General features: G+C 70.0%; 195 protein-coding genes, 3 pseudogenes and 1 riboswitch (2 of these 199 only partly in view). Of the genes and pseudogenes, 81 read left to right on the plus strand and 117 right to left on the minus strand.

The window, feature by feature from the left end:
- Positions 1 to 1,171: the 3' portion of a GAF domain-containing protein gene (locus ABZU76_RS04050; RefSeq protein ID WP_354864882.1), read on the plus strand. Its footprint begins 734 nt before the window's first position; the window shows 1,171 of its 1,905 coding nt (coding positions 735-1,905); its start codon lies beyond the left edge, outside the window; its stop codon occupies positions 1,169 to 1,171.
- Here ABZU76_RS04050 and ABZU76_RS04055 read toward each other — a convergent pair.
- Together ABZU76_RS04055 and ABZU76_RS04060 are read right to left on the minus strand one after the other, a co-directional pair.
- A complete protein-coding gene (locus ABZU76_RS04055) occupies positions 1,113 to 2,648 on the minus strand; it encodes an AMP-binding protein (RefSeq protein WP_354864884.1) in 1,536 nt (511 codons plus the stop codon). The two genes, ABZU76_RS04050 and ABZU76_RS04055, sit on opposite strands and share 59 nt — an antisense overlap.
- Positions 2,648 to 3,229 carry an NADPH-dependent FMN reductase gene (locus ABZU76_RS04060; RefSeq protein WP_354864886.1) on the minus strand — a complete coding sequence of 194 codons (582 nt, stop codon included), beginning with the start codon at positions 3,227 to 3,229 and terminating at the stop codon, positions 2,648 to 2,650. The genes ABZU76_RS04055 and ABZU76_RS04060 overlap by 1 nt, the downstream gene beginning before the upstream one ends.
- A 151-nt stretch (positions 3,230 to 3,380) precedes the next feature.
- Here ABZU76_RS04060 and ABZU76_RS04065 point away from each other — a divergent pair, with 151 nt between their 5' ends.
- From ABZU76_RS04065 to ABZU76_RS04080, 4 genes are read left to right on the plus strand one after another with little or no spacing between them, the layout of a single operon-like run.
- Positions 3,381 to 4,178: an SDR family oxidoreductase gene (locus ABZU76_RS04065; protein ID WP_220245006.1), complete on the plus strand. Its 798-nt coding sequence runs from the start codon at positions 3,381 to 3,383 to the stop codon at positions 4,176 to 4,178.
- Between the two features lie 17 nt (positions 4,179 to 4,195).
- A complete protein-coding gene (locus ABZU76_RS04070) occupies positions 4,196 to 4,969 on the plus strand; it encodes an alpha/beta hydrolase (RefSeq protein WP_354864888.1) in 774 nt (257 codons plus the stop codon).
- A gap of 12 nt (positions 4,970 to 4,981) precedes the next feature.
- Complete coding sequence (locus ABZU76_RS04075; RefSeq protein ID WP_354864890.1) at positions 4,982 to 5,743, plus strand: glucose 1-dehydrogenase; 762 nt, start codon at positions 4,982 to 4,984, stop codon at positions 5,741 to 5,743.
- A gap of 31 nt (positions 5,744 to 5,774) precedes the next feature.
- Entirely contained in the window at positions 5,775 to 7,019 is a 1,245-nt protein-coding gene (locus tag ABZU76_RS04080; RefSeq protein ID WP_354864893.1) for an LLM class flavin-dependent oxidoreductase, read from the plus strand.
- A gap of 58 nt (positions 7,020 to 7,077) precedes the next feature.
- Here ABZU76_RS04080 and ABZU76_RS04085 read toward each other — a convergent pair whose 3' ends face one another.
- Complete coding sequence (locus tag ABZU76_RS04085; protein WP_354864895.1) at positions 7,078 to 8,427, minus strand: MFS transporter; 1,350 nt, start codon at positions 8,425 to 8,427, stop codon at positions 7,078 to 7,080.
- Positions 8,428 to 8,787: 360 nt separating this feature from the next.
- On the opposite strand from ABZU76_RS04085, the gene ABZU76_RS04090 reads away from it, so the two are divergent.
- Positions 8,788 to 9,828 (plus strand): alcohol dehydrogenase catalytic domain-containing protein, encoded by a 1,041-nt coding sequence (locus ABZU76_RS04090; RefSeq protein ID WP_354864897.1) that lies wholly within the window; start codon positions 8,788 to 8,790, stop codon positions 9,826 to 9,828.
- Positions 9,829 to 10,313: 485 nt separating this feature from the next.
- Positions 10,314 to 11,459 (plus strand): tRNA dihydrouridine synthase DusB, encoded by a 1,146-nt coding sequence (gene dusB, locus ABZU76_RS04095; RefSeq protein WP_354864899.1) that lies wholly within the window; start codon positions 10,314 to 10,316, stop codon positions 11,457 to 11,459.
- Between the two features lie 119 nt (positions 11,460 to 11,578).
- Here the strand turns inward: dusB and ABZU76_RS04100 are convergent, their stop codons facing one another.
- Entirely contained in the window at positions 11,579 to 13,210 is a 1,632-nt protein-coding gene (locus tag ABZU76_RS04100) for an FAD-dependent monooxygenase (protein ID WP_354864901.1), read from the minus strand.
- 63 nt (positions 13,211 to 13,273) lie between these two features.
- On the opposite strand from ABZU76_RS04100, the gene ABZU76_RS04105 reads away from it, so the two are divergent.
- Both ABZU76_RS04105 and ABZU76_RS04110 read left to right on the plus strand, forming a co-directional pair.
- Positions 13,274 to 13,876, plus strand: a complete 603-nt coding sequence (locus ABZU76_RS04105) for a TetR/AcrR family transcriptional regulator C-terminal domain-containing protein (protein ID WP_354864903.1) — start codon at positions 13,274 to 13,276, stop codon at positions 13,874 to 13,876.
- 75 nt (positions 13,877 to 13,951) lie between these two features.
- The gene (locus ABZU76_RS04110) at positions 13,952 to 14,749 is read left to right on the plus strand and encodes an SAM-dependent methyltransferase (RefSeq protein WP_354865963.1); all 798 of its coding nucleotides are present in this window, start codon (positions 13,952 to 13,954) and stop codon (positions 14,747 to 14,749) included.
- 115 nt (positions 14,750 to 14,864) lie between these two features.
- On the opposite strand, the gene ABZU76_RS04115 is transcribed toward ABZU76_RS04110, so the two are convergent.
- On the minus strand, positions 14,865 to 15,509 hold the full coding sequence (locus tag ABZU76_RS04115) for a hypothetical protein (RefSeq protein WP_354864905.1): 645 nt from the start codon (positions 15,507 to 15,509) through the stop codon (positions 14,865 to 14,867).
- A gap of 247 nt (positions 15,510 to 15,756) precedes the next feature.
- Positions 15,757 to 16,179 carry an Hsp20/alpha crystallin family protein gene (locus ABZU76_RS04120; protein ID WP_354864907.1) on the minus strand — a complete coding sequence of 141 codons (423 nt, stop codon included), beginning with the start codon at positions 16,177 to 16,179 and terminating at the stop codon, positions 15,757 to 15,759.
- Positions 16,180 to 16,328: 149 nt separating this feature from the next.
- On the opposite strand from ABZU76_RS04120, the gene ABZU76_RS04125 reads away from it, so the two are divergent.
- From ABZU76_RS04125 to ABZU76_RS04140, 4 genes are read left to right on the plus strand one after another with little or no spacing between them, the layout of a single operon-like run.
- Positions 16,329 to 17,027, plus strand: a complete 699-nt coding sequence (locus tag ABZU76_RS04125; protein ID WP_354864909.1) for a GntR family transcriptional regulator — start codon at positions 16,329 to 16,331, stop codon at positions 17,025 to 17,027.
- A complete protein-coding gene (locus tag ABZU76_RS04130) occupies positions 17,024 to 18,013 on the plus strand; it encodes an ADP-ribosylglycohydrolase family protein (RefSeq protein ID WP_354864911.1) in 990 nt (329 codons plus the stop codon). The genes ABZU76_RS04125 and ABZU76_RS04130 overlap by 4 nt, the downstream gene beginning before the upstream one ends.
- Entirely contained in the window at positions 18,010 to 18,933 is a 924-nt protein-coding gene (locus ABZU76_RS04135) for a PfkB family carbohydrate kinase (protein WP_354864913.1), read from the plus strand. Before ABZU76_RS04130 ends, ABZU76_RS04135 begins: the two co-directional genes overlap by 4 nt.
- A gap of 23 nt (positions 18,934 to 18,956) precedes the next feature.
- On the plus strand, positions 18,957 to 20,417 hold the full coding sequence (locus ABZU76_RS04140; RefSeq protein WP_354864915.1) for a cytosine permease: 1,461 nt from the start codon (positions 18,957 to 18,959) through the stop codon (positions 20,415 to 20,417).
- Positions 20,418 to 20,722: 305 nt separating this feature from the next.
- On the opposite strand, the gene ABZU76_RS04145 is transcribed toward ABZU76_RS04140, so the two are convergent.
- The 15 genes from ABZU76_RS04145 to ABZU76_RS04215 form a co-directional block, all read right to left on the minus strand.
- Positions 20,723 to 22,162, minus strand: a complete 1,440-nt coding sequence (locus ABZU76_RS04145; protein WP_354864917.1) for an amino acid permease — start codon at positions 22,160 to 22,162, stop codon at positions 20,723 to 20,725.
- Positions 22,163 to 22,379: 217 nt separating this feature from the next.
- The gene (locus tag ABZU76_RS04150) at positions 22,380 to 23,282 is read right to left on the minus strand and encodes an SDR family oxidoreductase (RefSeq protein ID WP_354864919.1); all 903 of its coding nucleotides are present in this window, start codon (positions 23,280 to 23,282) and stop codon (positions 22,380 to 22,382) included.
- A gap of 19 nt (positions 23,283 to 23,301) precedes the next feature.
- On the minus strand, positions 23,302 to 23,826 hold the full coding sequence (locus ABZU76_RS04155) for a type VII secretion system-associated protein (protein ID WP_220245034.1): 525 nt from the start codon (positions 23,824 to 23,826) through the stop codon (positions 23,302 to 23,304).
- A complete protein-coding gene (locus ABZU76_RS04160; protein ID WP_354864921.1) occupies positions 23,816 to 50,311 on the minus strand; it encodes a hypothetical protein in 26,496 nt (8,831 codons plus the stop codon). The genes ABZU76_RS04155 and ABZU76_RS04160 overlap by 11 nt, the downstream gene beginning before the upstream one ends.
- A gap of 48 nt (positions 50,312 to 50,359) precedes the next feature.
- Positions 50,360 to 50,800: a hypothetical protein gene (locus tag ABZU76_RS04165; RefSeq protein ID WP_354864923.1), complete on the minus strand. Its 441-nt coding sequence runs from the start codon at positions 50,798 to 50,800 to the stop codon at positions 50,360 to 50,362.
- Positions 50,797 to 51,195 (minus strand): YbaB/EbfC family nucleoid-associated protein, encoded by a 399-nt coding sequence (locus ABZU76_RS04170; RefSeq protein WP_354864925.1) that lies wholly within the window; start codon positions 51,193 to 51,195, stop codon positions 50,797 to 50,799. The genes ABZU76_RS04165 and ABZU76_RS04170 overlap by 4 nt, the downstream gene beginning before the upstream one ends.
- 11 nt (positions 51,196 to 51,206) lie before the next feature.
- Positions 51,207 to 54,533 (minus strand): right-handed parallel beta-helix repeat-containing protein, encoded by a 3,327-nt coding sequence (locus ABZU76_RS04175; protein ID WP_354864927.1) that lies wholly within the window; start codon positions 54,531 to 54,533, stop codon positions 51,207 to 51,209.
- A 31-nt stretch (positions 54,534 to 54,564) separates the two neighbouring features.
- Positions 54,565 to 57,531 carry a hypothetical protein gene (locus ABZU76_RS04180; protein WP_354864929.1) on the minus strand — a complete coding sequence of 989 codons (2,967 nt, stop codon included), beginning with the start codon at positions 57,529 to 57,531 and terminating at the stop codon, positions 54,565 to 54,567.
- Positions 57,532 to 57,607: 76 nt separating this feature from the next.
- On the minus strand, positions 57,608 to 57,877 hold the full coding sequence (locus tag ABZU76_RS04185; RefSeq protein ID WP_220245042.1) for a type VII secretion protein EccB: 270 nt from the start codon (positions 57,875 to 57,877) through the stop codon (positions 57,608 to 57,610).
- Positions 57,878 to 57,892: 15 nt separating this feature from the next.
- Positions 57,893 to 59,269 carry a type VII secretion integral membrane protein EccD gene (gene eccD / locus ABZU76_RS04190; protein ID WP_354865965.1) on the minus strand — a complete coding sequence of 459 codons (1,377 nt, stop codon included), beginning with the start codon at positions 59,267 to 59,269 and terminating at the stop codon, positions 57,893 to 57,895.
- A 64-nt stretch (positions 59,270 to 59,333) separates the two neighbouring features.
- Positions 59,334 to 63,335: a type VII secretion protein EccCa gene (eccCa, locus tag ABZU76_RS04195; protein ID WP_354864931.1), complete on the minus strand. Its 4,002-nt coding sequence runs from the start codon at positions 63,333 to 63,335 to the stop codon at positions 59,334 to 59,336.
- A gap of 28 nt (positions 63,336 to 63,363) precedes the next feature.
- Positions 63,364 to 66,939, minus strand: coding sequence for a hypothetical protein (locus ABZU76_RS04200; protein WP_354864933.1), 3,576 nt, complete (start codon positions 66,937 to 66,939; stop codon positions 63,364 to 63,366).
- A 60-nt stretch (positions 66,940 to 66,999) separates the two neighbouring features.
- Complete coding sequence (locus ABZU76_RS04205) at positions 67,000 to 67,569, minus strand: hypothetical protein (protein WP_354864935.1); 570 nt, start codon at positions 67,567 to 67,569, stop codon at positions 67,000 to 67,002.
- A 95-nt stretch (positions 67,570 to 67,664) separates the two neighbouring features.
- On the minus strand, positions 67,665 to 67,964 hold the full coding sequence (locus ABZU76_RS04210; protein WP_220245046.1) for a WXG100 family type VII secretion target: 300 nt from the start codon (positions 67,962 to 67,964) through the stop codon (positions 67,665 to 67,667).
- Positions 67,965 to 68,007: 43 nt separating this feature from the next.
- A complete protein-coding gene (locus ABZU76_RS04215) occupies positions 68,008 to 68,346 on the minus strand; it encodes a WXG100 family type VII secretion target (protein WP_220245047.1) in 339 nt (112 codons plus the stop codon).
- Positions 68,347 to 68,726: 380 nt separating this feature from the next.
- Here ABZU76_RS04215 and ABZU76_RS04220 point away from each other — a divergent pair, with 380 nt between their 5' ends.
- The 6 genes from ABZU76_RS04220 to ABZU76_RS04245 all read left to right on the plus strand — a co-directional run bounded on the left by ABZU76_RS04220 (position 68,727) and on the right by ABZU76_RS04245 (position 76,017).
- The gene (locus ABZU76_RS04220; protein ID WP_354864938.1) at positions 68,727 to 69,560 is read left to right on the plus strand and encodes an alpha/beta hydrolase; all 834 of its coding nucleotides are present in this window, start codon (positions 68,727 to 68,729) and stop codon (positions 69,558 to 69,560) included.
- Positions 69,561 to 70,061: 501 nt separating this feature from the next.
- The gene (gene idi, locus ABZU76_RS04225; RefSeq protein ID WP_354864940.1) at positions 70,062 to 70,646 is read left to right on the plus strand and encodes an isopentenyl-diphosphate Delta-isomerase; all 585 of its coding nucleotides are present in this window, start codon (positions 70,062 to 70,064) and stop codon (positions 70,644 to 70,646) included.
- 93 nt (positions 70,647 to 70,739) lie between these two features.
- Entirely contained in the window at positions 70,740 to 71,414 is a 675-nt protein-coding gene (locus tag ABZU76_RS04230; protein ID WP_354864942.1) for a GGDEF domain-containing protein, read from the plus strand.
- Between the two features lie 229 nt (positions 71,415 to 71,643).
- The gene (locus tag ABZU76_RS04235; protein WP_354864944.1) at positions 71,644 to 75,078 is read left to right on the plus strand and encodes an LCP family protein; all 3,435 of its coding nucleotides are present in this window, start codon (positions 71,644 to 71,646) and stop codon (positions 75,076 to 75,078) included.
- An 83-nt stretch (positions 75,079 to 75,161) separates the two neighbouring features.
- Entirely contained in the window at positions 75,162 to 75,833 is a 672-nt protein-coding gene (gene phoU / locus ABZU76_RS04240; RefSeq protein ID WP_220245051.1) for a phosphate signaling complex protein PhoU, read from the plus strand.
- A gap of 61 nt (positions 75,834 to 75,894) precedes the next feature.
- Complete coding sequence (locus ABZU76_RS04245) at positions 75,895 to 76,017, plus strand: hypothetical protein (protein WP_354864946.1); 123 nt, start codon at positions 75,895 to 75,897, stop codon at positions 76,015 to 76,017.
- Between the two features lie 75 nt (positions 76,018 to 76,092).
- Here ABZU76_RS04245 and pstB read toward each other — a convergent pair whose 3' ends face one another.
- From pstB to ABZU76_RS04275, 6 genes are all read right to left on the minus strand, one after another.
- On the minus strand, positions 76,093 to 76,869 hold the full coding sequence (gene pstB, locus ABZU76_RS04250; protein WP_285971696.1) for a phosphate ABC transporter ATP-binding protein PstB: 777 nt from the start codon (positions 76,867 to 76,869) through the stop codon (positions 76,093 to 76,095).
- A 3-nt stretch (positions 76,870 to 76,872) separates the two neighbouring features.
- Positions 76,873 to 77,787, minus strand: a complete 915-nt coding sequence (gene pstA, locus ABZU76_RS04255) for a phosphate ABC transporter permease PstA (protein WP_354864949.1) — start codon at positions 77,785 to 77,787, stop codon at positions 76,873 to 76,875.
- A gap of 2 nt (positions 77,788 to 77,789) precedes the next feature.
- A complete protein-coding gene (gene pstC, locus ABZU76_RS04260; protein WP_354865967.1) occupies positions 77,790 to 78,710 on the minus strand; it encodes a phosphate ABC transporter permease subunit PstC in 921 nt (306 codons plus the stop codon).
- 198 nt (positions 78,711 to 78,908) lie between these two features.
- Positions 78,909 to 80,039, minus strand: a complete 1,131-nt coding sequence (gene pstS / locus ABZU76_RS04265) for a phosphate ABC transporter substrate-binding protein PstS (RefSeq protein WP_220245055.1) — start codon at positions 80,037 to 80,039, stop codon at positions 78,909 to 78,911.
- Positions 80,040 to 80,262: 223 nt separating this feature from the next.
- Entirely contained in the window at positions 80,263 to 81,162 is a 900-nt protein-coding gene (gene mshD / locus ABZU76_RS04270; RefSeq protein ID WP_354865969.1) for a mycothiol synthase, read from the minus strand.
- Positions 81,163 to 81,238: 76 nt separating this feature from the next.
- Positions 81,239 to 81,976: a response regulator transcription factor gene (locus ABZU76_RS04275; RefSeq protein ID WP_220245056.1), complete on the minus strand. Its 738-nt coding sequence runs from the start codon at positions 81,974 to 81,976 to the stop codon at positions 81,239 to 81,241.
- A gap of 178 nt (positions 81,977 to 82,154) precedes the next feature.
- Here ABZU76_RS04275 and ABZU76_RS04280 point away from each other — a divergent pair, with 178 nt between their 5' ends.
- The 6 genes from ABZU76_RS04280 (at position 82,155) to ABZU76_RS04305 (ending at position 85,401) form a co-directional block, all read left to right on the plus strand.
- A complete protein-coding gene (locus ABZU76_RS04280; RefSeq protein WP_220245057.1) occupies positions 82,155 to 83,054 on the plus strand; it encodes a DUF2993 domain-containing protein in 900 nt (299 codons plus the stop codon).
- A 7-nt stretch (positions 83,055 to 83,061) separates the two neighbouring features.
- On the plus strand, positions 83,062 to 83,508 hold the full coding sequence (locus ABZU76_RS04285; protein ID WP_354864952.1) for a thioredoxin family protein: 447 nt from the start codon (positions 83,062 to 83,064) through the stop codon (positions 83,506 to 83,508).
- 102 nt (positions 83,509 to 83,610) lie between these two features.
- A complete protein-coding gene (locus ABZU76_RS04290; RefSeq protein WP_326567015.1) occupies positions 83,611 to 83,709 on the plus strand; it encodes a putative leader peptide in 99 nt (32 codons plus the stop codon).
- Between the two features lie 81 nt (positions 83,710 to 83,790).
- A complete protein-coding gene (locus ABZU76_RS04295) occupies positions 83,791 to 84,222 on the plus strand; it encodes a DUF4395 domain-containing protein (protein WP_220245059.1) in 432 nt (143 codons plus the stop codon).
- 33 nt (positions 84,223 to 84,255) lie between these two features.
- Positions 84,256 to 85,092, plus strand: coding sequence for a sulfurtransferase (locus tag ABZU76_RS04300; RefSeq protein WP_354864955.1), 837 nt, complete (start codon positions 84,256 to 84,258; stop codon positions 85,090 to 85,092).
- Positions 85,093 to 85,401 (plus strand): DUF1416 domain-containing protein, encoded by a 309-nt coding sequence (locus ABZU76_RS04305; RefSeq protein ID WP_220245061.1) that lies wholly within the window; start codon positions 85,093 to 85,095, stop codon positions 85,399 to 85,401.
- Positions 85,402 to 85,446: 45 nt separating this feature from the next.
- On the opposite strand, the gene ABZU76_RS04310 is transcribed toward ABZU76_RS04305, so the two are convergent.
- Complete coding sequence (locus ABZU76_RS04310; RefSeq protein ID WP_354864957.1) at positions 85,447 to 85,794, minus strand: MerR family transcriptional regulator; 348 nt, start codon at positions 85,792 to 85,794, stop codon at positions 85,447 to 85,449.
- A gap of 320 nt (positions 85,795 to 86,114) precedes the next feature.
- Here ABZU76_RS04310 and ABZU76_RS04315 point away from each other — a divergent pair, with 320 nt between their 5' ends.
- The 4 genes from ABZU76_RS04315 (at position 86,115) to ABZU76_RS04330 (ending at position 88,861) form a co-directional block, all read left to right on the plus strand.
- A complete protein-coding gene (locus ABZU76_RS04315; RefSeq protein ID WP_220245062.1) occupies positions 86,115 to 86,729 on the plus strand; it encodes an FABP family protein in 615 nt (204 codons plus the stop codon).
- Between the two features lie 226 nt (positions 86,730 to 86,955).
- Positions 86,956 to 87,564 (plus strand): allophanate hydrolase subunit 1, encoded by a 609-nt coding sequence (locus tag ABZU76_RS04320; RefSeq protein WP_354864960.1) that lies wholly within the window; start codon positions 86,956 to 86,958, stop codon positions 87,562 to 87,564.
- Positions 87,564 to 88,412 carry a biotin-dependent carboxyltransferase family protein gene (locus tag ABZU76_RS04325; RefSeq protein ID WP_354864962.1) on the plus strand — a complete coding sequence of 283 codons (849 nt, stop codon included), beginning with the start codon at positions 87,564 to 87,566 and terminating at the stop codon, positions 88,410 to 88,412. Before ABZU76_RS04320 ends, ABZU76_RS04325 begins: the two co-directional genes overlap by 1 nt.
- A 5-nt stretch (positions 88,413 to 88,417) precedes the next feature.
- Positions 88,418 to 88,861, plus strand: a complete 444-nt coding sequence (locus ABZU76_RS04330) for a hypothetical protein (protein ID WP_354865971.1) — start codon at positions 88,418 to 88,420, stop codon at positions 88,859 to 88,861.
- Here ABZU76_RS04330 and ABZU76_RS04335 read toward each other — a convergent pair.
- Positions 88,843 to 89,688, minus strand: coding sequence for an aminodeoxychorismate lyase (locus tag ABZU76_RS04335; protein ID WP_354864964.1), 846 nt, complete (start codon positions 89,686 to 89,688; stop codon positions 88,843 to 88,845). The genes ABZU76_RS04330 and ABZU76_RS04335 overlap by 19 nt on opposite strands.
- A 31-nt stretch (positions 89,689 to 89,719) precedes the next feature.
- Between ABZU76_RS04335 and ABZU76_RS04340 the strand changes: the two genes are divergently transcribed.
- From ABZU76_RS04340 to ABZU76_RS04350, 3 genes are read left to right on the plus strand one after another with little or no spacing between them, the layout of a single operon-like run.
- Positions 89,720 to 90,886 carry a folate-binding protein gene (locus ABZU76_RS04340; protein WP_354864966.1) on the plus strand — a complete coding sequence of 389 codons (1,167 nt, stop codon included), beginning with the start codon at positions 89,720 to 89,722 and terminating at the stop codon, positions 90,884 to 90,886.
- Between the two features lie 49 nt (positions 90,887 to 90,935).
- Positions 90,936 to 91,502 carry an aerial mycelium formation protein gene (locus tag ABZU76_RS04345; RefSeq protein ID WP_220245067.1) on the plus strand — a complete coding sequence of 189 codons (567 nt, stop codon included), beginning with the start codon at positions 90,936 to 90,938 and terminating at the stop codon, positions 91,500 to 91,502.
- On the plus strand, positions 91,499 to 92,437 hold the full coding sequence (locus ABZU76_RS04350) for an asparaginase (RefSeq protein WP_354864968.1): 939 nt from the start codon (positions 91,499 to 91,501) through the stop codon (positions 92,435 to 92,437). Before ABZU76_RS04345 ends, ABZU76_RS04350 begins: the two co-directional genes overlap by 4 nt.
- On the opposite strand, the gene ABZU76_RS04355 is transcribed toward ABZU76_RS04350, so the two are convergent.
- Positions 92,418 to 93,314 (minus strand): hypothetical protein, encoded by an 897-nt coding sequence (locus ABZU76_RS04355; RefSeq protein WP_354864970.1) that lies wholly within the window; start codon positions 93,312 to 93,314, stop codon positions 92,418 to 92,420. The two genes, ABZU76_RS04350 and ABZU76_RS04355, sit on opposite strands and share 20 nt — an antisense overlap.
- A 207-nt stretch (positions 93,315 to 93,521) precedes the next feature.
- Between ABZU76_RS04355 and ABZU76_RS04360 the strand changes: the two genes are divergently transcribed.
- Both ABZU76_RS04360 and ABZU76_RS04365 read left to right on the plus strand, forming a co-directional pair.
- Complete coding sequence (locus ABZU76_RS04360; protein ID WP_354864972.1) at positions 93,522 to 93,710, plus strand: DUF3073 domain-containing protein; 189 nt, start codon at positions 93,522 to 93,524, stop codon at positions 93,708 to 93,710.
- 103 nt (positions 93,711 to 93,813) lie between these two features.
- On the plus strand, positions 93,814 to 94,668 hold the full coding sequence (locus tag ABZU76_RS04365) for a 3-hydroxybutyryl-CoA dehydrogenase (protein ID WP_354864974.1): 855 nt from the start codon (positions 93,814 to 93,816) through the stop codon (positions 94,666 to 94,668).
- A gap of 33 nt (positions 94,669 to 94,701) precedes the next feature.
- Here ABZU76_RS04365 and ABZU76_RS04370 read toward each other — a convergent pair whose 3' ends face one another.
- The 4 genes from ABZU76_RS04370 to ABZU76_RS04385 are packed head-to-tail and all read right to left on the minus strand — an operon-like array spanning position 94,702 to position 98,759.
- Entirely contained in the window at positions 94,702 to 95,487 is a 786-nt protein-coding gene (locus tag ABZU76_RS04370; protein WP_354864976.1) for an ECF transporter S component, read from the minus strand.
- The gene (locus ABZU76_RS04375) at positions 95,484 to 97,082 is read right to left on the minus strand and encodes an ATP-binding cassette domain-containing protein (protein ID WP_354864978.1); all 1,599 of its coding nucleotides are present in this window, start codon (positions 97,080 to 97,082) and stop codon (positions 95,484 to 95,486) included. Before ABZU76_RS04375 ends, ABZU76_RS04370 begins: the two co-directional genes overlap by 4 nt.
- On the minus strand, positions 97,079 to 98,155 hold the full coding sequence (locus ABZU76_RS04380) for a CbiQ family ECF transporter T component (RefSeq protein ID WP_354865973.1): 1,077 nt from the start codon (positions 98,153 to 98,155) through the stop codon (positions 97,079 to 97,081). The genes ABZU76_RS04375 and ABZU76_RS04380 overlap by 4 nt, the downstream gene beginning before the upstream one ends.
- Positions 98,145 to 98,759: a hypothetical protein gene (locus ABZU76_RS04385; protein ID WP_354864980.1), complete on the minus strand. Its 615-nt coding sequence runs from the start codon at positions 98,757 to 98,759 to the stop codon at positions 98,145 to 98,147. Before ABZU76_RS04385 ends, ABZU76_RS04380 begins: the two co-directional genes overlap by 11 nt.
- A gap of 52 nt (positions 98,760 to 98,811) precedes the next feature.
- Positions 98,812 to 98,948, minus strand: a riboswitch (cobalamin riboswitch).
- Positions 98,949 to 98,991: 43 nt separating this feature from the next.
- On the opposite strand from ABZU76_RS04385, the gene ABZU76_RS04390 reads away from it, so the two are divergent.
- The 3 genes from ABZU76_RS04390 (at position 98,992) to ABZU76_RS04400 (ending at position 101,742) form a co-directional block, all read left to right on the plus strand.
- Positions 98,992 to 99,888, plus strand: coding sequence for a Gfo/Idh/MocA family oxidoreductase (locus ABZU76_RS04390; RefSeq protein WP_354864982.1), 897 nt, complete (start codon positions 98,992 to 98,994; stop codon positions 99,886 to 99,888).
- Between the two features lie 258 nt (positions 99,889 to 100,146).
- Positions 100,147 to 100,806, plus strand: coding sequence for a VanZ family protein (locus ABZU76_RS04395; protein ID WP_354864984.1), 660 nt, complete (start codon positions 100,147 to 100,149; stop codon positions 100,804 to 100,806).
- Positions 100,807 to 100,998: 192 nt separating this feature from the next.
- Positions 100,999 to 101,742 (plus strand): GNAT family N-acetyltransferase, encoded by a 744-nt coding sequence (locus ABZU76_RS04400; protein WP_354864986.1) that lies wholly within the window; start codon positions 100,999 to 101,001, stop codon positions 101,740 to 101,742.
- On the opposite strand, the gene arfB is transcribed toward ABZU76_RS04400, so the two are convergent.
- The 7 genes from arfB to ABZU76_RS04435 form a co-directional block, all read right to left on the minus strand.
- A complete protein-coding gene (arfB, locus tag ABZU76_RS04405) occupies positions 101,739 to 102,167 on the minus strand; it encodes an alternative ribosome rescue aminoacyl-tRNA hydrolase ArfB (protein ID WP_354864988.1) in 429 nt (142 codons plus the stop codon). The two genes, ABZU76_RS04400 and arfB, sit on opposite strands and share 4 nt — an antisense overlap.
- A gap of 35 nt (positions 102,168 to 102,202) precedes the next feature.
- Positions 102,203 to 103,273 carry a phosphoribosylformylglycinamidine cyclo-ligase gene (gene purM / locus ABZU76_RS04410; RefSeq protein ID WP_354864990.1) on the minus strand — a complete coding sequence of 357 codons (1,071 nt, stop codon included), beginning with the start codon at positions 103,271 to 103,273 and terminating at the stop codon, positions 102,203 to 102,205.
- 30 nt (positions 103,274 to 103,303) lie between these two features.
- Positions 103,304 to 104,830 (minus strand): amidophosphoribosyltransferase, encoded by a 1,527-nt coding sequence (gene purF, locus ABZU76_RS04415; RefSeq protein ID WP_220245079.1) that lies wholly within the window; start codon positions 104,828 to 104,830, stop codon positions 103,304 to 103,306.
- A 225-nt stretch (positions 104,831 to 105,055) separates the two neighbouring features.
- Positions 105,056 to 105,427: a hypothetical protein gene (locus ABZU76_RS04420; protein WP_354864993.1), complete on the minus strand. Its 372-nt coding sequence runs from the start codon at positions 105,425 to 105,427 to the stop codon at positions 105,056 to 105,058.
- On the minus strand, positions 105,414 to 105,653 hold the full coding sequence (locus ABZU76_RS04425) for a DUF397 domain-containing protein (RefSeq protein ID WP_220245081.1): 240 nt from the start codon (positions 105,651 to 105,653) through the stop codon (positions 105,414 to 105,416). The genes ABZU76_RS04420 and ABZU76_RS04425 overlap by 14 nt, the downstream gene beginning before the upstream one ends.
- Before the next feature lie 430 nt (positions 105,654 to 106,083).
- On the minus strand, positions 106,084 to 106,962 hold the full coding sequence (locus ABZU76_RS04430; RefSeq protein WP_354864996.1) for a helix-turn-helix transcriptional regulator: 879 nt from the start codon (positions 106,960 to 106,962) through the stop codon (positions 106,084 to 106,086).
- A 186-nt stretch (positions 106,963 to 107,148) separates the two neighbouring features.
- Complete coding sequence (locus tag ABZU76_RS04435; protein ID WP_220245083.1) at positions 107,149 to 107,529, minus strand: sterol carrier family protein; 381 nt, start codon at positions 107,527 to 107,529, stop codon at positions 107,149 to 107,151.
- A 58-nt stretch (positions 107,530 to 107,587) separates the two neighbouring features.
- On the opposite strand from ABZU76_RS04435, the gene ABZU76_RS04440 reads away from it, so the two are divergent.
- The 5 genes from ABZU76_RS04440 to ABZU76_RS04460 all read left to right on the plus strand — a co-directional run bounded on the left by ABZU76_RS04440 (position 107,588) and on the right by ABZU76_RS04460 (position 112,547).
- On the plus strand, positions 107,588 to 108,265 hold the full coding sequence (locus ABZU76_RS04440; protein ID WP_354864999.1) for a type VII secretion system-associated protein: 678 nt from the start codon (positions 107,588 to 107,590) through the stop codon (positions 108,263 to 108,265).
- A gap of 211 nt (positions 108,266 to 108,476) precedes the next feature.
- Positions 108,477 to 109,292 (plus strand): lysozyme, encoded by an 816-nt coding sequence (locus ABZU76_RS04445; protein WP_354865000.1) that lies wholly within the window; start codon positions 108,477 to 108,479, stop codon positions 109,290 to 109,292.
- A gap of 172 nt (positions 109,293 to 109,464) precedes the next feature.
- Positions 109,465 to 110,361, plus strand: a complete 897-nt coding sequence (locus tag ABZU76_RS04450; protein WP_354865002.1) for a lysozyme — start codon at positions 109,465 to 109,467, stop codon at positions 110,359 to 110,361.
- Between the two features lie 218 nt (positions 110,362 to 110,579).
- On the plus strand, positions 110,580 to 111,455 hold the full coding sequence (locus ABZU76_RS04455) for a hypothetical protein (RefSeq protein ID WP_354865004.1): 876 nt from the start codon (positions 110,580 to 110,582) through the stop codon (positions 111,453 to 111,455).
- 3 nt (positions 111,456 to 111,458) lie between these two features.
- Complete coding sequence (locus tag ABZU76_RS04460) at positions 111,459 to 112,547, plus strand: hypothetical protein (RefSeq protein WP_354865006.1); 1,089 nt, start codon at positions 111,459 to 111,461, stop codon at positions 112,545 to 112,547.
- Here the strand turns inward: ABZU76_RS04460 and ABZU76_RS04465 are convergent.
- Entirely contained in the window at positions 112,528 to 112,920 is a 393-nt protein-coding gene (locus tag ABZU76_RS04465) for a TetR family transcriptional regulator (RefSeq protein ID WP_354865008.1), read from the minus strand. The genes ABZU76_RS04460 and ABZU76_RS04465 overlap by 20 nt on opposite strands.
- Before the next feature lie 111 nt (positions 112,921 to 113,031).
- Positions 113,032 to 115,308: a phosphoribosylformylglycinamidine synthase subunit PurL gene (gene purL / locus ABZU76_RS04470; RefSeq protein WP_354865010.1), complete on the minus strand. Its 2,277-nt coding sequence runs from the start codon at positions 115,306 to 115,308 to the stop codon at positions 113,032 to 113,034.
- Positions 115,309 to 115,470: 162 nt separating this feature from the next.
- Here purL and ABZU76_RS04475 point away from each other — a divergent pair, with 162 nt between their 5' ends.
- On the plus strand, positions 115,471 to 117,099 hold the full coding sequence (locus ABZU76_RS04475) for an ABC transporter ATP-binding protein (protein WP_354865012.1): 1,629 nt from the start codon (positions 115,471 to 115,473) through the stop codon (positions 117,097 to 117,099).
- Positions 117,096 to 118,835: an ABC transporter ATP-binding protein gene (locus tag ABZU76_RS04480; RefSeq protein WP_354865014.1), complete on the plus strand. Its 1,740-nt coding sequence runs from the start codon at positions 117,096 to 117,098 to the stop codon at positions 118,833 to 118,835. Before ABZU76_RS04475 ends, ABZU76_RS04480 begins: the two co-directional genes overlap by 4 nt.
- A 215-nt stretch (positions 118,836 to 119,050) precedes the next feature.
- Here the strand turns inward: ABZU76_RS04480 and ABZU76_RS04485 are convergent, their stop codons facing one another.
- A complete protein-coding gene (locus ABZU76_RS04485) occupies positions 119,051 to 120,346 on the minus strand; it encodes a serine hydrolase (RefSeq protein ID WP_354865016.1) in 1,296 nt (431 codons plus the stop codon).
- An 83-nt stretch (positions 120,347 to 120,429) separates the two neighbouring features.
- On the opposite strand from ABZU76_RS04485, the gene ABZU76_RS04490 reads away from it, so the two are divergent.
- Both ABZU76_RS04490 and ABZU76_RS04495 read left to right on the plus strand, forming a co-directional pair.
- On the plus strand, positions 120,430 to 121,035 hold the full coding sequence (locus ABZU76_RS04490) for a TetR/AcrR family transcriptional regulator (protein WP_354865018.1): 606 nt from the start codon (positions 120,430 to 120,432) through the stop codon (positions 121,033 to 121,035).
- A gap of 263 nt (positions 121,036 to 121,298) precedes the next feature.
- Positions 121,299 to 121,847 (plus strand): TIGR02452 family protein, encoded by a 549-nt coding sequence (locus ABZU76_RS04495; RefSeq protein WP_354865020.1) that lies wholly within the window; start codon positions 121,299 to 121,301, stop codon positions 121,845 to 121,847.
- 1 nt (position 121,848) lies between these two features.
- Here the strand turns inward: ABZU76_RS04495 and purQ are convergent, their stop codons facing one another.
- Together purQ and purS are read right to left on the minus strand one after the other, a co-directional pair.
- Positions 121,849 to 122,526, minus strand: coding sequence for a phosphoribosylformylglycinamidine synthase subunit PurQ (gene purQ / locus ABZU76_RS04500; RefSeq protein ID WP_354865022.1), 678 nt, complete (start codon positions 122,524 to 122,526; stop codon positions 121,849 to 121,851).
- Positions 122,523 to 122,762, minus strand: coding sequence for a phosphoribosylformylglycinamidine synthase subunit PurS (gene purS, locus ABZU76_RS04505; RefSeq protein ID WP_204092648.1), 240 nt, complete (start codon positions 122,760 to 122,762; stop codon positions 122,523 to 122,525). Before purS ends, purQ begins: the two co-directional genes overlap by 4 nt.
- A 218-nt stretch (positions 122,763 to 122,980) precedes the next feature.
- On the opposite strand from purS, the gene ABZU76_RS04510 reads away from it, so the two are divergent.
- Entirely contained in the window at positions 122,981 to 124,567 is a 1,587-nt protein-coding gene (locus tag ABZU76_RS04510) for a GMC family oxidoreductase N-terminal domain-containing protein (RefSeq protein ID WP_354865025.1), read from the plus strand.
- A 448-nt stretch (positions 124,568 to 125,015) separates the two neighbouring features.
- Here the strand turns inward: ABZU76_RS04510 and ABZU76_RS04515 are convergent, their stop codons facing one another.
- From ABZU76_RS04515 to ABZU76_RS04525, 3 genes are all read right to left on the minus strand, one after another.
- The gene (locus ABZU76_RS04515; RefSeq protein ID WP_354865027.1) at positions 125,016 to 126,179 is read right to left on the minus strand and encodes an alpha-hydroxy-acid oxidizing protein; all 1,164 of its coding nucleotides are present in this window, start codon (positions 126,177 to 126,179) and stop codon (positions 125,016 to 125,018) included.
- Positions 126,180 to 126,240: 61 nt separating this feature from the next.
- Positions 126,241 to 127,737 (minus strand): aldehyde dehydrogenase family protein, encoded by a 1,497-nt coding sequence (locus tag ABZU76_RS04520; protein ID WP_354865029.1) that lies wholly within the window; start codon positions 127,735 to 127,737, stop codon positions 126,241 to 126,243.
- Positions 127,734 to 128,870 carry an MFS transporter gene (locus ABZU76_RS04525; protein ID WP_354865975.1) on the minus strand — a complete coding sequence of 379 codons (1,137 nt, stop codon included), beginning with the start codon at positions 128,868 to 128,870 and terminating at the stop codon, positions 127,734 to 127,736. The genes ABZU76_RS04520 and ABZU76_RS04525 overlap by 4 nt, the downstream gene beginning before the upstream one ends.
- A gap of 357 nt (positions 128,871 to 129,227) precedes the next feature.
- Between ABZU76_RS04525 and ABZU76_RS04530 the strand changes: the two genes are divergently transcribed.
- Positions 129,228 to 130,154 carry a DUF5937 family protein gene (locus ABZU76_RS04530; protein WP_354865031.1) on the plus strand — a complete coding sequence of 309 codons (927 nt, stop codon included), beginning with the start codon at positions 129,228 to 129,230 and terminating at the stop codon, positions 130,152 to 130,154.
- 28 nt (positions 130,155 to 130,182) lie between these two features.
- On the plus strand, positions 130,183 to 130,818 hold the full coding sequence (locus ABZU76_RS04535) for an MBL fold metallo-hydrolase (protein WP_220245103.1): 636 nt from the start codon (positions 130,183 to 130,185) through the stop codon (positions 130,816 to 130,818).
- A 43-nt stretch (positions 130,819 to 130,861) separates the two neighbouring features.
- Here ABZU76_RS04535 and ABZU76_RS04540 read toward each other — a convergent pair whose 3' ends face one another.
- The 17 genes from ABZU76_RS04540 to ABZU76_RS04620 all read right to left on the minus strand — a co-directional run bounded on the left by ABZU76_RS04540 (position 130,862) and on the right by ABZU76_RS04620 (position 146,603).
- Complete coding sequence (locus ABZU76_RS04540) at positions 130,862 to 131,455, minus strand: TetR/AcrR family transcriptional regulator (RefSeq protein ID WP_354865034.1); 594 nt, start codon at positions 131,453 to 131,455, stop codon at positions 130,862 to 130,864.
- Entirely contained in the window at positions 131,452 to 132,054 is a 603-nt protein-coding gene (locus tag ABZU76_RS04545) for a hypothetical protein (protein WP_354865036.1), read from the minus strand. The genes ABZU76_RS04540 and ABZU76_RS04545 overlap by 4 nt, the downstream gene beginning before the upstream one ends.
- Positions 132,051 to 132,521 carry a (2Fe-2S)-binding protein gene (locus tag ABZU76_RS04550; RefSeq protein ID WP_354865037.1) on the minus strand — a complete coding sequence of 157 codons (471 nt, stop codon included), beginning with the start codon at positions 132,519 to 132,521 and terminating at the stop codon, positions 132,051 to 132,053. Before ABZU76_RS04550 ends, ABZU76_RS04545 begins: the two co-directional genes overlap by 4 nt.
- Positions 132,518 to 133,336: an FAD binding domain-containing protein gene (locus ABZU76_RS04555; RefSeq protein WP_354865038.1), complete on the minus strand. Its 819-nt coding sequence runs from the start codon at positions 133,334 to 133,336 to the stop codon at positions 132,518 to 132,520. Before ABZU76_RS04555 ends, ABZU76_RS04550 begins: the two co-directional genes overlap by 4 nt.
- Entirely contained in the window at positions 133,333 to 134,007 is a 675-nt protein-coding gene (locus tag ABZU76_RS04560; RefSeq protein WP_354865040.1) for an enoyl-CoA hydratase, read from the minus strand. The genes ABZU76_RS04555 and ABZU76_RS04560 overlap by 4 nt, the downstream gene beginning before the upstream one ends.
- A complete protein-coding gene (locus tag ABZU76_RS04565; protein ID WP_354865042.1) occupies positions 134,004 to 136,331 on the minus strand; it encodes a xanthine dehydrogenase family protein molybdopterin-binding subunit in 2,328 nt (775 codons plus the stop codon). The genes ABZU76_RS04560 and ABZU76_RS04565 overlap by 4 nt, the downstream gene beginning before the upstream one ends.
- 5 nt (positions 136,332 to 136,336) lie before the next feature.
- A complete protein-coding gene (locus tag ABZU76_RS04570; RefSeq protein WP_354865044.1) occupies positions 136,337 to 137,101 on the minus strand; it encodes an SDR family oxidoreductase in 765 nt (254 codons plus the stop codon).
- A 10-nt stretch (positions 137,102 to 137,111) separates the two neighbouring features.
- Positions 137,112 to 137,906 (minus strand): MBL fold metallo-hydrolase, encoded by a 795-nt coding sequence (locus ABZU76_RS04575; RefSeq protein WP_354865046.1) that lies wholly within the window; start codon positions 137,904 to 137,906, stop codon positions 137,112 to 137,114.
- Positions 137,903 to 138,991, minus strand: a complete 1,089-nt coding sequence (locus tag ABZU76_RS04580) for a zinc-binding dehydrogenase (RefSeq protein ID WP_354865048.1) — start codon at positions 138,989 to 138,991, stop codon at positions 137,903 to 137,905. The genes ABZU76_RS04575 and ABZU76_RS04580 overlap by 4 nt, the downstream gene beginning before the upstream one ends.
- Entirely contained in the window at positions 138,988 to 140,382 is a 1,395-nt protein-coding gene (locus ABZU76_RS04585) for an aldehyde dehydrogenase family protein (RefSeq protein WP_354865050.1), read from the minus strand. The genes ABZU76_RS04580 and ABZU76_RS04585 overlap by 4 nt, the downstream gene beginning before the upstream one ends.
- Positions 140,379 to 140,984, minus strand: coding sequence for an SRPBCC family protein (locus tag ABZU76_RS04590; RefSeq protein ID WP_354865052.1), 606 nt, complete (start codon positions 140,982 to 140,984; stop codon positions 140,379 to 140,381). The genes ABZU76_RS04585 and ABZU76_RS04590 overlap by 4 nt, the downstream gene beginning before the upstream one ends.
- Positions 140,985 to 141,058: 74 nt before the next feature.
- Positions 141,059 to 142,594 carry a class I adenylate-forming enzyme family protein gene (locus ABZU76_RS04595; protein WP_354865054.1) on the minus strand — a complete coding sequence of 512 codons (1,536 nt, stop codon included), beginning with the start codon at positions 142,592 to 142,594 and terminating at the stop codon, positions 141,059 to 141,061.
- Between the two features lie 276 nt (positions 142,595 to 142,870).
- Positions 142,871 to 143,446 (minus strand): TetR/AcrR family transcriptional regulator, encoded by a 576-nt coding sequence (locus ABZU76_RS04600; protein WP_354865056.1) that lies wholly within the window; start codon positions 143,444 to 143,446, stop codon positions 142,871 to 142,873.
- 38 nt (positions 143,447 to 143,484) lie between these two features.
- Positions 143,485 to 144,192, minus strand: a complete 708-nt coding sequence (locus ABZU76_RS04605; protein WP_354865058.1) for a DUF2334 domain-containing protein — start codon at positions 144,190 to 144,192, stop codon at positions 143,485 to 143,487.
- Positions 144,193 to 144,267: 75 nt separating this feature from the next.
- Entirely contained in the window at positions 144,268 to 144,789 is a 522-nt protein-coding gene (locus ABZU76_RS04610; protein ID WP_354865060.1) for an NADPH-dependent FMN reductase, read from the minus strand.
- 63 nt (positions 144,790 to 144,852) lie between these two features.
- Positions 144,853 to 145,686 carry a patatin-like phospholipase family protein gene (locus tag ABZU76_RS04615; RefSeq protein ID WP_354865062.1) on the minus strand — a complete coding sequence of 278 codons (834 nt, stop codon included), beginning with the start codon at positions 145,684 to 145,686 and terminating at the stop codon, positions 144,853 to 144,855.
- A 32-nt stretch (positions 145,687 to 145,718) separates the two neighbouring features.
- Complete coding sequence (locus tag ABZU76_RS04620; protein WP_354865064.1) at positions 145,719 to 146,603, minus strand: phosphoribosylaminoimidazolesuccinocarboxamide synthase; 885 nt, start codon at positions 146,601 to 146,603, stop codon at positions 145,719 to 145,721.
- Positions 146,604 to 146,650: 47 nt separating this feature from the next.
- Here ABZU76_RS04620 and ABZU76_RS04625 point away from each other — a divergent pair, with 47 nt between their 5' ends.
- On the plus strand, positions 146,651 to 147,442 hold the full coding sequence (locus tag ABZU76_RS04625) for an SAM-dependent chlorinase/fluorinase (protein WP_354865066.1): 792 nt from the start codon (positions 146,651 to 146,653) through the stop codon (positions 147,440 to 147,442).
- A 66-nt stretch (positions 147,443 to 147,508) separates the two neighbouring features.
- A complete protein-coding gene (locus ABZU76_RS04630) occupies positions 147,509 to 148,753 on the plus strand; it encodes a hypothetical protein (RefSeq protein WP_354865068.1) in 1,245 nt (414 codons plus the stop codon).
- On the opposite strand, the gene ABZU76_RS04635 is transcribed toward ABZU76_RS04630, so the two are convergent.
- From ABZU76_RS04635 to ABZU76_RS04670, 8 genes are all read right to left on the minus strand, one after another.
- Positions 148,689 to 150,047 (minus strand): FAD-dependent oxidoreductase, encoded by a 1,359-nt coding sequence (locus tag ABZU76_RS04635; protein WP_354865070.1) that lies wholly within the window; start codon positions 150,045 to 150,047, stop codon positions 148,689 to 148,691. The two genes, ABZU76_RS04630 and ABZU76_RS04635, sit on opposite strands and share 65 nt — an antisense overlap.
- A gap of 133 nt (positions 150,048 to 150,180) precedes the next feature.
- Positions 150,181 to 150,921, minus strand: a complete 741-nt coding sequence (locus ABZU76_RS04640; RefSeq protein WP_354865072.1) for an amino acid ABC transporter ATP-binding protein — start codon at positions 150,919 to 150,921, stop codon at positions 150,181 to 150,183.
- Positions 150,918 to 151,688, minus strand: coding sequence for an amino acid ABC transporter permease (locus ABZU76_RS04645; protein WP_220245122.1), 771 nt, complete (start codon positions 151,686 to 151,688; stop codon positions 150,918 to 150,920). Before ABZU76_RS04645 ends, ABZU76_RS04640 begins: the two co-directional genes overlap by 4 nt.
- Before the next feature lie 6 nt (positions 151,689 to 151,694).
- Positions 151,695 to 152,471, minus strand: a complete 777-nt coding sequence (locus ABZU76_RS04650) for an ABC transporter substrate-binding protein (protein WP_354865074.1) — start codon at positions 152,469 to 152,471, stop codon at positions 151,695 to 151,697.
- A 48-nt stretch (positions 152,472 to 152,519) separates the two neighbouring features.
- Positions 152,520 to 153,323 (minus strand): transporter substrate-binding domain-containing protein, encoded by an 804-nt coding sequence (locus ABZU76_RS04655; protein ID WP_354865076.1) that lies wholly within the window; start codon positions 153,321 to 153,323, stop codon positions 152,520 to 152,522.
- Positions 153,324 to 153,543: 220 nt separating this feature from the next.
- Entirely contained in the window at positions 153,544 to 154,650 is a 1,107-nt protein-coding gene (locus ABZU76_RS04660; RefSeq protein WP_354865078.1) for an alpha/beta fold hydrolase, read from the minus strand.
- Positions 154,651 to 154,742: 92 nt separating this feature from the next.
- A complete protein-coding gene (gene purB, locus ABZU76_RS04665; protein WP_354865080.1) occupies positions 154,743 to 156,170 on the minus strand; it encodes an adenylosuccinate lyase in 1,428 nt (475 codons plus the stop codon).
- A gap of 149 nt (positions 156,171 to 156,319) precedes the next feature.
- Entirely contained in the window at positions 156,320 to 156,952 is a 633-nt protein-coding gene (locus ABZU76_RS04670) for a TetR family transcriptional regulator (protein ID WP_354865082.1), read from the minus strand.
- A gap of 123 nt (positions 156,953 to 157,075) precedes the next feature.
- Between ABZU76_RS04670 and ABZU76_RS04675 the strand changes: the two genes are divergently transcribed.
- Positions 157,076 to 157,825 carry an SDR family oxidoreductase gene (locus ABZU76_RS04675; RefSeq protein ID WP_354865084.1) on the plus strand — a complete coding sequence of 250 codons (750 nt, stop codon included), beginning with the start codon at positions 157,076 to 157,078 and terminating at the stop codon, positions 157,823 to 157,825.
- Between the two features lie 4 nt (positions 157,826 to 157,829).
- On the opposite strand, the gene ABZU76_RS04680 is transcribed toward ABZU76_RS04675, so the two are convergent.
- From ABZU76_RS04680 to ABZU76_RS04695, 4 genes are read right to left on the minus strand one after another with little or no spacing between them, the layout of a single operon-like run.
- Positions 157,830 to 158,720: a DUF4380 domain-containing protein gene (locus ABZU76_RS04680; protein WP_354865086.1), complete on the minus strand. Its 891-nt coding sequence runs from the start codon at positions 158,718 to 158,720 to the stop codon at positions 157,830 to 157,832.
- Positions 158,714 to 159,862 (minus strand): galactonate dehydratase, encoded by a 1,149-nt coding sequence (gene dgoD / locus ABZU76_RS04685; RefSeq protein WP_354865088.1) that lies wholly within the window; start codon positions 159,860 to 159,862, stop codon positions 158,714 to 158,716. Before dgoD ends, ABZU76_RS04680 begins: the two co-directional genes overlap by 7 nt.
- Positions 159,863 to 159,890: 28 nt before the next feature.
- Positions 159,891 to 160,595, minus strand: coding sequence for an SDR family oxidoreductase (locus ABZU76_RS04690; protein ID WP_354865090.1), 705 nt, complete (start codon positions 160,593 to 160,595; stop codon positions 159,891 to 159,893).
- A 33-nt stretch (positions 160,596 to 160,628) separates the two neighbouring features.
- Positions 160,629 to 162,686, minus strand: a complete 2,058-nt coding sequence (locus tag ABZU76_RS04695) for a hypothetical protein (protein WP_354865092.1) — start codon at positions 162,684 to 162,686, stop codon at positions 160,629 to 160,631.
- Between the two features lie 188 nt (positions 162,687 to 162,874).
- Between ABZU76_RS04695 and ABZU76_RS04700 the strand changes: the two genes are divergently transcribed.
- Genes ABZU76_RS04700 through ABZU76_RS04710 form a run of 3 tightly spaced genes read left to right on the plus strand, consistent with a single transcriptional unit; the run spans position 162,875 to position 165,431 of the window.
- The gene (locus ABZU76_RS04700) at positions 162,875 to 163,819 is read left to right on the plus strand and encodes a sugar kinase (RefSeq protein ID WP_354865094.1); all 945 of its coding nucleotides are present in this window, start codon (positions 162,875 to 162,877) and stop codon (positions 163,817 to 163,819) included.
- On the plus strand, positions 163,816 to 164,430 hold the full coding sequence (locus ABZU76_RS04705) for a bifunctional 4-hydroxy-2-oxoglutarate aldolase/2-dehydro-3-deoxy-phosphogluconate aldolase (RefSeq protein WP_354865096.1): 615 nt from the start codon (positions 163,816 to 163,818) through the stop codon (positions 164,428 to 164,430). Before ABZU76_RS04700 ends, ABZU76_RS04705 begins: the two co-directional genes overlap by 4 nt.
- Positions 164,427 to 165,431 (plus strand): beta-propeller fold lactonase family protein, encoded by a 1,005-nt coding sequence (locus ABZU76_RS04710; protein ID WP_354865098.1) that lies wholly within the window; start codon positions 164,427 to 164,429, stop codon positions 165,429 to 165,431. Before ABZU76_RS04705 ends, ABZU76_RS04710 begins: the two co-directional genes overlap by 4 nt.
- 58 nt (positions 165,432 to 165,489) lie before the next feature.
- Here ABZU76_RS04710 and ABZU76_RS04715 read toward each other — a convergent pair whose 3' ends face one another.
- From ABZU76_RS04715 to ABZU76_RS04730, 4 genes are all read right to left on the minus strand, one after another.
- On the minus strand, positions 165,490 to 167,544 hold the full coding sequence (locus ABZU76_RS04715; RefSeq protein WP_354865100.1) for an alpha-galactosidase: 2,055 nt from the start codon (positions 167,542 to 167,544) through the stop codon (positions 165,490 to 165,492).
- Positions 167,541 to 168,428 (minus strand): carbohydrate ABC transporter permease, encoded by an 888-nt coding sequence (locus ABZU76_RS04720; protein WP_354865102.1) that lies wholly within the window; start codon positions 168,426 to 168,428, stop codon positions 167,541 to 167,543. Before ABZU76_RS04720 ends, ABZU76_RS04715 begins: the two co-directional genes overlap by 4 nt.
- 2 nt (positions 168,429 to 168,430) lie before the next feature.
- Entirely contained in the window at positions 168,431 to 169,285 is an 855-nt protein-coding gene (locus ABZU76_RS04725) for a sugar ABC transporter permease (RefSeq protein WP_354865104.1), read from the minus strand.
- Between the two features lie 61 nt (positions 169,286 to 169,346).
- Positions 169,347 to 170,654, minus strand: a complete 1,308-nt coding sequence (locus tag ABZU76_RS04730; RefSeq protein WP_354865106.1) for an ABC transporter substrate-binding protein — start codon at positions 170,652 to 170,654, stop codon at positions 169,347 to 169,349.
- A gap of 164 nt (positions 170,655 to 170,818) precedes the next feature.
- On the opposite strand from ABZU76_RS04730, the gene ABZU76_RS04735 reads away from it, so the two are divergent.
- Entirely contained in the window at positions 170,819 to 171,523 is a 705-nt protein-coding gene (locus tag ABZU76_RS04735; RefSeq protein WP_220245139.1) for an FCD domain-containing protein, read from the plus strand.
- 4 nt (positions 171,524 to 171,527) lie between these two features.
- On the opposite strand, the gene ABZU76_RS04740 is transcribed toward ABZU76_RS04735, so the two are convergent.
- From ABZU76_RS04740 to ABZU76_RS04750, 3 genes are read right to left on the minus strand one after another with little or no spacing between them, the layout of a single operon-like run.
- Entirely contained in the window at positions 171,528 to 172,127 is a 600-nt protein-coding gene (locus ABZU76_RS04740; protein WP_220245140.1) for a TetR family transcriptional regulator, read from the minus strand.
- Between the two features lie 37 nt (positions 172,128 to 172,164).
- Positions 172,165 to 172,866 carry a hypothetical protein gene (locus ABZU76_RS04745; protein ID WP_354865108.1) on the minus strand — a complete coding sequence of 234 codons (702 nt, stop codon included), beginning with the start codon at positions 172,864 to 172,866 and terminating at the stop codon, positions 172,165 to 172,167.
- Positions 172,859 to 173,368, minus strand: coding sequence for a SigE family RNA polymerase sigma factor (locus ABZU76_RS04750; RefSeq protein WP_354865110.1), 510 nt, complete (start codon positions 173,366 to 173,368; stop codon positions 172,859 to 172,861). The genes ABZU76_RS04745 and ABZU76_RS04750 overlap by 8 nt, the downstream gene beginning before the upstream one ends.
- Positions 173,369 to 173,505: 137 nt before the next feature.
- Between ABZU76_RS04750 and ABZU76_RS04755 the strand changes: the two genes are divergently transcribed.
- From ABZU76_RS04755 to ABZU76_RS04765, 3 genes are all read left to right on the plus strand, one after another.
- On the plus strand, positions 173,506 to 174,525 hold the full coding sequence (locus ABZU76_RS04755; protein ID WP_354865112.1) for a GntG family PLP-dependent aldolase: 1,020 nt from the start codon (positions 173,506 to 173,508) through the stop codon (positions 174,523 to 174,525).
- Positions 174,522 to 175,100, plus strand: coding sequence for an HAD family phosphatase (locus ABZU76_RS04760; protein ID WP_354865114.1), 579 nt, complete (start codon positions 174,522 to 174,524; stop codon positions 175,098 to 175,100). The genes ABZU76_RS04755 and ABZU76_RS04760 overlap by 4 nt, the downstream gene beginning before the upstream one ends.
- Positions 175,101 to 175,192: 92 nt before the next feature.
- Positions 175,193 to 176,005 (plus strand): SAM-dependent methyltransferase, encoded by an 813-nt coding sequence (locus tag ABZU76_RS04765; protein WP_354865116.1) that lies wholly within the window; start codon positions 175,193 to 175,195, stop codon positions 176,003 to 176,005.
- Positions 176,006 to 176,019: 14 nt separating this feature from the next.
- On the opposite strand, the gene ABZU76_RS04770 is transcribed toward ABZU76_RS04765, so the two are convergent.
- The 11 genes and pseudogenes from ABZU76_RS04770 to purD form a co-directional block, all read right to left on the minus strand.
- Positions 176,020 to 176,946 (minus strand): alpha/beta hydrolase, encoded by a 927-nt coding sequence (locus tag ABZU76_RS04770; protein WP_354865118.1) that lies wholly within the window; start codon positions 176,944 to 176,946, stop codon positions 176,020 to 176,022.
- Between the two features lie 155 nt (positions 176,947 to 177,101).
- Positions 177,102 to 177,287 (minus strand): hypothetical protein, encoded by a 186-nt coding sequence (locus ABZU76_RS04775; protein ID WP_220245147.1) that lies wholly within the window; start codon positions 177,285 to 177,287, stop codon positions 177,102 to 177,104.
- A gap of 122 nt (positions 177,288 to 177,409) precedes the next feature.
- Positions 177,410 to 178,576: an aminotransferase class I/II-fold pyridoxal phosphate-dependent enzyme gene (locus tag ABZU76_RS04780; protein ID WP_354865120.1), complete on the minus strand. Its 1,167-nt coding sequence runs from the start codon at positions 178,574 to 178,576 to the stop codon at positions 177,410 to 177,412.
- Positions 178,577 to 178,620: 44 nt separating this feature from the next.
- Positions 178,621 to 178,836: pseudogene (locus ABZU76_RS04785) on the minus strand (transglycosylase SLT domain-containing protein); the annotation flags it as partial.
- A 1,701-nt stretch (positions 178,837 to 180,537) separates the two neighbouring features.
- Positions 180,538 to 180,846, minus strand: a pseudogene (locus ABZU76_RS04790) (WXG100 family type VII secretion target); the annotation flags it as partial.
- Between the two features lie 59 nt (positions 180,847 to 180,905).
- Positions 180,906 to 181,217, minus strand: coding sequence for a hypothetical protein (locus ABZU76_RS04795; RefSeq protein ID WP_220245149.1), 312 nt, complete (start codon positions 181,215 to 181,217; stop codon positions 180,906 to 180,908).
- Positions 181,218 to 181,360: 143 nt separating this feature from the next.
- A complete protein-coding gene (locus tag ABZU76_RS04800; RefSeq protein ID WP_354865122.1) occupies positions 181,361 to 182,119 on the minus strand; it encodes an ESX secretion-associated protein EspG in 759 nt (252 codons plus the stop codon).
- Entirely contained in the window at positions 182,116 to 183,708 is a 1,593-nt protein-coding gene (locus tag ABZU76_RS04805; protein WP_354865124.1) for a hypothetical protein, read from the minus strand. The genes ABZU76_RS04800 and ABZU76_RS04805 overlap by 4 nt, the downstream gene beginning before the upstream one ends.
- 8 nt (positions 183,709 to 183,716) lie before the next feature.
- Positions 183,717 to 184,328, minus strand: a complete 612-nt coding sequence (locus ABZU76_RS04810) for a DUF3558 domain-containing protein (protein WP_354865126.1) — start codon at positions 184,326 to 184,328, stop codon at positions 183,717 to 183,719.
- Complete coding sequence (locus ABZU76_RS04815; RefSeq protein WP_354865128.1) at positions 184,309 to 184,698, minus strand: PE domain-containing protein; 390 nt, start codon at positions 184,696 to 184,698, stop codon at positions 184,309 to 184,311. Before ABZU76_RS04815 ends, ABZU76_RS04810 begins: the two co-directional genes overlap by 20 nt.
- 88 nt (positions 184,699 to 184,786) lie before the next feature.
- Positions 184,787 to 186,052 (minus strand): phosphoribosylamine--glycine ligase, encoded by a 1,266-nt coding sequence (purD, locus tag ABZU76_RS04820; protein WP_354865130.1) that lies wholly within the window; start codon positions 186,050 to 186,052, stop codon positions 184,787 to 184,789.
- 225 nt (positions 186,053 to 186,277) lie between these two features.
- Here purD and ABZU76_RS04825 point away from each other — a divergent pair, with 225 nt between their 5' ends.
- The 6 genes from ABZU76_RS04825 (at position 186,278) to ABZU76_RS04850 (ending at position 192,405) form a co-directional block, all read left to right on the plus strand.
- Entirely contained in the window at positions 186,278 to 187,408 is a 1,131-nt protein-coding gene (locus ABZU76_RS04825) for a glycerophosphodiester phosphodiesterase (protein WP_354865132.1), read from the plus strand.
- Positions 187,409 to 187,503: 95 nt separating this feature from the next.
- Positions 187,504 to 188,490, plus strand: a complete 987-nt coding sequence (locus ABZU76_RS04830; RefSeq protein ID WP_354865134.1) for a serine hydrolase domain-containing protein — start codon at positions 187,504 to 187,506, stop codon at positions 188,488 to 188,490.
- A 75-nt stretch (positions 188,491 to 188,565) separates the two neighbouring features.
- The gene (locus tag ABZU76_RS04835; protein ID WP_354865136.1) at positions 188,566 to 190,110 is read left to right on the plus strand and encodes an amino acid permease; all 1,545 of its coding nucleotides are present in this window, start codon (positions 188,566 to 188,568) and stop codon (positions 190,108 to 190,110) included.
- 164 nt (positions 190,111 to 190,274) lie between these two features.
- Entirely contained in the window at positions 190,275 to 190,466 is a 192-nt protein-coding gene (locus ABZU76_RS04840) for a hypothetical protein (RefSeq protein WP_354865138.1), read from the plus strand.
- Positions 190,467 to 190,478: 12 nt separating this feature from the next.
- Positions 190,479 to 190,727 (plus strand): alpha/beta hydrolase, encoded by a 249-nt coding sequence (locus ABZU76_RS04845; RefSeq protein WP_354865140.1) that lies wholly within the window; start codon positions 190,479 to 190,481, stop codon positions 190,725 to 190,727.
- A 37-nt stretch (positions 190,728 to 190,764) separates the two neighbouring features.
- Positions 190,765 to 192,405, plus strand: coding sequence for a Na+/H+ antiporter (locus ABZU76_RS04850; RefSeq protein WP_354865142.1), 1,641 nt, complete (start codon positions 190,765 to 190,767; stop codon positions 192,403 to 192,405).
- 44 nt (positions 192,406 to 192,449) lie between these two features.
- Here ABZU76_RS04850 and ABZU76_RS04855 read toward each other — a convergent pair whose 3' ends face one another.
- On the minus strand, positions 192,450 to 193,736 hold the full coding sequence (locus ABZU76_RS04855) for an adenylosuccinate synthase (protein WP_220245160.1): 1,287 nt from the start codon (positions 193,734 to 193,736) through the stop codon (positions 192,450 to 192,452).
- Positions 193,737 to 193,810: 74 nt separating this feature from the next.
- On the opposite strand from ABZU76_RS04855, the gene ABZU76_RS04860 reads away from it, so the two are divergent.
- The 3 genes from ABZU76_RS04860 (at position 193,811) to ABZU76_RS04870 (ending at position 196,309) form a co-directional block, all read left to right on the plus strand.
- On the plus strand, positions 193,811 to 194,482 hold the full coding sequence (locus tag ABZU76_RS04860) for a hypothetical protein (RefSeq protein ID WP_354865144.1): 672 nt from the start codon (positions 193,811 to 193,813) through the stop codon (positions 194,480 to 194,482).
- A gap of 147 nt (positions 194,483 to 194,629) precedes the next feature.
- A complete protein-coding gene (locus ABZU76_RS04865) occupies positions 194,630 to 195,268 on the plus strand; it encodes an HNH endonuclease family protein (protein WP_354865145.1) in 639 nt (212 codons plus the stop codon).
- A 141-nt stretch (positions 195,269 to 195,409) separates the two neighbouring features.
- The gene (locus ABZU76_RS04870) at positions 195,410 to 196,309 is read left to right on the plus strand and encodes a glycosyl hydrolase family 18 protein (RefSeq protein ID WP_354865147.1); all 900 of its coding nucleotides are present in this window, start codon (positions 195,410 to 195,412) and stop codon (positions 196,307 to 196,309) included.
- Between the two features lie 102 nt (positions 196,310 to 196,411).
- On the opposite strand, the gene ABZU76_RS04875 is transcribed toward ABZU76_RS04870, so the two are convergent.
- The gene (locus tag ABZU76_RS04875) at positions 196,412 to 197,245 is read right to left on the minus strand and encodes a phosphotransferase (RefSeq protein WP_354865149.1); all 834 of its coding nucleotides are present in this window, start codon (positions 197,243 to 197,245) and stop codon (positions 196,412 to 196,414) included.
- 154 nt (positions 197,246 to 197,399) lie between these two features.
- On the opposite strand from ABZU76_RS04875, the gene ABZU76_RS04880 reads away from it, so the two are divergent.
- Together ABZU76_RS04880 and ABZU76_RS04885 are read left to right on the plus strand one after the other, a co-directional pair.
- Positions 197,400 to 197,873, plus strand: a complete 474-nt coding sequence (locus ABZU76_RS04880) for a MarR family transcriptional regulator (RefSeq protein WP_354865151.1) — start codon at positions 197,400 to 197,402, stop codon at positions 197,871 to 197,873.
- The gene (locus tag ABZU76_RS04885; protein WP_354865153.1) at positions 197,870 to 198,304 is read left to right on the plus strand and encodes an SRPBCC family protein; all 435 of its coding nucleotides are present in this window, start codon (positions 197,870 to 197,872) and stop codon (positions 198,302 to 198,304) included. Before ABZU76_RS04880 ends, ABZU76_RS04885 begins: the two co-directional genes overlap by 4 nt.
- 1 nt (position 198,305) lies before the next feature.
- Here ABZU76_RS04885 and ABZU76_RS04890 read toward each other — a convergent pair whose 3' ends face one another.
- From ABZU76_RS04890 to ABZU76_RS04940, 11 genes are all read right to left on the minus strand, one after another.
- The gene (locus ABZU76_RS04890; protein ID WP_354865155.1) at positions 198,306 to 200,132 is read right to left on the minus strand and encodes a GAF domain-containing protein; all 1,827 of its coding nucleotides are present in this window, start codon (positions 200,130 to 200,132) and stop codon (positions 198,306 to 198,308) included.
- Positions 200,133 to 200,183: 51 nt separating this feature from the next.
- A complete protein-coding gene (locus ABZU76_RS04895; protein WP_354865157.1) occupies positions 200,184 to 201,425 on the minus strand; it encodes a bifunctional 3,4-dihydroxy-2-butanone-4-phosphate synthase/GTP cyclohydrolase II in 1,242 nt (413 codons plus the stop codon).
- A complete protein-coding gene (locus tag ABZU76_RS04900; RefSeq protein ID WP_354865159.1) occupies positions 201,425 to 201,910 on the minus strand; it encodes a flavin reductase family protein in 486 nt (161 codons plus the stop codon). Before ABZU76_RS04900 ends, ABZU76_RS04895 begins: the two co-directional genes overlap by 1 nt.
- An 83-nt stretch (positions 201,911 to 201,993) precedes the next feature.
- Positions 201,994 to 203,082 carry an LLM class flavin-dependent oxidoreductase gene (locus ABZU76_RS04905; RefSeq protein ID WP_220245167.1) on the minus strand — a complete coding sequence of 363 codons (1,089 nt, stop codon included), beginning with the start codon at positions 203,080 to 203,082 and terminating at the stop codon, positions 201,994 to 201,996.
- Between the two features lie 148 nt (positions 203,083 to 203,230).
- The gene (locus ABZU76_RS04910; RefSeq protein ID WP_354865161.1) at positions 203,231 to 203,944 is read right to left on the minus strand and encodes an SDR family oxidoreductase; all 714 of its coding nucleotides are present in this window, start codon (positions 203,942 to 203,944) and stop codon (positions 203,231 to 203,233) included.
- Positions 203,941 to 204,741, minus strand: a complete 801-nt coding sequence (locus tag ABZU76_RS04915) for an alpha/beta hydrolase (RefSeq protein ID WP_354865163.1) — start codon at positions 204,739 to 204,741, stop codon at positions 203,941 to 203,943. The genes ABZU76_RS04910 and ABZU76_RS04915 overlap by 4 nt, the downstream gene beginning before the upstream one ends.
- A 28-nt stretch (positions 204,742 to 204,769) precedes the next feature.
- Positions 204,770 to 205,888 carry an LLM class flavin-dependent oxidoreductase gene (locus ABZU76_RS04920; RefSeq protein WP_354865165.1) on the minus strand — a complete coding sequence of 373 codons (1,119 nt, stop codon included), beginning with the start codon at positions 205,886 to 205,888 and terminating at the stop codon, positions 204,770 to 204,772.
- Positions 205,885 to 207,456, minus strand: a complete 1,572-nt coding sequence (locus tag ABZU76_RS04925; protein WP_354865167.1) for a long-chain fatty acid--CoA ligase — start codon at positions 207,454 to 207,456, stop codon at positions 205,885 to 205,887. Before ABZU76_RS04925 ends, ABZU76_RS04920 begins: the two co-directional genes overlap by 4 nt.
- Complete coding sequence (locus ABZU76_RS04930) at positions 207,453 to 208,490, minus strand: LLM class flavin-dependent oxidoreductase (RefSeq protein WP_354865169.1); 1,038 nt, start codon at positions 208,488 to 208,490, stop codon at positions 207,453 to 207,455. Before ABZU76_RS04930 ends, ABZU76_RS04925 begins: the two co-directional genes overlap by 4 nt.
- A gap of 104 nt (positions 208,491 to 208,594) precedes the next feature.
- Complete coding sequence (locus tag ABZU76_RS04935; RefSeq protein WP_354865171.1) at positions 208,595 to 209,599, minus strand: phosphotransferase family protein; 1,005 nt, start codon at positions 209,597 to 209,599, stop codon at positions 208,595 to 208,597.
- Positions 209,596 to 210,876: an acyl-CoA dehydrogenase family protein gene (locus ABZU76_RS04940; RefSeq protein WP_354865173.1), complete on the minus strand. Its 1,281-nt coding sequence runs from the start codon at positions 210,874 to 210,876 to the stop codon at positions 209,596 to 209,598. Before ABZU76_RS04940 ends, ABZU76_RS04935 begins: the two co-directional genes overlap by 4 nt.
- 204 nt (positions 210,877 to 211,080) lie before the next feature.
- Here ABZU76_RS04940 and ribB point away from each other — a divergent pair.
- Together ribB and ABZU76_RS04950 are read left to right on the plus strand one after the other, a co-directional pair.
- Positions 211,081 to 211,727: pseudogene (ribB, locus tag ABZU76_RS04945) on the plus strand (3,4-dihydroxy-2-butanone-4-phosphate synthase).
- Complete coding sequence (locus ABZU76_RS04950; RefSeq protein ID WP_354865175.1) at positions 211,724 to 212,380, plus strand: HAD family phosphatase; 657 nt, start codon at positions 211,724 to 211,726, stop codon at positions 212,378 to 212,380. Before ribB ends, ABZU76_RS04950 begins: the two are co-directional and overlap by 4 nt.
- Here the strand turns inward: ABZU76_RS04950 and ABZU76_RS04955 are convergent.
- Positions 212,367 to 212,930, minus strand: a complete 564-nt coding sequence (locus ABZU76_RS04955) for a hypothetical protein (RefSeq protein WP_354865177.1) — start codon at positions 212,928 to 212,930, stop codon at positions 212,367 to 212,369. The genes ABZU76_RS04950 and ABZU76_RS04955 overlap by 14 nt on opposite strands.
- 241 nt (positions 212,931 to 213,171) lie before the next feature.
- Between ABZU76_RS04955 and ABZU76_RS04960 the strand changes: the two genes are divergently transcribed.
- Entirely contained in the window at positions 213,172 to 214,491 is a 1,320-nt protein-coding gene (locus tag ABZU76_RS04960; RefSeq protein ID WP_354865179.1) for a PQQ-binding-like beta-propeller repeat protein, read from the plus strand.
- A gap of 33 nt (positions 214,492 to 214,524) precedes the next feature.
- Here the strand turns inward: ABZU76_RS04960 and ABZU76_RS04965 are convergent, their stop codons facing one another.
- Positions 214,525 to 216,420: an FAD/NAD(P)-binding protein gene (locus tag ABZU76_RS04965; RefSeq protein ID WP_354865181.1), complete on the minus strand. Its 1,896-nt coding sequence runs from the start codon at positions 216,418 to 216,420 to the stop codon at positions 214,525 to 214,527.
- 342 nt (positions 216,421 to 216,762) lie between these two features.
- Between ABZU76_RS04965 and ABZU76_RS04970 the strand changes: the two genes are divergently transcribed.
- Together ABZU76_RS04970 and ABZU76_RS04975 are read left to right on the plus strand one after the other, a co-directional pair.
- Complete coding sequence (locus tag ABZU76_RS04970; protein WP_354865183.1) at positions 216,763 to 218,022, plus strand: MFS transporter; 1,260 nt, start codon at positions 216,763 to 216,765, stop codon at positions 218,020 to 218,022.
- 313 nt (positions 218,023 to 218,335) lie between these two features.
- Entirely contained in the window at positions 218,336 to 219,523 is a 1,188-nt protein-coding gene (locus ABZU76_RS04975; protein ID WP_354865185.1) for a GGDEF domain-containing protein, read from the plus strand.
- A gap of 44 nt (positions 219,524 to 219,567) precedes the next feature.
- Here ABZU76_RS04975 and ABZU76_RS04980 read toward each other — a convergent pair whose 3' ends face one another.
- The 3 genes from ABZU76_RS04980 to ABZU76_RS04990 form a co-directional block, all read right to left on the minus strand.
- On the minus strand, positions 219,568 to 220,170 hold the full coding sequence (locus ABZU76_RS04980) for a TetR/AcrR family transcriptional regulator (protein WP_354865187.1): 603 nt from the start codon (positions 220,168 to 220,170) through the stop codon (positions 219,568 to 219,570).
- A 118-nt stretch (positions 220,171 to 220,288) separates the two neighbouring features.
- On the minus strand, positions 220,289 to 222,175 hold the full coding sequence (locus ABZU76_RS04985) for an ABC transporter ATP-binding protein (protein ID WP_354865977.1): 1,887 nt from the start codon (positions 222,173 to 222,175) through the stop codon (positions 220,289 to 220,291).
- A gap of 62 nt (positions 222,176 to 222,237) precedes the next feature.
- Positions 222,238 to 222,804: a TetR/AcrR family transcriptional regulator gene (locus ABZU76_RS04990; RefSeq protein WP_354865979.1), complete on the minus strand. Its 567-nt coding sequence runs from the start codon at positions 222,802 to 222,804 to the stop codon at positions 222,238 to 222,240.
- 129 nt (positions 222,805 to 222,933) lie between these two features.
- Here ABZU76_RS04990 and ABZU76_RS04995 point away from each other — a divergent pair, with 129 nt between their 5' ends.
- From ABZU76_RS04995 to ABZU76_RS05015, 5 genes are all read left to right on the plus strand, one after another.
- Complete coding sequence (locus ABZU76_RS04995; RefSeq protein ID WP_354865189.1) at positions 222,934 to 223,923, plus strand: LuxR C-terminal-related transcriptional regulator; 990 nt, start codon at positions 222,934 to 222,936, stop codon at positions 223,921 to 223,923.
- Between the two features lie 70 nt (positions 223,924 to 223,993).
- Entirely contained in the window at positions 223,994 to 224,365 is a 372-nt protein-coding gene (locus tag ABZU76_RS05000) for a hypothetical protein (RefSeq protein WP_354865191.1), read from the plus strand.
- Between the two features lie 15 nt (positions 224,366 to 224,380).
- The gene (locus ABZU76_RS05005) at positions 224,381 to 224,767 is read left to right on the plus strand and encodes a hypothetical protein (RefSeq protein ID WP_354865193.1); all 387 of its coding nucleotides are present in this window, start codon (positions 224,381 to 224,383) and stop codon (positions 224,765 to 224,767) included.
- Positions 224,768 to 224,779: 12 nt separating this feature from the next.
- Positions 224,780 to 224,962 (plus strand): hypothetical protein, encoded by a 183-nt coding sequence (locus ABZU76_RS05010; RefSeq protein WP_354865195.1) that lies wholly within the window; start codon positions 224,780 to 224,782, stop codon positions 224,960 to 224,962.
- Entirely contained in the window at positions 224,959 to 225,291 is a 333-nt protein-coding gene (locus tag ABZU76_RS05015) for a hypothetical protein (RefSeq protein ID WP_354865197.1), read from the plus strand. Before ABZU76_RS05010 ends, ABZU76_RS05015 begins: the two co-directional genes overlap by 4 nt.
- Before the next feature lie 48 nt (positions 225,292 to 225,339).
- Here ABZU76_RS05015 and ABZU76_RS05020 read toward each other — a convergent pair whose 3' ends face one another.
- From ABZU76_RS05020 to pdhA, 3 genes are read right to left on the minus strand one after another with little or no spacing between them, the layout of a single operon-like run.
- On the minus strand, positions 225,340 to 226,692 hold the full coding sequence (locus ABZU76_RS05020; protein ID WP_354865199.1) for a dihydrolipoamide acetyltransferase family protein: 1,353 nt from the start codon (positions 226,690 to 226,692) through the stop codon (positions 225,340 to 225,342).
- A gap of 16 nt (positions 226,693 to 226,708) precedes the next feature.
- Positions 226,709 to 227,701, minus strand: a complete 993-nt coding sequence (locus ABZU76_RS05025) for an alpha-ketoacid dehydrogenase subunit beta (protein WP_354865201.1) — start codon at positions 227,699 to 227,701, stop codon at positions 226,709 to 226,711.
- A complete protein-coding gene (gene pdhA / locus ABZU76_RS05030; RefSeq protein ID WP_354865203.1) occupies positions 227,701 to 228,906 on the minus strand; it encodes a pyruvate dehydrogenase (acetyl-transferring) E1 component subunit alpha in 1,206 nt (401 codons plus the stop codon). Before pdhA ends, ABZU76_RS05025 begins: the two co-directional genes overlap by 1 nt.
- A gap of 352 nt (positions 228,907 to 229,258) precedes the next feature.
- On the opposite strand from pdhA, the gene ABZU76_RS05035 reads away from it, so the two are divergent.
- Positions 229,259 to 230,686, plus strand: partial view of a M20/M25/M40 family metallo-hydrolase gene (locus tag ABZU76_RS05035; protein WP_354865205.1) — the 5' portion only. 3 nt of this gene lie beyond the right edge of the window; only the first 1,428 of its 1,431 coding nucleotides appear in the window; the start codon lies at positions 229,259 to 229,261; its stop codon lies beyond the right edge, outside the window.

Below are 230,686 nucleotides of genomic sequence, written 5' to 3' on the forward strand. Positions count from 1 at the left end.
CACGGAGGAGCTGCGCGAGACCCACGCGCAAATGTCCGAACAACGCCACGCGCTTGAGCTCGCCGGCGCCGCCCACGAGCTCCTTATGCCGCTCGCGCTGGCAGGCGCCGACCTCGGCGAAGTTGCCGACACGATGGCGCGGCTGCTCGACGGCACCGTCGCCCTCGAGACCGGCACCGACCGCGTCGCCGCGACCGCGCCCGGCGGGATCCCGGTCGAGGCCGTGTTCCGCACCGGCACCGTCGTGCCGCTGCGCGCCGGCGGCGAGACGCACGGGCGGCTGTACTTCGGCCGCACCCAGCCACTGACCGAAACCGAACTCGGCACACTCGAACGCGCGGCACAAACCGCAACGCTCCTGGTACTTCTCGAACGCCAGACGGCGACAGTCGAACAAGACCTGCGCCACGAGCTGGTGGAAGACCTCCTCGGTGAACGCGAACCCGACTGGGACTCGATCACGCGGCGTGCGAAAAGGTTCACCGTCCTGGTGGAAAACGAACCTCACGTGATCGTGGTGGTATCAAGCGATGCGCCAGAACTCACCACGGCCGCCGAATGCGCCGCCACCCGGCGCGGCGGCCTCGCGAGCGAAGTGGACGGTCACCTCGTCCTGATCCTTCCCGGGTGCGACGCCGGCGCCATCGCCCGGGCCGTCGCGGCCGAGCTCGACGCGAGCACCCCCGTCACCGCCGGAGGCGCCGGCCCGGCCCACGACCTCCCGGCGCTGCGCACCACCCACCACCAAGCCCTGCGCTGCCACCGCCTCTTACTCGCCCTCGGCCGAAAAGGCAGCGGCGCCGGCCTCGACGAGCTAGGCGTCGTCGGCGTAGTCCTCGACAACGTCGGCCCCGACCAACTGCACCGCGTCGTCCGCCGGGCCCTGGGACCGCTGCTCGACTACGACTCCGAACACCGCTCGTCCCTGCTGGCCACCGTCGAGTGCTACTTCGACCGCGGCCAGAGCCCACCCGCCGCGGCCCGCGCGCTCGGCATCCACGTCAACACGCTCTACCAGCGCCTCGACCGCATCGACCACGTGCTCGACGGAGCCGGCTGGCGCGACCCCGAAAACACCCTCGACCTGCAGGTCGCCCTGCAGCTCTACCGGCTCATGCCGGACCCCGCCGCGCCCGCTCTCGCAGCACGAACTTCTGCACCTTCCCGGTAGACGTCTTCGGCAGCTCACCGAACTCCACCGACTTCGGCGCCTTGAACCGCGCCAACCGCGACCGCACGTGGGCCACGATCTCCTCCTCCGTCGCCGACGCACCCGCGTGCAGCGTCACATACGCCGCCGGCACCTCGCCCCAGTGCTCGTGCGGCACGGCGACCACCGCGACCTCCAGCACAGCCGGGTGGTCCGCGATCGCCTGCTCCACCTCGACGGACGCGATGTTCTCGCCACCGGAGATGATCACGTCCTTGCTGCGGTCGCGCAGTTCCACGTACCCGTCGGGATGCAGAACGCCCAGGTCACCGGTGCGGAACCAACCGTCGGGCGCGGCCGCGCGCGTGGCCTCGGGGTCGTTGAAGTAGCCGAGCATCACGTTGTTGCCCCGCAATGCGATTTCACCGACCGTCACTCCATCTGCGGGCACGTCCACCCCGTCGGCGCCGATCACCCGTACGACGCAGGCGATCATGTTCCCCACGCCCTGCCGTGCCTTCATCCGTGACTGCGCCGCCGCGTCGAGGACGTTCCACTCCGGCCGCCAGTCGCAGATCATCGCCGGTCCGAAGGTTTCCGTGAGTCCGTACAGATGCGTCACGTCGAACCCCAGCTCACCCATGCGCCGCAGGATCGCCGGCGACGGCGGGGCGCCACCGGTCGCCACGCGCACCGTCGGTGTGACCGGTGCGGCTTCCTGTGCGTAAGCCAACATCGACAACACCGTGGGCGCGCCGTTCAGGTGGGTGACGCCCTCCTCACGGATCAGCCGCCACACCTCGACGGGCTCGACCTTCGGCAGGCACACGTGTGTCGCCGCGGCCGCCGTGACGGCCCACGGGAAACACCAGCCGTTGCAGTGGAACATCGGCAGTGTCCACAAATGCACAGAAGATGGTGACAATCCCACGTGACCCACCATCGCCAACGCCTGCAAGTACGCGCCGCGGTGGTGGTACAACACGCCTTTCGGCCGACCGGTGGTGCCGGACGTGTAGTTGATCGACAGCACCGCCCGCTCGTCGTCGGGCGTCAACGCCAGCGGGGCCGCGGCCGCGAGCAACGCCTCGTACTCGTCCCCGGCCCGGATCCGCCGCACCCCGCTGACACTCGACAGCACCTCGTCCACCAGCGGGTCGAACACCGGATCGTGCACCAGCACCGACGCCTCGGAATGCTCCAGGATGTATGCGACCTCGCGCGCCGACAGCCGCGTATTCACCGCGACCAGCGGCACTCCCGCCCACGGCACACCGAAGTTGGCCTCCAGCAACACGTGCGTGTTCGGCGCCAGCACCGCCACCGGACGCCCACCGGCCAACGGCGCCAGCGCCCCCGCCAGCCGACGACACCGGTCGTGCAGCTCCGCGTACGTCCACCGAGAAGCCCCGTCCACCACCGCGACCCGAGAACCGTGCGCCGCCGCCGCACGGTCCAGATAGGACAATGGCGTCAGCGGCTCGAACGAGAGCTCCATCAGGCGACCCGCGCCGCGGCGACGAGACCCGCGAACCGCACCACCTCGTCGGCCACCAGGTGCAGCTGCTGCACCACACGCGGCTGGTCACAGGCACCGTCGGCGAACTGCGTCTCCAGCGAGTTCACCACCGCGCCGTACGGCGTGACCCAGCCGCGCAACGCGTGCACCACTGAGCGCAACGCGCCCAGCGTCGTCACCCCCGCCTGCCACCCGTGCGCCGCCACGACGAGTCCGACCGCCCGGTCGGCGAGGTACGACAACGGGTCCTCGCGCATGTCCTCCACGTAGTCCAGGGCGTTTTTGACCAGCCCCGACATCGACCCGTGGTAGCCGGGCGAGGCGATGATCACCCCGTCGGCCCGGCGCAGGTGATCGACGAGCTCGCGCGCCACCGCACCGCCGTCGCCGCCCGGCGCGTACATCGGCAGCTGGGCCAACGAAGCCCCGGCGAACGCGTGCGTGGTCGCGCCCAGCTCTTGCGCGTGCCGCAACGCGATCCGCAGCGACTGCTCACTCGACGATCCGGGACGCACGGTGCCCCCAAGGCCCACGACGTGCAGCTGTCCAGCTCGTTCCACGATCCACCACCCGTCACTCGCGCTGACTTGGCCACCTCATCGTCAGCGGGAGCCCGGCGCCGCGGCAATGGGAATCCGCACATGCCGCGGGCCGGCAGTGCGCACGAACTTCCGTTGTCGCACCCGCGTGCCACAGGTCACAGTCGAGCGCATGGTCATGGCACTGGAGAACAAGATCGCCGTCGTCACGGGCGGCGCGAGCGGCATCGGCCGGGCCACCGCGGTGCGCTTCGCGCGCGAGGGCGCACACGTGGTGATCGGCGACGTGCAAGATGCGAGCGAAACCTTACGGCTGGTGGAAGAAATCGGCCAAAAGGCTGTGTACAAACGAACAGACACCACCAGCGAAGCCGACTGCGACGCCCTCGTCGCCGCAGCGGTGGCCGAGTTCGGCCGGGTCGACGTCGGCGTGGCGGCCGCGGGCATCGCGACCGCGGCGGGGATGAGCAACGTCGAGACCCGCGCGCAGAACGGCGACGCGACGCACGTGGTGAACCTGGCGACCGAGGCGTTCCGGCGGGTGCTGGACGTCAACGTGCTGGGCGTGATGATGACCGACCGCGCGCTCGCCCGGCAGATGCTCGAGCAGGGTGACGGAGGTTCGATCATCAACATCGCCTCGAGCGCGGCGAAGATCCCGCTCGCCGGCGCGGCACCCTACTGCACGTCGAAAGCCGGCGTCTGGATGCTCACCAAGGTCCTCGGCCTCGAGCTCGCCACCACCGGCGTCCGTGTGAACGCCGTGGGACCCGGCTACACGGCCACGCCGATGATCGCCGGCATCGAGGACAACGAGGCGGCCTACTCCTCGGCGATGAGCATCACGCCGATGAACCGCCTCGGCACCGCCGACGAGCAGGCGAACGCGGTGCTGTGGCTCGCGTCCGCCGAATCGTCGTTCGTCACCGGCCAGATGCTGCACCCGGCGGGCGGCCAGTTCACCGACTGAGGAATGGAGGTTCCCGCATGACAACGCTGGACATCGCAGGCATCGGGCGGTTCGAGGTCGACCTCTGGGAGGACGGCAGCGGGTCGCCCCTGCTGTACCTGCACGGGTACGAGCGCCACCCCGGCGGCGCCGGCTTCCTGAAGCGGCTCGCCGAGTCCCGGCGAGTACTCGCGCCCGAGCTACCGGGCTACGGCAAGTCGACCGGGTTCGAGCACTTCACCGACGTGCTCGACGTCGCCCTGTTCCACCGCGAACTGGTCCGTTCCTGGGGACTGGAGCAGGTGGACGTCGTCGGGCACTCGCTCGGCGGGATGTTCGCAGCCGAACTCGCCGTGATCGCTCCCCAACTTGTGCGGCGGCTCGTGCTGGTGGATCCGTTCGGAATCTGGCTCGACGAGCAGCCTTCGCTCGACCCGTTCGGCGCGGCCGCCGACGTGAAGGCCGCTAAGTGGCACGCCGGTCCGCCCGAGCAGGAGCCGACGAACTTCGTGCCCGACCCCGAAGACCCCCACGCGGGGATCCTGTTCTCCGCCCGAAACCTCGGCTCGGCCACGAAGTTCATGTGGCCCATCGCCGACCGAGGCCTGCGGCGCCGGCTCCCGCTGATCTCCGCGCCGACGCTCGTGGTCAATGGCGCGTCCGACGGCCTCGTCACCACCGCGTACGCCGAGGAGTTCGCGCGGCTCGTGCCCGACGCCAAGGTCACCGTGATCGACGAGGCCGGGCACTACCCGATGGTCGAGCAGGAGGACGAGTTCGTATCCGTGGTCACCGCTTTCCTGGATTCGTGAGAGGACGTCGAAATGGGCAGGGTAGACGGCAAGGTCGCACTGGTCACCGGGGGCGCGGCGGGCATCGGCCGCGAGACCGCCTACACGCTCGCGCGTGAAGGCGCGACCGTGGTGGTCGCGGACATCAACGAGGACGGCGCCAAGCTCGTGGCCGAGAAGATCGGTGACACGGCCAGCGCCGTGCGCTTCGACGCCACCGATCAGCAGTCCATTCAGGACATGGTCGCGGCGGTGCTCGAACGCCACGGCCACGTGGACGTGATCCACAACAACGCCGCGCTCGTCGGTCCCGATGCGTGGTTCGGCGACACCACGGTGGTCGACACCGACATCGCGCTGTGGGACCGGGCGTTCGCCACAAACGTGCGGAGCATCTTCCTGGTGTGCAAATTCGCGCTGCCGCACATGGTCGAGGCCGGCCGCGGCGGTTCGATCGTGAACATGGCGTCGATCGGCGGGTTGCGCGGGAGCTCCGGACTCACGGCGTACGGCACCACGAAAGCCGCCGTGGTCGGGTTGACGCGGTACATCGCGGCGCAGCACGGCCGTCAGGGCATCCGCTGCAACGCGATCGCCCCGGGCGTGATCCAGACGCAGCAGCTGCTCGACGCTGTGCCCGATCTCCCGGAGAAGTCGCTGGCCGGCACAGCGTCGCCGCGCGCCGGCCTGCCTTCAGACATCGCCAACATGGTGCTGTACCTGGCTTCCGACGAGTCGGCTTTCGTCAACGGCGAGACCTACCGCGTCGACGGCGGCTCCATGACAGCGGGCTGAACCCTTACTTCTTCGAAAGGCAGGTACGCACGTGAAGTTCCACTGGTTCGCGCAGCAGTACTACACCAAGCTCCCCGACGACTACGGCAGCACCGTGCACAGCTCGTGGGTCACGCCGCCGGCGTCGGTGGCCGACCCCTCGCAGGTGCACGAGGATTACCACACCTACCTGCGCCTGATGCAGCAGGCCGACGGCCTCGGCTGGGACTCCCTGTTGTTGAACGAACACCACCAAACATCACTCGCGATGACACCGTCGCCCAACCTGATCGCCGCCGTCCTCGCCGGGACCACGCAGAACTCCGCGATCGCGCTGTGCGGCAACTCGCTGGCCCTGTACAACCCGCCGGTGCGCGTGGCCGAGGAGATCGCGATGCTCGACACCATCTCCGGCGGTCGCGTCATCGCCGGCATGGTGTTCGGCACCCCGATGGACACGGCCTTCTCCTACGGCGTGCCGCCCATCGAGCTCCGTGAGCGCTTCCACGAGGCCCGCGACCTCATCACGCGCGCGTGGAAGGCCGAGGAACCGTTCCCCTTCAACGGGAAGTACACCAAGCTGCGCTACGTCAACACGTGGCCGAGGCCGGTGCAGGATGAGATTCCGGTGTGGATCCCGGGCAGCGGCAGCGTGGAGACCTGGGACGTGGTCAACGCCTTCAACTACTGCTACGGCTATCTCTCCTTCAGCGGCAAGCAGAGCGCCGAGCCGATCGTGAAGGGCTTCTGGGACTACACCGAGCAGCAGGGCGCCGACACGAACCCCAACCGCATGGCGTTCACTCAGATCATCTGCTGCGCCGACACCGACGCCGAGGCAGAGCGGCTCTACGGCGACGCCGTGAAGTACTTCTACCGCCAGAACCCCACGGCGCTGGAGTTCGCGACGCCGCCGGGCTACAACTCGCTGCCGTCGATCCGGGCCAACCTCACGCGGGCGCGCACGATCTCCAATGAGGAACGCATGAAGGCCCAGAACGGTGAACTGTCCTTCTGGGAGTACGACGAGCTCGGCTACATCATCGCCGGCACCCCGGAGCGCGTCGAGCAGCGCGTGCGCGACCTCGTGACGGACCTGCGGATCGGCCAGCTCATCACGTGCATGCACGTCGGCAACCTGTCCGAAGAGGTCGCGGCGATGAACAACCAGCTGTTCGGGACGCAGGTGATCCCGAAGCTGCGCGACATCTGGGCCGGCCTCGAGGACCGATGGACGCCCAAGGTGAGCCAGCAGCGGATCGCGGAACGCTTCCCCTCCGCGGTCACCGCGGGCTGAACCGCCGAAGGGGCTTCCCCGCGCGATGCGGGGAAGCCCCTTCTTCAGCTCGTGTGCGTCAGGACACCGGGTCGGTGGTCCGGGCCGGCAACGTCGGTTCGAGGTCGCCCGCCACGGCCTGGTGCACCCGTACCTCTTTGGACAGAAGGACCGGGATGATGGCCACCGCAAACAGGATCGCACCGACGATCCAGATGGTGTCGAGCTGGCCGCGTCCCGTCGCGGTGGTGTCGATCCACTTCCCGCTCTGGTCGGTGATCACCCATCCGACCGCGACCTGCATGGCCGCCGACGCGCCGTTGAGCGTGCCGGTGACCTCCGGCCGCGCGATGCCGGCCCAGTAGCTGTTGACCGTGCCCCAGAACATCGGATCGCAGAGGAAGGCGAAGGCCCCGATGAAGAATCCCCACAGGACCCACGTCGAATCGTGCAGGAGCACACCCATCAGAAACCCGACGGCACCGCACGCCGGCCCGAGGACCAGCCACGGCCGCGTGCGTCCACCGAAGAGCCGGGACACCAGCGTGCCGTTGATGAGTCCGAAGGCAACCGGCACGATCGCGATGAGCGGGCTGACCCAGGCCACCGTGTCGGGGTTGACTTTGTCGAGGGTGATCAGGCCGTAGGGCAGCCACGGTCCCGAGAGCCACGTCGGGGTCGTCGCCAGTGCGGTCGCGATGATCATCGTGAGGATGCTGCGGTTCTTGAGCGCTCGCAGCAGTTCACGGAAGCTCAGCTTCTCGCGGACCTCGACCCCACGGTGTTCGGCGTGGATGCGCGCGATTTCTTCAGGAGTGATCCCGCGCAGCTTCTCGGGTTTGTTGGCGGTGAACAGAACCAGCATCACCAGCGCCGGCACACCCAGCGCTGCCACGACGATGAACGCGTCCCGCCAGGACAGGTGATTCGCCAGCGGCAGCGCGATCGCCGGCGCGAGCACACCGGCGACGAGGGTCGAGCTCATCCACGTCGACGTCGCCCTGGCGCCGAGCGCGCCGGGGAACCACACGGAAAGGAGCCGTTGTGAAGGGGCCCAGGAGAATCCGAAGAAGACGCCGAAGATCAGGTTTCGCCACCACATCTCGTTGTAGGTGTGGACGAACGCCATCGTCGCCGAGAGCACCGTGACGCCGGAGATGCAGATGATGAGCATCAGCTTGGCGCCGATGCGGTCGGCGAGGATGCCCGCGAGCAGCAGCAGGGGGAAGTACCCCAGCAGGTAGCTCGCCGTGACGCTCGAAATCTGGCTCGGCGAAAGGTGCAGGTCAGTGGACCAGAACGGGTTGAGCAGGCTGAACTTCGCGCTGTCCAGCCAGACCACGAAGTTGACGATCAGGATGCTCGCGAGCATGAGCCCGCGTTTGCCCGTGAAGAGCTTGGGGCGGATTACCGGTGCGGGGAACGACATGACAGACCCTCCGGACACAGGGGTGCGGATGCAGGTGGTGGATAGGGAGGCGGAACTGGTGCCTCAGCCGAAGTACTCCCGACCGACTAGTCGGTTCGAGACAGCTTGCGCCCGGGTTCAGAGTGTGTCAAGCGCCACTTCGGAGCTTCTCGATTCAGGACGAAGTTCCTGTGCAGCAACGAGTTTCTTGATCTTTCTGGATTCACCCGTGCGGCGCAACGCATGATTACCGTTGGTCGATGTTCAGGGTTTGTTGCGGTGCCGATGTTTCCATCCCGGCCACAAAGGACTTTCTTTTGCGTTGGGCCGGGGCAGTTTCCGATACAGGTTTTCCGAGGTAAATCCACTTAGGAGGCTGTTGTGCGCGTAGTCACTTGGCAGGCGGTTGAAACCTTGTCCCTCGACGAGGTCGACGCACCGGCGTGCGGACCGTCCGATGTGGTCTTGTCCGTCGGGGCATGCGGGATCTGCGGTTCGGATGTGCACTCCTACACCGAGGGCATGTGGATCGCGCCCGGCGTGCCGCTCGGGCACGAGTACGCGGGGACGGTGACCGCGGCGGGGTCTGCCGTGGCCGGCTTGCGCGTCGGCGACCGGGTCGCGGTGAATCCGGCGGCGCCGTGCGGGTCTTGTCCGCGGTGTTCGGAAGGCCGGCAGAACCTGTGCTCTGGCGGGTCAGGTCACTCCGGCGGGTTCGGGGACCAGGTGCTGGTGCGGAACGCCGTGGTGGGGCAGCACTTGTTCGTACTGCCTGGCGACTTTCCGTTGGAGGAGGCTTCTTTTCTGGAGCCGCTTTCAGTCGCCGTGCGGGCGGTGCACCACGCCGCGCCACCGTTGGACGAGCCGATCGCGGTGTTCGGCTTGGGAACAATCGGACAATGCGTGGTGCAAGTCCTCGTCGCGGCGGGAGCCCGCGATGTGATCGTGGTGGATACTTCACATCGGCGCCTCGCGGCCGCCGTTTCCGCCGGGGCACACGAGGCGTTGAACCCCTCGACGGACGATGTGGGCGCCTCCCTGTTCGCCTCGCGCGGCACGACTTCGTCGCCCTACCAACCTCGTTCGGGTGCGATCGGGGCGGTGTTCGAATGCTCCGGCGCTGCTCCCGTACTGCCGCTGGCGTTCTCCCTGGCCCGCGCCGCCGCGCCAATTGCCGCGATCGCGCTCGCGGCTCACCCGTTGAGCATCCCGGTCGACGACCTGGTGCAGAAGGAGCTCCGCCTGCTCGGCAGCTTCGCCTACACCCCGCGCGATTGCCAGGAGGCGTTCGACCTGCTCGTGTCGCGACGAGTGGACGTCCGGCCGCTCATCTCGCACCGCTTCGCGCTGGCGGACATCACGGCGGCGTTCGAGGCGCAGCGGGATACGGCGGCGTCGATCAAGGTGGTGGTGTCGCCGTGACGCCTGGTCAGCAAGGTCGACTTCAATCGATCGAGAATATTGTCCAGCCCTCCATAAACGGTTGCGTCTAGCCCTGACCACACATCTTCAAGGATGTGCCGAGGGGATTTCCGGGGAAGGGATGGTGGAGGAAATGAAGACCTATCACGCTGACGTCACCCGGGACGGAAGGTTCTGGCTCATCCGGGTCCACGAGATCAACCGATCCACTCAGGCGCTCCGCTACAAAGACCTTCATCTGACGGTGCAGCTGCCGGACTCGGTGAAAGATCACCAGGTCCGCGCAGAGGTGCTCCGAGAAGAAGCCCAGCGCAAGCAAGCCGAGGCCGCTGCGGAGAACCGGCAGCCGTGCAAGAGCTGCTCGCTTTGGGGCTTTCGCAGCGTGAGGCCGGCGACGTGCTTGGGGTCTCGTTCCAGCGGGTCAGCCAGTTGGCGAAGTCGTCTTGACCTGCCCCTCCTCGACGTGATCGACACCACAAGCGACAATGGAGGACGTGACCGCCACCTTGAGCAAGCCCGCCCTGCAGATCGGCCCCTACCAGGTCGATCCGCCGGTCGTGCTGGCGCCGATGGCGGGGATCACGAACGTCGCGTTCCGGCAGTTGTGCGCGGAGTACGGGGCGGGCATCTACGTGTGCGAGATGATCACTGCGCGGGCCGTCGTGGAGCGGCACCCCGGGACGATGCACATGATGACCTTCGGCGAGCACGAGAAGCCCAGGTCGATGCAGCTTTACGGCGTGGATCCGAAGACGATGCGCGAGGCCGTGAAGATCATCACCGGTGAGGGGCTCGCGGACCACATCGACTCGAACTTCGGGTGTCCCGTCGCGAAGGTGACGCGCAAGGGCGGCGGGGCGGCGCTGCCGTTCAAGCGGAAGCTGTTCGCGGACATCGTGCGCGAATCGGCCGCGGCGGCGGCCGAGGCGGGGGTGCCGTTCACCGTCAAGTTCCGCGTGGGCATCGACGACGACCACCGCACGTTCCTCGACGCCGGGCGCATCGCCGAGGCCGAGGGCGCGGCGGCGGTCAGCCTGCACGCGCGCACGGCTGCCCAGCGCTACTCCGGCCAGGCCGACTGGTCGAAGATCGCCGAGCTCAAGCAGGCCGTGACCAGCATTCCCGTGCTGGGCAACGGTGACATCTTCTCCGCCGCCGACGCGTTGCGCATGGTCGACGAGACCGGCTGCGACGGTGTGGTCGTCGGCCGCGGGTGCCTCGGGCGGCCGTGGCTGTTCGGGGAGCTGGAGGCGGCGTTCGCGGGGCGCGAGATCCCGGCCGGGCCGAACCTGGGCGAGGTCGCACGGGTGCTGCGCCGGCACGCGGAGCTGCTGGTGGCGCACGACGGGGCGACCAAGGCGTTGCGTGATCTGCGCAAGCACATGGCGTGGTACTTCATGGGCTTCGCCGTGGGGTCCGAGCTGCGGCGCGGGTTCGCGATGGTGTCGAGCCTCGACGAGCTCGACGACCTCATCGCGCGCCTCGACTTCGACGCGCCGTTCCCGGAGAACGCCGATGGTCCCCGGGGGCGCCAGGGTTCGCCTGGCAAGGTGACGCTGCCGCACGGTTGGCTGAACGACCCGGATGACGACTGTGTGCCCGAGGCTGAGGACATGCATTCGGGCGGGTGAGCCTGGTTGTGGTTTTGGGTTTCGGGTGTCGCGGGCCGGTGTTGGTCGCTGGCGGAATTCGAACACGGCGTGTCGCATAATTCGCGGCTGGCGAGGGTATTCGCACTTCGCTGAGCTGATCATGGTGCTGGAAACCACGTGTCGAGTGCGAGTTGCAACGACTCGCTGTCCCCTTCTGCCCACGCGATGATGCCGTCCGGGCGTAGGAGGCTTGGGCCGATGTTGGTCACTGGGAGGATTTCAACACGGTTTGTCGCATAATTCGCGAAAGCTTGAGCCTCGGGTGTGAGCAGCAGCAGGCCGCGGCCGGAGTGCAGGTGTTCGTGCAGTTTGGAGTGGACGCCGTGGTCGTCGATGAGGTCCAGGTCGGGCGAGTGGAGGCCGACGGGTTCGGTGGCGGGGTACGGGAGCTCGTAGCGATGGTCCACACCGGACAGTAGAGCGCTGAAATACCGGTTCACCGCGGGGATTTCCATGAGGTCGCTGACGATGTCGCGCAGGGCGTCGACGTGGGGGCCGGGGGCCAGGAGGGCTGACTGCGCGCGGGTGTTGTGCAGGACGGCCTCCGCGGCGGGGTGGCGCTCGCGGGTGTAGGTGTCCAGGAGTGACTCGGGCGCGGCGCCGCGAGTTACGGCGGCGAGTTTCCAGCCCAGGTTCATCGCGTCGAGCAGGCCGAGGTTCAGGCCTTGGCCGCCGCTGGGCGAGTGCACGTGGGCGGCGTCGCCGGCCAGCAGGATTCGGCCGTGGCGGTAGGTGTCGGCTTGGCGGGCCTGGTCGGTGAAGTCGCGGGGTTCGCGGAGGTCGTCGACGGTGACGTCGGCGCCGGTGACGCGATGGATCGCGGCGGCCAGCTCGGCGGCGGTGACCGGGCCACGGTTGTCGGCTGGAGCGGCGGGGATGGCGGGGCGGCCTTCGCCGACTGAATTGGCCGAGGTCACCGGTGTGAACGGAGTGCTCTCTCCGGCCCATACGACGGGAGCTGCCGGGCGGCCACCGCCGGTCGAGGTGGCGAAGGTGACCAGACCACCGCCCGCAGCCGGGGTGGTGGACGGGCGGCCATCGCCGGACGGCGCGACAGGGGCGACCGTGGCGGAGCCGGCGAGTTCTGTGACGCCGGCGAGGGAGCCGCCGTGGAGGAAGGTGCCGGTGGGATAGCGGCCGGGGGCGGGGACGGGGCCGGTGAAGGTGGCGGCGCCGGCGATGGTGCGGAGGAGGGGTGGTGTGCCGGGGAAGGCGAAGGGTGTGAGTTTTCGGACGCGGCTGTGTGCGCCGTCGCACCCGACTAGGTAGGGGGCGCGCAGGCGGTGTTCGCCGGTGGACGTGTGGGTGATGACGGTGACGCTGTCGGCTCCGGGTTCCAGGGCGACGACGTCGTGACCTCGGAGGATCCGTGCACCAAGAGACTCGGCGTGGGTGGTGAGGAGGCGTTCCAGGTCGGGCTGCCAGATGCGCGTGCCGCGGCGGTGTGGGTCTGGGGCGAGTTTGTGGATGTTCGCGAAGTGGCCCAGTTCGGTGCCGTGGTCGCGAGTGAAGTCGCGGGCGCCGCCGGGGTCCGCGGCGGACAGGTGGGGGCCGAGGCCGCGGCGCCAGAGGGCTTCGGTGGCCAAGGGGCCGATGCCGCGGGCCTTGCGATCACGCGAGGGTTCGGTGAGGCGTTCCAGCACCACGGCGCGGCCGCCGCCCAGCTGGACCTCGGCGGCGAGGAGGAGGCCGATGGGGCCGGCTCCGATGATGATGACGTCTGCGTCCATGAGGAATCTCCTTAACTTGTTAAGTGCTACTCTGCACCTGAACTAGTTAAGGGGTCAAGGGGCATGCCGATCGACGTACCGGACGCGGTCCGCACCGCGTTGGCCCAGCTGGAGCAAGACGGGCTCGACAAGCTCACCGTCCGGCGGCTCGCCGGCGAGCTCGGCGTCAAGGCGCCCGCGCTGTACTGGCACTTCAGCAGCAAACGCGCGCTGCTCGACCACATGACCGATGCGATCGTCGAGCCCGTCCTCGGCCGGCTGCCGGAAAAGACCGTGCCCTGGCTCGAGTGGCTGGAGGAAGCGGGCAAAGCGCTGCACACCGCGCTCCTCGGCCACCGCGACGGGCCCAGCATCGCGATCGGCGCCGACCTGAGCGTGGCCCGATCGCTGGGTGAGTTCGCGGAGCGCGCCGTCGAGGTCTTGCACCGGGCGGGGTTCCCGCTCGCCGACGCGACGCGCGCGGCGGGGGTGTTCGTCCACTTCGTCCTCGGCCGCGCGGTCGAGGACCAGACCAGGCCCGACGAAACCGTGCAGATCCCGTTTCCCTTGATGGCGCAAGGCTTACGCGACCGCCGAGCCGCCGGTGCCACCCCGGCTGAGGACTTCCGCTACGCGCTCGGCGTCGTCCTCGCCGGGCTGAACGCGACCCGCCCCGCAGCCCCCTGAGTTGCCCCTGCGGCTGCTCTCGGCGTGACTGCCGACACGACCTTCTGGGAGGACGAGCGCGATGCGAACGCTCCCGTGGGGGTCGACTCCAACCGGGCCTCCGTGGCGCACGTGTACGACTACCTGCTGGGCCGCAGCGACAACTACGGGATCGACCGCAAGACCGGCCAGCAGATGGCCGCCGCGCTGCCGGACGTGGTCGAGGTCGCCAAGGAGAACCGCGCGTTCCTCATCCGCGCCATGCGGTTCATCGCCAAACAGACCGACGTCACCCAGTTCGTCGACTGCGGTTCCGGCCTGCCGACGGCCGAAAACGTGCACCAGGTGGCGCAGCGCCTCAACCCGGAGTCGAAGGTCGTCTACGTCGACAACGACCCCGTGATCACCGCCCACGGCCGCGCGCAGCTGGAGGAGAACGATCTCACGCGCTACGTCGAGGGCGACATCTTCGACCCGCGCTCGATCCTCGACAACGAGACCGTGCGCACCCACCTCGACTGGCGCCAGCCGATCGCGCTCTCGCAGGTCGCGACGCTGCACCACCACAAAGGCGAGCGCAGCGCGCCCGCCGAGGTGATGCGCGAGTACATCGACGCTCTCCCGCGTGGGTCCTACGTGATCATCTCCCAGCTGCTCGACCCGGAATCCGAGGACGCCGCGGTGATGCGCGAACTCGAACGGGCCGTCGCGCGCGGCTCACTGGGCGGCGCGGCGTGGCGCACGCGCACCGAGATCGAGGAGCTGTTCGACGGGCTGGAGATGGTTGATCCCGGCATCACCGAACTCGTGCACTGGTGGCCGGACGGCTCGCAGCTCAAGCCGCTCACGGTCGCCCACCGGATCATCGCCGCCGGGATCGGGCGCAAGCTCTGACCTGTGGTTTCCCACGTTCTCCACAAGCTGTCCCCAGGTTGTCCACAGGGAGCTGTGGATAAACAGCGACAGGCCACTCCGGACGTCGGAGTGGCCTTTCGCGAGTGGGGAAAGATCAGGCGGCCGCACCGATCAGCACCGACTGCACCTGACCGAAGCCGAGGGCTGCGAGGTCGGCGACGTCGTGGGTGACGACCAGCGACTTGCCCGTCAGGTTCGGGCCGGCGTAGAGCGTCAAGGTGCCGGAGACGAACTGGATCGAGCCGGTGGCCGGGATGTTGATGTTGACCTTGTCGCCCACGTTGCCGTTGATGCCCTGCGAGCCCTGCGGCTCCGAGAAGTTCTTGCCCGAGTCGATGATCGCGCTGGCGCCGGCGACGGGCGGCTTCGCGGGGGCGTTGTCACCGATGAAGATGGACTGGACGTGGGCGAAGCCGGCGCCGAAGGTGGCCGGGAAGTTGGCAACGCTGTCGGTGATGACCGCGGCGTCGCCGGTCTTGCAGTCCGCGCCGGTCCACAGGGTCATCGTGCCGCCGAAGCTCTGCAGCGAACCGGTGGCGGGGATGTTGACAGTGATGCACTCGCCGCCGTTGCCGCCGATGCCCTGGGAGCCCTGCGGTTCCGAGAAGTTGATGCCCGAGTCGAGGATGCCGCTCGCCCCGGAGGTGGCGGGTGAAGCGGAGGCGATGCCGGCACCGCCGAGCACCGCGCCGGCGACGGCACCGAAGGCGGCCAGGGAGAGAACAGTTTTGCGCAGCATGGGATTCTCCAGAACCTTGTCGGGTTTCCCGGCTCCGCACCTCGGTGCCGGACACCCGCAGACACGGGTCCCATCCGGTGAACGGTTCACGATCTTGATGTGACTGCGGCCACACCACACCGTGAAGGCAAGGCAGGGCAACGTACTTGCCTGGAAGAATCCCCAGCAGAAAGATCCACTGTAGACAGACATGATTCGGCCCCGTCGTCCCAAGAGGAGCGACGGGGCCGCGAAATGTTTCTGGAACTCAGTTCTCGAGCTGCTGCGGCTCGCCACCGACGGTGATCTTGCGCGGCTGGGCCTTCTCGGCCACCGGGATGCGCAGGGTCAGCACACCGTCGACGTACTCCGCGGCGACGCGGTCGGTGTCGAGGGTGTCGCCGAGGGCGAGGCGGCGCGAAACCTTGCCGCGCGAACGCTCGGAGACCTGCACGCGGGCGTCCTCACCGAAGGCGGCGGCGCGCTCGGCCTTCACGGTCAGCACGTTGCGCTCCACGCTCACGTCGATCGACTCGCGGGCCACACCCGGGAGGTCGAACTGCACGACGTACTCGTCTCCGTTGCGGTACGCGTCCATCGGCATCGTGCGCGGCGTGCTGGTGGGCTGGCCGGCGAAGAACTGCTGGGTCAGGCGGTCGAACTGGGCGAACGGGTCGGTCCGGATCAACATCTTCGTTCCTCCTTCAGGTGGCCTCGATCAGCTCCTGGGCGGCTGACCGGACCTTACGAAGTTGACAACGACCAACTCAACTTAGTTGTTCCCGATAGACGCACATCACAGCCGAGACTTGTCAGACGGCCACCAGCAGGTGTACAGGTATGAACATGTACGTGGGCGGAAAGAAACAGCAGCTCGTCGGCGACCTCGGCGAGCTCATCCGCTCGGGCCGGCTCGCCCACGGGGACCAGCTGCCGGGTGAGCACCAGCTCGCCGAGCAGTACCAGGTCAGCCGTGGCACTGTGCGCAGCGCGCTGGTGGAATTGCAACATCAAGCGCTCATTGCCACCCACGCCGGCGTGGGGTCGTTCGTGACATTCGACGGGGTCACGCTCGACCAGGGCATCGGCTGGGCCCGCGCGCTCGCCGACTCCGGCGCGCCCGTGACCACCGAGCTGCTCGGCATCACCGAGGTCGAGGACGCTGAACTCACTCGCCGGTTCACCACACCGAAGTTCGTGCGCGTGAAACGGCTGCGCCGCGACGAGACCGGCCGCGGCGTCTCCCTCGAAGAAGCCACCCTTCCGCCCGTCGGCTCGCTGGCCGAGCTGCGCCTGGTCGACAGCTCCATCACGGCCACCCTGCGCGAAGCCGGCCTGCAGCCCGTCGGCGGCGACCAGTGGATCACCGCCCAGCCGCTCGACGCCACTTCTGCCGCGCTGCTCGGCCGCCCGGCCGGAGAGCTGTTCCTCAAGGCCACGCGCACGTCGCTCGACGCGGATGCCCGCCTCGTCGAGCACGTCGTGAGCCTGCTCGATCCCGCGCGCTTCAGCTTCCACCTCTCCTTCGGCCGACGATGAGCCCCCGAGACCGCGCCCTCGCCGCGCTGACCGGCCTGGCCGTGGGTGACGCGCTCGGCATGCCGACGCAGTCGATGTGCCGCGCCGAGATCCGCGCCGCGTACGGGAAGATCGACGGCTTCCGCGACGCGATCGCCGCGCAGCCCATCGCACCCGGCCTGCCCGCAGGCACGATCACCGACGACACCGAGCAGGCCCTGCTGCTCGCGCGCCTGCTCGTGGCCGGCGGTGGCCACGTCGAGCCGCGCGTCTTCGCCGACGCGCTGCTGGCCTGGGAAGCCGACATGATCCGCCGCGGTTCGGCCGATCTGCTCGGGCCGTCGACGAAAAAAGCGTTGTCACTGCTGGAAAACGGCGTCCCGCCGGAAAAAGCCGGCCGCGGCGGCACGACCAACGGCGCCGCCATGCGCGTGACCCCGGTCGGCATCGCGACCCCGGTCGACGACCTGACCACGCTCGTCGACGCCGTGGCTGAGACCGCGCGCGTCACGCACAACACCTCGCTCGGCCTCGCCGCCGCGGCCGCCGTCGCCGCCGCGGTGTCAGCGGGTGTCGACGGAGCGAACCGCATGAACGCCTTCGACCTGGCCGAACGCGCGGCCGCCCTCGGCGCGGCGCGAGGCCACTGGAGCGCGGGCGGCAGCGTCGCCGCGCGCATCCACTGGGCGCGCGACTGGGTGCGGGGCCTGCGGCGCACCGAGCTGGACGACGCCGTGGCCGACGTGATCGGCACTTCCGTGTCCGCGCAGGAGTCCGTGGTCGCCGCGTTCGCGCTGGCCGAGGTGCTCGACCCGGCCGACGCGCTGACGACGGCCGCGAGGCTGGGCGGCGACACCGACACCGTCGCCGCGATCTGCGGGGCGCTGCTCGGCGCGTGCGGCGAAGAGATCCCGGCCGAGCTGGCCGAAACCGTGGTCAGGGTGAACGGCCTCGACCTCGGTCCGCTCGTCGACGGCCTCGTCACCGTGCGCAGGACCATCCCGTGAGCCGGTTGATCCACACGGGACAGGTCGTCGTCGATCTCGTCCTCACCGTGCCGCAACTGCCGGCAGCCGGGGGCGACGTGCTGGCGACGTCCACGAACCTGCTGCCCGGCGGCGGGTTCAACGTGATGGCCGCGGCCGCGCGCTCGGGCGCCGAGGTCGTCTACGCCGGCACGCACGGCACTGGCGGTTTCGGCGACCTCGTGCGCGCCGCGCTGGCGACCGAGGGCATCACGATCGCGCAGGAGCCCACCGTCAGCGGCGACACCGGCGTCGTCGTGGCGCTCGTGGACCCCTCAGGCGAGCGGACGTTCGCCACTGGCACCGGCGCCGAGGGCCGTTTGCGCGCCGACCAGCTCGCGCGCGTCGCCGCCGCGCCCGATGACCTCGTGTACGTCACCGGCTACAGCCTCCTGCACGCCGCGAACCGCGACGCCCTGCTGCGCTGGCTGCCGGATCTGCCGGGGTCACGGGTGCTGTTCGACCCCGGTCCGCTGGTGTCCGAACTGGACCCACGCACTCTCGGCACCCTGTTGTCCACAGTAGACTTCATCAGCTGCAACGCCCGCGAGGCCGAGTCGCTCGACGTCACCGCGCTCGCCGAGAGCACGACCGTTATCGTCCGCGACGGCCCCGCCGGCTGCACGATCCACCACGGCGGCGAGACCACCCGGATCGACGGCTTCCCCGTCACCGCGGTCGACACGAACGGCGCCGGTGACACCCACTGCGGCGTCCTGGCCGCCGAGCTCCTGCGCGGCGCCGACCTGCTGCAAGCCGCCCACCGGGCCAACGCCGCCGCCGCGATGTCCGTAACCCGACACGGACCCGCCACCGCGCCAACATGTGCGGAACTGAACGAGTTCTGGCGGAATATTGACGGCGACACGGGCGGCTTCTCCCGTCGCACCGACCAAATATGAACAGGTTCAGATAGGCGGGCACCATGGCCAGGACCGAACAACAGGCACCGGAAACAAGCAGCCGGCTCAAGGTCGAGACACACGGCATCAACGTGATCGGCGACGCCGAGCGCCGGGGCCGGCCAAGGGATCTGTTCTGGCCGTGGTTCGGCGCCAACGTGTCGATCCTGGGGCTCAGCTACGGCTCGTTCGCGGTCGGGTTCGGGATCTCGTTCTGGCAGGCGACGATCGCCGGCGTGATCGGGATCGTGTTTTCGTACCTGCTCTGCGGCTTCATCGCGGTGGCGGGCAAACGCGGCTCCGCGCCGACGATGACGCTCTCGCGCGCGGCGTTCGGCGTGCGCGGCAACCACCTGCCGTCGGCGATCTCGTGGATCCTCACCGTCGGCTGGGAGACAGTGCTGACCGCGCTCGCGACCATGGCCACCGCAACGGTGTTCGAGCGGCTCGGCTGGGGCGGCGGCGGCACGACAAAGGTGATCGCGCTGATCGTGGTCGCCGGGCTCACCGTGCTCAGCGGCGTGATGGGTTTCGACCTGATCATGCGGCTGCAGACGATCATCACCTGGATCACCGGCGTGCTGACCGTGGTCTACGTGATCCTGGTGGCCGGCCACGTGCACTGGTCGGCGGTGAGCGCGTTGCCGGCGGGCTCCGCGCAGGAGTTCATCGGCGCGCTCGTCTTCTTGATGACGGGCTTCGGGCTCGGCTGGGTCAACGCGGCGGCCGACTACTCGCGTTACCTGCCGCGCTCGTCGTCCGGGCGCGGGGTGATCGGCTGGACGACGTTCGGCGCGTCGGTGGCGCCGCTCGTGCTGCTGGTGTTCGGGCTGCTGCTGGCGGGTTCGTCGCCGGAACTGAACTCGAGCATCGCGGCCGACCCGATCGGCGCGCTGACCACGATCCTGCCGCTGTGGTTCCTGGTGCCGTTCGCGATCGTCGCCGTGCTCGGCCTGGTGGGCGGCGCCGTGCTGGACATCTACTCCTCGGGCCTGTCGCTGCTGTCCGCGGGCCTGCGGATCCCGCGCTACGTCGCGGCGCTGATCGACGGCGTGATCATGATCGCCGGCACCGTCTACATCGTCTTCTTCGGCGGCACTTTCCTCGGCCAGTTCCAGGGCTTCCTCACCACGCTCGGTGTGCCCGTGGCCGCGTGGTGCGGCGTGATGCTCGCCGACGTGCTGCTGCGCCGCCGCGACTACGCCGAAGCCGACCTCTACGACCGCCGCGGCCGGTACGGCGACGTGCGCTTCGGGCCCATCGCCCTGATCGTCGTCGCGACGGCCGTCGGCTGGGGTCTGGTCACCAACGCGTCGGCGAGCTGGCTGCACTGGCAGGGTTACCTGCTCGCGCCGTTCGGCCTCGGCGGCCGCGAGGGCTCGTGGGCGTTCGCGAACCTCGGCGTGCTCGTGGCACTGGCGCTCGGTTTCGTGGTGACGGTGTTTTCTGCCTCGGCTTCGCCGAGGCGGCGAGATCGCCTGTGAGCCGGTTTCTGGATTCAGCGGTCTGATCGGCCGGGGGGCCGATCGCACCGCTGAATCCAGAAACCGGCGCGATCTCGCGCTGTGGCCGGGTTTCAAACCCGTGAGTGAACTCGTAGGAGCAGTGGCCGTTCGCCTGGCAGCTACGAGTTCCCACGCCTGCGTGATGATCGGCGAGTTCCCGGTCAAGTCCACTGTGGACGATACCGGGTTCGGCAGGTGGCGCCCGAACTCGCGGGCGATGGGACGAGGTGCTGCCAGGTAGCGACTGGGCCTCCGGCGGGGAGGGTGCCGGAGGCCCAGAAGAGTCAGCTCTCCTCGACCCGCGCTGCCGCCAGGCGGCGGACGCGGCCTCGGACACCGAGCCAGCCGGCGACCAGAACCAACGCCAGCACAGGAATGCTGTAGATCAGGATCCGCCCGGTCGTGCCGCCCCACCAGCTCATCGTGAGAACCAGCAGGAGGAACGCCAGCGTCACGTAGTTCGTATACGGCGCCCCAGGCAGGCGGTATGAAGGCCGGGACATCTCTCCGCGCGCGGCCTTGCGAGTCATCGCCAGGTGACAGATCACGATCATCGACCACATGCCGATGATGCCCAGCGCCGAGAACTCCAGCGCGACCTCGAAGGCCTCACCCGGCACCACCAAATTGAGCACCACGCCGAGCACGTACACCGCCGCGGTCAGGAGCACGCCGCCGAAGGGGACGCCGCTCTTGCTCATCTTCGAGGTGAACTTCGGGGCCGAGCCGGCGATCGAGAGTGACCGCAGGATGCGCCCGGTGGAGTACAGACCGGAGTTCACGCTGGACAGCGCCGCGGTGAGCACGATGACGTCCATGATGCCGCCGGCCGCGGGAATGCCGAGCTTGGAGAAGAACGTGACGAACGGGCTCTCCCCGCTCTTGTAGGCCGTCCACGGCAGCACCATCACCAGCAGCAGCACCGAGCCCACGTAGAAGATGCCGATGCGCCAGGCGACGGAGTTGACGGCCTTCGGGATGACCTTGCGCGGGTTGGCGGTCTCGCCGGCGGTCACGCCGACCATCTCGACGCCGGAGTAGGCGAACACGACACCCTGCAGGATCAGCAACGCGGGCAGCACGCCGGTCGGGAACACGCCGCCATTGCTGGTGATCAGGCTCGGGCCGGTCACCACTCCGTCGACGGGCGTTCGGCTGATCAACACGAAGATCGCCACGACCATGAACACCACGAGCGCGAGTACCTTGATGGCGGCGAACCAGAATTCGAGTTCGCCGAACAGCTTCACCGAGACCATGTTCACCGCGAGGATCGCGAACAACGCGATGAGCGCGGGAATCCATTGCTGCAGGTCCGGCCAGAAGAACTGCGTGTACTTGGCCACCGCGGTCACGTCGGCGACGCCCGCCGTGGCCCAGTTCAGGAAGTACATCCAGCCGGCGAAGAACGCGGCTTTCTCGCCGAGGAATTCACGCGAATAGGACACAAAGGATCCGGAAGACGGCCGGTGCATCACCAGTTCGCCCATCGCGCGGACCACGAAGAACGCGATGATCCCGGCGACCGCGTAGACGACGGCCAGCGCCGGACCGGTGCTGTGCAGGCGCGAGCCGGCGCCCAGGAACAGGCCGGTCCCGATGGCGCCGCCGATGGCGATCATCTGGACCTGACGGTTCTTCAGTCCTTTGTGGTACCCGGCTTCCTCGTGCTTGAACGAGGTTTCCGGCGGCTCGGCGACCGCCGTCTGATCCGAGGGCGACATGTGATTCCCCTGTTCTGACAACAAAGTGCGTGTCGTGACGCAGGGTCGGCCGACCACTGTGTCGTGCCAGATCATGATGTGGTCGGACCGCATCCGGCCGCAACGGGAGCGGCGATAACTTAGGGTTGATTTGAGCTGCGAACCTCAAGCCATTCTCAAATGTGCCCGATAATGCCGAAATTCACGGACTCCCGTACCGGAAACCGCGAAACGCGTTTCAAGCCCAGCTGTCCGGCTGCGAGCCGTCGACATCGGTGAAGCCGTACTCGCGAGCGAGCTCCGCCGAGCTCACCGACCGCTGGTTCCACCGCGCGCGCTCCGGGTCCGCGGCCAGCGCCGCCACCGCGCGGCCCACGTACCGCGGCGACTCGGACTGCGCGAAGGGCGGCGGGGCAGTCGGAAGGCCGTCCGGGCGCCCGGAATCCAGCGCGGTGCGCCAGTTTTCCTCCGTGACGCCGTAGTTGTCGAGCATCATCTCCGAACGCAGCCAGCCCGGCGTGATCGCGACGGCCGTGCCGCCGCGCGCCGCGAGCTCGTGGCCCTGCGAGAACGCGAGCCGGTTCACCGAGGCCTTCGCGAGGTCGTAGAACACGGAGATCCGGTACTGGGAAGCGTTGTATTCCAACGTGCCGTCGGTGACCTCGACGAGGAGCCCACCGGGCCGCGAAACGAGCAGCGGCAACAGGTAGTGCGAGGTCACGAGGTGCGTTTCCACGCCAAGCCGCAGGATCCGCAGGCCGTCGTCGAGGTCGTGCTCCCAGATCGGCGTGTTCCAGTCGGCCGGGCCGCCCTTGAGCCGCTCGGCGCCCCAGATGTCGTTGACCAGCACGTCGAGCCGGCCGTGTTCACGGCGCACGCGTTCGGCCAGCACGCGCACCTGCTCGTGGTCGAGGTGGTCGACCTGTCTGGGCACGCCGGTGCCGCCGAGGCTGGTGACGAGCGCGGCCGTCTCCTCGATCGTCTCGGGGCGGTCGTAGTCGGAGTGGCCGTCGCGTTCACAGCTGCTGCGGCCGGTGCAGATCACCGTCGCGCCGGCCTCGCCGAGGGCCGCCGCGATTCCGCGCCCGGCGCCGCGGGTCGCGCCGGCCACCAGAGCTACCCGGTTCCGGAGATCAGCCATCACATCGAGTGTGACACGGTCAGCCGGCCAGCGCGTCCCGGACGGTGTCGGCCAGCAGGCGGGCGCACCCGGGGGCGCCGGGGTTCAGCAGCAGGTCAACGCCGTTGTGAGCCTCGAGCAACGCGGGCAGGTCGCGCGCGGCGACGGGCAGCCAGCCGGCCGCGCGGACGCGGGTGCGGTGCACCGGGGCCGTGGTGGCGAGCACGCACGGGATGTTGTCCGGCGACGGCGCCACCAGCGGCTCGTCGTCCACGTCGAGGGCGACCGACACGGTCGACTCCCGCAGGATCGCGGCGAGCTGGTCGGCGTCGGCGTCACCGCGGGCGACCAGGCGGAGCACGGCGTCGAGCGGGTCGCTCGGCGAGCCAGGGCCCGAGGGTTCGTAGGCGGGGTTCGCCTCGAAGCGGCCGACCGCGCCGTCCTCACCGGCGAGCCAGCCGCCCACGACGGCGGCCAGCGGCGGGGCCGCGACCTCGGCGCCGTCGTCGGTGGACGAAGGCGCCCACGCCGGGTCGACGAGCAGCACCCACTGGTCATTCGCCATCGCCGGCGCCTCCTCCCTTCGCGTGCGGCTCGCCCACCGAGGCGAGGAAGGCGTCCTCCGACTCGCTCACCTTGGCCAGCATCGCGTCCTGCTTCGCCGCCTGCTCCTTCATCCGCGCGGCGTACTGCCGGATGTGCTCGGCGGTGCGCCAACGGTTCAGCCACGCCAGGCTGCTCAGGTGCAGGCGCCGCATCACCCACAGCGTGTCGCGGGTCCGCTCCACGCGCTGCTCGAACGTACCCGGCGCGCCGCGCCAGCCCTCCAGCGCGCCGCGCACGGCTTCCTTCAGCACGTCCGGCGCGAGCTTTTCCGAGGCGAACGCGCGGATCGCCGTGGCGAGGTCGCGGGCGTAGGACTCGGCGTCCGCGTGGTCGAGGATCTTGCGGAACTGGCCGAGGAGGAGGCCGTTGTCCAGCGCGGCATCGAGGGCGCCGTGGCGGTCGAGGACCTCGACGGCGTCGGCGGCCCGGCCGACGTCCGTGCCGTGGGCGACCTCGTTGGCGAGGTCCAGCAGCGCTTCCGCGGCACGGCCGGTCTTGGCGAGCAGGGTGTCGGCGACGCCGTGGAGCTGCAGGAGCGTGTACTCCTCGGCCAGGCCGACGGCGACGGCGGTTTCGACGGCGGACAGCGTGGACGGTGCCGCGTTCGCAGGCAGCGAGATCGTCGCCATGGCCTCGGTACCCGGGCCGGTGGTCACGATCGAGGCCGCCGCGTGGGGTGTCGCCCCGGCCGGCGACAGCTCCGCCAGCTTGGCCTGGACCTGCGCGACGAACTGGGCGCGCACCTCGTCCGGACCGCTCACCTGGACGTGGGGCGCCGGCAGTCCGTCGGCCGCGCGTTCCACTGTGGACTCCGCGATCCACCGCGCGACGGAAACGTCGAGCGGCAGCGACACCGGTTCGAAGTCGAAGTCGCTCGCCGGGCCGGGCTCGGTGTTCAGGCGCACGGGCCGCGACACCGCGCCGTCGCGCCAGACACCCTTGCCCGACACCGTGAACCGCTCGCGCGCCGACTCCGGTAGCCGGACCTGCTGCCAGCGTCCGTCGACGAGCCGGTGGTCGATCACGTGCCGCACGTCGACGTTGTGCGACGCCAGCTCGAGTGCCGCCGTCCACAGGAGATCGGGCTGCTCGTGGCGTGCCACGACGTCTGCGGCGGCCGTGAGGTCGAGCGCCGTCCCGCCCGAACGCAACGCGCTGACCGCGCCGCTGAGCAGCGCCAACGTGCCGGTGCGGTCGTCGAGGCTCACCGGGCCGGCCGGGATCGACGGCCGGTACCACCAGCCGTGTTCGGCAGCCTGGCCGAGCTCGGCGATCGTGCGCCGGTCGTCTTCGGTCAGCGCGTGGTCGCCGGAAACCAGGTAGGAGACGGCCGGGAAGGTGTCCACGACGTTGTCAGGCGACGGCCTCGGCGTGGCGTGCATCAGAAGGTCCATTCCGGACGAACGCACGTGCTGCGTGAACTCGTCCGCCAGGGCACCCGACGCGAGCACGAGCGTCGGCGGCCGGTCGGACGATTGCATCAGCTCGGCGCTGCCTTCGGGCGTGGTGTCGATCTTCGTGACCACACCAGGCTTCGCACCGCGGTAGCCACCGAACGGTGCCGAATCCGAGGAGTACGGCTGCCCGTCGACACCACCGAACACGGCGGGAGCAACCGGTGAGTCAAGCGAGAACTCCACCGCGCCACCCCGCGCCGGCCGGAACGACACGGTGACACCCGAACCCTCGGCGACCCGGATCTTCACCGGCACCCGCGCCAGCAGGTCGCGATCACCCAGCTCACGCCCGAGGTGCCCGGCCAGCTCCCGCGCGGCCTCGCGTGCCTGCGCACGGTCACCACCGGTCACGTGGATCGCGGGCAGCTCGCCCTCGACCGCTCGCAACGCCCGCGCCAGCTCCCGCGCGCCGGTCTCCACCGGAGTGTCCACATCGGACACCAAAACAGCGTCGTCCGGGTTCCGCAGCGTAGCCCCGTGCTGGACCTCACCCAGCGTGCGGTGCACCCGGTCGGGATCGATGTCCAGCAGAGCCCGCGCTGAAGCCGGCAGCCGCACGTCGTGGTCGGTCCCGGTGTAGGTGTGCTGGTCGGTCACCGTGCGCACGAGCGGCGCCAGGTCCGGGTCCGCGGCGAGGAACGCCAGCGCCGCGTCCCACACCAGGTCCGGGTCGGCGTGGCGGCGCACGGCCGGCTCGACCGCCGTCAGGTGCAGGTCGCCGGCACGGTTGTACAGCCCGCGCACCAGGCTCTGCACCACGTGCTGGGTCAGCTCCAGCGTCTCGTCGCGCCCCGACACCGGTCGCGTCCCCGCGGCGGGCGGCTTGAGCCAGCTGCCGTCGCTGTTCATCCGGATGTCGGTCATTTCCGGCAGGTCGAACGCCGACGGCAGGCCGATGCGCCGCGCGGTGCCCGACAGCGCAGCGGGCCCGGTGCGACCGATGATCGAGTTGCGGTGCACGCGCCCCTGCGGCATCTGGAAGAACGCCGGCGGGAGGTCGTACGCCTCGGGCGGCATGAGGTTGCGCTGCGTTTTGCCGTAGTTCTCGCGCACGACGTCGAGGTGCACACGCGCGAACGGGTGCCCCTTGCTCATCGCGAACGCCGAGTTGGCCACGTTCATGCCGATGCGGTGCGTCGCGTAGCCCTCGCGCGAGGTCGCCGCGTGGAACAGGTCCTCGAGGCTTTCCACCACGTTGTCGCCGTCGGTGTAGAGGCCACCGAAGCGGTTCATCAGCTCCATGCGCAGGATGTCGCTGGCCGCCGCGTAGCCCGGACCGGTCAGCTTTCCGGTCTCGGATTGGTAGAACTCGTTGAGCAGCATGGGGTTCTCGCTCGAGAACACCTCGTCGACGTTCACCAGCCGCACGTGGTGCTGCTGCGCCCAGTTCACGAAGTCACGCACGTCGGCGAGCGGGTCGGCGCCTTCGGCCGGCGGCTCGGTCGTCAGCGCGAGCTCGATCTGCGAACGCGGGACGTCCGTCCACAGCACCGGCACGACACCGTCGTGCAGCCGCGCGGCCGCGCCGCCGAAGTTCTCGCGGAACGCGCTCATCGTGCCGGCGTCGCGCAGCGGGCCGCCGAGCCAGATGGCGTGCATGAGCAGCGGCGTCGACGTGGTCTTTTCCAACGGCTCGACGTCGCCGGGCGCCCACGCGGACAGCCGGTCGTCGGCGCGCGTGTGCTCGATCGTCCAGTCCCTGAGGTCGGGCAGGTTCGCCGGGTCGGCCTGATCGCGCAGCACGGGCACACCCCGGGTGAGGTCGAGCGTGTCCAGCAGCGCGAGGCCCCGACCAGCGGTGAGGTTCGAGTAGTCGTGGCCGCGCAGGAAGCCGGGCGGCTCCGGCGCGCGGTAGAGGCCGAACAGGTCGGGCCCGAGCAGCGGCGCGCCGTCCGGCGCCGGGCCGTGGTTGGCCGAGATCGCGCGCAGGTCCTGGGTGAGCTCGGCGGCGGAGGTGTACGGCGGCGCCTCATCGGGCTCTGAGTCCGCCATCGTCGCTCGCAGGTACTCGTTGACCACGGCGGCGAGCAGCTCGGGATCCTCGTGCCGGCCGAGCAGCGCCTGCACCTCGTCGTCGGGCGCACGGTCGTAGACGGCGTTCACGACCTCGGCCGCCAGGTACAACGAGCGGGCGCGGTCAGCGAGGCGGACCGGGCCTCCCGCGGCGAGAACCCGGGCGTAGCGCCAGTTCTTGAGCAACGCGTTCGTGAGCTCGTCGACCACGGCGTCGGCGTCGAGCGGACGGCCGAGCGTTTCCCAGTGCCCGCCGCGGACCACGGCGGTGAACGCGTCGTCGCGGGCGCCGAAGAGCGGGGCCGACGGTTCGTCGTCGGGGCTGTCGTCGCGGTGGTTGGCCAGCACGGAATCCGTCGCCGCGTGCACGATCGACGGCCCGCCACGGGTTTCGAGCGCCGCCTGGAAGTCGTGCGCAACCCCGCCGGGGCCGAGCCGACGGGCCGCCGCGCACTGGAACAGCGTGACCGAATCCGGCTGCGCGTCGGCGAATTCGGGTGACGCCGTGACGATCTGGGCGAGCGTCTCGCCGTCGACGTAGACCTCGCGCCGCGTGCCGTCCGGGCCGGTCACGGCGACCTTCACGCGGGCTTCCTCGCCGTGGCCGGTGACGAGGAACGTCCGGCCCTCGGCCAGTTCGTCGGCCCACGGTGTGCGCACGGGGATGCCGCCGTCGCCGGGGCCGCGGCCGCGCAGGTCGTTCGCCGCGCCGGTGGCGAAGGCGCGCATCTCGTCCGGATCGGCTTCGACCACGAGGTTCTCGCCCCGGGTCTGCCGCAGCCAGGTCTGGACCTTCGCGGCCTCGGCGGATTCGAGGAACGTCAGCCCGCGCGCGGTGCCGGTGTGGTCGGTCAGCACGGTCGTGGTGACCGCGCCGGGCGCGAAGTCGATCGTCACGCCCGGTTCGCCGACGACCTCGCCGGTCAGGCGCGTGTGGTCGGCGTGCACCAGGTGGTCGAACGCCAGGTCACCGAAGCCACGCTCGCCCAGCAGGCGCGTGACGTCGGCCTTGAAGTGGTCCACGCGGTCCGCGGGAACGGTGACTGGCGGCAGCGGCTCGCCGTCGAGGTGGTGCTCGGCGAGCGTCTCGGCGTAGTGCGCGGCATCGGGCCGCGGGTGCGTGGTCTCGCGCGCCGGACCTTCGGTCCACGCAGGGTTCAGCCGCGCGGGCCGGGCCAGCTCGTCGGTGCTCCAGGTGCCCTTGCCCGTCACCGTGATCAGGCCACGTGCCATCGGCGGCAGCGGCACGCGTGTCCATTCGCCGGTGTCCGGGTCGCGGCGGACGTCGACCACGGTGTGCACCGGCGTGTTGCCCGAGGCCAGGTGCGTGAGCACGGCCGAGTAGACGACGTCGGGCCGTTCGTGGCGGGCCACGAGGTCGTGGACGTCGGTGAGCCGCAGCTCGCCGGTACGAGCGGCGGTGTCGGCCAGTTGTCGCTCCACAGTGGACGCCAGCGCCAGCGTGCCGTCGTGGTCCGCCGGCGAGATCGGCCCGGCCGGCGGTTCGGTGCGGGGGCTGGTGTCGAGCTCGTGCACGAGGGCGACGATCGTCTCGTCACCCGGATTGCCGCCGAACGTCCGGAAGTGCCCGCCGTCCGTGACCGCGGTGAACGCGCCGGTGGAGCCGAGCGCCTTGCCCAGCGTCGCGGTGTCGCGGCCGAACAATGCGGGTTTTGTCGGCGCGTGCACCGTCGCCGGCCCACCGAGGTCGCTGAGCGCGCGCTGGAAGTCGTGCGCCACCCCGCCGGGGCCGTCGGTCTGGCCGGTGCTGCACGCGATGAGCGTGACCGACGACTTGGGCCCGGCCTGCGCGAACGGCGCCGAGTTGGCGACGATCCGCGCGAACGTCCGACCATCCACCCGCACAGTCTGCCCGCCGACCAGCGTCAGCTTCACCGACTGTGGTTTGCCGTGGGCGAAGACGAAGAACGTGTCGCCGGTGTCGGTGCCCCACGGCGCGGGCGATTTCGCGGCCCAGTCACCGAATTGGCGTCCGCCGAGGTCAGGCGTGGTGCCGTTGCGGCGAGCCTCGACAACGACTGGGTCAAGGGTCTTCGACGTCACGCCCTCGTCGAGCGAGGAGACCTCACCGGAGTTGTCGGCGACCCAGTCGTGCTCGACCGCGGACGTCTGTTCCGCGGCCGGCAGGAACGACACCGCGACGACCTTGCCCGAGCGGTCCGTGACCTGGTGCAGCTGAACGTCGCTGACATCGAAGTCGTACGGCCGGTCCGCGTTGACGTCCCAGCCCGAGATCGTCGCGGGCTCGGTGTCGGGTGCGGTGTCCGGGGCCTCGACGACGTGCTCGGTCGAGCGCGGGTCGAAGCGGGACTCGACCCTCTTGGCCGGCCACACGTGGGTGGCGAGTCGCCAGTCGACCTCTTCCTTGGCCTGCCACCACTTCTTGCGGGCCTCGTCGGCCTTCTCGCGCGCCTCCCGCACCTGGCGCAGCGCGTCTTCGCGGCGGGAGGTGAAGTCGGAGTTGTCGTTGTCGTAAGAGGCCAGGACGTTGGCCAGCTGTTCCGCGCGGTCCTGCGCGTCCTGGCGGCGTCGCACGAGCGCGGGCTGCGCGGCGCGGATGTGGCGCACGCCCTGCTCCGCGCGCGCGACCTGGTCCAGCAGCTGCCGCCGCTCGAGCGAGCCCTCGTCGGTGACCGACGCCAGGGCCAGCGCCTGTTCGGGGACGTCTTGCAGCCGCATGACCTCGGCGTTGCCCTCGCGCAGCTCACGGCCGGCGTCCTTGGCGTCGTTCTCCGCGTCGGCCAGGGCCTGGCGCAGCTCGCGCACGGGGTCGGCGTCGGTCTCGACGGCCAGCCCGTTCGCGTCCTTGGTCAACGTCTTGACGCTGTCGCGCTCGTCGAGCCAGCGGTCGTCGGCCTCGTGCTGGGCCGTCTCCACGGCCTCCTCCGCCTTGCGCCAGTCCGAGGCCGCGTCCTTCACCGCGTCCTGTGCCTTGGTGATCGCGTCCGGCAGCGCTTCGCCCAGCAGCTTTTCGAGGTCCACATCGGATATGCGGACCAGCGCCGAAGCCGGCACCTTCACCTCGACCGCCGCCGTGCGGCCCCCACCGAGGTCGGCGACCACCCGGTACTCCACGTCGAACCCGACGAGCCCGCTGCGGCCCTTCGGCTTCGCGACGGTGGACCGCTGTCCACCCGCGACAGTCGCGGTCGGATCGCTCATCGCGGCGGGGTTGCGGATGTCCGCGCCGCTCCACGAGTGCGAGTTGTCCTTCGGGTCGGTGACGCCGCCGACGCCGGGCATGTACTGGTTCTCGCCGCTGAGGGCTTCCTTGGCCTCGCCCGTGAACGTGGCCGCGGTCTGGTCGGTGCGCTCCAGCTTCACGGTGTCACTCAGGGCCGTGAGGTCCGGTTTGACCAGGCGCGAGTAGACCTTCACGCTGCCGTGGCCGTTCTTGATCAGCGACGCTTCGTGCAGGTCAGGCGCGGCGAGCGGGCCGTCGAGCATGCTCGGCAGGTGGCCCTGCAGGATCTCGTTGGTCAACGACGTGACCAGCGTGTTGTTGGCGCCGGTGCCCCGGCCGGTGAGGCCGTTGCCGGCGCCGGCGAGCCGCAGCGCGCGCTCGGCCCCGGCCTGCACCGCGGCCGACCCGCGCACACCCTCGGTGTGCGCCGACGGCGGCAGCTTGCCCACGCCCTGTGCCTGCCATTCGGCGAGCTTCTCGGGTGTCGTGTCGGCGGCGGTGAGCTCGGTGGTGCGTGGTTCGTGGGCCTTCGGCGTCTGACCCTCGGTGCTGATCTTGTGGTCATCGGCCGCGGAGCGCACGGTCACGTTCGCGTTCTGCTCGGTGACCGGGTAAGTCTTACCGCCACGCTGCACCACGAGCTCGAACTTCACCTGGTGGCGGTAGCGCACGGCAGGGCCGCTCTGCGAAGCCTTGGACCCCTTGGTCGTCGCGGTGGCCGACACCGTCTGGTCGGTTTTGGTCTTCGAGCCGGACACGCCGAGCGTGAGACCCTCGTAGCCGCTCACGTCCGGCTTGGTGTCGCTGAACAGGCCGCGCCCGGCGCCGCGGAACTGGCCGCCGTAGGACGAGCCGTGGCCGGCGTTCTCCTTGTCCGTCACGGCGGCGCTCACGACGTGGTCGATCTCGCCGCCGTCGTGGACGACGTCGAGGAACTCGGTGTCGGTGATCGTCGCTTTGAGCAGCACCTGGTAGGTGTCGGTGGACAGCACGCCGGCGTCGTGCAGCAGCAGCGGCGCGCCACCGTCGAGCGCGCTGTCCACAAGGGACGTGACGGCGTCGGGCGAGGCGAGGTCGAGCGTGCGCTGCAGGTTGGTCATGGAGTCGTCGAGCACCGATTTCGGCAGCAGCTTGTCACCGGTGCGGCCCAGCGCGGTGCGGGCGTCGCGCACGAGCTGCGACAGGTCGGGCGCGTCCTCGACCACGGCGGCGCCCAGCGCGCTGGAGTCGCGGCCGACGAGCGCGGGCGGCGCCATCTTGCCCGGCGGCTCGGTGCGCGGCTCGACCTTCGGCAGCAGGCCCTGCTCGCGGGCCTGGTCCTCGGACATGCGCACGTACACCGCACCAGGCAGCTTCACGTCGGCGCCGGCACGTGAGGTCGAGCCGTTGACCAGGCTCTCCTGGCGCGTCTCGGCGACCAGCCGCACGTCGGCGTCGTACTGCACGAGCACGGTGCGGCCCTTGGCGTTGGCGCGGTTGAGGTGATCGACGCTCGCGCTGACCTCTGTCGAGCCGCCCGACGTGCGCGTCCACGGGCTCCACTTGGCCGACGCGTAGACCTGGCCCTGACCGTGGGCGGTGGCCATGCTGCCGTCCGGCCGGATGGTGACGCCGAGCTGCACGTTGCCCTCGAGCGCCTGCTTGTGCGTCTGCTCGAACGCGGCCTTCGCGCCACCGGCGAACGTGGTCTCGCTACCGCCCGCGTCGGACGCCACGACGACCTTCGGGTTGCTGAGCGCCACGTTCATACCGAGCCCGCCGACGCGGTCGGCCACGCGCCGCTCATAGCGGAAGCCGCCGGCCCGCGCGCCCTGGCGCAGGAACTTCGGCAGGCCGCCGCGGAACGTCTCGGGCGAGAACATGCGGTCCACGCGTTTGCGGGCCTCGCCGCCGGACAGGCCGAGCACGCCGTCGCCGTCGGACGCCCGCTCCAGCTGGCGCAGGGCCTCGTCACGCAGGGCCTCGGTGTTCGTGAATGCCTCGACGTGCAGGAACTTCGGCTGGTCCGGTTGGGGGCCGGCCAGCATGTCCTCGATCGTCGGGGTGTCGTTCTTGTTCAGCACGGTGGTGCCGGGCTTGCCGGGCAGGAAGTCTCCGGGGTCCTTCTTCAGCGCGGAACCGTCGTTGACCCACAGGTCGACCTTGCCGGAGATCTTCGGCAGCGCCGGGTCGCCGGTCTTGGCCACAGTGGACACCTTCGGCGTCACGCGGAACGGCGAACCCGGCGTCAGGCGCTTCACCCACGGGCGGTTGCGGGTGTAGCTGGTGATCTCGACCTCGAACTCCACGTCGTGCTCGAACACCTGCGAGTCGGGGCTGCCGGAAAGGCTCGTGGTGGTCGTGACGGTGGGGCCGCCGGAGTTCTTCCAGCTGTACGCGTCGGAGTACTGGATCGGCACGACCGCGGGGCTGATGCTGGAGGTCGCGACCGACGTGGGCTGCGGGATGACCATGCGGCCTTCCAGTCCGACCGACCAGCTCTTGTCCACAGTGGTCGCGCTGCTCAACGACGGCGCTGTGGCGACCGAGCCCTTGACCGAGCGTCCGGTGGCCTGTCCGAGGTGCCGGCCCGGCGAAAGCTTGGCCTTCACCGTGACGCTGATGTACTCGTCGGTGAACAGGCCGCGCCGCTTCAGCTGCACGGACACACCGGGGCCGAGCAGAGTGTCCATTTTGGCCTTGAGCGCCGCGGGCGAGAACGTGGCCGTGAGCTTGCGCAGATTGGCGAAGCGCTCGGCGATGTCGCGGCTGGAGCTCTTGTCGTCGGCCTGGAACTTGTCCCAGCGCGGCAGGAACTTCGCCATGCCGGGCCGGTCGCGCAGCGCGTTTTCGATCTGCGGCTGGACCTTCGCGGCCGGTGTGAACGAGCCCGTGCGCACGTTGCCCGCGGCGGCGGCCGCGGCGAGGTAGGGCGGCTCGTAGCGCTTGCCGACGTCGGTGAGCTTGTCGCGCGTGTCCGCCGGCACGGGCAGGCCTTGGGCCTTCGCCTCGGGCAGCCCCATGCGGACGTACGCGGTGGCCTCGACGGTCTCGACCTCACCGGCCGAGGTGACGACGTCGACATCCACCTTCACCTTGTAGATCCCGATGTCGCCCTTGGCCTCGATCGTGTTCTTCGCCGTGACGCTGGTGCCACCCGTCGCCGTCTCGGTCACCTTCGACGAGACGGACCCGCTCACGCCGACGAGGCCACCGACCTTGCCCGGCAGGTAGGAGCCACCGCCGACCGTCACGGACAGGTCCATTCCGGACTTCGACGCCGCGGCCGTCGCCCCGCCGTTCACCGACGAGTCGTTGAACCGCAGCTCGCTGTCCCCCGGCACCACACCGACGAGCTCGACGTCCTTCGGCCGCGCCTGCAGCTGCACGCCGTCGCGGTGGCTGCCGTGGGGGCTGAGCAGGTCGTTGGACACGACCGGGCCGCCCTGCAACGCCGCGCCGAGAACACCGCGGATGCCACCGCCGCTGACGAACTCGCGCAACGCCTGGCGCCCCGGCGCGCCGAACTTCGTGACCGACGGGTGCAGCCGCTCGGCCACCTTGTCGAACAGCGCCTGCTCGTCGAGCAGCACGGCCTCGGGCGCGAGCAGCTCGATGTTCTCGGCCCAGCCGGGTTTCGGGTCACCCGTGGCTTCGGCGTCCGGCTTGAGGTTGCCGAGGTCCTGCGACCACAGCAGCGAGACCTTGCCGTCCACGGTGGAACCGGTGAGCCCGCCGACCTGGTCGGTGACGGTGATCGAGTACTTCACGTTGACGTCGGCACCGTCCACGTCGCCGGCCGAGCGCACCACCCGCTGCTCGGTGCCGGTGACGGTGGACGTGTGCGTCTGCGCCGCCGTCGCGAGCTGCACCATGGGCGCGACCGACACGTAGGCGCCGGGCGGGATCAGCGCGAAGTACGACGTGCCGACGGTCCGCGCGATCGTGTCGTTCTGGCCTTGGGCGTGCGTGGCCTGCGCCTGGTCGTTGACGTCGCTGATCGTGGCGTGTGGCTGCTTCGCGATCCCGTCGGCCTGCACCGCGCCCAGGTCGAGCTCGGCCCGCACGTGGACCTCGAACCACTTCTCGCCGACGCGCACCATGGACTTGCGGCCTTGGCCGAGGAACGACTCGAAGGCGGCGCTGTCGAGCGTGCCGGTGATGGCATCGATGCCCACCGGGTCCGGCGGGTTCCTGCGGGAGCCGAGTGAGGTGACCAGGCGCTTGATGGTGTCGCCGACCTGCTTCACGCCCTGCGGGTTCATCGGCACGAGCGAGCCGAGGGCCTCGCCCTTCTTGGCGTACTCAGGCAGCCGGTCGGTGAGCGAGCGGGTGTCGGGCGCCGGATCGTCGTCGGCGACGGTGACGACGCGCTCCTGTTCCTCCTGCTCCCGCCGCACGTCGTCGTCGAAAAGCTGCTTGAGCTCGTCGTACTTCTGCGCGTAGCCCGGGTCGTACTCGAAGCGGTGGCCACCGTCCGTGGTGACGAGCGGGCCGTTCTTCCGCTCCTCCTTGATCCCCGACACGGCCGACTTGGCGCCGAAGGGCTCGACCTTGCCATTGTGGACGAAGTGGCTGTCGGCGAAGTACGACGAGAAATCCGCCTGGTAGTACTGGTGGAACTCGTCGAACAGCTTCTTCACGTCGGCGGCCCGCACCGGCCCGCCACCGGGACGGCCGACGTCCTTTGCGAGGTTCTCGATGAAATCGTGCACCTGCTGGGCGCTGACATCCTTGCCGCGGAAGTAGAAGCCGAACGGGTCGGCGTCGACCATTCCGCGGGCGATGCGGAAATCGCGGGCGGAGTCCCACAGGCCTTCGTGGCGGTTCATCTGCTCGACGGCGCCGCGGTGCTCCGGCTCGTTGTCGTGCTGCTCCTGCCCGGCGCCGTACTGGTTCTTGGAGTTCTCCTTCTCCATGTCGTGGAACAGGATCGCCTTGGCCAGCGTCTCGCGGGGCACGAACCGGTCGGCGTCGTGTTCGCCGCGGGTGAGGCGCAGGTACTGGTTGAGCACCATCTGGGCGTGTTCCCCGAAGGTGTTCGGGTTCGTCTTGGTCCCGGTGCGGTAGCGGTTGTGCTTGCCCTCGGCCTTCACGACCTCGTTGAACTTGCGCGCGATCGACTCGTGGGTGTCGGGCTTGCTGCCGTCCGGCCGGCTGTCGAGCCGGGTGACGAGGTGGTCGAGGATCCGCTCGGCACCGCGGTGGTCGTCGTCAGTCTTCGCCAGCTCGTCGCCGATCACGGTGTCGAGGCCGCGGCCGATGTCCTGGTGCCGGCCGAACTCGCCGGCCGGGTGGTACTGCGTGTGGCCGCGGGTGGCACCCTGCGACCAGGCGCCGTACTCGTTGTCGAACGTCTTCGAGTCGACCTGCTTGGTGGCGGGGTCGTAGGCGTTCTCGCGGGTGTTGAAGTCGACCTTCACGCGCTTCTCGTCGGTGGCGATGGCCGCGCCGATCTCCGCCTGAGTGGCGTAGTCGGGCACCTTCGCGATGAACGCGTCGACGTCTTCCTGCGTCACGGGCTTGAACTCGATGCCCTTGACCGTGTCGGGATTGAGCACCCTCGCGGCTTCGTCGGCGAGGGCCTCGCGCTGCGCGGTGGTGGTGAACTTGAGCACGGGGTCCTTGTCCATGCTCGTGCGCACCTTGGCCGCCGCGTCCTGCAGGCCGTTCTCGAACACATCCTGCAGCTGCTTCGAGTCGAGGCCGACGAGGTGCTGCGTCGTCACGCCGGAGACGGCGTCGGGCAGCACGCCGTCGGACAGGCGCTGCTTCACGGTCTCCCGGTCGAAGCCGAGGCCGGAGTCCCTGGCGTCCTGGGCCAGGTCGGCGTTCTTCAGAGCCGCCGAGACCTCGGCTGCGACGGCGTCGGCACGGTTGCCGGCGAAGTAGTTCTTCTTCGCACCCTCGTTGCTCGCGAACCCTTGCTCGACCTTGTCGTTGAACTTCCCGCCGGTGACGGTGAACTGCTGCTTCACGGCGTTTTCGACGGCCGTGGTCAGCTTCTGCTTGAAGCCGTCGACCCCGCGATTCGCGCCCAGGGAATCGAGCGTCGTGGTCACCAGCTGGTCGGCCGTGTTCTTGGCGATGGCGGCCACGAGCTGCTCGTTCGCCATCACCTCGCGCATCTTGGCGATCGTCTCGATCTTGGCGTCGGGCGAGACGAACTTGGTGACCGGGTTTGTGTGCAGCGCCCGGAACTCCTTGTTGACGACGTCCTTGAGGATGCCGCCGAGGTTCTTCGCGGCCGTCAGGACCTCGTCGCGCACCTTGATACCGTCGAGCGCCACTGTGTCCGGGCCTTGGTCGAGCTTCTCGCCGAGCGTGTGGCCGATCCCGTCGGTGAGCTGCTTGACGACCGAACCGGACGGGCCGCGGGTGTTGAGGAAGACGTTGAGGTCCTGGCGGCGCTGCTCGACGGTGCTCGGCGGGGCCTGCTTCCCACCGTCCTTGCCGGGCTTCTCCTTGTCACTGGGGATCGAGTCGGAGTGCGGTGTGAAGTACGCGTCCCAGGACTTCCCGCCCTTCAGTTCCTGGTGCGTGTGGTAGAGGTCCGAGAGCTTCGTGGCCAGCGCCCGCAGGTCCTGCGGGTCGTTGCGGAAGTACTTGCGGTCCTGGCCCTTGTCCGTCGTCCAGCCGAACCACGGGTCGTTGTCCTTACCCAGCGCGTCGGACTGGAAATCGGGCGGCAGGCCGAGCCGCGAGTAGAGGTCGGCGATGTCCTCCTGGCGGCCGGCCAGCTCGGAGTGGTCGTAGGTCTGGTTGGCGGAGTAGGTGACGAGCGAACCTTTGAGCGCGGCGTCGCGCATGGCGGTGAAGTGCTCGCCGCGCAGGCCGAACTGGTTGACGTCACCGGTCTGGTCCACGTTCATGGCGAGCTTGTTGTCCGGCAGCGCCTCGACTGTCGCTTCGCGGCTGACCTTGGTGAACGTGTCGAGCGGCACCAGGAACGAGCGCAGCACCGGCTGCATGCCCGGCTGGAAGTTCGGGTCGGTCTCGTACTTCGACGTCCACTGCACCGCGCGCATGGGCCGCCCGCCGCCGACCCAGAAGATGTCGGCCTTGCCGGCGCCGCCGAAGACGTTGACGTTGCCCTCGTCGTCCTGGTGCACATCCTTGAACGATCCGGGTTTCGCCGGGTTGAGCACCGCGGTGTACATCCGCACGTACTGCTCGCCGCGGATCGTCTCGATCTCGAACTCGCCGCGGTTGAGGACCTTGCGCTTCTCGCGGTCGAACGTGTTGGCCGCGAGGTCCTTCTTCGTCAGCAGGACCGAAGGGCCGGGGTAGCTGACGTTCTGGCGTCCGATGTGGACGTTTTCCTTCGTGCCGAGGTAGCTGTCCTTGCCGTCCACTTCGGCCTTGGCGATGTGGACCGGGCGGCCGGTTTCGGGGCCGTGGCTGGTCCAGGTGCCGTTCTGTTCCAGGACGTGGACGCGGAGGTTGGCGGCGCGGGCGATGGCGTCGAAGTCGGTGTCGTTGTTGGCGCGGAGGTTCGTGGTGATGCGCTGGTGTTCCCTGGGCGCGTCCTGCGAGATGCTCGCGATGACAGCGCTGCGGAAGTTGTCGGGGCCTTCGGGGCCGCCGACGTAGACGCCCTCGATGCCGTGGGTGCCGAGCATCGTGCCCTGCGCGGGGCGCAGGACGTCGCGGGGGATCACGGTGCCGTGCTGCACGGGGAGGGGTTTGCCGTTGATGTCGACCGTGGTGGCCGGGGCCTCGGTCGGGGTGTGGAGGTTGGGCTTGTCCTTTGCGGACTCGCCCGTCTGCTGCGGTGGCTGGTACGGGCGGTTCGGCTTCGCGTCCGGGTCACCGAGGTGGTGGTCGTGGATCACAGCCTGGTTCGAGATGTCCTCGATCTTCGCCAGGTTGTCGTCGGTGAGCGACGTGTCGGACCAGGCGTCGCGGCCCATCACACCGGGCTGGTCGGTGCGGTTGAACAACAGCGTGTCGTTCCGGTAGCCCTCGCCGAGACCGAGGAAGTGCATGACCTCGTGGGTGAGGCCGGTGGGGTTGTCGTTGACGTCCCAGTTGGTCTGGTTGGTGCGGGGCGCCGTGTGGTCCCGCTTTGAATCCACAGTGGTGTCGTGGATGTTGACCGGGACGCTGCGCGACGGATCCGAGGTCCAGTTGTCGTCGGCGGGGTCGACGGTGTTGTTGGCGCGAGCGTCGACGGTGACGTGGAGCTGGTCGCCGTTGGGCAGGCGGTAGTGCTGGTTGACGGTGTTGTCGAGGTGGTTCTGCAGGTCTTGCGCGAGCCGGTTGCGCTGGTCGATCGAGACGGAGTTCGACGACGAGGTGAGGTCCAGCGGCACGGTGAACTCGCGCACCCAGTTGCCGGGTGACGTCTCGAAGCGGCGCACGTCGTAGCGGACGTGGGTGGCCGTGCCGTGGAGCTGGCCGTGCTTGAGGCCGTCTCCGGAGAACTGCTGCGCGATCGCCTTCTTCGGGTCGAACCGTTCGGCCACCAGCCGTGACGACGGCGCCGTGTCGCGGCGGTTGCCCCAGTCCTTCGGGCCCGGCAGGTCCTTCGGCGACCGGCCTGGGTTCGGCCGGTTGTTGTCGCTGTGCGGTTTCGGCGGCGCGTCCGTCGGCGTGTGGCGGCTGTCAAGGACCTGCTGCGTGAAGTCCTGGAAGTAACGCAGGTGGTCGGTCGGGTACCCGCCGCGGGAGGCGTTCTCGATCTGCTGCTCGACGTGGTGATCGATTGCGCGCAGATCGGCGTTCGAAATCGAACGCCAGCCCCGCGCCGACGGGTCGGCCGGCAGCGCGAGCGCCTTCGCGGTCAGTGCGGCCGTGCGGTTCTGCTCCAGCGTGGCCAGCCGGTTTTCCAGCTGCGCGCGGCGAGTCGCGTTGCGGGTGGTGGCGAGCCCGTCGCGCGCCGCCTGCACGCGGACGTCGTAGTCGCCGGGGCGCGAGAGGTCGATCAGCTTGTCGATCACCGCCGAGCGGCCAGGGTCGTCGGAGTAGACGGACTTCAGGTTCCGCAGGCCGTCGCTGTTGATGCCGTACAGCGACGCTTCGAACGCGTCGAGCGCGCCGTCGGTCTCGGTGTCGGCGAGGTTCCCGGGCAGGTCGACGTCGCGGCCGGGCACGTGTTCGGCCGCGCGGTCGTGCACCGCGGTGCCGAGCTGGATGAACGGCCGGTTCACCGGGTCACGCCTGGGCGCGCTGGTCGAGGGCTCGTTCCGCGGCTCGTTCTGTGGGCTGGGGGCGCCGCGCAGGTCGCGGCTGAAGTCCAGGAAGCGTTGCAGGTGCTCGGTCGGGTGCCCACCTGCCTGCGCGTCGCGGATCTGGGCCTCGACGTGCTGCTCGACGTCCGCCAAGTCCCGCGGCGTGAACGAATCCCAGCCCCGCGCCGACGGATCGGCCGGCAGGCTCAGCGCGTTCACGGTCAGCACCGCCACGCGGTCGCGACGCAGCTGGTCGGCGCGGTCGCGGTGGTGCTGGGCCTCCTGATCAAGCCGGCGCGCCTCGGCCTCGCGGTTGTCCTGGTCGCGCCGCGCCGAGCCGAACTTGAGCGCCTTGGGCAGGAGGTCCGACTTCGACGAGAGCGCCTGCCGGTTGCGCTGCGCGTCGTCCAGCATCTGCTCGACGTCGGCGAGCCGGCGCTGGAAGCCACCCGGGCTGCGGGTGATGCGGGCGAAGTCGTCCATCCGCCGGATCAGGGGTAGGCGGTCGGGGTCGTTCGAGTACTTGGCCGACAGCTCGGCGAGGCCCGCGCGGTCCATCCCGTACAGCGACGCTTCGAAGGACTTCACCGAACCTTCGACGACCGGGTCGAAGCCGCCGGGGACGCGCAGGTCGCGGTCGGGCGCCATCGTGCTGTCCTGCTGCTGGGTCAGGGCCGAGGGGCCGGGGCGCATGAACGGCTGCGTCTCGGGGTCGTGTTCGAGCGAGCGGGCCGGGGGCAGCGGGGCGGGCTGGTTCTCGGTGTCCGGCTCCGGCGCCGTGTCCTGGTGGGTGTCTGGGTCCTGGTGGGTGTCTGTGCTCTCGTGGGTGTCTGTGCTCTCGTGGGTGTCTGTGCTCTCGTGGGTGTCTGTGCTCTCGTGGGTGTCCTGGTTCGGGTCCGGCTCGGGAGTGACGTCTCCCGTGTTGCCCGTGCGGACGTTGTTGACGTTCTCCCACAACGAGTCCAGGTGTTCCGTCGGGTACCCGCCGGCTCGCGCGTTGAGGATCAGGTCGCCGACGTGGTCCTCGATCGCCCGCAGGTCGTCGGGGTGGAACGCGTTCCACTCGTTCGAGGTCAGGTCCGGCGGCAACCCCAGCGCGTGGACGGTCAGGGCTTCGAGCCGCAGGTCCTGAGCCTGGTCCAGCCGCGCCTGGGCGTCGTCGAGGAAGCCCTGCAGCAGGTTCCGCATCTCGGGGCTGGGGTTGCTCCGCAGGTCGCGGGTCCACTGGTCGACTTCCGTGCGCAGGTCCTGCAGGTGCTCGTCGATCCCGACGCCCATGCGCGCCTGGCCGGTGACGTCGATCATCCGCTCGAGCTGGTCGATCTGCTTCGGATCGGTCTGCGCCGAGACGAGCACGGTCAGCTGCTCCGGGTTGCGGCCGTAGAGCGACGCGGGGAAGCCGAGCTCGCGGTTGCGCGCGTTGCGGCGCATCTGCGCCAGCTCCTCGTCGATCTGCTTGATGCGTTCGACGCGGGTCTGCCGCTCCTCGTTGGACTTCTTCCAGTCCTGGTAGCGCGTGTGCACCTCGGCGGCCTTCTCGACGCGGCCGCTGTAGTCGGGGTGGGTCGCCAGCTTGAAGTTGCGCTGGTAGCGGGCGACGAGGTCCTCGCTGAGGCGGATGTTCTTCGCGAGGTCGGCGATCTCCTGAGACGCCTCCGTCGAGCCGAAGAAGCTGCGCAGCTGACGGCCGGCTGAGTTCCAGGTCGAGTTCGCCTGCCGGAACGCGTCGAGGTCTTCCTCCGCTTTGCGTACCTCTTCGGCGAAGGAATCCATTCCACCGCGGCGGATCTGCCGCACGGCCTCGCGCATGTCCGGCTCCTGCTGCACGCGGGTGTGCAGCGATTTGAGCGTGGAGGCGTCGAAGCCGGCCTTCTCGGCGGCGTCGATCTTGCGCGTGAGGTGGTTGTCGAGGCGGTCGAGCGTGTCGGCGCTGAGGTGCTCGAGGCCGTCGGCGTTCTCGCCGGCGACGCGGTTGTCGAGCAGGTTCAGCACTTCGAGGGTGCGCTGGTCGTCGGTGAGCGCATCGATGCGTTCGGTGTAATCGGTGCTGAGCGTCTGGCACGCGGCGATGTCGGCGTTGAGCCGCTGCTGCGCGGCCCGCTCGCGGGGGCTCTGGAACCGTTGCGGGGTCCAGGACCGCTGGCCCTTCGCGGTCCTGAGCTGCTGGTCGAAGCCGTTGCGCTTGTCGGTGAGCTCGCGGATCAACGCGTCCGGGCCGCCGGGGTGCGCGACCGCGTGTTTGAGGCGCAACATCCGTTGTGCGCCGGCGAACAGCGCGGGATCCTGGCGGCCGGACACGTCCGTGACGACGTCGGTGAGCTGGTCGACGTTCATGCCCTCGAGCACCGCGCTGAACCCGTCGCGCAGGTCCTTGCGGGTCGGCTCGCCGAGCGCCGAGTAACGGCCGTTCTGCGACCCGATCTCCACGCGCGGGCCGGTCGCCGGGCCGTGGTTGGTGCGGGTGCCGCCGGAGTCGACGACGAGGTGCACGCCGAGCGCGTGGGCGATCGTGTCGGGCAGGTGCGAGCCGACGTGGGAATCTTGCCAGGACTGGTTTTCCAGGCCTTGGGTCACGAGGTCGGCGGAGGTGGGCAGGGTGGCGGTCTCGGTGACGTGGTTGGTGAGGTGATCGAGGAGATCGCGGTCGCCGTGGGTAAGGCCGTCGGGGTCGATCGCCGCGCGCGTGACCTGCCAGTGCTTCGCCGACTGTTCCGCGAGCTTGTCGGCGAGGTTGCCTCGCCACTGGTCGGTGTGGGCGTCGCCGGTGAGGTTCGGGTCGGTCGGGGCGAGGTCGGGGGCGATCTTCGCGAGCTGGTCGGTGTCGAGGTGCTGGGCGGCCCAGCGGGAGAGGCCGTCGGGGTTGAGGCCGTCGAAGTCGAAGTTGCCCGGGTTGGCGCGGACGTTGGCGACTACGTCATCCACAGTGGACTTGATGTCGGCCTTGCTGACGAACGGGGCCGCGTTGCCGACGGGAGCGTGCTGGAACGCGGAGCTGCGCAGGACGGACTCGACCAGGCCGACGTTGTCGGTGTTGGGCTGGTGCTGCGGCAACAGCCGCGGGTTGTCGTTCCGGGTGTTCGGTCGGGTGTCGAAGCCGCCCGGGACGACGTGGTCGTCGGTGTCCTCATCGGACTGGTTCTGGTTCGGCGCTTCCGCCGGGGTGTGGAGGGTGGGCTTGTCCTTCGCGGAATCGCCCGCGTGCCGCGGTGGCTGGTACGGACGGTTCGGTTTCGCGTCCGGGCTGTCCAGGTGGTGGTCGTGGATCACGGCCTGGTTGGAGATGTCCTCGATCTTGGCCAGGTTGTCGTCGGTGAGCGAGGAGTCACTCCACGCGTTGCGGCCCATCACACCGGGCTGGTCGGTGCGGTTGAACAGCAGGGTGCTGTTCTTGTAACCCTCGCCCAGCCCGATGAAGTGCATGATCTCGTGCGTGAGACCGGTGCTGTTGTCGTTGACGTCCCAGTTGGTCTGGTTCGTCGGCGGCGTCTTCTTGTCCTGCTTCGAATCCACAGTGGAGTCGTGGACGTTGACCGGCACTCCGCGTGACGGATCGGCTGTCCAGCTGTCGTCATCCAGGTCGACGTTGTCGTTCGCGCGGGCATCGACGGTGACGTGTAGCTGGTCGCCGTTCGGCAGGTGGTAGTGCTGGTTGACGGTGTTGTCGAGGTGGTTCTGCAGGTCCTGCGCGAGCTGGTTGCGCTGGTCCGTCGAGACGGACTTCGTCGACGACGTGAGGTCCAGCGGCACGGTGAACTCGCGCACCCAGTTGCCCGGGGAGGTCTCGAACCGGCGCACGTCGTAGCGGATGTGCATCACCGCGCCCTCGAGCTGGCCGTCCTTCAGCCCGTCGCGGTTGCCGGAGAACTGTTGCGCGATCGCCTTCTTCGGGTCGAACCGCTCCAGCACGAGCCGTGACGACGGCGCGGTGTCGCGGCGGTTGCCCCAGTCCTTCGGGCCCGGCAGGTCCTTCGGCGACTGCCCGGGGTTCGGCCGGTCGTTGTCGCCGTGCGGCTTCGGCGGCGCGTCCGAGGGCGAGAACGGCGCCGGCGGGCGGCCGTTGACCATCATCTTCGTGACGGTCTCGAGCAGGTTGTCGAGGTGCTCGGTCGGATTCCCGCCGAGCTGCCCGGCGGTGATCTGCTGCGCGACGTGGTTGGCGATCCCCGGCAGGTCCTGGTCGCCGACCTGGCGCCAGCCCCACGCCTTCGGGTCGTTGCCGACGTGTAGCCCGTAGACGGTGAGCACGGCGGCGCGGTTCTGGTTGAGCTGTTCGACCTGCTGGTTGAGACGGTCGAGGCGCCGGTTGAGGAACTCGCGCTGCTGGTTGCGCTCGGCCTGATCGCGGATCATCGAGTCCGTCTTCAGGCTGTTGGGCAGCTGGTCCTTGACGTTCTTGAGGCCCTGCAGGTCTTTGGTGACGTCGTCGATCGAGGTCTGCAGGTTCTTCAGGTGGCCGTCGAGACCGCCTTCGGAGAGAGCGATCTTGTCGTACTTGAGGATCTTCTGGACCTCGGGGAGCCGCATGGGGTCATCGAGGTAGAGGGTGTGGAACGCGTTGAGGCCCGAGCGGTCCATGCCGTAGAGGGAGGACTCGAAGACTTCGCGTTCGAGGTCCGGGCCGAGGTCGGCTGGGATCGGATCCGGAGTCGGATCCTGGATGTTGTCCTGGCTCGGGTTCTGGTCCTGAGTGGAGCCTTGGTTGTCGTCCTGGCTCGAGTCCGGGTCCTGAGTGGAGTCTTGGTTGGTGTTCTGGTTCTGGCTAGTGTCCGTTGTGGACCTCGGGTCGGGCGTCGGACCCTCGGGCGTCGGACCGTCGACCGGCTTGGTGTCCGGCGTGGACTGCGGGCCCGGGTTCCGGTTGGCCGCGAGTGCCGCCTTTTCCGCTGCCGCCTTGGCTTTCCCCTCCGTGGTCAACGTCTCCAGGTGCTGCATGTTCTTGAAGATGCGCGCACTGCGGGAGATGCGGATGCCGTAGTCGGGGTTCTTGATCAGGTCGATCTTGCGCTGCAGATCCGACAGGTGGTCCTCGGTCTGGCTGATCTCCTGGTCGAGCTGGGCCCGGTAGTCGGCGTTCTCCTTCGTGTCGAGGTGGTTGAGGAAGCTCCACAGGCCCGTGTCGAGCGCGACGTTCTTCTGATCCTCGCGCAGGCTTTCCAGGTTGTCGGCGGTCTGCTCGGCGAGGTTCTCGAAATGCTGGGTGCCCGTGACCGGGATGTTGTTCACGAGCTGGCGCACGGTCGGCTCGTCCTGCACGCGCTGCTGCAGCGTCTTCAGGTGCGTGGTGTCGAAGCCGGCCTTGGTGGCGGCGTCGACTTGCTGGTTCAGGTGCGTGTCGAGCGACTTGAGCTGGTTGGGCCGGAGCCGGGAGAGGTTGTCGGCGTCGGGGCCGTCGACGTGCTGGTCGAGCAGGTACAGGTTGTCGAGGGTCCGCTTGTCGGCCGCCAGCAGCAGGATGCGGCTCGTGAGCTCCTCTTGCATCTGCTCGAGGCTGGTGATCAGCTGTTCGCGCTGGTCGCGCGTGTCCTGGTCTTCGCCGAGGAAGCGCTTGGCCAGGGTGTTGCCCTCGGCCTTGAGGTCGCCGATGCGGGTGGTGACGTCGTTTCGCTTGTCCCGCAACGCCTTCGTGAACTCATTCGGGCCGCCGGGATAGGCCACGGCCTGCTTGAGGCGCAGGATGCGTTTGGCGCCGTCGAGGAAGTCTTTGTTGAGGTCGTTGGTCAGGACGTCGGAGTTGCCCTGGACCAGCGACTGCCGCATGCGCTCGAAGCGCGCGGCGGGGTCGTTGATGTCGCTGTCGCGCTGGTTCGTCGCGAGGTCCACCACGATGTCGCGCACCTGGTCGGCGTCGAGGTCGCTCAACGCCGCCTCGAACCCGCGCACCATCTCCCGCCGCGACGGCCCGCCCAACGCCCCGAACTGCCCGTCCTGGTTGCGAACCCGCACCTCGGGATTGTTCTCACTCCCATAGCGCGACGTGTGATCGGGCCCGCCCCGCTCCACGATCAACCGCACGTCCAACGCATGCGCCACCACCTGCGGCAACCGCTTCCCGACGACGGAGTCGTGCCACGCCGGCGTCTGCAACCCCTTGACGACCAGGTCCGCGGACGTCGGCAGCTTGCCGTTCTCGTTGAGCTCGGTCGTGATGTGGTCCAGCACCTGACGGTCGCCGTCGGACAGCTTGCTGCTCACCGCGGTGCGCACATCCTGCCACCGCTTGCCCGACGGCCCGGCCAGATCTTGAGACACGGCCTTACGCCAGTTGCGAATGTGCGTGGCGTCATCGGTGTCTTTGTGTTCCGGCTCCAGATCCGGCGCAACGTCCTTGAGCTGACGGGAGTCGAGGTTCTTGACCGCCCAGTCGCCGAGACCGTTGGGCTTGAGGGAGGTGAAGTCGAAGTTGCCGGGGTTCTCGGTGACCTTGGTGATGACCGAGTCGGTCGCGGTTTTGATGTCCGCTTTGGTGAGGAAGGGTTTCGCACTGTCCACTTTGGCGGATTGGAAGTGCGCGCTGCGGAGTGCTGCTTCGACCAGGCCGGTGTCGTGGGTGTTCTGGTCCGTCTTGGCGGGGCCCTGCTTGCTGGGCGCTTCGGCGGGGGTGTGGCGGTTGCGGCGGGGGGTGGGGTTCTGGTTGGTGGCTGGGTTCTGGTTGGTGGCTGGGTTCTGGTTGGTGTTGGTCTCGGGGTTGGTGTTGGTCTTGGTGTCCGCGTCCGGCGTGGGGCCGGGCTTGGTGTCAGTGGCCGAGTCCTGCTTGGGGTCAGCGTTCGTGTCGGTCGCCGGGCTCGAATGCGGCTCGGTCTCGACTTCAGTCGCCGAGTCGACAGGGGTCTCGTACTTGGTGTCTGTGGCCAGATCCTGCTTCGGGTCGACGTTGATGTCGGTAGCCGAGTCGGAGCCGGTCTCGGTCTTGATGTCCGGCGCCGGGGCCGACTCGGTCTTGACGTCGGTGGTCGAGTCGGGATCGACCGCGATGTTCGTCTCCGGCGTGGGCGAGGGTTCGATCTTGATGTTCGTCGCCGGGGCCGGGTTCGGGTCCGTCTTGACATCGGTCGACGGGGCCTGCGTGGGGTCGGTCTTGACGTTGGTCGCGGGAGCCGGGGTCGGCTCTGTGTTGGTGGCCGACGCCGGGGTGGGCTCGGTTTTGAGGCTGGCCGCCAGGTCGGAGTCGGTGGTGATGGCCGGCGCGGGGGTGGGCTCGGTGTCGAGCGAGGTGGCCGGGGCCGGCGTTGGGCTGGTGCCGATCTTTGGCGCGGGGGCCGGGGTGGTGTTCGGCTCGGTGTCGGTATCCGTGCCCGGGTTGGAGTCGGGTTTCGGATTCGGCGACTTCGAGCTGGTGTCGGCCTTGGGGCCGGTGGTGTTCGGCTTCGGTGAGGCGGTGTTCGTGGAGGGGGCCGGGGTCGGTGAGGTGTTCAGCGACGTTGGCGCTGGGGTCGGCGAGACGTTCGCGTTTGTCGCCAGGTTCGGGGTCGGCGAGAGGTTCTCGCTCGGCTTGGGAGCAGGCGAGGTGTTCTCGGCCGGAGTCGGCGACAGCGAAGTGTTCCCGGCCGGCGTCGGCGAGGGCGAGGTGTTCTGGTTCGGCGCCGGCGTGGGGGTGAGGTTCTGGGGTGCGGGCGTCGGGGAGGTGTTCGGTTGGGCGGCCGGGGTGAGGTTCGGGCCGTCGGTGCTGGTCTTGGTGTTCGGGTTGGTGGAGATGTTCCCCGGGGTCTGATCGGGTCCCGAAGTCGACCTGACGCCACCGACGCTGCCGGCCACCGCAGGCGGCACCGACTTGGTCGAGGTTGGTTCGGAGGTCGTGTTCGGGCTGGTCTTGGTGTTGCCGGTGGTGTTCGGGTTCGCGTTGGTGTTGGTGCCGGTGTTGTTGTTCGAACCTGTGTTGCTGCCGGAGGTGGTGTTCGAGCCGGTGCCGGTGTTGCTATTCGAACTTGCGTTCGTGCCCGAGGTGGTGTTCGGACCGGTACCAGTGTTGTTATTCGGACCCGCGTTGGTGTTCGGACCTGTGCCGATGTTGCTGTTCGAACCCACGGTGCCTGAGGTGTTGTTCGGAGCCGTGGCGGTGTTGGTGTTCGGACCCGTGGTGGTGCCGGCGGTGTTGTTTGGCCCACTGGTGATGTTGTTGGTCGAACTTGTGTTGCCCGAGGTTGTGTTCGGGCTGGTGTTGATGTTGCTGTTCGAACTCGCGTTGGTGCCCGAGGTGTTCGGGCCTGTGCCGGTGTTGCTGGTATTAGGACCGGATGTGGTGCTCGGGGTCTGGGTGGCGTTGCCGTTGGTGGGGGTGTTGGGCGGAGCGCCGGTGTTCTGGTTGGTGTTCTGGTTGCCGCCGAAGCCGGGGAGGCCGGGGTCGTTCTGGGTGGCCGAGTGATCGCCGGCAGTGGCGGGCGGTGGGGTGGCTGTGTTGCCGGTGTCGGAGTTCACGCCGCCCGGGACCGAGGGCGGTGGGACCGGGCTGCCGGTGTTGACTGAGTTCGGCGCTGATGGCGGCGGTACCGAAGTGTCGCCGATGTTGTTTGTGCCGGTGTTGGTGCCGGAGCCGTTCGCGCCGGTGTTGCCCGTGCCGCCGTTGGTGTTGCCAGTGCCGCCGTTGGTGTTGCCCGTGCCGCCGTTGGTGTTGCCCGTGCCGGTGCTTCCCGGACCGGTGTTGGTGTTGCCGGTGCCTGTGTTGGTGGAGCCGGTGTTACCCGTGCCGGTGTTCGTGTTACCCGTGCCGGTGTTGCCCGCGCCCGTGTTTGTGTTGCCAGTGCCCGTGTTGCCTGCGCCGGCGTTCGGGTTGCCGGGCGAGCCGGTGTTTCCGGTGCCGGTGTTGCTGTTGGCGCCGGAGTTGTCGCCGCTGCTGTTTCCGGCTCCGGTGTTGCCGGTCGAGCCAGTGTTGCCAGTTCCGGTGTTTGTGTTGCCTGAGCTGGAGTTGTCGCCGCTCGTATTTCCGGTGTCGGTGTTGCCAGCGTTGCTTCCACCGGCGTTGCCGGTGTTGCCGCCATCGGCAAGGCCGGTATTACCCGCACCCGTGTTTCCGGTGTTACCGGCACCGGCGTTTCCGGCGCTCGTGTTGCCCGTGTTGGCGCCACCGGCGTTGCCAGTGTCACCAGACCCGGCGTTGCCGGTGTTTCCTGCACCGGCGTTGCCGGAACTGCCGGCGCCTGTGTTGCCCGTGTTGCCGGTGCCGGCGTTGCCAGTGCCGGCGTTGCCAGTGTTCCCGGCGCCAGTGTTGCCCGTGTTGCCGGTCCCGGCGTTGCCGGTGTTTCCTGCACCGGCGTTGCCGGAACTGCCGGCGCCTGTGTTGCCGGTGCCGGCGTTGCCAGTGCCGGCGTTGCCAGTGTTCCCGGCGCCAGTGTTGCCCGTGTTGCCGGTCCCGGCGTTGCCCGCGTTCCCAGTCCCGGTGTTGCCAGAGCCCGAGTTCGCGCCGCTGCCGGTGTTTGCGCCGCCGGTTGCGCCGTTGCCCAAGTTGGTTCCGCCGGAGGAGTTGGTGCCGCCGGTTGAGCCGCCGCTGGTGTTCGCGCCGTCGGTGTTCGCGCCGCCGGTGTTGCCGGAGCCGGAGTTGGTGCCGCCCGTGTCGCCGGAGCCCGAGTTGGTGCCGGAGCCGTTGTCGCCACCAGCGCCAGCAGAGCCACCCGAGCCGCCAGAACCGTTGCCGCCAGAACCGCCGGTGGCCGGAGGCGGGGGCGGAGGCACCGACAGGTTCCCCAACCCCGGATTCCCGTTGATCCCACCCATGTCGCCCGGGCCGTTCGGGCCCTTGGCTGTCGGGCCGTCGCCGCCGCTGTTCAGTTTGTCGTGGAGGGACTGGCCGGCGTGGTGGGCGCCGTGGGAGGCGGCGCCGGAGAGGCCGCCGTTGAGGGCGCCCCAGCCGAGGCTGTCGGTGTCGCCGCCGAAGATGGCGGCGCCGGCACCGCCGACGACGACTTCGGTGGTGGCCTCGTTGGCGGCGGCGCCCCAGACGTTCTTGCCGAACTTGGTGCCGAACTTGTTGTCGAACTTGTTCATGGCGCCGTGGAAGTTGTGGGCGAACGCGCCGCCGATGCCGCCCAGGACGCCGGACTGCATGATGGCCTTGCCGTCGAGGCCGTGGCGGTTGCCCTGCGCGATCTGGATGACCTGCGCGAGCATCTCTTCCGCGATCTCTTCCGCCGCCTCCTCGGCGGCGGCCTCCGCGAGATGCGTCGCGAGGTTCATCAGGCGCTGCATGAGCGTCCGCTCGATCTCCACGATGGCGGTGCGCCCCGCCGCGAAGATCTCCGGCACCAGCGGCATCGTGAACGGGTTCGACATCGCCCAGATGATGTCGGCGGCCGTGATCGCGATGGCGATCAACATGCTGTACTTGGACTTCTCGACGTCGAGCGCCTGCGCCCGCAACGCCTGCGCCTGGCCCTGCGCCGCGGCGATGAAGTCCGTGCCCATCGTGCCGAGGTTGTTGGCGAAGTCGACGAAGTTCTTCTGCACGTCGCCGCCGACGTTCGCGGCCACGCGGCCCGCGATCTGGTTGAAGCCGGTGCCCGCTTCGGCCACGCGCCGGGCGACGTCGTCCCACTCGTCGGCCAGCGCGCGCATGGCGTCCTCGTCGCCCTGCGGCCAGGCGTCACCCGCGATGATGTAGAAGATCCAGTTCAGGCTCGGATCCACCATCAGGCTCACCGCGGGTTCACCCCCTTCGACAAAAGGTCTACAAAGGACTCAGTGCGCCGGCTTCGACTGAATCGCCGGCTTCAGCGCGGTACCTTCCCGCGCCTGCAACGGCGCGGTCGGACCTCCGTCGCCACCACTGTTGACGTCCGTGTTCAGCTGCGTGAAGTCCGTCCGCAACGATCCCGCGAGCTCCGTCGCGCCCTCGTCGACGTCGCGGAACGAGTCGGCCATGTCGCGGACCGCCGTGGTGGTGCCGTCCACGGCCTTGGCCCACGCGTCGAGCCCGTTGTAGATCTTGCCGGCCGCCGCGAGGTGCACGTTGGCGAAGTTCGAGCCGTTCTTGTCGTTGCCGGTCGCCGCGAGAACGGTGCTCGGGTTGGTCAGGGCCTGCACCCGCTGCGCCAGGCTCCGCAGCTCGCCCGCCTTCTGGGCGAAGCCGTTGGCGCTGTTGGTGAGTCCGTCCGCGTCGACGAAGAAGTCGTCAGTCATGCCTGGGTCCCTTCCTCCATGCCGGGAACACGTCCCGAGAACAACGCCCGCACGTCCACGCGGCCGCTCATCAAGTCCTGCGCCGAGAGCCCGGGCGGCAGCATCGGTGCCATCGCCTCCGCCGAGGCGCTGATCGACTTCTGCCGCGCCTCCTCGACCGTTTTCACGATCACCGCCGCCAGCTCGGCCGGCGCCATCCTCTTGTACACACTGGTGGGGAAGGAAAGTTCGGTCAGCTCACCGGTGCGCGACACCGTCGCGGTCACCTCGCGCCGCGCCGACGTGGCGCTGGTCGTGAGCGAATCCACCTGCTTGCGGTTCTCCTCGAACCGCTCGCGCTGCTGCTGGTAGGCGCCCATGGCGTCGTCCAGCATCTTCTGGTACGGAGAACTCATGCGTTACCTCCTCAGCCGACCGACGCCAGGCCCGGGCCCAGTGCCAGCGCTCCGGTCTCAGGCGGACGGATCCCGCGCAGGTCCGCGGCCGCGAGCGTGCGCGACGCGGCCGCCACCGACAGCGTCCGTGCCAGCTCGTGAGCCGCGTGCACGGTGTGCTCCGAAGCCGACGCCAGCTCGTGGGCCAGCGCGTCCCGGACGTCGTCAGGGACGTCGTGACCGCGCCGCACCAGCAGCCGCACGGCGATCTCCGCCAGTTCGTCCACTGTGTACTCGCCGAGCTCCCACCCGACGGTGAACGAGCTCCGCAACGCGGGCACCACACCCAGCAACGCGGCCACCCGCTGCGTCTGCCCGGTCAGCACCACCACCGGGTCAGCCGGACGGCGCGTCACCGCCTCCGCGACGGCCTCGACGACCTCCGCGCCCGAGCTGTGCGTCGCGATCTCCCAGTCACCGTCCACATCGAGCACGAGCACGCCGCCACTGGCGTCGTTCATGGCCGTGCGCACGAGGTGCTCGGCCTGCCCCGGCCAGCGCGGGTACAGGTCGGCGGCCACCGAGCAACGCACGAGCTGCCCGACGTTCACCAGCCCCAGCTCCGCCAGGCTCAACGCGTACAGCTTCGCGAACTCGGCCCGCCCGGACCCGCGTTCGCCGCTGATCACCAGGTTCGCCAAGTGCCCCAGCGGCTGACGCTCCTGCTTCAACCCGCCCAGGCGCACCAGCTGGCGCTGCGCGTTCTCCCGCACGCCGGCCTGGCCGACGAGGGTCCGCAGCCGGTTCCAGCCCGCGCTCGCGCCGACGGCCGCCGCCGGGTCCGAACCCACCGACACCGCCGCGGCCGCCGCCGACGGCAGCTGCACCAGCTCCGCCCGCAGGTCCTCGGCCGTCAGCCGGTTGAGCTCCGAGTCCTTCGACGGCGGCTGCAACGCCAGCCGCGACGCCTGGTTGTTCACCATCGCCTCGAACAGCTTGCGCGCCACCCGGCCGTTACCGAACGTCGCATCCTTCGGCACCCGCTCGAAGTACTCGCGCAGCGCCTGCAGAGCGTCGTCGGTCAGCTCGTAGTAGTGCTTGCGCGTCAAGCCCGTCGTGATCGTGACCAGCTCGTCGACGCTGTAGTTCGGGAACTCGATCGTGCGCGTGAACCGCGACGCCAGACCGGGGTTGGACTGCAGGAACAGATCCATCTGCTCCGAGTACCCCGCGACGATCACCACCAGCGAATCACGCTGGTCTTCCATGATCTTCATCAGCGCGTCGATGGCTTCCTGACCGAAGTCCGGACCGGACCCACCCGAACCCGCGGCCAGCGTGTACGCCTCGTCGATGAACAGCACGCCACCGATGGCCTTCTCGACCACCTCGGTGGTCTTGATCGCCGTCGAACCGATGTACTGGCCCACCAGATCCTGGCGCGCGACCTCGATCATGTGGCCCTTGGACAGGATGCCCAGCTCCGCCAGCACCGTGCCGTACAGGCGCGCGACCGTGGTCTTACCGGTACCGGGAGGGCCCGCGAACACGAGGTGGCGGCTCATCGGCGGCATCGGCAGCCCCATGCGCTCACGCATCTGGGACATCTTGATCAGGTTGATCAGGCCGGTGACCTCCTTCTTCACCCCGGCCAGACCCACCAGGGACTCCAGGTCACCCAGCGGCCCGTCCATCACCTCACCCGCGGCGTCGCTCACGCTCTGCGGGGCGGCCGGCTGGTCGGGCGTCGACGGGAACTCCGAGGACAACCCGCTCGGCGAAGAGGATTCCGCGCGCGCCTGGTCGGTGCTCACGTTCTCCACCGTCGCCTGGTCGTCCTCAAGACGGTGCACGGCCTCGCCGCCCGCGTCGTTGACCACGCAGTCGCGGATCGTCACCGGCTCGCGCGTCTCGACGAGGAACCCGTCGCCACCCGCGCCGAGCACCTCGCACTCGACGAGTGACCCGCGCGAACCCTCTTCCAGCACCACGCCGTTGCGCTTGGCGCTGCGCACGCGGCACCGCGAAGCGCTCAGCACGGAGCCGCCGGCGACGGTGATCCCGTCGGCCTTCGCCTCGGCGATTTCACAGTCCTGCAAAGAACTTTCGGCCGGGCCCGACACACGAAGGCCGCCGCCGCGCACCAGCACCGAGGTGAGCGACGACGGCGTGCTCGCCCCGAGCGTCACGGCGTGTTCGGCCGTCGAGCCCACTCTGACGTCGGCCACGGTCACCCGCGCCGACTCCGTGGCCTCCAGGCCCGCCTCGCGGCCGGTCTCGATCGACGCGTCGGCCAGTTCCATTCGCGACTGTCCGGAAAGGACAATGCCGGGCCCGGATTCGGTGTTCAGCCGCAACCCGGTGATCTTCACGGCCGCCTCGGCGTTCACGAGCACCGCCGTCTGCGTCGAACCGCGCACGGTCGCACGCTCGAACTTCGGCGTCGCCTCACCGTCGACGAGGATCGCGACCGGCGAACCCTCGAACGTGCAGTCCACGAACTGCGGCGCCGCGTTCGCCGTCGCCTGTACCGCGTTGCGCTCGGCACCGGAGAACACGCACTCGCGCAGCAGCGGCGCCGACGACCCGGCCACGTGCGCCGCCTGCATCGGCGCGGCGACGAACTGTGAGCTCGCCACCGAGATCCGGCCCTGGCTCGTGAGATAAAGGTCAACATTTGCGCTTTCACGCACAGTGAGGCCCGTGATTGTTGCGCGACCCTGTTGTTCCACCACCATCGCGGGCTTTTGTGCGCCGGTGATCTCGCAGTGTTCGATTACGGCCACCGCTTCGCCGTTCACGCAGATCCCGTTGCCCTGCGGGCGGCGCACCGCACACCGGCGCAGCACCACGGACCCGACCTCGGCCACCACGATCCCCGACGACGCCGCGTCGACGATCTCCGTGTCCTCGATCGTGCTCTGCGCGGGCGAAGCCACGACCACGCCGGCGCCCGCCGAGCTCGTCACCGTGCAGCCGCGCAGCGCGAGCTGGCCCTGCAGGCGCGCGAGCAGCGTCGCCCAGGACGCGCCGGAGATCCGGCAGCCGTCCAGCGCCGCCTCGCCGCGAACCACGTCGACGGCCACGAGGTTGCTGTCGGTGCTGGTGAGCGTGAACCCGCGCAGCTGCACGGCCTCGGCGTTGGCGACGAGGACGCTGCCCTCGCTCGCCACGACCTCGACGGTGCCCGCACCCTGCTCGGCAACCAGCGAAACCATCCGGTCCACCACGAGGTTCTCCTCGTAGCGACCCGGGTTCACGCTGATCGTGGCCCCCGGCTGCGCCTGCGCCAGCGCGGCGCCGATGGTCGGGAACGCCCCCGGCCGATCACCGCCGACCACGAGCAACTGTCGGTTCATCGATTTCGCCTCTCCCGCCTCGACACCACGCTCACACCAGCCCCGGGAGCGCCCCGAACCGCGGCGCGGACACCTCGGCGATCGGGTCCCGGCCCTCGGCCTCGGCCCACACCTCGAGCTCCCGGCGCAGCGACACCAGCGCCAGTTCGTCGAGCGAGATCCGGTCGGACGCGACCTTGCCGGTCTCGTCCACCTCGCTCGACGTCAGTTCCCGCAGCAGCACCAGCCCGCGCACGCCGTCGGCGGGCTCGCGCAGGTCCAGCACCTTGAAACTCGTGCCGGGCACGAACAGCACCCGGTTCTCCACGCCACCGGCTGTGGGTTCCAGCAGCTTCGTGCGGCGGGCCGTGATCGACCAGACCAGCACGTCGGTGTCGCCGTCCAAAGTGGACGACGGCTGCGTGAGCGTGTTGAGGAAACCCCACTCGGTGAGCACCTTCTGCGAGCGGAACAGGTCCCACTCGGACTTCGACACGGACGTCGCGAACGTCGCCGGCCCGCGGTGCGAGGGCAGCCGGCTCAGGCCCGCGACCACGCAGCGCGCGATGGGCACGTGCGGCCCGTTGGCGCCGGTGCGCAGCGCGCCGTCGATGGCCGCGCCCTTGACCGAGAGGTACAGCTGCACGGCGACCGCGTCGGTGAGCACCTCGGCCGACGACGTCGACAGCGCCCCCTGGAACCCGGGGTGCTCGGACAGGATGCGGGCCACGGCGTTGGACATCAGGCCGTACTCCGCGCCGAGCGACTTGCGCAGCCACTCGCGTTCCTTCTCGGCGCCACGCTTGGGCAGCAGCGCCGTCGCCTCGGCACCCGGGGTGGGTTGCAGGCGCGCCTCGCCCTTCTCGGCCGGAACGACCGGGGCGACCGGCTCGGCGACGCCTTCGATGGCCTGAGCGTTCTCGCTGGTCTCAGCGTTTTCGGCAGTCTCGGTGTTCTCAGTGTGCTCGGGGATGGTCTCGACCGGAACGACCGGTCCCTGCACGGTCGGCGCCTCGACCGACGGCGGCGCCACGGGCGGCATCCCCGCGGCAGGCGGCATTCCGGCGGGCGGAGTGGCGGCCGGCGGCATTCCGGCCGGCGGCCTGGCCGCGGGCGGCATCCCCGCAGGCGGGGTCGCGGCCGGCGGCATCGACACGGGCACAGCGGCAAGACCGGGCGGAGCCACCGGCGCCGACGGCATCCCCACCGGCGGTGCGGCAGGCGGAATCGGCGCGGGCGAGGCAGCCGGACCCGAGAACCCGGTCGGCGCACCGAGAACCGGCACGCCCGGGCCCGCGAAACCGCCGGGCCCCCCGAACTTCGGCGGCGCCGACGGACCGGCAAACGCAACCGGAACCTCGCCCTGAGGCACCGTGGGGCCGACCGGACCCGCGAACTCGGCACCGTGCCGGCCCGCAGGCTTGTCGTCCTGCCCGTCCCCGAACGGACCGCTCGAGGACTCCTCCACCGGCACCATCGGCGGCCGAGCCGACGTGATCGTGATCGGGCTGCCGACCCCGGCCAGCGACCGCGGCACCCCGACACCCGGGTCGAGGCGCTGCGTGATCGTCGGCTCGGACCGCAGCAACGCCGGCTCCGGCGTGACGTCCACCTCGAGGTCCACGGGCGCGGCCGGCTTGTACTTGCCGGGCATCACGACCTCCGTCGGGCCGGCCTCCAGCAACGCAGGAGCCGGGGCCGGAGCCGCGTCACCCTGCTCGATCTCCGCCAGCGCCTTGGTCGTCACCTGCGCCCGGCCGCGCTCGGCCAGCAGCGCGTGCGCGGGCAGGACGCGGCTCATGCGCCGCGTGTTCTCGTCGAGCCGCGCGAGCACGTCCTGGGCCAGCATCCGCATGCGGTCCGCGGCGTCTTCGCTCGCCGCGTCGAAAGTCAGGTTGTTGATCGAGTTGTCCAGCGTCAGCGCGCGCACGGCCGGGGTTTCGCGGCCGTCGTGCGGCGAGCGCACCAGCAGGCCGGACTGCACGACCTCGATCACGGCGTCGGGCGAGTACCAGTACACGGCCGGGGCGACCTCGTTGAGGCCGTGGATCGGAGGGCGGTGACTGATCAGGCGCGGCGCCTGCACCGGCCCGCCCTGCACGCGCGGCTGGTAGCCGATCTCGCGCACGAACGTGGTCCAGCCCAGCCGGCCGTCGAACAGCACCGTGCGCACGTCGACCAGTTGCGGCGACCCGACGGGCAGGCCGGTGTAGAACGCGACCTCCTTGCCCAGCAGGTCGGCCAGCGCCTGGCCCAGCGACGTCCCGGCCGGCACCGACATCGGGCCGTACTGCACGAACCGGGCGTTGGCCCGCACGTTCTCCGGCAGCCGCACCCACAGGCGGGCCGCGTCGTCGAGCGTCAGCGGCGGGCAGCCGGGGCAACCCAGCACGATCGTCATCCTGTCGTGCTGCGCGGGCAGGCCCTTGACCAGCGCCGCGCGGTGCGCGCGCTGTCCCTGGTCGAAGCCGACCGGCCGCACCCACAGCCCACCCGGCAACGGCTCCGCGACCCCGCGCGAGCTCGTGGATGTCAGCTCCGCCGTGAGCCCGGAGTCCCACGACGGCCGCGGGAACCGCTTGGCCTCCCACTTCGGCGCGCGCCCCGGCTGGAACTTCACCCAGCCGCTGCCGCGTCCGGAGTGGACGAACAGGGCACCGCCGGCGCTCGGGATCACCGAACCGTCAGGAGCAAGCACCGTGCGGTTGATCCGCTCCGACAGCCACTGCCCGGCCAGCGCCGACGTCTCGCGTGAACGCCCGCCGATCACCAGCCGCACACCGCGACGGCGCCGCGGCAGGACCTTCGCCACCGACTCCCACAGCGAGATCGGCGAGTCCACCGGCAGGTCCACGACGACCAGGTCGTGCTCGGTGTCGGCCGCGACGCCCAGCGCGAGCGCCTGGGCCTCGTCGGTCATCCCGGTCGCGGGGTGGACGACAAGAGCGTTCCCGACCGTCTGCTTGTCGAGGGTGGTACCGGAGGCACCGGTCCCGCGACGCACCAGCGAGAGGTCCATGTTCACCTTCGTCCTTCCTACCGGCACCGGCCCGAGCTCCCGGCACAGCTGTCACGTGCGGCGTAGGTCTATCGGTTCACGTCGGGATGCGCACGGTGTGGGACGGCCCGCCGGTGCCCCCCACTGGTGCAGACGGCGCACTCCCGCCGGTGTGATGCGCGATCAGGCCGTAGACGAAAAACCCGACCACGATCAGCAGGGCCAGCAGCGCGCCGCCGAGCAGCCCGTTCCAGGTCCGCTTGGCCGGCACGTCGAGGTGGCTCGCGTCGCCCAGCACCAGGGCCGAGGTCATCCGTCCGATGAGGAACGAATACGCCTCGACGTGGTCCTTCTGCGTCTGCACCATGTCAGCTCACCCCGTTCACGCCGTGAGCCCGGTCGCCCAGCCGTAGACCCCGAACAGCTGCAGCAGAATCGGGATCACCGCCACCGCGCTCAACGTCTCGGTCCAGTTGGCCAGGTGGCCCCAGATCGGCAGCAGACGCCGCGGCGGCGGCCGCAGCATCGCCAGCACCAACAGGAAGAACACCAGCGCCAGCCCGCCGGCCGACACCCCGCGCCAGTTGGCCGCCATCGGGTCGACCAGCGACAGCGCGAGCAGCACCAGCCCGACCGAGCCGGCGATCGACAGCGGCACCCGCTGCCACGCGCCCAGCAGCGCGCGCGAGCGCATCAGCACCGCCGCGGCCACCAGGAACGCCAGCAGCTTCGGGAACAGGTCCTGCTCCGCGAGGAACGGGAACGCGCAGGTGAACACGACCGCCGAGGCGATGCAGAAGATCGTGAGGTAACCGTCGGCGTAGGCCGTCTGCCGCACCATCTGCTCGGCGGGGGCAGGCTCGATGTCGTACTGCAGCTCCGACGCGGTGCGCGGCAGCTGCGGGCCGCGGATGCGCGCGAACCGGATGCCGATGCGCGGAGCGAAGACGAGCACCGCGATGAGTACGGCCGACACAAGGCCGGCCGTCTGGGTCGTGGTCAGCCCGGCACCGAGGTGCAGCCACATCGAAATGGCGCCGGCGACGCCCGTCGCCACCACCGCGCCGAACGGCACGAACGGCAGCCCCGGCGACCACGCGGCACGCCCGCCGATGAGCAGGCCGCCGGCCAGCGCGAACGTCAGGGAGCCGACGAGGATCGGCGCGCCCTGCAGGTCGAACGCGGCATCGACCCCGGCCACGCCCACGGCACCGGCGATGGCCGCGAACCCGCAGCCGCCGAGGCCGAGCAGCAGGAGCAGCGCCCCGTCGTCGGAGCGCACGCCGCAGGCGACCGCGGCCACGACCAGGCCGAGCGCCACGACGGCGGTCCCGATCGCGGACAGGCCCAGCGGACCCGGCATGAGCAGGATCCACGCCAGCACGACCTGCGCGAAGATCGCGAAGCCGAGGAACAGCCAGCGGTTGAACTCCGGCTTCCAGCGCCCGGGCTGGCGGCTGACGGCGGTGGCCATGCCGTCGGCGATGTCGTCGAAGTCGAGCTCCGGCAGCGGGTCCAGGCGGGGGCGGAGGTGGAACTCCTCGCCCTCCTTCCAGTCCAGCGACTCCGGCGTGCCGGCCGCGTCGAGCGGGGCCTCACCGAGGCGCTGCAGCACCCACGTGTCGGCCACGTCCTCGCGGCCGCCGGTGTGGCGCAGCAGCACCGGCAGCAGGCTCGTGAGCGGCACCGACATCGGCACGGCCAGATCGGCCCGCCCCTGCGGCCCGTACACCGTGATCCGGCAGAGCTCGCCCTGCATGGCTGTCAACGTCCGCTCCTTCCAGCGCGCGCGTTGTCATCGAAAGCACCGTGTTCGAAAGAGCTCATCGCAGGCCGCCCACCAGCTGCTGCTGCTCGGCTTCCGCGCCCAGTGGCACGTAACCGGTCTGCACGAGCTTCACGCCGCGGCGGGTGACCAGCTGCGCGCGGCCCGCGGGCAGGTTGCGCGGGGTCGCCTCGCCGAGGAACTTGCCTTCTTCCTTGGGGTAGGAGAAGACCACGCCGGGGCTGCCGAGCTCCCAGGCCCGGCGGATCACCGGGTCGCTCAGCGCCCGCATCGCACCGGAGGTGCTGCGCGCGACGATGAGGTGGAACCCGATGTAGGAGCCCTGCGAAAGCAAGGACAGCAACGACTCCAGCGGCGAGCCCATGCCGCCGGTGAGCAGCTGGTAGTCGTCGACCACGAAGAACAGCCGCGGGCCCGTCCACCAGTCGCGGCGCTTGAGCCGGTCGGCGGTGATCGACTGGTCCGGCACGCGCGGGGTGAGCGACACGCTCGCCTGCGCGGCCAGCTCCTGCAACGCCTCCGTGGTGGTGGCGTAGCCGACGCGGTAGGCCTCGGGGACCTCCGTGTCGAGCATGCGGCTCGGGTCGGCGAGCACGATCTTCGCCTCGCTCGGCTGGTAGCGCGCGAGCACCGAGCGGATGACCAGCCGCAGCAGGTTGGTCTTGCCGGTCTCGTTGTCGCCGAAGGTGAGCAGGTGCGGCGTGGCCTCGAAGTTGTGCCACACCGGCAGCAGCCGCTGCTCGTCCTGGCCCAGCGCGATCCGCAGGTCGCCGTCCGGCCGCGGGAGTTCGCTGATCGGCAACGTGTTCGGCAGCATCCGCACCGCCGGTGCCTTGCGGCCCGGCCAGAACGTGTGCACCTCTTCGGCCACGGCCTTGGTCGCCGCCGCCAGGTCGTCGGTCGCCGAGCTGCCGTCCATGCGCGGCAGCGCCGCCAGGAAGTGCAGCCCGTCCGGCGTCATGCCGCGGCCGGGCTGGTTCGGCACCGTCTTGGCCTTGCGCGAGCCGATCTCCGACTCCATCGGGTCACCCAGGCGCAGCTCGAACCGCGTCTGCAGCAGGTCGCGCAGGTACGGACGGATCTCCGACCAGCGCGTGGACGCGATCACCACGTGGATGCCGAACGACAGACCGCGCGAGGCCAGCTCGCCGATCTTCTGCTCCAGCTCCGAGTAGTCGTTCTTGAGGCTGTACCAGCCGTCGATGACCAGGAAGACGTCGCCGAAGGGGTCGTCGATCTGGCCGCGCCGGCGCAGCTGCCGGTAGACCTCCATCGACTCGACCCCGCGCTCGGAGAACACGTTCTCGCGGTACTCCATGATCTGCGAGATCTCTTCGATGGTCCGCACCACGCGGTCGCGCTCGAGGCGCGTGGCGACCGAGCCGACGTGCGGCAGGCCGTTGATCGACATGATGCCGCCACCACCGAAGTCCAGCCCGTAGAACTGGACCTCCTGCGGCGTGTGCGTCATCGCCAGCGCCAGCACGAGCGTGCGGACGATGGTCGACTTGCCCGTCTTCGGGCCACCCACCACGGCCACGTGGCCCGCGGCACTGGACAGGTCGGCCATCAGCAGCTCGCGCACCTGCTCGAACGGCCGGTCGATCATGCCCATCGGCACCCGCAGGCGGCCGTGGTGCGCCGGGTCCTGCACGCTCATGCCGCGCACCGGGTCGGGCAGCACGCTGGGCAGCAGCGAGTCGAGGCTCGGCGACTCCGCCAGCGGCGGCAGCCACACCTGCCGCGCGGCCGGGCCCGCGCCCGTGAGCCGGTCGACGAACACGTCGGCCAGCGTCGGGCCGACCGGCGCCGCGTCGAGAGCGTCCACATCGGACATCTTCTTCTCGGCGGGGTCCGGCTCGTCGTCGCGGATGATGAACCGGCTCGGGCGCGACTGGGTGAAGAACGGCACCACCTCGCGGCTCACGCGCGCGGCGTCCGAGTTGCCCTCGCCGCCGCCTGCGGGCACGGGACCGGACACGTACGCGGCCTTGAACCGCACCAGGTTCGTCGTGTCGATCTTGAGGAAACCGTTGCCCGGCTCCGAAGGCAGCTCATACGCGCTGCCGACCCCGATCACACTGCGCGACTCCATCGAGGAGAACGTGCGCAGCGCGATCCGGTAGGAGAGGTGGCCCTCCACACGGTGGATGCGGCCCTCGTCCAGCCGCTGCGACGCGAGCAGCAGGTGCACACCGAGGCTTCGGCCCAGCCGCCCGACCGAGACGAACAGCTCCATGAACTCCGGCTTCGCGCTCAACAGCTCGGAGAACTCGTCCACCACCAGGAACAACGTCGGCATCGGCGCCAGCTGCTCACCGGCCGCGCGTGCCTTCTCGTACTCGTACAACGACGGATAACCACTGGCGCGCAACTGTTCCTGCCGGCGCACCATCTCACCGTTGAGCGAGTCCTGCATGCGGTCGACCAGCGGCAGCTCGTCGGCCAGGTTGGTGATCATCGCGGAGGTGTGCGGCAGCCGGTCCATCCCCAGGAACGTCGCGCCACCCTTGAAGTCCACCAGCACGAAGTTCAAGATCTCCGACGAGTGCGTCGCCGCCAGCCCCAGCACCAGCGTGCGCAGCAGCTCCGACTTTCCCGAACCCGTCGCGCCGATCAGCATGCCGTGCGGGCCCATGCCGCCCTGCGCCGACTCCTTCAGGTCCAGCTCGACGATCTCGCCCTCTTCGGTCACGCCGATCGGGACCGACATGCGCGCCCGCTGCACCGCCCGCGGCCGCCACTGGGCCGGGATGTCGAACGTGTGCACGTCCTTGATGTTCAGCAATGCCGTCAACCCGAAGTCGCTTTCCAGCGGCTGCTCCGCGATCTCCAGCGTCCCACTCGTGCGCTTCGGCGCCAGCAACCGCGCCAGGCCCTCGCCCTGCGTCACCGACAGCTCGTCGCGCAGCGCCGAACCCGCGCCCGTACCGGCGGGAAACTCGACGAGGTCGTCCTTTGTGGTCAGCCGCAGCACCTTCGGGCCACCGGGCAGCGCGCCCGTGACATCGAGCAGCACCACGTTGCGCAGACCCGCACCCACCAGCCGCGACGACTCCGGGATCGGTGCCAGGTGCGCCACGATCACCACGAGCGGCTCGGTCGTGGTCGGACCCACCGCCTTGTCGTGGTCGTCGCGGTCGGCGACGTCCGGGCCCAGGATGTCCATCAGCTCGTCGTGATCCGTCGCCAGCATCCGCAGCGGACCCGCCGGATCGCGGAACGTCGGGTGGTTGTTGTGCGGCATCCACTTCACCCAGTCCCACTGCGACTGGGCGGCCTCGGTCGTCAGCACCGCCACCCGCAGCTCGTCGGGCGAGTGGAACGTGATCAGCTGCGCGAGCATCGCCCGCACCAGACCGACGGCGGCCTCGGGGTCGCCGTCGAACTCCACGCTTGTGAAGCTGCGCAGCCCCACCGCCGTCGGAATGCCCGACAACGTCCGGTACGTCTCCGTGAAGCGCCGCAACGAAATCGCCGACAGCGGATCCAGGTCCTCGATCGGCTTCGTCACCGGCGGCATCAGCTCCAGCGCCGACTGCTGCGACCCCAGCCCGATGCGCACGCGGCCGAAGTCGTCGTGGCTCACCCGCCGTTCCCACAACCGCGGCCCCATCGCCAGCGACCACAGCGAATCCGGCGACGGGTTGTTCCACGCCACCGCCCGCCGCTGGTGCTCCGCCGTCGACCGGGCGCGCTCGCGGACCTGCGCGATGTAACGCAGGTAGTCGCGCCGCTCGGCCTTCATCTTCCGCTTGCGCTCACCCGCGGCCCGCGACAGCTGGCCCAGGCTCATGGCCATCATCGACACGCCCATGCCGCCACCGAGCACGTACGTCATCGGCGAGCTGCCTCCGACGCCCGAGAACGCCAGGATCATCACCATCGACCCGATGCCCATCGGCAGCATCATCAACAGCGAGTTGAAATCCCGGGCCGCCGGCTCGGCGAGCACCGGCGGCTCCTGCAGGTCTTCCTGCCCCTCGGGCAGCTCCGGACCCGCGACCCGCGGGCCACGCTTGACTGTCTCAGTACTCACCGGTGCACCTCCTTCCGAACGTTCCCCGTCACTCGAGCACGCCCGAAGGCCGGCTCGCCGGGCGACCCCACGCGGACTCGTCCTGGCTCAGCAGGTCCGCCATCGTGCGTTCGGCCTCTTCTTCCTCTTCGCCCTCTTCGACTTCGGCAGTGTCCTCTTCGGACTCGAGCTCGTCGGGGTCGGGTCCGCCGTTCGTGGGCAGCTCGTCGGCGTAGAACTCGCCCTGGCCGGTCCGCACCCGCTGGTACGTCGCGAGGTGCGGCGAGTCCTCCGTGCCACCCGCCGGGCGCCACGGCTTGTCCGAGCGCTCCACCAAGTCGGTGACGAAGTCCTCCTCCCGGTCCTCGCGCTGCGCGAACACCGAGGAAGGCAGCAGGCCCGGCAGGAAGTCGGCCGTGCCGGCGTCCCACGCCGAGGTGTCCACGACCTCCGCTGCCTGGACCACGGCGATGCGCACCTCGTCGGGCTCGCCACCGCCGACGCCGCCCGCGATCGCGCCTTCGCGGTCATCGTGCTTGTTGTTGTGCTGCTCTGAGTTCTGCGTGTTCGGGGCCGATTGTGTGGCCGGGGTTGCCGGAGTTGCTGCCGACCCGGCCACTCCCCAGCCCGCTTGCACGGGCGGCACCACGACCGGGACGGCGGGGACCGCGCTCGTCGCCCAGCCACCCGAGCCGGCTGCCGGCTGGTCGCCGGTGCCCCAGCCCGTGACGGGGGCCGGGTCGTCGGGGGCCGCCGTCTCGACCGGGGCGGCTTCGACGGGCGTCGGGTGGACCGGCGTCGGGTGGACCGGCGTCAGGTGGACCGGAGTGGCGTCGACCGGCACCGGGGTGACCGGAGTGACGTCCACCGGCACCGGCGCGGCAGGCACCGGATCGGGCTGCGTCGACCACGACGTCGCGGGCGCCGCCGGCGTGTCGCTGACCACGGCCGGGTCGCCGGCACCCGCCGGGACCGGGCCGTTCGTCCACGGCTGCGTGGTGGCGTCGAGCAGGCTCGCGGAGTCGGGCCGGTCGGTCGCGGTGCCGGTCGGCGCGGGGCCGCCCATGCCGTTCTGGGGCGGGACGGCCGCGCCCGGCGTGCCGGTGCCGTCGACGTCGTGCGCGGCGGGCGTGCCGAGACCGTCCACAGAGGACAGTGCCGGCGGCGCCCAGTCGGCCGACTTCGACGGCGGGGTATCCCCGAACGAGTTCGGGTCACCGACACCGGCCGGCGAGTTCGCCAGCCACGCGTTGTCCACGCCACCGAGCAGACCGGCCGAGTCGGGCCGGTCGGCGGCCGGCGCGTTCGCACCCGCCCCGCCTCCCGCGCCGCCCGGCGGCATCATCGGCATGCCCGAGCCCGCGCCACCGGCGCCAACCTGACCGGGACCGTTCGGGTCCGCCAGCGATTGAGGCAGATCCGGCGGCGGCACGAGGTTGCTCGAATCCAGCCCCTTGACGCCGTCGAGCCCACCGCCGACACCGCCGAGGTCACCGGCACCGCCGACGCCCGCGTCCGCTCCGGGCGGCGGAGCCCACGACGCCGACTTGAGCGGCGGCGTCTCGCCGAACGAGGTCGGGTCGCCGATGCCCTGCGGGACGTCGGTGAGCCACGGCTTGTCGATGCCCCCGAGCAGACCGGCGGAGTCGGGCCGCTCGCTGCCCTGGTTGCCCAGGCCGCCCGCGCCACCACCCGCGCCGCCCGGCGGCATCATCGGCATGCCCGAGCCCGCACCGCCGGCACCGACCTGGCCGGGACCGTTCGTCCCGTTCGGGTCCGCCAGCGACTGAGGCAGGTCCGGCGGCGGCACGAGGTTGCTGGAGTCCAGCCCCTTGATCCCACCGGGACCGTCCGAGCTCGCGCCACCGAGACCGCCGGCGCCGTCGAGGTTTGCACCGCCCGCGCCACCGGTCCCGCCGGCATCACCGGGCGGCGGTGCCCACGAAGCGTGGCTCAGCGGCGGGGTCTCGCCGAGCGAGGTCGGGTCGCCGATGCCCTTCGGGATGTCCGAGAGCCACGGCTTGTCCACGCCACCGAGCAGGCCCGCGGAGTCGGGCCGCTCGCTGCCCTGGTTGCCCAGACCACCGGCACCACCCGCGCCGCTCGGCGGCGGCATCATCGACGGCGGCGGGATGGCGCCCTGGTTGCCGGTGTTACCGCCGTCCTGCAAGCCCGGCGGCAGGTCCGACGGGTTCAGCGCGTTGCTCGACAGGTTGTTGCCCAGGCCGGCGTTGCCCGGCGGCGGCGTGAGGGCCGGCGGCTTGATGTCGCCGAGACCACCACCGCCACCTGTGCTGCCGGGGCCACCGCCGCCCTTGACGTCACCGGGCGGCGGCGTGAGCGCGGGCGGCTTGATGTTGGCGAGGTTGGTCCCGCCGTTGTTGGCGCCGTTGTTGCTGCCCGTCGAGCCGGGCGGCGGCGTCAGGTTGGGCGAGGTGAACGGGGGCAGGTTGCCGAGACCACCGTTCTGCCCGCCGTCGTCGCCACCGATCGAGCCCGGGGGCGGCGGCAGGTTCGGCGACGTGAGCGGAGGAGGCGTGGTGTCGAAGTTGCTCAGCCCGGCACCACCGGGCCCGCCACCGGGACCACCGCCACCGGACGTGTCGAGGTTGGGCGGCGCCACGTTGAGGTTCTGGAACGGCGGCAGGTCGCCGCCACCACCGTCGCCGCCACCGACGTCACCGGGAGGCGGCGGGATGGCCGCGGCGTTGAGGGGTGGCGGATTGCCGCCACCGCCACCGGTGTCACCCGGGGGCGGCGGGATGTTGGGGGGTGGGACGTTGCCCGCGCCGCCGGTGCCGTCGCCACCACCGCCGTCGCCACCACCGGCACCCCCGCCGGGAGGCGGGATGTCGGCGGGCGGCGGGATGTTCGGGGGCGGCGGCAGGTTGTCGCCGCCCCCGCCGGGCGGCGGGACGCTCGGCGGCGGGGGCGGCGGGGCCTGGCCGGGCGGCGGCGGGGTGTAGCTGGAGGTCGCGACGGTGTTGTACTTCCCGGCGAGCTGGTTGCCGACCTGACGCATGTCGTTGGTCATCATCTCGACCGCGTCAGGGAACTGCGAGATGAACGCCCGCCCGTCGCCGAGCACCTTGCCGCGGGCGATGACCTGCTCGGCGTAGTAGCTGTCGATGTAGCGAAGGGTGTTCTGCGCCCACTGCAGGTAGGCGGCGGAGTTCACGAGCTGGGTCGGGATGTCGCGCGCACCGCCACCGCCGTCGGTGATCATGTGCACGAGGGCGTCGAACTTCCCGCTCAGGTTGGCGGCGAGGACCTTGAAGTTGTCGGCGGCGGTGCCCTTCCACGGCCCGTCGTCGCCCGCGAGAGCGGCGGTCTGGTCCTTGATGGCTTGGGAGATGGCGGCGAGGTTCAGCTGCGTTGTCTGGAACACGCCGGCGGCGGCCTGCAGCGACTGCCAGTTGACGTTGCCGTAGGCCCGGTCCAGGTTGTCTTGACCACCGGTCATCGAACCGCCGCCCAGGATGGCGGCCTCGATCTGCTTCCAGGTCAGCCCGTCGAAGTCCTTGCCGGGGTCTCCGGTGGTGTTCGCGTTCCCGTTGCTGCCGGAGTCAGGCCAGATGCCGTTGTCGTCCTGCTGGAACCCGTTGTTGTTATTCGGGTTGGTCACTGCCGCTCCATCTTCCCTTGCTCACCTGGAACCTGGGACCGCCGCCCCGCGAGGCGGCGGTCAGCTGTGCTTGTTGCCCGCGTTGTTGATTTCGTTGCTGACGTTGCCGAAGTACTGGTTGTACTTGTCCATCGTCATGTTGTTGGCCTCGTCGGCGTCGTCGTAGGCCTTCGACGCCGTGTTCACGGCCTCGGAAAGGTCGTGCAGCGACGTGATGAGGTCCTGGATCGTGGCGCGCGTGGTGTCGCGCACCCCGCCCGGCCCGACGATCGGCTGGGTGATCTTGCCGTTGGCGGTGGCGAAGATACCGGGCTTGACGGTGATGCCGTCGAGCTGGCCGGGCAGGTCCTTGAGCGGGCCGTCGGCGAGGGTCTGCATGTTCGTGGCGAACGTGCGCATCGCCTCGGTGTTGACCGTGGTCACGCCCTTGCCGGGGTGGTCGGCGCCACCGGGGACCGCGGGCGGCGTGGTGACGTTGCCCTGCGGGATCCACTGGTTGTCGACCGGCGGCGGGTTCTGGTCACCAGGGCTCTTGAACGGGCCGCTCGTCGACGCCGGGGTGTTGTTGTCCGGGTGAAGCGAGTCCATCACCGTCTTCGCCGATTCGAAGACGACTGGGTCGAATGCCATGAGTGCTCACTGTCCTTTCAGGTCTGCGGACCCGGTGGGGACACCGGGGGCGCGGCGGGTGACCCACCGCGCCCCGGGGACCCGCGACGCCGGCATCAGCGCTGCGCGAACCGCTGCGCGTTGCCGCTCTCGGTGGTCGAGGTGCCCTCGTTGATGTGCGACAAGGTCTGCGAAGCGGCGTCGAGGGCCTGCGGCAGGACCTGCGCCTGCTGGTGGCACCACTCGTAGGTCGACTGGAACTCGTCGGCCGCCGAACCGGTCCAGTGCTCGCGCTGCGCCTGGATCTTGCTGTGCATCTCTTCCAGCAGCGAGGTGATCTGCTGTGCCTGCTGCTTGGCCGTGTTGACGGTGTCGCCCATCACGGCGAAGTTGATCTGGAAGTTGCCCAGAGCCATGGATCTGTCCTCTCAGGAGAAAGCTGGGTTGGTTTCGAGCAGGTCAGAAGCCGTTGAGGCCGCCGCCGCCGATGGCAGCGGCCTGCGCGCGAGCCGTGGAGGTGTTGTCCTCGTCGCCGCGGTCGTAGTCCGCGGCGCCCTGCGTGACGTGCTCGGAAAGCGTGGTCAGGCGCTGCACGATCTTCTTCACCGTGTTGTCGAACTCGCCCATGGCCTGGTGGAAGATCGTGGCGGAGTCCGACCGCCAGGTGCCGAGCAGTTCCTGCATGGTCGAGTCCACCTGGCCCCCGGTGCTCGTGATCCCGTCACCGGTGCTGGTGATCGTGCTCGCACCCTGACGCATGATCCCGGTATCGACCTTGGCGCCGTCCTGCGAAGCCATGCTCTTCTCCTCTGGTTGGATTTTTCTTCGATTGTCGACATGTAGTCGAAGCTGCTCTCCGCCAACACGACGTCGTCGTGAGGACGGTTCATCGCAAATGCCGTGACGCCGCTTCACACTTCCGAGGTTCGAGAAGGCTGACCGGAGCCGGCGAGGTAACGGTAAGTGAGTGCGCGACACACTGCGGTCTGTTGTTCCCTTATGGACACCACGTCGCGGACGCGGGGGCAACAGCGTTCACGACCGGACAAACAGGACATGCCCAGCAAGGCCCGGGTGCGGCTCACCGGATCGGTCCGCTTCTTGCCCCTTTTTCCGCCCAGGTCTGCATGAGAGGCCATCGCCGGAAAGTGTCGGTGCGGCCCCGTAGAGTGCGGGCCGTGATCGACCAGCTCACCATCCCGACCGAAGCCGGCTCCTTCGACGCGATCGCCTCGGGACCTCAGGACGGTCGCCCCGTGCTGCTGCTCCACGGCTTCCCCGAGGCCGCCGTGGAGTGGGAACACCAGGTGGCGACCCTCGGCGTGCTCGGCTACCGCGCCGTGGCACCCGACCAGCGGGGGTACTCGCCGGACGTTCGACCAGAACAACCGGCGGAGTACGGTATTTCTACCCTGGTGGACGACGCCGTGGCAATGGCGGATGCGTTGGGGTGGCCGAAGTTCGACCTCGTCGGGCACGACTGGGGCGGGGCCGTCGCGTGGTGGACCGCGGACGCGCACCCCGGCCGGCTGCGCAGCCTCGCCGTGGTGTCCACCCCGCACCCCGCGGCTCTCGCGGCGGCGATGAAGACCGACGAGGACCAGCACCTGCGCTCGGCGTACATGACGGAGTGGCGCGCGACCCCGGCCACGGAGCGGAAGATGCTCGCCGAGGGCGCCCGCGCGCTGCGCGACATCTTCGAGCGCCGCATCCCGCCGAGCCGGATCGACGAGTACGTGCGGCGCCTCGAGGAACCGGGCGCGCTCACGGCCGCGCTGAACTGGTACCGCGGCGGCCGGCCGGGCGGGAAGATCGGCAAGATCGACGTGCCGACGCTCTACGTGTGGTCCACCGAGGACGTCGCGTTCGGCTCCACGGCCGCGCTCGACACCGGCAACTGGGTCACCGGGCCGTACCGGTTCGAGATGCTCGAGGACGTGTCCCACTGGGTCGCCGAAGAAGCCCCCGAGGCCCTCACCTCCCTCATCGTGGAGCACCTCGGCAGCCACTGACGAACGAGCCGGCCCGGGTTTCGTTGGCACACGGGAATTATTACTGACATCCGTCCAATTCGGACCGGTGGACAAGATCGTTCACCCGAGGCGGTCATGCGTTGCCCTGCGGGCCGGTGGCTGTCACGGACTGTGCTGTTCGACGTGGTTCGTCGGGCGCGGTTTGTGTTGTCGATTTTCGCTCTGGGGTGGGGATTTCCCGTTGGTCGCCGGGTTTCCGGGCTCGCGGCAACCGTGCGTCAAGAGCCGGCCCGGTAGTTCACCCGAGACGGGCCAAACGGCGGATCGAGGGCGCCGGCGGTGACGGATCGTGTCGGTCAATCGGGCTCGGCGCCGTTTTGTCCACTTCGGACTCAATGGTTCACCCGAGGAGGTCACCCGGAGGCGCGGCGGGCCGCGGCGGTCACGCACCGTGCCGCCCGGCCACCCGAAACGGGATGAAGGGCACGGCCACCCGCCTTGCGGTACCTCGTCCGTGGAGCTTTGGTGTTCAGTGGTCACGTGGACACCATCACCGAATCCGAGTCCGAGCGCGTCGTCTTCGTCACGGAGGACGGCGTGCCGACGGGAGAGACCGGGCCGAAGCTCGCGAGCCACCACGGCGAGACGCGGCTGCACCTCGCGTTCTCGTGTTACGTACTACGCCGTTCGGACCAGGCGTTGCTGATCACGCAACGAGCACTGGACAAGAAGGTGTGGCCGGGGGTGTGGACCAACAGCGTCTGCGGGCATCCCGCGCCGGGCGAGCCGCTGCCCGACGCCGTGCGCCGGCGCGCGGCGTACGAGATCGGGCTGCCGGAGCTGCAGGACCTGGAGTGCGTGCTGCCGAAGTACCGGTACCGGACGCCGCCGTTCCAGGGGATCGTGGAGAACGAGTTCTGCCCGGTGTTCGTTGCGTGGGTCGATCGCGACCCCGAGCCGAACCCCGAGGAAGTCGGTGGCTGGCGGTGGGTCTCGTGGCCCGATTACGCACAGTTGCTCGAAGGCACTGAGGAAAACGTGAGTTACTGGGCCAAAGACCAGTACACGCAGCTCAAGGGGAAGAAGCCGTTTTCGTCGTTGGGGCAACAGAACTTCGGTGCGTGACAAAACCGGGCCCCAGTCGTCCACTTGAGCGATATTCGCTTTCGCGCGTACCGATGCCTCAAGACACCGCTCCTTTAAGACGACAACCATGAGGTGGCGGAGGTGGGTGTGGCGGCCGAGGACGAGCTCACGGCGGGTGCACCCGCTCCGGATCTGCTGAGCCTGCACGAGTCCATCGCCGGCATGTTCGCCAAGCAGGGCGACTGGCGCCGGGCGTACGAGCACCTGCGGTGCGCGCTCGACATCGCACGGGCCGGCAGTCTCCGGGACACGCTGACGTCGAGCTACAACCGCCGTTACCTCGACCAGCGCCTGCCCGGCCTGCCGGCCGCACGCGGTCTGGCCGTCGCGCTGATCGACCTCGACCGGTTCAAGCACGTGAATGACACGTACGGTCACCTCCTCGGCGATCGGGTGCTGTGCCGCGTCGCCGACCTCCTGCAGGAAGAGCTGCCGCCCGACGGGTTCTGCGCGCGCTACGGCGGCGAGGAGTTCGCGCTCGTGCTGCCGGGCGTCGACGCGCCGGGGGCCGTGCGGATCGTCGAGGCCGCCCGCACGCGGGTCGCCCGTCACCCCTGGTCAGAACTTCAGCCCGGCTTGAGAGTCACCATCAGTGCGGGCCTGGCGCACGCTTCCGCCGGCCCGGTGTCCGCCCAGCGGCAACTCCTGCGCGCGGACAACCTCTTGTATGCGGCGAAACGCGCGGGGCGCAACAAAGTCGCCTATCACGACCGCGAAACGACGCACGTCATTACCCACTCTGAGTAACGTAAACGCGAGCTTACTCCCATTCGCTTGCTCCAATCTTCACCTGTTCGTCCGCTTCGGGCCGTCTTGGGTCGACTCATGGTGAAGAAATTCGCGGGAGGGTGTCGTCACGAACGGCGGGTATCCGTACGATAACGAAAACCTCCCGAGGAACGACGTGCCCTGGGAGAGCCGGAACGAAAGGCCCCGCCGCCGGTTCGTAAGCGCCCGAAGTGCGAAAGGAGTCCGAGTGCCCGACGATCGCCCCCTTCCCGGCACCGGTCGCCACTCGGACAACGGCACCCCCCACACCCGCGCCGGCCGCCGCCGCTCCATGGAAACCCAGGGCGGCATCAGCGTCTCCGACGTCGTGGCCCGCCACACCGGCGAACGCCCGACCTTCGACACGGAAGACTCGGATCCGGGCTCGCGGCGCGCGGAACCCGGAACGCGGTCGAACGGCAGCTCGCACCTGGCGGAGTCGAACGGCAGCTCCCACCTGCGCGGCCCCAACGGCTACTCTGCCGCACCCGGCTCCCGCCCGGGCTCGCGCCGCGCCGACGACTCCGACTTCGATGGCGGCTCACACCTCGCGGAGTCCAACGGCAGCTCCCGTCTGGGCAGCCCCGGCAGCTCACACTCGGCAGAGTCGAACGGCAGCTCCCGCCTAGGCAGCCCCGGCAGCTCACACTCGGCAGAGTCCAACGGCAACTCCCGCCTGGCCGGCCCCGGCGGCTCACACCTCGCCGACGAGAGCTACTCGACCTCTTCCCGCTCTCGCCGCGCTGAGCAGCCGCCACCCCGCGGCCGCCGTGCCCGCCCCGACGACGACCCGCCCGCCGCACCTTCGGCGGGCGGCCCCGTGCCACGCGCGGATTCCCCGGGCCGGACCTCGCACGCCGCGGATGCCCCGGAGCCGGCCCCCTCGCGCGGGCCCCGCCGGGCCGCGCCGGAACCGCCTTCCCCGCGCCGCCCGACGACCTCGCAGCCACTTCCCACCGGCCGCCGCCGCGCCCCGGAACCGCCGGCGCCCGGTGGCAGCCACGCCGTGCCCGACGACGGCCCGGACTTCTCGGACCTCCCGGCCGCCGAACCCCCCGGCCGTCACGGCACTTCCGCACCGCCCGAGCCCCCGAACGGCCGCCCTCGCGGCCGCACCCCGGGCCCGGCGGGCGCCGCCCCGCTACCCCCGGCCGAACGCCCCGCCCGCCCCAACGGCCAGCGCCCCGGCCCGAACGGCATGCCAGGCGCCGGCGGCGTTGCCGCACCGAATGGCAACCAGGGCCCGAATGGCATGCCTCCTGCCAACGGCATGCCCCGGTCCAACGGCGCCGCCGGTCCGAACGGCAAGCCGGGTCCCCATGGCAAGCCGAGCTCCCAGACCGGCACGAATGGCATGGGGCCGAACGGTGCCGCCAGCCCCAATGGCAAGCCCGGCCCGAATGGCAAGCCTGCGCCGCGAGGCGACGCGAATGGCATGACCGGCGCAAACGGCGTGCCAGGCGCAGGCGGTCCTGCCGGCCCCCATGGCACGTCCGCGCCGAATGGCACGTCCGGCCCCCATCGCGTGCCAGGAGCTGCCGGCGCCAATGGCAACGCAGGCCCGAATGGCATGCCGACGGCCAACGGCATGCCGCGGCCCGGCAGTCCTGCCGGTGCGAATGGCAAGGCTGGGCCGAATGGCAGCGGCATGCCGGGGGCCAACGGCGTTACCGGGCCCAATGGCAAGGCCGGGCCTCAAGCCGGGCCGAATGGCAACCCCGCGGGCAACGGCATGCCGGGTGCCAACGGCGGTGCCGGGCTCAATGGCAAGGCGAGTCCCAATGGCAAGCCGGGACCGAACGGCATGCCAGGCCCCGGCGGTATGCCGGGACCGGATGGTCTTGCGGGTGCGAAGAGCAAGCCGGGGTTGAATGGCACGTCCGGGCCGCACAGTGTGCCGGGGGCCAACGGTGCTGCCGGGCTGAATGGCAAGGCCGGGGCGAATGGCAAGCGACGGCCCCAAGCCGGTGCGAACGGCCGGCCCGGGCCGAACGGCGCCGACAACGGCAAACCCGGCACAGACCGAGGTCTCGCGGCCGACGGGTTCGACGAGAACGACCAAAGCGCCGAAGCCGACCAGAACAACCAAGCCGCCCCGGCGGCCGAGCGCACTCAGCTCACCTCCCCCGTCGGGGAGCGCACCCAGCTCACCCCTCCCGTCGACGGCAAACGTCCGCCCCGCCAGCGCCGCCCACCCGCGCGCCCCGCCGGGGTGCCCGCGCGGTCGGAGCTCGATCCGTTGACCATGACGGACGAGATGGAGGCGATCGACGAGGCCACGCAGTACCGCCGGAAGATCGACCACACCCTCGCGCGCTTCTCGGCCGCCCACGACGAGATGCTGGCGGAGGAGGACAAGCGGCGCGAGCGGATGGCGCGGCTGACCGCGAGGCCCGTCGCGTTGTTCGAGCAGACGCGCACCGCCCTGCAGCGCGTGGTGGCGCCCACGGGGATCTACAAGGCGATTCCCGCGGAAGCCGAAGCCGAGGCCGACGACGAGAATCCCGAAGAGCGCGCCCCGCAAACCCGCTTGCAGGAGAAGAAGCGGCGCCACAACGAGCGGGCCGTCCGGATCGGGCGGATCGTGCTCATCGTGCTGGCCGTGCTGGTCTTCCTGGGCACGGGCGTGGCGTGGGGGGCGGTGAACTGGTTCGACGCCAAGTTCACCCAGGTCGCCGCGCTCGACGAGAACTCCTCCGACATCCGCAACGCCGACGCCCAGGCCAACGACGAGAACTTCCTCATGGTCGGCTCCGACAGCCGCGACGGCGCCTCGGCGGAAGAAGGCGTCGGCACGGCCGAGAGCAACCCCGGCGCCCGCTCGGACACCGTGATGGTCGCCCACGTGCCGGCCGACCGGAAGCGCGTGGTCGTGGTGTCGTTCCCGCGCGACCTCGAGATCAACCGGCCCGACTGCAACCGTTGGGACCCCTCGAAGTCCGTCACCACCGACGAAGTCGTGTCGGGCCAGAGCATCGCGAAGCTCAACACCGCTTACGCCGTGGGTGGCCCGCAGTGCGTCACGAAGGTGATCCAGAAGATCACCGGCCTGCGCATCAACCACTTCGTGGGCATCGACTTCAACGGCTTCAAGGACATGGTCGACGCGGTCCACGGCGTCACCATCAACAACGAGAAGCCCATCGACGACGAGGTGCTCGGCAAGGTCCTGCTGGAGACCGGTGACGTCACCATCTCCGGCGACCAGGCCCTGAACTACGTGCGCGCCCGGCACGTGAAGGGCGACCCGACGTCCGACTACGGCCGCATCAAGCGGCAGCAGGCGTTCATCGGGGCGCTGTTGAAGAAGGTCATGTCGTCCGACGTGGTCCTCGACCCGGGCAAGCTCTCCGGCTTCATCACGGCGTTCGCGAAGGCCACTTTCGGCGACAACCTCGGTGTGCAGCAGATGATGACGCTCGCCCAGTCGATGCGCGGCGTGGACCCGTCCAGGATCAACTTCATGACCGTGCCCACCACCGGCACCGCCAACAAGCGCGGCAACGAGGTCCTCGTGCAGTCCAGAACGGACTCACTCTTCGACGCCCTGCGCGACAACACCCCGCTGCCCGGCGAAAAGACCACCACCGCGGCCAACGCGGGCAACTCGGCCAAGACCGACAGCAACACCGCCGAAGGCTGAGCCACGGGATTCGTTAGACCGGATTCACGTGCGGTTCACCCTACGATGCGGTATTCGGACAACGCGCGTCGTAGGGTGTCTCCATGCGTGAGGCTTACCATGTCGAACTCGAACAGCTCGCCGAGAACCTGGCCGCCATGTCGGCTCAGGTCGCCGAGGCGATGGAGCTGGCCACCAAGGCACTGCTGGAGGTCGACCTGGGCCTCGCGGAGCAGGTGATCAGCGACGACGCGAAGGTCGACGACGCGCGCGCCGAGTGCGAGGAGCAGGCCTACGCGCTGCTCGCCCTCCAGGCGCCCGTCGCCACGGATCTGCGCACCGTGCTCGCCGCGATCCACGCCGCCGAGAGCCTCGAGCGCATGGGCGACCTCGCCCTGCACGTCGCCAAGGCCGCGCGGCGTCGCCACCCCGAGGCGGTACTGCCGGAGTCGGTGAGGCCCTACTTCATCGAGATGGGCCGCGCCGCGGTGAAGCTCGCGCGCCAGGCCGAGCAGGTCATCAAGTCCAAGGACGTCAACGCCGCCAAGGACCTCGAGACCGAGGACGACCAGGTCGACGACATCCACCGTCACCTGTTCACCGTGCTGATGGACCGCGAGTGGCCCTACGGTGTCGCCACGGCCGTCGATGTCACGCTGCTCGGCCGCTTCTACGAGCGCTACGCCGACCACGCGGTCTCCGTCGCCAAGCGCATGATCTTCGTCGTCACCGGCCGCATGCCGGGCTACGACTCCGACGAGGACCTCAACGTCTGATCTCGCAGTCAGTCCACAAAGGCTCTTCGATCAGAAGACGGGTCGACCGTCCACTTCGATCTTGGCCCCACGCTGGTTTCTCCTCGCTGACACCGGATTCCGCGACAACGCGACGCTGAACAAGGCCGTCGGTGCCAACGCCGCCGTCAACGCCGCCCGGCAGGCCATCGCTCACGACTGCTGAGCAACGACAAACGAGAACGGCCCCTCCGTCCACATCGGATGGAGGGGCCGTTTTGCCGCGGACCGAAGCGAACGATCAGCCGAAGCGGCCCGAGATGTAGTCCTCGGTCGCCTTCTCGTCCGGGTTGGAGAAGATCTTCTCCGTGTCGTTCAGCTCGACCAGCCGGCCGGGCTGGCCGACGCCGGCCAGGTTGAAGAACGCCGTCTGGTCGGAAACACGAGCCGCCTGCTGCATGTTGTGCGTGACGATGACGATCGTGTACTCCTTCTTGAGCTCACCGATCAGATCCTCGATGGCGAGGGTCGAGATCGGGTCGAGCGCGGAGCACGGCTCGTCCATCAGGAGCACGTCGGGCTGCACCGCGATGGCGCGGGCGATGCAGAGCCGCTGCTGCTGACCACCGGAGAGGCCGCCGCCCGGCTTGTTGAGCCGGTCCTTGACCTCGTTCCACAGGTTGGCACCGCGCAGCGCGCGCTCGGCGATCTCGTCGAGCTGCTTGCGGTTCTTGGTGCCGCCCAGGCGAAGCCCGGCCACCACGTTGTCCTTGATCGACATCGTGGGGAACGGGTTGGGGCGCTGGAACACCATGCCGATCGTGCGGCGCACCTGCACCGGGTCCACCGCGGACGCGTAGATGTCCTCGCCGTCGAGCAGCACCTCGCCCTCGACGCGCGCACCCGGGATGACCTCGTGCATCCGGTTGAGCGTGCGCAGCACGGTCGACTTACCGCAGCCCGACGGCCCGATGAACGCGGTGACGTTGCGCGGCGGCACGTTCAGCGTGACGCTGTCCACGGCGTGGAACTTGCCGTAGTAGATGTCTACGTCCTTGACGTCGATTCGCTTGGCCATGACTCACTTCTTCTTCGGGGCGAGGAGCCGGGAGAGCAGGGTGGCGAGCAAGTTCAGGATCGCGATGATGATGACGAGCGTCAACGCCGCGCCCCAGATCCGGTCGAAGCCGACGCTCCCGGGGTCGAGCGAGTTGGTCACGCGCTCGTTGTTCATCACCAGCGGCAGTGCGGCCTGCTCACCGTCGAAGGGGTTCCAGTTCACGTAGGCCGAGTAGCCCACGAGGACCAGCAGCGGAGCCGTCTCGCCCATCACGCGGGCGAGCGCCATCATGATGCCGCCGATGATGCCGGACATCGCCGTCGGCAGCACGATCTTCATGATCGTCTTCCACTTCGGCACGCCCAGCGCGTAGGACGCCTCTCGCAGATCGTCCGGCACGATCCGCAGCATCTCCTCCGACGAGCGGACGACCACCGGGATCATGAGCAGCACCAGCGCCAGCGACACCGCGAACCCACTGCGCGGCAGGCCGAGCGTGGTGATCCACAGCGCGTAGATGAACAGAGCGGCCACGATCGAGGGGACGCCGGAGAGGATGTCGACCATGAACGTGGTGGCCTTCGCGAGCTTGCCGCGGCCGTACTCCACCAGGTAGATCGACACCAGCAGGCCGATGGGCACCGCGATGACCGCGCAGATCAGGCCCTGCTCCAGCGTGCCGATGATCGCGTGCAGCACACCGCCGCCGACCTCGTCGCTCAGCACGGAGCCGAAGTCCTCGGTCCACCAGTTCGAGAACGGGATCCGCTTGATGCCGTTGACGACCACGGTGTAAAGCACCCACACCAGCGGCACCACGGCGATCAGGAACGCCAGCCACACGAGCACGGTGGCAAGGCCGTTCTTGGCCTTGCGGGCCAGGCTGACCTGCTGGAACGCGGGGGTAACAGCGGGACGTTCGAGCGTTGTGGACATGCTCAGTCCCCCTTCTTGCTGATGATGGAGCGGGCGGCGAAGTTCACCAGGAACGTCAGCACGAACAGCACCAGACCGGCTGCGATGTACGCGCCGGCCGAGGTGGCGTTGTTGAACTCGCTGTAGTTCGCGGCGATCTTCGACGCGAACGTCGCACCGCCGTCGAAGAGGCTCCAGTCGAAGTTGCGGCCCTGCGGGATGAGCAGGATGACCGCGAGCGCGATGGTCTCACCGAGCGCGCGGCCGAGGCCCAGCATCGACGCGCCGATGTAACCAGCCTTGCCGAACGGCAGCACCGTGGTGCGGATGACCTCCCAGCGGGTGGCCCCCAGCGCCAGCGCGCCTTCGACGTGCGGGGTCGGCGTGCGCTCGAAGACCTCGCGCGAGAGCGACGTGATGATCGGCAGGATCATCACCGCCAGCACGATGCCGGCCGTGAAAATCGTGCCGCGCACGTTGGGCTGCACGTTGCCCGGCGCGAAGAGCGGGAACCACGAGAACGTGGAGTTCACCCACAGCGAGAAGGGCTCGATCGTCGGGGCGAACACGATGATGCCCCACAGGCCGAAGATGATCGACGGCACGGCGGCCAGCAGGTCGATCACGTAGGCGAACCCGCGGGCGAGCCGCTTCGGCGCGTACTGGGTGAGGAACAGGGCGATGCCGAGCGACACCGGCATGGCGATGATCAGCGCCACCACGGAGGTGGCCACGGTGACCTCGAACAGGTCGGCAATGCCGAACGCCATGTTCTCCGGGTCGTTCGTCGACCACCCGTGGTTGAACAGGAAGTTGACCTTGTCGACCCGCAGCGCCGGGATGGCCTGGATGATCAGGAAGATCCCGATCAGGCCGATCAGAGCCACGATGAAGATGCCGGCCCCGGTGGTCAGGTTCTGGAAGATGCGGTCACCGGCCCGCACCTTCTTCGGCTTCTCCTGCGCGGGTGGCCTTTCGGGCGCCGGCGCGGATGTTGTGTCCGAAATCGGATCCTCCGGGAACGCTCGGGCGGACGACGAACGCCCACCGGGGGTGCCGGTGGGCGTTCGCGTCGAGGATGACTCGCTCATCGACTGGTTAGGTCCTGCGTGTACTTGTTATTCAGCCAAGTCGAGGATAAGTCAGGAGATCGCCTTGACGGCGGTCAGCACCTTGTCCTGCAGGCTCTGCGGGATCGGCACGTAACCCTTGCTCGACAGCTGCTGCTGGCCGGTCGTCGCCGACGTGGTCAGGAACGCCTTGACGGCCTTCGAGACGTCCGGGTTCGAGTACTTCGAGCACACCAGCTCGTAGGTCGTGAGCAGCAGCGGGTAGGCACCGGCGACGTTGCTCGCGTAGATCTTGTTCAGGTCGAGCGCGAGGTCGTTGGAGCCCGGGTTCAGGAAGGTCGCGGAGTCGAGGGACTTCGCGACGTTCTCGGCGGACAGCTCGACGCCGCCGGAGCCGCTGTCGATCAGGGCCGGGGTGACGCCGTCCTTGGCGAAAGCGCCCTCCACGTACGTGATCGAGCCGTCGGCACCCTTGACCGTGGTGGCGACACCGTTCGAGCCGGAAGCACCGTTACCGACGCCACCGTTGAACTTCTTGCCCGCGCCCTTGGTCCAGTCGGCCTTGGCAGCCGCGCCGAGGTACTTCTGGAAGTTGTCGGTGGTTCCCGACTCGTCCGAGCGGGAGACGACCTGGATCGCCTTGTCCGGGAACGTGAAGCTCTCGTTGCCCTTGATCGCCTTGATGGCCGGGTCGTTCCACTTCGTGATGCCACCGCTGAAGATCTTCGCGATCACGGACGGCGTGAGAACGAGCTTGTCGACACCCGACAGGTGGTAACCGACGGCCACCGGGCCGACGACCATCGGGATGTTCCACGCCGGGGAGGCGCAGCGCTTGTTGGCGGCCTCGAGGTCGGCGCCCGTGGCCGGGGAGTCCGTGCCGCCGAAGTCGACCTGGTTGCCGTTGAACTGCTTGACACCCGCGCCCGAGCCGCTGGCGGTGTAGTTGACCTGCTGGCCGCTGCACTGCTTGCCGTAGGCGAGCTTGAAGACGTCGATGGCGTTGTTCTGAGCCGTCGAGCCCTCACCGGACAGCGGGCTCTTGCCACCGCAGTCGACCTGCGCGGTGCCGGTGGCGGCGGGGGCGGCGGCCGAGCTGGAGTTGCTGCTGTTGCTCGCCGCAGGGTCGCTACCACAGGCAGCGAGCACCAGGGCGGCGCTCGCCACGATGCCCACGGCACCAAGGGGCCGCATGATCTTCACTGCATTTCCTCCACTCGGAGACTTCGCCGGATCGGCGCGCGTCTCAGCGCGCCGGATCCGGACATTAGGCAGCCCCGATGGACGGTCCCCCTTGCTCACATGAACGCAAAGTGAACAAGGCACCGTATGTGAGCAGGGCGACTACGCCGAAAGGGTGTCGTGTCCCTGCCGTGACCTGCATGTACGCAGAAAGTAACACGGGGCATGCCCCCGTCGACGGTGACTACCGACCGTACTGAACGTCGGTTTCGAAACGCGTGAACCCGAGTTTCGAATAGACCGCCAGTGCCGGTGCGTTGTCGCCCTCGACGTAAAGGATTACTTGGCGTAATCCCTTCTCGCGCAAGTACCGCAGGCCTGCGAGCGTCAGCGCCTTGCCGAGACCGCCACCCTGTGTGCCCGGATCGACGCCCACGACGTAGACCTCCCCGACCGGCCCACCGCCGAAGCGGCCGGGCACGGGCTCGTGCACCTTCGTCCAGTGGAAGCCGACAATGTCGCCGTTCTCGTTCTCCGCCAGGAAGAAACCGGCCGGGTCGAACCACGGCTGCCGTTCTTCGGCGCGCAGCTCGTCGACGCTGAACGCGCCCTGCTCCGGGTGCCAGTCGAACGCGCGCGCGTTGACGGCGATCATGGCCTCTTCGTCCTGCCCCGGCACGAAGGTGCGCAGCCGCAGGCCTTCGCGCAGCACGGGTTCGGGCCAGTCGGCGCCTTCGACCTCGACGTGCAGGATCAGCAGCTCGCGCTGCCGGCCGAGGCCGAAGTCCTTCGCCAGGGCGGCGGCCGCGGCGCTGTCCCCGTGGGCCCAGACGCGGGCGCCCTCGGCGGCCTTCGCGTCGAGCTCGCGGGCCAGCGCGGTGCCGACACCGCGGCGGCGGTAGTCGGGGTGCACCACGACCTCCGCAACTTGGCGGCCGTAGGAGTCGCCCTCGGTGTCGAGGTGCGCGTAGCCGGCGGGCTTGCCGTCGAGGCGCGCGAGCAGGTGCAGCCCGCCCGCGAACTCGCGCGGCAAAGGACCGGTCGCGTCGACCTCGGGCCGCCCGTCGGCCGCCTTCGCCGCGAGCAGCACCTCACGCACCGCTTCCGCCGCGTCAGCCCCGAGTTCGGCCGTCCAGCCCGTCAGCTCTGTTTCCGCCACGAAGCCGACATTACCCACGCGCGGCGCCGCGTGAAGGGGCTCGTTGGGGGAATCACGCGCGTCAGCGGTTGATGTACTCGGGCACGGATTCGATGGCCGGCGCCGGCTGCTTCGGACCGGACTTCGCCGGGCGCTCGAACTTGTAGCCGACATTGCGGACGGTGCCGATCATCTGCTCGTGCTCCGGGCCCAGCTTGGCGCGCAGGCGCCGCACGTGGACGTCGACCGTGCGCGTGCCGCCGAAGAAGTCGTAGCCCCAGACCTCCTGCAGCAGCTGCGCGCGGGTGAAGACGCGCCCGGCGTGCTGCGCGAGGTACTTCAGAAGCTCGAACTCCTTGTACGTGAGCTCGAGGGTGCGCTTGCGCAGGCGCGCGGTGTAGGTGGCCTCGTCGATCACGAGGTCGCCCACGCGCAGCTCGGCCTCGACCTGGCCGGAGACGCCGTCGCGGGTCGTCACGAGCCGCAGGCGCGCGTCGACTTCGGCGGGGCCCGCGGTCGGCAGGAGGATGTCGTCGGTGCGCCACTCGGAGCTCACGGCCACCAGGCCGCCTTCGCCGACGACGGCGATCACAGGCGTGCTCGCCTCGTCGTCGCCGGCGCCCTTGAGCAGGCGGCAGAGGCTCTTCGCCGAGGCGAGGTCGCTGCGGGCATCGAGCAGGATGACGTCGCGGTGCCCGGCGTCGAGCAGGGCCGTCACCTCGGGCTCGCGGACGCGTACGGTGTGGGGCAGCAGATCCAGCGCGGGAAGCACAGAGGTGGGGTCGGCTTCCGCGGTAAGTACCAGAAGGTCCAGGCTCATGGAGCCACACCGCCTTCACAAAGTCAGGGCCTGGCGCACGGCCTCGAACGTGGGCCTCGGTCGATGCTGAGTGAGAATACCGGGTGAACAACACGTCACCTAGCTCGTGCTGGATCGATCACACCTGGCCGAACCCCAGGAAGCGCCCCGGCCCCCGACGAACAGGAGAACCGACGCGATGGTGAGCAGGCCCGTGACGCGGGACGACCGACCGGCTCCTCGGCCGGACAACCGGCGTCGCGGACGGCGCGTCCGCCGCTGGGTAATCGTGCTCGGGGTCATCGTGATCCTGCTGGTCGGAGCCGATTTCGGGGCCGCCGCGTTCGCCGAGCACACGATCTCCCAGAAGGCGCGCGAGCAGCTCGGCCTGACCGACGACCCGTCGGTCGACATCCACGGTTTCCCGTTCCTCACGCAGGCGCTCTCGGGTGACTACAGTCACATCACCGTATCGGCCGACGGCGTGCCCGTGGGCGGTGAGCTGCGCGATCTTGGCGTGAGCGCCGAGCTCGAAGACGTAACAGCGCCGTTGTCCGACCTCACCGCGGGCAACACGAAGAACGTGAAGATCGGCAAGCTCACCGGCGCCGTGACGATCAAGGCGTCGGACATCGCGCGCATCTCGCCGCTGGACAAGATCCAGAACCTGCGCATCGACCAGAGCACCGAGGCCTACGTCAAGTACGGCGACACCGACCAGGGCCAGGAGCCGGACCCGACCCCCACCAACGCGGCGGGCGAGCCGGAGGACGGCAACACCGCCGGCATGCGCCTGTCGGGTGACGTGCAGGTGGCCGGTCAGAAGGTGGAGATCTTCTGCTTCGCGCTGATCGAGCTCAAGGACAAGACGATCACGATCACCCCCCACCGGCTGCAGTTCGGGAATGACCACGAGACCACCGTCGTTCCGGAGTCAGTGCAGAAGGCCCTCCTGCCGAACTTCCGCGCCTCGATCGACACGGGCACGCTGCCGCTCTCGGTCACCCCGACCGCGGTGCGCGTGGACAGCGGTTCCGTGACGATCACGGGCGAGGCGACCAACGTGAACTTCTCGGACCTGACGACGTCGAAGGGGTGAGTGCCCGGTGACCGGAGCCTGGGTGCTGCTGGCCACGCTGGTGGTCGCGGTTCTGGCCGGCCTGCTGCTGAAGGCCCGCAACGGACGGGTGCGCGCGGCCAAACCGGCCGCCGCGGCCCGCGACCTCGCCCAACTGCCCGCTCCGGTCGCCGAAGCGCTCGACCCGGCCTCGGCCGTCACACTCGTGCAGATCTCCACCACGTTCTGCGCGCCGTGCCGCCACACGCGCGCGATCCTGTCGGCGCTGGCCGACAAGACCGAGGGGCTGCACCACGTCGACCTCGACGTGACCGAGCAGCCCGAGGTGGCCCACGCCCTGTCCGTGCTGCGCACCCCCACCACGCTCGCGCTGACCGCCGACGGCCGCGAGCTGCTGCGCGTGGGCGGCGTGCCGAAGGGCCCGGAGCTGCTCGAAGCACTGCGTCCGCACCTGGCCGAAGCCGACGTTCGCTGACCGGCGGAGACCGCCTCACCGGCTGTTTCCCAATGGGCGGGACTCGTCCCAAGGTATGAACGCGGTTCCCAGCCGGTTGGAGCACTGAGTACCCTCGCTGACGTGGACGAGCTGCCCATCACCCTCCTGACGCAGCGCCGCGCGGTGGATTTGTGCCGCGTGCGCAGCAGCTTGTGTCCGCGCTCGTCGCGCCGGCGCTGAAGCACGTCGTCCGCCGGTTTTCGCACGCTCTACCGTCCGTGCTCTCGCACGCCCCTCGCCTCGCCCTCAGCAGGAGGAACCATGCCCGCCGGACCGGCTGTCGACCCGCGTGGCCCGCGGTTCGCCGCGATCATCACCACCGTCGTGCTCGCCGTGGTGCTCGTGACGCAGTGGTGGCCGCTGCTGGCCCTGCAGACCGTGATCTTCGCGATCGGCGCGTTCGTCGGTCTGAAGCCGGCGCCGTACTCCGTGCTGTACCGCGCGCTCGTCGCGCCGCGGCTCGGCCCGCCGACCGAGCGCGAGGACGCGGCGCCGCTGCGGTTCGCGCAGGCCGTGGGCTTCGTGTTCGCGCTCGTGGGCACGATCGGCTTCGTCGCCGGCGTGGCCCCGCTCGGCATCGTCGCGACGGCGTTCGCGCTGTTCGCCGCGTTCCTCAACGGCGCGTTCAACTTCTGCCTCGGCTGCGAGATGTACCTGTTGCTCAAGCGCTTCAGCCCCGCGCGGGCTTCCTAGCAGTTCCAAACACCAGAAGGAGAGTTCGCTTCCATGAGCCGTGAAGACGCCCTGGTCACCACTCAGTGGGCCGAGGAGAACCTGGACACACCCGGTGTGGTGTTCGTCGAGGTCGACGAGGACACGACCGCCTACGACGCCGGGCACATCCGCGGTGCGGTGAAGCTCGACTGGCGCAACGACCTGCAGGACGGCGTGCGCCGTGACTTCGTGAACAAGGCCGCGTTCGAGAAGCTGCTCTCGGAGAAGGGCATCTCGGACGACGACCGCGTGGTCCTCTACGGCGGCAACAACAACTGGTTCGCCGCCTACGCATACTGGTACTTCAAGCTCTACGGCCACCAGAACGTGCAGCTGCTCGACGGCGGCCGCAAGAAGTGGGAGCTCGACGGCCGTGAGCTCAACGCCGACGACGTGAAGCGCGACGCCACCGAGTACCACGCCAACGAACAGGACCTCTCGCTGCGCGCGTTCCGCGACGAGGTCGTGGAGGCCATCGGCGCGAAGAACTTCGTCGACGTGCGTTCGCCCGACGAGTTCTCCGGCAAGCTGCTCGCCCCGGCGCACCTGCCGCAGGAGCAGTCCCAGGTCCCGGGCCACATCCCGGGCGCGCTGAACGTGCCGTGGGCCAAGGTCGCCAACGAGGACGGCACCTTCAAGACCGAAGACGAGATCAAGGACCTCTACACCGAGGCCGGCATCGACAACGCGAAGGCCACCATCGCGTACTGCCGCATCGGTGAGCGTTCGTCCATCGCGTGGTTCGCGCTGCACGAGCTGCTCGGCTACTCCGACGTGAAGAACTACGACGGTTCGTGGACGGAATACGGCTCGCTGGTCGGCGTGCCGGTCGAGTTGGGAGCGAAATAGATGGCTGACGACGGTTGCGGCGCCCCGGTCCAGGTGGCCACGCCCGCTGACTTCGACACCAACGGTCAGGTCGTGCTGGCCGGCAAGGTGACCGGCTCCGACGGCCCGCTGGGCGGCGCGTTCGTGCGCCTGCTCGACGGCGGCGGCGACTTCACCGGCGAGGTGGTCGCCTCGCCGGAGGGCGACTTCCGCTTCTACGCCGCGCCGGGCTCGTGGACGGTGCGCGCGCTGCACCGCACGGGCAACGGCGAGGCCTCCGTCACCGCCGAAGGTCCGGGCCTGCACCAGCTGGCGATCTCGGTCGGCTGACTCGCTTTTCGTGAAGGGGCCCCAGGGATTTTTCCTGGGGCCCCTTCACTTTTCTTCGTTCAGGACCCGATCCGTGTACCCGCGCTGCGATGGCCACGTCTCCGCAACCGCCAGTTTCCGGCGCTGCTCCACGATTTCCTCGATACGCACGCGAATCGCGGCGCGCCAGTCGCCGGCCTCGGGGCCGCCGATGATCAGCGCGATGTCATCGAGGCTGAGTAAACCCGTGTCCTGCAACATCTTCACGATGGTCAGCCGGTGCAGCTCGGCCTCGCCGTAGAGGCATTTGCCCGACCGGCGCGTGGCCGGGCGCACGAGCCCGCGTTCGTCGCAGCAGCGCAGCGCCGACACCGCGACGCCGAGCTTCGCGGCCGTCTCTCCGATGGACCACATCCCGGTGGACCGTCGGCCACCGTCAACGCCGCCCGCCAGACGGGCACGGCCCTCGGGGTGGCCGCGCTCGGCGCCTCCTCGCGCACGGCGCGAACCTGACGGCCGGCCTGCAAGCGGCCATGGCCGTGGCCGTTGGCGTGCTGCTCGTCGTGACTGTGCTCACCGCGACGACCCTGCGCGGAGCCGGAGGGCGCCGGGCCGACTATTGTCCTCGTTGTGGAGACCCTGTTTACGATCCTGCTGGCCCTGGCGGCAGTCGCCATCGTGTGGTTCGCCTGCTACGTCGTCTACCGGCTGTACGCCGACCAGCGCTGAGCACCATGACCGCCAGTGGCGACGACGCCATCGCGGCCGCGGAGGAGCGCGCGGCGAGCACCCGCGCGCGCAACCTGCCGTTGTGGGACGACCTGCCGATCCCCAACGACACGGCCAACCTGCGCGAGGGCCCGAACCTGAACGACGCGTGCCTTGCGCTGCTGCCGATGGTCGGCGTCTGGCGCGGTGAGGGCGAGGTCGACTACCCCACCATCGAGGGGCCGGTCAAGTTCGCGCAGCAGCTCACCATCGCGCACGACGGCCGCCCGTTCCTCACGCACGAGGCCCGCGCGTGGCTGCTCGACGACGAGGGCAACGTCATCCGCCCCGCCGCCCGCGAGAGCGGGTTCTGGCGGCCGAAGGAGGACGACACGATCGAGCTGCTGCTCACGCACAGCTCCGGGATCGTGGAGCTCTACTACGGCAAGCCGCGCAACCAGACGTCGTGGGAGCTGGGCACCGACGCGGTGATCCGCACGGCCACGGCCAAGGACGTCACCGCGGCGCAGCGGCTCTACGGCCTCATCGAAGGCAGCCTCGGCTACGTCGAGGAGCGCGCGATGATGGGCCAGGAGATGCAGCCGCACGTGTCGGCTCTGCTGCACCGCGTCGTCGGCTGAGCAGGGCCGTTACCAATCCTTCCAAAAGCAGGCCCCCCACGCGGCACGTAACCGTTGCTGCGACGCCATTCGGCCGTGACTGTGGTCGGATTGGTAACGATCGGCTCTGAATTACCAATCCGGCCAAAAGCAGGCCGACCCCCACGCGGCACGTAACCGTTGCTACGACGCCATTCGGCCGTGACTGTGGTCGGATTGGTAACGATCGGCACAGTACGCTCTGTCCATGCTCTGGCGGCCCTGCGGCGAGCACGCCGCCCTGCTCGACTGCGACTCGCTCGCGCAGATGACCGCCGCGCGGGCCACGGTCGAGGCCGCCGGCGTCGACGGGATCGCCGACCTCGTGCCCGGGGCCCGCAGCTTGCTGGTGGTGGTGGAGCCCGGGTCACCCGCGCTCAAGTCGGTGCGGGAGCTGCTCGACGGCGCCGACCTCACGCACCCGCCCGCCGGGTCGCCGCGTGAGGTCACGCTGGACGTCCACTACGACGGCGAGGACCTGTCGCTCGTGGCGCGCGATGCCGGGGTCTCCGAGGCCGACGTCGTCAAGCTGCACACCGAGGCCCAGTACACCGTCGCGTTCACCGGCTTCGCGCCCGGTTTCGGCTACCTGACCGGGCTGCCGGACGCACTGCGGCAACCCCGGCTCGAGTCCCCGCGCACGAAGGTCCGCGCCGGGTCCGTGGGCATCGGGGGCGAGTTCACCGGCGTCTACCCGCGCGAGTCACCCGGCGGCTGGCGGCTGCTCGGGCACACCGACGCGACATTGTTCGACCCGGCCGCCGAGCGGCCCGCGCTGTTCGCGCCCGGTGACCGCGTGCGCTTCCGGAGCGTGTGATGCGCGCGCTGGAGATCGTCCACACGGGACCGCTCGCGCTGGTGCAGGACCTCGGCCGGCCCGGATACGCACACCTCGGCGTGCCCCCTTCCGGTGCTCTCGACGTCGCCGCCCTGCGCCTCGGCAACCGCCTGGTCGGCAATCCCGAGGACGCTGCCGGGATCGAAGCGTTGCTGGGTGGGCTTACTGTGCGAGCGACGGCGCCGTGCACGGTCGCCGTGACCGGACCCCTCGTGCCGGTGCAGGTGGACGACCGGCACGTCGGTTCCCACTCGGCCGTCTCGCTACGGGAGGGGCAAACGCTTGCGCTCGGTCACCCGTCGGCCGGTTTGCGCAGCTACCTGGCGGTTTCGGGCGGGATCGGCGTCGAGCCGGTGCTGGGCAGCCGCTCGCGGGACGTCCTGTCGGGCATCGGGCCGGAACCCCTCGAAGACGGCGTTTCGCTGCCACTCGGCGCGGTCACCGGAGTGCCGGCGGGAGCCGATGTGGTGGTCGCCCCCTCGGCACCCGAACGGCTCGTCGTGCCCGTGGTCCTCGGCCCGCGCGACGACTGGTTCACCGACCTCGTCGAGGGCCTCGGCGCGTGGTGGACGGTGACGCCGCAGTCCAACCGCGTCGGCCTGCGCCTCGACGGCCCACCGCTGCGGCGCGCGAACACCGCCGAGCTGCCCAGCGAGGGCCTCCTGACCGGCGCGATCCAGGTCCCGCCGAGCGGCCTGCCCGTCGTTTTCCTCGCCGACCACCCCACGACCGGCGGCTACCCGGTGGCCGCCGTGGTGAGACGCGGGTCACTCGGCGCACTCGCTCAGGCACGCCCTGGAACCTCTGTGCGGTTCCGCTCGTCTTGATGAGCGTGGAACGGGTAACGGTCACGGGTGGGACAGGTGTCCTGGAGCTGAACAGGGTCCTGGAACGGAACGGCGACGCGCAGGTGGAGCTGCCGCAATCGTTGCGCATCGCGCTGGCCACGGGGCAGCTGCGGCGTCCGCTGGCCGAGACCCTGCGCGACCTGCTGGCCCTGCTCGTCGACGGGTGTTACCAGGTCGACGGCCCCGCTCGCCTCGACTCCGACGAGCCCCTCGTGCCCACCGCGACCTGGCCGCCCGACGACGAGGCGCGCGTCGCCTACTACCGCACCGCGATCCGGACCGGCCACCGTCCCGTGGCCGTCGTGCTGTCGGGCACCCGGCCGTTGATCCTGGTCGGGCACCACAAGATCGCCGCCTACGAAGCCGAAGGCGTGCGCGCGTCCGCCGTGGTGATCAGCGAGGCGCCGGCTCAGTACTCGCCTTCGTAGGCCGCCACCAGCTCGCGGTGCAGCTCCGCCGAGTCGGGCAGGGCGGCGCCGTCCAGCGTGTGCACGCGGGTGACGAGCCGGACCGACGACGCGAGGTACACCCCGTCGGCCGTCGCCAGGTCGGCGGCGGAGAATGGCTCGACCTTCACCGTCCAGCCCGCCTTCTCCGCACCGCGGAACAGCGCCGCCTGCGTGGTGCCCGGCAGGATCCCGACGGTGGACGGCGGCGTGTAGAGCGTGCGCTCGCGCGCCAGCACGACCGTGGACGTCGGGCCTTCCAGCACGGAACCGTCGGCAGCGGTGAAGATCACATCCTGTGCGCCCCGACGGCCGGCCTCGCGCAGGGCGGCCATGTTCACGGCGTACGAAACGGTCTTCGCGCCCAGCAGCAGCCACGGCGCACGCTCGGCGACCTCGGGTCCGAAGCCGCGTTCCAGCGTCACCGCGGCGACGCCCTCGGCGCGGGCGCGGCGCACCTTCTCGTCGATCTCCATGCCGATGGCGAACGCGGTCGGCGTGCCGGCCGGATCGCCGTCGACACCCCGCGTGTACACGAGTTTCAACGCGATTTCCCGGCCACCGGCCCAGCTGTCGATCACGGCGCGGGCGGCCGTCTCGAAGGCGGCGAGGTCGGGCGCCGGCAGCTCCAGCATCGCCGCGGAACGGGCGAGTCGGTCGAGGTGCGGACGCAGTTCTCGCGGTTTTTTATCAGCCACGAGGATGGTCTCGAACACCCCGTCTCCGCGCAGCAAACCGAGGTCGTCCACACGAATGTGGGCGGCTTCGGGGTCGGCCAGGGTTCCATCGAGGAAGGCGAGGACGCGCATAGTGTCACGGTACTCACCTAGTCTTGTGGTTATGGCCTACCGCTCGCCGTTGCTCGAAGCCCCCCGCTCGATCGCCGCGCCTGACGGACACCCCGAGGCGGGAGTTCCGTGGCACTGGGGCGATCCGTTCGCCGAGCAGCGCACCGCCGCCCGCGGCGTGGTCGTGATCGACCGCTCGCACCGCGAAGTCCTGGCTGTTTCAGGCGAAGAACGCTTGAGCTGGTTGCACCTCGTGATCTCCCAGCACGTGACGGAGCTGCCCGAAGGGTCCGGCACCGAAGCCCTCGTGCTCGACAGCCAGGGCCACGTCGACACGCACTTCGTGCTGGCGCACCTCGACGGCACCGTCTGGCTCGACAGCGACCCCGGCCCCGTCGCGACGAGCGCGCTGCCCAAGGGCGGCAAGCAGACGTTGCGTGAATACCTCGAGGCGATGAAGTTCTGGTCGAAGGTCGAGATCCGCGACGCCACAACGGAACTCGCCGTCCTCACCGTGCTCGGGCCCGAGTCCGAACGTGTGCTCACCGCGGTCGGGGTGGAGGTCGGCGCCGAGCCGTATTCCGTGTCGGCGTTGCCCGGCGGCGGTTTCGCGCGCCGCATGCCGTGGCCGTCTCGGTCCAGTGTGGACCTTCTCGTGCCGCGCGAAGAGCTCGCGACGTGGTGGCAGCGCCTCACCGACGCGGGCGCACGCCCGGCCGGCAGCTGGACGTTCGACGCGCTGCGCGTGGAATCGCGGCACCCGCGGGTCGGCGTGGACACCGACGACCGCGCCATCCCGCACGAGGTCGGCTGGATCGGCAGCGCCGCCCACGTGGCGAAGGGCTGCTACCGCGGCCAGGAAACCGTCGCGAAGGTGCACAACGTCGGGCGCCCGCCGCGCTACCTCGCACTGCTGCACCTCGACGGTTCACCCGAGATCACGCCCGAAACAGGTGACCCGGTGCGCCTTGGCGAACGCGTGGTGGGCCGCGTGGGCACCGTCGTGCAGCACCACGAGCTCGGCCCGATCGCGCTGGCCCTGGTCAAGCGCTCCGTGCCCGCGGGCGCGGAACTGCTGGCCGGCCTGGGGAAAGACGACGCGGCCGAGGATTCTGAAAACAACACTGACCGCACCGTTCAGGCCATCGTGGACCCGGACTCCGTGCCGGGTGAGCACGCCGCCCCTGGTCGGGAGGCCGCACAACGGTTGCGGGGCTGAAGTGAACCCGGCGGTAGCATTGTCGGGGAATCTAGAGCAGGATGTGCCCGTGATCGAAGTGCGTCCCGGTGGGCGACGGCGGATCGACCGCGTCCTCGCCCCGGGATACCTCACCGGACTCGGCGACCTGCCGCTGCCGGTGCTGCGCGAACGCCGTGACGAGGCCGCGCAGGAGGAGACCGACCTCTCGTACCTGCGCCGGCTGCTGCACGCGCGGATCGACATCGTGCGCGCGGAGCAGCAGCGCCGGTCGTCCGGTGGCGTCAACAGCATCGTCGACCAGCTCGCCACGATCCTCGCCGACAACGCGCTCGGCCCCGCCACCGGTTCCGGGCGCCACCAGCAGCTCGAACCCTCGCGCGCCGGCGAGCACCGCCGCCACGCCGAGGCGCTGATCGGCGACACGGACCTCACCGACGTCGGCACGCTCTCCGACGGCAAGCTCGCCTCCGCGCTCGACACGTACGCCACCGAAGAGTCTTCGGTGTCCACGTTCCGGCGCCAGGTGCAAGGCGTGATGGACACCCTCAACGCCGAGATCGCCGGCCGCTACCAGCGCGGCTCCGCGACCGTCGACGAGCTGCTCGACTCCGAGCTCGGACGCACCGAAGAGTGACGGAACCGGTTCTCGTCGAGGTCGAGCGGTCCGGCCTCGTGGAAAGCGTGCACCGCGGTTCGCTCGTGATCACGGCGCCGGACGGCAGCGTGATCCACGAGGTCGGCGACGTGACGAGCCCGGTGTTCCCGCGGTCGTCGACCAAACCCCTCCAGGGTGTCGGCATGCTGCGCGCCGGCCTGGACCACGACGGCGCGGACCTCGCGCTGGCCTGCGGTTCCCACTCCGGCGAACCCGGCCACGTCGAGCGCGTTGCGGCGATGCTTGCGGCGGCCGGCCTCGACGAGTCGGCGCTGGCCTGCCCGCCCGCGTACCCGCTGCACGAGCCGACGATGCACGCGGCGACCGAACCGCTGCGCGTCACGATGAACTGCTCCGGCAAGCACGCCGGGATGCTCGCCACCTGCGTCGCCGCGGGCTGGCCGACCGACGGCTACGAGCAGCCGGGCCACCCGTTGCAGAAGGCACTCGCCGACACCGTGGTGGAGCTGACCGGGGAACCGATCGCCACCACCGGCGTCGACGGTTGCGGTGCGCCACTGTTCGCCTACTCGCTCACCGGCCTGGCGCGGGCGTTCGGCCGGTTGGTGCAGGCTTCCGCGGGGTCCGAAGAACTGCGCGTCGCCGACGCCATGCGCGCGCACCCGTGGCTGGTCGCCGGCACGGACCGGGAGGACACCGCACTGATGGGCGCGGTGCCGGGGCTGCTGTCGAAGATCGGCGCCGAGGGCGTGCTGGCTTTCGCACTGGCCGACGGCACGGCGGTGGCGCTGAAGATGTCGGACGGCGCGAAGCGTGGCTGCGCGCCGCTGGCTGTGGCGGTGCTCGCGTACCTGGGCGTGGACGTCTCCGACCTCGAAGCCCTCGCGAACCCGCCCGTGCTCGGGGGTGGCCGGCCCGTGGGCCGGCTGCGCGTCAGTTGGAGCGCTCCCTAGCCGCGAGGTCGCCCCAGAACTCTCGCAGCTCCGAGAACAGCTCGGCCAGTTCCTCGACGTTGCCGGTGCGCAGGGCTTCGAGGATGTCGTGGACCTCCTCGGCCGTGGTGTCGGACTCGAGGATCGCATCGGCGAACAGCTGCACCAGACCGCCGTAGTCCAATTCCACTACGGAGTCCGGGTCGAAGCTCTCCAGCCACTGGCGCGTCTGCGACAGCACGCGGCCCGGACCGGAGTCGCCGAACGCGGCCTCGATCAGCTCGCCGGCCTCGGCCGCGCGGGTCAGCGCGTCGGACATCGACATGCGCCACGAAAGCTCGCGTACCGGATCGTCCTGGCCGGAGCCGAGCACGAGCTTGCGCTCGTCGGGGTCGACGAGGACGAACCACGGCAGCGGCACGGTCCAGGTGGTGGTGAGCGTGTGGGCGGCGGCCGTGGTCAGGTCGGCCATCGCGGCCTTCGTGCGCGAGCGGGCACGGTCGGCCGAGACCCCGCCGGCGTCGAGCACGGCGTTCTTCAACGCCGGGGTCGTGTCGCCGAGGAACGTCACCAGCGCGGCGGCCGCGCGGGCGCGCAGTTCGAGCGGGCAGACGAACGGGCCGGCGCCGGGGTGGCCGGCCGGCACCTCCGCCGGGTCGAGCACGAGGACGTCGGTCAGCAAGCTCGGCGCGGGCCGGCCGTCGGCGAGCTCCGCGGGCAGCAACCGGGCGGGCGCGGCGGCCTGTGACTTGAGCCACACAGCCTGCTCGCGTTCGCCGATCGCGGCCCGGCGCAGCTTCGCCGCGGCGACGGCTTCACGCAGGCGGTCGTCGGGCGGGTCACCGAGCGCGAGCAGGGGTTCGTACACCCTCAGATACGCCACGAAGGGACGGAGCACCTGAGCATCGTGGCACGCCCACCTGCGCGGATCACCCCCGACAGGCCGGTAACCGGCGTCCGGCGGACACTGTCGCCACCGGCACACCGTGCCACGTCGCATCGAACCCCCGGGACACGGTACGGTGTGACCAGGAAAGAACTGTCGAGACGATGCGGGGCCGCCGATTCCCCCGGCCGCCCCGCCCCTGTGCGAGGGGGTCGAGCCATGGGGCGCGGCCGGGCTAAGGCCAAGCAGACGAAGGTGGCGCGCGAGCTCAAGTACAGCTCCCACGACACCGATTTCGATGCTTTGCAGCGCGAGCTGTCGAGTGATTCCTCTCCCGGCAACGGGCATGAGGACCAGGACGACAACGAGGACCCGTACGACGACGGGTACGACGAATACCGGCGTTGAGCAGACGCGAGACGCGAGGGTGGAGTCCGGGCACTGCCCGGCACCACCCTCGCGCGTCGCGTGCTGCCCATTTTCTGTGCCTGCGTGACGAAGGAGCTAGCCGGTGACAGACATTCAGCGAGTCGGCGTGGTGGGTGCCGGGCAGATGGGCTCGGGCATCGCCGAGGTGCACGCCAAGTCGGGTTTCGACGTGGTGATCACCGAGGTCAGCCGGCCTGCTCTCGACGCCGGCAAGGCGCGCATCGAGAAGTCGCTGCAGCGGGGCGTGAAGAACGGCAAGCTGTCGGCCGAGGACGCCGATGCGGCGCTGGGCCGGCTGCGCTTCACCACGGAGCTGGCCGAGCTCGCCGACCGTGACCTCGTGATCGAGGCGATCCTCGAGCAGGAGCAGGCCAAGGTCGACGTGTTCGGGCAGCTCGACAAGATCGTCTCCCGGGAAGACGCGATCTTCGCGTCCAACACCTCGTCGATCCCGATCGTGAAGATCGCCATGGCCACGAACCGGCCGCGGCAGGTCGTGGGCATCCACTTCTTCAACCCCGTGCCGGTGCTGCCACTGGTGGAGCTGGTCCCGTCGCTGCTGACGGGCGACGACACAGCCCGCCGGGCCGAGGAGCACGCCGGGGCCTTGGGCAAGACGGTGATCCGCGCCCAGGACCGCGCCGGCTTCATCGTCAACTCCCTTCTGGTGCCCTACCTGCTCTCGGCGATCCGCATGGTCGAGTCCGGCTTCGCCACCGCCGAGGACATCGACCGCGGCATGGAGCTCGGCACCGCCCACCCGATGGGTCCGCTGCGCCTGTCGGACCTCATCGGCCTCGACACGGTGAAGGCCATCGCGGACTCGATGTACGACGAGTTCAAGGAGCCCCTCTACGCGGCCCCGCCGCTTCTCCTGCGCATGGTCGACGCGGGTCTGATGGGCAAGAAGTCCGGTCGGGGCTTCTACACCTACTGATCTTCGACGTGCTCGACGAGGCCGGGCGTTCGCTCAGGGTCGGGTGAACGCCGCTCGCCGAGCCGCGCGGCGCAGGATCGTGAGGATGGCCGGGCCCAGGACCAGGATCGCGACGAGGTTGGTGATCGCGCGGCCCGTGTCCCAGCCGAGCGTGGACGTCAGCACGGTGAAGACCAGGAACCGGTGCAGGTTGGCGCCCAGCGGCGCGCCCGGCACGAAGTCCAGCGCCGACGTGCCCGCGAGGAACGGCCACGTGAACATGCTCATCGCGAGCCCGTAGAAGTACGCGGCCACCACGCCGTAGACGGCGAGCAGCGCGATCTCCCAGCGGCCGCGCACACCCCGCGGTAGCAGCCCCGCACCCAGGCCGACCAGCGAAGACGCGAGCATCTGGAACGGCAGCCACGGCCCGACGCCGCCCGTGAGCAGCGCGGACGCGAAGAGCGAGGTCGCGCCCAGCACAAAGCCGAAGCCCGGGCCGAAGACGCGGCCGGCGAGCACGAGCAGGAAGAACACCAGCTCGATGCCGCCGGTGCCGGCGCCGAGCGGCCGCAGCGCCGCGTCGACGGCGGACAGGACGCCGAGTAGCGCCAGCGCCTTCGCGTCGAGGCCGCCGCTGGACAGCTCGGCGAGCACGATCAGGATCAGGATCGGCAGCGTCGCCATGAAGATGAACGGCGCGTCGGCCGTGTGGCCCGAAGGCGGCGTGGACACGAAGAGCGGCCAGCAGAACATCGCCAGGCCGAGGACCACGGCGACCACGAGCACAGCGGCGGTTCGCAGCCGGATCCGGACGGCCGGGGCGAGGAAGTCCGTCACCTCAGCGCCTGCTCGACTTCGGCGACCGTCAGCCATTCCTGCGGCGCCAGGACCTTCGCGACCTGCGGTGCGAACGCCGGTGACGACACGACGACGTCGGCGGTCGGGCCGTCGGCCACGACCTCGCCTTCGGCCAGCACCACCACGCGGTGCGCGGCCACGGCGACGAACTCGACGTCGTGCGTGGCCAGCAGGATCGCGTGGCCTTCGGCGGCCAACGCGGCCAGCACCGAGGCGAAGTGGCGCTTCGCGGGGTAGTCCAGGCCGCGCGTCGGCTCGTCGAGCAGGACGACGGGCGGCGCGGCGGCCAGCTGCACGGCCAGCACGAGCGCGAGCCGCTGTCCTTCCGAGAGGTCGCGAGGGTTCGCATCCGAGGCGACACCCGAAACCAGCCGGTCCAGCAATGCCCGGGCCGTGCCCGCAACGGCGCCCGATTCGACGTCCGCCTGCCGGCACTCGGCGGCCACGGAGTCGAGGTACAGCAGGTCGGACGGCGTCTGCGGCACCAGACCGACGCGCGACCGCGCCGCCCGCGGCCGCACCGAAGCCGGGTCCGCCCCGAGCACGTCGACGGTCCCGCCCGAGCGCGGCCCACTGCCCTGCAGCGCCCACAGCAGCGAAGACTTGCCGGACCCGTTGCGCCCCATCAGCGCGACAACCTCGCCCCGGCGCAGCCGCAGGTCCACCCCACGCACAGCCACTACGCCCCCGTAGCGCACCTGCACCCCCTGCGCGGTGAGCGCGTCTTCCGTAGGCACGCCGGCCGCGGCCGGTCGGGTCACCGACGAGAGCCGTTCCCGCAACGGCCCGGCCCGCCGCCGCGCGTCCCGCACCGAGAGCGGCAGCGGTGACCAGCCCGCGAAGCGGCCGAGCTCCACGATCGGCGGCGCCACGTCGGCGTCCGCGAACACCTCCGACGGCGGTCCGGACCGCACGGAACCGTCGCCTGGCAGGTAAAGCAGCCGGTCGGCGTACTGCGCCACGCGCTCCATCCGGTGCTCCGCGACGACGACCGTGGTGCCGAGGTCGTGGACCAGCCGCGTAATCGCGGCCAGCACCTCCTCGGCGGCCGCCGGGTCGAGGGCGGACGTCGGCTCGTCCAGCACGAGCACGCGCGGGTGCGCCGTCAGCACGGACCCGATCGCCACGCGCTGCTGCTGGCCGCCCGAAAGCGTCCGAAGTGGACGGTCGCGCAGCTCGGCGATGCCCAGCAGGTCGAGCGTCTCCTCCACGCGCTTGCGCATCACGTCGGGCGCCACGGCCAGCTGCTCCATCGCGTACGCGAGCTCTTCCTCGACGGTGTCCGTGACGAACCCGGCCAGCGGGTCCTGCCCCACGACGCCGACCACGGAGGCCAGCTCACGCGGCGGGTGCGTGGCCGTGTCCAGGCCGTCGACGAGCACACGCCCGGCCAGCGTCCCGCCGGTGAAGTGGGGTACGAGCCCGTTGATGGCGCCGAGAAACGTCGACTTGCCGACCCCGGTGCGTCCGGCCACGAGGCACAGCTCGCCTTCCTCCACCACGAGATCGACGCCGCGCAGCACCGGCGAGGAAGCTCCGTCATAGGTGACGGTGACCTGCGAAAACTCGATCATCGAGCCACCTGGGCGACCGGCAGCGGCCGCGGCGCGAGCCACGCCGGCAACACCGCGATCAACAGGGCCAACGTCGGCAGCAAGGGCAACGTCGGCCAGCTCGGTGGGCTCACCGACGTGGCCAGCTGCGCCGCCGGAGAAGCCAGCAGCAGCCCGGCCGACGCGACCCCGCACAGCACCACCAACGTCTCCGGCAACCGCCACGGATCAGGCCGGTACGCCGTCCGCTGGATCCGCCGCCCGCCCAGCACGAACCCGGCGGACGCCACGGCCAGGCCGGCCACCAGCATCGGCGCGCCGAGCCAGCTCGACGACCCGTCGAGCACCCCGTACACCCCGACGGCGACCCCGAACAGCCCCGCGAGCACGCAGGTCGCGATCAGCACGCGCACGCGCGGCGCGAGGTAGCCGCGCCGGCCGTAGCCGCGCGAGTCCATGGCCGCGGCCAGCAGGAGCGAGCGGTCCATCGCGTCCGCGAGCACCGGCACGAAAACCCCCTTCACGAACCTCAGCCCCCGCCCGCGGGCCGCCCGCAGCCGTCGCGCGCGCCGCACCCGCTGCACGCTCTCCACCAGCTGCGGCGCCACCGAAAGCGCCACCGTGACGGCCGTGCTGACCTCGGCCAACGCGCCGGGCACGGCCTTGAGCAGGCGCTTCGGGTTGGCCAGCGCGTTGGCGGCGCCGACGCAGAGCACGATCGTGGCGAGCCGCAGCCCGTCGTAGAAGCCGCCGAGCAACTCCTCGGCCGACGTCGGCCCCAGCAGCTCGATCCCGGCGGCCGCGGCGGGCAGCGGGATGACCGGCAGCGTGAAGAGCACGTGGCCACCGTCCTCGCCGCCGATGAGGATGCGGAACAGCACGCGCGACACCACGATCACGCCCGCGACCAGCGCATACACGCGAAAAGCCAGCGCCCACGGCGCGTCGCCCCGGCGGTTCACCACCACGAACCCGGCCACGGCGATCACCAGCGCGAGCAGCAGCGGGTTGGTGGTGCGGCTGGCGGCGACGGCGAGCGCGAGCGCCCACACCCACCACGCGCCCGGGTGCAGAGCCCGCGCGTTACCGGGCAGCACGCCTGCGCCGCAGCCCGACGACCACACCCGCGACGACGAGCACCGCGATCACGACGAGTCCGATCACCAGGCTCCACGGGAAGCCGCTGCCGCCGGAATCCGTGGCCGCGGCCGCGGGAACAGGCGCGTTGGCCTTCCGCACCGGCGCCACCCGCGGCGGCGGGTAGTCCTGGAAGGACTTGTTGTGCGCGAACGACCAGCCCTCGAAACTCCCGGCCGGCGGCTTCCAGCCCTGCACGCCGACCTGGCTCGAAGCCCACGTGCCACCCTCGGTCGCCGTCCAGAAGCTCCACGACGCGCTCTCCGGCGGCATCCCCGAGCACGACTGGTCGGCCGGTTTGCCCTCGATCTTGCAGATCAGCGCGAGGCCGTACTTGCCGACGCCCGCTATGTCGAGGCCCGCGTTCTGCATGGCCGCCACGCCGTCGGCCTGCGGCCCGGGCGCGCAGCGGATCAGGGTGTCGCCACCGAGGTCCTGGAAGTCGACGACCACCGTCACGCCCGTGGCGTCGGGGCAGTACCCCGCTGTGCCCTTCCCGGGCACAGTCGCGGTGGCGGGACTCGCCCCGGACAGACCGGCGGTGACCAGGAGCGCGGCCACGGCAAGGAGCCGGGCAGCAAAGACAGGGAACAACCGCATCGTTGATGAACCTCGCATCGAGTCGGACCACGGCGGGCGATCCGGCTCACGGCCGCACGGGGCGGCCGCTCACGGTTGCGGGTCAGCGCCGGATTCACACCGGCTTCCCCCGATCGTGGTGTACAGCTGACCGACGTTAACCCACCGGAGGTACCCGCCGGAAGCGGCGCCGGACACACCTACACTTCCGGGCGTGGACGTCGGACAGCTGCGCATCGGCCTCGTCGGAACCGGTCCCTGGGCGACCACGGTGCACGCGCCGGGCCTGACCGAACACCCCGGCACCGAGCTCACCGCCGTGTGGGCGCGCCGCATCACCAGCGCCCGTCCGCTGGCCGAGGCCCACGGAGCCGTCGGCACCGACGACCTCGACGAGCTGTTCTCGCTGGTCGACGCCCTCGCCTTCGCCGTGCCGCCCGCCGTGCAGGCGGAGATCGCGACGCGCGCGGCCGAGGCCGGCAAGCACCTGATCCTCGAGAAGCCCATCGCCGCCGACCTGGTGAGCGCCCAGCGGCTGGCCGACGCCGTGGACAAAGCCGGCGTCGCGTCGCTCGTGATGCTCACGCTGCGGTTCTCCCAGCAGACGCGCGAGTGGCTCGACGGCCTCGCCGCCTCGGGCGGCTGGCGCGGCGGTGGCGCGCGCTGGCTGTCGGGCGCGCTGCTCGGCGGGCAGTACTCGACCTCGGCCTGGCGCCTCGACGCGTCCGGCGGCGCGCTCGCCGACATCGGCCCGCACGCGTTCGACCTGCTCGACGCCGCCCTCGGCCGCATCACCGACGTGCTCGCGGCCCACCGCGGCCCCGACGACCTGTGGCAGCTGATGTTCGCCCACGAGGGCGGCGCCACGAGCACCGCGACGCTGTCGCTGCGGCTGCCGGTTCAGCCGAGCGTGGTCGAGGTCGCGGTCTACGGCGAGCACGGCTACCGGACGCTCGGCCGCAAACCGGGCACCGCCGGGGAGTCCTACACGGCACTGCTGGACGACTTCGCGGCCATGGTCGCGAGTGGAACGACCACGCATCCGTGCGACGTCCACCGTGGCCTGCACCTGTCCGCACTCATCGAGAAGGCGCGCGAGCTCGCCGGGTAGTACACAGGCTCGAACCCTTGTTTTCCGTTGTGGAACAAGGCTTTTCACCAAGTCGGCGAAATCCTTCCACAGGGTTGTCCACAGCATCCACTATGGACGGTCCGCGCCTCGACCGAACCACGGGAAGCCGTTTCGCGCCACCGGAAAGATCACCGAATAGTGCGGCCCGCTGAGCATGCCGACTCGAACCGGCAATGCGAAGGTTGATCTTGGGAAGGCGGGAAGAAGCAGTTCAGAGGGGTTCGAGAAGGGAAGCGCATGGGTGCCTTGCTGCGCGCTTTCTGGGGGATCATCCCGATCACGGCCATCGCGTTGCCGTACGCGCTGCTCTGCTGGCCCTTGCTCGCCGCACGGAGGCGGCGAAGAAGCAGCGGCATCAGCCTCGGCCACGCGTCGGCGACCGCGGCCGTCGACGTTACGGCGGTGACGATCGGCGCGCTCGTGCTCTGCCTGGTCATCATGCCCGTCGGCGCCGCTTCGGGGAGCACCCTCGACCTCGTGCCCGGTGCCGACCTCTCCGCCGCGCTTTCCGACGACGGTTCGCTCTGGCAAGTCGTCGGCAACCTGCTGCTCCTGTGTCCACTGGGCGCGCTCGCGCCGCTGCGCCTGCGCCGGCTGCGGTCGCTCAGCCGGATCGCGCTCGCCGCCTTGAGCTCGTCCGTGCTGGTGGAGGCCACGCAGTTCCTCATCCACAGCGGCCGTGTGACCTCGACCGACGACGTGCTGCTCAACACCATCGGCGCCACGCTCGGCGCCGCACTGACCCGCCGCGGCTGGCGCTACTTCGACGTGGTGCCCGTGGTCGCGATCCCGCAGCAGGTGCGGCGGACCGTCTGCAACGCGCCTGTCCGCCTGCGCGTGCCGCGTTCGGTGTGGGACACGCGCTACGCCGGGATCGGCCACCGCGAACGGCGCTGAGTTAATTCGATTGCCCCTGCTGGGACACTGAAAGCTCTCGGATCTTCGGACGAAGGAACGCCTATGTTTGCCGCCGCTGCTCGCGACGGCCGAGGTCAGGCCTGACGCGAGCCCGTCAGCCGTCCTTCCCATGCCCTGCCCTTCTCGGCAGCGCGCGTGGGTCTCCTTCGACCCCGAAAGGGATCACCCAGCATGTCCTCCCTTCAGGCGTATGTCCGTGCCACCGCACCCCGAGGCCGTGACGTCGAACGGATCGGCCCGTTCCTCGCGACCTTCTCCCGCACCACCGGCCACCCGATGCTCAACTACGCGATCCCCGACGACGGCGCCGAGCCGTCACCGGCGGAGATCACCGCGCTGACCGAGGCGTACGCGGGCCGCGGTCTGCAGCCCCGGCTGGAGTTCTTCACCGAAGCCGCGCCCGGCCTGGAGAAACTCCTCGTCGCGCGGGGGTACTCGCTCGAGCGGCGCATCCCGCTCATGACCTGCACCCCGGCCGACTTCGTGGACCACCCGGCGCCCGCCGGGATCGTGCTCCGTGTTCCCGAGACGGACGCCGACCTGCGCAGCCTGCGTTCGGCGCAGAACGTGGCCTTCGGCGCGTCCCCGGAGGTGTCCGACGCGGAGCTGGCGAGCACCCGCTCGTTCGGCGACCGCGCCGTGCGCGCCGAGGACACCGCGACCGGCGCGGTGATCGGCGGCGGGTTCGCGCTGGACATCGTGGACGGCGCGGCCGAGATCGCCGGCATCGCCGTCGCCGAGGCCTACCGCCGCCGGGGAATCGCCGCCGCGATCACGGCGCACCTCACCCGCCTGGTCCACGAGCGAGGCGGCCCCACGGCCTTCCTCACCCCGGGCGACCTGGGCATCGCCACGGTCTACCGCCGCGTCGGCTACCAGCCGGCCGGCGAGTGCGTGCACCTGTCGGTGAGCTAGTCGTCGAACCGGCCGCCGCGGCCGCGTTTCACGTCGCTGCGGCGTTTTTTCGCGGCCAGGCGGCGTTCCTTCGAACCCCGGGAGGGTTTGGTGGGACGCCGCTTGGCCGGCGGCGGCGCGGAAGCCTTGAGCAGGAGATCGGCGAGGCGTTCGCGGGCGGCGTCGCGGTTCTGCAGCTGCGAACGCTGCTCGCTGGCCGCGATGGTGATCACGCCGTCGACCAGGCGACCCGCCAGCCGCGCCACGATCCGCTCGCGCAACGACTCCGGGATCACCGCCGACCGCGCGACGTCGAACGAGAGCTCCACGCGCGAGTCGGTGGTGTTCACGCCCTGCCCGCCCGGTCCGGACGACCGGGAGAAGCGCTCGCTCAACTCGGCCGCCGGAATCACGAACCGGGAGCCGACCACCACGTCCTCTGCCACGTCGTCCAGTCTTCCAGCCGCGACAACCGCGTTTTCTAGAACCGCGGGTGGTCGCCCGAGAGCACGGCGCGCGGGCCGTCGGGGTTGTCGGCCGGCTGCACGTCGCCGAGGATCCACGCTGGCACGTGGCGCGCGGTCAGCACGGCCAGCGCCCGGTCGACGTCCTCGGCCGACACGATCGCGACCATGCCGACGCCCATGTTGAACGTCTTCTCCAGCTCGGCGCGCTCGACCTTGCCGCGCTGTCCGATCAGGGCGAACACCGGTGCCGGCGTCCACGTGCCGCGCTCCAGCCGGGCGACGAGGCCCCTCGGCATCACGCGCGCGAGGTTCGCCTCGAGGCCGCCGCCGGTGATGTGCGCGAACGTGCGCACCTCGGTCTCGGCGGCCAGCGCCAGGCAGTCCTTGGCGTAGATCTTCGTGGGCTCCAGCAGCTCCTCGCCGAGGGTGCGGCCGAACTCCTCGACGTGCCCTTCGAGCGGCATGCGCGCGATGTCCAGCAGCACGTGGCGGGCCAGCGAGTAGCCGTTGGAGTGCAGGCCCGAGGAACCCATGGCCAGCACGACGTCACCCGGGCGCACCTTCTCGGGCGTGAGCAGCGCGGACGCCTCGACCACGCCGACGCCAGTGGCCGAGATGTCGTAGTCGTGCTCGCCCATCAGGCCCGGGTGCTCGGCCGTCTCGCCGCCGAGCAGGGCACAGCCGGCCTGCACGCAGCCCTCGGCGATGCCGCCGACCAGCGCCGCGATCATCTCCGGGACGACCTTGCCGACGGCGATGTAGTCCTGCAGGAACAGCGGCTCGGCGCCGGTCACGACCAGGTCGTCGACGACCATGGCCACCAGGTCGATGCCGACGGTGTCGTGCTTGTCCAGAGCCTGCGCGACCGCGATCTTGGTGCCCACGCCGTCGGTGGACGACGCGAGCACCGGCTCCTTCCACTTGTCGAGCTTGAGCGAGAACAGCCCCGCGAACCCGCCGACACCACCGCGCACCTCGGGGCGGGTGGCGCGCTCGGCGTGGGGCTTGAGCAGCTCGACGGCCTGGTCACCGGCTTCGATGCTGACACCGGCGGCTGCGTACGTGGCGCTCGTGGACTCGCTCACGGAAGCGGACTCCCTACTGGACAAATCTGACTAGGGACGCCGGACGGCGTCTTCGGCACCGTACCCGGCCGGGCTGACCGGAGTCGCTTTGCCATTGACCGAATCCATGCTTTCCAGCAGGTGCTTGCCGATCAACGCGTCATCCGGCAGGTCGATGGGGTATTCGCCGGAGAAGCACGCGGTGCACAGGCGCGACTTCGGCTGCTCCGAGGCCGCGACCAGGCCGTCGAGCGAGATGTAGCCCAGCGAGTCGGCTCCGATCGAGCGGCGGATGCCGTCGAGGTCGACGCCGTTGGCCACGAGCTCGGCGCGTGAGGCGAAGTCGATGCCGTAGAAGCACGGCCAGCGCACGGGCGGCGAGGCGATCCGCACGTGGACCTCGAGCGCGCCGGCCTCCCTCAGCATGCGCACGAGCGCGCGCTGCGTGTTGCCGCGGACGATCGAATCGTCGACCACGACCAGGCGCTTGCCGCGGATCACGTCGCGCAGCGGGTTGAGCTTCAGCCGGATGCCCAGCTGGCGGATCGTCTGCGACGGCTGGATGAACGTGCGCCCGACGTAGGCGTTTTTCACCAGGCCGGTGCCGTACGGGATACCCGAACCCTGCGCGTAGCCGATCGCGGCCGGCGTGCCGGACTCCGGCACGGGCATGACCAGGTCGGCGTCGGCCGGGTGCTCGCCGGCGAGCCGGCGGCCGATCTCCACGCGCGTGGCGTGCACGCTGCGGCCGGCGATCGTGGTGTCGGGGCGGGCGAGGTAGACGTACTCGAACACGCAGCCCTTGGGCTCCGGGTTCGCGAACCGCGACGAGCGCAGGCCTTCCGCGTCGATGGCGATGAGCTCACCCGGCTCGACCTCACGCACGAACGACGCGCCGCAGATGTCCAGTGCGGCCGTCTCGCTCGCCACGACCCAGCCGCGCTCCAGGCGGCCGAGCACGAGCGGGTGCACGCCGTGGGGGTCGCGGGCGGCGTAGAGGGTGTTCTCGTCGGCGAAGACCAGGCAGAACGCGCCCTTCAGGGTCGGCAGCAGCTCCATGGCCGCGGCTTCGATGCCCTTGTCGGCCGCGTTGGCGGCGAGCAGGCCGCAGACGAGGTCGGAGTCGCTGGACGAGCCGGTGAGGCCCGCGTGCGGCTTGAGGCCGGCGGCCTTCGTGCGGTCGCGCAGCTCGGCGGTGTTGACGAGGTTGCCGTTGTGCGCGAACGACAGGCCGCTGCCGGTGGCCGTGGTGCGGAAGATCGGCTGCGCGTTCTCCCAGATCGTCGCGCCGGTCGTGGAGTAGCGGCAGTGCCCGACGGCGATGTGGCCCTGCAGCGACTGCAGCACCTGCTCGTCGAACACCTGGCTGACCAGGCCGAGGTCTTTGAAGACCACGATCTGCGAGCCGTCGGAGACCGAGATGCCGGCCGCCTCCTGCCCGCGGTGCTGCAGCGCGTACAGGCCGTAGTAGGTCAGCTTGGCGACCTCTTCCCCGGGAGCCCAGACGCCGAAGACGCCACACTCCTCGCGGGGTTCCGGGTCGGGCTGGTCAGGAAGGGCGGAGGGGTCGGAAACCACCGAGGTGCTCCCAGGAAGACGTGGGCGGGCCAAGTCCAAGTGTAAGGGGTGTGAAGGCCGGTCTGGCCGTGCGCGACGTGGTTCTCCCCACTTCACGGGCTTGTGACGACCGCTCGGAAAGAGCGGTGCTCGCGTTGTGGATCTTGGTTCTCCGCCCCGAACGTGAACCAGGCCCCGCACGACGTGGCTGTCCACATCGCACGGGGCCTGAAGATCAAGGGTGTCTCAGCGGGCCGCGAGCCACTTCGAGGTGCCACCGCGCCCGGGCACCCAGCACCCCTTGGCGGGGGCGAGCGCCTTGGTTTCCTCATCGGGGAGCGCGAGCACTTCGGTCAGCACCTCGGCGACTTCACCGCGGCGGCGCCACAGCCACTTCTCGGGCTCGAAGACGTTGTCCTCAGTCCCCGGCACCCGCGTGGCAACCGCGTCGTCCTCGGCGTTGAGCCGGACGACGTCCACCACGTTGTCGTGGACCCGGACGCCGACCACGGCTTCGAACTCGCCGTTGGCGTCCGTCTGGTGCACGAACTGGTACCCGCGGCCGATGAGTTCCTGGAGACCGGTTTCGACGGTCTCCAGCGCGTCAGCCGAGGACATCGTCGAATTCGCCGTCCTTCGCGCCGGCGAGGAACGCGGCCATCTCCGCACGGGTGTACACGAGCGCGGGGCCGGTCGGGAAGCGGGAGTTGCGCATCGCGATCTCGCCGGACGCCAGCGGAGCGACCTCCACGCAGTTGCCCACAGCGCCGCTGTAGCTCGCCTTGCGCCACTGGGCGCCGGTCAGACGATCGGCCGGAATGCCGTTCTCGAACCGCTCAGCCATGATCCCCACCTTCCGGGACGGTGAAAAGCTCAGGAATCTGCACGTGCATCTACCTGTGACTGGGACGCTAGCACGCGCTCATGCAGCGGTAAATGCACGTGCAGAAGTTTCTGCAAATTTCTCACTGCGTGACGACAGACTTCAGTAGAAAGTCCCGGTCGGACGATCACATCACCACTCGAAGGGGTGATGTGATCACGCTGGGGTCGCTGTTGACGCCAGGAAAGTGGCGCTGAGCGAAAATCCGACAAACCCGGTGATCTCAGCGGGTGAACGGCCGCGACGGCGTGTGAGCACCGAGATTTCAGTGAACGCTCGGTTCGACGCCCTGTGGGCGCCTCGACGCCCGGCAGAGTGACATGACGCCGGCACCCCCGAACGCGACTGAGGACCGCTCAGCGGCTCAGGCAGACCACGAACTCGGCGAGACTCAGATCTCCGCGCGCCGCTTGGCCAACCGAGCCCGGCTGCGCTCCGGCGTCTCCGCGTCGACGGCCAGGAGGTCGAGCGCGCGGCCGTACTTTTCGATCTCTTCGCGCTTGTCGAGGTAGTGCGCGCCCGTGAGGTACTCGACGTAGGCGATGTTCGGCAGTTCCGATTCGGCGAAGCGCAGCAGAGTGAAGGCGTGCTCGGCCGACAGACCGCTGCGGCAGTACGGGAGGACCTGCACCGACACGTGCGGCAGCGTGGTGACCTCGAGCAGGTACTCCAGCTGCTGCTTCAACACCTTCGGCCCGCCGATCGGCCGGTACAGCACCGACTCGTCCAGGACCGCCCACACGCGGGGCGCGTCGGGCCTGGCCAGCATCTTCTGGCGGCGCATGCGCAGGGCCACGAGCTGGTCGACCTTCTCGTCGGCCATCTCGGGGCGGCCGTGGCTGAAGATCGCGCGGGCGTAGGGCTCGATCTGCAGCAGGCCGGAGACGAACAGCGGTTCCCAGATCTGGATGCGCGACGCGGCTTCTTCCAGGCCGACGAGGTCGGTGAACCAGCCTGGCACGGTGTCGCCGAACTTGCGCCACCAGCCGGCCTCGTTCGACTGCTTGACCATGTCGAGGAAGGCGCGGCGCTCTTCGTCGTCGCCGACGCCGTACATGGTGAGCAGGTCGGCGACGTCGCGTTCCTTGAAACCGACGCGGCCGAGCTCGAGGCGGGAGATCTTGGACTCGGAACCACGGATGTTGTAACCCGCTTGCTGACGCGTGATCCCGGCTTCCTCACGCAGCTTGCGCAGCTGCGAGCCGAGGATCATCCGGCGCGCTGTCGGGCCGAGACTCTGCTCGCCACCGGACGCGTTCACCGCGTTCATGACCGGGACCTTCCGTACGCCGCTCGTTTACCTGGGGGATTCCAGCCCGACTACCCAAAGTACACGTACAGAGCCAACCCGTATAGCACGGCTCGGCACGCGTCGGGTTTGTCGTCACGATTCTACGGAGAGTCGGCACCCTACGACACAGCCAGGTGAGTAATCACCGGTCAAGGCCCCAGGTGGTCAGAGCCGGACCACGGGGAGCCAGTGTGAAAGGTCGGCCCGCGAGCCCGAGGCCGTCACTCGCGCCGCGTCGAGGGCGCTGGGCCAATCGAGAAGGCCCGTCGCCAGTTCGAGCCACGTGCGGGGGTCGGTTTCGATCACGTTCGGTGGCGTGCCCCGGGTGTGGCGGGGACCCTCGACGCACTGCACGGCGGCGAACGGCGGCACGCGCACTTCGACGCTGCGCCCGGGCGCGTCGGCGGCGAGCGCCTTGAGGCTCAGCCGCACCGCGGCGGCCAGCTCGGGCCGCGCCGGATCCGGCCCGTCACCTCGCAACCAGCCCGAAACGGCCAGCACCGCCGCCCGTAACTCAGCGGGATCGACCGAACGCGAAGAGGCCATGGCCCAACAGTAGAGTGACGTCGGACGAACATTCAGCACCCGGCAGCGAGGGACGGCGATGGCGCAGCGGGACGAGGCAGATCGGATGGTTTCCCCGACCACCCCCGCGGCGCGCCGCGGCAAACCGGACGGCAAGCCCGCCACCGCCGGGCGGCACGGCCGGCGCGGACCGCAGGGCAAACCCGAAATCACCCCCGAGATGCGGGCCAACGCGCGCGCCAACCCCAACAGCTGGCTCTACGTCATCGACGAGGCCTTCGACCCGGGTGGCCCCGTGCCGTCGTGGGCTGTCGTGGGCGCGTACCCGGTGAACGCCTCGGGCGACGTCGTCGAGGACTTCCACCCCAACGATCGCTACCGGCCCTCGCCGAAGGCGCTCGGCTACCCCGAGCCCGGCACGGAGCTCGAGCGGCTGCTGCAACTCGTGCGCACCGAGCACCGCCCGGCCGAAGACCTGCCGAAGGTCATCCTCGACTCGACGCTGTTCGTCTACGCCATGTCCCCCGTGCAGCGCACGGTCATCGGCTTCCACAACACCGACGGCCGCGTGATGGTCCCCGCCTACACCGCCAAGTCGCTCGTGCCGCGCGAGTGGCCGCACGCGCGCGCCGTGCTGGGGCGCGACATCGTCGGCCTGCTCGCCGGACACCCCGTGGCCATCAACCCGCACGACGGCATCACCGCCGTCGTGCCGGCCGAGCACCTGCTGAAGGCGCTGGCCGAAGAACGGCGCTGAGTTCCACTCCGGCTGAGACATTTCGAAACAGCCCGTTGTCCCGAGTGGACAGCGGGCTTTTTCGTACCCGCGACACGTCACCCTCACGGATCCCGACCCCACCCCGACCTGCGGTCATCACTCCATCAGGTGATCACCGAGTCGCCGGAACGGCGGCTTGCGGGCATCGTTTGCCTTCGTTGGAGTACACGCGTCCGGTTGGGAGCCCAGGGTGAAGCGTCGTAATCCGCTGCTGCGCTGGAGCGCCACCGTGTGGAGCGCCGCGGTCGTTTCCGGGCTCGCGCTCTGCACCCCGGCCACGGCCGCGCCGAGCTACGAAGGCGCCGACGACCACTACGCCGGCTCGCAGATCGAGAAGTACGAGGGCGTCGCCGGCGCGCCGAACGTCGAGTACACCGCGAGCGACCAGGTCCTCGGTCACGACGTGAGCGGCCACCAGGGCGTGGTGGACTGGACCGCGGCCGCGAAGGCCGGCGCGAAGTTCGTCTATGTGAAGGCCACCGAGGGCACGGGTTTCGTCAACCCGCAGTTCGCCCAGCAGTACAACGGTTCATACCAGGCCGGGATCGTCCGCGGTTCGTACCACTTCGCGCGCCCCGACGTGTCCGACGGCGCGACGCAGGCCAACTACTTCCTCGCCCACGGCGGCGGCTGGTCCGACGACGGCAAAACGCTGCCGGGCGCGCTCGACGCAGAGTACAACCCCTACGGCGAGACCTGTTACGGCAAGGACCCCGCCGGCATGGTCGCGTGGATCCGGTCCTTCTCGGACACTTACCGGGCACGAACCGGGCGCCTGCCCACGATCTACACGTCCACGAGCTGGTGGAAACGCTGTACCGGCAACAGCCCGGCGCTCGGCGCGAATCCACTGTGGCTCGCGCGCTACAACACGCAGATCGGCGAGCTGCCGGCCGGCTGGCACAGCCAGTCGATCTGGCAATTCGCGGACAAGGGTTCGCTGCCGGGAGACCAGAACTGGCTCAACGGTCCCCTCGCAACCCTCCGCGATCTGGCAATCGGGTGAACATTCGTTACGACGCTGGGAATAAGTAGTCATCTACCGATGAAAATCACCCAGGCGACCTTTTAACTTCACGGATCTTGCTGACAAAACGAGGGACGTCATCAAGAATCTCCCCCGGGCGGCTACCTGCAATAGCCGCCCTCAGCGAGGGTATCTGTGAAGGGATTCAACGATGTCCACTTCCCGAAGAGGACGGCGGGCGACCCTGCTCTCCGTTCTGGCCATCCCCACCGTGGCGCTCCTGCTCGGCTCCACGGCCCAGGCAACGGCCGCTCCTTACAACCCGGACCAATCGGCCAGTGAGATTACTGCGATAAACGCCGACATCCAGGCGCACAACCACGAACTGGGGTCTCAAATCCGCCGAGTGGAGGGCGATTCCTCAACACCGGCGTCCAAAGTCTCAGCCCAGCAGCCGCAGCCCGCGGCCGCCATCCCGAACCAGGCCCTGGCCACCGTGCCAGGCATGGATGTCGCCAGCTACCAGGGCAACGTCAACTGGGCGAGCTGGTGGAACCAGGGCAAACGGTTCGTCTGGACCAAGGCGACCGAAAGCACGAGCTACACCAACCCGTATTTCGCCCAGCAGTACAACGGTTCGTACAACCAGGGCTTCATCCGTGGTGCGTACCACTTCGCCACCCCGAACACCTCCAGCGGCGCGGCGCAGGCTACTTACTTCGTCGCCCACGGCGGCGGGTGGTCCAAGGACGGCAAGACCCTGCCGGGCGCGCTCGACATGGAGTACAACCCCTACGGCGCCACTTGTTACGGCCTGAGCCAGGCCTCGATGGGCGCGTGGATCCGCGCGTTCCACGACACCTACCACGCCAAGACCGGCCGCTGGCCGGTCATCTACACCTCGGCGAGCTGGTGGAACCAGTGCGTGGGCACGTCGCAGAACTTCTCGTCCACAGTGCCGCTCTGGGTCGCGCGGTACGCGTCGTCGGCCGGCGCTCTGCCGAACGGCTGGGGCTACTACACCGTCTGGCAGTACACCTCGAGCCCGCTCGACCAGGACACCTTCAACGGTGCCTTCGACCGGGTCCAGGCGCTGGCCAACGGCTGATCCACTCCTGGGGTCACGGCTGATTCGCCACTGATTCACGGCTGAGGTTCCCGGCCGCCTCCACCTGCGGGGGCGGCCGGGAGCTTCGTTCTCGTCGCGTCTTTTGTGCAGTGGCTCCCGACCTTGCAGAATGCACCTCACGTGGGGAGGAACCGCCGGCGCTCGCCGGTCGTCAGACCACGGCGCGAAACGGTGCACCAGGAAGGGCGGAACCGGAGATGACCTACCCACCGCAGCCAGGGCAGGGCGGCCAGCCGGACCCCTACGGCCAGGGCTGGCAGCAGCCCGGCACGGGCGGGGTTCCCCAGCAGCCGGGGTGGGATCCGAACGCGCAGCAGCAGCCGGGCCAGCAGCCCGGGTGGGACCCCAACGCGCAGCAGGGCGGCCAGCAGCAGGGCTGGGACCCGAACACGCAGCAGCAGTACCCCGGGCAGCAGCCGTACGGCCAGCCGTACCAGCAGCAGTACCCGGGCACCCAGCAGTATCCGCAGCAGGGCTGGGACCCGAACCAGCCGTACGGCGGCGGGTACGGCGGTGGCCCCCAGCCGCCGAAGAACAACAAGACCGGGCTGTGGATCGGCATCGCCGTGGCCGTGGTGGTCGTGGTGGCGCTGGGCATCACCGGATTCGTCGCGCCCGGCTTCTTCCTGAGCAAGGACTCGGGATCCATCGCGCAGACGCCGAACCCGGTGCCGCCGCCCGTGCAGTCATCGCGGCCGCAGCTGCCCACCGGCGAACCGTCGGAGCCGGGCCTGCCGACCGACGAGACCGACATCCCCGGCACCGGTGGTGGCGGCAACACGCCGGCCGAGGGCAAGCAGGCCGTGGACGCGTTCGTCGCGAAGATCAACGCCAAGGACGGCGCGGGCGCCACGGCGATGACCTGCCAGGGCAGCGAAGCGTTCTCCAAGGACAGCATCGACGAGGCCACCACCGGCACCCCGCAGCTCAAGGTCGAGAGCTACGACGGCACCGCGACCGTCACGGCCAACCTCGACGGCAGCCTGTCCGGAAAGGACGCCAACGGCTCCGTGATCGCCACCAGCGTCGGCGGCAACTGGTGCATCGGGTTCTTCTTCGTCATCGCCTTCTGATCCGTGCGGTCCCCACTGCTCTGGACGTTCGTCGCGTCCGTGCTGCTGCTGTGCGGGGTCGGGGGCTGGCTGCTCACCGACCCCGCCACCAGCCGCAGCGATGCCCTGAAAACGGCCGGTCTGGCCGGCGGCGCCGTCGTGGCGCTCTACGCGCTGTGGCTCAACGACCGGCGCCGCCGCGTCGAAGAGGCGCGCCAGGAGATCGAGCGGCAGCGCCACGACCTGGAGATGCGCCGGGCCGAACAGGACCGTGAGCGTGTGTCCGACGAGCGGTTCGCCAAGTCGGTGGAGCTGCTCGGGCACGAGGCCGACCAGGTGCGCGTCGGTGCGCTGCACGCGTTGGCGGGTCTGGCGCGCAGCCGGCCGACGTACACGCAGACCGTGCTCGACGTGCTGTGCGCCTACCTGCGGCGGCCGTTCAAGCACGCGCGGTACGAGGATCCCGAGCGCGACGACGGGCCCGGCGACGGGCCCGAGGTCGAGCGAGAGTTGCAGGTCCGCCTGACCGCGCAGCGGCTCGTCGCCGAGCTGCTGCCGTGGGCGTCCGAAGTGGACGCTCCGAGTTACGACCTCGACCTCACCGGTGCGGTGCTGGAGTACCTCGACCTGTCCCGCCGCAAGATCGGCCGGCTGCTGCTGCGCTACGCGTCGCTGCACAGCAGCACGAACCTCAGCGGTTGTGTGATCACGGACCGGGCGTACTTCACCTCCGCCGGCACCGGCAAGGGCCGCCTGATCGGCAACTTCCGCTGCCGCGGGGCGAAGTTCCTGGACTACGCGTGGTTCAGCGGCACGGTGTTCGCCGAGAACGCCGACTTCACGGAGACGACGTTCGCCGGGCGCACCGCGTTCAAGGACGCCGTGTTCGCCAAGGACGCCGTGTTCACCGACGCGGCCTTCGACGACTCACTCGACCTGCGCCACGCGTCCTTCGGTGGCCACGCCGACCTACGCTTCGCGCGCGTACCCGAGCACCTTTCGCTCTACGACACGAAGGTCTTGTCCACAAAGGACAATAAACTGCCCGACGGTTGGCTGCTCGAACCCCTCGACGACGACGGCGTCGCGCGCCTCACCGTGCCGGCGTACTGACGGCCTCGATCGCCTCGTCGAGTAACTCGCCCAACGGTTTCCCGCCCGCCACGCGCGTCCACTCGTAGCCCGCTAAGTCCAAACAGGACAGTGCGGCCGAGCCCAGCGCGTGGGCCGCGAACTCGTCGCCACCCAGCCGCTCGGCCAACACCGGCACCAGCACTTCCTGCCACTGCAAGTGCTTGCGCAGCAACGCCGTGCGCAACGCGAGCGTCTCGGCCAGCATCGTCGCGCGAGGCAGCCCCGCGGCGGCCGCGATCTGGTCCACGGTCGTGCCCTCGAAACCCTGCTCGGTGAACAGATCCATCGCCTTCGCGGCGATCTCCGCGGTGACCGCCCTGCGCGTGACCTCGCGCAACCCTTCGCCGACCATGCGGCCGAGTCCAGCCGAGACACATCTGTCAGTCACTGACAAGCGGGACACGCACAAGCGAAGGGCCGCTCCCCGGTTTCCGGGAAGCGGCCCTTTCTGCGATCAAGAACTTCAGTCGAACAACGCCGGCAGCGTCTTCTCCCAGGTCTCGCGCAGCTCGTCGAGCGAGAACTCCGTGATGTCCTGCAGCTCGAGCGCACGGGAGTCCGGGTCGACGACGCCGGTCTTGCGCCACGGCAGCCCGCGCGCGGTGCACATCTCCGTGAACCGCAGCTCCTCTGTGCGCGGCACCGCCACGAGCACGCGGCCCGACGACTCGGAGAACAGCTGCACGAACGGGTCCTGGTCGCGGTCGAGGAACACCCGCGCACCGCACTGTCCGATGAGGACAGTCTCGACCAGTGCCTGCGCCAGACCACCGTCGGCGAGGTCGTGGGCGGCGGAGATCATGCCGTCGCGCGAGCCGGCGACGAGGATCTCGCCGATGAGCTTTTCGCGGGCCAGGTCGACGAGGGGCGGCACGCCGCCGAGGTGGCCGTGCAGCTCACGAGCCCAGGCGGAGCCGTCGAGCTCGTCGTGGGTGTCGCCGAGCAGCAGCAGCGTCTCGCCGGCCTCCGCGCCGATGCCGGTGGGGATGCGGCGGTTGACGTCGTCAATCACACCGAGCACGGCGATCACCGGCGTCGGCAGGATCGCCGTGTCGCCGGTCTGGTTGAAGAAGCTCACGTTGCCGCCGGTGACCGGGATGCCCAGCTCGACGCACGCGTCGGCCAGACCGTGCACGGCCTGCTCGAACTGCCACATCACGGCCGGGTCGGTCGGGGCGCCGAAGTTCAGGCAGTCGGACACCGCGACCGGCGTCGCACCGCCCGTGGCGACGTTGCGGTACGCCTCGGCGAGCGCGAGCTGCGCGCCGCAGTACGGGTCGAGGTAGACGAACTTCGCGTTGCAGTCGGTGGACACCGACACGCCGCGGCCGCTCTCCTCGTCGATGCGGATCATGCCGGAGTCCGACGGCTGTGCGAGCACGGAGTTGCCGCGCACGTAGCGGTCGTACTGCGCCGTGACCCATTCCTTCGACGCCTGGTTCGGTGACGCGATGAGCTTGAGCAGGTCGGCCCGCAGCTCTTCGGGGGTCGACGGCCGGGGCAGCGAGGCCGACGTGTCGGCGATCAGCGCGTCCTGGCTCGCCGGGCGCTGGATCGGGCGGTCGTAGACCGGGCCCTGGTGCGCGACGGTGTGGGCCGGGACGTCGACCACGACCTCGTCGTGCCAGGTGATCACGAGGTTGTCGCCGTCGGTGACCTCGCCGATGTCGGTGGCGATCACGTCCCACTTGGCGCACACGGCCATGAACGCCTCGACGTTCTCCGGCGAGACGACCGCGCACATGCGCTCCTGCGACTCGCTCGAGAGCACCTCCGCCGGCGTCATGCCGGTGGCGCGCAGCGGCACGCGGTCGAGGTAGACGTGCATGCCGCCGTCACCCGCGGCCGCGAGCTCCGACGTCGCGCAGGACAGCCCGGCACCGCCGAGGTCCTGGATGCCGACGACGAGCTTCTCCTTGAACAGGTCGAGGCAGCACTCGATGAGCACCTTTTCGGTGAACGGGTCGCCGACCTGCACGCTGGGCAGCTTGCGCCGGCCGGCCGCGGTCTCGTCACCGGAAAACGTGTCGCTCGCCAGCACGGACACGCCGCCGATGCCGTCGAGGCCGGTACGCGCGCCGAACAGGATGATCTTGTTGCCCGTGCCCGAAGCGAAGGCGAGGTGCAGGTCCTCGACGCGCATGGCGCCGACACACAGGGCGTTGACCAGCGGGTTGCCACTGTAAGACGGGTCGAACACCAGCTCGCCGCCGATGTTCGGCAGGCCGAGGCAGTTGCCGTAGCCGCCGACGCCGGCTACCACACCGGGCAGCACGCGCTTGGTGTCGGGCGCGTCGGCCGGGCCGAAGCGCAGCGCGTCGGCCACCGCGAGCGGACGGGCACCCATGGCCATGATGTCGCGCACGATGCCGCCGACGCCCGTCGCGGCGCCCTGGTAAGGCTCCACATAGGACGGGTGGTTGTGGCTTTCGACCTTGAAGGTGACCGCCCAGCCGTCGCCGATGTCGACCACGCCGGCGTTCTCGCCGATGCCCGCGAGCATCTTCGACTTCATCTCGTCGGTGGCCGTCTCACCGAAGTAGCCGAGGTGCTTCTTCGAGGACTTGTACGAGCAGTGCTCGCTCCACATGACCGAGTACATCGCGAGCTCGGCGTCGGTGGGCCGGCGGCCGAGGATCTCGCGGATGCGCGCGTACTCGTCTTCGGCCAGGCCGAGTTCGACGTACGGCTGCGTGGTGTCGGGGGTCTCCGCGGCCCGCGCGGTGGTGTCAGTATTCATGACAGAGCTGCTGGTCACAGTGTTTGATCCAGGGTCCGTGTCAGGGTTCGCCACACCCTCAAGACTACGTGTCGGCCGGGTCACACCCGCAGGTGGCCAGCACGTTCGCCCACCGATAAATCAGTCGCGCACCGTGCGTGAAGCGGCTTACCGTCGACAATCGTGCTCTCCGCCACATATCCCTTCGCCTCGCCTCGGCTGCCCGCACGGCCGACGGCCGGCCGCTACCTGCTCGCGGTGCTGCGTTCGCGCCCGTGGCTGGTGGTGACGGCCGCGTTCACGGGCGCCTGCTGGTCGCTGCCCAGCGCGCTGCTGCCGCTGGTGATCGGCCGCGGCATCGACGCGATCGCGGCGGGCGACACCGGCGCGATCTGGCGCTGGGCGCTGGTGGCCGCCGGGCTGGGCGTGTTCCAGGCGGGTTTCGGCACGTGGCTGCACTTCACGTCGTACGGCATGTGGATCCACGGCGCGGGCACCACGCAGCGCCTGGTCACCACGCACACCACGCGCCTGGGTGCGACCCTGCGCGAGGCGACGACGACCGGCAACGTCGTGGCGGTGACGTCGTCGGACATCAACTGGATCGGCAACACCTACGAGGTGATCGGCCGGACCGTGGGCTCCGTGGTGGCGTTCGTGGTGATCGGCATCGCGATGCTGGGCTCGTCGCCGCTGCTGGGCGTCGTCGCGCTGGTCGGCGTTCCGCTGGCGGTGCTCGGGATCGGACCGCTGCTGAAGCCGTTGCAGAAGCGCAAGACGGTGCAGCGCGAGAACCTCAGCGACGTCAACGCGCTGGGCGCCGACATCGTGTCCGGCCTGCGGATCCTGCGTGGGGTCGGGGGCGAGCGGCGGTTCCTGAAGCGGTTCCACGACGCGAGCCAGCTGGTGCGCCGCTCGGGCGTGGAGGTCGGGCGCGCGGAGGCGTGGCTGGCCGCGGCGGCGATCGTGCTGCCGGGCCTGGTCACCGTGGCGATCACGTGGCTGGGCGCGCGGCTCGCGCTCGACGGCACGATCGGCGTGGGCGAGCTGGTGGCGTTCTACGGCGTCTCGGCGTTCCTGGTCGTGCCCGTGGACACGGCCACGGAGGCCGTGAGCGCGGTCAGCTCCGGGCTCGTGTCGGCGCGCAAGATCTGCGCCCTGCTGTCGCTGCGGCCTCGGCTGGCCGAGCCGGCGTCGCCGGTGCCGCTGCCCGCCGGGCCGCTCGACCTGGTGGACACCGAGACCGGCATCCACCTCGAGGCGGGCAAGCTCACCGTCGTCGACCTCGGAGCCGACGCGGAGACGCTGGCCGACCGCCTGGCGCGGTTCACGGACGCGGCCGAGCCCGTGCTGGCCGGCGGTGTGCCCGTGGACCAGGTCGCGTTGGCGGAGCTGCGGGCGCGGGTGGTGTACGCGCACAACCAGGACCTGTGGTTCTCGGGTGTGCTGCGCGAACAGCTGAGTTCCGCGCTGCCGAGTGACGTGAGCGTGGAAGCGGCCCTGTTCGCGGCCGACGCCGACGACATCATCGAGGCGCTGCCCCGGGGTGTCGACGAGCTGATCGGCGAGCGCGGGCGCGAGGTGTCGGGCGGCCAGCGGCAGCGGCTGAGCCTCGCCCGGGCGCTCGCCACGGACGCCGACGTGCTGCTGCTCGACGAGCCGACCTCGGCCGTCGACGCGCACACGGAGGCCCGGATCACCCAGCGCGTCGCGGACCTGCGGCGAGGGAAGACGACCGTGGTGTTCAGCCAGAGTCCACTGTGGACTCACGTGGCGGACGAGGTCGTAAGCGGAAAAGCGGTGACGGTGTGAAACGGCTCCCCCTCGCGTCGGGTCGCGACGTGCGACGCTGGGCGGCGCGCACGGCCGCCGAGCACCGGCGCGAGTTCTCGGTGATGCTCGGGCTGTTCTGCCTCGCGACACTGATCGGGCTGGCCGGGCCGCAGCTGCTCGGCCTGCTCGTGCAGGGTGTCGTCGACGGCAGCAGCACGGTGCGCGTCGACCTGCTGGCCATGGGTTTCGTGGTGGCGCTGGTGCTGCAGGCCTGGGCGAAGAAGGCCGCGCGCCTGCGTGGCCGGATGTTCGGCGAGCGCGTGCTGGCGCAGACGCGCGAACGGTTCGTGGCCAACTCCCTGAGCCTGCCGCTCGGCACGGTCGAGGCCGCCGGCACCGGCGACCTGCTCAGCCGCGCGACGAGCGACATCAGCCGCCTCGACCACGCCGTGCGCTTCGCGGCGCCGGAGATCCTGATCGCGGTGGTGACGGTGCTGCTGACCACGGTCGCGATGATCATCACGTCGCCGCTGCTGGCGCTGGCGCTGCTCGTGGCGCTGCCGCTGCTGGTGCCCGTGAACATCTGGTACCAGCGCCGGATCCCCAAACTGATGGCCTGGATGCTCGACCGCTGGGGCGACCTGCAGTCGGCCACGCACGAGACCGTGGAGGGCGCGCGGACCACCGAGGCCCTGAGCCTCACCGACCGCCGCATCCGCCTCGGCCGCGACGCCTTGGACGAGGCCGTGCTCGGCGAGCGCCGGATGCGCGCGCTGCAGCTGCGGTGGCTGCCGTCGCTGGAGATCAGCTACGTGCTGCCGATCGCCGCGTTGCTGGGCCTCGGGTTCTTCGCGTACTCGCAGGGCTGGGCCCAGCTCGGCACGATCACCACGATGCTCGCCTACGCCCAGGCGATGACGGCGCCGTTGAACGAGGCGCTGTTCTGGATGGAGGACCTGCAGGTGGCGCTGGCCGCGGCGCGGCGGATCCTGGGTGTGCAGCCCGCTCCGGCGCGTTCTGAGGTGACCACGGTGCCGGCCGGGCGCGACATCGAGGTGCGCGACGTCCACTTCGGGTACACAGCCGATCGCGAGGTGCTGCACGGGATCGACTTGTCGGTGCCGCGGGGCGAGCGGCTGGCGATCGTCGGGCCTTCGGGTGCCGGCAAGTCGACGCTGGGCCGGCTGCTCGCGGGCATCTCGGCGCCGACGTCAGGCTCGATTCGCGTTGGTGGCACGGAGGTTTCTTCGCTGGCGGAGGATCTGCTGCGCGGCGAGGTGCTGCTGCTGACGCAGGAGCACCACACGTTCTCGGGTTCGTTGCGGGAGAACCTGTCCCTGCCGGCACGTCGTGATGGCGGGGATTGGACGGACGCGGAACTCCTGGCCGCGTTGACTTCGGCGGGCGCGGCGGACTGGTTCGCCTCCCTGCCGAACGGCTTGGACACGCGGCTGGGCTCCGGCGCGTACGCGGTGCCGGCGGCGTTGGCTCAGCAGCTGGCTCTGGCGCGGGTCGTCCTGGCGGACCCGCACACGCTGGTGCTGGACGAGGCGACTTCGTTGCTGGACACGGGTTCCGCGCGTGAGCTGGAGCGGTCGTTGAACGCCGTACTGGCGGGCCGCACGGTGATCGCCATCGCCCACCGCCTCCACACGGCCGCCGCGGCCGACCGCGTCGCCGTGGTCGAGGGCGGGCGGATCACGGAGCTGGGCTCGCACTCGGAACTGCTGGCGGCCGACGGCCCGTACGCGCGATTGGTGGCTGCGGCCACGTAACCGGTCGCGCGCGTCGGCACGCAGCAGGTTCCCCAGTACAACCAGGGAATCGACTCACGGGTGGTCGGCGACACTCTGGTCGCCGTCAACGTTCGGAACGCCGTGGCGTACGGCCACGACGCTGCCCGCGCCGCAGAAGTGGCCGGACGGAGGCGCCGCCTGCCGCCGCTGGGTGCCGTCGGCGAGGGCATCCAGCGGTGCGATGGACGCCTTGATCAGCCGGGCTGCCGGCAGATCAGTACGTTGCAGTTCGCGTTCGGCGCCAGATCCCTCAGCAGCACGGCCGGATCCAGGTAGTTGACCGGGTTGATGTCGAGGTCCAGCGGCGGCGTGCGGAACGGCCCGGGGTCGGGCACGGGCGTGTCCTGGACGCCACGCAGCAGGATGCGGAAGAAGTTGTAGTACAGGTCCGACCCGGACGGCGACGAGCTGAGCAGGCCGGCCAGGTTCGGTGCCGTGTCGCCGAGCACGCCGGTCCAGGTGACGGTGATGCCGAGGCTCGGGATCATGAAGTTGTTCTGCTGCAACGCTCCGACCATCGCGAACAGGTCGTCGGGGGCACTGCCGATCATCGGGCCCGCCACCGTCTGCGCGTGGGGGAAGTTGGCCGACGTGCACGAGCTGCCGCCGTTGTGCCAGAACAGGAATCCGTAACACGGGTTGGTGGGTGTGTTCGCCCTGGCCTGGGTGATGTAGCTGCTGGAGAGGATGCGTTGCCCGCGCCAGCTGCCGTCGTGCTGCATCAGCAGCCCGAGCTTCGCGAACTGCACCGGCGGGATGAACAGGTTGGCGTAGCCGTAGCTGTTTCCGGCCTGGTCGCGCAGCCAGAGGTAGCTGCCCCGCGGAATTCCGAGGGGGTCGAACAGTTCCCGCTGCGCGAAGTCCTGCAGGTCCTCGCCGACGGCGCGCTGGAGCACCGCCGCGAGCAGGTCGGGGGTGCGCTGGCTGTACTCGAAGTGCGTGCCCGGCTCGTGGGTGAGCGGCTGGGCCATCGCCTCCTGTGCGACGTCGGGATCGAGGCCGATGGACGCCAGCTCCGCCAGGATCGACTCGTCGAGCCCGGAGGTCTGGGTGAGCAGATCGCGGATCGTGATGGCGCGGTGCGCCGCGTCGCCGATGCCCGCGGGCAAGTACTTGCCGATCGGGTCGTCGAGCCCGATCCGGTGCTGGTCGTAGGCGATGCCGGTGAGGATCGAGACGACCGACTTCGTGGCGCTGAAGATTTCCATCGGCACCTGGTCGGTGACCGGGTCGAGCAGGCCGCGGCCGATCCGGCAGTCGTCGCGGAAGATCTGGACGGACGCGCGCAGGTGGGTCTGTGCGTAGGCCACCGCGGCGTCGACCGCGGCGGGGTCCATCGCCTCCTCGGCGGGCGAAGCCGTCGCGAAAGCCGTCCCCTCGGCTGGGAGCTCGCAGCCCTTCCGCGACCCGGCGGTCGCCGTGCCGGGGGCGACCAGCGCCGCCGCCAGCAGCAGTGCCGCGGTGAATGAGGTGACCAGGCGTCGACGCATACCGGCGCTCCTTTGTGCTTGACCTGGCGGTAAAGCTAGCGCAGCTTTACCGCCAGGTAAAGCCGGGTGGATATGCTTGCCGGATGAACCGCTCCACCCGCGCCCGCCCCACCGACGACGAGCTGCTCGATGCCGCCAGGACGGTTTTCGTGGAGTGCGGCTTCCGCGCCACCACCATGAACGCGATCGCGGACCGCAGCGGTTCGACGAAACCCACGCTCTACGCCCACTTCGGCGACAAGAACACCCTCTACCGACGCCTGCTGGACCGCGAGGCCGCGGCCTGCCGAGCGCGGCTGTTCGCCGAGTACGAACGCAACGACGGCCTCGGCCTGCGCACCCAGGTCGCCGCCGACACCCAGGCCCTGTTCGACTACGCGGCCGCCCAACCGGACGGCTTCCGCCTCCTGTTCGGCGTCGACATCACCAGCGACACGATCGCGGTGCGCGAGCTCCTCCTCGCCGACATCGACGAACAGGTCACCCGCCGCATCCGCGCCTACCTCACCGCCCGCGCCCTGCCCCCACGCGACGACGAACGCCGGCTCGCCAACATCCTCGTCGGCGTCGCCACGACCTCCGCCCGCCACGCGATCGACCACGGCCTCGACCTGACGTCGGCGGCTCGCCTCGCCGCGGACTTCTCCACGGCGGCGCTGGTCAACCTCCCAGCCGTGCCATCGAGCTGAACGGCGAGACAGACCCCCGCCCTCCCTAGGCGCGCCCATGTCCATTCTATCGGCCGGCACCGACAAAACCCGCCGCTGAAGCCGCCAACGACGGAGCTGTCCACAACGCGGCCAGGTTGTGGACAACCGCGGGATTACCTGTCTGAACAGGCAAAGAGCGCCTACGCCCGTCGGCATCGTGCCCGCCGCCACCGCGACCCCGCAGATCGAGGTCACCAACGAATCCAGCGGCGCGACGGCTCGGCGGTGACGTCGCCTGCCTCGTGTTCGCCTCCGCGCGCAACCCCGGCGGCGGGTTCCTGAACGGTGCCCAAGCGCAGGAAGAGGCGATCGCCCGCAGCTCGGCGCTCTACGCGTGCCTGCTCGAAGCGCGGGAGTTCTACGAGTACCACCGCGCGAACATCGATCTCCGCTACAGCGACCGCGTCATCCATTCGCCGGGCGTGCCGGTGTTCCGCGACGACCACGGCGCCCTGCTGTCCGAGGCGACAACCATGTCGTTCCTGACTGCGGCGGCGCCGAACCTGGGCGCGATCAAGCGCAATCAGCCGGAACATGAAGCCTCCGCGCCGGCCGTCCTGGAGCGGTGGGCCGAGCGCGTCGTGGAGATCGCCGCGCGCCACGGACACCGCAAACTCGTGCTGGGTGCGTGGGGTTGCGGGGTGTTCGAGAACGATCCGGCGGTGGTGGCCGCCGCGTTCCGGAAGGCTCTCGACGCCCGGCCGTACTTCGAGCACGTCACCTTCGCCGTGCAGGACCGGCGTGCGGGCGAACCGACCTACGCCGCGTTCGCCCGCACGTTCGGCCGGTGAATCAGGCCTTCGCGAACGCGTCGACCGCGCTCAGGAACATGCCGAGCCCGTCGTCCGACGGTCCGGTCAGCGCGTCGATCGCGTGTTCCGGGTGGGGCATGAGGCCGACGATGCGGCCGTTTTCGCTGCGGACGCCCGCGATGTCGTTGCGGGAGCCGTTGGGGTTGCCGTCCACGTAGCGGAACGCGACGCGGCCCTCACCCTCCAGCATGTCCAAAGTGGACTGGTCGGCCATGTAGCAGCCGTCGTTGTTCTTGAGCGGGATGAGGATCTCCGCGCCCTTGTCGTAGCGGCTGGTCCACGCCGTGGTGTTGTCGTCGACGCGCAGCCACTGGTCGCGGCACACGAAGTGCAGGCCGACGTTGCGGATCATCGCGCCCGGCAGCAGGCCGGCTTCGCAGAGGATCTGGAAGCCGTTGCAGATGCCGAGGACCGGCATGCCCTTGCGGGCGGCGTCGATGACCGACGTCATCACCGGCGCGAAGCGGGCGATCACGCCGGCGCGCAGGTAGTCGCCGTAGGAGAAGCCGCCGGGGACGACCACGCCGTCGACGCCGCGCAGGTCGGCGTCGGCGTGCCACAGGGGCACGGCCTCGGCGTCGGCGTAGCGGACCGCGCGGGCGGCGTCACCGTCGTCGAGCGTGCCCGGGAAGGTGATGACGCCGATGCGCGCGCTCACGCGTCCACCCGGCGGATGGTCCACTGCTCGATCACGGGGTTCGCGAGGAAGCCCTCGGCGATCTTGGCGAGCGTCTCGTCGTCGACGGTGTCGTCGACTTCGAGCTCGAAGTGCTTGCCCTGGCGCACTTCCGTGACGCCGGTGAAGCCCAGACGCGGCAGCGCTCGGGCCACCGCCTGGCCCTGCGGGTCGAGGATTTCGGGCTTCGGCATGACGTCGACGACGACTCGGGCCACGGCAGGCTGCTCCTTATTCACGCAGGTCGTGGGGTACGGGCCGAGCGTACTTGACCCGTGGCGCCCGGCGCCCGTCCGGTGCCGCGCACAGAAGCGCAGGTCACAACTGGCCCGCGCCGCGCGGGGGGAGGATGCTGCTCGCGGGGCCTTTCCCCGGCCCGCGTGCTGGGCCATGATGAGTCGTTGACAGCACGCCAACATGAGCAGCTGGAGGCATCGTGGCCGGTCAGGACTCGTTCGACTACGTCATCGTCGGCGCGGGCAGCGCGGGCTGCGTGCTGGCGGCCCGGCTGAGCGAGGACCCGGCCGCTCGGGTGCTGCTGCTCGAGGCCGGCGGCGAGGACACCGCCGACGAGATCCACATCCCGGCCGCGTTCGCGTCGCTGTTCAAGACGCGCTGGGACTGGAACTACGAGACCGTCGAGCAGAAGCACACCGGCAAGCCCGCCTACTGGCCGCGCGGCAAGATGCTCGGCGGCAGCTCGTCGATCAACGCCATGATCTACATCCGCGGCAACCGCGCCGACTACGACGGCTGGCGCGATTCCCACGGCGCCACCGGCTGGGGCTGGGACGACGTGTTGCCGTACTTCAAGCGCGCCGAGGGCAACCAGCGCCTCGGCGGAGCGCTGCACGGCACCGACGGCCCGCTGCAGGTCGAAGACCGCCGCTTCACCCACGAGCTCTCGAGCGCGTGGGTCGACAGCGCCGTGGCCTGGGGCTTGAAGCGCACCGACGACTTCAACGGCGAGACCCAGGAAGGCGCCGGCGTCTACCAGGTCACCTGCAAGCGCGGGCGGCGCTGGTCCACCGCCGACGCGTACCTGCGGCCCGCGCTGACCCGGCCGAACCTGACTGTCCACACCCACGCGCAGGCCACGCGGGTGGTGTTCGAGGGCACGCGCGCGGTGGGGGTGACCTACCTGCACAAGGGCGTCGAGGTCACGGCGCGCGCCGACGCGGAGGTGCTGCTGTCGGGGGGCGCGGTGAACTCGCCGCAGCTGCTGATGCTGTCCGGCGTCGGGCCGGCGGAGCACCTTCGCGAGCTGGGGATCGACGTCGTCGCCGGGCTGGCGGGCGTCGGTTCGAACCTGCACGACCACCCGGCGGCCGGGATCATCTGGTCGACCAAGGGCACCACCGACCTCGTCGACGCGGCCACCCCGGCGGGCCTCATCCGCTGGCAGCTGACGCGGCGCGGGCCGCTCGCGTCGAACATCGGCGAGGCCGGCGCGTTCTTCCCGACCCGCGACGGTCTCGCCGCTCCCGACATGCAGATCCATGTCGCGCCGACGTTGTTCTACGACAACGGTTTCCGCGAGCCCACCCTCCCGGGCTTCACCTCGGCGGCGACTTTGGTCGACGTCGCCAGCCGCGGCCGGTTGCGGCTGAAGTCGGCGAATCCCTTGTGGAAGCCGGAAATCGACCCGGCTTACTACGCGGAGCCGATCGACCTGGACATCATGAAGACGGCGCTGCGGTCACTGATCGACATCGGCAAGTCGGGGCCGCTCGCGCGGTTCCTGGACAAACCCTTCCTGCCCACGACCCACGACCTCTCCGACGACGCCCTCACCGACCACATCCGCGAGAACACCCAGACGCTCTACCACCCGGTGGGCACCTGCGCGATGGGCTCGGACGAGCTCGCGGTGGTCGACCCTTCGCTGAAGGTGCGCGGGGTGGAGGGCCTGCGGGTCGTCGACGCCTCGGTGATGCCGGTGGTGCCGCGCGGCAACACGAACGCTCCGACGATCATGGTGGCGGAGAAAGCCGCCGACTTGATCCGGGGTCGGTCGGCTTAGGTCGGACCCCGGTTTAGGTCGGACCCAAGGCGTTGTCCCAGGTTTGCGCGCAGCTAGGTCGGACCTAGCCAGTGGTCCCGATTGGGTCAGACCTAACCAGTTGTCCCCTGGTGGGCCAGGCCTGACGAGACCGCCCACAGGTAGGTCCGTCCCAACCAACCAGCCAAACCTAGGTCGAACCCAGCCGCCTACCCACAGTCTGGGTCGGACGAACCCGCTTATCCACACCCGGGGTCAGCCCATGGACTTCTCCCCAATTCGGTCGATCCCAGGCGCCTAGCCACACGGTTGGGTTCGACCTAAGTACCTGCCCTAGGTCCAACCCAAGCAGTCGTCCTCAGCCGGGTCCGACCCAGCCAGTTGTCCCCAGCCGGGTCGACCTAGTCAGTTGTCCCCGGCTGGGTCCGACCTAGCCAAGCTGTCCACAGCCAGACCCGTTAGGTCCGACCTAACCAACCTTCCGCAGGCTGTCGCGCGTGAGGTCGGCGAGCGTCGGGTAGCCGTCGACCGCCATGATCAGGTCGGCTTCGGCGAGGAGGCTGCGCAGGACGTGGACGGCGCCGTCCGCACCGCCCAGCGCGAGGCCCCACACATAAGGCCGGCCGACACCTACGGCCCGCGCGCCCAACGCCAGCGCCTTGATGACGTCCGCGCCCGAGCGAACCCCGGAGTCGAACAGCACCGGCGTGTCGCCGGAAGCGTCGACCACGCCGGCGAGGCAGTCGAGCGCCGGGAGCCCACCGTTGGCCTGGCGCCCGCCGTGGTTGGAGCAGTAGATCCCGTCGACCCCGCCGTCGATGGCGCGTCGCGCGTCGTCCGGGTGCTGGATGCCCTTCACGATCAGCGGCAACGACGTCAGCGACCGCAGCCAAGGCAGGTCGTCCCAGGTCAGTGGGTTGCCGAAGAGCTGGGCCCAGAGCCCGACGGCCGCCATCGGGTCCTGCTCGGGCGCCTTGCCGAGGAGCCGGCGGAACACGGGATCCGTGAAGTAGTTCGCGAGACAATGACCGCGCAGCTGCGGGAAGTTCGACGTGCTCAGGTCGCGCGGGCGCCACCCGGTGACCCACGTGTCGAGCGTGACCACGATCCCCTTGAACCCCGCCGTCTCGGCGCGCTGCACCAAAGACGCGGCCAGGTCGCGGTCAGTCGGCGTGTAGAGCTGGAAGAACCCGGGCGTCTCCCCGAACTCGCCCGCGACCTGGTCCATCGGGTCGGCCGAGAGCGTCGACGCGACCATCGGCACGCCCGTGCGCGCGGCGGCGCGGGCGGTGGCGAGGTCGCCGTGGGCGTCCTGTGTGCAGATGCCGACCACGCCCACCGGCGCCATGAACAGCGGCGACGCCAGCTTCAGCCCGAACAGGTCCACCGACAGGTCGCGTTCCTTGGCCCCGACGAACATCCGCGGCACGAGGCCCCAGCGCGCGAACGCGTCGACGTTGCCGCGCTGAGTCGCCTCGTCGCCGGCACCACCGGCCACATAGGACAGCACCGAGGGCGGGAGTGCCTGCGCGGCACGGGCTTCGAGGTCGGCGTAGACCATCGGCATGGTCGGGACGCGGCCGGTGAGCCCGGCGAAGTAGATCTCGTTCTGGAAATCGCCGTAACGCGTCATTCGGGCTCTTTCTGGGGCTCGGGAGGACCGCACCCCGGCGTTCCGGGGTGCGGTCCAGACCCTAGCGCTTGCCGTGCATGACCGTGATGAGCTTGGCGACCAGCGCGTCGGTCGATTCCTTGCGACTGAAGGAAGTCAGGGTGATCGGCGCGGTGAAGCGCTGCCGCGCGACGGCCTTGGTCCGGGCGAACTCGCGCAGGCCCTCCGGCCCGTGGATGCGGCCGAAGCCCGAGTCGCCGACGCCGCCGAAGGGCAGCGACGCGATGCCGGCGAACGAGAGCGGCGCGTTGATCGACGTCATGCCGGTGCGCAGCCGCGTGGCGAGCTCGACGCCGCGGGACTTCGAGAACACGGTGGAACCGAGGCCGTACGTGGTGGCGTTGGCTTTGTCCACAGCCTCGTCCATGTCGCGGACCTTGGCGATGGTGACCGTCGGACCGAACGTCTCCTCGCGCACGGCTTCGGAGTCTTCCGGCACGTCGACGAGAATCGTGGGTTGGGCATAACGATCGCCGACGCTGTCCACACCCCCGAGCACCGCGCGGCCGCCGCGTTCGAGGGCGTCGGCGATGTGGCGGCGGATCACGGCCAGCTGTGAGGGCATGGTGACGGGGCCGTACTGGGCGTCCTCGTCGGAGCCGGCGCGCACGTTCTGCGACTTTTCCACGACCTTGGCGACGAATTCGTCGTGCACGCGCTCGTGGACGTACACCCGCTCGACGCCGATGCAGGTCTGGCCGGAGTTGGAGAAGGCGCCCCAGACGGTGGCGTCGGCGGCGGCGTCGAGGTTGGCGTCGGCGTCCACGAGCACGGGGTCCTTGCCGCCGGCCTCGATCACGACCGGCGTGAGCGTGTTGGCCGCCGCGGCCATAATCTTCTTGCCGGTGGCCGTCGAACCGGTGAACGCGATCTTGTCCACACCCGACGTCACGAGCGCGCCACCGGTCTCGCCGAACCCGGTGATCAGCTGCAGCACCGACTGCTCCGGCACGACCTCGGCGAACGCGTCGACCAGCCACTTGCCGACGCCCGGGGTGTACTCGCTGGGCTTGAAGACCACGGCGTTGCCGGCGGCGAGCGCGTAGGTGACCGAGCCGAGCGGCGTGTACACGGGGTAGTTCCACGGGCCGATCACGCCGACGACGCCGAGGGGCCGGTACTCCACCGTCGCCGCTTGGTTCGACATGAGCAGGCCCGCCGAGCGGCGCTGGCGGCCGAGGTATTTGCGCGCGTGCTTCGAGGCCCACGCGATGTGCTCGATGGCGAGCACGGACTCGAGCTGGGCGTCGGCGATCGGCTTGCCCGTCTCGTCGCGCACGACCTGGCACAGCTGCGGCAGGCGGCGCGTGATCACGCCCTTCCACTGCCGCAACCGGTCGGCGCGCCCCGCGAAGCCCAGCCCGTCCCACCACTCCGCCGCCACGCGCGCCCGCTCGACCGCCGCGCGCACGTCTTCGGCGGTGTGCACCGGGTACGTGCCCACGACCTCGTCGGTCGCCGGGCTGAGCGAATCGAAGGTCTCACCGACCGAGGTCGGCTTCGGCTGGACGGCGGTCATCGGCGTCTCCCCTGCTCTTCGGCGTTGTGGTTCAGGCTACGAGGTTGCTGACGCAGTGCCAATAGTCGCCCGACGCTCCCGTCAGCATCGCACCGGCGGGCACCACGGGGAAAGGGTCGTCGAGACCACCCGATCGTGACCGCGGCCGCGACGCCCAACAGCGGCGCCAGCCACAACGGCAGCACCCCCACAGCCAGCGACCCGAGCCCGAACCCGCACGACTGCACTGTGAACGACACCGAGAACCCTTCCGACCTGCGGTTCTCCGACAGCAGGCGCTGCATGTTGACGGACGCGATCGTCACGAGCGGTCCGGTCGCGCCGCCGATCAGCACGACTCCGGTGATCAAGCCCGCCCAGCCGAGGTTGGCCGCGACGAGCGTCCCGCCGGCCACGAAGCCGGCGAGGAACAGCCTCGGCCCCCGATCACGGCCGCGCCACGCGTAGACCGCGCTGCCGGCGATGCTCGCACCACACAGCAGGGCGACGATTCCCGGCGCCGCCGCGGGCGGTGCGTTGAGTCGCTCGACCAGGGGCAGCGGCGCGACCTCGATCGTCGACAGCAACAGCCCGACGGTGAACTGACACCCGAGCCAGGGCAGGCAGGCTTTGAGTGGCACCTTGGTGCTTGCTTTGGTCCGTGGTTTGACGACCCGCCGGGGCACCAGACACGCGGCGGTGGCTGCCGCGCCCGCCATCGCGAACAACGGCACGAACGGACCACTCACACTCGCCACCGCCACCAGCACCGGCCCGGCCACCAACACCCCGTCGAGAATCATCGCGTCCACAGCGACGGCCTTGGTGAGCTGGTGTTCGTCGACGATCGCCGCCAGCAACGCCCTGAACCCACCTGCGACCCCACCTCCTGCCAATCCCGGCAGGACCACGAGCGCGATCAGCGTTGCTTCGTTCACGTTGGCCTCGGCCGTCATCGCCACGGCGGCCAGCCCCACCGCGACCACCGCGAGCAGCGTCCTGAGGCCGCGGGCCGTCCCCACCCGATCCAGCAACCTCCCCACCGGCACCGCCCCTGCCATCTCGGCCACGACGAACACCGCCATCAACACACCCCCGAACCGATACGACCCGGTCACCGCCGCCGCCACCGTCGTGAACGCGAGCGGTGCCATCCCTGCGGGCAACCGCGCCAACTGAACCCCTGCTGACCAGCGCCAATACGTGGTGGTGAACATGCTTCGGAGCCTGGTTGGGGGGCCGCCTTGCCGGAACTGATTCGTTTCTGGCCGAATGTTGCGGCTCGCTGCTCGACTTATCCACAGGGTGTGGCGAGTTGTGGATAACCAGTGGCTCATGCGGGTCTTTTGTCCGTTTCAGCCGTCGCCGCCCGATAGAATGGGTCTGGGGACGCCCCCCAAGGGAGGGCGGGGGTCTGTCTGGCGGGGCGGGGGTCTGTCTGGCAGGGCGGGGCTTGTCCGGCATCGGGATTGAGTGAGTGAAGCCGCCAGCGTTCGGGTATATCCGAATCCATGGTCGAGTTGGTCCTCAGCACCGCCGGAGTCCGGTTCGCGATCTCGCCGCTCGAGGAGGTCATCGGGGTGGTGCGTGGGTGGCTGGGGAGGCGGCGGTTGCCCGGCGGGGTCGTGTGGTTGGGCGAGGAGCGGTTGGACGTGCCGGAGCTGGCGGCGGTGCTCGGGGCGCGGCACTACATCACGGAGTTCCTCTCACCACCACCGGCGACGCCCGAGACCACAGCCGACGAGCAGTTGATCGTGGTCAGGGGGACGCCGCCGGGGCAGGTGCGGGTCGAGCTGGGGATGGTGGACGCCGACCTGACGAAGCTGCCGCGGGATCCGGCCGCGGCGCGGGACCTGCTGGCGGAGCAGCTCGAGACCGTGTGGAACCACATCGTCGAGCCGGAGTGGGGGCGGATGCGGGAGGTGCTCGCCGCGGACATCGCGTACCGGACGCGACGGCTGGGTGAGCAGGGCGTGGTGGGGGTGTTCGAGGGGCTGCACCCGCGGGTGCGGCTCACCAAGGACTCCGTGCTGGTCGACATAGCGGCACGGCAGCGACTCACACTCGACGAGCGGGGGCTGCTGCTGGTGCCGAGCGTGTTCGCGTGGCCGTCGGTCGGGGTGGTCACCGTGGCGCCGTGGCAGCCGACGTTGTTGTACCCCGCGAGGGGTGTGGCCGGTCTGTGGACGGAGCCGGCGGCGGCGCCGGGGGCGCTGGCCGGGGTGGTGGGGCGGACGAAGGCGATGTTGCTCACCACGTTGGACCGGCCGGCGACGACCACGGAGCTCGCCGTGCGGCTCGGGCTGGCGAAGGGGACCGTTTCCGCGCACCTCACGGCGTTGCGGGCCGCGGGCCTGACCGCGACGACGCGCCAGGGTCACCGAGTGCTCTACCGGCGGACCGAGCTTGGCGACGCGCTCTGCGCGGGCATAGGGTGAATGTGACCATGTGTGAAGGAGAATCCTGATGCGGATCGTCCATTTCGGACACGCCTGTGTACTTCTGGAAACCGACGGCGAGCGGATCCTGATCGACCCGGGCGCGTTCTCCACCGACTTCGAGCGCGAGCGCGAGCTGTCGGCCGTCCTCATCACCCACCAGCACTTCGACCACATCGACGGCGAGCGCCTGCCGAAGGTGCTGGCGGCGAACCCGGACGCGAAGCTGATCGTCGACCCGGGCTCGGTCGAGACCGTGCAGAAGCTGAATCTGCAGTACGAGGTCGCGAACGTCGGTGACGCCTTCGAGATCGGCGGCACCGCGGTGAACGTGGTGGGCGGTGAGCACGCCGTCATCCACAGCGACATCCCCGTGATCCCGAACATCGGCTTCGTGCTGGACCACGGCGCCTTCTACCACCCGGGCGACTCGTTCTTCGTGCCCGAGCAGAAGATCGACGTGCTCGGCCTGCCGACGGGCGCGCCGTGGCTCAAGGCCGGCGAGGCGGTGGACTTCCTGCGGGCGGTCGCGCCGCGCAAGTCCGTGCCGATCCACGAGGCGGTGCTGTCGAGCCCCGCGCTGCACTACGGCCTGTTCGAGAACCTCGCGCCGCAGGGCACCGAGGTGAAGGTCGTCGAGCGCGGCGTCGCCACCGACCTCTGAGGACACTCCGGGGTGGTGACCGACGGGTGACCACCCCGGGAGCTCAGGGTCGCGAACCCACGATCTGCAGTGCGAACCGGCTGTACTCGTCGGCGACGGCGCCGGCCGGCATCGGGCCGTCGTCGCGGAACCAGCGGGCGATGCTCACGCACATCTCGCGGATCGCGAACGACGCCAGCGCCGGCGAGCCCACGTGGAACACCCCCGCGTCGACGCCACGGGCGATGATCCCGCGGAAGGCGTGCTCGTGCCGGCGGCGCCGGTCCTGAAACCGTGTGCGATGCGGTTCGCCGAGGCAGTCGGTGTCGCGGTTGACCACCAGCGCCTCGCGCCGGTGGGTGGCGTGGCGGAACGCGTACACGCGGGTGGCGCGCGCGAGCTGGGTCGGCCAGTCACCGTCCTCGCCGGTCACGCGCTCGAAGTCGTCGAGCACCGCGGCGGTCGTGCGGTCCACAATGGCGCGCAGCAAGTCCTCCTTGGACCGCATGTGGTTGTAGAGGCTCGGGGTACGGATCCGCAGCACGTCGGCGATCTGGCTGAGCGCGGTGCCGTGGTAACCGCGTTCGGCGAACAGCGTGAGCGCCGTGTCCAGCACCACTTCTTCGCTGACCGCGGCGCGCGTTTGGCCTGTCGTCACCAGTTCCTCCCCCGCACGAGCGCACCGAAACCGGCGAACTCGGCATCCGTCAGCGGCCGGTCGACCGGGAACACGACCTCGTCCGCCACGAATTCCCGCCGCTGTGTCACGACGACGGAGCTGGTCGGCACCGGTCGGCCGAGCGCGGCACAGCGGGCGGCCAGGTCGTCCGGTTCGCCCGGGACGTCCGTGGTCTGGCGGCACGTGGCGAACTCCGCCGCCAATCGCACGGTACCCCGGCCGCCGGCCACCGTGATCGGCACCGGGCCCAGCGCGCCGAGTACTTCCTCGGCCAGGCGGGCGTGCGCGGTGATCGAGCCGAACGGGCCGTCGTCGTCATCGGCCGGACGCAGCCCGAGCACGAAGCGGCCATCGCTGAGGTACTGGACGGTTCGCGCGCCGGGCAGCACCTCCGCGGGCCGAGGCGCAACGAAACAGCAGATCTCGGCCGAGGTGGTCTCCACCGCCAGAGCCGCGCACAACGCGAGATCGCTGTCGACGTAGAAGGTCGCGCAGCCGTGGCGTTCAAGCACTCGCCACGTCTCCCGCGCGGCCGAGGCCGGCACGCCGGACAGCCGCAGCCAGGCGGCGGTTCTCATCGCGGGTTCAGCTCCTGCGCCGCGGCCTCCACCGCGTCGACGATGCCGACGTACCCGGTGCACCGGCAGATGTTGCCGGACATCTCCTCCCGGATGCGTTCCCGGCAGGGCGCGGGTTCGCGGTCGAGCAGGTCCAGCGCCGTCATCAACATTCCGGGCGTGCAGAATCCACATTGGAGCCCGTGGTTCGCGCAGAACGCTTCCTGCAACGGGTGCAACGTGCCGTCGTCGGCCGCGAGGCCCTCGACGGTGCTGACGGAACACCCGTCCGCCTGCACGGCCAGCATCAGGCACGCACGCACGGGTTCGCCGTCCACCAGCACAGTGCACGCGCCGCACACGCCGTGCTCGCAGCCCAGGTGCGTGCCGGTCAGGCCGAGGTCCTCGCGCAACGCGTCGGCGAGCGTCCGGCGCGGCTCGACGTCGACGTCGTAACGGGTTCCGTTGACGCTGAACTCGGCTTTCATGCCGCGGCTCTCTTCCCGTGAGGTGCCAGGGCGCGGCGGACGAACTCCGCCGTCATCGCCCGCCGGTAGTCCGCCGACGCGTGGATGTCGCTCTGCGGCCGGGTTTCCGCAGCGGCGGCCGCGGCGACGGCGTCGACATCGGCGCCGTCGTTCAGCAGCTGCTCGGCCTCTGCCGGACGCAGCGGTACTCCGCCGACGCCGCCGATCGCGAGCCGCCACCGACCGTCCACTTCGGCCGCGACGACGAGCACGAGCCCGAAGTCGCCATGCCGTCGGGAAAACTCGGCGAACCCCCACCTCGACGGCACCGGCAGGTCTACCTCGGTGATCATTTCGTCCTCGGCCAGCGTGGTTTCCAGTGGCCCCGCGAAAAACGAGGTCGCCGTCTCCACGCGCACACCACCTGGCCCGGCAATGTGGACGGTCGCTTCCAGCGCGGCGGCGACCACCGGGAGCTCAGCCGACGGGTCGGCGTGCGCGATGCTGCCGCCGCTCGTGCCGCGCGAGCGGATCGCCGTGTGCCCGATCCAGCGTGCGGCCTCGGCGAGGAGCGGGTGGTGCGGTTGCTCGATCAGCCGCGCGTGCCGGACCAGCGCGCCGAGCCGGACGCCTTCGCCGGTGGGCGTGATCGTGGCCAATCCGGGGATCCGGTTGACGTCGACCAGGACCTGCGGGCGCGCCATGCGCAACGCGAGAACCGGCATCAGGCTCTGGCCGCCGGCGAGGATCTTGCCGTCCCCGTCGGCCTCGGCCAACGTGCGCACGGCCTCGTCAACGCTGTGCGCTCGGACGTAGTCGAACGGTGCCGGCTTCACTTCGACACCTCCTGGGGCCAGCTTTCCTCGAACGCCGTGTCCAAAGTGGAGTCCCACGGCGTGCCTTCGAACAGCGTGTCCAACGCCTGTTTCGAATACTTCAGCGACGATGGCGCGAACTCGGCGATCTCGGCGGCCCACTCCAACGCAGTATCGAGGTCACCAAGGCGGTCGACGAGTCCACGGTGGAAAGCCAGACCAGCGTCCAGCCGGTCACCACCCAGCAGCATCGCCCGGGCGGCCCCGCCGCCGGCCAGCAACGCCAGGCGGCGGACCGTCCACGGGTCCACGGCCAGGCCGTTACGCGCGGTCGGCACCGCGAACACCGCGGACGGTGCCGCCACCCGCAGGTCACAGGCGATCGCGAGCTGCGTGCCGGCGCCGATCGCGGGCCCGTTGACAGCCGCGAGCACGGGCACGGGCAGCGCCGTGACGCTGCGCAGCGCGCCGTACAGCGCCGTGCGGAACCCATCGCCGTAAACGCCACCGAGGTCGGCCCCCGCGCAGAAGCTCGTACCCCGGCCGGTGATCACCAGCGCGCGCACCCGCGGGCCGACGTCCAGAACGGCTTTGCGCAGGTCGACGCAGTGTTCGACGTCCAGCGCGTTGCGCCGCTCGTGCCGGTCGAGGGCGATGACACCGACCTCGCCGCGGATCTCGGTCGTGATCATCGCAGTGCCTCCCAGATCGCGCCAGGCGTCAGCGGCAGGTGCGTGACCTGCACGCCGATCGCGTCGGTGACCGCGCCCGCGAGCACCGCGTTCGGCCCGAGCGTGCCGCCCTCGCCGACGCCGCGGACGCCGAGCGGGTTGTCCGCGGGGTGCGAGAGGTGACCGATCACGAGCTCGGGCACCTCGGCGCTGGTCGGCATGAGGTAGTCCATCAGCGTGCCCGTGGACAGGTTGCCGCCCTCGTCGTAGATCAGGTGCTCGTACAGCGCACCGCCGATGCCCTGCGCGATCGAGCCGGCGATCTGACCTTCGACAACCTGCGGGTTGATGACCGTGCCGGCGTCCTCGACGCACACGTACTTGAGGATTTTCAGCTCGCCCGTCGCCCGGTCCACCTCGACGACCGCGGCCTGCGCGCCGGCCGCGAACGCCCCGCGGATCGGGTCGTAGAACTGCGTGGCCTCCAGCCCCGGCTCGATGCCCTGCGGCAGCCGGTTGGACTCCAGGTACGCGACGCGCGCCAGCTCGGCCAGCGTGCCAATGGGTTTGGCTTCTCCGGCGACACGCACGTCACCGTTCACGAGGCTGAGATCGTCCACATTGGCCTCGTACAGCTCGGCCGCGAGCCGGAGGATCTTCTCCCGCACGGCGACCGCCGACCGGTGCGCCGCGCCACCGCCGATCACGGCCTGCCGCGAAGAGAACGCGCCGAAACCCCAGAGTGATTCGTTCGTGTCGCCGATCCGGACCTCGACGTCCGCATAGGACACTCCGACCGCGTCCGCCACGATCTGCGCCACGGTCGTTTCGAGCCCCTGCCCCTGGGACGTCACGCCGGACAACACGGTGACCCCGCCGTCGGGGTTGACTCGCACGGTGCACGCGTCGTGACCGGTGCGGAACGGCATCCGCGGACCGGCTGAGGCGGCGCGGCCCAGGCCGGTCAGCTCGTTGTAGCAGGCCAGCCCGAGACCGATGGGGTTCTCGCCGGCAGAGCGGCGCCGCGCTTGCTCCGCCCGGAAGTCCTCGTACCCGATGGACTCCACGGCCTTCTCCAGGCACTCGCCGTACCAGCCGGAGTCGTCGACCAGCCGCGACGGCATCCGGTACGGGATCTCCTCCGGCGTGATCAGGTTACGCCGTCGAATGTCCAAAGCGGACATCCCGAGCCCGGCCGCCGCCGCGTCGAGCACCGACTCCATCGCGAACACGCTCGCCGGCCGTGCAACACCCCGGTAGGGCCCGGACGGCGCCGTGTTCGTCGCGACCCCGCGCACGGTGCAGCGGTAGTGCTGCAACCGGTACGGCCCGGACAGCAGCCCGCCGGCCATCAGCGGCTCGATCCCCGCCGTCCACGGGTACACCGAATACGCGCCGACGTTGCAGGTCACGTCCGCGTCGAGCGCCACCAGCTCACCGTCGGACCGGAACCCCGCCTTCACGACGTAGCGGTGATCACGCGCGTGCGTGGCCGCAAGCAGGTGCTCAGCGCGGTCCTCGACCCACTTCACCGGCACCCCGCGCAGCTGCCGCGCGATCAGGCACAACGCGACGTCTTCGGGATACACCACGGCTTTCACGCCGAAACCGCCGCCGACGTCGGGCGCGATCACCCGCACGTTGCCCTCGGGGATGCCCAGCAGCTCAGCGATCATGTTGCGCGCGATGTGCGGCACCTGCGTGCCCGACCACAGCGTGAGCCGGTCGTCCGCCGGGTCCCACAGCGCGACGCCCGCGCGGCACTCCATCGGGTTGCCTGCGTGGCGGTTGGTGATCAGCTCGCGCTCGACCACGAGATCCGCGCCGGCCAGCGCGTCCGGCACCTCGCCGGTGTCGAAAGTGCGCTCCAGCAGGACGTTGTCCGGCGCGTCGGCGTGCAACGGCTCGGTCGGCGGCAGCCACGCGGTGATGTTCACGGGCAGCGGTTCGTAGTCGACGTCGATGAGCTCCAGCGCGTCTTCGGCGCGGTAGCGGTCGTCGGCGACGACGGCGGCCACCGGCTCGCCCGCGAACCGCACCTTCTCCCGTGCCAGCAAAGGCTGCTCGGTCTCCACATAGGACGGCAGCGCCGATAGTGCTCGCAACGGCACGGCGGCGAACTCCGGCTGGTCGCCGGTGAACACGTGCACGCGCGGGAGCTCGCGAGCGGCGGACGCGTCGACCCGCGTGATCCGGGCATGGCCGAACGGACTGCGCAGGAACGCGACGTGGCGCATCCGCGGCAGCTGCAGGTCGGAGACGTACCGCCCACGCCCGGTGATCAGCCGTGCGTCTTCCTTGCGCCGCACGACCTTTCCGACGGCGCCGACAGGGTTCTCCTCCATGGTCGTCACGGCATCGTGTAGCCGCCGTTGACCGACACGATCTGCCCCGTGGTCCAGGACGAGATCGGGGAGGCCAGCAGCAGCACGGTCGGGGTGACGTCCTCGGCGCGCCCCAGGCGGCGCAACGGGTAGGCCGACAGGATCTTCTTCATCTTGGCGTCGTCGGCGTGTCCGGTGTGGTCGTCCAAACTGGACGTCTGAACGAGCGCGATGGAGACGGCGTTGGCGCGGATCCCGTGCCGGGCCAGCTCCTTGGCGAGCGACTTGGTGAGGCCGACCGTGGTCGAGCGCGTGGTGGCCGTGACCAGCAGCCGTGACTCGCCGACGCGGCCGGAGTCGCCCATGAGGTTCACGATGGCGCCGCCACCGCCGTCGACCATCTGCTTCGCGACGGCCTGGGTGATCCGCAGCGTGCCCTCCACCGTCACACCGATCTGCGGCGCCCAGTCTTCTTCCGTGGTCTCGAGGAACGGCTTGCTCTGCGTGGCCGCGGCGTTGTTGACCAGCACGTCGATCGAACCGAGCTGCGCCGCGACGTCGGCGACGGCCGTGCGCACAGAGTCGCCGTCACGCAGGTTCGCGCCCACGGCGATGGCCTTCACGCCGAGCGCGGCCGCTTCCTTCGCCGCGGCTTCGGCGCCGTCGGAGGAGGTGTTGTAGTGGAACGCGACGTTGGCGCCTTCGACGGCGAACGCCATCCCGATCGCGCGGCCGAGCCCTTGGCCGGCACCGGTGACCAGCACGTTCTTGCCGCTGAGCTTGAGGTCCATGGGTTCCCTTTCAGATGAGCTCGAACCGGCGCTCGCCGGAGACGGTCACGACGCGACCGAACCGCAGACCCGGGAAGTGCGCGCCGGCCACCGCATCGGAGCTGTCGGTGAGCTCCTCGATCAAGCCGGCGCGCACCTTCCGCGCGGCCGCGCGGTCGACATCGAAGATCGCCTCCCACGTCGGATCGGTGAGCTCCACTGTGGAGTGTGCGACGTCGCCGAGCAGCAGCGCACGTTCGCCCTCGCTGGAGACCACGAAGATCGTGGAGCCGGGTGTGTGGCCGGGCACGTGCCGGGTGTCGAGGCCGGGCGCGAGCGTGGTGTCCGCTTCGAACGGTTCCAGCCGCTCGGCCAGCGGCGACAGCTTGCGCACCGCGCCGGGTTCGGCGTCCGGACTGTCGACGAAGTGCGCCCAGTCGGCCGCGTGCACGCGGTAGGTCGCGTTCGGGAACACGACCTGGCCCTTCTTGGTGGCCCAGCCGACGTGGTCGAAGTGCAGGTGCGTGAACACGACGTCGGTCACGTCGTCGGGAGCGACGCCGTGTTCACGCAGGCTCTCGAGGAACTGCCCGCCGTGGTACTTGTCGTTGTCGATCGTGCCGACACCGGCGTCGATCAGCACCACGCGGTCGCCGGTGCGCAACAGGAACCCGCCGAGCGTGAGGTCGAGATCGCCGCGCGCGTCGAGCAAGTGCTCGTGACAGGCCCACGCGTCGGGCACGTCCGGTCGCACGAGGACTTCCCGGGCGGGCTCGCGGCCGTAGCCGTCGTAGACCGGCTCGATGGTGAGCGCTCCGACCTTCATGCCGGCACCACCAGCGTCCGCACGCCCTGACCGGCGGCCATGTCGGCGAGCGCGTTCTCGATGTCGCCGAGTCCACCGTGGCCGGTCACCATCTCGGCGAGGTCGAGCCGTCCACTTCGGACGTCTTCGAAGTACCTCGGCAGGTCGTGGGCCGCGTCGAGCGAGCCGGCGACGCAGCCGACGAGGGTGCGGGCGAAGTGGAACAGTTCGAGCGCGCTGAAGGAGACGAGCTCGTCCTTGCCGCCGACACCGACCACGCACGCGGTGCCGCCGCGGCGCGTCATGCCCCACGCGTCGCGGATGGTGCGGGCCGAGCCGACGCAGTCGAACGCGTAGTCCACGCCTTCGCCGCCGGTCAGGGCGCGCACGGCTTTTTTCGTGGTGTCGTCGGCCGGGACGAAGTGGTCGGCGCCGAGTTTCGTGGCGTAAGCCGCCTTGTCGGGGTTGCGGTCGACGGCGATGATCGTGCGGGCGCCCGCAAGCTTCGCGCCCTGAATCGCCGCCAAGCCCACGCCGCCGAGACCCACGACCAGCACCGACGAGTCGGGCTGGACGCGCGCGGTCTTGGTGACGGCCCCGACGCCGGTGGTCACCGCGCAGCCGAGCAACGCGGCGTCGGCGGAGCTGATGTCGTCGGGCACCTTCACCGCCGCGGCGGCCGGGACCACGGTTTGCTCGGCGAAGGAACCGACAGTCAGGCCTGCGTAGACAGGGTTTCCGTCCGTGTCCGACGCGTACGGTTCGCTGCCACGCGCGGCCCCGTTGACGCACAGGTGTGCCTCCCCCCGTCCACAGTGGACGCAGTCGCCGCACGGCGTGATCCACAGCAAGATCACGCGATCGCCTTCGGCCAGATCCGTGACTTCAGCGCCGGCCTCCAGCACCGTTCCGCACGCCTCGTGCCCGAGCACGGCCGGGAGCTGCTGCGCGAGCACGCCGCGGGCCAGTGACAGGTCGGAGTGGCAGACGCCGGTGGCGTCGATGCGCACCCGCACGTCACGCGGGCCGACATCGCGCAGGCGGATGCGTTCGACGGTCATCGGAGCGCCGGTTTCCCGGAGCACCAACGCGTTCACTTCGGTCACAGCTGCACCGCCTTGATCTCGAGGACGTCGGAAATGCCGTAGTCGCCGATCTCCCGGCCGATGCCCGACGCCTTGTACCCGCCGAACGGCGCGCGCGGGTTGAACGGCGCCGCGTTGACGTCGACCTGACCGGTGCGGATGCGCGCGGCGTACTCCAGCGCGTGGTCCGGGTCACCGGTCCACAGTGCACCCCCGAGGCCGTAGCGCGAGTTGTTGGCGATGGCGATGGCGTGGTCGTCGGACTCCGCGGACAGGATGGCCAGCACGGGGCCGAAGACCTCTTCCTGCGCAAGGCGGGAGTCCGGATCCACACCGCTGTAGACGGTCGGGGTGACGTAGTGACCGCGCTCGGGCAGCTCGACCGGCCCGGTGATCACGCGGGCCTCACCCGAGCCCAGGAAGCTCTCGACCTCCTTGCGCTGCCCGGCCGAGATCAGCGGCCCGAGCCGCTCGCCGGGCACGTACTTCGCGGACGCGGCGGCCGCCAGGTCCTCGACCTGCTGCAAGCGGTCGGCCGGCACGATCAGCCGCGAGAGCGCGGTGCACGTCTGGCCGCCGTTGAGGTAGCAGTTGGCAACGGTGACCTTCACGGCCTTGGCCAGCAGCGCGTCATCCACATCGGACAGAACGACGCTCGCGGACTTCCCGCCCAGCTCCAGCGTGACACCCTTGATCGTCTCCGCCGCCGCGGCCGCGACCTGTGCCCCTACCGGCGTCGAGCCGGTGAAGGACACGTGGTCGACGCTCGCGTTGCGCGTGAGCTGGTCACCGACGTCGCCGCCGCCGCCGGTGACCAGGTTGATCACGCCGGCCGGGAACCCCGCGGCTTCGAAGGCACGCATCAGCTCGAACGCCGTGAGCGGCGTCAGCGCGGCGGGCTTGAGCACCACGGTGCAGCCGGCCGCCAGCGCCGGGACCACCTTGACCACGATCTGGTGCAACGGCAAGTTCCACGGCGTGATCGCGGCGACGACACCGACTGGCTCGCGCAGGATCACGGAGTTGCCCAGCTTGCTCCGGAAGGGAAACTCTTCCAGGGCGTCGGCCGTCTGAGCCAACACGGCGAGCGGAGTGTCCACATGCAACTTCCGTGCCACCGGTGGTGGAGAGCCCTGTTCGAGCGTGATGAGCTCGGCGAACCGGTCGGCGCGCCGGGTGATCACGTCGTGCAGACGGCGCAGCGCGGCGGCCCGCTCGGCGGCCGGCGTGGTGGCCCAGCCGTCGAACGCCGCGTTGGCCGAGGCCACGGCCAGGTTGACGACGGCGGGCGAGGCCTGCGTGACGACACCCGCGAGCTCCTCGGTGGCCGGGTTCTCGACCTCGCAGTCGGTGCCACCGCCGGCGATCCACTGGCCACCAACGTAGAGGTGGGGTTCACGAACCACGGTCACTGCGTCGCCTTTCCCTTGCGCGCCAGGAGGATTACGAGCACGACGAGCAGCAGCGCGACGGCCGCGACGGGCACCGCGCGCTTGGCGACCGTGCCGCCGACGCTCGCCACCACGTCGAGCGGTTCGACGTCGTCGAGGTTCACGGGCTTGACCGGCGCGGCGCTCGCGACCTCCGCTTCCAGGCGTTGGACGAACTGGCCGAGCAGCTTGCCGGTGACGTCGGCGATCACGCCGCGGCCGAACTGCGCGACCCGCCCGGACAGCGCCAGGTCGGTGCGCACGTCGACCTTCGTCCCGCTGCCCTGCGCGGTGAGCGTGGCGGTGACGGTCGCGGCGGCGTTGCCCTGACCGCCGGCGTCCTTGCCCTCGGCCCGCAGCACCGCGTAGTGGGCGCCGTCGTCCTTCTCGACGAAGCGCGCCGTGCCCTGGTACTTCGCTGAAACGGGGCCCACCTTGATCTTCACCGCGCCGCGGTACACGCCGTCTTCGACACCGAGCAGGGCCGCGCCGGGCATGCAGGGCGCGACGCGTTCGAGGTCGGTCAGCACGCGCCAAGCGGCGTCGACCGGCAGATCCACGGTGAAGGTGTTCGAGAGGTCCACGTACACCACCTTACTAATTAACGTTAGTTTGCAGAGTAGGGGCGCGGCTCGATACGGTCAACCCGCGGTCGGAATCAGGCGTCGACCAGGCGTTCCTGCAGACGGAAGCGCATGACCTTGCCGGAGCCCGTGCGGGGGATGGCGTCGATTTCGAGGATTTGCTCGGGCACCTTGAAGTGCGAGAGCTCCTGCGCGCACGCGGCGCGCAGCGTGGCCACGTCGAGGGCGCCGGGTTGTTCGGGCACGACGAACGCCACCGGCACCTCGCCGAGGTCGGCATGCTTGCGCGCGACGACGGCGGCGTCGGCCACGCCGGGCACCTTCAACAACACGGCTTCCACCTCGGCGGGGTAGATGTTCTCGCCGCCGCGGATGATGAGCTCCTTGGTGCGACCGGAAATCGTGAGGAAGCCGTTGGCGTCACGGCGGCCGAGGTCGCCGGTGCGGTACCAGCCGAGCCGCAGCACTTCGGCGCTGGCCTCGGCGCGGTTGTGGTAGCCCCGCATGATGTTCGGGCCGCTGACCCACAGCTCGCCCTCTTCGCCGACGCCGACGTCCTCGCCGGTCACGGGGTCAACGAGGCGCACGCCGACGCCGGGCAACGGCAGCCCGCACGAACCCAGCACCCGTCCGCCGTCCGGGGTGTTCATGGTGACCATTGTGGACGTTTCGGTGATGCCGTAGCCCTCCAGCAGCTGCACGCCGAACGCCTCCTCGAACTCGGCGTTCAGCGCCGCCGGCATGATCGCGCCGGCCGACACGCACATGCGCAGCGTGGTGCTGCGCCACGGCGTGCCGCGGACTCCGTGCAGGAGGTACTGGAACATCGTGGGCACGCCGGGCATCAGCGTGAACGGCTCTTGTTCGAGCAGCTCGAGCACACGGGGAGTGGAGAAGCGCGGCAGGATCCGCTCCGTCGCGCCGACGGCGAAGACGCCGAGCACGCACAGGTCCAGGGCGTAGGAGTGGAACAGCGGCAGCGGGCAGAGCACCCGGTCGGCCGACGTGAGGCCCACGATCGGGGCCCAGCACGCGGCGACCACCCACAGACAGCTGCGCTGCGTGAGCAGCACACCCTTGGGGCGACCGGTGGTGCCGGACGTGTAGAGCATCCACGCGACGTCGTCGAGCCCGAGGTCGTCCCGGGGCGCGGATTTCGGCTCAGTGGTGGCGAGGTGTTCGTAGTTCTCTTCGGGTGCTTCGTTTTCCGTGACCAGCACGACCAGCGCTTCCCGACCGTCGACCATGGCGCGAACGTGCTCGACGTGCGCGTCGTCGGTGATCACGACGCGCGCCTCGCTGTCGGCGAGCTGGTACGCGACCTCCGCGGGCGCGGCGTTGGGGTTCACGCACACGCCGACCGCGCCGAGCCGCGTGGTCGCGAGGTACGCCTCGGCCGTCTCGACGCTGTTTTCCAGGTAGATCAGCACCCGCGCACCCCGGGCCACGCCGCGATCCACGAGGTTCCCGGCGAGCCGGCGGGTGCGCTCGGCCAGCTCCCCGTAGGTCACCGCCCGGCGATCGTCGTAGAACGCGACCTTGCCCCCGAAGCGCGCCGCGTGCCCGACCAGCAGCTGAGGGATGGGACGGATCAACTCGACTCTGAGCATCGACATCTCCACCGCGAGGTTAACTAATGATAGTTAGTTGATGGAGTGTAGGGAGGAGGGGCGGCGGGGGCAAGGTGCGGTCGGGTGGGGATTCGGGTGGTTTGGCCGAGGGACAGGTGCGCAACTGTGGGACGCGTGGCCTTCCACCCAGGCCGGTCTTGGCGGGCGAGATCGGAGTCGCGGCACGGTCGCTCGGGGCTTGCGGTCAGGTCGGCGGCACTCGCCGAAGACTCGGCGATGTGATCAGGCGAAGCAGGTGCGCGTCGGCGAAAATCCTCAGGCGAGGCCCGCGACGCGCAGTGCGTACTCGCTGTACTTGTCCGCCACGGCCTCTGCCGACAGGGGCCCGTCTTCGTGGAACCAGCGGGCGATGCTGACGCACATCTCCAGGATGCCGAACGCCGCGAGCGTCGCGGATTCCTCGTCGGTGGGGCCGGCCTGTTCGATGAGGGTGCGGAAGGCCTGGGCGTGGCGGCGGCGCAGTTCGAGGACGGCCGTGCGGGCCGGGTCTTCGAGGCTGGCGATGTCGCGGTTGACGATGAGGGCTTCGCGGCGATGGGTGGCGTGGCGAAGGGCGTAGATGCGAGTGGCGCGGCGGAGGCGTTCGGCGACGTCGTCGATGCCTGCGACGGCGGCCTCGTAGTCGGCCCAGACCTGTTCGGTGGTGTCGGCGACGATGTCGCGCAAGAGGTCCTGCTTGGCGCGCATGTGGTTGTACAGGCTGGGCGTGCGGATGCCGAGCGCCGCGGCGATCTGGCTGAGTGCGGTGCCGTGGTAGCCGCGTTCGGCGAACAGGGTGAGGGCGGCGTCGCGGACTGCCGCAGGGCTCACCGTGGTCTTCGTTTCCGCCATGCGGCCCATGATTCCAGCCGCGGGCTTGACGGGTGGGGTCAGGCGGCGGCCGCGCGGCGCAGGGAGCCGTAGGTGCTGCCGAAGGCGCGGTTTTCGATGGCGACGTCGACCGCGTCGAGCAGGGCCTGGCGCAGGCCGGGGCGGGTGAGGTCGGCGGCGTCGATGCCGAGGCGCACCAGGCCGCCGCGACGGGCGGCGCGGGCCGAGGCCAGCACGAGGGCGAAGCAGCGGACCGTCTCGGTGCGGTGCGACTGGCTCGTGAACTCCTGCACGCGCGCCCGGCGCACCTCGCCCGTCACGAGGTCACGGACGGAACCCGCGTCGGCGCAGAGCGTGAACCCGTGTTCCCGCAACGCTTGCAGCGTGCCCTCCGAGGCGAGCCAGCGCGGCGGCGCGAAGCCGTCGACGGCAACGCCGGTGGTGTCGAGCGCAGCCTTCGCAGCGATCAGGCGCAAGCGCGCCTCGTGCGCGGGCAGCGCGGCGAACTCCGCGCGACGGCCGAGCTGAACGGTGCGGTGAGTCGGCGTGATGCGGTGGTCGTAGCCGTGCAGCAGCACCGAGTCCCCCGCGGCGGCGCGCGTGCGCACCCAGGCGGTCACGGGGCCGTCCTCGGTCCGCGCGACGTGCAGGAGCGACAGCGGCACCCGCCGCCGCTCCAGCTCCGACGCGAGGTCGGCGCAGCGGTGCAGCGTGCGCGGGGTGGCCCCGGACAGCGATACCAGCAGGCGAGCATCCACGTGTCCCATTGCGCCTCAGCCCGGTGGCGCCTGCCTGACAACGCCGTGAACTGCGCAGAAAGGACACATGAGAGTTGCGCAGTGTCAGGCTTTGGTGGCCTCCACCAACCTGCTCACGGCCATCGCGATCCGGCCCCGCAGGTCGGGGTCGGTGATGACGCCGTCGGACACGGTGTGGCGCGGGATGGGGATGCGCGCGCAGGCGTCTTCGACGATGCGCGCGCCGGCGTAGGTGAGGACTTTGCGCAGCGATTCGTGGGCGTCCGCACCGCCGGTGGGGGCCGCGACGGACGACGCGTTGATCCACGACACGGGCTTGCCGTAGATCTCACCGCCGCCGACGGTCCAGTCCAGCACGTTCTTGAACGACCCCGGCAGGCCGCCCGCGTACTCCGGCGTGCAGATCAGCACGCCGTCGGCCGCACCGACCTCCGCGCGCAACGCCACGACGGCCGGGTGCAGGGGGTCTTGGTCGTCGTCAGGGTTGAAGTGGGGGAGGTCGCCGAGGCCCGCGTAGACCTTGGACTCGGTGAACCCCGCAGCGGTCCCGATCACCGCCGCGTTCACCGAACCGCCCCGCAGACTGCCGCAGATGAGCAGGATCACGGACGCCAGTCTGCCAGTGAAAGTCGGGTCGGCTGCCTGTTTTCTGCCTCACTCATGAAGCGATCACGACCAGACGATCTCCAAGCCCTTCCCCTGCGCCCGCCCCGCCTCGGCGGACGGGCGGCGCGTCGCCGGGTCGAGGGGGTTCTGGCCGATCGCCGCGAGGGAGGCCTCGTCGGGTTCCACCACGGCCACCGAGGAGCCGCCGGCGCGCAGCGAAGCCACGACGTCCGCGAAGGGCTTCTCCGTCGGGAACACGTCCGCCGAGCCCAGGGGCATGACCACCAGCACCCGGTCGTACCCCGCCGAGTAGTCGGCGTTGTCCGCGGACCGCACGCCGCCGTCGACGTAGCGGTGGCCCTCGATGGAGACCGGCGGCCAGATGCCCGGGACGGCGCAGCTGGCGGCCACGGCGTCGACCAGCGACACGCCCGAGTCGTTGCGGAAGACGCGGGGTTCGCCGGAGAACGCGTCGACCGCCACGATCGCCAACGCGCGGGTGGGCCACTCGTGCGACGGGAGCCGCGCCTCGATCACCGAGCGGCGGCGCGACTCGGGCACAGTGGAGGCCGACAGCGCGAACTCGCCGACCGCGCGCCGGACCTCGAGAACCGAGCCGGCCGAAACCGCGGCGCCGAACTGCTCGCCGAACTTCTCCAGGTCCACCTCGACGGGGATCTCCGGGGACTGACGCGCCGGGTCCGTCTGCCGGACGTACAGCTCGCCCAGGCTCAACCCGCTGCCGATCTGCGCGGCGACGGTGGAGCCCGCCGACGTGCCGACGATCAGGTCCGCCCCGCTGACGTCACGCCCCGCGTCGGCGAGGCCCGCCAGCAGGCCCGTCATCCACGCGATCCCCGCGACCCCGCCGCCGCCCAGTACCAAAGCCTCGCTCATGTGATCCAGTCTGCCAGCGCCCACCGACAGTTTCAGGCGCCCGGCCAGTCGGCCAGCGAAAGCCCGCTGATCCGCTCGTAGGCCTCGACGTATCGGGCACGCGTGGCGGCCACGACGTCGTCCGGCAGCGGCGGCGGCTGGGTGTTCGACGCGCGGTCCCAGCCGGACGGACCGGTGAGCCAGTCGCGCACGTACTGCTTGTCGAACGACGGCTGGGCGTGGCCGGGCTCGTAGCCGTCGGCCGGCCAGTAGCGCGACGAGTCGGGGGTGAGGACCTCGTCGGCGAGGACGAGCCGGCCCTCGGCGTCGAGGCCGAACTCGAACTTCGTGTCCGCCAGCAGGATGCCGCGCTCGGCCGCGAACTCGGCGCCGCGGCGGTAGATGGCGAGCGTCGCGTCGCGGACCTCGGTCGCCCGCGCCAAGCCGATCTGCGCCGCGACCGTTTCGAACGACACGTTCTCGTCGTGCTCACCCAGCTCGGCCTTCGTGGCCGGCGTGAAAATGGGCGAGGGCAACCGGGCCGACTCGACCAGGCCGCCCGGCAGCTCGACACCGCAGACCGAGCCGCTGCGCTGGTAGTCCGCGAAGCCGGACCCCGTGAGGTACCCGCGCGCGACGGCCTCCACCGGCAGCATGTCCAGGCGCCGCACGAGCAGCGCCCGGCCGAGGACCTCGGCGGGGATGCGCGGGTCGTCCCAGGCCACGAGGTGGTTCGGGATGAGGTCGGCGAGCTGGGTGAACCAGAACACGCTCATCGCCGTGAGGACGCGCCCCTTGTCGGGGATGGGCGTGTCCAGCACGAAGTCGTAGGCCGAGATGCGGTCGGACGTGACCAGCAACAGGTGGTCGTTCCCCACGGCATAGAGCTCCCGGACCTTGCCGGCGGCGATCTTCGGGTATTCGGCGAGCTTCGTCACGGCTGCACCCTAACCCGAGGCCCCGGGGACCGAGGATGATGCAGGTCATGCGCTACCGCTGGATCTCGTTCACCACCGACTACGGCCTGCGCGACGGCTTCGTCGCGGCCTGCCACGGGGTGATCGCGCGCCTGGCGCCCGACGTGCGCGTGCTCGACGTGACGCACCTCGTACCGCCGCACCAGGTGCGCCCGGGCGCGGCGGTGCTGGCGCAGACCGTGCCGTCGCTGCCGGACGCCGTGCACCTGGCCGTGGTGGACCCCGGCGTGGGAACCGCAAGACGAAGCATCGTCGTCGTCACCCCCCGAGGCCCGCTGGTCGGGCCCGACAACGGCCTGCTCCTGCCCGCCGCGGCGGCGCTCGGCGGCGTGATCGAGGCCTACGAGATCGACGTACCCGACCCGGCGTCGGCGACCTTCCACGGCCGCGACGTGTTCGCCCCGGCCGCCGCCCGCCTCGCGCTCGGGGCCGAACCCGCGAGCTTCGGGCCCGAGGTCGACGATCTGGTCCGGCTGCCGGAGCCGTTGATCGCCGCGTTCCCCGGGAAGCTCGTGTCGGACGTGCTGACGGTCGACCACTTCGGCAACGTCCAGCTCGCCGCCACCCCCGCCGACCTCGAGCTGACCGGCCTGAGGGGCGGCGTCACGGTCCACAGCGAACGCGTCGCGGTATCGGCGAGGATCGGAAGGACGTTCGGCGACGTGCCTCCGGGCGCGAACCTGGTTTTCACCGACTCCGCCGGCCACCTGGCCATCGCGGTGAACGGCGGATCCGCTGCTGCGGTACTGAATCTGGGCGCCGCCGAGGAATGCACGATCACCGCTTCCCCCGTCGGCTGAGCAAAACCCCGCCTTGTCAACGCCCGCACCGAGAGGCGAGTGTGGACGAAAGATGGGGAGGCACAGATGGTGGCGTTGGTTTCCCACGGCAACAAGGTCATTTCCGCGGGATTCTTCCGCGACGACGAGCTCGATTTCGCCACGCGCGGAGTGCTCGGCCGCGCCGTGCGCGGGGCGAGTGAGGTCGGTGAGGTGCTGGCGACGATCGCCCGCGTCGGCCGGGCGACGGACTGGGCGCCCGAATGGGAGCGGACGGCGACCCGGGTGCAGGACGAAGCCGCGAAGGCGCGCGAAGCCGGCCACCTGGTCAGCGCCGGCTCCCACTATCTGCGAGCGGCGACGTACTGGGCCTGTGTCGTCGACGGACTGTCCACAGGGGACGACACGGCCGCGTTGAAGGAAGCGTTCAAATCCCATCGGGAATGCTGGGAAGCCGTAGTGGACTGCTCCGACGGCGCCTTCCTCCGCGTCCCGGTTCCCTACGAAGGCACGGAGCTGCCCGGTTACCTCCTGCGCCCCGACGCGTCCGGCACCTCGCGTCCGACGCTCGTCATCACCAACGGCAGCGACGGCGCCCTCAGCGACCTGTGGACCTCGGCCGCGGCCGGCGCGCTGGCCCGCGGCTGGAATGCGTTCCTCTACGACGGCCCCGGTCAGCAGTCGATGCTGTTCGAGCGCGAAACCTGTTTCCGCCACGATTGGGAAGCCGTGCTGACCCCGGTCGTCGACACGCTCGTCGACCGCCCGGACGTCGCCGAGCTCGCCGGCTACGGCATCAGCCAGGCCGGCTACTGGCTGCCCCGCGCGCTCGCGTTCGAGCACCGCCTGGCCGCCGCGGTGATCGACCCGGGCGTGGTCGACGTGTCGACTTCCTGGATGCGCCCCCTGTCGAAGGGCATGCGGAGCGCGCTGGACCACGGCGAGCGCGACGCGTTCAACCGCGACATGGGCCTCGCCGTCCGGCTGCCGGGCCTGCGCCGCACCCTGACGTTCCGGGCGCGGCCCTACTCGCACGAAGACTGGTACGACCTCTTCAAAGCCGTCGACAAGTACCAGCTGGACGAGGAAACCGTCGCCGCCATCACCACGCCCCTGCTCATCACCGACCCCGACGACGAGCAGTTCTGGCCCGGCCAGTCCAGCCGGCTCGCCGAGCTCGTGCGCGGGCGCGGCGGCCGTGCCGACCTGCTGCGGTTCACCGTGGCGGAGGGCGCCAACGAGCACGTGCAGCCGATGGGCCGGCTGCTCACCGAGAACCGGATGTTCGACTGGCTCGAAGAGCTGGTGCCACCACGGCCGGGGCGAAGCTGAACACGTCGCCCGGATCCCAGACGTCCTTGAGGCGCGCGAGCTCCGCGGCCGTGGCCGGTTCGTAGCAGGACGACGCGTCGGTGTGGCTCGTCGGCAGGAACGTCCTCAGTGGACCGCCGGAGCTCCACTCCGAGACGGCTTCGTACACGTGCGACTGCGACCGGGGTGCGGCGCCGGGGTGAGCCGACGTGAACACGTTCAGCCGCGCCGCGCGGTGCCCGACGGCGTCCGCGACCTCGGGTTCGTCGGCCAGCGCGCCGCCGAGGTGGCGCAGCTCCAGCATGAACGGCGCGCGCGGATCCACGAGCGACGGCACGATCTCCAGTGCGTCCTCGCTGGTCAGCGCGAGGCTCTCGCTGTCGACCGGCATCGGGCCCACCGGGTCGGCGTGGATCGAGCCGAGGTCGGTCATCGGCATCATCGTCACCGTGTCGAGGAACGGGCCGGCCATGACCAGCGGCTCGACGAACCGCCGGCCGGCGTCCGCGGCGCCGAGGTAGGCCACGCGCAGGTGGCAGCAGAACCGGCCCCGCAGCGGTTCGGGCACGCCGGGCGTGTCCGGGAAGGCGAGGAACGCGAGCGACAGGCTCAGCTCCCGCGGCGCCGTCGCCAGGCTCGACCGGAACCGCTCGATGACCACCGGCGCGCGCTCGGTGGTGAAGAACAGGCTGCCGCCGTAGAGCTCGCGCAGCGGCACCAGACTGGTTTCCAGCGCTGTGACCGCGGCGAGGTTACCGCCACCACCGCGCAGGGCCCGGAACAGCTCGGGGTGCTGCCTGGCCGTCACGGTGAGCTCGCGGCCGTCCGCCGTGACGATCTCGAAGCGGCGTACGTGGTCGGCGGCGTAACCGTGGCGCCGGCCGAGCATGCCGAGGCCACCGCCGAGGCTGTAGGAGACGTAGCCGACGCCGGGTGCGGACCCGACCGGCGCGGTCAGGCCGTGTGCGGCAGTGGCGACGAGGACGTCGCGCGCCGTCGCGCCGGCCGAAACGCGCGCGACCCGCCGCCGCGGGTCGACCTCGACCCGGTTCAGGCCCCGCGTGGTGACGAGCAGGCCGCCGCCCATCGAGCGGTGCGCGCCGTGGCCGGTCGACTGCACGTCGACGGCCAGCCCGTGCTCCGCGGCGAAGCGCACGCCCGCGACCAGGTCGGATTCGGCCGCGGCCGCCACCACCACCTCCGGCCGGTGGTCGAGCGCGAGGTTGAACCCGCCCCGTTCCCGGTCGTACCCCACGTCGCCTGGAAAATAGACCCCGCCCTTGACCTGCGCGGCGAGCTCCCCGGCTCCACCCATCTCGTCGTCCTCGCTCTCGCCTCGAGCGTGAATGCGGTGAAGTGCGGGGCCGAGACTACGCTCACGAACTCTCCGGTCAAGTCACCGAATTTCGTGATACGCGCGATCAATTCGGGGAAATTGCCGAGAGCGCTCAGAGCACCTGCGAAAGGAACTGCTGCAACCGCGGGCTGCGCGGGTTTTCGAAGATTTGGTCCGGGCTGCCCTGCTCCACGATTCGCCCCGCGTCCATGAACGCCACTTCATCGGCGACGCTGCGCGCGAAGCCCATTTCGTGCGTCACCACGATCAACGTGAGGCCGCGCGAAGCCAGGCCCGCCATCAGGTTCAGCACGCCCTTGACCAGCTCGGGGTCCAGCGCGGAGGTGGCCTCGTCGAACAGCATCACCTCGGGGTCCATCGCCAGCGCCCGCGCGATGGCCACGCGCTGCTGCTGCCCGCCGGACAGCGCCGACGGCCGGTACGGCGCCTTGTCCTCCAGACCGACCTCGGCCAGCCGCGCCTGCGCGATCGCCGTGGCCTCCTCTTTGGACAGTCGCTTCACGCTCCGCAACGGCAGCACGATGTTGTCCAAAACGCTGCGGTGCCCGAACAGGTTGAAGTGCTGGAACACCATGCCCACGCGCTGGCGCAGCGCGTCCGGGTTCGAGTGGATCACGCTGGTGCCGTCGAGCAGCAGGTCGCCGCTGTCGGGTTCCTGCAGCCGGTTGACGCAGCGCAGCAGCGTGGACTTGCCCGAGCCGGACGGGCCGATGACGCACGTGGTGCGGCCGCTGGCCACGCTCAGGTCCACGCCGCGCAGGACTTCGAGCGTGCCGAAGCTGACGTGGATGTCGCGCAGCTCCACACTGGACGAACGCACGGCGGTGGTCACAGGCTCACCCTTTCGGTGTTCACGAGCGTCAGGCTGCTGCCGCCGCCGTCGTCGCCGGGGTCGGCGCGGACCTTGCGGCCGGTCTGCAGGCGCTTGTCGATGTAGTTCACCAGGTGCGTGAGCGGCACGGTGATCACGAGGTACACCACGCCGGCCGCCACCAGCGGCGAGAGGTTGCCCGTGTTGGCCGCCAGGTCCTGGCCGATGCGGAACAGTTCGCGCTGCGAGGTGAGGAACCCGAGGAAGTACACCAGCGTCGAATCCTTCACCAGCGCGATGAACTGGTTCACCAGCGCGGGCAGCACGCGGCGCACGCCCTGCGGGATCACCACCAGCAGCATCGCCTTGGTGTAGGTCATGCCCAGCGCGCGACTGGCCTCCAGCTGTCCTTTTTCGACACTCTGGATGCCCGCGCGGAAGATCTCACCGATGTAGGCCGCCGCGATCAGGCTCAGCGCGGTGATGCCCAGCGGGTACGGGTTGTGGCCGACGATCGGCCGCGCGAGCGTGCCGAGACCCTGGCCGATCACGAGGATCGTCAGGATCGCCGGCAGGCCGCGGAAGATGTCGGTGTACACCCGCGCGGGCCAGCGCAGCCAGACCTTCTTGGACAGTCCCATCACTGCCAGCACCATGCCGAGCACGGTGCCGATGACCGCCGACACCCCGGCGAGGATCAGCGTGTTGACCAGGCCCGTCTTCAGCAGGTCGGGGAAGACCTGCCAGATGTAGTCCCAGTTGAGGAACGTGTCGAGAAACTGATCCATCGTGGACTACTGCCCCGCCGCGAAATCGGTGGGCACCGGCTCGTTCGGCTCGAACTGCTGGTGCACCTTCTTCCAGGTGCCGTCGGCGACGGCCTTCTTGATGCCGTCGTTGAGCTTGTTCAGCAGGTCGGTGTTGCCCTTCTTCACGGCGTACCCGTGCGGGATCGTCGTGGTGATCGTCTTGGTGACCTTCAGGCCCGGGTTCTTCGCCGCGTAGTCCTCGGCCGAGGCCGCGTCGAACACCGCGCCGTCGATCGCCGACGACTTCAGTGCGCTCAGCGCCGCCGCGTCGTTCGGGAAGCGCACCGCCTGCGCCTTGGGCGCGTTGGCCGCGAGCCAGGTGTCGGAGACGGTGCCCTGCACCACGCCGATCCGCTTGCCCGCCAAGGAGTTCTCGTCGGTGATGCCCGCCGTCTCGTTCGCTTCGATCCCGAGCGACTGGTAGTTGTACGGGTCGGAGAACGCCACGGTCTGCTTGCGCGCGTCGGTCTGCGCGATGCCCGCGCTGCCGATGTCGAACGTCCCGTTGGCGACCTGGCCCAGCAGCGCGGAGAAGTCGACCGCGACGAACTCGACCTTCAGGTTCTCCTTGGCCGCGATGTCCTTCAGCAGCTCGTTGTCGAACCCGGTGAACTGGCCGTTCTCCTGGTAGGCGTTGGGCCGCGAGTCGCTCAGCGTGCCGACCCGCAGGGTGTCACCACCGCTGCCGCTGCCACCGCCGCACGCGGTGAGCGTGGCGAGCAGGGCCGCCGCCGTGACGGCTGTGACCAATGTCTTCTTCATGTCACTCCTCAGCTTCCCGGCCGGAACCGTCGATGCAGGATAGGACAGTCACGCGTTCTTCACCGGCAGACCGGGACCGCCCTTAGCGAGCTCCGCGGCCACCGGCGCCTGCTTGAAGAACTGGGCGTGCAGGCGGGCGACGGTGCCGTCCGCGATGGCCTTCGCGAGGCCGTCGTTGAGCTTGGCCAGCAAGTCCGGATTGGACTTCGCCACCGCGTAGGCCGAAGGCGTGTCCTTGTCCAGCACGGTGTAGCCGAATTCCAGCGGTACGCTCGGGTTCTGGTCGAGGTACTTCTGGCCGATGTCCTTCGGCACCACCCAGCCGTCGAGGCCGCCGTCGCGCAGCTGCGCGAAACCCGCGTTGTAGTCGGGGAATCGCACGACCTCGGCGCCCGCGAGCTTGCCCGCGAACTCGTCCTGCACCGACCCCTGCACCACGCCGAGGCGCTTGCCCGAGAAAGCGCTCGCGTCGGCGAGGTTCGCGCCCTTCTTGCCGACAACGGTGGTGTAGCTGGTGTCGTAGCCGTTGGAGAAAGCGACGGTCTTCTTGCGCGCGGTGGTGGCGGAGATCGTGGAGCTGCCGATGTCGAGCTGCCCGCCCGCGACCTTGGCGAGCAAGCCGGAGAACTCGGTGCCGACGAACTCGACCTGGAAGCCTTCACGCTTGGCGATGTCGCGCAGCAGCTCGTTGTCGTAGCCGGTGAACTGGCCGTTTTCGAGGTAGATGCTGGGCGGCGCGTCCGTGAGGGTGCCGACGCGCAGCGTCTGGCCCGACGCGTCCGACGAGCCGCACGCGGTGAGCGTGACGGCGGAGGCGACTACGACGGCGAGAGTGCTGAGGAGCTTGCGCATGACTTCTTCCTGGCTCACGGACATGAAAAACGCCAGGCCGCGGGGTGCGGCCTGGCGCTTCCGGGTTCTGCGTCCGAGATTAGGGATTTCGCCCGATCGGGTAACTTCGTCTCAGTACGTGGACTTCGTGCCCGCGGTCACAGGAATTCGCGCCGGCGCCGGTGGAGCCGGAATCGGTTTCCCGTTGAGCGGGATTCGCCGCGCTCGTGGATGAGGTGGATCACGGCACCGGGCCGGTTTCCGCACACTGCGCTTTGCCGCCGTCGAAGGTGGATTGCAGCCACGACAGGTACAGCGCGTTCGCAGCCGGCGCGGCGAGCTCCTCCTGGATCGCGTGCCCGCTGCCGGCGACCAGGTGGGTGGCGAGGCACGCGTTCGGCAGCAGCTTCTTCTCGTAGCTCTGGAACGCGGGCGCGCCACCGCACTGCGCAGTCGGTGCCGGCGGCGCGCCCACGGGATTGCCCTCACAGTAGTGGCGATCGAACTGGCCGACGGCGACCAGCGCCGGCACCGTGATCCGGGCCGCCTGCGCTGCCGCGGCGGCGCCCTGCGGCCGTGAGGACAGTTCGGTGTCGGACAGAATCCCCTGGTGGGCGCCGATCACCGGCAGCGCCTTCGGGTCGGTGCCCGGGCCGTGGACGAGGCCGATCTGCTCGACCTTGTCCGGCAGCACCGTCACGTACCCGTCGTCCAGCCCTCGCCACCGGGCCCCGACGGTCCGGGCCGGCACCTGGTAGAGCTTGTCGAGCTGAAGGGTTTCCGGGGTCACGGCGGCGCCATACCCGGTGAGGATCAGCGCGTCGAGCACTCCGGCGTGCCTCGCCGCGACGCCGGCCAGCGTGCCGGAACCCAGCGAGTGCCCGATGCCCACGACGGTGTGCCAGGTGGCGCCGAACACCTGGGCGTCGCTGTGCAACGCCGTCGCCACCTGGTCCACAGTGGACACTTGCCCGTCGTAGGTCACCGATGTGCTCGAAGCGGGCACGGTCGAGCGGCCGGTGCCGAGGCGGTCGAGCGCGTAGGTGGCGTAGCCCTTGGCCAGGGCCGCACGGACGAGACTGTTGGAGCGCAGCTCGGGCAGGTCCCAGTAGTCGGCGTTCTCCCCGCCCCCGGCGACGAGCAGCAGCACGGTGCCGTTGCCGCTCGGGGGCGTGCACAGATCACCGGTGAGCTGTCCCGGCGCGGCCACGCCGGGGACCGAGACCGGGGTCTTCACCACCCGGCACGCCGGCACCGGGGCGGCCGGTGCCGGCGGCGGGCTGCCCGAACACGCAGCAGCCAGCACGGCGGTGAGCAGGAGAACCAGGGCACGGCAAGCGAGGGGCATCGTCGACTCTCTTCTGTCGCCAGTGCCCAGACGCTACGAAGCCGCCTCGCTCCGCAGTAGCCGGATTTTCCGTCGGGTCCTGTCAGCTCCGCTTACAGGATCGGGCCCGGCGCGTACTGCGCCGCGTCCGGGAAGCGCTCCAACACGGTCTCCACGCGCTGCGCCACCTCCGCGACCTGTGCCGGCGCCACGCCCGTGAACGAGATCCGGTCGGCGAGGAGTTTGTCCAGGTCACCGCGGTCCAACGGCAAGCGTGAGTCGGCCGCCAGCCGGTCGAGCAGGTCGTTCTCGGCGCCGCGCTCGCGCATCGCCAGTGCCACGCCGACGGCGTTCTCCTTGATCGCCTCGTGGGCCGTCTCACGTCCGACGCCGCCGCGCACGGCCGCCATCAGCACCTTCGTGGTGGCGAGGAACGGCAGGTAGCGATCGAGCTCACGCTCGATCACGGCCGGGAAGGCGCCGAACTCGGCCAGCACGGTGAGGAAGGTCTCCAGCAGGCCGTCGAGCGCGAAGAACGCGTCGGGCAGCGCGACGCGGCGCACGACCGAGTCGGACACATCGCCCTCGTTCCACTGGTCGCCCGCGAGCTCGCCGATCATCGACAGGTGCCCGCGCAGCACGACGGCCAGACCGTTGACCCGCTCGCACGAGCGTGTGTTCATCTTGTGCGGCATGGCCGACGAGCCGACCTGGCCGGGCTTGAAGCCCTCGGTCACGAGCTCGTGGCCGGCCATCAGGCGGATCGTCTTGGCGAGGCTCGACGGCGCCGCGGCCAGCTGCACCAGCGTGGACAACACGTCGAAGTCGAGCGAACGCGGGTAGACCTGCCCGACGCTCACGAAGTGGTTGCGGAACCCGAGGTGCTCGGCGATCTTCGATTCCATAAGGTCCAAAGTGGACTCATCGCCCAGCAGGTCGAGCATGTCCTGCGCCGTGCCGACCGGGCCCTTGATGCCCCGCAGCGGGTAGCGCTCGATGAGGTTGTCCAGGCGGGAGAACGCGACCAGCAGCTCGTCGGCGGCGGTCGCGAACCGCTTGCCGAGCGTGGTGGCCTGCGCGGCGACGTTGTGCGAGCGCCCGGCCATCACCAGGTCCGAGTGCTCCACGGCCAGCGCGGCCAGCCGCGCGAGCACAGCGGCGACGCGGCTGCGCATGAGCTCCAGCGACCGCAGCTGCTGCAGCTGCTCCACGTTCTCCGTGAGGTCGCGCGAGGTCATGCCCTTGTGCACGTGCTCGTGGCCGGCGAGGGCGTTGAACTCCTCGATGCGGGCCTTCACGTCGTGGCGCGTCACGCGCTCGCGCTCGGCGATCGACTCGAGGTTGACGTCGTCGATCACGCGCTCGTAGTCCGCGAGCACACCTTCGGGCACCTCGACGCCCAGCTCGTTCTGCGCGCGGAGCACGGCGAGCCACAGCTGCCGCTCCAGCACCACCTTCTGCTCGGGCGACCACAGCCGCACCAGCTCGGGCGACGCGTAGCGGGCGGCGAGCACGTTGGGAATCCGGGGCTTGTCCGTCACGCGGCCACGATACCCGTGCAGGTCAGAGGTGGGCGGGGCCGGTGGGATCCAAGACGGCTCCCACCGGTTCGGCCTCGCGAAGGCCTCGGCACCCCGTGCACCGAGCCGGCGGAGAGCCTGGCACACGCCAGGTAGGGCAGTCGAGGGAATTACAGCGCGAAGAGCCGCTCGAACGCCGCGGCGACCGTCTCCGGAAGCGTTTCGGGCGAGCTGAAGGCCTGCGTGTAGCCGGCGTCGTAACACGCGGTCGCGACGTGGGCGGCCTGCCTCGCCACGAGCGGCGCCGCGCCTTGTTCGACCAGCGCCGCGTCCAGCGCGTCGGTGTACCCACGCTCCTTGACCAAACTGCACGCCTGCAGCTGAGGCGTCTCGGCGATCAGCTGTTCGCGCACCGGGTACCGCACGGCCTGGATCGCCTTGGAATCGGCGAGCACGAGGATCGCGGCGCGCGCCACACGCATCACCGCGCCGAACGAGTCACCGAGTGGTTCTTCCGCCGCTCGCGCCGCGCCCGCCACGGCCTTCGCCAGAAGCAGGTGCGAGGCCGAATCGTCCTCGAACAGGACTTCGGCTTTGTCCGGGAAGTACCGGAAGAACGTGCTCCGGGCGACGCCGGAGGCTCGAGTGATGTCGGTGACGGTGACCTGGTCGAAGCCGTGTTCGGCGAACAACACCACGGCGGCTTGGCGGATGGCTTCGCGGGTCTCCGTTCGCTTCGCCTCGCGAACCGAGCCGGCGGCCGGGTGGGGCGTCGGGTGGGGCGTCGGGTGGGGCGCTGTCACGACGCCAGCTTAAGCGCGGACCGCCCGAGGACGAACGGGCAGAAAAATGAGACTCAGTCCTGTTAACTTCGGACTCAGTGCCTACTATCGTCCGAGATCATCTCGAACGAACGGGGAGTCGCCATGACAGAGCAGCAGCTACGCGGCAAGGTCGCGCTGGTCACCGGGGCCAGCCGAGGGCTGGGCGCCGCGGCGGCCCGGCACCTCGCGGCGGCCGGCGCCGACGTCGCGCTCGCCTACGTGCAGTCGGCCGACAAGGCGAAAGCCGTTGCCGAGGAAGTACGCGCGCTGGGTGTCGAGGCCGAGGTGTTCCAGGCCGACCAAGGCGACGTCGCGCAGGTCAACGCCATGGTCGACGCCGTGGCCGAGCGGTTCGGGCACATCGACGTCCTGGTCAACAGCGCGGGCACGCTCATCGGTGGCACCACGGGCACGATCGCGCAGGCCGACCGCGAGCGGATCTGGGCGGTCAACGTCCTCGGCCTGGTCGCCGCCACCGAACGCGTGCTCGCCCACATGCCCGACGGCGGCCGCGTCATCAGCCTCGGCTCCATCGCCGGGGAACGCGCCTACACCGCCGGGCTCGCCGACTACAGCGCGACCAAGGCGGCTGTGAGCGGCTACACGCGCTCGTGGGCGCACGAGCTCGCGCCGCGCCGGATCACCGTCAACACCGTCGTGTCGGGCTTCGCCGAGACGGACATGGGCATCCCGCACGACTCCCCGCTGGGGCAGCGCGTCCTCGCGGACCTGCCCTTCGGCCGCTACGCCACCGCGGACGAGGTCGCCGCCCTGATCACGTTCCTCGCCGGGCCCGCCGCCTCCTACATCACCGGCAGTGACCTGCGCGTCGACGGCGGCTGGAACGCCTGAGCCGTCAGCCTGAAACGGTTCCGGTCACGGTCAGCGACGTCGTTTCACCGGGAGCGAGCGTGGTCAGCGGGCCGAGGGCTTCCAGCTCCACGATGCGCGCCGGCGGGTCGAGGTCGCCCAGGTCGGCGAGGGGTTCGGGCAGCGGGTGCTCCAGCCAGATCTCGAGCGGCGAACCCGCGTCGGGGTACTCCGCGGCCGGGTCGACGTCGAAGGACAGCGTGAGGGTGGTCTCACCGACGGTGCACGACACCCAGCCCGCGGTGTCCGGCACGCCGAGCTTGCCGACGACGTCCTGCGGCGGCACCACGAGCGTGCCACCGTCCACTGTGTACTCGGGGTTTCCGGTGCCCGCCACGAGCTCCACGACAGCCGGCGTGCGCATGCCCGCGAGCCCGGCCGTGACGGTGCCGCCGCCCGGGAGCTGGGTGACGTTCCACAGTGCCCAGCGCACCGGCGCCGAAGACGCGTTCTCAGCCGTGAGCCGCAGCGTGTACGAAGCGCCGGAGCCCAGTGTCAGCTCGCGCGTGAACCGCAGGCCCGTGCGGGGTTCGACGCCACTGGTCAGGATGACCGACAGCTCGGTGAGGCCCGAGACGGAGTACGGGCCCGAGTCCAGCACGGGGTCCGGCGGCCCCGCCCACTGGCCGGGCCCGTCCCAGCCCTGCGGCGCGGGCCAGGTCTTGTCGCCTCCGTAGTTGATCCAGTCGCCCATCCGGCCGGAGTTCGGGGCCAGGACGTGGCCGCCGAGCGGCTGCAGGTCGGGACCCAGCAACGCCGGGTTGCGCCACAGCAGCTCGAGGCCTTCGTGTGCCAGCGACAACAGCCGCCCGCCCAGCGCCGGGACGACGCCGAGGCGCAGCACCCCGTTGTCGAGCCACACGACGTCGGTCACCATTCGGCGAGACCGCCGTCGTCCAGGCGCCACACGGGCGAACGCCAGTGGTGGCCGACCTCGTCGGCGCGGCGCACGGCTTCCTCGTCGACCTCGATGCCGAGGCCCGGGGCGGTCGGACGGGCCGCATAACCGTCGGTGAAGCGGAACAGCGCGGAGTCCGTGAGGTAGCTCAGCGCCTCGGTGCCCTGGTGGTAGTGCATGCCCAGACTCTGTTCCTGGATCAGGAAGTTCGGCGTTGCGAAGGCCACCTGCATCGACGCCGCCAACGAGATCGGGCCGAGCGGACAGTGCGGCGCCATGCTCGCGCCGTAGACCTCGGCCAGCGCGGCGATGCGCCGCAGCTCCGAGATGCCGCCGGCGTGCGATGGGTCGGGCTGCACCACCGCGACGCCCGCGTCGAGCACCGGCTTGAACTCCCAGCGCGAGTACAGGCGTTCGCCGACCGCGATCGGCACCGTCGACGCGGACACGACCGACGCCAACGCGCCGCCCTGCGTCTCCGGCAGCACCGGCTCCTCGACGAACATCGGCTGGACCTCTTCGAGCATCTTCACCAGCCGGCGCGCCATCGCGGGCGAGACCCGGCCGTGGAAGTCGATGGCGAGGTCGCGCTCCGGGCCCAGCGCCTCACGCGCCTCACGCGCCCGGGCCAGCGCCGCGTTGGCTTCCGCGGGTGACGCGATGGGAGCGAGCGGTCCCGCCACATTCATCTTCACCGCCGTGAAACCGGCCTCCACCTGTGCGGACACGGCGTCGAAAATGCCCGAAGGACGGTCGCCGCCCACCCACGAATACACGCGCACGCGGTCGCGCACGGGCCCGCCGAGCAGCTCGTGCACCGGCACCCCGTGCACCTTGCCGGCGATGTCCCACAGCGCGTGGTCGAAGCCCGCGAGCGCGCTGGAGAGCACGGGCCCGCCGCGGTAGAACCCGCCGCGGCGCAAGGTCTGCCAGTGGTCCTCGATGCGCAGCGGGTCCTGGCCGACGACGAGCTCGGCCATCTCGTGCACCGCCGCGCGCACCGTCTCGGCGCGGCCCTCGACCACGGGCTCGCCCCAGCCGGAGATGCCCTCGTCGGTGTTCACCTTCAGGAACAACCAACGTGGTGCGACGAGGAACGTCTCGATACCGGTGATCTTCACCTGGCCCCCATTTCCTAAGAGACGCGGTCTAAGCGGAATCCTTGGCGGCCGACCAGCCGCCGTCGACGGTCAGGTCGGCGCCCGTGACGTACGAAGCCCCCGGTGAGAGGAGGAACGCGATCACGGCCGCGACCTCGTCCGGGTCGCCGAGGCGTCCGGCGGGGGTCGCCCGCGCGCTGCGTTCGATGTCCTCTTCGGTGAGCCGGTCCCACGCCTGCGTGCGCACCGGACCGGGCAGTACCGAGTTCACGCGCACGTCCGGCGCGTACTCCACGGCGAGCTGGCGCGCCAGCGACACCAGCGCGCCCTTGCTCGCCGCGTACGCCGGGTGGCCCGGCAGGCCGAACCGCGCGTGCACCGAAGACACCAGCACGACGGAACCCCGCCGGGCTCGAAGCGTTGGCAGGCACGCCTTCACCGCGAGGTAGGAACCGGTGAGGTTCACGTCGAGCTGGTGCTGCCACTGCTCCCGCGCCATCTCGTGCAGCGGGCCGGTGGTCGGCACGTACGCGTTGCTGACCAGGGCGTCGACCTCGCCGGCCAGCTCGACGACCTGCGCCCAGGTCTCGTCGGCGGTCACGTCGCCGCGCACGCCGGCGAGGTCGTCGGGGAGGGGGGCGAGGTCCACACCCACGACGCGGTAGCCGTCGGCCTGCAGCCGCCGCGCTGTCGCCGCGCCGATGCCTGACGCGGCACCGGTCACCACGGCCGTCGGGTTGTCTGGTGTGGACATCGCCAAATCCTCCTCGTGCTCAGAGCCTGGTGCTCAGAGCTTGTCTACGCGGACATGGTCGTCCGGACCACGCACCCCGAGCCAGACGCCATTCGCGTCAGCCGCACCGCCGAGGGTGCCCACGACGTTGCCGGACGGGTACTTCGGCTGCTTGAACCAGCCGGCCCACGTGGTGCCGTTGCGGTCGTTCTGCCACAGCGTGTAGTCGCTGGCCAGCGCGAACACCGAGACCTTGTCGCCCTGCGCGACGAGCGTAGGGCTGCTGGAGATGGTGCCGCCGATGTTCGTCCAGTCCGACCACGCGCCGCCGGCGTCGCGGGTGCGGACCCACACGCCGTCGTCCGGGGTGCGAACGGCGACCGTGGTGCCGGTCGTCGAGGTCGCGGCGCCGGGGCGGCCGTAGATCTGCGCGTCGTTGGGCGAGCCGAGCGAGGACCAGCGGCCGTCGGTGGTGCGGGTCCAGACCCTTCCGTCGGTGCCGCGGGTGTAGAGCGTGCCGTCGGCCGTCACGGACGGCGAGTCGGTGAGGTTCCCGCCGAGCCGGTGCCAGGCGCCCCAGCGCTTTCCGTCGTAGGTCAGCTGCCACACGGCATTGTCCAGACCACGGACGTAGACGTCGATGTTCGAGCCGTGCGCGTTGGCGGCCGGCTGGCCGAGGAACGGGCCGCCGATGACCGAGGTGCCCTTGCCGAGACCCTGCGTCTGCAGCACGCCGAGCGGGCCACGGGTGAACGTGACGGTCTTGTCGCCGGTGCGCACCACGGCCGGGCTGGCCGAAGCGCCGCTTGCGACGCTCGTGCCGGGCACCAGGTCCGTGCCGTGCAGCTTCAGGAACGCCGTGCCGTGCGCGGGAACCGTGACGGTGTACGTGCCGGTTGCCGTGCCACGGTCGGCGCGGGCGCGCAGGTCGCGGATCGAGACGTTGCCGGTGAGGCCGGCGTCGGCGAAGTTCAGCGTCATCTGCGTGTCCGCGTCACCGCGGTTGAGCAGCACGACCGCCCGGTCGCCGTCCTTCGACAGGCGCTTGCTGTAGGTGTCCGTGGAGCCGTTGTTGGCCACCCGGACACCCTGGATTCCGAGCTTGTCCTGGTCGACGGCGATGATCTCGGGGTTCTTCAGCGTGTCGATCATCGACTGCGGCAGCGTGCGCGGGTCGGAGCCGATGATGAGCGGGGAAGCCATTTCCGCCCACAGCACGAGCTGGGTGGTCGACTCCTCCTCGTTCATCTCGAGGGTGCCCTGCTCCGTCTTGCGCATCGGGATCAGGAAGTCGGGGTCGTTCCAGTGCCCCGGCCCGTTGGCCTCGGGGTGCGCCGCGTTGACGTCCGCGTTGCGCAGCATGTCCTTGTAGATCCCCTCGTACGGGGTTCCGAAGGCCACGTCGGTGTTGGTGCGCCACGAATCGGCCACGAGCGGGCCGAAGGTGTAGGACACGCCGGCGGTCTGGCTCGGCGTGTGCGGCACGCCCCAGTCGTCGGTCACCGGGTTGCAGATGTTCAGGATCATCTTGCGGCCCGCCTTCTGCAGGGCCGCGCTGAACTCGGTGTACGCCTTCGCCGGGTCGAGGTTGTTCGCGATGCCGCAGAGGAAGTCGACCTTGATCGCGTCGAACTTCCACGTGGCGAAGCGTTTCGTGTCCTGCTCGTAGTAGCCCTGGCTGCCCGCGGCGCAGTTCTTGCCGTCGGACGGGCCGGCGTCGGTGTAGATGCCGGCGAGCAGGCCGCGGTCGTGGATGTACTTGACCAGCGCGTCCATGCCGGAGGGGAAGCGCGCGGGGTCGGGCACGAGGTTGCCGCTCGCGTCCCGCGGGTCCTTGGCGTTCCAGCCACCGTCGATCCAGACGTACTTGTAGCCGGCCTTGGCCAGGCCGCTGGAGACGAGGTAGTCGGCGACGCCCTTCACGCCGGCCTCGGTCACGGTCGGCATGCCGAAGTAGTTGTTCCAGCCCATGTACGGCGTCTGCGCCAGACCGGAGTTGTAGTAGTCCGGGGCGCCCTGGTCGGCCGCGGTGGTCTGCTGCGGGAAGAGCGAGGCCGGGGCCGCGGAAGCGGGGGTCGCGAGCCCGAGCACGGTGGCGGCGGCCGCGGCCACCGCCGTGATCGTGAGTGCTCTGCGGGATCTGCGTGGGGAGCGCGGGAGCATTGTGGCGACACCTTTCGTCGTCGAAACAGCGCCGAAGGGGGCCGTGATCGTCCGGCCCGCGAGCAGCATGCCGGGGTCGCGGAGGTCGCGTCAAGAATAAATCCTAAATTAAGATTTCACGCGGTATGCTTCCCGCGATGAACGACATCGAAGTCCTCACCCTGGGCGAAGCGATGCGGCTGCTGCTCGCGGAACCCGGCGTCGCGCTGCGGCGCGCGCACACTTTCCAGGCTTCCGTGGCCGGGGCCGAAGCCAACGTGTCGGTCGGCCTCGCGCGCCTCGGCCACCGCGTGCGCTGGCTCAGCCGCGTCGGCGACGACTCGTCGGGCGCGGCCGTGCTGAGCGCGCTGCGGGCCGAGGGCGTGGACGTCTCGGGCGTCGAGGTGGACCCGGCCGGGTTCACGGGACTGCTGCTGCGCGACGACACCCCTGGCCGCGGCATCGACGTGCAGTACCACCGTGCGGGTTCGGCGGCGTGCTCGCTCTCCGCCGGCTACGTCCGGGCCGCGGGCCTCGGTGGTGCGCGGCTCGTGCTGGTCTCGGGAATCACGGCGATGCTGTCGCTGTCCGCGCGCGACGCCGTGCTGGCCTTGTTCGAGCTGGCGCGAGCGGAGGGGGCGACGATCGCGTTCGACCCCAACGTGCGGCTCAAGCTCGCGTCGCCGGCGCAGTGGCGCGAGACGGTGGGACCGCTGCTGCACCAGGCGGATCTGGTGTTCGCCGGCGAAGACGAGCTGGAACTGCTCGACGCGACGGCGCCCGAACTGATCGCCAAGGGCGTCGGCACGGTCGTGGTGAAGCAGCGCGACAAGGTGGCGCGCGCGGTCACGGCCGAGTACGAGTGGAGCCAGGAAACCCTGGTCACGCACGTCGTCGACCCGGTGGGCGCGGGCGACGCGCTCACGTCCGGCTACCTGTCGTCCTGGCTGCGCGGCGGTTCGCCCGCCGAGGCGCTGCTGGCCGGTGCGGTGTCGGCGGCGCTGGTCGTCGGCACGCGGACGGATCTGGAAGGACTGCCCGACCGGGCCGAACTGGCCCGCACGAGCGCCGCCCTCGGTGGCGGCGAGGAGGTACACCGATGAGCTACCGCTGGGAGATCACACACGCGGCCCTGCGCCAGGGAGTGGTGGGCATCGTGCGGACCGCGGACGCCGCGTCCGCCGTGGTCGCCGCTCGTGCGGCCTTGGATGCGGGCCTGCGGTCGATCGAAGTCCCGCTCACCAACTCCGGTGCACTGGCCGCGATCGAGGAGCTCACGGCCGCGTACCCCGACGCCACGATCGGCGCCGGCACGGTGCTCGACGAGGCCTCGGCCGTGCTCGCGATCCGCGCGGGGGCGCGGTTCCTGGTGTCGCCGAACGTCGAGGCCGCCGTGATCCGCACCGCTCACCGGTACGGCGCGGCCGCGTTCCCGGGCGCGGGCTCCGTCACGGAAATCGTGCGGGCGCTCGAAGAAGGCGCCGACGCGGTGAAGGTCTTCCCCGCCACTGCGCTGGGCCCGCGGTGGGTCAAGGACGTGCGCGCGGCGCTGCCCCAGGCGCCGCTCGTGCCGACGGGTGGAATCGCCCCCGAGGACGTGCCAGAGTGGCTCGCGGCGGGCGCGGTCGCGGTCGGCATGGGTTCGGCGCTCACGCGCGGGACCGCCGAGGACATCCGCGCCCGGGTGGCCGCGATGGTGAGGGAGGGCTCGTGACGGACGTCGTGCTGGTCGGCTGCTACACCGCCGAGATGGGCGGGAAGGGCGATGGGATCTCCACGTTCCGCCGCGATTCCACCGGTCTTGTTCTCGACTCCACGCTGGAGCTGAGGTCGCCGTCGTGGCTGGTCAAGCACCCGACGTTGCCGGTGCTGTACACGACCAACGAGACCGACTCCGGCGCCGTCTCGTCGGTGTCGCTTGTGGACGGTGCGCTGACCGTGCTGGATTCCGAGGTGCCGAGCGGCGGCGCGCACCCGTGCCACCTCGCGGTGACGCCGGACGGCCGGTTCCTGTTGTGCGCCAACTACACCGGGGGCAGTCTCGCGGTTTTCGGGCTGTCGGCCGAAGGGCGGATCACGGGCCGGACAGATCTGGTGCAGCACAGTGGGACCGGGCCGAACGAGGTGCGCCAAGAGGCCGCGCACGTCCACATGGCGGTGCCGAGCGCCGACGGGTCCATCGTGAGTGCCGTGGACCTGGGGACGGACGAGATCCGCAGCTACACGCTGTCCGACGCCGGCGAGCTGACGCCACTCGCCGTGTCGAAGCTGCCGGCGGGCAGTGGGCCGCGGCAGCTCGTGCGGATTCCCGGCTCCGACCTGGCCTACGTGGCCTGTGAGCTGTCCAGTGAGGTGCTGACGGTTCGGGAGACGTCGCCGGGCGCGTTCGAGGTGGTCTCTTCGACGCCGGCCACGCACGGCGCGCTTGAGGGCGAGAACATCGTGGCGCACCTGGAGATCCTCGACTCGGGTGTCTACCTGTCGAACCGTGGTGCGGACTGCGTCACGTCGTTCTCCGGCTCTCCGCTCGCGGCCGTCGCGGACCAGGCTTGTGGTGCGCACCCTCGGCACTTCGCCGTGGTGGACGGGGTTTGTTACGTCGCGGCGCAGTTCGACAACGTGCTGACCGCGTTCCCGCTCGACGAGCTGGGCAAGGCCGAGGTCGTGAAGATCCCGACGGGGTCGCCGAGCTTCGTGCTGCCGCTGAGCTTCTGATCCGGACGCGGAAAACGCCCTGCCGGCCCAGTGAAGCCGGCAGGGCGTTTCGCTGAGTTCAGACCTGGGTGAGGACGAACACGTCTGCGTCGTGCTGCGCGGTCCACTCGACGGGCAGACCCACGTGCACGAGGTGCGCACCGGAGTACTCCACGCCGGCCTCGTCGCGGTACGTGGCGGCCGCGTCGAGCCCGTGCAGCTTGATGCGCGACGAGCGGCCCGGCACGAGCGGCGTCCCCACGAGCTGACCGGTGCTCCAGGCGAGCACCACGGTCTGGTCGCCGAGCGTGTACTGGCTGGCCGCCGTGGGTGACGCAGGTCCGGAAAGGACGCGGCACCGTCCGGTGTGGAGGACCGGCCGCAACTCCTTGTACCGCGTGATCAGCTCCGCGGCTTCCGACCGCTGGTCGGCATTCCAGTGCGACAGGTCGGCCCCGATGCCCAGCACGCCCGCCATCGCGAGCACGAACCGGAACCGCAGCGAGCGCGGCCGCGGGTCGAACACGCCGGGCGCGTCGGTGACCCACGAGCTCATCAGGTGCGGCGCGTGCATCAGCAGGAACCCGTCCTGGATCCGCAGCCGGTCCAGCGGCGCGGTGTTGTCGCTGGGCCACACGACATCGCTGCGCGACACCGTCGCCAGGTCCGTGCGGCCACCGCCGCCGGCGCACGACTCGACGATGAGGTCGGGGTACGTCGTGCGCAAGTGGTCGAGCAGCCGGTGGTAGTTGGCGACGTGCTCGGCGTCGAGGTCCGCCGCCGGCGCACCGGGGCGGCCGCGTTCGGTCGGCGGGCGGTTCATGTCCCACTTGAGGTAGGAGATCGGGTACGCGGTGAGCAGCTCGTCGAGCACTCCGCGCACGTACTCGAACACCTCGGGCTTGCCGAGGTCGAGCAGGAGCTGGTTGCGGATCAGCGTCGCGGGGCGGCCGTCGAGGCGGTAGACCCAGTCCGGGTGTTCCGCGTAGAGCTTCGACTTCGGGCTGATCGCCTCGGGCTCCACCCACAGACCGAAGTCCAGGCCCAGCGCGCGCACGGAGTCGACGAACGCGCCGAAGCCGCCCTCGAACGACGACTGCTCCGGCGTCCAGTCGCCCAGACCGCCAGTGTCGTCGTCGCGGCCGACGAACCAGCCGTCGTCCACCACGAACAGCTCCACGCCCAGGTCCGCGGCCTGCTTGGCGAGGTCGAGCTGACGCGCGCCGTTGACCTCGAAACCGGTGGCTTCCCAGGAGTTGTAGAGCACCGGGCGGCGCTTTTCGAGCCGTGGCCCGGCGAGCTTGCGCGAGTACGCGTGCCACACGTCGGCCAGCCCGGCGAGCCCGTCCACGCTGGACGCCAGTGCCAGCTCCGGAGTGGACAGTGCGGCGCCGGGTTCGAGCAGGATCGGGCCGGGATTGGCCAGCCGGCCCGCGCGCACGCGCGTGAGCCCACTCGGCTCGATCTCGGCGTCGAGCTCCCACGAACCCGACCAGGCCAGGGAAACGCCGTACGCGGGACCGTCCGGCGAGCCCGCGTCCTGCACCGCCAGCCACGGCACGTACTGGTGCCCCGGCACGCCGAAGCGGCTCTCCATGTGGAAACCGCCCGCTTCGAGCACGGTCGAGCGGCGCGTGAACTCCTGCGCCCACTGCCCGGTCAAGTAGGTCAGCCGCGCACCCTCGGGCCCGGTCGGCACACACACGCCCGCCGAACCGAGCCGGTCGACCTCGATGGCCGCGCCACCGGTGTTCGTGAACTCGACCCACCGGCACAGCACATCGGTACCCGGTTCCGCGCGGTAACACTGCACCGCCCGCAGCCCGGTCACCTCGTCGACAAAAGCCAGCCGCAGCACGGTTTCCGTGGACTCGTCGGCGGCGAAGCGCCACCACGAATCCCCCGCCACGACGAGGTCCGCGCCCGAGAACGGCCGCAGCCCGCGCGGCGCGTACTCCACCGGAGCCGCGTCCGCGTCGGTGATGAAATGCACGTCACCGCGGTTGACCACCGGCGACGGACCACGCTCGACGCCGCGCGGACCCCACGCGACGAGCTCCAGCCACCGGTTCCCCGGCTCCAGCGTGACGGTGTACGAAGTGGACTCGAGTTCGAGCGTCCACTGTTGGTTCACTTGATCGCCCCGATCGCGAGCCCGGAGATGAAGTGCTTCTGGAACCGCAGGAACACGGCCACGGTCGGCACGGCGGCGATCACCGAACCCGCCGCGATCACGTTCCAGTTGGACACGTACTGGCCCTGCAGGCCGAGCAACGCCGGCGTCACCGGCATCACGGTTTCAGTGCGCAGCACGGTGATCGACCACAGGAGGTCGTTGAACGTCCAGGTGAACGCCAGCGCGCCGAGCGCCGCCAGCGCCGGACGCGTCATCGGCAGGATGATGCGCCAGAAGATGGTGATCGGCCCGGCGCCGTCGATCAGCGCCGCCTGCTGGATCTCATCCGGGATGGACCGCATGAAACCCTGCAGCACGAACGTGTAGAAGCCGAGCCCGAAGCCGACCTGCACGATGATCAGCGCGGTGAGCGTGTCGTAGATGCCGAGCAGCTCGGACAGCTTCGACACCGGCACCAGCAGGATCTGCGGCGGCAGCAGGTTGCCCGACAGCATCACGAGGATGATCGTGCGCCGGAACGGGATCTGGAACCGGCTCAGCGCGAACGCCGCGGCCGACGCGAGCAGTAGCGACAGCAGCACGGTCGGGATCGTGACGATGAAGCTGTTGAGCATCGCGTGGCCACCGCCGCCGACGCCCCACGCCTCACCGAACGAGCTGAGGTCGAACGAGTGCGGCAGCGCGCCGAGGCCGTTGCTCGCGATGTCCGAAAAGGACCGGACGCTGGTCGTGATGACCAGCACGATCGGCAGCAGCCACAGGACGGACAGGCCGCCGGCCAGCACGTGGAAGCCGAACGTGCGGCGTGCGCGCTGGTGGTTGGGCTTGGCCGGAACTCGTTCCTCCGGCGCGGCAGCGGGTGCCGGCCGGGTCGTGGTCACGCTCACTGGTCCTCCCGGAACGCTCGCACGAGGTAGGTCACGATCACACCGAAGGCGAGGACGAAGATCACCACGGCCAGTGCGGACGCGTAACCGAGCCGCAGGGACTGGAACGCGGTGGAGTACATGTAGGTGCTCAGCAGCTCGGACGAGTGGTACGGCCCGCCCTTCGTCATCGACCACACCACGTCGAACGACCGCAGCGAGTCGATGATGATCACCGACAGGACCACGGAGTTGACGCTGCGCAGCTGCGGCCACGTCACGTGGCGGAACTGCTGCCACCCCGTGGCACCGTCCAATTTGGCCGCCTCGTACAGCGCGGGGTCGATGCCCTTGAGGCCGGCCAGGTACAGCACCATCACGTAACCGAGCTGGCGCCACAACGCCGGCACGAGCACCGCGTAGAGCGCGGTGTCGGGATCGGCGAGCCACGAGTGTTTCCAGCTGTCCAGACCGATCGCGCCGAGGACGTTGTTGAACACGCCGTCGGGCTGGTAGATCGCCTGCCAGATCAGCGCCGTGGCGACGAGCGAGAACACCACGGGCGTGAACAGCGCGGCCCGGTAGAACCCGACGCCCTTGCGCTCGCGGTTGAGCAGCATGGCGAGCCCGAGCCCGCCCGCCGCCGACAACCCGCCGAACAGCACGATCCAGATCACCGTGTCGAGCGCGGCCGTGCCGAAGATGTCGTCGGACAACATCTCGGCGTAGTTGTCGAGTCCCACGAACGTCGGCGCCGAGACCCCGTCCCAGTTGGTCAGCGACAGGTAGAACCCCTGCAGCGCCGGCCAGAAGACCCAGAAGCCCTCGACGGCCACGGGCACGAGCACGAACAGGAGCAGCGTCGGGGGCACGCGGCGGACCGCGCGCCTCCGACGCTTCACCGGGGCAGCCGGAGCTGCGAGCACCGCCATGTCAGGACTGCCCCTGGAAGACCTTCGCCGCGGCGGTCTGCCAGTCGCTCAGGATCGAGTCGAGCTCGTTCGGCTTCTGGATGAAGCGGATGAGCGCGGCGTCGGCCGTCGGCTGCAGCGCGTCGGAGGAGTCGCGGTTGAAGAACTGCGTGAGCTCCTTGGCCTCGTCGAGCATCTTCTTGCCCTTCACGACCAGCGGCGTGCCGTTGTTCTTCGCCGACGGGTTCGCGGGCAGCACCGTGCCGGAGGAGTTCTTGATGTAGAGCTCCTGCGCCTCGGCCGTGGCCACGTACTTGAACCACTCCTTGACCTCGGCCACGTGCGGCGAGCGGGCGCTGGCGAAGAAGCCGTCGGTCGGGCCCTCCTCGGCGACGGGCACGCTCGGGTCGAGGATCGGGAACTGGAAGAAGTCGAGGTCGTCCAGCGCGTCCTTCGGAGCCGCGTCGGCGAAGAAGGTGCCGGTGAGCACCATGCCGGTCTTGCCCTGCAGCAGCACGGTGGTGGCGTCCTGGAACGCGAGCGCCGTGCCGTTCGGGTCGGTGTAGGGCAGCGCCTGACGCCACGGGTCGAAGATCTTCTTGACCTTCGGGTCGTCGAAGCGGCCGCGGCCGGCGAGCAGGTCGCGGTGGAACTGCGCGCCGTTGATGCGGATGTTGAGATAGTCGAACCACGCCGAGGCAGTCCACTGGGTACCGCCGCCCGCGCCGAGGCCGATGGGCGAGATGCCCTTGCCCTTCAACGTCTCGCACAGCGCGAGGAACTCAGTCCAGGTGCTCGGCGGCGTCACGCCCCACTTGGCGAAGTTGGACTTGCGGTAGAAGAAGCCCCAGAAGTAGTAGCTCGTGGGCACGAACACCTGGTGGCCCGCGCCGTCGCCGGAGAGGCTGCGCATGGCCGGGGTGTAGTTGCCCATCGTCTGCCACACGTCGCCGACGTCGAGCAGCAGGCCCTTCTTGGCGTAGCCCGACAGCAGCGAACCCGGGTACCAGGTGAAGCTGTCGGGCGGGTTCGCCGAGGTCAGGTAGCTCGGCAGCTGCGTGCGGAACGTTTCCGACGCGACGGTGTTGACCGTCGCCGTCGCGCCGCCCTTGTCGCCGAACGCCTTGGCGAGCGCCTCGATCGCGACCTTCGCCTGCGGCGAGGAGAGGTTCGACTGGACGGTGACCGCACCGGCGGCCTGTTTCACCGGGCCGTTGGAGGCCGAAGTGGCGCATGCGGCGAGAAAGCTGCTCGAACCGAGCGCGCCCAGGCCGACGATGCCGGCGTTGCGCAGGAAATGACGGCGGGACAGGCCTTCTGCAGTCGTCATCGCTGTGACCCCTTTGTCTGAATGGAGCGTCGCTCCCCTGCGGGGGAGTGACTGCTGGCACAGACTTGCAACCGGGCTGGCGGCTGTCAAGATGTATTCATAATTTATGACGTAATCGCGTCCGAGGTAGGATGACTCCGCACTGCCGACTGAGGGGACCTCCATTGTCCGAACACCGGCCCCGCGGTCTGCACGGACAGACCGTGGAGACGCTCGCCGCCCGGATCCTGTCCGACGAGTGGGGCGAGGGCACCGTGCTCGACCTGCCCGCGCTGCGCGAAGAGCTCGACATCAGCCTCACCGCCCTGCGCGAGGCGCTGAAAGTGCTGGCAGCCAAGGGAATGATCGACGCCCGCCAGAAGCGCGGCACCTTCGTCCAGCCGCGCGAGCAGTGGAACATGCTCGACACCGACGTCATGCGCTGGCAAACCGCGGCCAGCGACGACCCGGGCCTGCTCGACGAGCTGACCGAGGTCCGCACCGTCGTCGAACCCGCCGCCGCGCGCATCGCCGCCGAACGCGCGGATCCCGCCGACCTGGCCGCCCTGCAAGCCGCCCTCGACGACATGACCACCGCCGGCGACGACCCCGAAGCCAGCGTCCGCGCCGACCTGACGTTCCACCGCGCCCTGATGACCGCGACGCACAACAACTTCCTCCTTCAGGTGGAACGCGTCATCGCGATCGGCCTCGCGGAGCGGGACAAGCTGGTGCACGGGTCGGGACCGTCGGACAACCCCGTGCCGTCACACCGGAAGGTCCTGGACGCGATCCTGGCGCGCGATCCGGGGGCGGCGGAGAGTGCGATGTTCGCGTTGGTGACGAAGTCCCGGGACGACTTGGACAAGGCGAAGAAGTCGCGGCGCTAGGGGGTCAGCTTTCGGCGAGCGCGGCCTGCAACATCCTCGCCGCCGCAGCACGAGGAGCCGGGTCCACCGCGATCAAGGCGTTCACCACCGCGCCGTCGACGAGGGCCACCAGCTTCTCCAGCTCCACGCCGTCCACCGGCGTCCCCGAGCGGGTGAAGATCTCCACCAGCAGCTCGTTCAACTGATCCGACAACGTCCGCATCAACGGCCTCAAGTACGGCCGCCGCCCGGTGGCCACCAGGCGCTCGTACCGCAGGAGCACCGCCTCCGCGTCGGCCTCCGGGTCGCCGGAAGGCGGGCCCAGCAGGAGGTCCAGCACCAGCTCCACGGTCGCCGAGACGCCGCGGTTGCGGGTGGCCAGTTCCTCCAGCTGCTGCCGTCCGTTGGCGAGCTCCACCTGCGAGTGGTGCTCGACCGCCGCAGTCACCAGGTCCTCGAGCGAGTCGAAGTAGTACGTCGTGGACGCGAGCGGCAGGCCGGCCCGCTCGGCGACGGCCCGGTGGCGCACCGCGTCGAACCCGCCTTCGGCCAGCAGCTCCGCCGCGGCTTCGACGAGGGTGGCTCGCCGGCGCTCGCCCTTCGGGGTGGTTGCTGCTGCCGTCATGGCCGGTCATTCTGCCAGCCGCTCCATCAACCGCCCGTCAGAACCGGGGGGCCAGCGATGCGGCGAAGCGCGCCAGGTCACCGGCGTACGGCGCGGGGTGCCCGAACATCCCCGGCACACTCACCAGCACGAGGGTCCCGCCCGTACCGGTGGCGGCACGCTCAGTCACCGCACCCGCCGACTGCACCGGGTACGTCACCGGCGCCCCGCGCGGGAACACGGCCGCGGAGATCGAGCCGTCCGGCAGGGGGAACCCGGCTCCGCGGGCACCCGTCGTACAGATGCTGCCCTGGGAGGCTTCCGTGGCGGTGAAGTGACCTGGGAGCTCGCCAGCGAGGGCGGTGGCGAGCTCCCAGTCCACCTTTTCGCACCCGGAGGCGCCTTCGACCCGAGGGCCGGTCCTCCCGTCTCCACTGCCTCCCTGCTGAGGCGGCAGAGCCGGGAAGTTCCCCTCCCCAGTACCCAAAGGACGCGCAGCCGACGCACCGGGTTGCGCGGGAGCTTCGGCCGAATTCATGACAGCGGCGGAATCGGGCTTACCGCCCGTTCCGGTCACGAGCCCGTAGGCGCCGAACCCCACCAAAGCCAGGACAACGGCGCTCCCACCAGCGGCAATGCGGTTGCGGCGGCGCAGCGTCAGCCGGCGCGACTCGCGGACGACGTCGTCCTTCGTGAAAGACGGAGGCGGCACCGCACCGGGCAGGCCGGAGAACAACGACTCCGCGTCACGCTCATCCATTGGCCTCCACCTCCCGTTCCAGCACCTCTCTCAGGTTCGCCAGCCCCCGTGCGGTCTGGCTCTTCACGTTGCCCTCGCTGCAGCCCAGCGCCTTCGCCGCGGCCGTCACGTCCAGGCCCTCGAAGAACCGCAGCACGAGCACCGCGCGTTGCTTCGGCGGCACTTCCTTCAGCGCCGCCAGCAGGTCTTCCCTGGTCGCGACGCGCTCGGCCAGGCCGGGCGCGTCCGGCATCGGTTCCGGCATGACCTCGGCCTGCCACTCCCGGCGCCACGGCCGGCGCGACTCGTCGATGACGGCGCGCACGAGCGTTTTGCGCACATACGCGTCGGTCGCGGCGCGGTCCCTGATCTTCTTCCACCTCCGGTGCAGGGCGACGAACGCCGTCTGGGCGAGGTCGTCGGCCTTGTGCCAATCGCCACAGAGCAAGTACGCGGTCCGGCGCACGGCGTCCCGCTTCGCGGAGAAGTACTCCGCGAACTCGTCTTCGTCGCGCTGGTCCACGCGGTCCGCTGCTCCGCTCTTCTGCTCATCCGTCCTCAAGGACGGAACCGGGGGCGTCCACGGTTGCACGAGACCACCGATTCCTTCCACCCCCCGCCGCATTGATCGCGCGGGTGGCGGTGTGATGTGATCGCGGCGTGACCTCGACTCCGCTCGATTTCCGCTCCGACACCGTCACCCGCCCGGATCGGCGCATGCGGGCCGCCATGGCCGAGGCCGAGGTCGACGACAACGTGATCGGCACCGACCCGACCATCGCCCAGCTCGAAGAGCGCGCCGCCGCGACGCTCGGCATGCCCGCCGCGCTGTGGACGCCGAGCGGGACCATGGCGAACCTCATCGCGCTGTCCGTGCACCTCAAGCGCGGCGACCGCTTCCTCGCGACGCGCGGCGCCCACGTGCTCACCAACGAGCTCGGCTCCGCCGCGTGGCTCGCCGGCGGCATGCCCGACATCCTGGAGCACGACGCCGGCCCCGGCCGCCCGACGCCCGAGCTGTTGCGCGCGTCCATCGGCAACCCCGGCCCGTATTTCACGCTGCGCACCACGCTGCTGTGCCTGGAGAACACGCACAACGCGGCCGGCGGCGCCGTCACCCCGCCCGAGGAGCACGCGCGGCTGGTCGCCGTCGCGAAGGAAGCCGGGCTCAACGTCCACCTCGACGGCGCCCGCATCTGGCACGCGGCCGTCGCGCTGGGTGTGCCGCCGGCGGCGCTGACCGTCGGCGTCGACAGCGTGAGCGCGTGCTTCAGCAAGGGCCTCGGCGCGCCGGTCGGCTCGGTCGTCGCGGGCAGTGTCGAGTTCGTGGAGCAGGCGCGCCGGATGCGCCAGATGCTCGGCGGCGGCGTGCGCCAGGGCGGCATTCTCGCCGCGGCCTGTCTGGTCGCGCTGGAGAACGTCGGCGAGCTGGCCGAGACCCACGAGCGGGCCCGGCGCCTGGCCGCGGGCCTGGCCGAGCACGGCTGGGGCGTCGCCACGCCGGACACCAACATCGTGCTCGCCGAGGTCCCCGACCTGGGCGTGGCCCTGGAGTGGCTCGGTTCGCTCGGCATCCAGGCGCTGCCGATGGCCGGCAAGGTGCGCTTCGTGCTGCACCGCGACCTCGAACCCACCGCCGTCGAAGACGCGCTGCAGCGCATCAAGGCGGGCGCGCGATGAACTGGATCGTCTTCGACTACGGCGAGGTCCTCTGCACGCGCACCACCGCGCTGCCGAAGCTCGCGGCCACGATGGGCGTGCCCGCCGAGGAGTTCGAGCCCGTGTACTGGGCGGTGCGCGAGCCGTACGACCGCGGGTCGAGCGACCTCGCGTACTGGACGTCGATCGGCGACCGCCTGGGTGCCCGCGTGGACGACACGATGTCGGAGGAGCTCACAGCCATCGACATCGCGGGCTGGTCGAACCTGGCGCCGTCGTCGCTGGAGCTGCTCGAAGCGCTGTCGGAGGCCGGGGCCGCGCTGGCGCTGCTGTCGAACGCGCCTTCGTCGTTCGGCAAGTGGGTGCGCGAGCAGGAGTGGGCGAAGCTGTTCCGCGTCACGCTGTTCTCGGGTGACGTGAAACTCGCCAAGCCCGACGCCGAGATTTTCGGGCTGTTGCTGGAAAAGCTTGGCGCGAAGCCGGAGGAGTGCCTGTTCTTCGACGACCGTGAGTCCAATGTGGTGGGGGCGCGTGCCGTCGGCATCCGGGCGCAGCTGTGGGACGGCGCCGAGGCCGCCCGCGCCGCGCTCGACTGAGGCCTCACCTTCGCGACCCGGCCGCCCACTCGGCGCGAACTCGATCACCTAAGCTGTGCGCGTCCTGACCGATCTTCTCCGGTAGGTGCGCTGTGGCCGACCACCTCCCACCGGTCGACTTCGACCGGCCGAACAACGCGCGGGTGTACGACGCCCTGATGGGCGGCCGTGACCACTACGCCGCCGACCGCGCCGTGCTGCGCCAGATCCTGGAGCTCGCGCCGACCGCGCAGGCCATGGCGCAGGAAGTGCGGCAGTGGCTGGTGCGCGCGGTGCGGATGCTCACCGACCGCCTGGGTATCGACCAGTTCCTCGACCTCGGTTCGGGCTTTCCGACGGTGGAGAACACGCACCAGGTCGCCCAGCGCGTGAACCCCGAGGCGCACGTGGTCTACGTCGACCACGACCCGGTGGTGCAGGCCCACGGCCGCGCGGTGCTGGCGGAGAACGACTACACCCACATGGTCGGCGCCGACCTGCTCGACCACGAGCGCACGCTGGCGCACCCGGACGTGACGGCTCACCTGGACTTCGAGCGTCCGCTGGGCCTCATCCTGTGCGCGGTGGTGCACCACATCCCCGACTTCGCCGTGGCGCAGGCGGTGGTGAAGGCCTACGTCGACGCGCTCGCGCCCGGCTCGTACCTCGTGCTGCTGCACCAGTACAACCCCGCGGACGGCAGCGCGGCCGCCGAGCTGGCGACCTCACTGCAAGCCCGCTTCGCCACCACCGGCCTCGACACGCTCTACCGCACGCGCGAGCAGATCACGTCGCTGTTCGCCGGGCTCGAACTCCTGCCGCCCGGCCTGACCCACCCGCACCTGTGGTGGCCGGGCGGCCCGCGCCTGGCGCCGCTCACGCCGACGAACTTCACGACGCTGGCCGGGGTGGCGCGGGTTCCATAGTCCACTGTGGAGCTTCAGACTCGCCGGAAACACGAGTCGACGAAGTCGAAGATCAGCTTTTCCAGCTGGTCCTTGGTTTTGGGGTCCCGCAGCATGTCGGTGCCGTGGGTCCCGCCGGGCAGAATCTCCAGGTGCTTGTCGGCCGCGGGCGCGCCGGACGCTTCGTACAGCTTCTTCACCTCGCCGATCATGTTGCCGCTGTAGTCGTCGGGCTCGACGGCGAAGAACGCCGGCTTGGTGACCTTGCGGATGGCCGTCACCGAGTCACCCCCGCAGTTGCTCGGCGAGGACAGGATCAGCAGGCCCACGAGCTGCGGTTCCTTGGCCGCGAGCCGCGTGGCCGAGCTGCCGCCGCAAGAAGCGCCGCCCAGCAGCATCGACTTCGCGCCGCGGCGGTGCAGCTCGGCGAGCGCGGCGCTGGTGTCGGTGTCGAAGTTGCCGGTTATGGAGCCGTTGTTCTTCTGCGCCGCGCCGTGGCCGCGGTACTCGAACACCATCACGTGGTAGCCCTTGGCGGCGAACTTCTCCGCGGTGTCCAGCCACGAGCAGATGTAGTAGCCGGACTCGTGGTCGAGGAGGATCCCGCGGTCACCGGACCCCAGCTCGATCGCCGGCAGGTGGAAGCCGTCCGAGGTGGTGAGGCTGAGCACCTGCGGGTCGAGCCGGTCGGGCACACAGGTGTTGACGGGGAAACCCTGCGCGGTCTTGCGCGTACGCTCCGGCACGGTGACCTCGTACGGCGGCGGCGGGGTGGCGGACAGCCGCTGAGTGGAGGTGACCGGCGCTTTTGTTGGGGTCTGCTGCGCCGAGGTCTGCTGCCCCGGCTGGTCAGGGGCGGTGGCGTTGGTGTTGGCGGTGGCGTTGGTGTTGGCCGAGCAGGCCGTGACGGCGAGCGCACACAGCAGAGCCAGCAGCGACCCGGCGGTTCGAGTGGTGGTCATCGGTCCTTCTTCGGCGGAGCGGTACGCGCTCCACGGTGGCGGACCGATGTGAGGAAGCGATGAGGATCACGTCAGGGTGCGAACACGCCGATGCGGCGCCCAGCCGTCGTGGCCGGTCGCCGCACCGAAGGTCGGGACCCCCTGAAGCCGATCTATCAGCGCCCGATGCGCTTCGCGTCCTTCTTGCCGCTGATCGCGCCGTAGGCCGCGGTGCCCAGGAACACCACGCCGCCGATGATCGCGATCCACAGCACGGCCTTGAACACGAAGCCGATCACCGCACCGAGGACCATGAAGGCGATCCAGGCGACGATGAGCCCTCCGACGATCTTCCAGAACATGGCTCCTCCATGACGTTTCCGCGCCACGCCGGCCCGGTGCTGTCCAGCGTGCCACCCGCGGCGCGAAAACTCTCTCGTCCAGGCCAACGTTCAGGGGGATATCCGGGTTCCCCCTGACCGGTTCACCTGAGCCATTCCCCCAGGCGGCGGACCCCTTCGTCGACGTCCTCGGTGGCCCCCGCGAACGAGAACCGCACGAACTTCCCGCCGTCCACCGGGTCGAAGTCCACCCCCGGCGCGATGGCCACGCCCGTGTCGGCGAGCAGGCGCTGGCACCAGCTGAGGCTGTCGTTGGTGTACGCGGAGACGTCGGCGTACGCGTAGAAGGCCCCTTCGGCGGGGGCGAGCTTGTCGAGACCGATTTTCTTGAGCCCGGCGAACAGCCGATCCCGGTTGCGGCGGTAGTGCTCCACGTGCGCGTCGGCCTCCGCGTACGACTCCGGCGTGAACGCCGCGACGGCCGCGTGCTGCGCGATCGCGGGCGGGCAGATCGTGAAGTTGCCCGTGAGCACGTCCACCGCCCGGTGCAACCGCTGCGGCACGAGCATCCAGCCCAGCCGCCAGCCCGTCATGGCGAAGTACTTCGAGAACGAGCCCAGCACGAGCGCTTCGCGGCCGTACTGCCACGCGCAGTCGAGCTGCTTCTCGTAGGAAATACCGTGGTAGATCTCGTCACTGACCAGCTGCACCCCGTGGGACGCGCACCAGCCGGAGATGGCCGCCAGCTCCCCGGGCGGCAGGACCGTGCCCGTCGGGTTGCTGGGGCTCGCCACGATCAGCCCGTCCAGCGGCCCCAGCTCATCGAGGAGATCGACGGTGGGCTGGAAGTTGGTCTCCACGGTCGTCGCGAACTCCACGACCTCGCAGCCCAGGACCTTCAGCAGGTTCCGGTACGCCGGGTACCCGGGCCGCGCCATCGCCACCCGCGCCCCGGGGTCGAACGCGCTGAGGAAGCTCAGCAGGAAGCCCCCTGACGACCCGGTGGTCATCACCACGTCCTGCGCGGTCACGTCGACGTCGTACATCCTGCGGTAATGCCCCGCGACGGCCTCGCGCAGCTCCGGGATGCCGAGCTGCTCGGTGTAGCCCAGCGTGTGCTCGTCCAGCGCCGCTTTCGCCGCCCGCCTCACCGCTTCCGGCGCGGCCGCCGACGGCTGCCCCGCCGCCAGCGACACCAGGTCCCCGTGACTGCGCTGCCTCGCCTGCGCCGCGGACAGCACGTCCATCACGTGGAACGGGGGAACACCGGCCCGCAGCGCGGGCCCACCGAAAGCACCGATGTCGACCATGCGGCCAGGCTAACCCGGGGCCGCGTTGCGGTGCCGATCGCTGGTCAGTACCCGCGGTACGCCCCGCCGTGCGCCATCGCCGCGATACCGGGCACATTGCCCATCGACCCGTATCGGTCGAGCGAGTACCGCACCCCGGCGATGATGTTGTCGACCGGGTTGTAGATGTTGTCGTGCCCCGGCAGCTTGTGCGCCTGGAACGTCGAGTCGATGCACTGCATCAGGCCCTTGGACGGATGCCCGGCGGCAGCGTTGGAGTTGCCGGTGAGGAACACGTGGTCGCCCTCGCGCGCGGTCCAGGTGCCGAGCTCGGTCGTCACGCACCAGACGTCGGCGCGCCCGGCCGGCTCACGGTGCAGGAACGCCCCGGTGACCACCGGGTTGTTCGCCCGCACGGCAGCCTCGCGGCGCCACGTCTCGTGCTCACCCGTGCGATCGGTGACCGACACGCGCGGCCGAGCGCCGGAGAGGTAGACGGCCAGCGTGATCGCCTCGAGGACCTCGCCCGGAGCCTGGTAGATCGTGACCTTCGGCTTGGTGAACCCGGAGCGCAGGTGCCGCGTGCCCTCCGCGTCGGTCACGGCTTCCAGCCACGCTTCACGCTGCGCGGTCGACATCGCCAAAACCTGTCGCACAGCCTCGGACTTCGGATTTCCCGCGCGGTGCAACAGGTCCTGCGCGTAGTCGTAGTCGATCCGGAACTGGTGCCGGGGTCCGCAGCCACCGCGGTCGTCGACGTACACCACGTGCGGCACGCCGTCGAGCAGCTCATGCAGCTTCGCCACCATGTCCTTTTTGGACTGTTCGATCGAGATCGTCGGCCGGTGGCGGCGCGTCTCGACGTGGCCGTCACCCGCGATCCAGCCGAGGATCGCCGCCTCGCGCACCGTCACGTCGAGCGCCGAGTCCGTGTCGGCGGGTGCCGCGAGCAGGATCCGGTCACGACTGCCGACCTCGTCGGTCGTCACGAAGCGAGCGTCGTCGGCGTAGACGTTGCGCTGCTCTTCCGGGACCACACCGTGGATCTTGCTGCGGTGCACAGCCACCCCATTGGCGGGAGCGGTGCTCGTGCGCGGCTCCCAACCACACTCCGGACAGACGACCGGGCCGTCCTTGGCGACCGTGACCCGCGGCAGGTTCAGCCAGCGGTGGTTCGGCGTGGTGGTCGCCGACCAACGCGAGTTCGCCAGGATCACCAGCGGCGCGTTCTCGTGGTGGACCACACGCGTGACGCGGGTCCACTCGCTGCGCCGGGTCTGAGGGTTGTAACCGATGGTCTCGTCGCCGACCTCGACGTCGTGGTGCTTGAGCAGCCCGCGCCGCGTCAGGATGGCCGTGTCCAGCGGCACGCAGTCCCAGTTGTTGATCGCGTTGGGATTACCGCCCGATTCGTGCTGGATGATCGCCCAGATGTTCTTGACGTCGGCTTCCGTGACGTTCACGCCGTTGGCCTGAAGGATCTTGATGGCCTCGTCGATCCATTCCTGCACGTTGCCCGGCGGCGGGGATCCGGGCGGACCGCCGCTGGGGCCGAGGCCGCCGCCCCCACCGCCACCGCCGCCTCCTCCGCCCCCACCGCCGTGGTGGGAGGGGGTGTGGAGGCCGCCGGTGCTCTGGGGGACGGTGCCGTCCTTGCCGGGCAGGGGGACCTTGTCGTAACCGCCCTCGATCTGGGTTTTCATGAGGGTCTGCGACTGGCCGATCATGGTGTTGGCCTGGGTCAGCAGGCCCTGCACCTCGCCATCCCACTGCGTGGTGATGCCGTTGATGTCCGACTTCGCCGTGGCTTTGATCTGCTCGACGGTGGGGCTCGGCGCGGGTTTCTTCTCGTCGGCGGCGGTCTTGGCGGCGGCGGCCGCCGCGTTGATGTCCGTCTGTGCCCTTTTGTTGCGCGCGTTGACTGCGTCTTCGGCGCCCGTCAGTTTGTCGTGCGTGACCTTGGACTTGATGTCGGCGAGGTTCTTCGCCAGGTTCGTCAGGTCGGTCGCCACGTCGCCGAGGTGGGCCTCGACCTTGGCGCCCGCGCTGCGGACCGTGCGGACGTAGTCGAAGAAACTGTCAGCCGCGCCGCCGGACCAGACGCTGCTGTCGAGCGCCTTCGTGGTGTTGTCCAGTGCCTGCGAGTGGTCGGCCGCGTCGGTGGCGGCGCCGCGGAACTGGTCGGCCGCCTTGTTGATGGCGTCCACGTTCAGTTTGGCGACTTGGTCGACCTTGTCCGTGAACGCTTTCCAATTGTCCGGAGTCCCGGCACCGACCCCATCCAAAGCCACTTGACGCTCCCCCTGCTTTTGTTCCCGCGAGCCTGCTTTGTCCTATTTGCGGCAGTGCCTCAGCTGTCGACGTGAACGGTGAGGTCGCTCTTGCCGACCTCGTCCATTTCGGTCATCAGACCGGCGGCCTTGCGCATGGCGAACGCGAGCGCGTCCATGTGCTGGCCCGCGGCGTCGAACTGGCTGTGCACACCGTTCTTGAACTCACCGACCGCGCTGTGGGCGTCCTGCGAGCCGGGCATCCCGCCGAACGGGCTGTCCTTTTCGTGGTCCATGCCGGTGAGCTTTTCCTTGGACTTCTGGTATTCGTCCTTCAGCTTCTCGACCTGTCGCGCCGCGATGGCCATCGAGTCGACGTCGTAGACAGCCACGGTCCGCTCTCCCCTTCACGAAAACCAACATCCGACCGATCAGACGTGGGCATGACCAGGTCGGTTCCCGGCCCACTTTAAGACCTCGGCCGCACTCCCGGTACGGATCTTCGACGAATCCACCCCGGCGTGCCAGGAACGGTTCACAAACCCGCCTGCAGCTCGTGCACCCGCTCCACCAGCACTGCGTTGTCCGCGGGCGTGACCGTGGCCCACGTGTGGCCGTCGGAGTCGTCGGTGAGCTGGAAGAGGTAGCGGCCCGCGTCGGTGTCGAAGAAGGCCGTGGGGTGGGGCGAGCGGCGGGTGGTGCCGTCGCGGAGGGTGCGTTCGGCGGTGAACTGGCCGCGGGCTTCCTGGCCGAGCAGCATGCCGGCGAGCTCTTGGGCTTCCCACAGGGCGAGGCCGTGATCTTCCAGCACCGTGACCAGGGCTTTCGGGTCGCCGCCGGCTTTGGTGTCGGCGGCGACCAGGGTCGCGTGGGGCACGGACACGCTCTGGCCGACGCCCGCGGACAGCTCCCCGGCGACGGGCACGGCGGCTTCGGCCAGCGCGCCCTCGTCGGCGGGGATGAGCCAGACCTCGTCGCGGTCGACGACGGCGAGTACGGCCTGGCTGCCGCGGCTGACGGCGCGCCCGTGGATCTCGCGGTCGGCCCAAACCCAGACGTCGAGGGCGTACTGCGGGCGCGACAGCAGGTGCAGCTGGTCGAACAGCTCGCCCGACGCGCGGCGCCCGCGCGCGAGGCGGCGGCGCGAAAGTGCCTCCCACGCCTGCTCGATCAACGCAGCGCGTTCGGAATGCGTGCGGCCCGGTGAGGGCATGCCGAGCGCGGCCGGGCGGCGGCCCAGCTCGAGCGACTCCCACAGGACGTCGAACTCGAGCGTCGAGAGGACGAGGTTCACGCGTCGTCGCCGATCACGTCGTCGGAGACCAGGCGGGGGTCGGTGAAGAGGTCCTTGTCGTCGACGCCGAAGCGGCGCACGTGGTCCGCGTCGTCCTCGTTCTGCGTGGCCGCGGGGGCGAGGAACTTCGCGTCGCCCGAGGGCTGCTTGGGCTCGATCTGCTCGGTCTTGCGCAGCGCGATCGCCTCTTCCTCCGGCAACTCCACCGGAAGCGGACGCACGGGGCCCTTCGATGGTGCACCACCGAAACCCCGGCCCTGCCGTTCGCGATCGCCGGCCAACGCACCGCCGGCCACGCCCGCGCCGAGCGCCGCGGCACCCGCGCCGAGCTCACCGGCCGACGCACCCGGCCGCGGCGGCGCGGCGGGACCGCCGACGCTCTCCTCCGGCACAACGGGTGACTGCGGACCGCTGCCGACCATCCGGCCCCGGCTCAACGCCGGGTCGCCACCACCGGTCCCGCCGCCAGTCCCACCGGCGGCGCCGCGGCCGAGCACAGCGTCAGGCCCGGTCGACGAACCACCCGGCGCAGCACCACCAGAACCAGGACCACCGCCAAAACCAGCGCCGGTACCAGGCCGGCCCTCGAAACCGGCACCGAAACCAGGCCCACCACCCCGAACCGGCCCACCGAACCCGGGCCGTCCAGGCACCTCCGGCTGACCGCCACCCCGAGGCATTTCCCAACCAGGCGGAGGCGGCGGCGTCGAAGGCCGGCCGGAAACGGGCGGAGAAACAGGCGGCACCGGCCGCCCGGGAGCCGAAGCCGGCGCCGTGTACCCAGCCGACCTACCCGAACCGCCCGAACCGGCCGACCCACCAGCGCGCGGCGGCACCGCGATCCCATACGCCGGCGTCGGCGGATCCACCGCCACCCGGTTCGCCACGGGCTGCACCACCGGCGGATCCACGTGCCGCGACTGCACCGACGCCGAAGCCGGCCGCACCCCACCGTCCGGCGTCACGTCGACCGCCGAACCCGCCAGGTCGAGCACGCTCTTGCGCCCGTCCGGCTGCGTCATCGACAGCGACTGCGGCTGGCTCAGCGGCTCCGACGACAGCAGGTTCTCGCCGCTCTGCTGCGCGTACGCGTTCAACGCCTCGAGCGCCTGGCTTCGCGCGTTCTGCGCGGTGTCGACCGCCGTCGCGTGGTCGGTCTCGAAGCCGATGAGGCTCAGCACGGAGTCGCCGAGCGTGTAACCGCCGGCGCCCTTCATCAGGGTGGCGGGGTCGGGCAGCTTGAACTTGGTGCGGTTGAAGGCCTCACCTTGGGCGAAGAGCAGCTCGGCGGTGTTCGACACCTTCCGCATGGCGTCCTGGGAGAACCCGGCCTGGTCGGTGAACACCTGCCCGGCCGCGCCGCCCGCCTGGCTCTGCCATTCGACGCCGAGCTGTGTCAGCTGCGTGCGCAGCGCCTGGTCGGTCTCGGCGAGCGCGGTCGCGACGGCCTTCAGCGCGTCCACGGCCGTGCCGATGCTGCCGATGCCGTCGCCGTCGGAGAACTTCCGGATCTCGTCCGCGAGGGACGTGTCCGTCCACCCGTCGAAGCGCTGGTCGCGGATCTTGCCCGCGAGGTCGGAGATCTCCACGCGCCCTCCTAGGTCCGTGTCTTGAGGTACTGCAGCACCAGGTCGGCCGCCTGCGTCGCCTGATCGCACAGCTGCTGCTGGGTGAACGCGCCGGCCGTGACCGCAAACGCTTGCGCCGCCAGCGTCTGGCCCTTCGCGACGCCGACGAGCGCCTCGCAGTCCGACGGCGTGCCGGCCGCGCGGTAGTTCGTGAGCGCCGGGTAGCCCTCGACCGCGAACGGCGCCGTGGTCATGCTGTTCTTCCGCCGTGCGCCGGTGAGCCACTCCTGCAGGTCGGCGCTGACGGTGCGCAGGTGGTACGCGTGGAACGGCTCGGTCTTGTCCGCGTCGAACACGCACGTGGGGCCGTCCTGCGGATCCGCGGCCTTGCGCGGCAGGGCGTTGACCTGCAGCTCGTCGAGCTGCGCCTGGCCTAACAGGTCGCACGGGTCAACGCCGGTGAGCGAGAGGTCGGCCGGGCGCGGCGGCAGCTGGGAAGCCTTCGCGGCCTGCGAAGCCGAGCTCACCGCGGTCTGCACCGGCACCGCCGTGCCGGCATCGCCGGACGAGCACCCGGCCACGCCGAGCGCGAGTACCGCGACCGCGCTGAAAGACAGAGCGCTAGTGGGTGCCGTGCGCACCACGGTCCCCGAACGCCGCGGCCTTGTCGTCCTCGCTTGCCTGGTACGTCTGCGCCGCGCCCCGCAGCTGTTCGCCGAGGTGCCGCAGGTTGGCGACGTACGCCCGCGCTTCGGCCGCGTAGGAGTGATCACCTTCCGCGACGATCATGTTCCACGCCGCCACGGAGTTCACGCTCACCGCGTCGGCCGAGGGCGTGTCGATGCGCAGCTCGCCCAGGCGTGTGAGCAGCTTGTCCTCGAGCGCGTTGGCCTGCTCGTCGACGGCCTTCGCCACGTCCAGCAGCTTCTCCGGCGCCACGATGAGGTCCGCGACGCCGGGCGCGGCCGGGACGGACGACGCCAAGTCGGTCAGCGGACTGCTTCCCGCCATAACGCTCCCCCTCGGTGATGTCTACGGACAGTGACCGTTCGGCCCCGCTACGAGGCTACCAACCGCCGGGTGATCGGGAAGCGAAAACTCAGGCGTTCACCGGCATGGTGATGTCACCGTTGGCCGCCTTCAGCGCGATGTCGGTGCGGTGGTGCGAGCCCGCGAGGTGCACGCGCTCCACCGTCTCGTACGCGTGCTTGCGCGCCGACTTGAGCGACTTGCCCGTGCCGACCACGGACAACACGCGCCCGCCCGCCGACACCACGGCGCCGTCCTCGCGCCGCCGCGTGCCCGCGTGCAGCACGCCTTCGAACTCGCCGCCGGTGATCACGTCGCCGGTGCGCGGCTTGCCGGGGTAGCCGTCGGCTGCGATCACGACCGTCACGGCCGCGCCGCCCGACCACTCCAGCGGCGGCTGCTGCGCGAGCTTGCCGGTCGCCGTCGCGTGCATCAGGCCGGCCAGCGGCGTGCGCAGCAGCGCCAGCACGACCTGGGTCTCCGGGTCGCCGAAGCGGCAGTTGAACTCGATGACCTGCGGGCCCTCGGACGTCAGCGCGAGGCCGGCGTAGAGCAGGCCGGAGAAGGTGGCGCCGCGCGCGTCGAGCTCGTCGACCACGGGCTGCACGATGTGGGCGACCACGTCGTCCACCAGGCCTTCCGGGGCCCACGGCAGCGGGGCGTACGCGCCCATGCCGCCGGTGTTCGGGCCCGCGTCGTCGTCGCCGACGCGCTTGAAGTCCTGCGCGGGCAGCAGCGGGACCACGGTGCGGCCGTCGACGAAGCAGAACAGCGAGGCCTCTGGTCCGTCCAGAAAGGACTCCAGGAGGACGGGGTGGCCACCGTCGAGGAGCATCAGGGCGTGCTTGCGCGCGACCTCGACGTCCTGCGTGACGACCACGCCCTTGCCGGCCGCGAGGCCGTCGTCCTTCACGACCCAGGTGGGGCCGAAGCGCTGCAGCGCGGCGTCGAGGCGCGCCGGCGTGTCCACGACCTCGCTGCGCGCGGTGGGGACGTTCGCGGCGGCCATCACGTCCTTGGCGAACGCCTTCGAGCCCTCGATGCGCGCGGCGGTGGCCGACGGTCCGAAGCAGGCGATGCCCGCCTTCCGCACCGCGTCGGCGACGCCCGCGACCAGCGGGACCTCCGGGCCGACCACCACGAGGTCGGCCTTCCACTCACTCGCCAGGGCCGCGACCGCTTCGGGATCAGCCGGTTCGACACCCATCTGCTCGGCGACCGCGGCTGTCCCGGCGTTGCCGGGCGCGCAGGCGAGCGCAGTGACGGCGGGATCGCCGGACACCGCGAGGACAAGTGCATGCTCCCGGGCGCCGGACCCGATTACCAGTACGCGCACGCCGAACAGGGTAACGGGCGCGGGTCGGCGTGGGCATTTCGCCGTCCGCGAGGCACCTGTCCGGCCGTGTCCGGAAGCGGATTCCATGCACCGTTTACCGGCTTGTCAGCCCTTTGTCCGGCGTGTGCCGCCCGTTCGACGCTTGCGGCCGTGAGGGTGGCGGCGGTAGTCGTGGCAAATCCGTCTTAAAGGACGGAGTGCCCGGGAGAGAGAGGTCCCTTTCACATGAAGCGCAAACGCGTGGGTGTGCTCGCCCTGTCCGGTCTCGCCCTGCTGGGGGTCGCGAGCCTGGCCATCGGTCCCGCCACGGCGGCCCCGCAGCAGGTGGCGGGCGCGGCGGCGCACCGGCACGATGACCCCGTGATCGTCGGACACCGGGGTGCACCCGGCTACCGCCCGGAGCACACGCTCGCCTCCTACGAGCTCGCCTTCCGCATGGGCGTGGACTTCGTCGACGTCGACCTCGTGCCGACCAAGGACGGCCAGCTCGTCGCGCGGCACGAGCCGGAGATCGGCGGCACCACCGACGTCGCGGACCACAAGGAGTTCGCCTCGCGCAAGGCCACCAAGGTCATCGACGGCGTCACGATGACCGGCTGGTTCACCGAGGACTTCACGCTCGCGGAGCTCAAGACGCTGCGTGCGAAGGAGCGGATCCCGGAGAACCGCCCGAACAACCAGCTCTACAACGGCCGCTTCCAGATCGCGACCTACCAGGAGGTCATCGACCTCACGCGGCGGCTCGGCAAGGAGCTGCACCGCACGCTGGGCACCTACCCCGAGGTGAAGCACTCGACGTACTTCAAGTCGATCGGCAACCCGACCGAGCCGAAGCTCGTCGCGTTCCTCAACCGCAACGGCCTCAACCGCTCCGACGCGCCGGTGATCATCCAGTCGTTCGAGGTGACGAACCTCAAGGAGCTGCACAAGCAGGTGCGGGTGCCGCTGCTGCAGCTGACCGAGGCCTCCGGTGCGCCGGCCGACTTCGTGGCCGCCGGTGACAAGCGCACGTACGACGACATCGTGACGCCGGCCGGTCTGCGTGAGGTCGCGAAGTACGCGAAGTACCTCGGCCCGGACAAGGCGCAGGTCATCCCGCGCGACGCTTCGGACAACCTGGGCAAGCCGACCTCGCTGGTCGCCGACGCGCATCGCGTTGGCCTGAAGGTGCAGCCGTACACCTTCCGCAACGAGAACCCGTTCCTGCCGGCGAACCTGCGTTCGTCCGCCAGCCCGACGGCGTTCGGCAACGTGTTCGCGGAGGAGGCGGCGTTCTTCAAGGCCGGCGTGGACGGCTTCTTCGCCGACCAGGCGGACACGGCGCTGGAGTCGCTGCACGATTTCCTGGGTCACTGATTTTTCTTTTGCAGCAAGGCTTTCGGCAGGCCCGTTCACCCGATGGTGGACGGGCCTGCTGTTTTTTGTCGGTACGGGTTCCTAGTGTTGTCGGCATGGTTGCTGGGGAGGAGATCGACCGGCTGGCGCGCGACACCGAGTTTTCCGGCGTCGTGTCCGTCAGCCGAGGCAGCGAGGTGGTGCTCGCGCGTGCGTACGGATTGGCGCACCGCGGGTACGGCGTACCGAACACAGTGGACACACGGTTCGCGATCGCCAGTGGTACCAAGGGTTTGACCGCTCTTGTCGTGGCGAGCTTGATCGTCGAGGGCAAGCTGGCTTTGGGCACGCGGGTGCGCGCGCTGTTGGGCACGGACCTGCCGTTGATCGACTCTTCGGTCACGGTGGAGCACCTGCTCGCCCACCGCTCGGGCATCGGCGACTACTGCGACGAGGACGCCTTGCCACCGGCGCAACCACAGTCGTTCACCTCGGCAGCGGCGTATTTGCCTGCACTGGAGGGGTTTCCGCAACGGTTTCCGCCGGGGTCGCAGTTCTGCTACAACAACGGCGGGTTCGCGGTACTGGCTCTGGTGGCGGAACGGGCCGCGGGTGTGCCATTCGCGGATCTGGTTGCTTCGCGTGTCACTGCTCCCGCTGGGATGGCGCACACGTCGTTCCTCCGGTCGGACCAGTTGCCCGGCGATGCGGCCACGGGGTACCTGGAAGACGGGCGCACCAACGTGTTCAGCCTGCCCGTGGTGGGCAGTGGTGATGGCGGGATCTACTCGTCGGCCGGAGATTTCGCCGCATTCTGGGCCGCGCTGCATGCCGGCCGGATCGTGCCGCCGGAGTGGGTGGCCCGGATGACGGCCGTGGTCAGCGCGGAGACCTCGACCCGCGAACAGCTCCGCTACGGGCTCGGCTTTTGGCTCCCACCCGACGACACCACGGTGATGCTGGAGGGCTACGACTACGGCGTCTCGTTCCGCAGCGTCTCGCGCCCGTCCGACGGCCTGGTATTCACGGTTGTTTCCACCACCTCCGAGGGTGCGTGGCCGCTGACCAGGTGGCTCGGAGGGCAGTTCTTGACGGAACCTTGACACCCGCGGACGAGCCGGGCTAGCTTCTCCGGAACTTCAAAGGTCTGTCCACATACCTTTCAGGTGGGGTGCCCGATGGATGTCTCCGACCAGCAGACCGCCGAACCCGACCGCCACGACGAGGACAGCGCCCGGCTGCACGCGCTGGGGTATGCGCAGGAGCTCAAGCGCACGATGTCGTCGTTCTCGAACTTCGCGGTGTCGTTCACGATCATCTCGATCCTGTCCGGATGTCTTACGCTGTACGGCTTCGGCATGAAGACCGGCGGGCCCGTGGCGATGATCTGGGGGTGGCCGCTCGTCGGCCTCTTCGTGATCCTCGTGGGGCTCGGCATGGCGGAGGTGTGCTCCAGCTACCCGACGGCCGGTGGTCTGTACTACTGGGCCGCGAAGCTCGCCACGCGCAACGGGCCGGCGTGGTCGTGGTTCACCGGGTGGTTCAACCTGATCGGCCAGATCGCCGTGACGGCGGGCATCGACTTCGGGGCGGCGCTGTTCCTGAACGCGTTCCTCGACCTGCAGTGGGGCTACTCCGCGACGCCGGGGCACACGATCCTGCTGCTGGCGATCATCCTGGTGGTACACGGGGCGCTGAACACGTTCGGCGTGCGCGTGGTGGCGATCCTCAACAGCGTGAGCGTGTGGTGGCACCTGATCGGGGTGCTGGTGATCGTCGGCGTACTCGTGTTCGTGCCGGCGAAGCACCAGGAAGCGTCGTTCGTGTTCGGGCACTTCGCCAACGAGACAGGCTGGAGCTCGTCGGTGTACGTGTTCGCGCTCGGGTTGCTGCTGGCGCAGTACACGCTGACCGGCTACGACGCGTCGGCGCACATGACGGAGGAGACCAAGAACGCCGCGAAGGCCGGGCCGCGCGGGATCATCAACTCGATCCTCGTGTCGCTCGTCGCGGGGTGGGTGCTGCTGATCGGGCTCACGTTCGCCATCCAGGACTACGACGGCGCCGTCAACTCGGCCACGGGTGTGCCGCCGGCGCAGATCTTCATCGACGCCACCGGCGCGGTCACGGGCAAGTTCCTGCTGCTGATCTGCATCGGCGCGCAGCTGTTCTGCGGCATGGCGTCGGTGACGGCCAACTCGCGGATGATCTACGCGTTCGCCCGCGACGGCGCCATCCCCGGCTCGAAGATCTGGCACCGCATCAACAAGCGCACTCAGACGCCGACCAACGCCGTGTGGCTCGCGGCGGGCGGCGCGCTGATCCTCGCGCTGCCGTACCTGTGGAGCGCCACGGCGTACGCGGCGGTCACGTCGATCGCGACCGTCGGGCTGTACGTGGCGTACGTGATCCCCGTGTTCCTGCGGGTACGACGCGGCGACAGCTTCGAAAAGGGGCCGTGGAACCTCGGGCGCTGGGGCAAGCCGATCGGCATCGTCGCGACGGCGTGGGTCGTGGTGATCTTCGTGCTGTTCATGCTGCCGCAGGGCTCACCCGTCACGGTCGCCTCGTTCAACTACACGCCGATCGCGTTCCTGATCGTGCTCGGCGGCGCGGCGCTGTGGTGGGTCGTGTCGGCGCGCAAATGGTTCACGGGCCCGAAGGTGCAGGGATCCGCGGCGGAACTGGAAGCCGTCGAACGGGAGCTCAAAGAACTGGGATAGGCCCGGGATCAACCCGGAGCGCCCCCACCCTCGCCGACCCGTACCCGGCGCCCGATGGCGACATCGGCACAGGTGTCGCCTACGCCCGCCGCGTCGCCGACACCTGTGCGAAGAACGCCGGCGCCTACCTGCCGTACCTCGACACCAAGACCGTCGCCCAGGACATGGACCGCATCCGCCAAGCACTGGGCGCGCGGCAACTGAACCTCTACGGCACGTACCGCGGCGCCGTCTACGCGTCGCTGTTCCCGCGGAACACCGGCAAGATCGTGCTCGACAGCAGCACCCCGCCGGAACGCGAGGCCCACCCCCTCACCAACGGCATGCCCGCCGACATCTGGCCGTGCGCCTTCTGACCGCGCGACGCCGTGCACCAGCCCGTGCCCATCACGGCGAACGGCCCGCGCAACATTCTGATGCTCCAGAACCACGCCGACCCCTCCACGGCCTACTCCGGCGCCCTGCGGATGCGCGCCGCGCTCGGCCACCGCGCGGAGCTGACCACGATCGACGACGTCGGCCACGGCGTGGACCTCACCAACGCGTGCACCGCCGGCCGGCTCACCGAATTCCTCCTCGAAGATCACCTGCCCGGGCACGACACGACCTGCCCGTGACCCGTCATCCGAGATCAACCTGGGTGAAGATGCGGGCATGGAGACCCTCACGCTGGTCGGAGTCCTCGCCGGCTCGCTCGGGCTGACCGCGCTCGCCCGGCGCTACAACGTGTCGGCGCCGCTGCTGATCGTCGTGGTCGCGCTGGGGGTCGCGCTGATCCCCGGCGTGCCACGGATCGAGCTGGAGCCCGAGCTGATCCTCACGGTGGTGCTGCCGCCGCTGCTCTACTCGACGTCGCTCGACAGCTCGCTCACGCACTTCCGCGCGAACCTGCGCCCGATCATCGGGCTGGGGGTGGTGCTCGTGGTGGTCACGGCCGTGGTCGTCGCGTTCGTGGTGCACCTGCTGCTGCCCGATCTGCCGTGGGCGTCGGCGCTGGTGCTCGGGGCCGTCGTGGCGCCGCCGGACGCCGTGACCGCCGTGGCGATCGGGCGCAAGCTCGGCCTGCCACGCGGGATCATGACCGTGCTGACCGGCGAAAGCCTGGTCAACGACGCCGCCGCGCTCACGCTGTACAAGGTCGCGCTCGCCGCCGTCGCGGGCACGGCCGGGTCGATCGGCCACGGTCTGGGCGTGTTCGCGGTGGCGACGGTGCTCGGCATCGCCGTGGGCCTCGTGACCGGGTTCGTGGTGGTGTTCATCCGCTCGCGGCTCGAAGACCCGCTGCTGGAGTCGGCGTTCGGGATCATCGTGCCGTTCGCGGCCTACGTGACGGCCGAGCACCTGCACCCGTTCGGCTCGGAGTTCAGCGGTTCGGGCGTGCTCGCCGTGGTCACGGCAGGCCTCTACCTCGGGCAGCGGTCGCTACGCGCGTCCCCGGCCACGCGCATGCAGGACCGGTCCGTGTGGACGTCGATCGACGTGCTGCTCGAAGCGCTGGTGTTCGCGTTGATGGGCCTGCAGCTGCCGTTCGTGCTCGACGGCGCCGACCGCGCGGCGCGCGACAACGGCACCCTCGCGATCGTCGCCATCGTGGTGCTGCTGGTGACGATGGCCGTGCGGATCCCCGCGGTGTTCCTGTCGAGCTATCTGCCGAGAACACTGCGGCTGTTCGGCCGCACGCGAGACTCGACTTCGTGGCAGGCGCTGGCCGTCGTGTCGTGGACCGGGATGCGCGGCGTGGTCACGCTCGCCGCGGCGTCGGCCGTGCCGTTCGGGACGCCGGGGCGCCCGGAGATCCAGCTGTTCGCGTTCACGGTCGCCGTCGGCACGGTGCTGATCCAGGGCCTCACGTTGCCGCCGTTGATCCGCTGGCTCAAGGTGCAGGACCCGGCCGAGGCCGCACGCGACCAGGCCGAGGAGCTGGCCGCGCGGGAAGTCGCGCAGAAGGCGGCGCACGCGCGGTTGAAGGAGATCACGCAGGCGGCGATGTCGAATGCGGACCTGCCACCGGACCGCATGAAGCGGCTCGAAGAACGTCTGGAACGGCTCGTCGACACCCGCTACCGCTTCGCGCGGGCCGCGATCACGCTGTCGGGCGAGGAACGCAGCGCCAGCCCGCAGGCCAAGTTCGCGCAGGCCCGGCGTGAGCTGCTGATCACCCAGCGCGCGGCGATGATCGCGGAGAACCGCGCCGGGCGCCTCGACGACGAGGTGCTGCGCAAGGTCCTCGTCGAGCTGGACCTCGAAGAGCTCTCCGCCACCAACACCCTCACCAACCGGATGGGCATGGGCTGACGGGCGTTCGGTCGAGAACACCCGTCAGCTCAGCGAAGCCTCCGTCAGACGAACTCGTGCCGCACGATCGTCTGCTCGCGACCCGGACCCACGCCGATCGCCGAGATCCGCGCACCCGAGAGCTCCTCGAGACGCTCCACATAGGACCGGGCGTTGGCCGGCAGCTCGTCGAACGTCCGGCAGCTCGAGATGTCTTCGAACCAGCCCGGCAGCTCTTCGTACACCGGCACGGCGTGGTGCACGTCGGTCTGCGTCATCGGCATGTCGTGGGTGCGGCGGCCGTCCACGTCGTAGCCGACGCAGACCGGCACCTTCTCCAGGCCCGACAGCACGTCGAGCTTGGTGAGGAAGTAGTCGGTGATCCCGTTGACGCGCACGGCGTAGCGGGCGATCACGGCGTCGAACCAGCCGGTGCGCCGCGAACGGCCCGTGGTCACGCCGAACTCGCCGCCCTGCTTGCGCAGGTACTCGCCGGCCTCGTCGTCGAGCTCCGTCGGGAACGGTCCCGAGCCGACGCGCGTGGTGTAGGCCTTCAGGATGCCCAGCACGGTGGTGATGCGGCCCGGGCCGATGCCCGAACCCGCGCTCGCCCCGCCCGACGTCGGGTTCGACGACGTGACGAACGGGTACGTGCCGTGGTCCACGTCGAGCAGCGTGCCCTGAGAACCCTCCAGCAGCACGGTCTCGCCGCGCTCGAGGGCCTGGTTGAGCTGCAGCCGCGTGTCGGCGATGCGGTGCGCGAACTTCTCGCCGGCGGCGAGCACCTCGTCGGCGACCTGGTTCGCGTCGAGCGCCTTGCGGTTGTAGACCTTCACCAGAACCTGGTTCTTGAACTCCAGGGCCGCTTCGACCTTCTGGCGGAAGATCTTCTCGTCGAGCAGGTCCTGCACGCGGACGCCGACGCGGGCGATCTTGTCCTGGTAGCACGGCCCGATGCCACGGCCGGTGGTGCCGATCTTGCGGCTGCCCAGGTAGCGCTCGGTGACTTTGTCGATGGCCACGTGGTACGGCATGATCAAGTGCGCGTCGGCCGAGATCCGCAGCCCGCTCGTGTCGACGCCGCGTTCCTCCAGACCCGCGAGCTCGTCGAGCAGCACGCCCGGGTCGACCACCACACCGTTGCCGATGACGTTGGTCACGCCCGGCGTGAGGATCCCGGACGGGATGAGGTGGAGGGCGAAGTTCTCGCCGTTGGGAAGGACGACGGTGTGGCCGGCGTTGTTGCCGCCCTGGTACCGGACGACCCACTGCACACGGTCACCGAGCAGGTCGGTCGCCTTGCCCTTGCCTTCGTCCCCCCACTGGGCACCGATCAGCACGATCGCCGGCATGTGACACTCCAGGTGTTCGGCAACAGGGAAAGTGTCCCGATGGGACACGGGGTGGCGCTGGGAAATGCCGGTGCATGACTGTAACGGAGGACGTGCGCGTGCGCGGAATCGTGGTGGCCTGCGGTGATGATCCGCACTCGTTCACGGGCCTCCCGAACGTCTCCATCGTGCGCGTTTCAGCGCTTCCAGGCAAGGCGGAAATCGATCCCTTGCTGGGGAAACACGAGCGCCTGATCGTCGCGGGGACCGATGCCGACCTCTCGGCGGTGCTCGTGCGATTGCTGCGTACCGATCGCGTGTCGGGCGTGTCGGTCGGGTTCGTGCCCTCCGAGTCCGGTTCGGCCGTCGCGGCGCTCTGGGGACTGCCCACAGACCCCGTCAAAGCGCTCGAAATCGCCCTCGACGGTTCGGCCTCCGAGGTGCCGCTCGTGCGCGACGACACCGGCGGGATCCTGGCCGGGATTGCCACTCTGCGTAACGTCCAGGGCCAGGCGTACAGCGACGAACACCTGGCGTTCGACGGCGCCGCGGCCGTCGTGGAGGTGTCCTCGGACGAGAACGGCCTGGTCGCGCGGGTGACCCGCGGGAAGCTCGTGAAGCGCACCACGGTGTTCCACGGCCGTGCCTTCCAGCTCGGCTGCCTGCCGACCACTTCGCTCGTGAGCGACGGCGTCGCGCACCCGCGCGAGGTCACCAAGCGGACCTGGTATCGGCACACCGAGGACCTTCGCCTGATCCGACCGTGACCGCTTTCATCCGATAGTTCTGCGCCAGGTGGCCTAACAGCACTTTCTGTTCACTGAAGGTCTGTTACATGTCACCCGTAAGTGTTGCTTGCGCCACTTCCGTGGTCGAAGGTGAATCAGTCCCACACTCGACACGGAGGCAGCGATATGCCCACAGCGCGTAGTGTCCGAAACTCCTTGACCGTCCTCGTCGGCGTGACGCTGCTCGGCGGCACGATGGTCGGCATCGCCGACGCGACCCCGCCCGGCATCCCGTCGGCCGCGACGGCCAAGAGCGAGCTCGCCGGCCTCACCGTGAAGGCCGACGGCTCACTGACCGGCTACAGCCGCGACAAGTTCCCGCACTGGATCCAGCAGGGGAACAACTGCGACACCCGTGAGGTCGTGCTCAAGCGCGACGGCACGAACGTCGTCACCAACTCCAGCTGCACCGCCACCTCGGGCACGTGGGTCTCGCCCTACGACGGCGCGACCTGGACCGCGGCGTCCGATGTGGACATCGACCACGTCGTGCCGCTGGCCGACGCGTGGCGCACCGGTGCTTCGTCGTGGACCACGGCGCAGCGCCAGGCCTACGCCAACGACCTGACCGACCCGCAGCTGATCGCCGTGACGGACAACGTCAACCAGCAGAAGGGCGACAAGTCGCCGGACCAGTGGAAGCCGCCGTCCACGGGCTACTGGTGCACCTACGCCCGCATGTGGGTCGCGGTGAAGTCGAAGTTCAACCTCACGGTGAACTCCGCCGAGAAGTCCGCGCTGACGGACATGCTCGGCCGCTGCTGAGGTCCTTCTCGAGGTGTTTCGCGCGGGGCCGGGATCGGTTCTGGGTCTGGGGTTCGACGGCCGATCACCCCGGTCCCGCCCCGCGCGGAACCCTACGGACGGTGGTAGTGCGAGCACGTTCTGCCACGTGAGGTCTGGACCATGAGGAAGCTCGCGGCGGCCGCGCTGGCCGTGCTCCAGGCGGTGTGCGGCGCCGTGCCGGCCTCGGCCGCGACCGGGCGGCGCGTGATCGTGTACTACCAGACGATCTACAACGGCAGCGCGTACGTCTCGCCGCTCGGCCTCACGCAACACAACGCGGGCGTCACCGACGTCCTCGTCGGCGCGATCCACCTCGACCTCGGCGGCGTGGTCCACGTGAACGACAACCCACCGTCGGCCGCGAAGTTCACGCAGATGTGGCAGGACCTCGGCACCCTGCGCTCGCAGGGCGTCCACACACTGGCCTTCCTCGGCGGCGCGGCGCAGGGCAGCTTCCAGCGGCTCGCTTCGGACTTCGACACCTACTACCCGCCTCTTCGCGCTTTGCTTCGCGACCACTCGCTGTCAGGCATCGACCTGGAGATCGAAGAGACGGTGGACAACACCTCGGTCGTCCGCCTCATCGACGCCCTGCGCGCGGACTTCGGCCCGTCCTTCCTCATCACCTTCGCCCCCGTCGCCCCCGAACTGAGCGGCGGCCGCGGCCTCTCGGGCCTGAACTACGACCAGCTCTACCGCGACCGCGGCCCCCAGATCTCCTGGTTCAACACCCAGTTCTACTGCGGCTGGGGCTCCATGTCCGACACGGGCGGCGACGACGCCATCATCCGCCACGGCGTCGTCCCGGCCGCGAAGGTCGTCGCCGGCACCGTCACCAACCCGGCCAACTGCAGCGGCTACATCGACATGCCGCGCCTGCAGTCGACGATCCGCTCGCTCACCGCGAAGTACCCGGACTTCGGCGGCGTCGACGGGTGGGAGTACTTCAACTCGTTGCCGGGCGGCACGGCCGCGCCTTGGCAGTGGGCGCAGCAGGTCGCGCCGGTTGTGAAGGGCTGATCTGGGGACCGGTCCCTGCTGGCTGTGTCTGGTTTTCGGCAACGCCCGAGGGCGTCTGGCCGAACTCCGCGGGCACCAATGTGCCTCGGAGGTTGAGCAGCTTCACCGGTCCGCGTCCCGCTCCAGCCATGCGACGATGTGTGCCACATAGCTGTCGACGTTGGTCAAGGGCCTGCCGTTGAGTACTGCCACCAAGTGCTCGACGCCGAACACCGCGTCCCAGATCTGGGCGCGCTGGTAGGTCTTGCTGTCGACGGCTCCGCGGACGTGCTGCCAGCCGTGCCAGGCCATGCAGGCGGCGTCAATCGCCGGGTCGAACGGCATGGCCAGGTCCCAGTCCAGGACGCCGACCAACTTGCCGTCCTCGGTCCAGTGGACGTTCTCGCCGCCCAGGTCGGCGTGCACGAGCGAATCCGCTATCGGTTCGAGAGCCAGCGCCCGTTCGAGGCGCCGTCGGCCTTCGTCGCGCCACTTCGCGGGGAGGCGAGGGATGACGTCTTGGGCCAGGACGTCCGCCCAACACTCCCCGCCCGGCGAGTCCAGCGCCGTTCTCAGCTCCGCAGTGAGAGGCAGCTCCCGCAAAGCACCGAGAAGCTCGCCGATCTTCGCCGGATCCCCCTCGCCCTCCGGCAGTCCGGCACCGTCGATCCAGGAGACGGCGACGGCGGCGCGATCGCCGAACATCGTCACCGGTGTCAGCGGGTCCGGTACCGCGAACGGCAGTCCAGCGCTTGCGATCACCCGGAGCAACTCCGTTCGGCGCGGCAAAGCCTCCGCAGCCGACGGGCGCCGAGCGATCCGCACAGCAGCGGCGCCGGGAAGCAGCACGACGTGATGGATATTGCCGTGGCCAGCGAGGCGCGCCGAGCCGACGGAGACGCCCGGCACGAGCGCCTCGACGATCTCCAGCAAATCGGCAGGCACCTGCTCATTCACGGTTGAGTCTCTTCCGTCCGCACCTCACTCGTTGGCAGTGAACTCTTAGCACCGCAGAAGGGCCTGATCAATCAGCGCCCTTGACACCGGAGTCACACAGGCGTGTAATCGGTGTCACGACATACATGTCACGACACCGAACGAAGGAGGCCAAGTGCGAAGGGCCGAGCAACTCCGCTACCTCATCCTCGCGGCACAGCGGGAAGGGAACCGACAGCTGACAGCGCGGCTGGCGGAGATCGGGGTGACGCCGGCGCAATCGGAGGTGTTGCGGATCCTCGCGGGGCACGGGCCGATGGCGTTGCGGGAGCTCGGGGAGATGCTCGTGTGCGACACCGGGGCGAGTCCGAGCCGGATCGTGGACAGGTTGGTCGGGGCGGGGCTCGTGGAGCGGACCGCGAGTGAGCAGGATCGGCGGCAGGTGCGGTTGGAGCTCACGAAAACGGGGCGCGACAAGGCTGAGCGCGTCGCCGAGATCGAGGATCAGCTGTACGACCAGCTCGACAGGGCGGCCAAAGGAACTGACGTCGAAGCGTTTCTCGAGTTCCTCAAGAAGTTTACCCAGGAATCACCGGCAGGGCGAGCGTTCGAGAACCGCCTTGCCGCCGAAGGAAGGAAAACGAAATGACTTTCGAGCTAACCATAGATATAAACGCATCACCCGAAGAGGTATTCGAGTTCGTAGCTGATTTTACGACCATGCCGCAGTGGTATTCAGCTGTACAGCGGGTCGACCGGGCAGGAGAGAACACCGGGATCGGGACACGGTACGAGGTCCACCGGAACCTGCCCGGAGGGCCTGCCCGAAACGAGGTGGAAATAACCGAACTCACCCCCGAAAAGGAAGTCACGTTCACGTCGCTCAGCGGCCCGACACCGTTCGTCTACCGCTACAAAGTCGAGCCCGCACAGAACAAAACCAAGCTCACCCTGGAAGGAACCATCAGCGGAGCCGGGCTCCCCGGCCCGGCCGCGTTACTCGGACCTCTGGCCGAAAAGCTGTTCAAACGAGGAATGCAAGACAACCTCGGCACTCTCGCCAAAATCCTGCAAAAATAACTCACCAGCCGGCCAGATCAAGAATCTGAAATGCGATCCGCGACTGCAGCAGACAATCCAACGCACCCGGATCCTGCCCGATGAGCTTCCCGATCTTCCCCAGCCGGTACCGGATCGTGTTCTCGTGCACGCCCAGCTCCAACGCCGTGCCCTGAACGCGCCCCTCCGCAGCCACAAAAGCCCGCCACGTCTCCAGCAACGACGAGTCCGCCTCCCGCAACGGCCGGATCGTCTCGTGGGCGAACTGCACGGCCTCCTTCACCCGCCCGCTGGACGCGACGAGCCGGAACAACCCCAGCTCAGTCACCGTCACCACGCCACCAGACCAGCCGAATGACGTGGCCAGCTCATCGATCTCCCGCAACTCCCTGTGTGCCAAAGGGAAATCTTCCGGAGAACGGCACACCCCCGAGATCACCGCGGTCCGCACCCGCAGGCGTGGGCCCACAGCCAAGCGCACCTCGTCGACGGCGGCGCGCAAGTCCCGAGGTTCGGAGCCGTCGGGCAGCGAGAGCAACGCCACCACCGCACCCGGCAAACTCACCGCGGCAGGTTCCGACACCGACAAAACCGTGGCCAGAGAACGGATCACCAGCTTCCGCCCCACCGAAACACTCACGTTCTGGCTCGCGTTGTCCAATGCGAACCGCACCAGCACGTGCGGCTGAGCCAGATTCACCCCGAACTGCGGACCCCGCCGTGCCAGCTGCTCGGCATCGCGGGTGCGGTGCAGCAAATCCGACAGGAAGTCCTCCCGTGCCTGCCCCTCTGCCTCCGCCTGGCGCCGTTCGGACAGCACCTGCAACGACAGCACCGTCGCCCCGTGTTCGGCGAGCTTCGTGTCCAGCTCCTCCAGCCCGCGCCCGACCTCGACGATCCCGAGGTACCCGCTGGGCTGACCCTCGATGATCAGCCGGCACATCAGGTGCCGGCGCCCGACCCACACGGCGGGCGTCGGCGGCACGATCGTCGACGGGCAGCTCGCGCTGAGTGACGCCAGCGCCTGCTTCACCGACGGCAGTTCGCGGATTCGCTGAGCCAGCTCCGGCGGCTGAGTCATCTTCAACCCCGCAGGTGCGGACCACGCCAGCACCTGGAAATCCTCGTTGTACAGCACCACGGGCTTCGCCGAGAGCTCACCGAGCAGCGTCACCACGGTCTGGATGCTCGCGCCGTCGAGCACGGCGTTGGTCAGCTTCTGGTGCACGTCCGCCAGATAGGCCAACGTGTTCTTCTGCCGCACGACCTCGGCGGCCTTGTTCTTCAGGTGCGCGTTGAGCATGGCCTGCCGCAGGAACAATGCGCCCAGCCGGGCGAACAGCTCCGCGAGCGCCACGTCTTCGTCGGCGTACACGTGGTCCTTCTGCACGTTGTCGACGAAGATCAGGCCGATCACCTTGCCGTCGAACACGAGCGGCACGCCGAGCATCGCGCGCACGTGCCAGTGCTCCATGGTGCGGCGGTGCGGGCGCGGGTCGCGTGGCACGTCGGAGATCAGCACGGGCGCGGCCGACTCGATGACCTCGCGGCTGAACCGGTCGCCCTGGATGCCGGCCTCCTGAGCCTGCACGGCGGCCGAGATGTCGCCCTCGCTCTCGCAGTAACCGGCGGCGCCGCGGAACCGGCCGTCGCCGTCGCGCAGGTACACCGAACAGCGCGTGACGCCCAGCAGGTGGCACAGCTGCTTGCCGAGCAGGCCCAGCAGATCCTCGAGCCGCGTGGTGGTGATGGCCTCGGTCGTGATCTCGCTGAACGCGGCGATGACCTCACGCTCACGGTGCGACGGGTCCACGGGGCGCGCCAGGGACCGAACCGAAGCATCGCGCATGGGATCCGCCTTCACCGTTGAAATCCGGACTCCGTCTGAGGGTGCCTTACCTCACCCGCTCCCGTCCATGCCCGAAGCGAGTACGCCCAGGTCATGGCCCATGCGCTCCTGCTTGGTCCGCAGGTAACGCACGTTGTGTGGCGTCTGCGTCACGGGCAGGCGCACCCGCCCGACGATGTCGAGCGCGTAGCCCTCGAGCCCGCCGTACTTGGCCGGGTTGTTCGTGATGAGCCGCATGCGGCGGACGCCGAGGTCGGTCAGGATCTGGGCGCCGATGCCGTAGCTGCGCGAATCGACCGGCAGGCCTTGCGCGAGGTTGGCCTCGACGGTGTCCAGACCCTGCTCCTGCAGCGCGTACGCGTGGATCTTGTGCGCCAGCCCGATCCCGCGGCCCTCGTGGCCACGCAGGTAGATGACCGCCCCGGCGCCCTCGGCGGCGATCTCCCGCAGCGCGTATTCCAGCTGTGCGCCGCAGTCGCAACGCAGCGAGCCCAGGATGTCGCCGGTGAGGCATTCGCTGTGCACCCTGACCAGGGCACCGGCAGACGACTGCCCTGCCGCCGCGACGTCGCCGCGCACCAACGCGAGGTGCTCCGTGCCGTCGAGCACCGACTGGTACGCGACCGCGCGGAAGTCGCCGAACGCCGTCGGCATGGCCGCGCTCGCCACTGGCTCCACCAGGCGTTCCGTCGCGCCCCGGTAGCGCACGAGGTCGGCGATCCGCAGCAACGGCAGGTCGAACCGCGCGGCGAACTCCTCCACCGCGGCGCCCCGCAGCATCGACCCGTCGTCGGCCACGAGCTCGCTGATCACGCCGACGTCACCCGCGCCGGCCATCGCCAGCAGGTCGACGGCTGCCTCCGTGTGCCCGGCCCGCACGAGCACGCCGCCTTCACGCGCTCGCAGCGGGAAAACGTGGCCGGGCCGGCGCAGCTCACCGGGTTTCGTGGCCGGGTCCGCCAGCGCCCGCACGGTCGTGGTCCGGTCCGCGGCCGACACGCCCGTGCCGCTCGCGAGGTGGTCGACGCTCACCGTGAACGCCGTGCCGTGCGCGTCGGTGTTGTCCGCGACCATCTGCCGCAGCCGCAACGCGTCCGCGCGCTCGCCGGGCATCGGTGCGCAGACGATCCCCGTGGTGTGCCGCACGAGGAACGCCATCTGCTCAGCGGTCATCGTCCGCGCGGCACCGACGAGGTCGCCTTCGTTCTCGCGGTCGGCATCGTCGACGACCACGACCAGCCGGCCCTGCGCCAACGCCGCGACGGCGTGCTGCACCTGCTCGCCCGGCGCCATCAGGCGTCCGTCCGCGTGTGGGTGCCGAAGGTGCGCGCGTGGTAGGTCAACGGCGCGAGCGGCCGCGAGTCCGCCGCCTCCACCAGGCCGAGCGCGACCACGTGGTCACCACCTTCGATGAACTTCTCGACGGTGCACGCCACCCAGCCGGACGAGCCTGCGAGCCGCGGCAGGTCGTCCTCGAGCTCCCAGGTGACGCCGTCGAACTTGGCCATTCCCTTGCGGGCGAAGCGTTTCGCGAGCTTCGCCTGGCGGCTTTCCAACACGTTCAGCCCGAAGCGCCCGGCTCGCCGCACCACCGCCAGCAGGTCCGACGTGCGGTCGAGCGACACGAGCACCATCGGCGGGTCCATCGAGAGCGACGCGAACGCGCTCACCGTCGTGCCGTGCGGCCGCGTGCCGTCGAGGGCGGTCACCACCGAAACCGGGGTGCACACGCCCGACATCACTTCGCGGAACTGCTCGGCGAATGCCGGTCTGGTCACGGTTTCCATCCAGCTCCAGTCCGAAAGCCCGAAGGTCTGAGAAGGTGCCGTGGCCCGGGCGGAACCCGGGCCACGGCCCGGCCTCACACCCCCGCGGGCGCGCGCGAGGACATCTTGTGCAGCTGCGGCACCACCTTCTCGCCGAACAACCGCATGCTCGCCTCCGCCTTGTCCAGCGGCAGGCCGCCGAAGCAGAACGCGGCGTTGGCCATCAGCTCGCCACCCTGCGCGCGCCGAGCAGCGTACTTCTCGACGATCTCCTCGGGTGTGCCCCAGATGTTCGCGTCGACGTACGCGCTCGCCGCCGTTTCCATGCCCGCCTCACGGATCATGTCGGCGCCGGCCTGGTAGGCCTCGTAGCCCTTCGTCTCACGCCAGTGCGAGCCGGCGAAGTCGTAGTGCTTGATCACCGACAGGAAGTAGCGCGAGATGTGCTCGTGCGCGATGCGCTTCGCCTCTTCAGGGTCTTCGTGGCAGTACACGAAGTCCTGGATCAGCGGCGCGCCCGGCTCGGTGCCGTGCTTCTCGCGGTGCAGGCCGCGCCACCGGTCGATCGCCTCGAGGTGCTGCGCGAAGTCGTACTGCATGAACGTCATCATCTGCGCGCCCAGCTCCGCGACGGCCGGGATCGAGTCGGGCGACATCGCGACGCCGAAGATCCGGCCTTCCCACGAGTGCCCGGCCAGTCCGGGCCGGACGGTGACGCGCGGCTGCTTGTAATACTTGCCGTCGTTCTCGACATACCCGTTCTGCAGCCCGCGGATGATCATCGCGGCGGCCTCGTCGAAGCGCTCGCGCGACTCGTTCATGTCGACGCGGAAGCCCTCGTACTCCATCTTCGCCAGGCCGCGGCCCATGCCGAGCAGCAGGCGCCCGTTGGACATGTGGTCGAGCATGATGGCCTTCTCCACCACGCGGAGCGGGTCGTTCCAGGGCAGGATGACCGCGCCCGTGCCGAGCTTGATCTTCGACGTGCGCCCGGCGAGGTAGGCCATGATCTGGAGGTTGTCCGGGCACATCGAGTAGTCGTCGAAGTGGTGCTCGGCCGACCAGACGGAATCGAAGCCGTACTGCTCGCCCAGCACGCCCATCTCGAGCTCGCGCGTGAAGACCTCGTGGTCGCTGACGTCCTCGAACCAGTTCTGGAAGACCAGCAGCATTCCGACGTCCATGGGTGGTTCTCCTTCTTCGTGGGGTGGTCGGTGTTCTCCGTCTACGGGTGGGGCGTGCCCTGGTTCGTTTTCCGACGCTAACCAGGACCGGGCGCGGGAAGAACGCTCTTCACGTGCGACTGTTGGAGGTCCACACAAAACGCGCGGGTCAGCCGCCGCCGAATGTGGCGAGCAGACCGCCGTCGACGGGCACGGTCGCGCCCGTCATGTACGTCGAGCGCGCCACGGCCACAATGACCTCGGCGATCTCAGCCGTCGTCCCGATGCGCCCGGCGGGAATCTTGTCGACGATGCTCTTGCGGGCCCGATCGCTGAGCCCCGCGGTCATGTCGGTGTCCACAAAGCCCGGGACCACGAGGTTCACGCGCACACCTCGCGGAGCGAGTTCCACGGCGAGCACCTGCGTCAGCCCTGACAGCCCCGCCTTCGCCGAGCCGTACGCGACGTCGCCGGGAAAACCACGCAACCCGACGACCGCACCGACGTTGACGATCGCCGAACCGCGCGCCAGCTTGGGCACCACCGCGCGGCAGACCTCGAACGCGCCGGTGAGGTTCGTGGCGAGCACCTCGTCCCACGCGGATCTGGCGAGCGCGTCGATGCGGCGGCCGCGGTGCACGCCGGCGCTGTTGACCACCACGTCGATCGAGCCGAACCGCTCGGTCACGGCCTCGACGCAGCGGCGGATCGAGTCCTCGTCGGTCACGTCGCCCTTGACCTCGAGCACGCGGTTCGGCACCGCCGGCGGCGAGGAGCCGGCCGAACGCGCCAGCGACGCCACGTTGTCACCCGCGGCGGCGACGTGGTCGACGACGGCGCGGCCGATCCCGCGCGAACCGCCGGTGACGAGCCAGGTGGTCATCGGTTCAGGAAGCCGGTGAGCTCGGCGAGGTAGGTGTCGCGGTCCTCCAGGAACGGCGCGTGGCCGGCGTTGGGGAATTCCACAAGCCGCGCGTCGGAGCACAGGTCACGGGCGGCTTCGGCGCCCGAGAACGGCACGAAGGCGTCCTTGCGCCCGTGCAGGAACAGCACGGGAACGCCGAGCCCGCCGAGGATCTTGCGCTGGTCGAGCTCGGCCAAGTCCAGCAGGGACTCGTCGCCGATCGGGCCCATCTCCATGAACATCCCCCACAGCCAGGTGAGCGTGTCAGCCGTTTGCGGCTCGGCGCACACGGCTTCGGCGACGCCCTTGAACGTGTTCGCGCGGTCGGCGGCGGCCGCGCCCAGCACGGCCTTCACGTCGTCGACCCCACCGCCGTGCGGCCAGTCCGAAGTGGACGTGTAACGCGGAGTGGCGCCACCGGTCAAGACCAACCCCGAGCAGTTCGAGCCCAACTTCGCGGCCGCGTCGACGGCGACCGCGCCGCCGAGGGACCAGCCGTTGACCACGGGCGCACGCAGGCCGAGGTCCTCCACGAGCCGCGCGACGTCGGAGCCCAGCGCGGAGATCGTGACGTCGGAGAAATCGTTGTCCGAACGGCCGCACGCGCGCTGGTCCAGTAGCACGACCTCGTTCCCGTTGGCGCGCAAGGCGGGCACGGTCGTGTCCCAGCAGCGTGCGGTCGCGCCCCAGCCATGGATCAGCACGATCGGGCGGCCCGAGCCCCGGTGGTGCTCGAAGTACACCCGCCGGCCGTCTTCGACCTCTAGGTAGCCCATGGGATCTCGCCTCTCTACTCGATGAAACTCAATGGATGGCAGCGACTTCGGCGCGCAATGCCCGCGGCACGACCGGCGGTCGGTCGCGGAAGCGGGGCAGCACGTGCTCGGCGAACAGTTCCAGCGAGTGCAGCACCTTTTCGTGCGCGAGGCCACCGATGCGCATCCAGCAGATGAGGTGCTGCAGCCCGGTTTCCTCGTACAGCGTCTCGATCTCGACGACCAGCCCCGCCGGGTCACCCACGTAGACCACGCCGCTCTCCCGCAGCCCGTCGAGCGTCGGCCCGCCCGCTTCCTCCGACGCGGCAACGAGTTCCGCGTAACGCTCGTAGGTTTGCGGCGCCCGCGGCCCGCTCGGCACGAGGTCGAGCACGTGGCGGTAGTACCAGGACAGCGGTTCGGCGACGTTCGCCAGTGCTTCCTCGGTGGTGTCGGCGAGGTGGACCTGCCAGTTCATCGGGAAGTCGAGCGACAGCGGGTCGCGGCCGCCGGTGATGAGCGAACGCTTGATGTCCACCACCAGCCGGTTGAGCTCCGGCAACGTCATCAACGTCGGCGTCACCAGCAGGTTGTACCCCTGCGCGGCCGCCAGGTGGAAGGTCTCGGGGCTGATCGACGCGACGTAGATCGGCGGGGTCGGGCGCTGCACCGGCGTGGGCCGGCAGTCGACCTCGGTCAGGTCGAAGTGCTTGCCGTGAAAGGAGAACGGCTCGCCCGCGCGTTTGCTCCACAGGCCGCGCACGATCTCCAGCGCCTCATCGAACACCTCGCGGCTCACGTCCTGGCGGTCGCCGACGCCCATGTTGTGGAACTCGCCCGGCTGGTACCCGCGGCCGGCACCGAAATCGAGCCGGCCGTTGGACAGCACGTCGACCATCGCGTAGTCCTCGGCCACGCGCACGGGCCAGTCGAAGGTCAGGTTGCTGACGGCGATGCCGATGCGCATCCGGCTCGTGCGCTCGGCCACCGCGGCGGCCGCGACCTGCGGCGACGGCATCGAGCCGTAGTCGCTGCCGTGGTGCTCGGCGAGCCACACCTCGTCGAACCCGAGCTGCTCGGCGTACGCGATCTGCGCGAGCATCTCCTCGTACGCGCGGCGGAAGTCGTGGTCGCGGCACTCGAGGACGTAGAAGACGCCGAACTTCATCCGGCACCACCCGCGGCCACTTTCGCGCGCAGCACCTTCTTGTCGATCTTGCCAACGCTCGTGCGCGGCAGCTCCCCGACCACGAGCACGCCCTCGGGCAGCCACCAGCGCGGCACGCGTTCACGCAGGTCAGCGAGGATTTCCGCCGACGTGTCCGCACGGCCGGGTTCGAGCACCACGAGCGCGTACGGCCGTTCCTGCCAACGCTCGTGCGCCACGGCGACCACAGCGGCCTCGGCCACGGCGGGGTTGGCCGTGAGCGCCTGCTCCAGCGCGACGGAACTGATCCACTCACCACCGCTCTTGATCAGGTCCTTGGCGCGGTCGACGATCTCCAGGTACCCGTCGGCGTCGATGGTCGCGATGTCACCGGTGCGCAGCCAGCCGTCGGCGAAGCTGTCGGGGTGCTCGTCGCGGAAGTACTGCGTGGCTACCCACGGCCCGCGGATCAGCAGCTCACCACGCGAAACGCCGTCGTGGGGCTGGTCGGTGCCGTCTTCGCCGACGAGCCGCCAGCGCAGGCCGGGCAGCAGCCGGCCTTGTTTGCGCACGCTGCGGCGCCGTTCGGCCGGATCCGTCACGGTCGGCAGCGGTCGCGAGAACGTGCCCATCGGCGAGATCTCCGTCATCCCCCAGCCCTGGAACGACGGAATGCCCAACGAATCGAGGGCGCGCAGCAGCTCGTCGTCCGGGGGCGAGCCGCCGAGCACGAGCGCCCGCAGGCTGCTCAGGTCGGCGCCGGTCGCGGCGACGTGCCGCACGAGGTCGGCCGCGACGGTCGGCACCATGCCGGTGTAGGTCACGCGCTCGGCCTCGACGATTTTCGCGATCTCGGCCGGCACCGGGTGGGGACCGGGCAGCACCTGCTTGGCGCCCGTCATGAGCGCGGCGAACGGGATTCCCCACGCGTTGGCGTGGAACATCGGCACGACGTGGAGCACGGTGTCGCGCTCGCTGATCGCGTGGCCGTCAGCGAGGCAGGCGGCGAAGGTGTGCAGGTAGAGCGACCGGTGCGAGTAGCCGACGCCCTTCGGCCGGCCGGTGGTGCCAGAGGTGTAGCAGAGCGCGGCGAGATCGTTTTCGTCGATCCGCGGCGGGTTTTCCAGGGCCGGGCCCTCGGCCACGAGGTCCTCGTAGTCCAGCGCGCCCGGCGCGGGGCCGTCGGTGGCGACGACCGGCATCGCCGGCCGCTCCGCCCGCGCCACCTCCAGCCGGGGCAGCAACGACAGGTCCGCGAACACCACGACGTCCTCGGCGTGGCCCAGCACGTACGCGATCTCCGTCGGCTCCAGCCGCAAGTTCACCGTGTGCAGCACGGCGCCCGCGAGCGGCACGGCGAAGTACAGCTCGAGGTGGCGGTGGTGGTTCCAGGCGAGGGTGGCGACCCGGTCACCGGGCCGCACCCCCAGCCTGACCAGGGCTCCGGCGAGCGCGACAACGCGTTCGTGGAAGTCCCGGTTGGTGTACCGGTGCGTCTCGGCACCGCCGCCGTACTCCACGATCTCCTGGGCGGGGAAGAACTCCCGCGCACGGTGCAGGAGGTCGGTGAGCACGAGCGGCTGGTTCACCCCGCCACCCCCGCCTTCTCGCCCAGGCGCTCACGGACCTGCGGCACGACCTTCGTGGCCAGCAGCTCGATGCGCGCCGAACCGCTGTCCACGGGCTCTCCGGGCAGCTGCGCCCAGAAGTGCACGTCCTTGATCTGCGGCTTGTCCTTCAGCAGCGCGGTCAGCTCGTCGACGGCCGTGGCGACGTCCCACAGCTGGAACGCGCCACCTTCGACGATCTGGTCCGCGTTCTCGAACTTCGGCACCACGTCGGGCGGGCCGAAGGCGCCCCACTCGATGTAGTTGTTGAGCTGGTACAACGCGTACTGCCCGATCCGCGCCCACTCGCGCTCCGGGTCCTCGGCGATCACGGCCCACTGGCCGGCGAAGATCTGACCGTCGGCCGAGGACTTGCCCACGCGGTCCAGCGCGTCCAAATAGGACTGCTGGTGCACGTTCTGGGTGCTGAGGAACCCGTCGGAGATGCGCGCCGCGCGCTCGATCGCCGGGTCGGCCATCGCGCCGACGAGCAGCTTCGGGACGACCTCCGGCTTCGGCGTGATCCGCACCGACGGCAGCGAGAACCGCTTGCCCTCGAACGGTTTCTCCTCACCCGACCACGCCTGGCGGATCACCGCCACGCTCTCTTCGAGCAGGCTCGGCCGGTGCTTGAGGTTGCGGTCGAACGCCGCGAACTCCGGCGCCCAGTAGCCCTGGCCGAGCCCGAGGTCGAAGCGGCCGCCGGTGAGCAGCGACAGAGTCGCGGCGTCCTCGGCGAGACGCACGGGGTTGTGCAGCGGCGCGATCACGAGGTTCGTGCCGATGCGCATGGTCTTCGTGCGCTCGCCGATCGCGGCGGCCAGCGTGTACGGCGAGGGCGTGTAGCCGTCCTCGCAGAAGTGGTGCTCGGTCAACCAGACCGAGCCGATCCCGACGCTCTCCGCCCAAGCGAGCTGGTCCAGCGCCTCGCGGTACAGCGTGGAAAAGGGCCGGAACCACTGCTTGGGGTTGCGAAAGTCGTACCAGAGCCCGAAATTGACGCTTTGCTCGGTCACGCCGTCTCCTTTGTCGACGTAGCGGCTGGTTGTCTCCCACCGTGCTCAGCCGGCCGGCGGCAGGCCAGCCCCGATCGCGCGGGCCGTTGTGGCTCGCTCCAACGTCACGGCGTCACCCCCGCCGTGTCGAGGGCCTCGTCGAGGAGCGCGGGCACGTCGTGCTCCAGCGCGGCGGCGTAGGCGCTGGTGAGATCTCCAGTGAGGAACTGCGACCACGCGGCCTCGACGATCGCGGCGAGCTTGAACAGCGCGAGGCACTGGTAGTAGCGGATCTGCGGGAGCTCGCGGCCGACGAGCTGCTCGTAGCGCTGGACCAGGTGCTCGCGCGGCGGCGCGCCGGGGGCCCGGGAGACGCCCTGGACGGCGGGCATCGCACTGCCGCGGCCACCCCAGAACGCGAGCAGCAACCCCAGGTCGAGCAGGGGATCGCCGATCGTGGCCATCTCCCAGTCGATCACGGCTTTCAGGCGCGGTTCGTGCACGGAGAACAGGCAGTTGTCGAGGTGGAAATCGCCGTGCAGCAGCGCGGGCTCACTCGGCTCCGGCTTGTTCTGCTCCAGCCACGCGGCGATCTTCGGCATCGCCGGCAGCGGCCGTCGCGCGATGCCTTCCCACTGCCGGTACCAGCGCTCGACCTGCCGATCGAGGAAGTTCTCCGGCCGCCCGAACCCGGTCAGCCCGGCGGCTTGCCAGTCGAGCGTGTGGACGGCGGCGAGCGCGTCGACGACCTCGTCGGCCACCTGCGTCAGGTCCTGGGCGGGGTAGGGCAGCGTGTCCGTGATCGACACCGAGTCGGCCACGTGCTCCATGATCAGGAACGGCGCCAGCGTCTGCTCGGGGTCCTCGCACAATGCGATGGGCTTCGGCGCGGGGACTTTCGTGGGAGCCAACGCGGTCAGCAGCCGGTGCTCCCGCGCGACGCTGTGCGCCGACGCCGACAACGCGTGATCGGGCGGCCGGCGCAGGACGTAACTGGTGCCGTCGCCGGTGAGCAGGCACGTCTCGTTGGAGTTCCCGCCGGTCAGTTTCCGCAGCTCCCAGGGCCCGGGGTCGCCCGTGTGCGCGGTGAGCCAGCCGGCCGGCGACCGGTCCAGCAGCCGCGTGCTCACTGGGCCGCCGTGAACTCTTCGAGCCGGTCACGGAACTTCTCCAGCGCCGCGGCCCGCCGCGTCGGGATGTGCTCCGTCGGCACCTTCGCCGGCTGGTACTTCTTGAGCAGCCGACGCGCGACGGTCACCCGGTGCACCTCGTCGGGCCCGTCGTAGATGCGCGCCGCGCGGGCCCAGCGGTACATCTGCTCCAACGGCATGTCCGTGGAGAAGCCGAGCGAGCCGTGGACCTGGATGGCGCGGTCGATCACGTCGTGCAGCACCGTGGCGCCGTGGTACTTGATCATCGCGATCTCGGTGCGCGCGGCCTGCGCGCCGACCTGGTCGATCCGCCACGCCGTCTGCAGCGTCAGCAGCCGCGCGGACTCGATCTGCGCGGCGCTGTCGGCGACCCAGTTCTGCACCGTCTGCTTGTCCGCGAGCGGTCCCCCGTGCACGTCGATGCTCACCGCGCGTTCGCACAACATGTCGAACGCCCGCCGGCACACACCCACCCACCGCATGCAGTGGTGGATCCGCCCGGGCCCGAGCCGCTTCTGCGCCAACGCGAACGCCTCACCGCGCTCGCCCAGCAGGTTCTCTTGGGGGATCCGCACGCCTTCGTACCCGACTTCGCAGTGCGACCAGATGGGGTTCTTGTGGTCGGGGTCGTTCATCAGCCCGATCTCGCGCGTCGTGATCCCCCGCGCGGTGGTGGGCACGATCAGCATCGACATCCGGTGGTACGGATCGGCATCGGGCTCCGTCACGGCCATCACGATGTGGAAATCCGCCCGCGACGCATTGCCGACGAACCACTTCGCGCCGTCGAGCACCCACTCGTCGCCCTCGAGCCGGGCCGCGGTCGTGAACTGCCGCGGATCCGACCCGGTGCCCTGCTCCGTCATGGAGAACGCCGACAGCAGCTCGCCGTCGAGCAGCGGCCGCATCCATCGCGCCTTTTGCTCCTCGGTCCCCGCGATCGCCAGCAGCTCCGCGTTCCCGGAGTCCGGTGCCTGGCACCCGAAGACGTAGGACGCGAACTCGGTGGTCCCGAGGATCTCGTGCAGCAGCCCGAGCTTCACCTGGCCGTAGCCCTGCCCGCCGAGCTCGGGCCCGAGGTGGGCGGCCCACAGCCCGTGGTCCTTCACCGCCTGCTGCAACGGCTTCGCGATCCGCCGGAACCCCGCGTGGTCGAGATCCAGCACCTCGAGCGGATAGATCTCGGCGCGCACGAACTCCCGCGCCCAGTCCAGCTTCGCCGCGAACTCCGGTTCCGTGGAGAAGTCCCAGGTCATCTGCCGCCCTTCCGGTTCGCCGTACGCCCCTCACGCTAGGAAGGGCGCGACGGGTGAACCAGCCGTGCGGCGGCGGGCTTTTGTGGCTTTCCACAGTCGCTGGGCCACACGGCGCAACCGGGCGTCACCCGACGGGAGCCGGTACCCGACGGTGGAGTGGCTCGTCCCGGTGACCGGGACACCGCGACCTTGAAGTCGGCGGCCATGATCCCCGCACAACTTCGCCCTTCGTCCGGGTTGGACACCGTCGCCGCCGCGCTCCTGGACCTCCGGTCCGGCCGGCCGGTGATCGTCGTCGACGACGAGGACCGCGAAAACGAGGGCGACCTCATCATGGCCGCCGAACACGCCACACCCCAGGCCCTCGCCTTCTACCTGCGACACACCAGCGGCCTGGTCTGCGCGCCGATGACTCCGGAGATCGCCGACGGTTGCGGCTGCCGCCGATGGTGCAGGCCAACGAAGACCCCGCGGGCACGGCCTACACCGTGTCGGTCGACGCCGCCGCAGGCATCGAATCCGGCATCTCCGCGGCAGACCGCGCACACACTCTGCGCCTGCTCGCCGACCCCACCACCACTCCCGGGGCGCTGTGCCGGCCGGGGCACGTGTTCCCCCTGCGGGCGCGGGCCGGCGGCCTCGCCGAGCGCCGCGGTCACACCGAGGCGTCCGTCGAGCTGATGCGGCTGGCCGGGCTCGCGCCGGTGGCCGTGATCAGCGAGGTGTGCAACGACGACGGCAGCGTCGCCCGCCTGCCTCAGCTGCGCGCGCTCGCCGACCGGCTGTGGCTCAAGGTCACGTCGATCGAGCAGATCTGCGCCTTCGCGCCCCAGCCCGCGGCGGCCCGGTGACGCTCACCGCCACCGTCTTCGACCTCGACGAAACCCTGGTCGACAGCGCCACCACGTGGAACCGGGTCTTCGCCGCGGTCGCCACCCGCCACGGGGAGGCGTGGGCCCCCGCCGACTGGGCCGCGATCCAGGGCAAGAGCACCGCGCACTGGGCCGCGTACCTGGCCTCTCGCTGCGCCGGCCTCACACCGGAGTCCGCCGTCGCCGAATGCGTCGACGGCATGGTCTCGGCTGTTCGACGCGGCGAGTTCGGCCTGGTCCCCGGCGCCGCCGACCTCGTCGCGACCGCGGTTGAACTAGGCCCGGTCGCCCTGGTCTCCGGCTCACCCCGCCCGTACGTCGAGGCCGCGATCACCACGTTCGGCCTTCCTTTCCGCACCACGGTGACCGGCGACGACGTCACCCGCGGCAAACCCGCGCCCGACCCGTACCTGCTCGCCGCACAGCGCCTCGGCCAGGCCCCGGCGCGGTGCCTCGCCGTCGAGGACTCGAGCTCCGGCATCCGCTCGGCCCACGCGGCCGGCATGACCGTGCTCGCCATCCCCAACCCGACCGCCGCGCGCGACTGCGCGACGCTCGCCCTCGCCGCCCACCACGCCACCGACGCCTACATCGCGGCGAAGACCGTGGACCAGCTGCTCAGTCGTCGATGACGAACCACTGGCCGCCGCGGTACGCCATGGTGGCGTCGCCGATGTCGCTGTCGCTGAACTTGACGCTGGCGCGGATGGCGGTGGCCGGGATTTCGACCTTCGTCGAGCTCGTTTCGGTGACTCGGCCGCTGTCGACGGTGGCGCCGCGCAGCGCTGCCTTCTGCTGGGCGGAGATCATCTGGAACGTGATCGGGAACGTCTGCTCGCACGGACCCCAGCCTTCGTCCTCGGCCTTCTTGGCGGCCGGGCCCGCGATTTCGCAGGCCGTGGCGAGATCTTCCTTGCCGACGGCGTGCAGGAAGGCCTCGTAGCGCGTGATCGCGCCCGCGGTGGACTTCTCCGAGCCGCCCGACGTCGCCTGGGTCGTGCCGGCCGACGACGAGGTTGCCGGCTGCGTCGAGGTCGACGGCGGTGCGGACGAGGCAGCCGTCGACGGTGGCGTCGGGCTGCTCGACGAAGCCGGTGCCGCCGAGCCGCCGACGGCGCTCGAGCATCCGGCGATCAGCAGGGCAGCACCCGTGGTCAGGACGACCAGCGCGCGAACGGACATGGAGCACCTTTCCCCTCAGTGAGAACCTTCGGAGAGTAAGCGACAGCCGCCGAGCAGGTGGGCGAAACCGGAAACCCGGACGAATCCTCGCGCGGAGGCGGTCTTCACCAGGAGATCTTCGCCGATACATCCCCCTGAGCAGGAAATAGTGACACATTCGCGTGAACTGCCACATCGCCCGCATCCGCTCGGCTATGGTGCGGCGGTCGAAGCAGTGGACCTTGGGGGAAGGCAGGCGCACATGCGACGAGCTCTGGTTTTCGTGGCGTGTTGGGGGACAGCGATCACGGTCGCCGGCTGCGGCGGCGGCACGAACGACGGCACCGCTTCGGCGCCGTCCGGATCGGCACCGGCCGGGCAGCAACCGGCGTCCACCGAGCCCGCGGCCACGACCGCCGATCCGCCGACCGCGTTCGACACCGGCGCCGGCGTCGGCCTGCCCGCCGAGGCACTGCGCGCCAACGTGGCCGGCAGCGTCGTGTCGACGTTCACGACCTTGCGCGACCGCACCGCCTACATCATCACGCCGACCGCGCTCAACGCGGTGGACGCGCTGACCGGCCGGCAGAAGTGGACCGTCGCGGTCGCCGGCAAGCCCGGCGACCCGTACAACCAGAGCACACCGTTCGTGAACGAGACCGGACCGCGCCCGCCGGCCGTCGGCGACAAGCTCGCGGTCGGCGCCGTTCCGGTCCTCATGCCGGAACAAGGCACCACCCCGTCCTACATCACGTTGTCGGTGGTCGCCGCAGACAAGGAAACCGGCACCAAGGCCTGGCAGGCGGACATCAAGGTGTCCGACGACCAGTACGCCGACGCCGGCAACGCCGTCACCCAGGTCGTCGCCGTCACCGACAAGGCCGTCGTCGCGAGCTACAGCCAGGACGAGGACCACGTGACTGCCGCGCTCGACCCGGCCACCGGCAAAACCCTGTGGCAGCGCAAGGACTACGTGGCCGGCAGCCTCCACGGCGACATCCTCGTCGGCACCGACTTCAACGTGCCCGAGAACTCCTCGATGACCCAGGCCACCGCGCTCGACCTGCTCACCGGACAGCAGAAGTGGATCGGTGCGCGCGAGTCCTACGGGCTCACGATGGTCCAGGCCGATCCGGCGCTCGTCGTGGCCAACCGCACCGACTACGGCTCCGGCCATTCCTTCTTGCTGTTCCTCGACCCCGCCACCGGCGCCGAGAAGGCCAAGATCGAAGGCGCACACGACTTCGGGATCAGCACCTACGGCGAGTGCCTCTACGACCAGCAGTCCGTGCTGACGTGCGAGGAAGACGGCGTGCTCACCGGCTACGACGCCAAGACCGCCGCCAAACTGTGGAGCCTGCCGGACCAGGCCACCAACCGCGTCGCGCCGAGCGTCACCGTCGCCTGGCACGGCGCCCTGTACGGCAAGACCCAAGGCGGCCAGCCGATCGTGCTGGACGCCAAAACCGGCAAGGACCGGTCCACCGACGGCGTCGGTGCCGCGCCCGTCCTGGTCAGCGCGTACGCCGGCATCACCGCCGACGAGGATGGCGCGCCCAAGGCGTATCCGGTCAAGAAGTGATCGGTCCGGCCACCGCGTCGGCCTTCGCGGTGGTCAGGCTTCCGGCTCCAGCTGCAGCAGTTCCCTTGCCAGCGCGTCATTCTGACGGAACATGATCGCGTTCGTCCGCGGGCGCGTGAACGCTCCTGGCGAGCGGATGCTCGTGTGCACGCCCATGGCGAAGCGGCGCGGGTGCGCGGTACCGGCGGCGTCAAACAGGCGCGAGTCCGTGATGCGCGTGGCGATGCGGCCCGACGGCTGGTCATCACCCAGGGCGTCGGGGACGGTTTCCTCGGCCAGGGTCCCGGCGTCGCGCATCTGGCGGAGCAGCGTGTCGAACACGCGCGGCACGCTCGCTTCCGGCAGCCGCGCCTCGATCAACGTGCGGGCTCGCACCACGTCAGGAAAGCTCGAACTCGACGCGGCGAAAACGCCCGCCGGCTCATCCGCCGACACCAGTAAATCCGCGCCCAGGAAAGAGACCAGCCCGGCGTCGGCGAGCGCCAGCAATTCCTCGAGGCGACGCGGCGGCGGCCCACTCGCGTAGAACGAAAAGAACCCGCGGAACCACCCGTCCATATCGGCGACCTGCGACGCCGCCGAAAGCCGGCCGGTCATCAACAACGCCGGCAGCTGCCCGACCACGGACAACAGCGCCATGAACGCCCCAAGATCGGCACTGAACCGCTGGTCCGCCCGGCGCGAAAGATCGGCTTCCACGTACTCCCGGACGGCCTTCCCGAATTCCTCTGCGGATTCGAAATGCTCACCACCGAACGGCCGGTCCAGCCGTTCCAGATCAAGCCGATCCTCTTCGGCAGGAACCGCGGAAACGACCAGGACTTCCATTTCGGACGTCCCCCACGTCAGATCCGCGAACCGATCCGCGAACACGGCGAAATCCATCAGAACGCGATCCGGGTGTCCCGTGAAGAGCTCCGTGTAATACGCCCACGCCAGCTCCTTCGCGATCAACGGCCACACGTCCGCGCGGAAGCCGATCGGCCCCGGCCGCGCGCACAGCGCCTCGATCGCGTACGAATCGAAGAACCTGGGCAGCTGCAACGGTTTCCCGCGCAACCGGTACCCAGTCTTCGCGTGGTAGGGCACCCCGCGTCGCGAGCCGACGTGCAGCACGGGCTCCGCGCCGCTCGGGTGGTAGCGCAGGCCGCCGCCCGGCAGGTCCTCGAAGCGGCCGCCGCGGCCCTCCGTGAGCAGGAGCATGAGGTCGACGAACGCGAGCCCGAAGCCGCGCACCAGCACGGGCTCGCCGGCAGGCACGGCGGAGTAGTCGACGTCGGCGGTGTAGCCCGCCGGGTAGTACGCCAGGTCGTGCCGCTCGGCGAAAGCCGCCAGCTCGCTCTCGCCCGCGTCCGGCGTCGCGTCGAGGTGGCCGACGGTCAGGAGCACGGCGTCGGCCGCCACCTCGGAGCCATCGGCCAGGCGAACGCGCTGCGGCGGCCCGTCGTCGATCGCGACGGCCGAGCTCGCGTGCTCCACCACCTCGATCCCCGGCGGCAGCTCGGCGAGCACCTTCTCGTAGAACCACCTCAAGTACAGGCTCTGCAGCCGCCGCGTCGGGAAGTCCGTGCTGGCGAGCGCGTCGAACTCCGCACGGAGGTCTTCGGGCACGGGGAAGGACAAAGAGCCCGAACGCACCTCGCGTGCCCACTCGATGAGCGACGGCCCGGGCGCGACCGGTCCCGCCATGCGCACCGAGTCGTCCGTGTACATCGTGACGTCCTCGGGCATGGAGTTCATGCGCAGCAGCGGCGACTGCTCGTAGCGCCACACGCGGCCCGGCCCCACCGGGAACGGGTCGATCAGGTGCACCACGAAGCGCCGGTCGCCGAGCAGTTCGGGTGCGTTGACGGAGAGCCGTTCCAGGACGCCGACCCCGCGAGGTCCGGCGCCCACGACGGCGAGCGTGAACGTCGGGTGATCGGCCACGGACTCGAAGCTACGCCGTAAGGCGGCCACGAAGTGGCGCTCCCACAGTGCGGACACCGGTGCAACTGCACTATGCAGGGCGGCATCCGGGCGAGTGTGGCGCAGGCCACATCACGCTACCCTCGTGATCTTGCCGGTGCTCGACGCTATGGTCTGGACACTCGGAGAACTGTCCGTGACCCGTTGGATACCGGCGAAAGAACCTAGAGATTCACCAACAGTCACGAGACACTGACCTTGGCAACTCACGTTTTGTGATTGGCTCGTGACCACGAGGTCCTAAAGTCACCGCCTGATCACCGTGCGGAACCGTCCGCACACGAATGTCGGGGAGAAGCACGCATGACGGCAGCACCGGGACGGGTGACGTTCCGCGAGGTCTTCGGGGTCGCCGAGTTCCGCGCGATGTGGTTCGGCGAGCTGCTGTCGATCGCCGGCGACCAGCTGGCCCGCGTCGCGCTGTCCGTGCTGGTCTACGCCACTACACAGTCGGCCACGCTCACCGGCCTCACCTACGCGCTGACGTTCTTCCCGTCCCTGCTCGGCGGCATCTTCCTCACCGGCATCGCCGACCGCTTCTCCCGGCGCACGGTGATGGTGGCGGTCGACTCCGCGCGGGCCGCGCTGATCCTGCTGGTGGCCATCCCCGGGCTGCCGTTCTGGGTCTTGTGCGTGCTCGTCGGCTGCGTCTCACTGCTGAACCCGCCGTTCAAGGCGTCCCAGCTGGCTCTCCTGCCGCAGGTGCTCGAAGGCGACCGGTTCGTGGTCGGCATGGGCATCCGCAGCATGACGGTGCAGTCGGCGCAGCTGCTCGGTTTCGCCGGCGGTGGCGCGCTGCTGCTGGCGGTCGACCCGCGCCTGGCGTTGGTCCTCGACGCCGGCACGTTCGCGCTCTCGGCCCTGTTCATCCGCTTCGGTGTGAAGGCGCGCCCGGCGGCCGCGACTGGGGAGAAGCGCAAGCCGTTCCTCGCGTCGCTGAGCGCGGGCGGCAAGGTCGGCTTCGCGACCTCGGCGCTGCGTTCGCTGATGCTGTTCACCTGGCTGGCCGGCCTGATGCCGGTGTACGAGGGCATCGCGGCGCCCTACGTCGCATCGTCCGGCGGCGGCCCCGAGGTGATCGGCCTGCTGCTGGCCGCCGACCCGGTGGGCAGCGTGATCTTCACCTTCATTTACACGCGCTGGGTGCCCGCAGAGGTGCGGCCGAAGCTGATCGGGCCAATGACGGCGCTCGCCGCGATCCCGCTCCTGCTCTGCTTCCTGCAGCCGGGGCCCGTCGCGTCGATCATCCTGTTCGTGATCTCCGGCGGGTTCGGCACGATCGCGTTGCTGCAGGCCACGGCCTCGCTGACCGTCGCGGTGCCGGACGAGACCCGGGCGCAGACGATGGGCCTGTCCAACACGGGCCTGACGACCACGATGGGCGTGGTTCCCCTGATCGGCGGAGTGATCGCCGACCACCTGACCGCCCAGACGACTGTCGGGATCTTCGGGTTCGTCGGACTTCTGATTACGATTCCGCTAACGATCATGTGGCAGCGGACGTTCTCCGCCCGGACGAGCGAGGGTACGGCGAAGGAAGCCACACGCGCCGAGCATGCGTGACATGCTCCGCGCGTGGGCTCTGACCTGCGCGACCTTGCGGTGCTGCTACGCGGTCACTGGTCCTTGCTGCGCATAGCTGGTCACCCTTCATCCGGCGTGTTCGGGAAAAAGGTACACACCTAAGGCCCTTGTGGACAGGCGGCAAACGGCCCGAAACTGTGCGTGAGGAGATTGTCACCGGACATTCGCGCAAGGGTTTGGGGGAAAAATGGTCACATCGGGGGAATGGTCTGGGCAGGGCGCGGTCGCTGCGGTCAAGGGGTGGGCGCTGTGGTCGCGGCCGCGACGGTGGATCGCCGTCACGCTCACGAGCATGGTCGTCGCCGTGGTCCTGGCGGTCGTGAGCAGCGTGCTGGTCCCGGTCACCGCGGCTCAGCTGGAGCTGTTCGCGCTGATCACAGGCCTGGCCGTCGCCCAGACCGAGATCACCCGGCAGATCGAGCGCCAGCGCCGGATGCTCAGCCGGGGCCCGCACATCAACGTGACCTCCGTGTGGCTGCTGCCCGCAGCGCTGCTGGTGCCGCCGCAGCTCGTGGCCACGCTGGCCGTTCTGCTCTACGTCTACCTCGCGTTCCGGAGCTGGAATGGCACCCGTCCGGGTGAGGCGCACCGCGTCGCGGCGAACGCGACGACGATGATCCTGTCCGGTTTCGGCGCCGCGCTCGCCGGTCACCTCACGGGTAGCCAGGGTGTCGCGATGGTCGCCACCGCCGCGCTCGGCTACTTCGTCGTGAACACCGCGCTGACCGGCCTCGGCCTGTACCTCGCCGACCCGGCGAAGGCAACCCCCGCGTCCTGCCTCGGCACCATGGACGACAACCTCCTCGAGGCGTCGATCCTGTGCGTCGGCGGCCTGCTGACCATGGTGCTCACCAACGAGCCGCTGCTGTCGGTGCTGGTGATCCTGCCCCTGTACGTGCTGCAGCGCTCGGTGCTGATCAAGCGCCTCGAGGAGCTCGCGACCACGGACCAGAAGACGCAGCTGCTCAACGCCACCACCTGGCAGGACGGCGCACAGCGCGAGGTCTCCCGCGCGGAGCGCGAGAACGGCAGCTTCGGTGCGCTGATGATCGACCTCGACCACTTCAAGTCCATCAACGACACCTTCGGCCACCTCGCGGGCGACGACGTGCTCAAGGCCGTCGCCGCCGCCGTCAAGCAGGAGACACGCGCCCACGACCTGGTCGGCCGCTTCGGCGGCGAGGAGTTCGTGGCGCTGCTGCCCTCGACGTCGAAGGAAGACGCGATCGTCACGGCGGAACGCATCCGCCGGCGCATCAGCGAGCTCGTGATCCAGACGCGCACCAACGAAGGCGAGGCCGTCGCGATCTCCGAACGCACGGCGTCGATCGGCGTCGCGTCGTTCCCCATGGACGGCACGAGCGTCGACGAAGTCATGGCTTCCGCGGACGCCGCCGTGTATGCGGCGAAGCACGGCGGCCGCAACCGGGTGATCGGCGCGGTTTCTTCGCCGGTCCGGGAGCTCGCGGCCGTCGCGTAGCTCGGCACGGGGTCCGGCCGGCTTCCTCCCCCGAGCCGGCCGGACTACCTCAGCCTTTCGATCACATCCGCCGCCTGGGTCTGCAGCCTCAGCACCCCACCGACGGTGAACTCCGTGAGCAGGTCCACCAACGCGTCCTGGGCCGGCGGGTCACCTTCCCAGGACACTTGGACCAACGCTTCGGTCATCGCGAAGTACAGCGTCACCAGCGCTTTGTCGGCCCGCCCCGAGTCCACTCCGTACGCCGCCCACCGCTTGCGGCTCGCCTCCGCGTAGATCACGGCCAGCCGCTCCCGCAGCCTCGTCAGCGCCGGATTCCCCGCCCGCTCGGCCTCTCTGAGGACGGGAAACGAGTGCGGGTCCTCCTCGACGAACCGGAACATGTTCGCGTAGTTCGCCCTCGCCCACGCCCGCAGATCCGGCTCCGACGCATCCCTCGCCGGCGCCCCGATCGCCTCGAACGCCCCCTCCTCAGCGGCCTCGACCACCTCGGCGAACAGGTTCTTCCGCTCCCCGAACTGCTCGTAGACCGCTTGCCGCGACACCCCCGCGGCCCTCGCGATCTCCTCGATCGTCGCCGCCTCGAACCCATGCCGCGCCACGGCCTCCGCGGCCGCCCGCACGACCCGGCCGCGCTGCTCCGCCACGGGCAACTTCCGCGGCCTCCCACGCTGCGCGGGGCTCGACCTCGGTGCGCTCACCTCGCGTGCTTCCTCCCTGCGCTCTCGTCCTGGTTCAAGCGTGCTGCACCACACCCGGCGACCATCACACCAGATAGGCCTGCGCCTGCAACGTGAACAGTTCCGCGTACCCCGCCTGAGCCGCCATCAGCTCCTCGTGCGTGCCGTACTCGGCGACCTTGCCGTGGTCCAGCAGGAGGATGCGTTCGGCCTGGCGGACGGTGGAGAAGCGGTGCGAGATGTACAACGTCGTGCGGCCGGCCGCGAGGGACCGCAGGCGCGTGAACAGATCGTGTTCGGCCTGGGCGTCGAGGGCGGACGTCGGTTCGTCGAGGATCAGGATCGGGGCCTCGCGCTGGAAGGCGCGGGCGAGGGCGATCTTCTGCCACTCGCCGCCGGACAGCGAGACGCCCTGGTCGAACCATCGGCCCAGAGGCGAGTCGTAGCCGGACGGCAGGCGTTCGATGCGTTCGTCGGCGCCGGCGCGACGGGCGGAGTCCTCGATGTGGGGGCGGTCTTCCAGCCGGTGGAGGTCGCCGAGGCCGATGTTCTCGGCCGCCGTTCCTTGGTACGTCACGTAGTCCTGGAACATCGCGCTGATCTGGGTGCGCAGCTCGTCCGGGTCGTAGGAGCGGATGTCGACGCCGTCGAGCAGGATGCGGCCGCCGGTGGGGTCGTAGAGCCGGCACAACAGCTTGAACAGGGTCGATTTGCCCGCGCCGTTGCGGCCGACCACCGCCACCGTCTCGCCCGGCCGGATGTCGAACGAAACCCCGTCCAGGGCCGGTTCCTCGGCGCCCGGGTAGCTGAAACTCACCGACTCGAAGCTGATGTGTCCCTCCACAGTGGACGGCAAGGGCCGCGGCGAGGCCGGCGCCACGATCTCCGGCTCCGTGTCCAGGAACCGGTACAACGTGTCCAGGTACAGATTGTTCTCGTACATCCCCGAAAACGCCGTGAACAAGCCCGAAACCGAAGCCTGCACCGACGTCGCCGCGGCCGTGTACAGCGCCAGGTCGCCCAGCGTCAGGCGCCCGCCGACGGCCTCCATAGCGATGTACAACGCGATCGCCGAGCCGGCCAGCGTCGAGAGCAGCCCCCACGACGTCGAGCTGACGTTGCGGCGAACCGTCAGGCGCCGTTGCCGCTCGTACGACACCACGCCGAGCCGCCGGAACCGCTCCACGAAGTACGGCCCGAGGCCGAACAGCTTGGTCTCCTTCGCGTAAGTGTCCGTGGTGACCAGCGAAGACAGGTAATCCATCCGCCGTTTGATCGGCGACATCAGGAACGTCAGCCAGAACGCGCGCGACCCGTACTTCGACTGCGTGATGAACGCCGGGATCGGCGCGAGCAGCGCCACCAGCGCCAGCACTGGGCTGACCGAAACGAGCAGCGCGATCATGCTCGAGAACGTGATCGCCGTGCGCACCAGCCCCAGCGCCGAGTTCATCATCGACAACGGCCGCGTCGGCGCCTCCTGCGCGGCCTGGCGGAGCATGTCGTACGACGTGGAGCCCTCGAAGTACGCCAGCTGCAGCTTGCTCGCGTGGTCCATGACCTGGTGCCGGATCGTCAGCGTCATCCGCTCTTGCAGGAGCGTCTGCGCGATCGACGTGATCGCGCTGCTGATCGCGGTCGCGGCCAGCACGCCGAACTGGAACAGCGTGATCCACACGATGTCGTCGATCGAGCCCTTGTGCTGGATGGCGGCGACCACGGCGTCCAGCAGCAGCTTCGCGATGTACGCCGTGGCCGTCGGCAGCAGGCCGGACAGCAGTGTGACCAGCGCCAGCAGGATGGTGAGCGTCGGGCTGGCCTGCCAGGTCAGCCGCACGACCTTCGGCAGGCCGCGGACGGTGCCGGACACCGATGTCTTCATGCGGTTGAACCGCGACTTAAGGTCTTTGGGTTGGTCCGACTGCGGGGGTTCCGGGATATCGACGGGACCGGTCAGGCCACTGTCGGGCACCGTCTGCGCCGGTCTGCGTCGCCGGCCGCCGGGCCGTCCGCCCGGGATGAATCCGCCTGGGATCACGCGGACACCGCGCCGTGCAGGAAAACGTCGATCATCTCCGTGGTTTCCGGCGAACCCGGCATCGCCCGGCTCTGCGCGAACAGCATCGAGACGAACAGGGAAGCGGCCTTGTTCACCGGCAGCCGCAAGCGGTCGGCGTCCGGGACGAACAGCTCGCGGACGGCGCGGTGCATCGCCTCGAACGACTCGCGCCGGCTGTCACCGGTCACCGACTTGCGGTTGCGCGCCTCCTCCGGGCGCGTCCGGCCGGCCCGGGCCGCGCCCATCACGGCACCGATCCGCTGCAGGTGCGCGGTCAGTGCGTCGACGGCTTCCAGCAGCCGCCGCTCCAACGGCAGCTCATTCGGGATCTCCCCGATCATCTCCAACGCCTCCCCTGGGTCGAGCGCGGCTTCCACGCACGCGTCGAACAGCTCGTCCTTGTCGGTGAACACGCGGAAGATGGTGCCCTCGCCGATGCCGGCCGCGCGGGCGATCTGCGCGGTGGTGACCCCCCGGCCGTGTTCCACGACCAGCGGGAGCACCGCGCGCACGATCATCCGGCGGCGGTCGTCGGGCGCCATCCCCGGCGCGCGTTTCCTCGTCTCCATGCGGACCAAGCTACGGAGTGAGTGCTCACTCCGTCAACCCGGTAACGCGGCGCGAGGTGTCGTCGACTTAGGAACGCACATCCGCCGACCCGAGGAGCGCCGGTGCGCGGCAAGCCGTTCGACGAGCCCACAGTGGGACGCCTGCGCCAGGCGCGCGAGGTCCTGTCCGCCGAGGCCGAGAAGAGCCACCACGCGCTGTACGCGAAGTTACGCGAGATCGTCAGTGGCGTGCTGCGGCTCGACGCGTTCTTCGTCGCCCTCTTCCGCGACGCCGGCCACGTGCTCTACGCCTACCAGTACGACGGCGCCGAGTACGCGCTCCCGGGCGTCCGGCCGGTCAATCCCGAAGGCCCCACGGGCTGGGTGCGCGCCCACAACCGCTCCTACGCCTACCGCACCGATGCCGGCGCCATCCTCAACCGCGGCATCCCTTGGGGCGACAAGGAACGCCGCTCGGCCGACGCGCTCGTCGTCCCGATGCGCCGCACGCACACCGGCGAGGTGATCGGCGTCGTCTCGGCCCAGACCTACACTGCCGACAGCTACGGCGACGCCGAGCTCGCCGCGCTGGAGTGGCTCGCCGAGGTGGTCGCCCGGATCCTGTCGGCCGAGGACGAGGACCGCGAGCTGCTGGCTCAGCTCGACGACGGGCACCGGCCGGCCGCCGAACGCTTGCTCGGACGGACGGTGTCGGCGCTGGTCGTGGAGCGGGTCGCCGTGGTCTGGCAGGCGGCGGCGCAGCTCGCGAGCGAGCTGGAATCGGAGGGCCACCGCCTCGGGCCGCGGGCGCGTGACCTGGTGCGCGAGTGCGAGCGGCTGCAGATGGACTCGGCGGAGATCGAGTTCGCCGGTTACCGAGAGGCGGCGGCGCGGTTCGACTCGCTGAGCCGGCGAGAGCGTGACGTCGCCGAGCTGATGGGCTTGAGCGACAGCGAAATCGCCGCACAGCTGTACGTCGCCCGCTCCACGGTGAAGACCCACGTGCGCAGCATCCTGCGCAAGTACGGCGCCAAAAACCGGTCGACGGTCGTCGAGGAGGTCTCCACCTACCTCGGTTACGCTCGTGAGCGAGGCGGCTCATCCTCGGGATGAACAGGGGCCGCCATATTTTTCATCCTCGCGCTGAGAGAATCGCTGTGGTATCGCGGATAACATGGTTCCGGTGCGCGTGGAAAACGGCTCCGTGTGGAGTGTTCTGCTCGAATTCCTGATCGCCCTCTGGTGGTTCTTCGTCGCGATAGGAATTGCCAAGTTCATCGTTGTTCCCCTCATCAAATGGATGCTCGTCACGGTGTTCGAGTCACTGAAAGGCGCCTCGGGTGCCGGCCGGACGATGCGCCGGCTGCTCGCCTTCCCCATCACGGGTTTGCTGAGCAGGCAACGCAAAGCGCGCGGTGGCCACCGGGACAGCCGGCTCGATCTCTTCACCGTGGACTTGGTTTTCGGTGTGGTCGTGAGCGGTTTTCTCCAGGGGATCCTGCTGACCGCGGTGTCGACCATCGTGGTGGTCGTTATTTGTTTTCTGATCTTCTGAGCGGAGGGGTGAATCTTGACGGGCGACGAGTTGGTGCCGATCGGCAGGAATGTGCCGTTCGAGGTTCATGACGCGAATGGGAATCTGTCGGCGAGCGGCAGTGCCGATCTCGCGGAGGTCGTGGTCAGCGCGATCACCCACGCTCTCGGCTTCCCGACGGCCGCACTCGTGCGTTCGGTCGTGGTGGTGGTCGCGCGAACCTACTCCGAGATCAAGGTGGAGCTGCAGGGGCAGCGGGTGGACCGGCGGATCAAGCTGCAAACGATGACCATCGAGCGGTTCTACACCGCCATGGCGCGCGTGGACGCCGATCCCTACTGGCACCCGGAAGCGAAAGCGACCCTCGCCGAGGCCCTGGCGGCGGAGATGAAGCAGGAAATCGCCAGGCTGCTCCGAAGCTAGAGAGGAACTGCGATGTCCGAACTGATCAGGAGGACCGGGGCAGAGGTCGAGCGCCGGCCGCTGGAGAAGGCGGTGGAGCTCGCCGCGACCGCGCACCGCAAGGTCGTGGTCAAGCGTCAGGAACTCCGCGTGGCGCTGAACATCGCCGAGCGGATCGCGGAAGCCGAGATCATGGCCGACCGGCGGCGGCGATGACCGGCACGGAAGAACTGGAGGGGCTCGTGCGCACCGTCGTGGAGCAGCCGGCCGCGGTGCGGCTGCGGCAGCTGCTGGCCGAAGGACTCATCACCGCGTCCGACCGCGACCTGTTCCTGGTGTCGGCTCAGAAGTACCGGGAGGCCGCGTTCGCGCAGTACGCCGACTTCGATCCGGCGGTCCGCCACGAGCTGGTGAAGGCGCTGCTCGTCGACTACCAGCAGGAACTCGGCCGCCTGCTCGACGATATGGCGGCGCGCCGGCGTCCGCCGACGGCGATCGAAGCCAGCGGTGAGGTCCTGCGCGGCCTGTGGCGCAGGATCCGGTGAACCGGTTGCGGCCCGGAAACCACCGGGCCGCAACCGTGCCGGAACGGATCAGTACGTGATCGCCACGGCCGGGTCGGCGAGCAGCGCGCCGACGTCGGCGAGGAACTCCGAGCCCTGCTGGCCGTCGACCACGCGGTGGTCGAAGCTCAGCGACAGCTGCATCACCTTGCGCACCTTGATCTCACCGTCCACGACCCACGGGGTGTCGCGGATCGCGCCGACCGCCAGGATCGCCGACTCACCCGGGTTGATGATGGGCGTGCCGGTGTCGACGCCGAAGACGCCGACGTTGGTGATCGTGAACGTGCCGTTGGCCATCGCCGCGGGCGTGGTCTTGCCCTCGCGCGCGACGTCGGTGAGCTCGGTCAGCGCGACGGCCAGCTGCTTGAGCGACATCGCGTCGGCGTCGAAGATCTTCGGCACCACGAGCCCGCGCGGGGTCGCCGCCGCGATGCCCAGGTGCACGTAGTCCTTGTAGACGATCTCCTGCGCCGCCTCGTCCCACACCGCGTTGACGTCGGGCGTGCGCTTCGCCGCGAGGCACACGGCCTTGGCCGCGAACGCAAGCGGCGTCAGCTTCACGCCGCTGAACTCACGCGACTTCTTGAGCTTCTCGCGCAGCTCCATCATCGGCGTGACGTCGACGGTCAGGAACTCCGTGACGTGCGGTGCCGTGTAGGCGCTCTGGACCATCGCCGCGGCGGTGGCCTTGCGGACGCCCTTGATCGGTACGCGACGTTCGCGGGTGGCGGCGTCGTAACCGGTGTCCACAGTGGACGCCACAGCGGCTGCCGGGGCAGAGCCGTTGGCCGCGCGCTCGACGTCTTCACGCGTGATGACGCCACCGCCGGCGGTGCCGGTGACCGTGTAGAGGTCGATGCCGAGGTCCTTGGCGAGCTTGCGCACCGGCGGCTTGGCCAGCGGCACGTAACCACCAGCGGGAGCCACCGGAGCCGCAGCCACCGGAGCCACGACCACGGGAGCAGGAGCCACCGGCGCAGGGGCCGGCGGAGCAGCAACAGCCACCGCAGCCACCGGAGCCGCCTTGCGCGCCCGCCGTTTCGTCTCCACCGCCTTGGAGCCGTAGCCGACCAGCGGCTTCATCTCCTCCTCGGCCGCAGCTTCCGGAGCAGCAGCCGGCGCCGCCTTCCCGTCCGGATCGACGTCCAAGGTCAGCAACGGAGCCCCGACCTCGACCGTCTGCCCCACCTCGACGAGCAGCTCGGTGATCACCCCGGCCCACGGGATCGGCAGCTCGACGGCGGCCTTGGCGGTCTCGACCTCGACCACGATCTGGTTGACCGTGACCGCGTCGCCCGGCTTCACGTGCCAGGCGAGGATGTCGGCCTCGGTCAGCCCCTCTGCCGTGTCCGACAGGGGGAACTGTTTGTACTCAGGCATTTCAGCGAGTTCCCCCTTACCAGTTCAGCGAGCGGTCGACGGCGTGCAGCACCCGGTCCAGATCGGGGAGGTAGTGCTCCTCGAGCTTGGCCGGCGGATACGGCGTGTCGAAACCGGCGACGCGCAGGACGGGGGACTCCAGGGAGTAGAAGCACTCCTGCTGCACGCGGGCCGCGATCTCCGAGGTCAGCGACGACTCGGACGGCGCCTCGCTCACGGCGATCAGCCGGCCGGTCTTGCGCACCGACTCGAACACCGGACCCAGGTCGAGCGGCGAAAGCGTGCGCAGGTCGATGACCTCGAGCGACTTGCCCTCCTCCTCGGCGGCCCCGGCGGCGTCGAGCGCCACCTTCACCGACGGACCGTAGGCGACGACAGTCGCGGTGGTCCCCTCGCGCACCACGCGCGAGCCGAACACCCGGCCCGGCGACGCGTCGGTGTCGACCTCCATCTTCAGCGCGCCCGAGTGGTAGAGCTTCTTGGGCTCGAAGAAGAGGATCGGGTCGTCGGAGCGGATGGCCTCCTGGATGCCCCAGTAGGCGTCGACCGCGTTGGACACCGAGACGACCTTCAGGCCGGCGATGTGCGAGAACAGCGACTCGGGCGACTCCGAGTGGTGCTCCACGGCGCCGATCCCGCCGCCGAACGGCACCCGGATCACCACGGGCATCTTGATCTTGCCCTGCGTGCGGTAGTGCAGCTTCGCCAGCTGCGACGAGATCTGGTCGAACCCGGGGAAGATGAACCCCTCGAACTGGATCTCGCACACGGGCCGGAACCCGCGCACGGCCAGGCCCACGGCGGTGCCGATGATGCCCGACTCGGCCAGCGGCGTGTCGAGCACGCGCTGCTCGCCGAAGTCCTTCTGCAGGCCGTCGGTGATGCGGAAGACGCCGCCGAGCTTGCCGACGTCCTCACCCATGATCAGGACCTTCGGGTCCTCTTCCATCGCGCGGCGCAGGCCGAGGTTGATGGCCTTGCCGATCGTGAGCTTCTGCGGTTCGGCCATCAGTGCTCACCCGCCGTCGCGAATCCGTCCAAATAGGACACGAACTCTTTCTGCTGCGCTTCGAGAGCCGGTGAGGACTCGGCGTAGACGTTGGCGAAGATCCGCTCGGGCGGCGGCTCCGGCATGTTGAACGTGTAATCGCGAAGCTGCGTCGCGAACTCGTCGGCTTCGGCCTGCACCTGGTCGAAGAAGTCGTGGTCCGCACCGCCGCCGCGCGCGAGGTAGGCCCGCACGCGCTCGATCGGGTCCTTGAGCTTCCACTCCTCCAGCTCGTCCGAGAGCCGGTAGCGGGTGGGGTCGTCGGTGGTGGTGTGGGCGTCCATCCGGTAGGTGAAGGCCTCGATCAGCACCGGGCCGTTGCCGTGCCGGCACTCCTCCAGCGCCCACCGGGTGACGGCGAGGCAGGCGAGCACGTCGTTGCCGTCCACGCGGATGCCGGGGAAGCCGTAGCCGCGGGCGCGCTGGTACAGCGGCAGGCGCGACTGGCGCTCGGTCGGCTCGGAGATGGCCCACTGGTTGTTCTGGCAGAAGAAGACGAGCGGCGCGTCGTAGACGGCGGCCCAGACGAAGCCTTCGTGCACGTCGCCCTGCGAAGTGGCTCCGTCGCCGAAGTAGCAGATCGTGGCTTCACCGTCGTCGTCGCCGACTTTGCCCTCGAACTTCTGCCCCATCGCGTACCCGGCCGCGTTCAGGACCTGGTTGCCGATGACGATCGTGTACGGGTGGAAGCGGTGGGCGGCGAAGTCCCAGCCACCCTGGTCCGTGCACCGGAAGATGCCGAGCAGCTCACGCAGGTCCACGCCGCGCGTGTACGCGACGCCGTGCTCGCGGTAGCTCGGGAACGCCATGTCCGTGGGCTTCAGCGCGCGGCCGGAGCCGATCTGCGCGGCCTCCTGGCCCAGCAGCGGGACCCAGATCCCCAGCTGCCCCTGGCGCTGCATCGCGTTGGCCTCGCGGTCGGCGCGGCGCACCAGCACCATGTCGCGGTACAGGTTGCGCAGCGCGTCGTCGTCGACGTCCTCGACGTACTTGTCGAACTGCGGCGACGGAATTCGCTGACCTTCGGGGGTGAGCAGCTGAGTCAGCTCAGCGCCACCTTCGCTCGTTGCTCGCAGACCCGCGATCACCTGTTCGGGCGAGGGCTTGGCCGCTACGGCGGCGGGCCCGTCTCCAGGTTCGGGGTGCGTCCACTGTTCGGACGGCATGCGCAGTATCTCCTCGGTGTCGGCGCCGCGGTGGCCGCTTGTGGCGGCCACAGCGACTGCACCGGCGGGGACCTACCCCCCGGATTCGGGGCGTCTGGCCACCGTCGGCGTTGACGGTTCTCGTCGCCATCCTGGCACGAAGCCGCGCGCGATGGTGAACCGCGGATGCTGATTTGTTGCTGAGATCCGGGCGCCTGAACAGGCAAAACGCTGGGAAATCCGAGTATGGGACGAACGATGATCGGGAATCCGCACCGCTGCCCACCAGGCGTCACCGGTCGGGCACCGGTCGCGTCCGGGTGGCGGGTTTCACGACCTCGACAGCGGTCGTGACGTCGGTCACCGTGGCAGGATGGCCGGCGTGGAACAGAAATCCGTACGTGAAACCGTCGTCTCGACGTGGATCAACGACGTCGTGCCGAGCCTGTCCGGTCTCGTCGCGATCCCGGCGTTGTCCCCGGCGTTCGACGCGGACTGGGCCGCGAGCGGTCACCTCGCCGCGGCCGTCGAACACGTGAAGACGTTCATCGCCGGGCGTGACCTGCCGGGCGTGTCGATCGAGGTCGTGCAGCTCGAGGAGCGTTCCCCGCTGCTGTTCGTGGACGTGCCCGCCACCGCGGGCGCCACGGACAAGCCGACCGTGCTGATGTACGGCCACCTCGACAAGCAGCCCCCGGTCGGCGGCTGGTCCGAGGGCCTCGACCCGTGGACGCCGGTGATCCGCGACGGCCGCCTCTACGGCCGCGGCTCCGTCGACGACGGCTACTCCGGCTACGCGGCCGTGTCCGCGCTGGAGGCCGTGCGCGCGGCCGGCGGCGAGCACGCGCACACCGTGGTGCTGCTGGAGACGGGTGAAGAGTCGGGCAGCCCCGACCTGCCCGCGTACGTCGAGCACCTGAGCTCGCGCCTTGGCGAGGTCGGCCTCGTCGTCTGCCTCGACGCGGGTGGCATGGACTACGAGCGGCTGTGGCTGACCACGAGCCTGCGCGGCATGCTGCACCTCACCGTCACCGTGCAGCTGCTCGCGACGGCCCAGCACTCCGGCCTGGCCAGCGGCGTCGTCGCTTCGTCGTTCCGCGTGCTGCGGCAGCTGCTGGAGCGCATCGAGAGCGGCGAGACCGGCGAGATCAAGCTCGCGGAGCTCAACGTCGAGGTGCCGGCGAGCCGACTGGCCGAGATCGAGGCCGTGGCCGAGGTGGCGCCGGAGAAGCTGCAGACCGCGTTTCCGCTGGTCAGCGGCGGCCGGACGATGTCGGAAGACGCACTGGAGCTGCTGCTGAACAACTACTGGCGGCCCACGTTGTCGATCATCGGCGCCGACGGCTTCCCGCTGCCCGCCAACGCCGGCAACGTGCTGCGCGAGAGCACCACGCTCACGCTGAGCTTCCGCCTGCCGCCCACGGCCGAGGCGGCTCCTGCGTTGGCCGCCGTGAAGCGCGTGCTGACCACGGACGTGCCGTACGGCGCTTCGGTGACCATCCACGAAGACGCGCAGGCCGAGAACGGCTGGAACGCGCCCGAGGAGGCGCCGTGGCTCTCGGCCGCGCTGCGCCGCGTCAGCGACGAGGTGTTCGGCCGCCCCCACCGCGCCGCCGGCATGGGCGGGTCGATCCCCTTCATGGGCCTGCTCGGCGAGAAGTACCCGCAGGCACAGTTCCTGGTCACGGGCGCGTGCGGCGCCGACTCGAACATCCACGTGCCGGACGAGTGGCTGAACCTGGACTACGCGCAGCAGGTCACGGAGGCCGTCGCGCACATCTTGGACGCGCACGCACGGAGC

It is taken from the genome of Amycolatopsis sp. NPDC005232 (genome assembly GCF_040607795.1).
Taxonomy (GTDB): Bacteria; Actinomycetota; Actinomycetes; order Mycobacteriales; family Pseudonocardiaceae; genus Amycolatopsis.

What these genes read in the sequence shown, in the direction of transcription:
- ABZU76_RS04830 (WP_354865134.1), top strand. Translation starts at nt 187,504, where the DNA reads ATGGTTGCTGGGGAGGAGATCGACCGGCTGGCGCGCGACACCGAGTTT.
- ABZU76_RS04700 (WP_354865094.1), top strand. Translation starts at nt 162,875, where the DNA reads ATGAACGACATCGAAGTCCTCACCCTGGGCGAAGCGATGCGGCTGCTG.
- pdhA (WP_354865203.1), bottom strand. Translation starts at nt 228,906, where the DNA reads ATGCCGTCCGAACAGTGGACGCACCCCGAACCTGGAGACGGGCCCGCC.
- ABZU76_RS04280 (WP_220245057.1), top strand. Translation starts at nt 82,155, where the DNA reads ATGGTGAGCAGGCCCGTGACGCGGGACGACCGACCGGCTCCTCGGCCG.
- ABZU76_RS04435 (WP_220245083.1), bottom strand. Translation starts at nt 107,529, where the DNA reads ATGGCCTCTTCGCGTTCGGTCGATCCCGCTGAGTTACGGGCGGCGGTG.
- phoU (WP_220245051.1), top strand. Translation starts at nt 75,162, where the DNA reads ATGCGTGAGGCTTACCATGTCGAACTCGAACAGCTCGCCGAGAACCTG.
- ABZU76_RS04570 (WP_354865044.1), bottom strand. Translation starts at nt 137,101, where the DNA reads ATGGACCTCAAGCTCAGCGGCAAGAACGTGCTGGTCACCGGTGCCGGC.
- ABZU76_RS04680 (WP_354865086.1), bottom strand. Translation starts at nt 158,720, where the DNA reads ATGGTGACCGACGTCGTGTGGCTCGACAACGGGGTGCTGCGCCTCGGC.
- ABZU76_RS04835 (WP_354865136.1), top strand. Translation starts at nt 188,566, where the DNA reads ATGGATGTCTCCGACCAGCAGACCGCCGAACCCGACCGCCACGACGAG.
- ABZU76_RS04840 (WP_354865138.1), top strand. Translation starts at nt 190,275, where the DNA reads ATGGACCGCATCCGCCAAGCACTGGGCGCGCGGCAACTGAACCTCTAC.
- ABZU76_RS04745 (WP_354865108.1), bottom strand. Translation starts at nt 172,866, where the DNA reads ATGGATGAGCGTGACGCGGAGTCGTTGTTCTCCGGCCTGCCCGGTGCG.
- ABZU76_RS04865 (WP_354865145.1), top strand. Translation starts at nt 194,630, where the DNA reads ATGCCCACAGCGCGTAGTGTCCGAAACTCCTTGACCGTCCTCGTCGGC.
- ABZU76_RS04185 (WP_220245042.1), bottom strand. Translation starts at nt 57,877, where the DNA reads ATGGTGCAGACGCAGAAGGACCACGTCGAGGCGTATTCGTTCCTCATC.
- ABZU76_RS04550 (WP_354865037.1), bottom strand. Translation starts at nt 132,521, where the DNA reads ATGAAAGCCGAGTTCAGCGTCAACGGAACCCGTTACGACGTCGACGTC.
- ABZU76_RS04085 (WP_354864895.1), bottom strand. Translation starts at nt 8,427, where the DNA reads ATGTCGTTCCCCGCACCGGTAATCCGCCCCAAGCTCTTCACGGGCAAA.
- ABZU76_RS04065 (WP_220245006.1), top strand. Translation starts at nt 3,381, where the DNA reads ATGGTCATGGCACTGGAGAACAAGATCGCCGTCGTCACGGGCGGCGCG.
- ABZU76_RS04305 (WP_220245061.1), top strand. Translation starts at nt 85,093, where the DNA reads ATGGCTGACGACGGTTGCGGCGCCCCGGTCCAGGTGGCCACGCCCGCT.
- ABZU76_RS04140 (WP_354864915.1), top strand. Translation starts at nt 18,957, where the DNA reads ATGGCCAGGACCGAACAACAGGCACCGGAAACAAGCAGCCGGCTCAAG.
- ABZU76_RS04425 (WP_220245081.1), bottom strand. Translation starts at nt 105,653, where the DNA reads ATGGCTGAGCGGTTCGAGAACGGCATTCCGGCCGATCGTCTGACCGGC.
- ABZU76_RS04115 (WP_354864905.1), bottom strand. Translation starts at nt 15,509, where the DNA reads ATGCTGCGCAAAACTGTTCTCTCCCTGGCCGCCTTCGGTGCCGTCGCC.
- ABZU76_RS04485 (WP_354865016.1), bottom strand. Translation starts at nt 120,346, where the DNA reads ATGCGTCGACGCCTGGTCACCTCATTCACCGCGGCACTGCTGCTGGCG.
- ABZU76_RS04320 (WP_354864960.1), top strand. Translation starts at nt 86,956, where the DNA reads ATGCTCTGGCGGCCCTGCGGCGAGCACGCCGCCCTGCTCGACTGCGAC.
- ABZU76_RS04395 (WP_354864984.1), top strand. Translation starts at nt 100,147, where the DNA reads ATGGGTGCCTTGCTGCGCGCTTTCTGGGGGATCATCCCGATCACGGCC.
- ABZU76_RS04530 (WP_354865031.1), top strand. Translation starts at nt 129,228, where the DNA reads ATGGTCGAGTTGGTCCTCAGCACCGCCGGAGTCCGGTTCGCGATCTCG.
- ABZU76_RS04295 (WP_220245059.1), top strand. Translation starts at nt 83,791, where the DNA reads ATGCCCGCCGGACCGGCTGTCGACCCGCGTGGCCCGCGGTTCGCCGCG.
- ABZU76_RS04855 (WP_220245160.1), bottom strand. Translation starts at nt 193,736, where the DNA reads ATGCCGGCGATCGTGCTGATCGGTGCCCAGTGGGGGGACGAAGGCAAG.
- ABZU76_RS04850 (WP_354865142.1), top strand. Translation starts at nt 190,765, where the DNA reads ATGGAGACCCTCACGCTGGTCGGAGTCCTCGCCGGCTCGCTCGGGCTG.
- ABZU76_RS04760 (WP_354865114.1), top strand. Translation starts at nt 174,522, where the DNA reads ATGAACTGGATCGTCTTCGACTACGGCGAGGTCCTCTGCACGCGCACC.
- dusB (WP_354864899.1), top strand. Translation starts at nt 10,314, where the DNA reads ATGGAGGACGTGACCGCCACCTTGAGCAAGCCCGCCCTGCAGATCGGC.
- ABZU76_RS04740 (WP_220245140.1), bottom strand. Translation starts at nt 172,127, where the DNA reads ATGACGGCAGCAGCAACCACCCCGAAGGGCGAGCGCCGGCGAGCCACC.
- ABZU76_RS04815 (WP_354865128.1), bottom strand. Translation starts at nt 184,698, where the DNA reads ATGGCGGGAAGCAGTCCGCTGACCGACTTGGCGTCGTCCGTCCCGGCC.
- ABZU76_RS04910 (WP_354865161.1), bottom strand. Translation starts at nt 203,944, where the DNA reads ATGACCACCTGGCTCGTCACCGGCGGTTCGCGCGGGATCGGCCGCGCC.
- ABZU76_RS04990 (WP_354865979.1), bottom strand. Translation starts at nt 222,804, where the DNA reads ATGGCGCCCGACGACCGCCGCCGGATGATCGTGCGCGCGGTGCTCCCG.
- ABZU76_RS04210 (WP_220245046.1), bottom strand. Translation starts at nt 67,964, where the DNA reads ATGGCTCTGGGCAACTTCCAGATCAACTTCGCCGTGATGGGCGACACC.
- ABZU76_RS04300 (WP_354864955.1), top strand. Translation starts at nt 84,256, where the DNA reads ATGAGCCGTGAAGACGCCCTGGTCACCACTCAGTGGGCCGAGGAGAAC.
- ABZU76_RS04420 (WP_354864993.1), bottom strand. Translation starts at nt 105,427, where the DNA reads ATGTCCTCGGCTGACGCGCTGGAGACCGTCGAAACCGGTCTCCAGGAA.
- ABZU76_RS04660 (WP_354865078.1), bottom strand. Translation starts at nt 154,650, where the DNA reads ATGCCCCTCGCTTGCCGTGCCCTGGTTCTCCTGCTCACCGCCGTGCTG.
- ABZU76_RS04605 (WP_354865058.1), bottom strand. Translation starts at nt 144,192, where the DNA reads ATGGGACACGTGGATGCTCGCCTGCTGGTATCGCTGTCCGGGGCCACC.
- ABZU76_RS04915 (WP_354865163.1), bottom strand. Translation starts at nt 204,741, where the DNA reads ATGGGCTACCTAGAGGTCGAAGACGGCCGGCGGGTGTACTTCGAGCAC.
- ABZU76_RS04120 (WP_354864907.1), bottom strand. Translation starts at nt 16,179, where the DNA reads ATGTTGATCCGGACCGACCCGTTCGCCCAGTTCGACCGCCTGACCCAG.
- ABZU76_RS04885 (WP_354865153.1), top strand. Translation starts at nt 197,870, where the DNA reads ATGACTTTCGAGCTAACCATAGATATAAACGCATCACCCGAAGAGGTA.
- ABZU76_RS04905 (WP_220245167.1), bottom strand. Translation starts at nt 203,082, where the DNA reads ATGGACGTCGGAATGCTGCTGGTCTTCCAGAACTGGTTCGAGGACGTC.
- ABZU76_RS04075 (WP_354864890.1), top strand. Translation starts at nt 4,982, where the DNA reads ATGGGCAGGGTAGACGGCAAGGTCGCACTGGTCACCGGGGGCGCGGCG.
- ABZU76_RS04895 (WP_354865157.1), bottom strand. Translation starts at nt 201,425, where the DNA reads ATGGCGCCGGGCGAGCAGGTGCAGCACGCCGTCGCGGCGTTGGCGCAG.
- ABZU76_RS04890 (WP_354865155.1), bottom strand. Translation starts at nt 200,132, where the DNA reads ATGCGCGATGCTTCGGTTCGGTCCCTGGCGCGCCCCGTGGACCCGTCG.
- eccD (WP_354865965.1), bottom strand. Translation starts at nt 59,269, where the DNA reads ATGCAGGGCGAGCTCTGCCGGATCACGGTGTACGGGCCGCAGGGGCGG.
- ABZU76_RS04180 (WP_354864929.1), bottom strand. Translation starts at nt 57,531, where the DNA reads ATGGACCTCTCGCTGGTGCGTCGCGGGACCGGTGCCTCCGGTACCACC.
- ABZU76_RS04455 (WP_354865004.1), top strand. Translation starts at nt 110,580, where the DNA reads ATGACCTACCCACCGCAGCCAGGGCAGGGCGGCCAGCCGGACCCCTAC.
- ABZU76_RS04150 (WP_354864919.1), bottom strand. Translation starts at nt 23,282, where the DNA reads ATGGCTGATCTCCGGAACCGGGTAGCTCTGGTGGCCGGCGCGACCCGC.
- ABZU76_RS04600 (WP_354865056.1), bottom strand. Translation starts at nt 143,446, where the DNA reads ATGGCGGAAACGAAGACCACGGTGAGCCCTGCGGCAGTCCGCGACGCC.
- ABZU76_RS04520 (WP_354865029.1), bottom strand. Translation starts at nt 127,737, where the DNA reads ATGACCGCCGTCCAGCCGAAGCCGACCTCGGTCGGTGAGACCTTCGAT.
- ABZU76_RS05015 (WP_354865197.1), top strand. Translation starts at nt 224,959, where the DNA reads ATGACCGGCACGGAAGAACTGGAGGGGCTCGTGCGCACCGTCGTGGAG.
- ABZU76_RS04775 (WP_220245147.1), bottom strand. Translation starts at nt 177,287, where the DNA reads ATGTTCTGGAAGATCGTCGGAGGGCTCATCGTCGCCTGGATCGCCTTC.
- ABZU76_RS04545 (WP_354865036.1), bottom strand. Translation starts at nt 132,054, where the DNA reads ATGAGAACCGCCGCCTGGCTGCGGCTGTCCGGCGTGCCGGCCTCGGCC.
- ABZU76_RS04960 (WP_354865179.1), top strand. Translation starts at nt 213,172, where the DNA reads ATGCGACGAGCTCTGGTTTTCGTGGCGTGTTGGGGGACAGCGATCACG.
- ABZU76_RS04565 (WP_354865042.1), bottom strand. Translation starts at nt 136,331, where the DNA reads ATGGAGGAGAACCCTGTCGGCGCCGTCGGAAAGGTCGTGCGGCGCAAG.
- ABZU76_RS04100 (WP_354864901.1), bottom strand. Translation starts at nt 13,210, where the DNA reads ATGGACGCAGACGTCATCATCATCGGAGCCGGCCCCATCGGCCTCCTC.
- purL (WP_354865010.1), bottom strand. Translation starts at nt 115,308, where the DNA reads ATGAATACTGACACCACCGCGCGGGCCGCGGAGACCCCCGACACCACG.
- pstA (WP_354864949.1), bottom strand. Translation starts at nt 77,787, where the DNA reads ATGTCCACAACGCTCGAACGTCCCGCTGTTACCCCCGCGTTCCAGCAG.
- ABZU76_RS04690 (WP_354865090.1), bottom strand. Translation starts at nt 160,595, where the DNA reads ATGTCCACACCAGACAACCCGACGGCCGTGGTGACCGGTGCCGCGTCA.
- ABZU76_RS04675 (WP_354865084.1), top strand. Translation starts at nt 157,076, where the DNA reads ATGACAGAGCAGCAGCTACGCGGCAAGGTCGCGCTGGTCACCGGGGCC.
- ABZU76_RS04275 (WP_220245056.1), bottom strand. Translation starts at nt 81,976, where the DNA reads ATGAGCCTGGACCTTCTGGTACTTACCGCGGAAGCCGACCCCACCTCT.
- ABZU76_RS04970 (WP_354865183.1), top strand. Translation starts at nt 216,763, where the DNA reads ATGACGGCAGCACCGGGACGGGTGACGTTCCGCGAGGTCTTCGGGGTC.
- ABZU76_RS04215 (WP_220245047.1), bottom strand. Translation starts at nt 68,346, where the DNA reads ATGGCTTCGCAGGACGGCGCCAAGGTCGATACCGGGATCATGCGTCAG.
- ABZU76_RS04515 (WP_354865027.1), bottom strand. Translation starts at nt 126,179, where the DNA reads ATGACGCGTTACGGCGATTTCCAGAACGAGATCTACTTCGCCGGGCTC.
- ABZU76_RS04440 (WP_354864999.1), top strand. Translation starts at nt 107,588, where the DNA reads ATGGCGCAGCGGGACGAGGCAGATCGGATGGTTTCCCCGACCACCCCC.
- ABZU76_RS04635 (WP_354865070.1), bottom strand. Translation starts at nt 150,047, where the DNA reads ATGGGTGGAGCCGGGGAGCTCGCCGCGCAGGTCAAGGGCGGGGTCTAT.
- ABZU76_RS04375 (WP_354864978.1), bottom strand. Translation starts at nt 97,082, where the DNA reads ATGATCGAGTTTTCGCAGGTCACCGTCACCTATGACGGAGCTTCCTCG.
- ABZU76_RS04525 (WP_354865975.1), bottom strand. Translation starts at nt 128,870, where the DNA reads ATGGCACCGCTCGCGTTCACGACGGTGGCGGCGGCGGTGACCGGGTCG.
- ABZU76_RS04465 (WP_354865008.1), bottom strand. Translation starts at nt 112,920, where the DNA reads ATGGTCGGCGAAGGGTTGCGCGAGGTCACGCGCAGGGCGGTCACCGCG.
- ABZU76_RS04070 (WP_354864888.1), top strand. Translation starts at nt 4,196, where the DNA reads ATGACAACGCTGGACATCGCAGGCATCGGGCGGTTCGAGGTCGACCTC.
- ABZU76_RS05020 (WP_354865199.1), bottom strand. Translation starts at nt 226,692, where the DNA reads ATGCCTGAGTACAAACAGTTCCCCCTGTCGGACACGGCAGAGGGGCTG.
- ABZU76_RS04340 (WP_354864966.1), top strand. Translation starts at nt 89,720, where the DNA reads ATGGCCTACCGCTCGCCGTTGCTCGAAGCCCCCCGCTCGATCGCCGCG.
- ABZU76_RS04860 (WP_354865144.1), top strand. Translation starts at nt 193,811, where the DNA reads ATGACTGTAACGGAGGACGTGCGCGTGCGCGGAATCGTGGTGGCCTGC.
- ABZU76_RS04170 (WP_354864925.1), bottom strand. Translation starts at nt 51,195, where the DNA reads ATGAGTTCTCCGTACCAGAAGATGCTGGACGACGCCATGGGCGCCTAC.
- ABZU76_RS04630 (WP_354865068.1), top strand. Translation starts at nt 147,509, where the DNA reads ATGGTGGCGTTGGTTTCCCACGGCAACAAGGTCATTTCCGCGGGATTC.
- ABZU76_RS05010 (WP_354865195.1), top strand. Translation starts at nt 224,780, where the DNA reads ATGTCCGAACTGATCAGGAGGACCGGGGCAGAGGTCGAGCGCCGGCCG.
- ABZU76_RS04975 (WP_354865185.1), top strand. Translation starts at nt 218,336, where the DNA reads ATGGTCGTCGCCGTGGTCCTGGCGGTCGTGAGCAGCGTGCTGGTCCCG.
- ABZU76_RS04155 (WP_220245034.1), bottom strand. Translation starts at nt 23,826, where the DNA reads ATGGCGAATGACCAGTGGGTGCTGCTCGTCGACCCGGCGTGGGCGCCT.
- ABZU76_RS04165 (WP_354864923.1), bottom strand. Translation starts at nt 50,800, where the DNA reads ATGACTGACGACTTCTTCGTCGACGCGGACGGACTCACCAACAGCGCC.
- ABZU76_RS04535 (WP_220245103.1), top strand. Translation starts at nt 130,183, where the DNA reads ATGCGGATCGTCCATTTCGGACACGCCTGTGTACTTCTGGAAACCGAC.
- ABZU76_RS05025 (WP_354865201.1), bottom strand. Translation starts at nt 227,701, where the DNA reads ATGGCCGAACCGCAGAAGCTCACGATCGGCAAGGCCATCAACCTCGGC.
- ABZU76_RS04705 (WP_354865096.1), top strand. Translation starts at nt 163,816, where the DNA reads ATGAGCTACCGCTGGGAGATCACACACGCGGCCCTGCGCCAGGGAGTG.
- ABZU76_RS04955 (WP_354865177.1), bottom strand. Translation starts at nt 212,930, where the DNA reads ATGTCCGTTCGCGCGCTGGTCGTCCTGACCACGGGTGCTGCCCTGCTG.
- ABZU76_RS04825 (WP_354865132.1), top strand. Translation starts at nt 186,278, where the DNA reads ATGAAGCGCAAACGCGTGGGTGTGCTCGCCCTGTCCGGTCTCGCCCTG.
- ABZU76_RS04400 (WP_354864986.1), top strand. Translation starts at nt 100,999, where the DNA reads ATGTCCTCCCTTCAGGCGTATGTCCGTGCCACCGCACCCCGAGGCCGT.
- ABZU76_RS04430 (WP_354864996.1), bottom strand. Translation starts at nt 106,962, where the DNA reads ATGAACGCGGTGAACGCGTCCGGTGGCGAGCAGAGTCTCGGCCCGACA.
- pstB (WP_285971696.1), bottom strand. Translation starts at nt 76,869, where the DNA reads ATGGCCAAGCGAATCGACGTCAAGGACGTAGACATCTACTACGGCAAG.
- ABZU76_RS04560 (WP_354865040.1), bottom strand. Translation starts at nt 134,007, where the DNA reads ATGATCACGACCGAGATCCGCGGCGAGGTCGGTGTCATCGCCCTCGAC.
- ABZU76_RS04870 (WP_354865147.1), top strand. Translation starts at nt 195,410, where the DNA reads ATGAGGAAGCTCGCGGCGGCCGCGCTGGCCGTGCTCCAGGCGGTGTGC.
- ABZU76_RS04360 (WP_354864972.1), top strand. Translation starts at nt 93,522, where the DNA reads ATGGGGCGCGGCCGGGCTAAGGCCAAGCAGACGAAGGTGGCGCGCGAG.
- ABZU76_RS04780 (WP_354865120.1), bottom strand. Translation starts at nt 178,576, where the DNA reads ATGGTCGACATCGGTGCTTTCGGTGGGCCCGCGCTGCGGGCCGGTGTT.
- ABZU76_RS04615 (WP_354865062.1), bottom strand. Translation starts at nt 145,686, where the DNA reads ATGAGCGAGGCTTTGGTACTGGGCGGCGGCGGGGTCGCGGGGATCGCG.
- ABZU76_RS04770 (WP_354865118.1), bottom strand. Translation starts at nt 176,946, where the DNA reads ATGACCACCACTCGAACCGCCGGGTCGCTGCTGGCTCTGCTGTGTGCG.
- ABZU76_RS04055 (WP_354864884.1), bottom strand. Translation starts at nt 2,648, where the DNA reads ATGGAGCTCTCGTTCGAGCCGCTGACGCCATTGTCCTATCTGGACCGT.
- ABZU76_RS04650 (WP_354865074.1), bottom strand. Translation starts at nt 152,471, where the DNA reads ATGAAGAAGACATTGGTCACAGCCGTCACGGCGGCGGCCCTGCTCGCC.
- ABZU76_RS04130 (WP_354864911.1), top strand. Translation starts at nt 17,024, where the DNA reads ATGAGCCCCCGAGACCGCGCCCTCGCCGCGCTGACCGGCCTGGCCGTG.
- ABZU76_RS04450 (WP_354865002.1), top strand. Translation starts at nt 109,465, where the DNA reads ATGTCCACTTCCCGAAGAGGACGGCGGGCGACCCTGCTCTCCGTTCTG.
- ABZU76_RS04730 (WP_354865106.1), bottom strand. Translation starts at nt 170,654, where the DNA reads ATGACGACTGCAGAAGGCCTGTCCCGCCGTCATTTCCTGCGCAACGCC.
- ABZU76_RS04335 (WP_354864964.1), bottom strand. Translation starts at nt 89,688, where the DNA reads ATGCGCGTCCTCGCCTTCCTCGATGGAACCCTGGCCGACCCCGAAGCC.
- ABZU76_RS04315 (WP_220245062.1), top strand. Translation starts at nt 86,115, where the DNA reads ATGACCGCCAGTGGCGACGACGCCATCGCGGCCGCGGAGGAGCGCGCG.
- ABZU76_RS04325 (WP_354864962.1), top strand. Translation starts at nt 87,564, where the DNA reads ATGCGCGCGCTGGAGATCGTCCACACGGGACCGCTCGCGCTGGTGCAG.
- ABZU76_RS04625 (WP_354865066.1), top strand. Translation starts at nt 146,651, where the DNA reads ATGCGCTACCGCTGGATCTCGTTCACCACCGACTACGGCCTGCGCGAC.
- ABZU76_RS04655 (WP_354865076.1), bottom strand. Translation starts at nt 153,323, where the DNA reads ATGCGCAAGCTCCTCAGCACTCTCGCCGTCGTAGTCGCCTCCGCCGTC.
- ABZU76_RS04490 (WP_354865018.1), top strand. Translation starts at nt 120,430, where the DNA reads ATGAACCGCTCCACCCGCGCCCGCCCCACCGACGACGAGCTGCTCGAT.
- ABZU76_RS04125 (WP_354864909.1), top strand. Translation starts at nt 16,329, where the DNA reads ATGAACATGTACGTGGGCGGAAAGAAACAGCAGCTCGTCGGCGACCTC.
- ABZU76_RS04920 (WP_354865165.1), bottom strand. Translation starts at nt 205,888, where the DNA reads ATGAAGTTCGGCGTCTTCTACGTCCTCGAGTGCCGCGACCACGACTTC.
- ABZU76_RS04645 (WP_220245122.1), bottom strand. Translation starts at nt 151,688, where the DNA reads ATGGATCAGTTTCTCGACACGTTCCTCAACTGGGACTACATCTGGCAG.
- ABZU76_RS04575 (WP_354865046.1), bottom strand. Translation starts at nt 137,906, where the DNA reads ATGAAGGTCGGAGCGCTCACCATCGAGCCGGTCTACGACGGCTACGGC.
- ABZU76_RS04595 (WP_354865054.1), bottom strand. Translation starts at nt 142,594, where the DNA reads ATGCTCAGAGTCGAGTTGATCCGTCCCATCCCTCAGCTGCTGGTCGGG.
- ABZU76_RS04205 (WP_354864935.1), bottom strand. Translation starts at nt 67,569, where the DNA reads ATGGCATTCGACCCAGTCGTCTTCGAATCGGCGAAGACGGTGATGGAC.
- ABZU76_RS04160 (WP_354864921.1), bottom strand. Translation starts at nt 50,311, where the DNA reads ATGGTGGATCCGAGCCTGAACTGGATCTTCTACATCATCGCGGGTGAC.
- ABZU76_RS04105 (WP_354864903.1), top strand. Translation starts at nt 13,274, where the DNA reads ATGCCGATCGACGTACCGGACGCGGTCCGCACCGCGTTGGCCCAGCTG.
- ABZU76_RS04940 (WP_354865173.1), bottom strand. Translation starts at nt 210,876, where the DNA reads ATGACCTGGGACTTCTCCACGGAACCGGAGTTCGCGGCGAAGCTGGAC.
- ABZU76_RS04145 (WP_354864917.1), bottom strand. Translation starts at nt 22,162, where the DNA reads ATGTCGCCCTCGGATCAGACGGCGGTCGCCGAGCCGCCGGAAACCTCG.
- ABZU76_RS04310 (WP_354864957.1), bottom strand. Translation starts at nt 85,794, where the DNA reads ATGTGGTCCATCGGAGAGACGGCCGCGAAGCTCGGCGTCGCGGTGTCG.
- ABZU76_RS04175 (WP_354864927.1), bottom strand. Translation starts at nt 54,533, where the DNA reads ATGAACCGACAGTTGCTCGTGGTCGGCGGTGATCGGCCGGGGGCGTTC.